The 222,803-nt window shown below is 68.7% G+C and carries 177 protein-coding genes, 1 tRNA gene and 3 pseudogenes (1 of these 181 running past the window's edge); 122 read left to right on the top strand and 59 right to left on the bottom strand.

What is annotated here, in order from left to right:
- Positions 1-87: 87 nt before the first annotated feature.
- Entirely contained in the window at positions 88-1,305 is a 1,218-nt protein-coding gene (gene ftsY, locus NM961_RS05080; RefSeq protein ID WP_255912160.1) for a signal recognition particle-docking protein FtsY, read from the bottom strand.
- Positions 1,306-1,339: 34 nt separating this feature from the next.
- Between ftsY and rsmD the strand changes: the two genes are divergently transcribed.
- Genes rsmD through NM961_RS05045 form a run of 7 tightly spaced genes read left to right on the top strand, consistent with a single transcriptional unit; the run spans position 1,340 to position 6,436 of the window.
- Positions 1,340-1,963: a 16S rRNA (guanine(966)-N(2))-methyltransferase RsmD gene (gene rsmD, locus NM961_RS05075; protein ID WP_255912158.1), complete on the top strand. Its 624-nt coding sequence runs from the start codon at positions 1,340-1,342 to the stop codon at positions 1,961-1,963.
- Between the two features lie 45 nt (positions 1,964-2,008).
- Complete coding sequence (gene coaD / locus NM961_RS05070) at positions 2,009-2,494, top strand: pantetheine-phosphate adenylyltransferase (RefSeq protein ID WP_255912156.1); 486 nt, start codon at positions 2,009-2,011, stop codon at positions 2,492-2,494.
- 31 nt (positions 2,495-2,525) lie between these two features.
- Positions 2,526-3,029, top strand: a complete 504-nt coding sequence (locus NM961_RS05065; RefSeq protein ID WP_255912146.1) for a hypothetical protein — start codon at positions 2,526-2,528, stop codon at positions 3,027-3,029.
- Positions 3,030-3,077: 48 nt separating this feature from the next.
- Positions 3,078-3,338, top strand: a complete 261-nt coding sequence (locus NM961_RS05060; protein WP_255912144.1) for a YfhL family 4Fe-4S dicluster ferredoxin — start codon at positions 3,078-3,080, stop codon at positions 3,336-3,338.
- The gene (gene ggt, locus NM961_RS05055) at positions 3,335-5,011 is read left to right on the top strand and encodes a gamma-glutamyltransferase (RefSeq protein ID WP_255912142.1); all 1,677 of its coding nucleotides are present in this window, start codon (positions 3,335-3,337) and stop codon (positions 5,009-5,011) included. Before NM961_RS05060 ends, ggt begins: the two co-directional genes overlap by 4 nt.
- Positions 5,012-5,042: 31 nt before the next feature.
- Positions 5,043-5,903 carry an MBL fold metallo-hydrolase gene (locus NM961_RS05050; protein ID WP_255912131.1) on the top strand — a complete coding sequence of 287 codons (861 nt, stop codon included), beginning with the start codon at positions 5,043-5,045 and terminating at the stop codon, positions 5,901-5,903.
- A 14-nt stretch (positions 5,904-5,917) separates the two neighbouring features.
- Positions 5,918-6,436, top strand: coding sequence for a DUF4920 domain-containing protein (locus tag NM961_RS05045; RefSeq protein ID WP_255912129.1), 519 nt, complete (start codon positions 5,918-5,920; stop codon positions 6,434-6,436).
- A 118-nt stretch (positions 6,437-6,554) separates the two neighbouring features.
- Here NM961_RS05045 and NM961_RS05040 read toward each other — a convergent pair whose 3' ends face one another.
- On the bottom strand, positions 6,555-7,112 hold the full coding sequence (locus tag NM961_RS05040) for an NUDIX hydrolase (protein WP_255912127.1): 558 nt from the start codon (positions 7,110-7,112) through the stop codon (positions 6,555-6,557).
- A 92-nt stretch (positions 7,113-7,204) separates the two neighbouring features.
- On the opposite strand from NM961_RS05040, the gene NM961_RS05035 reads away from it, so the two are divergent.
- Positions 7,205-8,728 carry an SMP-30/gluconolactonase/LRE family protein gene (locus NM961_RS05035; RefSeq protein ID WP_255912125.1) on the top strand — a complete coding sequence of 508 codons (1,524 nt, stop codon included), beginning with the start codon at positions 7,205-7,207 and terminating at the stop codon, positions 8,726-8,728.
- Between the two features lie 68 nt (positions 8,729-8,796).
- Here NM961_RS05035 and NM961_RS05030 read toward each other — a convergent pair whose 3' ends face one another.
- Complete coding sequence (locus NM961_RS05030) at positions 8,797-9,684, bottom strand: 5'-3' exonuclease (protein WP_255912123.1); 888 nt, start codon at positions 9,682-9,684, stop codon at positions 8,797-8,799.
- A gap of 2 nt (positions 9,685-9,686) precedes the next feature.
- Positions 9,687-10,253, bottom strand: coding sequence for a nitroreductase family protein (locus NM961_RS05025; protein ID WP_255912113.1), 567 nt, complete (start codon positions 10,251-10,253; stop codon positions 9,687-9,689).
- A gap of 100 nt (positions 10,254-10,353) precedes the next feature.
- On the opposite strand from NM961_RS05025, the gene NM961_RS05020 reads away from it, so the two are divergent.
- The 3 genes from NM961_RS05020 to NM961_RS05010 all read left to right on the top strand — a co-directional run bounded on the left by NM961_RS05020 (position 10,354) and on the right by NM961_RS05010 (position 13,283).
- Positions 10,354-11,481: a Re/Si-specific NAD(P)(+) transhydrogenase subunit alpha gene (locus NM961_RS05020; RefSeq protein ID WP_255912111.1), complete on the top strand. Its 1,128-nt coding sequence runs from the start codon at positions 10,354-10,356 to the stop codon at positions 11,479-11,481.
- 72 nt (positions 11,482-11,553) lie between these two features.
- Positions 11,554-11,850 carry an NAD(P) transhydrogenase subunit alpha part 2 gene (locus NM961_RS05015; RefSeq protein WP_255912109.1) on the top strand — a complete coding sequence of 99 codons (297 nt, stop codon included), beginning with the start codon at positions 11,554-11,556 and terminating at the stop codon, positions 11,848-11,850.
- A complete protein-coding gene (locus tag NM961_RS05010) occupies positions 11,850-13,283 on the top strand; it encodes an NAD(P)(+) transhydrogenase (Re/Si-specific) subunit beta (RefSeq protein ID WP_255912107.1) in 1,434 nt (477 codons plus the stop codon). The genes NM961_RS05015 and NM961_RS05010 overlap by 1 nt, the downstream gene beginning before the upstream one ends.
- Before the next feature lie 84 nt (positions 13,284-13,367).
- Here the strand turns inward: NM961_RS05010 and NM961_RS05005 are convergent, their stop codons facing one another.
- The 4 genes from NM961_RS05005 to NM961_RS04990 all read right to left on the bottom strand — a co-directional run bounded on the left by NM961_RS05005 (position 13,368) and on the right by NM961_RS04990 (position 21,115).
- Positions 13,368-13,943, bottom strand: a complete 576-nt coding sequence (locus NM961_RS05005) for a 2OG-Fe(II) oxygenase family protein (protein WP_255912105.1) — start codon at positions 13,941-13,943, stop codon at positions 13,368-13,370.
- Positions 13,944-14,299: 356 nt separating this feature from the next.
- Entirely contained in the window at positions 14,300-16,120 is a 1,821-nt protein-coding gene (locus NM961_RS05000) for a tetratricopeptide repeat-containing sulfotransferase family protein (protein ID WP_255912103.1), read from the bottom strand.
- 115 nt (positions 16,121-16,235) lie between these two features.
- Positions 16,236-19,088, bottom strand: a complete 2,853-nt coding sequence (locus NM961_RS04995; RefSeq protein WP_255912101.1) for a TonB-dependent receptor plug domain-containing protein — start codon at positions 19,086-19,088, stop codon at positions 16,236-16,238.
- A gap of 971 nt (positions 19,089-20,059) precedes the next feature.
- Complete coding sequence (locus NM961_RS04990) at positions 20,060-21,115, bottom strand: hypothetical protein (RefSeq protein WP_255912099.1); 1,056 nt, start codon at positions 21,113-21,115, stop codon at positions 20,060-20,062.
- Between the two features lie 204 nt (positions 21,116-21,319).
- Here NM961_RS04990 and NM961_RS04985 point away from each other — a divergent pair, with 204 nt between their 5' ends.
- Positions 21,320-24,298: a bifunctional diguanylate cyclase/phosphodiesterase gene (locus NM961_RS04985; RefSeq protein ID WP_255912097.1), complete on the top strand. Its 2,979-nt coding sequence runs from the start codon at positions 21,320-21,322 to the stop codon at positions 24,296-24,298.
- Positions 24,299-24,474: 176 nt separating this feature from the next.
- On the opposite strand, the gene hslO is transcribed toward NM961_RS04985, so the two are convergent.
- Complete coding sequence (gene hslO / locus NM961_RS04980) at positions 24,475-25,362, bottom strand: Hsp33 family molecular chaperone HslO (protein ID WP_255912095.1); 888 nt, start codon at positions 25,360-25,362, stop codon at positions 24,475-24,477.
- 324 nt (positions 25,363-25,686) lie between these two features.
- Here hslO and NM961_RS04975 point away from each other — a divergent pair, with 324 nt between their 5' ends.
- The 7 genes from NM961_RS04975 (at position 25,687) to NM961_RS04945 (ending at position 35,782) form a co-directional block, all read left to right on the top strand.
- Positions 25,687-29,208 (top strand): S8 family serine peptidase, encoded by a 3,522-nt coding sequence (locus NM961_RS04975; protein WP_255912093.1) that lies wholly within the window; start codon positions 25,687-25,689, stop codon positions 29,206-29,208.
- Positions 29,209-29,298: 90 nt separating this feature from the next.
- Positions 29,299-30,021, top strand: coding sequence for a monofunctional biosynthetic peptidoglycan transglycosylase (gene mtgA / locus NM961_RS04970; protein ID WP_439334193.1), 723 nt, complete (start codon positions 29,299-29,301; stop codon positions 30,019-30,021).
- 157 nt (positions 30,022-30,178) lie between these two features.
- On the top strand, positions 30,179-31,129 hold the full coding sequence (locus tag NM961_RS04965; RefSeq protein ID WP_255912091.1) for a glycosyltransferase family 2 protein: 951 nt from the start codon (positions 30,179-30,181) through the stop codon (positions 31,127-31,129).
- Positions 31,130-31,343: 214 nt separating this feature from the next.
- Complete coding sequence (locus tag NM961_RS04960; protein ID WP_255912089.1) at positions 31,344-34,025, top strand: WD40/YVTN/BNR-like repeat-containing protein; 2,682 nt, start codon at positions 31,344-31,346, stop codon at positions 34,023-34,025.
- Between the two features lie 102 nt (positions 34,026-34,127).
- The gene (locus NM961_RS04955; RefSeq protein WP_255912087.1) at positions 34,128-34,556 is read left to right on the top strand and encodes a CBS domain-containing protein; all 429 of its coding nucleotides are present in this window, start codon (positions 34,128-34,130) and stop codon (positions 34,554-34,556) included.
- Positions 34,557-34,677: 121 nt separating this feature from the next.
- A complete protein-coding gene (locus NM961_RS04950; protein ID WP_255912076.1) occupies positions 34,678-35,232 on the top strand; it encodes an RNA polymerase sigma factor in 555 nt (184 codons plus the stop codon).
- Positions 35,225-35,782, top strand: coding sequence for a hypothetical protein (locus tag NM961_RS04945; protein WP_255912074.1), 558 nt, complete (start codon positions 35,225-35,227; stop codon positions 35,780-35,782). The genes NM961_RS04950 and NM961_RS04945 overlap by 8 nt, the downstream gene beginning before the upstream one ends.
- Before the next feature lie 76 nt (positions 35,783-35,858).
- Here the strand turns inward: NM961_RS04945 and NM961_RS04940 are convergent, their stop codons facing one another.
- Positions 35,859-37,460 (bottom strand): peptide chain release factor 3, encoded by a 1,602-nt coding sequence (locus NM961_RS04940; RefSeq protein WP_255912072.1) that lies wholly within the window; start codon positions 37,458-37,460, stop codon positions 35,859-35,861.
- A 160-nt stretch (positions 37,461-37,620) separates the two neighbouring features.
- Positions 37,621-38,562 carry a peptidoglycan DD-metalloendopeptidase family protein gene (locus tag NM961_RS04935; RefSeq protein ID WP_255912060.1) on the bottom strand — a complete coding sequence of 314 codons (942 nt, stop codon included), beginning with the start codon at positions 38,560-38,562 and terminating at the stop codon, positions 37,621-37,623.
- A gap of 187 nt (positions 38,563-38,749) precedes the next feature.
- Here NM961_RS04935 and NM961_RS04930 point away from each other — a divergent pair, with 187 nt between their 5' ends.
- Positions 38,750-40,159 carry an APC family permease gene (locus NM961_RS04930; protein ID WP_255912050.1) on the top strand — a complete coding sequence of 470 codons (1,410 nt, stop codon included), beginning with the start codon at positions 38,750-38,752 and terminating at the stop codon, positions 40,157-40,159.
- Between the two features lie 70 nt (positions 40,160-40,229).
- Positions 40,230-41,663 (top strand): amino acid permease, encoded by a 1,434-nt coding sequence (locus NM961_RS04925; RefSeq protein WP_255912048.1) that lies wholly within the window; start codon positions 40,230-40,232, stop codon positions 41,661-41,663.
- Between the two features lie 9 nt (positions 41,664-41,672).
- Here the strand turns inward: NM961_RS04925 and NM961_RS04920 are convergent, their stop codons facing one another.
- The gene (locus NM961_RS04920; RefSeq protein ID WP_255912046.1) at positions 41,673-42,536 is read right to left on the bottom strand and encodes a TrmB family transcriptional regulator; all 864 of its coding nucleotides are present in this window, start codon (positions 42,534-42,536) and stop codon (positions 41,673-41,675) included.
- Between the two features lie 77 nt (positions 42,537-42,613).
- Between NM961_RS04920 and NM961_RS04915 the strand changes: the two genes are divergently transcribed.
- The 12 genes from NM961_RS04915 (at position 42,614) to rpoH (ending at position 59,681) form a co-directional block, all read left to right on the top strand.
- Positions 42,614-43,030: a VOC family protein gene (locus tag NM961_RS04915; protein WP_255912044.1), complete on the top strand. Its 417-nt coding sequence runs from the start codon at positions 42,614-42,616 to the stop codon at positions 43,028-43,030.
- Between the two features lie 88 nt (positions 43,031-43,118).
- Positions 43,119-44,324, top strand: coding sequence for a type II secretion system inner membrane protein GspF (gene gspF, locus NM961_RS04910; RefSeq protein WP_255912032.1), 1,206 nt, complete (start codon positions 43,119-43,121; stop codon positions 44,322-44,324).
- 180 nt (positions 44,325-44,504) lie between these two features.
- A complete protein-coding gene (gene ftsE / locus NM961_RS04905; RefSeq protein WP_255912030.1) occupies positions 44,505-45,182 on the top strand; it encodes a cell division ATP-binding protein FtsE in 678 nt (225 codons plus the stop codon).
- Positions 45,182-46,183: a permease-like cell division protein FtsX gene (gene ftsX / locus NM961_RS04900; protein WP_255912028.1), complete on the top strand. Its 1,002-nt coding sequence runs from the start codon at positions 45,182-45,184 to the stop codon at positions 46,181-46,183. The genes ftsE and ftsX overlap by 1 nt, the downstream gene beginning before the upstream one ends.
- Before the next feature lie 69 nt (positions 46,184-46,252).
- On the top strand, positions 46,253-47,104 hold the full coding sequence (locus tag NM961_RS04895; protein ID WP_255912025.1) for a response regulator: 852 nt from the start codon (positions 46,253-46,255) through the stop codon (positions 47,102-47,104).
- A complete protein-coding gene (gene ung, locus NM961_RS04890) occupies positions 47,101-47,781 on the top strand; it encodes a uracil-DNA glycosylase (protein WP_255912023.1) in 681 nt (226 codons plus the stop codon). Before NM961_RS04895 ends, ung begins: the two co-directional genes overlap by 4 nt.
- Before the next feature lie 47 nt (positions 47,782-47,828).
- Complete coding sequence (locus NM961_RS04885; protein WP_255912021.1) at positions 47,829-51,860, top strand: DUF4132 domain-containing protein; 4,032 nt, start codon at positions 47,829-47,831, stop codon at positions 51,858-51,860.
- An 83-nt stretch (positions 51,861-51,943) separates the two neighbouring features.
- Complete coding sequence (locus NM961_RS04880) at positions 51,944-53,050, top strand: ATP-binding protein (RefSeq protein ID WP_255912019.1); 1,107 nt, start codon at positions 51,944-51,946, stop codon at positions 53,048-53,050.
- The gene (locus NM961_RS04875; protein WP_255912017.1) at positions 53,047-55,407 is read left to right on the top strand and encodes a DUF5682 family protein; all 2,361 of its coding nucleotides are present in this window, start codon (positions 53,047-53,049) and stop codon (positions 55,405-55,407) included. The genes NM961_RS04880 and NM961_RS04875 overlap by 4 nt, the downstream gene beginning before the upstream one ends.
- A complete protein-coding gene (locus tag NM961_RS04870; RefSeq protein WP_255912015.1) occupies positions 55,404-56,528 on the top strand; it encodes a VWA domain-containing protein in 1,125 nt (374 codons plus the stop codon). Before NM961_RS04875 ends, NM961_RS04870 begins: the two co-directional genes overlap by 4 nt.
- Positions 56,525-58,576 (top strand): YehQ family protein, encoded by a 2,052-nt coding sequence (locus NM961_RS04865; protein ID WP_255912013.1) that lies wholly within the window; start codon positions 56,525-56,527, stop codon positions 58,574-58,576. Before NM961_RS04870 ends, NM961_RS04865 begins: the two co-directional genes overlap by 4 nt.
- A gap of 238 nt (positions 58,577-58,814) precedes the next feature.
- On the top strand, positions 58,815-59,681 hold the full coding sequence (gene rpoH, locus NM961_RS04860; protein ID WP_255912011.1) for an RNA polymerase sigma factor RpoH: 867 nt from the start codon (positions 58,815-58,817) through the stop codon (positions 59,679-59,681).
- A gap of 62 nt (positions 59,682-59,743) precedes the next feature.
- Here rpoH and NM961_RS04855 read toward each other — a convergent pair whose 3' ends face one another.
- Positions 59,744-61,021: an NAD(P)/FAD-dependent oxidoreductase gene (locus tag NM961_RS04855; protein WP_255912009.1), complete on the bottom strand. Its 1,278-nt coding sequence runs from the start codon at positions 61,019-61,021 to the stop codon at positions 59,744-59,746.
- Between the two features lie 21 nt (positions 61,022-61,042).
- Entirely contained in the window at positions 61,043-63,220 is a 2,178-nt protein-coding gene (locus NM961_RS04850; protein ID WP_255911999.1) for a primosomal protein N', read from the bottom strand.
- 763 nt (positions 63,221-63,983) lie between these two features.
- Between NM961_RS04850 and NM961_RS04845 the strand changes: the two genes are divergently transcribed.
- From NM961_RS04845 to NM961_RS04830, 4 genes are all read left to right on the top strand, one after another.
- Complete coding sequence (locus tag NM961_RS04845) at positions 63,984-64,547, top strand: RNA polymerase sigma factor (RefSeq protein WP_255911997.1); 564 nt, start codon at positions 63,984-63,986, stop codon at positions 64,545-64,547.
- Positions 64,544-64,909, top strand: coding sequence for a hypothetical protein (locus NM961_RS04840; protein WP_255911995.1), 366 nt, complete (start codon positions 64,544-64,546; stop codon positions 64,907-64,909). Before NM961_RS04845 ends, NM961_RS04840 begins: the two co-directional genes overlap by 4 nt.
- A 5-nt stretch (positions 64,910-64,914) precedes the next feature.
- On the top strand, positions 64,915-65,124 hold the full coding sequence (locus tag NM961_RS04835) for a hypothetical protein (RefSeq protein WP_255911993.1): 210 nt from the start codon (positions 64,915-64,917) through the stop codon (positions 65,122-65,124).
- Between the two features lie 355 nt (positions 65,125-65,479).
- On the top strand, positions 65,480-66,205 hold the full coding sequence (locus tag NM961_RS04830; RefSeq protein WP_255911991.1) for a DUF3106 domain-containing protein: 726 nt from the start codon (positions 65,480-65,482) through the stop codon (positions 66,203-66,205).
- Positions 66,206-66,345: 140 nt separating this feature from the next.
- On the opposite strand, the gene NM961_RS04825 is transcribed toward NM961_RS04830, so the two are convergent.
- The gene (locus tag NM961_RS04825) at positions 66,346-66,648 is read right to left on the bottom strand and encodes a DUF4286 family protein (RefSeq protein ID WP_255911989.1); all 303 of its coding nucleotides are present in this window, start codon (positions 66,646-66,648) and stop codon (positions 66,346-66,348) included.
- On the bottom strand, positions 66,645-68,078 hold the full coding sequence (locus NM961_RS04820; RefSeq protein ID WP_255911987.1) for a DUF3667 domain-containing protein: 1,434 nt from the start codon (positions 68,076-68,078) through the stop codon (positions 66,645-66,647). The genes NM961_RS04825 and NM961_RS04820 overlap by 4 nt, the downstream gene beginning before the upstream one ends.
- Before the next feature lie 144 nt (positions 68,079-68,222).
- On the opposite strand from NM961_RS04820, the gene NM961_RS04815 reads away from it, so the two are divergent.
- From NM961_RS04815 to NM961_RS24115, 3 genes are all read left to right on the top strand, one after another.
- Positions 68,223-69,632 (top strand): MATE family efflux transporter, encoded by a 1,410-nt coding sequence (locus tag NM961_RS04815; protein ID WP_255911985.1) that lies wholly within the window; start codon positions 68,223-68,225, stop codon positions 69,630-69,632.
- A 42-nt stretch (positions 69,633-69,674) separates the two neighbouring features.
- Positions 69,675-71,522 (top strand): signal peptide peptidase SppA, encoded by a 1,848-nt coding sequence (gene sppA / locus NM961_RS04810; RefSeq protein ID WP_255911975.1) that lies wholly within the window; start codon positions 69,675-69,677, stop codon positions 71,520-71,522.
- 88 nt (positions 71,523-71,610) lie between these two features.
- A complete protein-coding gene (locus NM961_RS24115) occupies positions 71,611-72,996 on the top strand; it encodes an FG-GAP repeat protein (RefSeq protein ID WP_255911973.1) in 1,386 nt (461 codons plus the stop codon).
- 70 nt (positions 72,997-73,066) lie between these two features.
- On the opposite strand, the gene NM961_RS04800 is transcribed toward NM961_RS24115, so the two are convergent.
- Positions 73,067-73,813, bottom strand: a complete 747-nt coding sequence (locus tag NM961_RS04800) for an ABC transporter ATP-binding protein (protein ID WP_255911971.1) — start codon at positions 73,811-73,813, stop codon at positions 73,067-73,069.
- Positions 73,813-74,958 (bottom strand): hypothetical protein, encoded by a 1,146-nt coding sequence (locus tag NM961_RS04795; RefSeq protein WP_255911969.1) that lies wholly within the window; start codon positions 74,956-74,958, stop codon positions 73,813-73,815. The genes NM961_RS04800 and NM961_RS04795 overlap by 1 nt, the downstream gene beginning before the upstream one ends.
- Positions 74,959-75,033: 75 nt before the next feature.
- Between NM961_RS04795 and NM961_RS04790 the strand changes: the two genes are divergently transcribed.
- From NM961_RS04790 to NM961_RS04780, 3 genes are all read left to right on the top strand, one after another.
- A complete protein-coding gene (locus tag NM961_RS04790) occupies positions 75,034-75,678 on the top strand; it encodes an HD domain-containing protein (protein ID WP_255911967.1) in 645 nt (214 codons plus the stop codon).
- A gap of 291 nt (positions 75,679-75,969) precedes the next feature.
- Positions 75,970-76,710 carry a 2OG-Fe dioxygenase family protein gene (locus NM961_RS04785; RefSeq protein WP_255911965.1) on the top strand — a complete coding sequence of 247 codons (741 nt, stop codon included), beginning with the start codon at positions 75,970-75,972 and terminating at the stop codon, positions 76,708-76,710.
- 70 nt (positions 76,711-76,780) lie between these two features.
- Positions 76,781-77,158 carry a hypothetical protein gene (locus tag NM961_RS04780; protein ID WP_255911955.1) on the top strand — a complete coding sequence of 126 codons (378 nt, stop codon included), beginning with the start codon at positions 76,781-76,783 and terminating at the stop codon, positions 77,156-77,158.
- Positions 77,159-77,244: 86 nt separating this feature from the next.
- Here the strand turns inward: NM961_RS04780 and NM961_RS04775 are convergent, their stop codons facing one another.
- Positions 77,245-77,688, bottom strand: coding sequence for a hypothetical protein (locus tag NM961_RS04775; protein ID WP_255911953.1), 444 nt, complete (start codon positions 77,686-77,688; stop codon positions 77,245-77,247).
- Between the two features lie 120 nt (positions 77,689-77,808).
- Positions 77,809-78,438 (bottom strand): glutathione S-transferase family protein, encoded by a 630-nt coding sequence (locus NM961_RS04770; protein ID WP_255911951.1) that lies wholly within the window; start codon positions 78,436-78,438, stop codon positions 77,809-77,811.
- A 256-nt stretch (positions 78,439-78,694) separates the two neighbouring features.
- Here NM961_RS04770 and NM961_RS04765 point away from each other — a divergent pair, with 256 nt between their 5' ends.
- Positions 78,695-79,447, top strand: coding sequence for a DUF2884 family protein (locus NM961_RS04765; protein WP_255911949.1), 753 nt, complete (start codon positions 78,695-78,697; stop codon positions 79,445-79,447).
- A gap of 89 nt (positions 79,448-79,536) precedes the next feature.
- Here the strand turns inward: NM961_RS04765 and NM961_RS04760 are convergent, their stop codons facing one another.
- Positions 79,537-80,820 carry a Xaa-Pro dipeptidase gene (locus NM961_RS04760; RefSeq protein WP_255911947.1) on the bottom strand — a complete coding sequence of 428 codons (1,284 nt, stop codon included), beginning with the start codon at positions 80,818-80,820 and terminating at the stop codon, positions 79,537-79,539.
- Positions 80,821-81,001: 181 nt separating this feature from the next.
- Positions 81,002-82,093, bottom strand: coding sequence for a prephenate dehydrogenase/arogenate dehydrogenase family protein (locus NM961_RS04755; protein ID WP_255911945.1), 1,092 nt, complete (start codon positions 82,091-82,093; stop codon positions 81,002-81,004).
- A 175-nt stretch (positions 82,094-82,268) separates the two neighbouring features.
- Here NM961_RS04755 and NM961_RS04750 point away from each other — a divergent pair, with 175 nt between their 5' ends.
- The 3 genes from NM961_RS04750 to lpdA are packed head-to-tail and all read left to right on the top strand — an operon-like array spanning position 82,269 to position 86,428.
- Complete coding sequence (locus NM961_RS04750; protein ID WP_255911943.1) at positions 82,269-83,660, top strand: dihydrolipoyllysine-residue acetyltransferase; 1,392 nt, start codon at positions 82,269-82,271, stop codon at positions 83,658-83,660.
- 13 nt (positions 83,661-83,673) lie between these two features.
- A complete protein-coding gene (locus NM961_RS04745) occupies positions 83,674-84,630 on the top strand; it encodes a hypothetical protein (protein WP_255911941.1) in 957 nt (318 codons plus the stop codon).
- Positions 84,617-86,428, top strand: a complete 1,812-nt coding sequence (gene lpdA / locus NM961_RS04740) for a dihydrolipoyl dehydrogenase (RefSeq protein ID WP_255911939.1) — start codon at positions 84,617-84,619, stop codon at positions 86,426-86,428. Before NM961_RS04745 ends, lpdA begins: the two co-directional genes overlap by 14 nt.
- Positions 86,429-86,926: 498 nt before the next feature.
- Here the strand turns inward: lpdA and NM961_RS04735 are convergent, their stop codons facing one another.
- The 4 genes from NM961_RS04735 to NM961_RS04720 all read right to left on the bottom strand — a co-directional run bounded on the left by NM961_RS04735 (position 86,927) and on the right by NM961_RS04720 (position 89,970).
- Entirely contained in the window at positions 86,927-87,589 is a 663-nt protein-coding gene (locus NM961_RS04735; protein WP_255911937.1) for an ATP-binding cassette domain-containing protein, read from the bottom strand.
- The gene (gene modB / locus NM961_RS04730; protein WP_255911935.1) at positions 87,582-88,271 is read right to left on the bottom strand and encodes a molybdate ABC transporter permease subunit; all 690 of its coding nucleotides are present in this window, start codon (positions 88,269-88,271) and stop codon (positions 87,582-87,584) included. Before modB ends, NM961_RS04735 begins: the two co-directional genes overlap by 8 nt.
- A gap of 52 nt (positions 88,272-88,323) precedes the next feature.
- Positions 88,324-89,097: a molybdate ABC transporter substrate-binding protein gene (gene modA / locus NM961_RS04725; RefSeq protein ID WP_255911933.1), complete on the bottom strand. Its 774-nt coding sequence runs from the start codon at positions 89,095-89,097 to the stop codon at positions 88,324-88,326.
- Positions 89,098-89,208: 111 nt separating this feature from the next.
- Positions 89,209-89,970 carry an AraC family transcriptional regulator gene (locus tag NM961_RS04720; RefSeq protein ID WP_255911931.1) on the bottom strand — a complete coding sequence of 254 codons (762 nt, stop codon included), beginning with the start codon at positions 89,968-89,970 and terminating at the stop codon, positions 89,209-89,211.
- 319 nt (positions 89,971-90,289) lie between these two features.
- On the opposite strand from NM961_RS04720, the gene NM961_RS04715 reads away from it, so the two are divergent.
- The 8 genes from NM961_RS04715 (at position 90,290) to NM961_RS04680 (ending at position 99,555) form a co-directional block, all read left to right on the top strand.
- Positions 90,290-92,554 carry a M9 family metallopeptidase gene (locus NM961_RS04715; protein ID WP_255911929.1) on the top strand — a complete coding sequence of 755 codons (2,265 nt, stop codon included), beginning with the start codon at positions 90,290-90,292 and terminating at the stop codon, positions 92,552-92,554.
- A gap of 377 nt (positions 92,555-92,931) precedes the next feature.
- On the top strand, positions 92,932-93,867 hold the full coding sequence (locus NM961_RS04710) for a proline racemase family protein (protein ID WP_255911927.1): 936 nt from the start codon (positions 92,932-92,934) through the stop codon (positions 93,865-93,867).
- Positions 93,864-94,988 (top strand): NAD(P)/FAD-dependent oxidoreductase, encoded by a 1,125-nt coding sequence (locus tag NM961_RS04705; protein ID WP_255911925.1) that lies wholly within the window; start codon positions 93,864-93,866, stop codon positions 94,986-94,988. The genes NM961_RS04710 and NM961_RS04705 overlap by 4 nt, the downstream gene beginning before the upstream one ends.
- Positions 94,978-95,223 (top strand): 2Fe-2S iron-sulfur cluster-binding protein, encoded by a 246-nt coding sequence (locus NM961_RS04700; RefSeq protein ID WP_255911923.1) that lies wholly within the window; start codon positions 94,978-94,980, stop codon positions 95,221-95,223. The genes NM961_RS04705 and NM961_RS04700 overlap by 11 nt, the downstream gene beginning before the upstream one ends.
- Positions 95,216-96,499, top strand: a complete 1,284-nt coding sequence (locus NM961_RS04695) for an NAD(P)/FAD-dependent oxidoreductase (RefSeq protein ID WP_255912202.1) — start codon at positions 95,216-95,218, stop codon at positions 96,497-96,499. Before NM961_RS04700 ends, NM961_RS04695 begins: the two co-directional genes overlap by 8 nt.
- Positions 96,496-97,395 carry a dihydrodipicolinate synthase family protein gene (locus NM961_RS04690; RefSeq protein WP_255911921.1) on the top strand — a complete coding sequence of 300 codons (900 nt, stop codon included), beginning with the start codon at positions 96,496-96,498 and terminating at the stop codon, positions 97,393-97,395. Before NM961_RS04695 ends, NM961_RS04690 begins: the two co-directional genes overlap by 4 nt.
- Positions 97,396-97,777: 382 nt before the next feature.
- On the top strand, positions 97,778-99,358 hold the full coding sequence (locus tag NM961_RS04685) for an aldehyde dehydrogenase (NADP(+)) (protein ID WP_255911919.1): 1,581 nt from the start codon (positions 97,778-97,780) through the stop codon (positions 99,356-99,358).
- 11 nt (positions 99,359-99,369) lie between these two features.
- Positions 99,370-99,555, top strand: a complete 186-nt coding sequence (locus NM961_RS04680; protein ID WP_255911917.1) for a hypothetical protein — start codon at positions 99,370-99,372, stop codon at positions 99,553-99,555.
- Positions 99,556-99,848: 293 nt separating this feature from the next.
- Here NM961_RS04680 and NM961_RS04675 read toward each other — a convergent pair whose 3' ends face one another.
- Complete coding sequence (locus tag NM961_RS04675) at positions 99,849-100,256, bottom strand: hypothetical protein (RefSeq protein ID WP_255911915.1); 408 nt, start codon at positions 100,254-100,256, stop codon at positions 99,849-99,851.
- Between the two features lie 95 nt (positions 100,257-100,351).
- Here NM961_RS04675 and NM961_RS24110 point away from each other — a divergent pair, with 95 nt between their 5' ends.
- The 7 genes from NM961_RS24110 (at position 100,352) to prpC (ending at position 108,476) form a co-directional block, all read left to right on the top strand.
- On the top strand, positions 100,352-101,035 hold the full coding sequence (locus tag NM961_RS24110) for an MGMT family protein (RefSeq protein ID WP_343231903.1): 684 nt from the start codon (positions 100,352-100,354) through the stop codon (positions 101,033-101,035).
- Positions 101,036-101,487: 452 nt separating this feature from the next.
- Positions 101,488-103,272, top strand: a complete 1,785-nt coding sequence (locus NM961_RS04665; protein ID WP_255911913.1) for a DUF1800 domain-containing protein — start codon at positions 101,488-101,490, stop codon at positions 103,270-103,272.
- Between the two features lie 10 nt (positions 103,273-103,282).
- The gene (locus NM961_RS04660) at positions 103,283-104,671 is read left to right on the top strand and encodes a DUF1501 domain-containing protein (protein ID WP_255911911.1); all 1,389 of its coding nucleotides are present in this window, start codon (positions 103,283-103,285) and stop codon (positions 104,669-104,671) included.
- Between the two features lie 464 nt (positions 104,672-105,135).
- Positions 105,136-106,023 carry a methylisocitrate lyase gene (gene prpB, locus NM961_RS04655; protein ID WP_255911909.1) on the top strand — a complete coding sequence of 296 codons (888 nt, stop codon included), beginning with the start codon at positions 105,136-105,138 and terminating at the stop codon, positions 106,021-106,023.
- A 1-nt stretch (position 106,024) separates the two neighbouring features.
- Positions 106,025-106,591: a hypothetical protein gene (locus NM961_RS04650; protein WP_255911906.1), complete on the top strand. Its 567-nt coding sequence runs from the start codon at positions 106,025-106,027 to the stop codon at positions 106,589-106,591.
- The gene (locus NM961_RS04645) at positions 106,588-107,154 is read left to right on the top strand and encodes a hypothetical protein (RefSeq protein WP_255911904.1); all 567 of its coding nucleotides are present in this window, start codon (positions 106,588-106,590) and stop codon (positions 107,152-107,154) included. The genes NM961_RS04650 and NM961_RS04645 overlap by 4 nt, the downstream gene beginning before the upstream one ends.
- Positions 107,155-107,321: 167 nt before the next feature.
- Complete coding sequence (prpC, locus tag NM961_RS04640) at positions 107,322-108,476, top strand: bifunctional 2-methylcitrate synthase/citrate synthase (protein WP_255911902.1); 1,155 nt, start codon at positions 107,322-107,324, stop codon at positions 108,474-108,476.
- A gap of 121 nt (positions 108,477-108,597) precedes the next feature.
- Here the strand turns inward: prpC and NM961_RS04635 are convergent, their stop codons facing one another.
- The 3 genes from NM961_RS04635 to NM961_RS04625 form a co-directional block, all read right to left on the bottom strand.
- Positions 108,598-109,179, bottom strand: a complete 582-nt coding sequence (locus NM961_RS04635) for a uracil-DNA glycosylase family protein (RefSeq protein ID WP_255911873.1) — start codon at positions 109,177-109,179, stop codon at positions 108,598-108,600.
- 80 nt (positions 109,180-109,259) lie between these two features.
- Positions 109,260-109,925, bottom strand: coding sequence for a proprotein convertase P-domain-containing protein (locus tag NM961_RS04630; RefSeq protein WP_255911871.1), 666 nt, complete (start codon positions 109,923-109,925; stop codon positions 109,260-109,262).
- Positions 109,926-110,423: 498 nt separating this feature from the next.
- Positions 110,424-111,428 carry an LLM class flavin-dependent oxidoreductase gene (locus tag NM961_RS04625; protein WP_255911869.1) on the bottom strand — a complete coding sequence of 335 codons (1,005 nt, stop codon included), beginning with the start codon at positions 111,426-111,428 and terminating at the stop codon, positions 110,424-110,426.
- A gap of 294 nt (positions 111,429-111,722) precedes the next feature.
- Here NM961_RS04625 and NM961_RS04620 point away from each other — a divergent pair, with 294 nt between their 5' ends.
- A complete protein-coding gene (locus tag NM961_RS04620) occupies positions 111,723-113,375 on the top strand; it encodes an ATP-binding cassette domain-containing protein (protein ID WP_255911867.1) in 1,653 nt (550 codons plus the stop codon).
- A gap of 66 nt (positions 113,376-113,441) precedes the next feature.
- On the opposite strand, the gene NM961_RS04615 is transcribed toward NM961_RS04620, so the two are convergent.
- From NM961_RS04615 to NM961_RS04605, 3 genes are all read right to left on the bottom strand, one after another.
- A complete protein-coding gene (locus NM961_RS04615) occupies positions 113,442-113,930 on the bottom strand; it encodes a DUF3828 domain-containing protein (RefSeq protein WP_255911864.1) in 489 nt (162 codons plus the stop codon).
- 139 nt (positions 113,931-114,069) lie between these two features.
- Positions 114,070-116,091: an NADPH-dependent 2,4-dienoyl-CoA reductase gene (locus NM961_RS04610; RefSeq protein WP_255911862.1), complete on the bottom strand. Its 2,022-nt coding sequence runs from the start codon at positions 116,089-116,091 to the stop codon at positions 114,070-114,072.
- Positions 116,092-116,270: 179 nt separating this feature from the next.
- Positions 116,271-116,975: a TerC family protein gene (locus NM961_RS04605; protein ID WP_255911860.1), complete on the bottom strand. Its 705-nt coding sequence runs from the start codon at positions 116,973-116,975 to the stop codon at positions 116,271-116,273.
- A 352-nt stretch (positions 116,976-117,327) separates the two neighbouring features.
- Here NM961_RS04605 and NM961_RS04600 point away from each other — a divergent pair, with 352 nt between their 5' ends.
- The 9 genes from NM961_RS04600 to NM961_RS04560 all read left to right on the top strand — a co-directional run bounded on the left by NM961_RS04600 (position 117,328) and on the right by NM961_RS04560 (position 125,519).
- Positions 117,328-118,776, top strand: coding sequence for a bifunctional 2-methylcitrate dehydratase/aconitate hydratase (locus NM961_RS04600; protein ID WP_255911858.1), 1,449 nt, complete (start codon positions 117,328-117,330; stop codon positions 118,774-118,776).
- Positions 118,777-118,991: 215 nt separating this feature from the next.
- Positions 118,992-120,131, top strand: a complete 1,140-nt coding sequence (locus NM961_RS04595) for an OmpA family protein (RefSeq protein WP_255911856.1) — start codon at positions 118,992-118,994, stop codon at positions 120,129-120,131.
- Positions 120,132-120,383: 252 nt separating this feature from the next.
- Positions 120,384-120,809, top strand: coding sequence for a YjfI family protein (locus NM961_RS04590; RefSeq protein ID WP_255911854.1), 426 nt, complete (start codon positions 120,384-120,386; stop codon positions 120,807-120,809).
- Positions 120,810-120,814: 5 nt separating this feature from the next.
- On the top strand, positions 120,815-121,570 hold the full coding sequence (locus tag NM961_RS04585; RefSeq protein ID WP_255911849.1) for a PspA/IM30 family protein: 756 nt from the start codon (positions 120,815-120,817) through the stop codon (positions 121,568-121,570).
- A 123-nt stretch (positions 121,571-121,693) separates the two neighbouring features.
- Positions 121,694-122,725 carry a potassium channel family protein gene (locus tag NM961_RS04580; RefSeq protein ID WP_255911847.1) on the top strand — a complete coding sequence of 344 codons (1,032 nt, stop codon included), beginning with the start codon at positions 121,694-121,696 and terminating at the stop codon, positions 122,723-122,725.
- Positions 122,722-123,372: a YjfK family protein gene (locus NM961_RS04575; protein ID WP_255911845.1), complete on the top strand. Its 651-nt coding sequence runs from the start codon at positions 122,722-122,724 to the stop codon at positions 123,370-123,372. The genes NM961_RS04580 and NM961_RS04575 overlap by 4 nt, the downstream gene beginning before the upstream one ends.
- Positions 123,373-123,388: 16 nt before the next feature.
- Complete coding sequence (locus tag NM961_RS04570) at positions 123,389-123,799, top strand: DUF350 domain-containing protein (protein ID WP_255911843.1); 411 nt, start codon at positions 123,389-123,391, stop codon at positions 123,797-123,799.
- 10 nt (positions 123,800-123,809) lie between these two features.
- Positions 123,810-124,352 carry a DUF1190 domain-containing protein gene (locus NM961_RS04565; RefSeq protein ID WP_255911841.1) on the top strand — a complete coding sequence of 181 codons (543 nt, stop codon included), beginning with the start codon at positions 123,810-123,812 and terminating at the stop codon, positions 124,350-124,352.
- 3 nt (positions 124,353-124,355) lie between these two features.
- Positions 124,356-125,519 (top strand): glutathionylspermidine synthase family protein, encoded by a 1,164-nt coding sequence (locus tag NM961_RS04560; RefSeq protein ID WP_255911840.1) that lies wholly within the window; start codon positions 124,356-124,358, stop codon positions 125,517-125,519.
- 96 nt (positions 125,520-125,615) lie between these two features.
- Here NM961_RS04560 and NM961_RS04555 read toward each other — a convergent pair whose 3' ends face one another.
- The 3 genes from NM961_RS04555 to NM961_RS04545 form a co-directional block, all read right to left on the bottom strand.
- Positions 125,616-126,494 carry a hypothetical protein gene (locus NM961_RS04555; RefSeq protein WP_255911838.1) on the bottom strand — a complete coding sequence of 293 codons (879 nt, stop codon included), beginning with the start codon at positions 126,492-126,494 and terminating at the stop codon, positions 125,616-125,618.
- A 214-nt stretch (positions 126,495-126,708) separates the two neighbouring features.
- Entirely contained in the window at positions 126,709-128,766 is a 2,058-nt protein-coding gene (locus NM961_RS04550; protein WP_255911836.1) for a M13 family metallopeptidase, read from the bottom strand.
- Positions 128,767-128,835: 69 nt separating this feature from the next.
- A complete protein-coding gene (locus tag NM961_RS04545) occupies positions 128,836-130,878 on the bottom strand; it encodes a M13 family metallopeptidase (protein ID WP_255911834.1) in 2,043 nt (680 codons plus the stop codon).
- 140 nt (positions 130,879-131,018) lie between these two features.
- On the opposite strand from NM961_RS04545, the gene NM961_RS04540 reads away from it, so the two are divergent.
- From NM961_RS04540 to NM961_RS04530, 3 genes are all read left to right on the top strand, one after another.
- Entirely contained in the window at positions 131,019-132,398 is a 1,380-nt protein-coding gene (locus tag NM961_RS04540; RefSeq protein ID WP_255911833.1) for an MBL fold metallo-hydrolase RNA specificity domain-containing protein, read from the top strand.
- 71 nt (positions 132,399-132,469) lie between these two features.
- Positions 132,470-133,216, top strand: coding sequence for a type 1 glutamine amidotransferase (locus NM961_RS04535; RefSeq protein ID WP_255911831.1), 747 nt, complete (start codon positions 132,470-132,472; stop codon positions 133,214-133,216).
- A gap of 106 nt (positions 133,217-133,322) precedes the next feature.
- On the top strand, positions 133,323-134,927 hold the full coding sequence (locus NM961_RS04530; RefSeq protein WP_255911823.1) for a flavin monoamine oxidase family protein: 1,605 nt from the start codon (positions 133,323-133,325) through the stop codon (positions 134,925-134,927).
- Between the two features lie 59 nt (positions 134,928-134,986).
- Here the strand turns inward: NM961_RS04530 and NM961_RS04525 are convergent, their stop codons facing one another.
- The 3 genes from NM961_RS04525 to NM961_RS04515 are packed head-to-tail and all read right to left on the bottom strand — an operon-like array spanning position 134,987 to position 139,051.
- Positions 134,987-135,700 (bottom strand): nucleotidyltransferase family protein, encoded by a 714-nt coding sequence (locus tag NM961_RS04525; protein WP_255911821.1) that lies wholly within the window; start codon positions 135,698-135,700, stop codon positions 134,987-134,989.
- Positions 135,697-136,704, bottom strand: a complete 1,008-nt coding sequence (locus NM961_RS04520; protein ID WP_255911819.1) for an aminoglycoside phosphotransferase family protein — start codon at positions 136,702-136,704, stop codon at positions 135,697-135,699. Before NM961_RS04520 ends, NM961_RS04525 begins: the two co-directional genes overlap by 4 nt.
- A gap of 7 nt (positions 136,705-136,711) precedes the next feature.
- Positions 136,712-139,051: a winged helix-turn-helix domain-containing protein gene (locus NM961_RS04515; RefSeq protein WP_255911808.1), complete on the bottom strand. Its 2,340-nt coding sequence runs from the start codon at positions 139,049-139,051 to the stop codon at positions 136,712-136,714.
- 121 nt (positions 139,052-139,172) lie between these two features.
- On the opposite strand from NM961_RS04515, the gene NM961_RS04510 reads away from it, so the two are divergent.
- The 16 genes from NM961_RS04510 to NM961_RS04435 all read left to right on the top strand — a co-directional run bounded on the left by NM961_RS04510 (position 139,173) and on the right by NM961_RS04435 (position 156,140).
- Positions 139,173-140,516, top strand: a complete 1,344-nt coding sequence (locus tag NM961_RS04510) for an NHL repeat-containing protein (protein ID WP_255911800.1) — start codon at positions 139,173-139,175, stop codon at positions 140,514-140,516.
- A 184-nt stretch (positions 140,517-140,700) separates the two neighbouring features.
- Positions 140,701-141,150, top strand: a complete 450-nt coding sequence (locus NM961_RS04505; protein WP_255911798.1) for an SUF system Fe-S cluster assembly regulator — start codon at positions 140,701-140,703, stop codon at positions 141,148-141,150.
- Positions 141,151-141,170: 20 nt separating this feature from the next.
- On the top strand, positions 141,171-142,610 hold the full coding sequence (gene sufB / locus NM961_RS04500; RefSeq protein ID WP_255911787.1) for a Fe-S cluster assembly protein SufB: 1,440 nt from the start codon (positions 141,171-141,173) through the stop codon (positions 142,608-142,610).
- Positions 142,611-142,708: 98 nt separating this feature from the next.
- Entirely contained in the window at positions 142,709-143,476 is a 768-nt protein-coding gene (gene sufC, locus NM961_RS04495) for a Fe-S cluster assembly ATPase SufC (RefSeq protein WP_255911786.1), read from the top strand.
- Entirely contained in the window at positions 143,473-144,852 is a 1,380-nt protein-coding gene (gene sufD / locus NM961_RS04490; RefSeq protein ID WP_255911784.1) for a Fe-S cluster assembly protein SufD, read from the top strand. The genes sufC and sufD overlap by 4 nt, the downstream gene beginning before the upstream one ends.
- On the top strand, positions 144,849-146,075 hold the full coding sequence (locus NM961_RS04485) for a cysteine desulfurase (RefSeq protein ID WP_255911782.1): 1,227 nt from the start codon (positions 144,849-144,851) through the stop codon (positions 146,073-146,075). Before sufD ends, NM961_RS04485 begins: the two co-directional genes overlap by 4 nt.
- A 4-nt stretch (positions 146,076-146,079) precedes the next feature.
- The gene (sufU, locus tag NM961_RS04480) at positions 146,080-146,526 is read left to right on the top strand and encodes a Fe-S cluster assembly sulfur transfer protein SufU (RefSeq protein ID WP_255911780.1); all 447 of its coding nucleotides are present in this window, start codon (positions 146,080-146,082) and stop codon (positions 146,524-146,526) included.
- The gene (locus NM961_RS04475; protein ID WP_255911778.1) at positions 146,523-147,077 is read left to right on the top strand and encodes a GNAT family N-acetyltransferase; all 555 of its coding nucleotides are present in this window, start codon (positions 146,523-146,525) and stop codon (positions 147,075-147,077) included. The genes sufU and NM961_RS04475 overlap by 4 nt, the downstream gene beginning before the upstream one ends.
- A gap of 10 nt (positions 147,078-147,087) precedes the next feature.
- A complete protein-coding gene (locus tag NM961_RS04470) occupies positions 147,088-147,411 on the top strand; it encodes a Rieske (2Fe-2S) protein (protein ID WP_255911776.1) in 324 nt (107 codons plus the stop codon).
- A 330-nt stretch (positions 147,412-147,741) separates the two neighbouring features.
- Positions 147,742-148,362, top strand: a complete 621-nt coding sequence (locus NM961_RS04465) for a PepSY-associated TM helix domain-containing protein (RefSeq protein ID WP_255911774.1) — start codon at positions 147,742-147,744, stop codon at positions 148,360-148,362.
- A 16-nt stretch (positions 148,363-148,378) separates the two neighbouring features.
- Positions 148,379-148,912 carry a DUF2271 domain-containing protein gene (locus NM961_RS04460; RefSeq protein WP_255912200.1) on the top strand — a complete coding sequence of 178 codons (534 nt, stop codon included), beginning with the start codon at positions 148,379-148,381 and terminating at the stop codon, positions 148,910-148,912.
- Positions 148,913-148,931: 19 nt separating this feature from the next.
- A complete protein-coding gene (locus tag NM961_RS04455) occupies positions 148,932-149,738 on the top strand; it encodes a DUF4198 domain-containing protein (protein WP_255911771.1) in 807 nt (268 codons plus the stop codon).
- A 79-nt stretch (positions 149,739-149,817) separates the two neighbouring features.
- Positions 149,818-150,810 carry an FAD:protein FMN transferase gene (locus NM961_RS04450; protein WP_255911769.1) on the top strand — a complete coding sequence of 331 codons (993 nt, stop codon included), beginning with the start codon at positions 149,818-149,820 and terminating at the stop codon, positions 150,808-150,810.
- Between the two features lie 37 nt (positions 150,811-150,847).
- Positions 150,848-152,464 carry a flavodoxin domain-containing protein gene (locus NM961_RS04445; protein WP_255911766.1) on the top strand — a complete coding sequence of 539 codons (1,617 nt, stop codon included), beginning with the start codon at positions 150,848-150,850 and terminating at the stop codon, positions 152,462-152,464.
- A gap of 326 nt (positions 152,465-152,790) precedes the next feature.
- Entirely contained in the window at positions 152,791-155,253 is a 2,463-nt protein-coding gene (locus NM961_RS04440) for a TonB-dependent receptor (protein ID WP_255911764.1), read from the top strand.
- Between the two features lie 200 nt (positions 155,254-155,453).
- On the top strand, positions 155,454-156,140 hold the full coding sequence (locus NM961_RS04435) for a Fe2+-dependent dioxygenase (RefSeq protein WP_255911761.1): 687 nt from the start codon (positions 155,454-155,456) through the stop codon (positions 156,138-156,140).
- Between the two features lie 470 nt (positions 156,141-156,610).
- Here the strand turns inward: NM961_RS04435 and NM961_RS04430 are convergent.
- The 4 genes and pseudogenes from NM961_RS04430 to NM961_RS04415 form a co-directional block, all read right to left on the bottom strand.
- Positions 156,611-156,737 (bottom strand): annotated as a pseudogene (locus NM961_RS04430).
- A 51-nt stretch (positions 156,738-156,788) separates the two neighbouring features.
- A pseudogene (locus NM961_RS24275) lies at positions 156,789-157,244 on the bottom strand (HutD/Ves family protein); the annotation flags it as partial.
- Positions 157,245-157,282: 38 nt separating this feature from the next.
- Positions 157,283-157,750 (bottom strand): SET domain-containing protein-lysine N-methyltransferase, encoded by a 468-nt coding sequence (locus NM961_RS04420; RefSeq protein ID WP_255911748.1) that lies wholly within the window; start codon positions 157,748-157,750, stop codon positions 157,283-157,285.
- Between the two features lie 43 nt (positions 157,751-157,793).
- Positions 157,794-158,798 carry a polyprenyl synthetase family protein gene (locus NM961_RS04415; RefSeq protein ID WP_255911746.1) on the bottom strand — a complete coding sequence of 335 codons (1,005 nt, stop codon included), beginning with the start codon at positions 158,796-158,798 and terminating at the stop codon, positions 157,794-157,796.
- Positions 158,799-158,975: 177 nt separating this feature from the next.
- Here NM961_RS04415 and NM961_RS04410 point away from each other — a divergent pair, with 177 nt between their 5' ends.
- Positions 158,976-159,974, top strand: coding sequence for a formylglycine-generating enzyme family protein (locus NM961_RS04410; protein WP_255911744.1), 999 nt, complete (start codon positions 158,976-158,978; stop codon positions 159,972-159,974).
- 16 nt (positions 159,975-159,990) lie between these two features.
- Here NM961_RS04410 and NM961_RS04405 read toward each other — a convergent pair whose 3' ends face one another.
- From NM961_RS04405 to NM961_RS04395, 3 genes are all read right to left on the bottom strand, one after another.
- Positions 159,991-160,626: a response regulator gene (locus NM961_RS04405; RefSeq protein WP_255911742.1), complete on the bottom strand. Its 636-nt coding sequence runs from the start codon at positions 160,624-160,626 to the stop codon at positions 159,991-159,993.
- A gap of 85 nt (positions 160,627-160,711) precedes the next feature.
- Complete coding sequence (locus NM961_RS04400; RefSeq protein ID WP_255911740.1) at positions 160,712-162,523, bottom strand: beta propeller repeat protein; 1,812 nt, start codon at positions 162,521-162,523, stop codon at positions 160,712-160,714.
- 199 nt (positions 162,524-162,722) lie between these two features.
- Complete coding sequence (locus NM961_RS04395) at positions 162,723-166,418, bottom strand: two-component regulator propeller domain-containing protein (protein ID WP_255911738.1); 3,696 nt, start codon at positions 166,416-166,418, stop codon at positions 162,723-162,725.
- A gap of 360 nt (positions 166,419-166,778) precedes the next feature.
- On the opposite strand from NM961_RS04395, the gene ssb reads away from it, so the two are divergent.
- From ssb to NM961_RS04360, 7 genes are all read left to right on the top strand, one after another.
- Positions 166,779-167,336, top strand: a complete 558-nt coding sequence (gene ssb / locus NM961_RS04390) for a single-stranded DNA-binding protein (protein WP_255911720.1) — start codon at positions 166,779-166,781, stop codon at positions 167,334-167,336.
- A 573-nt stretch (positions 167,337-167,909) separates the two neighbouring features.
- Positions 167,910-168,968: a dTDP-glucose 4,6-dehydratase gene (rfbB, locus tag NM961_RS04385; protein ID WP_255911718.1), complete on the top strand. Its 1,059-nt coding sequence runs from the start codon at positions 167,910-167,912 to the stop codon at positions 168,966-168,968.
- Between the two features lie 201 nt (positions 168,969-169,169).
- Positions 169,170-170,057, top strand: a complete 888-nt coding sequence (gene rfbA / locus NM961_RS04380; protein ID WP_255911716.1) for a glucose-1-phosphate thymidylyltransferase RfbA — start codon at positions 169,170-169,172, stop codon at positions 170,055-170,057.
- Entirely contained in the window at positions 170,054-170,611 is a 558-nt protein-coding gene (rfbC, locus tag NM961_RS04375; RefSeq protein WP_255911714.1) for a dTDP-4-dehydrorhamnose 3,5-epimerase, read from the top strand. The genes rfbA and rfbC overlap by 4 nt, the downstream gene beginning before the upstream one ends.
- A gap of 70 nt (positions 170,612-170,681) precedes the next feature.
- Positions 170,682-171,602, top strand: coding sequence for a dTDP-4-dehydrorhamnose reductase (gene rfbD, locus NM961_RS04370; RefSeq protein WP_255911659.1), 921 nt, complete (start codon positions 170,682-170,684; stop codon positions 171,600-171,602).
- Positions 171,603-171,776: 174 nt separating this feature from the next.
- Positions 171,777-173,213 carry a mannose-1-phosphate guanylyltransferase/mannose-6-phosphate isomerase gene (locus NM961_RS04365; RefSeq protein WP_255911657.1) on the top strand — a complete coding sequence of 479 codons (1,437 nt, stop codon included), beginning with the start codon at positions 171,777-171,779 and terminating at the stop codon, positions 173,211-173,213.
- A gap of 394 nt (positions 173,214-173,607) precedes the next feature.
- Complete coding sequence (locus tag NM961_RS04360) at positions 173,608-175,569, top strand: S9 family peptidase (protein WP_255911655.1); 1,962 nt, start codon at positions 173,608-173,610, stop codon at positions 175,567-175,569.
- A gap of 254 nt (positions 175,570-175,823) precedes the next feature.
- Here NM961_RS04360 and NM961_RS04355 read toward each other — a convergent pair whose 3' ends face one another.
- Complete coding sequence (locus NM961_RS04355) at positions 175,824-179,108, bottom strand: DUF2135 domain-containing protein (protein WP_255911653.1); 3,285 nt, start codon at positions 179,106-179,108, stop codon at positions 175,824-175,826.
- Positions 179,109-179,320: 212 nt separating this feature from the next.
- Here NM961_RS04355 and NM961_RS04350 point away from each other — a divergent pair, with 212 nt between their 5' ends.
- From NM961_RS04350 to NM961_RS04335, 4 genes are all read left to right on the top strand, one after another.
- On the top strand, positions 179,321-182,152 hold the full coding sequence (locus NM961_RS04350; RefSeq protein WP_255911651.1) for a DUF3160 domain-containing protein: 2,832 nt from the start codon (positions 179,321-179,323) through the stop codon (positions 182,150-182,152).
- Complete coding sequence (locus NM961_RS04345) at positions 182,128-183,612, top strand: CapA family protein (protein ID WP_255911649.1); 1,485 nt, start codon at positions 182,128-182,130, stop codon at positions 183,610-183,612. The genes NM961_RS04350 and NM961_RS04345 overlap by 25 nt, the downstream gene beginning before the upstream one ends.
- Before the next feature lie 205 nt (positions 183,613-183,817).
- Complete coding sequence (locus tag NM961_RS04340) at positions 183,818-184,399, top strand: anthranilate synthase component II (RefSeq protein WP_255911647.1); 582 nt, start codon at positions 183,818-183,820, stop codon at positions 184,397-184,399.
- Between the two features lie 8 nt (positions 184,400-184,407).
- A complete protein-coding gene (locus NM961_RS04335) occupies positions 184,408-186,561 on the top strand; it encodes a tetratricopeptide repeat protein (protein ID WP_255911645.1) in 2,154 nt (717 codons plus the stop codon).
- A gap of 3 nt (positions 186,562-186,564) precedes the next feature.
- On the opposite strand, the gene NM961_RS04330 is transcribed toward NM961_RS04335, so the two are convergent.
- Entirely contained in the window at positions 186,565-187,071 is a 507-nt protein-coding gene (locus NM961_RS04330) for a hypothetical protein (protein WP_255911643.1), read from the bottom strand.
- A 322-nt stretch (positions 187,072-187,393) separates the two neighbouring features.
- On the opposite strand from NM961_RS04330, the gene NM961_RS04325 reads away from it, so the two are divergent.
- The 4 genes from NM961_RS04325 (at position 187,394) to NM961_RS04310 (ending at position 190,555) form a co-directional block, all read left to right on the top strand.
- Entirely contained in the window at positions 187,394-187,810 is a 417-nt protein-coding gene (locus tag NM961_RS04325) for a hypothetical protein (RefSeq protein WP_255911641.1), read from the top strand.
- A gap of 217 nt (positions 187,811-188,027) precedes the next feature.
- A complete protein-coding gene (gene trpD, locus NM961_RS04320) occupies positions 188,028-189,059 on the top strand; it encodes an anthranilate phosphoribosyltransferase (protein ID WP_255911639.1) in 1,032 nt (343 codons plus the stop codon).
- Positions 189,060-189,171: 112 nt separating this feature from the next.
- Positions 189,172-189,969, top strand: coding sequence for an indole-3-glycerol phosphate synthase TrpC (gene trpC, locus NM961_RS04315; protein WP_343231902.1), 798 nt, complete (start codon positions 189,172-189,174; stop codon positions 189,967-189,969).
- A gap of 70 nt (positions 189,970-190,039) precedes the next feature.
- Positions 190,040-190,555 carry a hypothetical protein gene (locus NM961_RS04310; RefSeq protein WP_255911635.1) on the top strand — a complete coding sequence of 172 codons (516 nt, stop codon included), beginning with the start codon at positions 190,040-190,042 and terminating at the stop codon, positions 190,553-190,555.
- 92 nt (positions 190,556-190,647) lie between these two features.
- Here the strand turns inward: NM961_RS04310 and NM961_RS04305 are convergent, their stop codons facing one another.
- A complete protein-coding gene (locus tag NM961_RS04305) occupies positions 190,648-191,319 on the bottom strand; it encodes an HAD family hydrolase (protein ID WP_255911633.1) in 672 nt (223 codons plus the stop codon).
- A gap of 149 nt (positions 191,320-191,468) precedes the next feature.
- Complete coding sequence (gene crp, locus NM961_RS04300) at positions 191,469-192,173, bottom strand: cAMP-activated global transcriptional regulator CRP (protein WP_439334192.1); 705 nt, start codon at positions 192,171-192,173, stop codon at positions 191,469-191,471.
- Positions 192,174-192,422: 249 nt separating this feature from the next.
- Here crp and speD point away from each other — a divergent pair, with 249 nt between their 5' ends.
- Together speD and NM961_RS04290 are read left to right on the top strand one after the other, a co-directional pair.
- Positions 192,423-193,214 (top strand): adenosylmethionine decarboxylase, encoded by a 792-nt coding sequence (gene speD, locus NM961_RS04295; RefSeq protein ID WP_255911631.1) that lies wholly within the window; start codon positions 192,423-192,425, stop codon positions 193,212-193,214.
- Between the two features lie 153 nt (positions 193,215-193,367).
- A complete protein-coding gene (locus NM961_RS04290; protein ID WP_255911629.1) occupies positions 193,368-195,908 on the top strand; it encodes a S8 family serine peptidase in 2,541 nt (846 codons plus the stop codon).
- A 306-nt stretch (positions 195,909-196,214) separates the two neighbouring features.
- Here the strand turns inward: NM961_RS04290 and coq7 are convergent, their stop codons facing one another.
- Entirely contained in the window at positions 196,215-196,865 is a 651-nt protein-coding gene (coq7, locus tag NM961_RS04285; protein ID WP_255911627.1) for a 2-polyprenyl-3-methyl-6-methoxy-1,4-benzoquinone monooxygenase, read from the bottom strand.
- A gap of 31 nt (positions 196,866-196,896) precedes the next feature.
- Complete coding sequence (locus NM961_RS04280) at positions 196,897-198,141, bottom strand: (Fe-S)-binding protein (RefSeq protein WP_255911625.1); 1,245 nt, start codon at positions 198,139-198,141, stop codon at positions 196,897-196,899.
- A gap of 143 nt (positions 198,142-198,284) precedes the next feature.
- On the opposite strand from NM961_RS04280, the gene rplM reads away from it, so the two are divergent.
- The 3 genes from rplM (at position 198,285) to NM961_RS04265 (ending at position 199,272) form a co-directional block, all read left to right on the top strand.
- A complete protein-coding gene (gene rplM / locus NM961_RS04275; RefSeq protein WP_255911623.1) occupies positions 198,285-198,713 on the top strand; it encodes a 50S ribosomal protein L13 in 429 nt (142 codons plus the stop codon).
- A 20-nt stretch (positions 198,714-198,733) separates the two neighbouring features.
- Positions 198,734-199,126, top strand: a complete 393-nt coding sequence (gene rpsI, locus NM961_RS04270) for a 30S ribosomal protein S9 (RefSeq protein WP_255911620.1) — start codon at positions 198,734-198,736, stop codon at positions 199,124-199,126.
- Positions 199,127-199,198: 72 nt separating this feature from the next.
- Positions 199,199-199,272, top strand: a tRNA-Gln gene (locus tag NM961_RS04265).
- A 137-nt stretch (positions 199,273-199,409) separates the two neighbouring features.
- On the opposite strand, the gene NM961_RS04260 is transcribed toward NM961_RS04265, so the two are convergent.
- Positions 199,410-199,874, bottom strand: a complete 465-nt coding sequence (locus NM961_RS04260; RefSeq protein ID WP_255911618.1) for a hypothetical protein — start codon at positions 199,872-199,874, stop codon at positions 199,410-199,412.
- Positions 199,875-199,887: 13 nt separating this feature from the next.
- On the opposite strand from NM961_RS04260, the gene NM961_RS04255 reads away from it, so the two are divergent.
- Positions 199,888-200,376, top strand: a complete 489-nt coding sequence (locus tag NM961_RS04255) for a hypothetical protein (RefSeq protein ID WP_255911616.1) — start codon at positions 199,888-199,890, stop codon at positions 200,374-200,376.
- Between the two features lie 352 nt (positions 200,377-200,728).
- Here the strand turns inward: NM961_RS04255 and nhaA are convergent, their stop codons facing one another.
- A complete protein-coding gene (nhaA, locus tag NM961_RS04250; RefSeq protein ID WP_255911614.1) occupies positions 200,729-202,069 on the bottom strand; it encodes a Na+/H+ antiporter NhaA in 1,341 nt (446 codons plus the stop codon).
- A gap of 313 nt (positions 202,070-202,382) precedes the next feature.
- On the opposite strand from nhaA, the gene NM961_RS04245 reads away from it, so the two are divergent.
- Genes NM961_RS04245 through NM961_RS04235 form a run of 3 tightly spaced genes read left to right on the top strand, consistent with a single transcriptional unit; the run spans position 202,383 to position 203,301 of the window.
- On the top strand, positions 202,383-202,778 hold the full coding sequence (locus NM961_RS04245; protein ID WP_255911612.1) for a hypothetical protein: 396 nt from the start codon (positions 202,383-202,385) through the stop codon (positions 202,776-202,778).
- Positions 202,779-203,036, top strand: a complete 258-nt coding sequence (locus tag NM961_RS04240) for a DUF5985 family protein (protein WP_255911610.1) — start codon at positions 202,779-202,781, stop codon at positions 203,034-203,036.
- Between the two features lie 4 nt (positions 203,037-203,040).
- Positions 203,041-203,301: a DUF5985 family protein gene (locus NM961_RS04235; protein ID WP_255911608.1), complete on the top strand. Its 261-nt coding sequence runs from the start codon at positions 203,041-203,043 to the stop codon at positions 203,299-203,301.
- 39 nt (positions 203,302-203,340) lie between these two features.
- Here the strand turns inward: NM961_RS04235 and NM961_RS04230 are convergent, their stop codons facing one another.
- A complete protein-coding gene (locus NM961_RS04230; RefSeq protein WP_255911606.1) occupies positions 203,341-204,270 on the bottom strand; it encodes a VWA domain-containing protein in 930 nt (309 codons plus the stop codon).
- 164 nt (positions 204,271-204,434) lie between these two features.
- Between NM961_RS04230 and NM961_RS04225 the strand changes: the two genes are divergently transcribed.
- Positions 204,435-205,031 (top strand): ECF-type sigma factor, encoded by a 597-nt coding sequence (locus tag NM961_RS04225; RefSeq protein WP_255911604.1) that lies wholly within the window; start codon positions 204,435-204,437, stop codon positions 205,029-205,031.
- Here NM961_RS04225 and NM961_RS04220 read toward each other — a convergent pair.
- Positions 204,949-207,411, bottom strand: coding sequence for a protein kinase domain-containing protein (locus NM961_RS04220; RefSeq protein ID WP_255911602.1), 2,463 nt, complete (start codon positions 207,409-207,411; stop codon positions 204,949-204,951). The genes NM961_RS04225 and NM961_RS04220 overlap by 83 nt on opposite strands.
- A gap of 148 nt (positions 207,412-207,559) precedes the next feature.
- Here NM961_RS04220 and NM961_RS04215 point away from each other — a divergent pair, with 148 nt between their 5' ends.
- The 3 genes from NM961_RS04215 (at position 207,560) to NM961_RS04205 (ending at position 215,437) form a co-directional block, all read left to right on the top strand.
- Complete coding sequence (locus NM961_RS04215; RefSeq protein ID WP_255911600.1) at positions 207,560-209,080, top strand: choice-of-anchor Q domain-containing protein; 1,521 nt, start codon at positions 207,560-207,562, stop codon at positions 209,078-209,080.
- A 657-nt stretch (positions 209,081-209,737) separates the two neighbouring features.
- Positions 209,738-211,288, top strand: coding sequence for a hemerythrin domain-containing protein (locus tag NM961_RS04210; protein WP_255911598.1), 1,551 nt, complete (start codon positions 209,738-209,740; stop codon positions 211,286-211,288).
- A 258-nt stretch (positions 211,289-211,546) separates the two neighbouring features.
- Positions 211,547-215,437, top strand: a complete 3,891-nt coding sequence (locus NM961_RS04205) for a chemotaxis protein CheB (protein ID WP_255911597.1) — start codon at positions 211,547-211,549, stop codon at positions 215,435-215,437.
- Between the two features lie 239 nt (positions 215,438-215,676).
- Here NM961_RS04205 and NM961_RS04200 read toward each other — a convergent pair whose 3' ends face one another.
- A complete protein-coding gene (locus NM961_RS04200) occupies positions 215,677-216,255 on the bottom strand; it encodes a hypothetical protein (RefSeq protein WP_255911596.1) in 579 nt (192 codons plus the stop codon).
- Between the two features lie 334 nt (positions 216,256-216,589).
- Positions 216,590-217,624 (bottom strand): chemotaxis protein CheB, encoded by a 1,035-nt coding sequence (locus NM961_RS04195; RefSeq protein ID WP_255911594.1) that lies wholly within the window; start codon positions 217,622-217,624, stop codon positions 216,590-216,592.
- A gap of 76 nt (positions 217,625-217,700) precedes the next feature.
- Between NM961_RS04195 and NM961_RS24270 the strand changes: the two are divergent.
- Both NM961_RS24270 and NM961_RS24265 read left to right on the top strand, forming a co-directional pair.
- Positions 217,701-220,958, top strand: a pseudogene (locus tag NM961_RS24270) (CheR family methyltransferase); the annotation flags it as partial.
- 160 nt (positions 220,959-221,118) lie between these two features.
- Entirely contained in the window at positions 221,119-221,859 is a 741-nt protein-coding gene (locus tag NM961_RS24265) for a hybrid sensor histidine kinase/response regulator (protein ID WP_369334891.1), read from the top strand.
- 281 nt (positions 221,860-222,140) lie between these two features.
- Here NM961_RS24265 and NM961_RS24260 read toward each other — a convergent pair whose 3' ends face one another.
- On the bottom strand, positions 222,141-222,803 hold the 3' portion of the coding sequence (locus tag NM961_RS24260) for a hypothetical protein (protein WP_369334890.1). It continues 36 nt past the right edge of the window; the window shows 663 of its 699 coding nt (coding positions 37-699); the start codon falls outside the window, past its right edge; its stop codon occupies positions 222,141-222,143.

Genomic DNA, 222,803 nt, shown 5'->3' with positions numbered 1-222,803 from the left:
CCCCCCGGGCTTATGGGGGGGGGGGCGGGGGCGGCCCCCCCCCCCCCCCACGTCCACCTTCCTTTCTTTCTTCCCGCATACGCATGCTCAGGCCGCGCCCAGCGCCCCGGGCAGCAGGCCGTCGACGAAGGCGGCGGCGTCGAATTCGCGCAGGTCGTCCAGGCTTTCGCCCAGTCCCACGTAACGCACCGGCAGGCCGAATTCCTTGGCCAGGGCGAAGATCACGCCGCCTTTGGCGGTACCGTCGAGCTTGGTCACGACCAGGCCGGTCACGCCGATCGCGGCGCGGAACTGGCGCACCTGGTTGATCGCGTTCTGGCCGGTGGTGCCGTCGATCACCAGCAGCACTTCGTGCGGCGCGTTCGGATCCAGCTTGGCCAGAACACGGCGGATCTTGCCCAGTTCGTCCATCAGTCCGGACTGGGTATGCAGGCGGCCGGCGGTATCGGCGATGAGCAGGTCCAATCCGCGCGAGCGCGCCGACTGCAGCGCGTCGAAGATCACGCTGGCCGCGTCCGAGCCCGAACCCTGGGCGACCACCGGCACATTGTTGCGCTCGCCCCAGGTCCTGAGTTGTTCCACTGCCGCGGCGCGGAAGGTGTCGCCGGCGGCGAGCATGATCTGGTAGCCCTGCTGCTGGTAGCGCCGGGCCAGCTTGCCGATGGTGGTGGTCTTGCCCACGCCGTTGACGCCGACCATCAGCGTGACGAAGGGCTTCTGGCTGCGGTCTATCACCAGCGGCCGCGCGATCGGCCTGACCAGCTCGATCAGGGCCTGGCGCAGCGCGGCCAGGAGCTGGTCGGCGTCGTCGAATTCGCGCCGGTTCAGGCGCTTGCGCAGGTTCTCGACCAGTTCAGTACTGGCGCTGATGCCGACATCGGCGGTGATCAGCGCGGTTTCCAGTTCCTCCAGCAGGGCTTCGTCCAGCTTGGGCTTGCGCGAGAACAGCGCGCCCAGGCTGCGGGCGAAGGCGCTGCCCGAGAGGCGTTCGCGCCAGCTGCGCTTGACCGGCGCGGCTTCCGCAGCCGGAGCGGCTTCGGCGCCGACGGCCGGCGGTGGTTCGGGCTGGATTTCCGCGGCTGCGGGATGGATTTCGATGGGATCGGGCAGGGCTTCGGCCGTTGCCGCTGCAGTCGGTTCGACGGTGGCTTCGGGTACGGCCAGAGAAGCGGCGGATTCGACCAACTGCGGTGCCGCGGCGGCGCTGTCCGCCGCTATGGCTGCGTCCGCTGCAGCCGCCGCGTCCGCTGCGGCTTCCGCCGGCTGCTCGGCCGGCTTGGTTTTCTTCTTCCAGAACTTGAACATGGGAGACAGACGAATCCAGCGAGAATATCCGGTCATGCTACCACCTACCCGCGGCCGCCCCGCGCCGCGCCGCGAAGCCAAGCCGGCCGCCGCCGCGGCGCCCGGCAAGATCCGCATTATCGGCGGCCACTTGCGCAATTCCCGCCTGAACGTGCCGGCCTTGCCCGGGCTGCGTCCGACGCCAGAGCGCGTGCGCGAAACCTTGTTCAACTGGCTGGCGCCCTGGGTCGAGGGCGCGCGCTGCCTGGATCTGTTCGCGGGCACCGGCGCACTGGGGCTGGAGGCGCTGTCGCGCGGCGCCGGCGAGGTTGTCTTTGTCGAGCGCGATCCCGGCCTGGCCGCGGCGCTGCGCGCCAACCTGGACCGGCTGCGCCAGATCCACGGCCAGGTGCTGAACCTGGACGGGCTGGCCGCGCTGGCGCGGCTGGCGCCGGCCTTCGACCTGGTATTCCTGGATCCGCCCTTCGACGCCGATCTGTGGAGCGCCGCGGCGCAGCGCCTGGAAAGCGGCGGCCTGCTCAAGCCGCACGCCCTGGTCTACGTGGAGGCGCCGGCCGCCGCCGCGCCCGCGCTGCCGCCGGGCTGGCTGGCGCACCGCGAGGGCCGCGCCGGCGACGTGCGCTACGTGCTCTATCGCCGCGACGCAGGCTTGGCTTAAGCTTGGCCGGTTAAGCCCCAGCCCCAGCCCTGACGGTATCTTTTGATGGCCCGCGTCGCGGTTTATCCCGGTACTTTCGATCCGATCACCAACGGTCACATCGACCTGGTGAGCCGTGCTGCGCCGCTGTTCGAGCGCATCTACGTCGGCGTGGCCGACAGCACCAGCAAGGGGCCGTGCTTCAGCCTGGAAGAGCGCATCAGCCTGGCCCGGCTGGCCCTGGCCGGACTGCCCAATGTGGAAGTGCGCGGTTTCTCGGTGCTGCTGGCCGATTTCGTGCGCGAGATCGGCGCCTCGGTAATCCTGCGCGGGCTGCGCGCGGTGTCGGATTTCGAGTACGAATTCCAGCTCGCCAGCATGAACCGGCATCTCATTCCCGAGGCGGAAACCCTGTTCCTGACGCCGGCGGAACAGTACAGCTTCATTTCTTCCTCGCTGGTGCGCGAAATCGCCCGCCTGGGAGGCGATGTGTCCGGCTTCGTGCATCCGGCCGTGCAGCAGGCATTGCGCCAACGCTGGCGCAGCAATTGATTGTTCTCTCCTTCACATGCAGGTGAATTCCATGCGCAAGTTCATGCAAGCCGCCCTGATCGGCGTCGTTTCCACCCTGGTTCTGACTGCCTGCGGCGAGAAGGAAGCGGAAGCGCCCGCCGCGCCGGTCGCGGTCGAAGTGAAGATGCCGACCACCCCCACCGACCGCGCCGCGTGGAAGGCCTACCTGGTCGACGTGGTCAAGCGCAACATGGCCGGCGTGACCTCGGGCCGCCCGTACATGTACTTCGTGCCGGCCGGTGAAGAGCAGGCGCTGCAGGACGAGCGCATCAACCAGCTGGAAAACGTGCGCACCGTGGTCGCGCGCACCGTGTTGCCGGGCAACATGATGGCTTTCGGCGGTCCGGACTCCAAGCTCACCGGCGATCTGATCATCGACGCCTTCAAGGATGCCAAGGCCGGCGCGTTCAAGGACGTCATCATCCTGTTCATAGGCTCTCCTGCCGACCAGCAGCGCGTGCAGGAAGCCGTCGCCCCGTCGGGCGGCACCTTCCGCTTCGTCGAGATGAAGTAAGCCTTGTGCTCCGCGCGCGCCGCCCAGGCGCGCGCGGGCCGATTTGCCATGGCCCTGAAAATCACCGAACTCTGCGTCAACTGCGACGTCTGCGAGCCGGTCTGCCCGAACAAGGCGATCTCGATGGGGCCGGAAATCTACGAGATCGCCCCGGCGCGCTGCACCGAATGCGTCGGCCACTACGACGTGCCGCAATGTATCGAGGTCTGCCCGGTCGAATGCATCTTCGTCGACCCGGAGCATACCGAGACGCAGGATGAACTTCTGCACAAATACGCGGTGCTGACCCAACCGGAGAAGTCCGCATGATCCGACTGCGCGCGCTCACTTTCGTCGCGGTGCTGGCCTTTGGCGCCGTTTCCGTCCAGGCCGCCGACAAACCCGGCAAGGCCGCCATTGCCAGCGCGCACAAGCTGGCCACCGCGGCCGGCTTCGAGGTGCTGGGGCAGGGCGGCAACGCCTTCGACGCCGCCGTCGCGGTCAGCGCGGCGCTGTCGGTGGTGGAGCCGCAAAGCTCCGGCATCGGCGGCGGCGCGTTCTTCCTGCTGCACCGGGCCAACGACGGCCGCCAGGTGATGCTCGATGCGCGCGAGATGGCGCCGGGCGCCACCGACGCACGCCAGTACCTTGATGCCAAGGGCGAGCTGGATCGCGACAAGTCGGTCAACGGTCCGCTCGCCGCCGGCATTCCCGGCGAGCCCGCCGCGCTGGTCTGGGTGGCCGAGCACTACGGCAAGCTGCCGCTGAAGAAATCCCTGGCCCCGGCCATACGCCTGGCGCGCGAAGGCTTCGCGCCGGATGCGCGCAGCCTGATGTTCCTGGGCCTGCGCAAGGACGTGATCGCGCGCGATCCGGGCGCATCGGCCCTGTTCCTGCCCGGCGGCGAAGTGCCCAAGGAAGGCTGGGTGCTGAAGAATCCGGACCTGGCGCGCACGCTGGAGCTGATCGCCGAAAAAGGCCATGCGGGTTTCTACGGCGGCGACTACGCCGCGAAGCTGGTCGAAGGCGTGAAGAAGACCGGCGGCAACTGGAGCCTGGACGATCTCGCCCGCTATCAGGTCAAGGAACGCGAGCCCATCGTATTCCAGTACCGCGGCCACCAGGTGGTGACCGCGCCGCCGCCGTCCTCCGGCGGCATCGCCCTGGCCGAGATGCTCAACATCCTGCAGGGCTACAACCTCGACAAGCTGGACGTGGTCGAGCGCACTCACCTGGTGGTCGAGGCCATGCGCCGCGCCTACCGCGACCGTGCCGAATACCTGGGCGATCCGGATTTCGTGAAGATGCCGGTGGCCGAGCTGACCAGCCCGCTGTACGCGGCCGGCCTGCGCGCGTCCATCCATCCGAAGAAGGCCACGCCCAGCGACAGCCTGCCGGGCTTCATGGCGCCGGTCGGCGGCACCGACACCACGCATTTCTCCATCATCGACGCCGAAGGCAACCTGGCCGCGGTCACGCAGACGGTGAACCTGCCCTTCGGTGCCGGCGTGGTCGTGCCCGGCACCGGCTTCCTGCTCAACAACGAGATGGACGACTTCGCCCTCAAGGCCGGCGTGCCCAATGCCTACGGCCTGGTCGGCGGCGACGCGAACGCGCCCAAGCCCTATCACCGGCCGCTGTCGTCGATGACGCCGACCTTCGTCATCGGCCCGGAGCGCACCCTGGTCATAGGCACGCCCGGCGGCAGCCGCATCATCACCATGGTGCTGGAAGGCATCCTCGCCTGGTTCGCCGGCGATTCGCCGCAGCAGCTGGTGGCCAACAAGCGCTATCACCACCAGTTCCTGCCGGACGTGATCTCGATAGAAAAGGATGCCTTCCCGCTGGAACAGCGCAAGGCGCTGCAGGCGCTGGGCCATACCCTGAGCGAAGGCGAGCGGCCCTGGGGCTACATGAACGCGGTGGACTGGAACCGCAAGACTGGCGAGCTGCGCGGCGGCAGCGATCCGCGCGGCGTGTCCGGCAGCGCCGTGGTCAAGTGAGACAGGGTCAAGAGAGCGTGGAGGCGCGGCGATGAAACTGTGGTCCCTGCTGGGCAATTCGCAGAAACTCGACGGCGGCGCCATGTTCGGCAACGTGCCGCGTCCCATGTGGGAAAAGTGGATAACGCCGGATGCCGACAACCGCATCCCGCTGGCCTGCCGCTGCCTGCTGGCGGAAGGGCTGGACGGCAAGCGCGTGCTGTTCGAGACCGGCATAGGCGCGTTCTTCGAGCCGAAGATGAAGGAGCGTTTCGGCGTGGTCGAGAGCAGCCACGTGCTGCTGGAATCGCTGGCCGCCGCCGGTTTCGGCGATGCGGACATCGACGCCGTGGTGCTGTCGCACCTGCATTTCGATCATGCCGGCGGCCTGCTCGCGGCCTGGCAGCCGGACCAGCCGCCGCGGCTGCTGTTTCCGAATGCGCGCTATCTGGTCAGCCGCGAATGCTGGCAGCGCGCGCTGGAGCCGCACCCGCGCGACCGCGCCTCGTTCATACCGGAATTGCAGCCGCTGCTGGAACAGTCCGGCCGGCTGGAGATCGTCGAGGGCAAGTATTCGCAGACCCTGGGCCGCGCGGTGCGCTTCGATTACAGCAACGGCCATACGCCGGGCCTGATGCTGGCCGAGATCGGCGGCGACGGCGGCGTGGTCTTCTGCGCCGACCTGATTCCGGGCCGGCCCTGGGTGCACCTGCCGGTGACCATGGGCTATGACCGCTATCCGGAAATGCTGATCGACGAGAAGCGCCGTTTCCTGGAAGACAAGCTCGCCCGCGGCGTGCGCCTGTTCTTCACCCACGACGCGCAGTGCGCGCTGGCGGAAGTCGTCCGCGACGGCAAGGGCAAGTTCGGCACCACCAACGAGCTGGGCGAACTCGTCGCCCTGGCCGCATGAGCACGGAGGGAATAATGAACAAGTGGATAGTTGCAACAATGCTGGCGGCGCTGGCTGCTGCTGCGCAGGCGCATGAAGGCGGCCACGGCGGCCATGGCGGCCATGGCGGCCACGCTCCCATGGCCGGCCACGAGGCCCAGCCCGCCGGCCCCACGCCCATCGCCACCGGCAACGGCGGCGCCTACTACGGCGCGCCCATGCCCCAGTCCGATGCGCTGAGCGTGAGCGAAGCGGCGAAGGATCCCGCCGCCCACACCGCCGCGCCGCGCGCCTTCAGCGGCCGCATCACCGAGGTGTGCCAGAACAAGGGCTGCTGGCTGGTGCTGGAAGACAACGGCGCCTTCGCCCGCGTGTTCATGAACAAGCACAGCTTCAGCGTGCCGAGGCAGACCGGCAGCAAGGCCGTGGTCTACGGCACGCTGACGGTCAAGGAGCTGGACGCCAAGGAAATCGAGCACCTGGCCAGTGAAGGCAGCAAGCCGCAGGCGCAGGAGCTGCAGATCGATGCGACGTCCGTCTGGATAGGCGGGTAGGACGGGATTCGGGATTCGGGACCGGCAAAAGCGGTCTGAGGTTTTTTGCGTTTCGCCGCCGGTTCGGATTCGTGAAGCGAGGCGCGCTGCGCTCGTACGGATCCGGAATCTCAAATCCTCAGTCCCGGCTTTTTTCGCCGCAGGCGAAAAGCTCCACCCCGTGTTCGAGGAAGTACAGCCCCGCGAACACCTTGGGATCGATCGAATACCCCTGCGCCATGCGCTCGCACAGCCAGCCGGCCGCTTGAGCGCGGGGGATTTCGTGGATGCGGATGTCCTCGCCGGCCACGCCGCCGCCGGCGTGTTCGCGTTCCAGGTCCCAGGCGCGCACGAAGGCAATGGTCTCGGTGCTCATGCCCGAGGAACTCGGGCCGGTCATGTAGTAGTCCAGGCGGCCGCAGCGGTAGCCGGTTTCTTCCAGCAGTTCGCGCCGCGCCGCTTCGATCAGGTGTTCGTCGACTGCGCCGGGCTCGTCGCCGATCAGGCCGGCCGGCATTTCTATCGCGTGGGCGCGGATAGCCTCGCGCCATTGCTCGACGAACAGCACCTTGTCCTCCGGCGTGACCGCGATCACGATGACCGCGCCGCCGGGGTTGGTCCGCTCGGCGTATTCCCAGCGGCCGCGGCGGCACAGGCGCAGCCAGCGTCCATTGAAAAGAACCTCGGTTTCGTCCATCGTTGCGTGTTCTCCGCCCTGCGCCGGTCCGGAACCTATGCCGGGTCCGCGTGGTCTGTGGCCCGCCCTTTTCGATATTCCGGACTTTCCGCATGAAACTTCAAGCCCTTGCCAGCGCCCTGCTGACCCTGGCCGCATTGCCGGCCCTGGCGGCCGAGCCGGCCGCCAAGCCGGCCGTGGCAGCCCCCGCCGCCAAGGTCTCGCCGGCGGCCGCGCGGATGAATGCCGCCGAGAACCTGACCGAAGCCCAGATCAAGGCCACCAGCAACCGCGAAGCCCTGGCCAAGCTGGCCCAGCTGTATAACGGCAAGGACCTGCAGCGCTTCACCTGGGCCATGGAACGCCTGGTCGAGCTGTATCCGAATTCCGGCGCGCTGCGCCTGCAGCTGGCCAGCGTCTACGCCAGCCAGGGCGACAAGAGCCGCACCTACGACATGCTGCTGAAGATGCAGAACGTGGGCTTTGCCTACTCGGTGGGCAATGACCCGCGCTTTGAGAAGGTGCGCGGCACGCGGGTGTGGGATTACATCGTCGCCAACCTCGAAGTGAATGCCAAACCCTTCGGCGAAGGCTCCGTGGCCTTCCAGCTGCCCGCCGGCGACCGCCTGCTGGAAGCGCTGGCCTGGGATCCCAAGCGCAAGCAGCTCCTGGTCGGCAGTGCGCGCGAAGGCGCGATCTACCGCGCCGACGCCCAGGGCAAGCTCAGCGATTTCATCAAGCCCGACGCCGCTTCCGGCCTGTACAGCGTGCTGGACATGAAGGTCGACGCGGCCAATGACGCGCTCTGGGTGGCGAGCTACGGCGCCAAGGTGTTCAAGGACTACTCCGCCGAGACCGTCAACAAGTCCTACCTGCTCAAGTACAGCCTTTCCAGCGGCAAGCAGCTGGGCAAGTACGCGCTGCCGGCCGACCGTGTCGGTCACCTGTTCGCTTCGGTCGCGGTGGCTCCGGACGGCCGCGCCTACGTGGCCGATCCGGTCCGCAGCGAGATCTACAAGCTCGACGGCGACAAGCTGGTCCTGCTCACGCGCAACCCCAACCTGACCGGCATCGCCGGCCTGGCCGTTTCCGGCGACGGCCGCAACCTGTATTTCGCCGATCCGGCCCTGGGCCTGTTCGGCATGGACCTGAGCACCGGCACGCCCTTCAGCGTCGGCCATTCGCCTGACAGCCTGGTCGTCGGCGGCGTGTATTCGCTGGCCTGGTACGACAACTGCCTGATCATCGTGCAGGACAACATGGTGCCCCAGCGCGTGATGCGCCTGAAGCTGGACAAGGGCGGCCGCAACGTGGTCTCGGCCATGCCGCTGGATGCGGCCAAGCCGGAGTTCGGCCTGCTCGGCAACGCGGCGGTGGCCGGCGACGAGGTCTATTTCGTCAGCAACAGCCAGCGTCAGCTCTACGACAGCCACGGTGTGCTCAGCGACGAGAAGGCGCTGCAGCCGGTAAAGGTATACAAGAGCAACCTGCGCTTCGCCTGGGACAAGGCGGGCATTTCCGCCGGCCTCAAGCCCATTCCGGTCAAGACGGATTCCAAGGTGAATTTCTCCAACGCACCGGGCACCGAAGAGCAGCCCGCCGCCGAAGGCGAAAAGCCGAAGGAAGGCGGCAAGTAAGCCAGGCCGTCCGCAGGCAGGGCCCAGCGCGGCCGCCGGTGCTCACGCGCCGGCGGCCGCTGCGTTTTTCAGGCCAGTGCGCGGATGCGCGAGCGCGTCAGCGGGCCGAAGCGCAGCTGTTCCAGCAACTGTTCCACATCGGCCAGGTCCGGCGCGCGGCGGGCGAAACTGGCCGCGTCGGCCGGCACCGGGCAGTCGCAGGCGATGCCGGTCAGGCGGCGGCTGAGCTGGGCCTGGGCCATGCCGGCCTTGAGCTTGACGTAGGCGGCCGCGGCGCCGCGGAAGCGCAGGAAGGGGATTTCCTCGATGCGCGCGTAGATCGCCTCCAGGCTGCCGAAATGTCCGAGCAGCGTGGCCGCGGTCTTGGCGCCGATGCCGGAGACGCCGGGAATGTTGTCGATCGCATCGCCCATCAGGGCCAGGTAATCGGCGACCTGGTGCGGATGCACGCCCAGGCGTTCCTTCACGCCGGCGCTGTTCCAGCTCTGGTTGCGCGCAAAATCCCATTGTTCGTCGTGTTCGCCGATCAACTGGCCGAAATCCTTGTCGGCCGAGACGATCACGGCGCGGAATTCCTGCGCCCGCAGCGCATGCACCACGCTGCCGATGAGGTCGTCGGCCTCGAAGCTGAGGTCGCTGAGTACCTGCAGGCCCAGGGCCGCGGCGATGCGCTTGCAGTAAGCGAATTGCAGCACCAGCTCGGCCGGCGGCAGTTCGCGGTTGGCCTTGTATTCGGGATAGATGCCGTTGCGGAAAGAGCTGGTCAGCGACTCGTCGAAAGCGGCGGCGCAGTGGCTGGGACGCGCCTTCTCCAGGAAATCCAGCAGGAAGCGGGTGAAGCCGTAGACCGCGTTGACCGGCTTGCCGTCGGCATCGAAGAACTCCGGCGGCACCGAATGCCAGGCGCGGAACACATACAGGCTGGCGTCGACCAGATGGACCGTCGCGCGGCTCATGTTCAGCCCTGCCACTCGCTGACCAGGGCGCGGTGGTCCGGCCGCAGGCGCTCCGGCGCCGGCTCGCGCGCGGTGCCCATATGCACGAAGCCGACGACGCGCTCGTTCGCCGCCAGGCCCAGGCGTGCGGTGATGGTGGGGTCGTAGGCGGCCCAGCCGGTCAGCCACTGTGCGCCGTAGCCCAGGGCCTGGGCGCCCAGCAGCAGGTTGTAGGCGACGCAGCCGGCGGCGAGCAGCTGTTCCTGCACGGGTACCTTGTTCTGCTCGTCCAGCCGTGCCACCACGGTGACGATCAGCGGCGCGAAGCTGAAACGCTCGCGATCCTTCTGTACCGCGGCCGGCGGCGCATCCGGGTTGTTCGCCAGCGCGGTCGCCGCGAGCAGCTCGCCCAGGCGCGCACGCGCCTCGCCGCGGATCAGGATGAAACGCCACGGCACCAGCTTGCCGTGGTCGGGCGCACGCACCGCGGCCTGCAACAAGGCGTCGAGTTCGGCCGGGCCGGGGCCGGGTTCGCCGAGCTGGCGCGATGGCACGGAGCGGCGGTTGTTGAGCTGATCGAGTGCGGTCATAGGGGGATTCGCCATAAGAATGCGCGAGTCTAGCAAGCCGGCTTACCAGCGTTACGTTCATGGGCTAGGATGCCGGGGCTTGATCCCTGGGGAGTGGCACATGGCAGTGAACGTCGCGGTAGTGCGCGAAACCTGGTCCAACGAGCGCCGGGTCGCGCTGACGCCGGAGGTCGCCAAGAAGCTCAAGAGCAAAGGCGCTTCCGTATTGATCGAACGCGGCGCCGGCGATCCCGCCAGCTTTCCCGATGCGGGCTACAAGGACGCCGAAGTCGCCGATGCCGCCGCCGTGCTGGGGCGCGCCGACGTGCTGCTGAAAGTGCAGCCGCCGACGCTGGAGGAAATCGCCCAGCTGCGCGAAGGCAGCGTCGTCATCAGCCTGCTGCAGCCGCACCTGGCGCCGGAGCGCACCCGCGCGCTGCGCGACCGCAGGATCACCTCCTTTGCCATGGAACTGCTGCCGCGCACCACGCGCGCCCAGGCCATGGACGTGCTTTCCTCCCAGGCCGGCGTGGCCGGCTACAAGGCCGTGCTGATCGCGGCCGAGGCCTCGCCCAAGTTCTTCCCCATGCTCACTACCGCGGCCGGCACCATACGCCCGTCCAAGGTGCTGATCGTCGGCGCCGGCGTGGCCGGGCTGCAGGCGATCGCGACGGCGCGCCGCCTCGGCGCCCAGGTGGAAGGTTTCGACGTGCGGCCGGAAACCAAGGAACAGATCGAATCGCTGGGCGCGAAATTCCTCGACCTCGGCGTCAGCGCCGCCGGCAGCGGCGGCTATGCGCGCGAACTCACCGCCGAGGAACGCGAGCAGCAGCAGCGCGCCCTGGCCGAACACCTCAAGGGCATCGACGTCATCGTCACCACCGCCGCCGTGCCCGGGCGCAAGGCGCCGCGCATCATTTCCGCAGCCATGGTCGAAGGCATGAAGCCCGGCGCGGTGATCGTCGACATCGCCGCGGAGACCGGCGGCAACGTGGAACTGTCCGAAGCCGGCAAGACCGTCGTCTCGGCCAATGGCGTCAGCGTGATCGGTCCGGTCAACCTGGCTTCCAGCGCGCCCATCCACGCCAGCGAGATGTATGCGCGCAACCTGTACAACTTCCTTGAACTCAGCCTCAAGGACGGCGAGCTGAAGCTGGACTGGGACGACGAACTGATCGCCAAGACCTGCCTCACCCACGCCGGCGAGATACGCCACGAGCCGACGCGGCAGCTGGTCGACGGCGCATGAGCAATTCCGGCCGCCCGTTTCTCGCACCGGCCGCAGCCGGCATGGACAGTCAAGAATTCCTGGGGAATCGACATGATCAGCGGTGAAATCGCTCTCTATCTTTTCATGCTTGCCGCGTTCACCGGGCATGAAATCATCAGCCGCGTGCCGGTGATCCTGCATACGCCGCTGATGTCGGGTTCCAATTTCGTGCACGGCATCGTGCTGGTCGGCGCCATGATCACGCTGGGCGAGGCGACTACGGTGACGCAGCAGGTGATCGGCTTCATCGGCGTATTCCTCGGCGCGGGCAACGCCGCCGGCGGCTACGTGGTGACGGAGCGCATGCTGGAAATGTTCAAGTCCAGCAAGAAGGAAGGAGCGAAGTAATGGACAAGGCTACGCTGCTGCACTACGTGGTCCAGGCCAGCTATTTCGCCGCGGCCGTACTGTTCATCCTGGGCATCAAGCGCATGTCCTCGCCGGTGACCGCGCGCAGCGGCATCCAGTGGGCCGGCGTGGGCATGGTGGTGGCCACCGTCGCCACCTTCTTCCACGGCAATATCCTCAACAACAGCGGCGTGATGGTGAACGTGCTGCTGATGGTGCTGGCAATCGGCGTGAGCACCGTGTTCGCCTGGGTCTCCGGCAAGAAGGTCGCGATGACCGACATGCCGCAGATGGTGGCGCTGTACAACGGCATGGGCGGTGGCTCGGCCGCGGCCATAGGCGCCGCGGCGCTGATCGGCGCTTCCACCGGCACCAGCCATCATGCACTGGGCAAGGCGCAGATCGCGCTGGCCGTGGTCGGCGCGCTGATCGGTTCCATCTCCTTCACCGGCTCGCTGATCGCCTTCGCCAAGCTGCAGGGCTGGATGGACAAGACCTTCCGCTTCGGCGGCCAGCAGGTGGTCAACGGCCTGTTCTTCCTCTCCGCGCTGGGCCTGGGCGCGGCGCTGGTGTTCGAACTCAATACCACGGTGGTGATCGCGTTCTTCGCCGTGTCGCTGCTGTTCGGCGTACTGATGACCCTGCCCATCGGCGGTGCCGACATGCCGGTGGTGATCTCGCTGTACAACGCCTTCACCGGCCTCGCCGTCGCGTTTGAAGGCTATGTGCAGGGCAATGTGGCGCTGATCATCGCCGGTACCGTGGTCGGCGCGGCGGGCACCTTGCTGACCCGCCTCATGGCCAAGGCCATGAACCGTTCGATCAGCAACGTGCTGTTCTCCAATTTCGGCGGCGGCGGCGGCGGTTCCAGCGAGATCGCCGGTTCGCAGAAGCCGATCGACGCGGCCGATGCGGCCTCGCTGCTGTACATGGCGGAGAAGGTCATCATCGTGCCCGGCTATGGTATGGCCGTGGCCCAGGCCCAGCACAAGATCTGGGAACTGTCGCAGCAGCTCATCAAGCGCGACAAGACGGTGAAGTTCGCCATCCATCCGGTCGCTGGCCGCATGCCCGGCCATATGAACGTGCTGCTGGCGGAGGCCGGCGTGCCCTATGACCTGATCGCCGACATGGACGACATCAATCCGGAATTCTCCACCTGCGACGTAGCCATCGTGATCGGCGCGAACGACGTGGTGAACCCGGTGGCCAAGACCGACAAGTCCTCGCCGATCTACGGCATGCCCATCCTCGACGTGGTCAATGCGCGCCAGGTCATCGTGATCAAGCGCGGCAAGGGCGCGGGCTTCGCCGGCATCGAGAACGCGCTGTTCTACGCCGACAACTGCCGCATGCTCTATGCCGACGGCCAGGAAGCAGCGAACCGGCTGATCGCGGAGCTGAAGGGCATCGATTCCGGCGGCGGGCACTGAGCGCGGCGCGGTACGCCGAGGAATGAAAAACGGGCGCTCGCGGCGCCCGTTTTTTTTGCGTCAGCGGCAGAGCGGCCGCGCCGTCTATTTGAACAGCAGATAGGTCGAGAGGATGTACTTCTCGTTCGAGCGCGGCGCCAGCGCCTCGTGCTGGAACATCCAGTAGGGCGGGAAGATCAGCAGGCGGCCGGCCTTGGGCGCCACGTCCACGTCGAGATCGACGAAGCGGGTCTGGCCGCCTTCGGCCACGTCGTTGAGGTACCAGAGAAACACGAGATAGCGGTTGGCAACCGGGCCCAGCGAATCGAAATGCGGCTGGAACACCTCGCCATGGGCCGGGCGGTAGCGCTTGATGATGAGTTCGGCCAGGTTGTTGGACGGCGGTATGGGGATGGTCAGGCCCAACTCTGCGTTGTAGCGCGCCAGATACTGGTCGATGGTGGCGAAGATGAAACCCTTGAACGCGGCATCGGCCAGCGGCGTGATGTCCAGCTCCACCCAGGCACTGTTTTCCAGCCCGGCGCGCGCATTGCGGCCGTTGGCGCGATGGAAGCGCTGCAGCGAATTGAATGAGGCGACCATCTGTGCGCAGGTATCGGCGTCGAAGGCCTGGTCGTAGACCCGGATATAGCGACGCAGGTCGGCGATGGTCTCACTCATTGAATATTTCCTTGGGCAAGCCGCGGCGGGCCGGGCAGGGAACCGGCGGCTGGACGCCGGCCTGATCCGGCCGAGCATGGCGCAGGCAGCGGCGTGGGAGCAAGTTGCGCTTGGTCTGGCGTCCGGGGACTGGGGCTTGGCGCCCGGGAGAATCGGGATACCCGCATTGCCCAGGCGCCTTGACCGCGAGCGAGGGAAGAATTGGGACACCCACATTGCCCAGGCGCCTGGGAAGAATTGGGACACCCACACCCAGGCGCCTGAAGCGCAAGCCGGCCATTCGCACGGCCGGCTCCGCTTCCGCTACTCCCCAGTTCAGCCCGGGAACGGGCCGCCGGCTGAACGTCCGCGGCCTGTCAGCGCGCCGCGGGCTCGTAACCCCAGTGCTTGAGATACGGTGCCAGGATGGCCTCGGCCTCGGCGAAATGCGCGGCGTAGTGACGCCAGCGGCCGATGGAGCGGGTATAGACCGGCTCCACCACCTGGGAATAGCTGGGCGTGGAGATGAAGCCGCGCGATTTGGCGTGGTCGGCGAAGGCCAGCACGTTGTCGTTCCAGGGCAGCTGCAGGAATTCCATCAGCCGGCGCGCGTGGGTTTCGGTGTCGCTGACCAGGTCTTCGTAGCGCAGTTCCAGATGGCGCGGCTTGAAGATCGCACTCTGCTGCTGCCAGAAATCCATGACCTTGGCGTACATGGCCGCGCTGGCGGGCAGCGAGCTGTTGCACAGGGCGAAAGCGGCGGAGCGGAAGCTCTGCATCACGCAGCTCAGGCAGGCGTCGCGCGGGTCGCGCAGGGTCAGCACGATGCTGGCATTGGGGAACAGGCGCGAGATCAGCGGCAGCCGGGTCAGATTGAGCGGGTTCTTGTCGACCAGGCGCTGGCCGGGCTGCAGCGGCGCGATGTGCTTGTTCGCTTCGCGCCAGTACTGGCTGCGTAGTTCGGCCAGGCGCGCGGCGTCGAGTTCGCCGAGCTGGCTGGCGCGCTGGATATTCCACTGGCGCAGCTGCGGCCGCAGGCCCTGGAAAATCGGGCGTTCATCCATCGCGACCAGGCCGGGGTGAGCATCCAGCATCTGCTCCAGCATGGTTGTGCCGGAGCGCGGATAGCCGACGACGAAGATGGGGCTGGCTTCGGCCGCAGGGCCCTCCACGCTTGCCCAGGCCGCGGCGATTTCGGCCGGCACGCGCTCGTTGTCGTCGGCAAGCAGGTCGCTGCCGTCGAACAGTTCCGGGTGACTGCTCTGCAGTTCCACGCGGCGCGCGGCGTGGGCGTCGGTGAAGGCCTGGAAGGCGGCTTCGTACTGGCCCTGCTTGTCCAGCACCTTGCCCAGCGAGAACAGCAGCGAGGCGCGCTGCTTGGGCTTGTGTTCGGTCTGCAGCAGTTGATTGTGCAGGCTGACGGCTTCGTCGAGCTGGCTGGTGCGGCTGGCCAGGCGCGCGCGCGCCAGCACCAGGCGCGGATTGGCCAGCTGCTGCGGTCCCAGCATGGCTGCGCCGAGCACGCGCCGGGCTTCGTCCAGCCGGTTCGCGCGCTCCAGCAGCAGCACGTGGCTGGCGACCACTTCGGGTTCGTGGCGCAGCGCCGGCAGGCAATGGGTGATGATGTGTTCGGCGGAATCCATGCGGCCCAGCTCGATCAGGATCATGACGACTTCGCCGAGCAGGGCGGGATCTTCCAGTCTGGTCCAGTCGCGCGCATCCAGCAGCGCGGCGATGGGTGCGAAATCGCTGATGTCGGCATGGCAGCGCGCCAGCGAGACGCGGACTTCGTCGTCCTGCGGCGCCAGCTTGAGCGCTTCCTGGTACAGCTCGCGCGCGCGGCGGAACTGGCCGGCCTCGTGCAGGCAGCTGGCGTAGGGCGCGAGCACGTCCAGCGGGTTGCCGGGCAGTTGGTAGGCGCGTTCCAGCGCCTTCAGCGCGTTGTCGATATCGCCGTTCTGACGGCGGGCGTTGCCGAGATTGATCCAGTGCGCCGGCTGTTCCGGCTCCCGGGCGCAGCAGTGTTCAAACAGGCTTATGGCGTCGGCATAGCGTCCCTGGGCGCTCAGCGCCAGCCCCAGCAGCATGCTGGCGAAGGTATGGCCGGGACTGACCTGCAGCGCTTCGCGCGCGAGTCGGTCGGTTGCGCCGGGGTTGCCGGCCATCAGCTGGTCGTAAGCGTCTTGGAGAAGCTGCATCGCGGATCCGTACTTTTCACAGAGGCGGCCCTGGCGCCGCGGCAAACAAAAAAGCCGCGCGGGAGAACCCGCGCGGCTTTCGAACTACACCACTCTACAACACAAACCGCTGTGCTTAGAACTTGATACCGAGGCGAGCCCAGTAGAAGCGGCCCATCGTGCGATAGGTGCGCTCGTCGGTGTTCGCATTCAGCGTGTTGTTCTGGTACAGCAGCGGCGGCTGCTTGTCGTTGATGTTGTCGATACCGATCGAGATGTGGGTGTTGATCGGCTCGATCTGGTAGCCAACGGACACGTCGTGGTAGGTGTAGGCGCCACGACGCAGGACGGTGCCCTGCGAGGTCGGGCTCGGCACGTCGGTGAAGTCGGCGTACCACAGCTTGATCGAGTGGACGTAGTTCACGTTCCAGTTCGCATCCCAAGCGCCCCAGTTCCAGGACACGTTACCCAGACCGCGCCAGCGGGCGTAGTTACCGTCGCCACCCTTGTTGCTCGGGTTGAAGCGGCCGGCTTCACGCAGACGGGTGCTGCCGTCGCCTTCGACCTGCTCGTTGTCATACTGGGCGACGTAGGTCGTGTCCAGGCTGAAACGGAAGGTACCGATCGAGGTTTCCGGCAGGCGGTACTTGATGCCGATGTCCACGCCCTTGGTATCGACGCGGCCGACGTTGTTGGTCAGGTCGTCCAGGCGGGCTATTTCGCCATTCGGGTTACGGCTGAACAGGTTGCAGTAACGACCGTAGTTGTAGCACTGGTCGAGAATGGTCTGCGCACCGATGACGCCGATGGTGTCATGCAGCACATAGCGCCAGATGTCGACGCTGGTGGAGAAGCCTTCCAGCCAGCTCGGATCGTAGATGACGCCGTAGGTGAACACCGAGCCGTTTTCCGGCTTCAGGTTCGGGTTGCCGCCGTTGTAGCCCGACAGCTGGGTGTCGGTCTGACGGAAGGTGCCGTCCGGGGTCACGTTGGCGCAGGCGCGCGGATCAGCCGCACCGCCGGTGTAGCCGTTGCAGGGATCGGTGAAGCCGATCGCATTGGCCGACTGCGGGCTGTACAGGTCGGTGATCGTCGGAGCGCGGAACACTTCGGCGTAGGTACCACGGACCAGCAGGTCGTCGATCGGACGCCATTCCAGGCCGTACTTCGCGTTGGTGGTGTCGCCGACGTTGGAGTAGTCGGAGTAACGCGCACCCACGGTCAGGTTCAGGGCCTTGGCGAACGGAACGTCACGCAGGATCGGCACGAAGAGTTCGCCGTAGATGTCGGTGACATCGTAGGAACCCGAGACCGGACCGGTACAGGCTTCGTTCGAGATGTAGCAGTTGGTGGTGCCCGGGATCGTGGTGGCCAGGAATTCCGGGAAGAAGCCGAAGTACTCTTCACGGTATTCCGCACCAGCCGCGAGGCTCAGCGCGCCAGCCGGCAGCTCGAACAGTTCACCGCTGATGTTGCCGGTGACCATCTTGGTCGAGCTGTTGGAGTGGTTGCGCACGGTCGGGGAGATCGTGTTCAGCGCAGCGATCTGCGCCGGCGAGCCGAGGAACGGACCGAAGAAGTCGACCGGCACGCAGCCGGCGATCGGGGCGTCCGGCGTACCGCAACGCACGGTGTTGGTGACCGGATCCAGGAAGGACGGACCCAGCGCGTCGGTCAGAGCCGGCGTGTACAGGTAGCCGGTGCGCTTGGAGTAGTTGTTGCTGGCGGCGTACAGGCCGGACAGATCCCACTGCCAGGAATCACCGAACGAGCCGCGCAGGCCGACGGTCAGCAGCTGGTCGTTGCGGGTGAAGCCGGTCTGGCGGTTGCCGATGCGTTCCAGACGCAGACGGCCGTCGACGATGTCCACGCCGAACGGGTTGTAGTAGCTGTCGCCGGACAGCAGCACGTTGTCGACCGACGGACGGCCGTCGAACGGCAGCGGGGCCAGGATCGAGGAGGACTGCGTCTTGTTGTAGAACGCCTCGATGTAGGCTTCGACGTTGTCCGAGATGCGGTACGAACCGACGGCGAACATGCCGGCGCGTTCCTGCGGGGTGACCAGCACGTTGCCGACCTTCTGGTAGTTATACAGGTCGGTGGCGTTGGAGAAGCAGCGGAAGTCGCTGATGTTGCGGCCGGTGCCGCCGTCGCGCAGGGTCAGGGCCACTTCAGCGCCGCTGCCGGCGCAGTTGATGCCGTTGGCTTCCGCGACGGAGCGCGGAACGACGTAGCGGCCGGTGGCAGTACGGCTGGAGCCGCCGACGATGACTTCGCCGGAGTACAGGGTCAGCGCGATGTTCGAGAAATCGCGGTCCGCCGCGGAGATGGCGTCCTGCTTGTTGTAGTTCAGGCCGACCATCAGGGAGCCGCGGTCGCTGTTGTGACCGAAGGTCATCTGGAAGTCGCTACGGGCACCGTCGTCATAGTCGGTGATGCCGTAGGAGGTCGAAATTTCCAGGCCCTGGAAGTCGCGGCGCAGGATGAAGTTCACCACGCCGGCGATGGCGTCGGAACCGTACACCGAGGAGGCGCCGTCCTTCAGGACTTCGATGCGCTCGATGGCGTTGGCCGGGATCTGGTTGACGTCGTTGACGTTGACGCGGTGGCCGTTGACCAGCAGCAGGGTGCGGTCGGAGCCGAGGCCGCGCAGCGAGACGGTCGAGAAACCGTCACCACCACCGTTGTTGACCTGCGGGTTGGTAGCGGCACCGGCGATGGCCGGGGTGCGCTGGATCAGGTCGCCGACGGTCACGGCGCCGGTCTTTTCGATCGAGGTCTTGTCGATCGTGAAGACGGGGCTGGCATTTTCCAGGTCGACGCGGCGAATGCGCGAACCGGTTACGACGATCGTCTCCAGCGTATCGCCCTTGTCGGCGCCTTCATCCTGGGCGAAAGCCGGTGCGGCGGTGAGGCCTACAGCGGCCGCGGTGCCCACGTACAGGGCGTAGCGCACGGCGCGCAGAAGCTCGTTGCGGTTTTGTCTCATTACACTCTCCAACGTCAGAGTTGTGACACAGATCGGGACTAGTACTTTCCTTCCTGGAAAAGGCCAAGGAATAACCTGCCTAAGCCTCGGCAGCGGCCGATACTAACAACATTCGCAACGAGTGGGAATCCCTGTAGCTTATTTGCAACAATGCTGTGGTTTGCCTACGGCACTGTGCTCTATCCAATTGATCGTGAATGAAAATTGGATGCGGCATTGTATCTTTTTTGGGTGGAAAAGCAGGCGCTCACCTATGCGGAAATTGCGCGCATACGTTGCCCGGAAGTGGATTGTCCGGACGAAAACGTTAAAAACGCGGTTAACGGGAATATCACGAGAGGGGGCTTTCGGGGGCGGTGTACAGGCGTTTTTTTAACGTCTCGGGACGAGGCGGGCGGGGCGGATATGTCCCTTTTCTTTGAGTCGGGGCGTGTGTGGGGACAGGCGTGGTTTTGCGGCGAGTCTCGAATCTGAGGCGGTAGCTTTTGTCGTCGGTGAGGGCGTCTGAAACGTGAGGTGCCCAGAAGACGCGGACGAAAAGTGGGTGTCCTGAACTCGCATGAACTCGCCCCGATAGCGGTGGATGTCCCGAGCCCGCCAAGCCCACAGCAGGCGAGAGTTGCACCCAAAAACGCCTCGTCAAAACGGGTGTCCCGAATCCCCGTCAGTGTCCCTGCTCCCCGTCCGAAACCCTGGGTCCGTGGCAAGGCCGCCTCAATCCGCGGCAGTTCATCCGGCGCTGGAGGCAATAGCTGTCTTATCAGGGGAGGGGCCGCCGCCACCTTTCAATAAGGTATGTGGATGCGCCTGCCGAGATTGCAGGACTGGGCAATCAGGCTCCGCAACGCTTTCCGCCGCTTCGCCGGGGCTGAAAGCTGGCCGGATCGGTGTGGTCCGGCAGAGCCCGCACAGCGCACGACAAACCTGGCGCCAAGGCGCGGCTTCAAAAGGTTGAACCGGGGGCTGCTGCTTCAGAGGTCTTGCTGGTACTGCACGTACGGCGTGCGTGCCTGGCTGTTGGCTTCGCTGCCGGTCAGGGGCGGATTGGCCCAGAGGTTCTGTGCGCCGATGCTGAGTTCGGCCTGCCAGGGGGTGTGCCAGGTTACGCCGAGGTCGATGCCGGTCCAGCGCTGGGCATCGGCGCCCACGCTGCCGCGCAGCGGGTTGTAGATGCGGCCGGTGATGTTGGTGCTGAGGGCGCTGCCGCCGAGGCCCAGGCTCAGCGCGGTCTGCTGCCACAGCGGGCGGCTGCCGGCGGGATCGGGGCTGAGGCGGATGCGGCCTATGCTGGCGCCCAGGTCCAGGCTCTGCTTGGGCGCGAAGAACCAGCTGCCGCGGGCGCCGAACTGGGCCGAATCGCTGAAGCGTCCCAGGGTATGGGCCGGGATTACCAGGTTGGGCAGGGCGCTGGTGCCGGGGGCGGAGACTGCCGGCAGGGCGGAACTCAGCGCCGGCATCAGATTGCGCGGCAGGGCGGGTTCCAGCCAGCTCAGGGCCAGGCCCAGTTCCAGGCCGAATTCGGAGCCGGCCCAGCTGGCGCCGACGTTGCCGCCGTACCAGTTGCCGCTGCGCAGGTCGGCGCGGGCCGCCTGGCAGTCGGGGCCGATCACGCCGAGGTAGCCGCTGTTGACGCAATCCAGTGCGAGCGCCGGTTCGGCCAGGGTCAGCGGCGCCAGGCTCAGGCCGCCATGCAGATGGGTGTTTTCGCCGAGGCGGACGCCGACGCGGCCGTCCAGCAGGGTGGTGGCGTCGATCAAGCGCCAGTCCAATGCGGTGCCGACCTGGGGCGAGGCCGGCGCTATCGGCGGCTGCGGCGGGCCGGACTGGGCCACGGCGACCAGTACGCGGCCGTCGGGCGTGCTCCACATCGGCACCAGGTTGCTGCTTTCCGCATTCGGGCCGGCGCTGAGCAGGCGGTCCAGCATGGCTTTCTGCTCGGCCTCCGCCGCCTCGGGCACGATGTACTGCGCGGACGCCGCGAGCGGCATCAGCACAGTCAACGCTAAGGTGGCGAGAAGCTTGCGCATGCAGGGAAATGGCCGGGATTGCTGTGGGACCCGCCTGGAAAAATCAAGTTCCGCAGTTTCCAGACACGGTTAGGCGCCGAGTTTACAAAAAAGTAACGCCGATTGCTTGCCTTTCGTCACCAATCTGGCGCAATTCCGCCGATCGGAGCATATCGGTACACTGCCCCGGCCCCACCAGCCCCTGCGCCGAGATCCAGCCGCGTAATGCCTAGTCCCAACGCCACCAGCAGCGCGAATCCGCTTCGTTCCGGCTGGGGCTCGGACGCCATAGACAGCGCGTTGCAGCGTCTGTTGCAGGCAGTAGGCTGGGACGACGTAGGCCAGGCCGGCGTCGCACTCTGTACGGCCCTGCTGGGCCCGGGGCAGTTCCGCCTGGTCGACAGCGCGGCCGCGGCGGTGCTGATGGCGCGGCACGTGGCCAGCCGCCCCGAAGGCGTGGTTTCCGCGCCGCTGGCGCCGCCGATCGTCCTGGTCGACCAGGATGCGCGCGAAGTGCGCGTGCTGCAGGCGCTGGGCGTGCCCGAGGCCACCACCGGCCTGCTCGATGCCCGCGTCCCGGCCGAGGCCTGGTCCGGTGCCGACTGGCAGGAAGCCTGGGCGCGTACCCTGCTGCTGCTGGATGCCAAGCTGGTCAGTGTGCACGCGGCCGACAGCCTGCAGCAGGCGGTGGACCGCCTGGAACGGGCCGAACGCCTGCAGCGCGCCCTGTTCGCCATCGCCGACCAGGCCAATACCGACCGCGACATGCCCGAGGTGATGGCCGCGCTGCACCGCATCGTCGGCAGCCTGATGTATGCGGAGAATTTCTATATCGCGCTGTACGAGCCGTCGCGGCACAGCGTGCGTTTCCCGTATTTCGTCGACGTGGCCGATTCCGACGCGCCGGACCAGACCCGCGAGTTCTCGCTGCACGAGCTGTACCGCAGCATGACCTGGCACCTGATCACCGGCGGCAAGGCGCTGCGCGGCTCGCCCGATATGCTCGGCGGCCAGGTGGACGGCCCCATCTCTCAGGCCGGTCCGGAATGCGTGGACTGGCTGGGCGTGCCGCTGCTGCGCGGCAACCAGGTGGTCGGCGGCATCGTGGTGCAGAGCTATCGCGAGAGCGAACGCTTCACCGAGCAGGACCAGACCCTGCTGACCTATGTCGCCCAGCACATTCTCACCGCCCTGGAACGCCGCCGCGCCCACGAGGAACTGGAGCAGCGCGTGGCCGAGCGCACCGATGCGCTGCGCGAGGCCAATCGTGTGCTGCAGCAGCAGGTGTTGGAACGCCAGCGCGGCGAACGCCTGCAGGCGGCGCTGTTCCGCATCGCCGAGCTGGCCAATGCGACCGACAGCCTGGAGGATTTCTACGCCGCCCTGCACCGCGTCGTCGGCGGCCTGCTTAATGCGCGCAATTTCTACATTGCGCTTGCCTCCGACGATGCCGACGAGCTGCGCTTTCCGTACTCGGTGGACGAATTCGACCACGAGCGGCGCTCGCGCCGGCCCGGCCGCGGCCTGACCGAATACGTGCTCAACCACGGCCAGGCCCTGCTGGTCGACCGCGCCGGCATCGAGCGGCTGACCCAGGCCGGCGCCGTCAACAGCATAGGCACGCAGTCCACCTGCTGGCTGGGCGTGCCGCTGATCTGCGCCGACAAGGCGGTGGGCGTACTCGCCGTGCAGAGCTATTCCGAGGACTACGGCTATACGCCGCGCGACCAGGAATTGCTCACCTTCGTGAGCTACCACATTGCCAATGCGCTGGAGCGCAAGCGCAATGCGGAGTCGCTGAAATCCGCCTATGCCGAGCTGGAGCAGCGCGTCACCGAGCGCACCGCCGAGCTGGCCGCGGCCAACCGCGACCTGCGCGAGCAGATGGCCTACCGCGAAAGCATCGAACGCCAGCTCAAGCACGAGACGTTGCACGATTCGCTTACCGGCCTGCCCAACCGCACCTTGTTCCTGGAGCGCCTGGAGCTGGCCCTGGACCGCTACCGGCGCGATGCGCGGCGGCCGTTTGCAGTGCTGTTCCTGGATCTGGACCGCTTCAAGGTAATCAACGATTCGGTCGGTCATCTGATCGGCGACGATCTGCTGTACGAAGTGGGCGGCCGCATCGCCGGCTGCCTGGATTCCGGCGATGTCGCCGCGCGCCTGGGCGGCGACGAATTCGCCATCCTGCTGCATGACTCGGCCGAGCCCGAGCGCGCGATCAACTTCGCCGCGCGCATCATCCACGCGCTGAATGCACCGATACGCCTGGGCGCCAAGGAAGTGTTCACCTCGGCCTCCATCGGCATTGCGCTGGCCTCGCCGCGCTATGCCAAGGCCGAGGAACTGCTGCGCGACGCCGATGTGGCCATGTACCGGGCCAAGGCCGAAGGCCGCCACCGCTACGCGCTGTTCGACGAAGGCCTGCACCAGGAGGCGCTGCGCCTGCTGGAGGTGGAGAACGATCTGCGCCGCGCCATCGCCCGCGGCGAGCTGGAGCCGTATTTCCAGCCCATAGTGCGATTGTCGGACCGCAGCGTGGTCGGCTACGAGGCCCTGGTGCGCTGGCGACATCCCGAGCGCGGCGTGCTGCTGCCTGGGGATTTCCTGCCCGTGGCCGAGGACAGCGGCTCGGCCGAGCAGATCGACTGGCAGATGTTCGAGCGCGTCTGCGCGATCGCACCGGCGCTGACGGCCCAGGGCGGTTTCATCAGCATCAATCTCACCGCGCGGCATTTCCGCCTCAGCGAGCTGGATCGCGAGCTGTTCGCCATCCTCGATCGCAACGGCGTCATGCCCAGCCGCATCCGCATCGAAGTCACCGAGCGCGCGCTGCTGGAAAACCCGGCCCAGGTGAAGCAGATCCTCGACGGCCTGCGTCGCCGCGGCATCAGCGTGGCGCTGGACGATTTCGGCACCGGCTATTCCAGCCTCAGCTACCTGCACCAGTACCCGCTGCAGGCGCTGAAGATCGACCGCTCCTTCGTCGCCGAGATGCGTCCCTACGACGATGGCAGTTCCAGCGCGGTGGTGCGGGCGATCCTGGCCATGGCCGGCTCGCTGGGCATGCAGGTCATTGCCGAGGGCATAGAGACCGAAGCCCAGCAGCAGGCGCTGGAAGCCCTGGGCTGTGAATTCGGCCAGGGCTTCCTGTTCGGCCGGCCGCAGCCGGCGGAGCACTGGCTGGGCGTCGGCCCGGACTGAGCCGGATCGGCCGCCGCCCGCAGCGGGCGGCCGGGAAACTGCACGCAGACAGTTCCGTACTGCGCCGCAGGCGGATCTCCAGACTCCCGAGCCGATTGCGGCGCAGCTGACCAGCGCTGCGCCTGCCGTCTAACAGACAGGGCACCGCACGCGGAAAACCGCGCACGGCCTTCGGTTCAATGCGTACTGTCCGAACCCGGCGGCTCGGGCTGCTCGCTGAATACCTGCTCCAGGTCGATGCGGTCGAAGTGATAGTGCGCGTTGCAGAACTCGCAGGTGACCTCAATGCGGCCGTCGGACTGCAGCGCTGCTTCGCTCTCGTCGCGGCCCAGGTTGCGCAGCACCGCCGCGACCCGTTCGCGGCTGCAATGGCAGCCGAAATGCAAGTCGCGCTGTTCGTTGACGCGCACGTTTTCCTCGTGGAACAGGCGCAGCAGCACCTGTTCCGGTTCCAGCTGCAGCAGTTCCTCGTCGGTCAGCGTGGCGGCGAGGTGGCGTACCCGGTTCCAGCCGTCCGGATCGGCGCCGCCGCTGCCGCCGGCCTGGGCCAGCGGCTGCAGGATCAGGGCCGCGGCGCGGCCGCCGGCGCAGGCCAGCTGGATGCGGCTGGGCAACTGCTCGGAACGCTCGAAATAGCCCTCCAGCAACTGCGCCAGGCTGCCGTGCTCCACCGGCACCATGCCCTGCTGGCGCTGGCCGGTGGCGGCGTTCTCGATGGTGACGGCCAGCAGCGGCTCGGCCAGTGACGCCAGGTCGACGGCGGCGCCGATGCCTTCACGCCACTGCGCCAGGCCGCGCACGCGGCCCTCGTCATTGCATTCGGTATACAGCAGGCCCAGCTCGCCCTTGCTGTGCAGCTGCAGGGACAGCTTGCCGGTGAACTTGATGGTGCCGGTCAGCGCGGCCGTCGCCGCCAGCGCCTGGCCCAGCAGTGCGGCGACCGCAGGCGGATAGGCGCTGCGTCCGGCCACTTCCTGCCAGGCATCTTCCAACTGCACCAGCACGCCGCTCACGCCGGCGCGCTCAAGCAGGAAACGGTGCAGACGATCGGGGGTTCTTTCCACGTAAGGCATCCTTGTTGAAGGCGGCTCAGCTGCGGCCGCCGGGACGGATTTGCAAGTGCGGGCGGATTATCCGCCATGCCGCCGCGGCCGCCGGGCCGCAGCCGGGCCGGGCGGCCGGACCTGGCCGAATCGTGGCTTTTTGTGATCTTCCGGCACTGCCTGTACGGACAACTCCAGTTCCGGCGCGGCTTTGGCCGGAATCGGCCTTGAGAAATATTTTTTGATCGGTCTATAGTCTGATTTACCTGCTGTTCAGCCCCCGCATACTTGGGCGCTGTTGCGGTTCTTGCGGCTGATGCCGCCTTTTCCTGGGAGACCGAATCCATGAAACATCACCGCCTTGCCGCGGCGATTTCGCTGCTTCTCGTCGCCAGCGCTGCCACCGCGCAGGGACCCCGCGCGGTCCAGCCCAGTGCCGTCGGTGCGGAACAGCTCACCGACGCCGTGGTGAACAACGCCCGCCTGCTGCTGACCCGCGCCGGTGCCATCGATCCCACCCAGGAGCGCGTCGACTACAGCGCCACCGGCGCTGCCGCCGACGTGACCACGGCGCGCTACGCCCTGGTCCAGTTCGCCGACGGCGACCGCGGCGGCCGTGAGCGCCTGGAGAAGCGCGGCTTCCGCATCCTGGGCTATGTGCCCAACAACGCCTTCATCGTCGGCCTGGGCGCGCAGCGCAGTCTGGCCGATCTCAACAGCGACCGCGGCGTGCGCTGGGCCGGGCTGTATCAGCCCGGCATGAAGCTGGATCCGGCGCTGTACGCCGGCGCCCGCAGCAGCCTGGGCCAGGCGCCCGGCGGCGGCATCGACGTGGAAATCTACGGCTTCGCCGGCGAATCGGCCGAGGCCCTGGCCCAGGTCGTGCTCAAGGTTTCCGGCGTGCGCGCCAGCGTGGTCAATCCGCGCGCGGACAGCCCGTATGTGCGCCTCAACGTCGATGCCGCCAGGCTGGCCGACCTGGTGCGCGTGGCCACCGGCATGGAAGGCGTGGCCTGGGTAGGCCACTACCTGCAGCCCGAGCTGGACAATTCCGGCGCGATCGGCGCCATCCAGGGCAACAGCACGGTCAACATCGCCGGCAGCGGCACGGTCGAGGCCGGCCGCACGCCGATCTGGGACCACGGCCTCTTCGGCAGCAACCAGATCGTGTCGATCTCCGACTCGGGCCTGGATGCGAACGAAGCCTGGTTCACCACGCTGAACAAGGGCAGCGGCCCGGTCACCGCGGTGACCGAGGCGGAAACTCCGCTGCCGCCGGCCCTGGGCACCACCTATCCGACCCGCAAGGTCTACGGCTACTGGGTGCAGCCGGGCGCGACGGCGTACGACAACAACCAGGTCTGCACCACCAGCGCGACCAGCTTCCACGGCACGCATACCAGCGGCACCATCGCCGGCGACGCCGCCGGCACCTTTGGCAGCACCTACCTGGCTTCCACCCCGACTGCGGCCAACCACGAACTGGCCGATGGCATGGCGCCGAACGCCCAGCTGCTGTTCCAGGACATCGGCAACGACACCACCGGCTGCCTTTCCATCACCGATCTCAGCAGCACCCTGTCGCAGGCCTATGCGGCCAGCGCGCGCATCCACAGCGCGAGCTGGGGCGCGCCCACCGGCGGCGTCTACTCGGGCAACGACTACGAAGTCGACTACACCCTGAGCAAGGAAGAGGACATGCTGTTCGTGGTGTCGGCCGGCAACAGCGGTCCGGGCACCCAGTCCATCGGTTCGCCGGGCAACGCCAAGAACGCCGTCACGGTGGGCGCCACCGCCCATGCCGGCGGCACCTCCGTGGCCAGCTTCAGCAGCCGCGGCCCCACTGCCGACGGCCGCCGCAAGCCCGACGTGATGGCGCCGGGTTCGTCGACCATATCCGCTGCGGGCGACACCACTACCAATACCACTCCGGAAACGCCGGCGACTTCGTCCAAGAGCGGCACCTCCATGGCTGCGCCCACCGTTTCGGGCAACGCCGCGTTGATGCGCCAGTTCTTTGCCGACGGCTTCTACCCGCGCGGTACGGCCACCGCGGCCGACAAGTACAACCCGTCGGGTATGGTCATGAAGGCGACCATCCTCAACGGCACCAACCCGGTCACCACGGCGAACTGGGACAGCAACACCTACGGCTGGGGCCGCATGTGGCTGGACTCCAACCTGTGGTTCAGCAATACCCTGACCGGCGGCGACGACAACCGCCGCCTGCGCCTGTTCGAGCGCACCCAGGCCGCCGGCCTCAAGACCGGCGACACCCATGTCTACACCATCGCCAATGTCGCCGCCGGCCAGGAACTGCGCGCGACCCTGGCCTGGTACGACATCGAGGCACAGCAGGGCGCGGTAGTGTCCCTGGTCAACAACCTCGACCTGGAAGTCACCGGCCCGGGCGGCACCTACCTCGGCAACGTGTTCGCCAGTGGCGTCTCCACCACCGGAGGCAGCGCCGACGCGCGCAACACGGTCGAACAGGTGCGCCTGACCGCACCGGCCGCCGGCACCTACACCTTCACCGTGCGCGGCACCAACATCCCGGGCGGCTCGCGTCCGAACACCAACCGCCAGGGCTATGCGCTGGCCGTGTCCGGCGCCTTCGGCCTGCCGGCCACCGCGCCGGCGGCGGCGCCGGTCGCCGTCAATGCGACCAACAGCGGCAATCAGGTCAATGTCGCCTTCACCGGCGCGGCGAACAGCTACCAGCTCTACCGCGCCGATGGCACCTGCGCCAGCGCCGACCCGGGCAATTTCCGCCTGGTCGGCAGCGGCGCGGCCAGCCCGCTGGTCGACTCCACGCCGCAGTCGGGCAAGACCTACGCCTACAAGATCCGCGGCATCGCCAACGATGTCGAAGGCGAGGTGTCCAACTGCGTCGAGGTGACCTCGACCGCGGCCTGCACCCTGCAGCCGGAATTCACCCACGACAGCGTCGCGGTGACCTCGACCCAGGGCACGACCTGCACCGTCGGACTGGCCTGGGATGCCGCGCAGGCCAACTGCGCCGCGTCCACCGGCATCAGCTACGCGGTACAGCGCGACAACTCGCCGTATTTCCCGGCGCCGGTCACGGTGGTCAGCGGCCATCCCTCGACCACCTACAACGACACGGCCGTGTCCTTCGCCCAGCCGTACTTCTACCGCGTCACCGCCAGCGACTCGCTCGGCAACACGGCGCCGGTCAGCCTGGTGGTGAACGGCACGCCCATCGGTCCGGACGGCGTGCGCGGCGACTCCTACAGCGACAACGGCGACGACAGGATCTTCGTCACGCTGGACTCGCCGTGGCACGTGACCAACACCTCGGCCAACACCGGCACGCGCAGCTACCACTCCGGCTATGACAACGTCAGCTATCCGTCGGCGACCTGCGCGGCCATCACCACGCCCAAGCTGCTCGTGCAGCCCGGTGCTGTGCTGAGCTTCCAGGCGCGCTACGACCTGGAATACCAGTGGGATGGCATGGTCATGGAAATCTCCACCGACAACGGTGCGACCTGGTCCGATCTGCCGCCGGATGGCGGCTATCCGGACACCCTGGCCGAAACCCTGAGTCCGCCGATCAACGCCTGCGGCTACCCCAACACCCAGGGCGCGTTCACCGGCGTCACCACGCCGACCGCGAACAATTCCTCGGCCAATGGTACGACGTCGGTGTACAAGCCCTTCACGCGCAACCTCAGCAGCTACGCCGGCCAGAACGTGCGCATCCGCTGGCGCGTGACGGCCGACAGCAACACCGAGTACGCCGGCGCCTTCATCGACGACATCAGCCTGGGCGGCAGCGCCCTGGACCGCCTGTTCGCCGACGGCTTCGAGAGCAACGCGCAGTTCAACTGCAAAACGCAGTAAGACCTGTCCCGCACAGGGCAACGGGCGCGGCTTGCCGCGCCCGTTGCATTTCTGCGAGGCTGCGGACTTCCTTTCCTCGACAGTCGCCGCGTGGCCTCACGTACTCCCAAGCGCCGCGTCGCGCGCTTCCTCTGGCGCTGGAGCTGGCGCCTGGCACTGGCCTGGCTGGCCGGCAGCATCGCCCTGGTGCTGCTGCTGCGCTTCGTGCCGGTGCCGTATTCCGGCTTCATGGCCGAGCGCCAGCTCGCCGCCTGGACCGCCGGCGAGGACAATTTCCGCCTGCGCCAGCGCTGGGTGCCGCTGGCGCAGGTCTCGCGCGAACTGCCTATCGCCCTGGTCGCGGCGGAGGACCAGAAATTCCCGCGCCATCACGGTTTCGACGTGGAAGCGATCCGCGAGGCAATCGAGGATGCCGAGGACGGCGAGCGCCTGCGCGGCGCCAGCACGATCAGCCAGCAGACCGCCAAGAACCTGTTCCTGTGGAACGGGCGCAGCTTCGTGCGCAAGGGGCTGGAAGCCTATTTCACCGTGCTGATCGAGCTGTGCTGGCCCAAGCGGCGCATCCTGGAGGTGTATATGAACGTGGCCGAGTTCGGCGACGGCGTCTACGGCGCGGCCGCGGCCAGCCAGGTGTATTTCCGCAAGACGCCCGGCGCGCTGACCGCGCGCGAGGCGGCCCTGCTCGCCGCGGTGCTGCCCAATCCGCGGCGCCTGCGCGTGGACAAGCCTTCGGCCTACGTGCAGCGGCGCGCGGTCTGGATCGAGCGGCAGACGCGCCAGCTCGGCGGGCCGGGCTACCTCGGCATCTACTAGCCGCGTCCGCCGCGACGGCGGCGGCATGGCGAACGCGGCGGTGTGCAGCGGCGCGGCCCGTATGCGTGCGGCGTGGCGGGCGTGCCGCGGCCGGGTCGCGTTCTGTCACAAAGCTCGGCTAGCATCGGCCGGTTTTTTCCAGCCGCGTGTCATTTTTATGAACACTCTAGCCGTCGTGGTTCCGGCCTATAACGAGAGCGAAGGCTTGCGCGAATTCCAGCGCCGCATAGGTCTCGTGTTCGACGGCCTGGACCTGCAATGCAGCGTGCTCTACGTCGACGACGGCAGCCGCGACGATACCTGGCAGGTAATGGAATCCCTGCGCGCGCAGGATCCGCGCGTGGCCACGCTCAAGCTCAGCCGCAATTTCGGCAAGGAACTGGCGCTGACCGCGGGCCTGGACCATGTCGACGCCGACGCCGTCGTGGTCATCGACGCCGACCTGCAGGACCAGCCCGAACTGATCCCCGAATTCGTCGCGCGCTGGCGCGAAGGCTACGACGTGGTCTACGGCACGCGCTCCAACCGCGCCGGCGAGACCGTGCTGAAGAAATTCACCTCGGCCGCGTTCTACCGCGTGATGGAGAAGATGAGCGACCTGCCGGTGCCGCGCGACACCGGCGATTTCCGCCTGATGAGCCGGCGCGTGGTCGATGCGCTGAAACTGGTGCGCGAGCGCCAGCGTTTCATGAAGGGCCTGTTCACCTGGGTCGGCTTCCGCCAGACCGCCATCGTCTACGACCGCGATTCGCGCTTCGCCGGCGATAGCAAATACAACTATTGGAAGTTGTGGAATTTTGCGCTTGAAGGCATCACCTCGTTCTCGTCCTTCCCGCTGCGCCTGGCGACCTATGTCGGCTTCTTCGCCGCCCTGGTCGCGTTCGTATTCGGCGTGATCGTGTTCTTCAAGGCCCTGGTCTACGGTGACCCGGTGCGCGGCTATCCTTCGCTGATGGTGGTGGTGCTGTTCCTGGGCGGAGCCCAGCTCATGGCCCTGGGCATGATCGGCGAATACCTGGGCCGCACCTATGTCGAATCCAAGCAGCGGCCGCTGTATTTCGTCGACCGCCACCATGCGCCCGGCGCTTCTGCCGCGAAGCGGGACTGATCAAAAAAGCCCTACTGTGCAGCATTGAAATTAAGTCTATGGACGCGGGTCTTTGGGCTGAGGCATGCTCCGCCTGATGTCGGTCCTGTGCCAGGGGCCGGCCGATTCCGGTGCATGAGGGGGACCCGGTTGCGCCGGTTCTGAATTCGTCGTCCGTGCGCCAGGGAAGGGGCGCAACGCCATTGCACGGGCGGCCTACCGCGGAGTTCATCGCATGTTCCTGTCGTTCCCGCCGCGCCGGCGGCTTTGCCTTGCCCTGACGCTGGCGGCGCTGGCCACCAGTGCCTGCCAGACCAACCAGACCCGCAGCCTGGCCGGCGAACGCGACCGCGAAGGCGGCGAATACGAAGCCAATGAGGCCGCCGCGCCGCCCAAGGGCGACTACTGGGCGCAGCGTGCGTCCTATCCCACCGGCACCTTCAGCCAGCTCTGGCTGGCCGAGGCGGCGGTGCAGGAGAAGCAGATCCGCGCCGGCGTTCCGCAGGGCGAGAAATCCTATGCGCGCGCATCCGATTCGCCGCTGGCGCTGGATCCGGCCCGCTTCACCTCGCTGGGTCCCAAGCCGCTCAACGACACCGAATGGGGCTTCGGCCGCGTCTCCGGCCGCACCAATGTGATCGTGGTCGATCCGGTCGATCCCACCATCGCCTACGCCGGCTCCGACGGCGGCGGCGTATGGAAGACCACCAATTGCTGTTCGGCTTCCACCACCTGGGAAATCAAGACCGATGGCATTGCGCAGATCGTCAACGCGGCGATCGGCGACATCCACATCGACCCGAACAACCGCAACACCATCTACGCCGGCACCGGCGACCTGCGCTACGGCTCGTTCTCGTTCGGTTCCTCGGGCCTGCTCAAGAGCACCGACGCCGGCGCGACCTGGAGCGTGCTCGGCGAGAACGAGTTCGGCATGTTCTACCAGCCTTCCGCCGGCGGTTTTCCGCAGTACCAGGCGATAGGCAAGGTGGTGGTCGATCCGAATGACTCGAACAAGGTCGTCGTCGGCACCAAGACCGGCCTGTTCTTCTCCTACGACGCCGGCGGCACCTGGTCCGGCCCCTGCTATACCAACGCCTTCACCAGCGGCCCCACCGCCCAGCGCCAGGACATCACCGCGCTGATCGCGGTGGACCGGGGCGCGACTACGGCGCTGTTCGCCGGCGTGGGCACGCGCGGCACGCCGACGCCGGTGCAGCCGGACCTGGGCAACAACGGCGCCAACGGCCTGTACGAGACCGCCATGCCCGCCAGCGGCTGTCCGGCTGTCGCCAACTGGCAGCTGCGCAACAGCGGCTGGCCGGCCGGCGTGGGCAGCGGCACGCCCAGCACCAGCATCGGCCGCATCGAGCTGGCCGTGGCGCCGACCAACAACCAGATCATGTACGCCATGATCTCCGACGTGACCTCGCGCGGCGTGCACTCGGTGCTGAGGTCCAGCGACGGCGGCGCCACCTGGACCCAGACCACCACCGGCAGCGGCTTCACCGGCTGCGGCAACGCAGGCACGCAGATGTGGTACGACGCCGGCCTGACCGTGTCGCCGACCAATCCGGACGTGGTCTTCGCCAGCGCGGTGGACCTGTTCCGTTCCACCAACGCCGGCGCCGGCTTCACCAACGTCACCTGCGGCTATTCCGGCGGCGGCGTGCATGTGGATCACCACGCCCGTGCCTATGTCGGCAACGACCCGGACAAGCTGCTGATCGGCAACGACGGCGGCGTTTACTACACCGCCAACGCCACGGCGGCGACGCCGACGTTTATCTCGCTCAACGACAGCCTCAACACCATCGAGTTCTATTCCGGCGACATCACCGCGAACTTCGCCACCTCGGCCAATCCCGGCGCCAGCGGCGGCGCCCAGGACAACGGCAGCTCCGCGGCGCTGTTCGGCGCCAATCCCGGCGCCATGCTGTGGGAATCGACCAACAGCGGCGACGGCACCTATACCCGCATCGAGCCGCTGAACGCGCAGCGCTGGTACTACCAGTCGCAGAACGGCGCGGTGCGCGTGTCCACCACCGGACCGTTCGGCGCCACGGTGAATGCCAGCGGCGGCTGGGGCAGCGACCGCAAGAGCTTCCTCATGCCGATCGAGGTCTACAAGCACGGCGATCCGGCGGTGGCCAATTCCGGCTGCGCCACCGGCGTCAACGGCTGCGGCCGCATGATCGCGGGCACGCATCGTCTCTGGGAGACCCTGACCGGCGCCGTGCCCACGTCCAGCTGGCAGGCCAAGACGGGCGACCTGACCAAGAACAACCTGATCCTGGGCTCGGACAACCGCTCCTACATCAACCAGCTGACCTATTCCTTCACTGATCCGACCGTCGCCATCGTCGGCACCAACGACGGCAACGTGCAGTACGTGTTCAACCTGGGCGTGGCCGGCACCAACAACGCGACTGCGGTCGATGTCACCGGCGCCAACGCCGTGCTGCCGAACCGCCCGGTGCAGGACGTGGTCACGGATGCGCAGAACCCGCTGGTCGGCTATGCCGCCATTGCCGGTTTCGACCAGAACACGCCGGCCACGCCGGGCCATGTGTTCCGCGTCACCTGCACCGCCAATTGCGCCACGTTCACCTGGGAGAACAAGACCGGCAACCTGCCCAACATCCCGGTCAACGCCATCATGGTCAGCCCGCACGTACCCGGCCAGGTATTCGCCGGCACCGACTGGGGCCTGTACTACACCGACAACATCAATGCGGCCAGCCCGGTGTGGCAGTACTTCGAAGGCCTGCCGCGCGCGATGATCTGGGACCTGGTGGTGGATCGCGGCCTGAGTACCCTGGTCGCCTTCACCCGCTCCCGCGGCGCCTGGGCCTGGCCGCTGCCGCAGGGTTCCAGCGACACCATCTTCAAGTACGGCTTCGAGCTGCTGCCGTAGCAGCCGCGACAGCGGCCGGCGCAGCCTGCGCCGGCCGCCTTAGCCCTGGCCCGCGCCGCGCGCTAGACTGCGATTCCCAGGCAGGTCGCGCGCGGAGGCTGCATGCGTCAGGTCAAACATCTGCTGGAAGGCAAGGGCGGCCAGGTTTTCTCGGTGGAGCCCGATCAGCCGGTTCTGCAGGCCATACAGGCTATGGCCGATCACCACGTCGGCGCCTTGCTGGTGATGAACGGCGAGGAGCTGGCCGGCATCGTTTCCGAGCGCGACTATGCGCGCAAGGTCATCCTGCTGGGGCGTTCCTCGGCGGAGACGCCGGTGTGGCAGATCATGTCCGCGCCGGTGGAGACCGTATCGCCCGACAACACCGTCGACGAATGCATGCTGCTGTGCACGCAGCGGCGCATACGCCATCTGCCCGTGGTGGCGCAGGGGCGCGTGGTCGGGGTGATCTCCATAGGCGACCTGGTCAAGGCCGTGATCGAGGAACAGGCCGAGGCGCTGGCCCACATGCAGCGCTATATCGCCGGCTGAGCGCAGTCCTTCGCCGCGGTACGGAGCCTGCGCCGCACGGCCGTCATGTGGCGCAGGCCATGATTGCCAGCACCTGGCGTTTCGCGGACGATGCGCGACTTTCCCTGTCCGCCGGTAAGCCGTGGGCCGCATAAACGACCCCAATCACGAGCGTCTGGAGCGCCTGCTGGCCGACTACGGCGCCAAGCTGCGCGCCCTGGTCTCGGCCCACGGCCTGGCCCGCCACGGCATCGACGCCGACGATGTGGAACAGGAAGTCCGCATCCGGCTATGGCGGGCGATAGAGCGTGACCGGTCTGCGGCCTTTCATGCGTCTTATATCCAGCGAGTGGTTGCCAGCACCGTGATCGACGCCCTGCGCAGGGCCCAGGTCCGGGCGGCAGAACCGCTGCCGGAGGACGGCGAGGAAGGTTTCGATCCCTTTCCGGACCAGAATCGCGGCCCTGAGGACCGTGCCAGCGGTCACCAGCACGTCGAGCAGCTCAAAGCCTGCCTCGCCGCGCTGCCTGAACGCCGGCGCCAGCCCATCAGCCTGCATCTGCAAGGCTTTGCCCTGCAGGAAATCGCGGATCTGATGGGTACCTCGGCCGAGGCAGCCAGGAAATTGGTTTCGCGCGGCATGGATGAACTGAAACAGCGCCTGCGCGACATAGGAGCCGGAGAGTTTGATGACTAAGCCCAGCCTTTCCCAGCTTTATCAGACGCTTACCGCGCCGCAGAGCCTCAGCGCGCGGGCCCTGGTCGATGCCGACACGGCGCTGCGCGCGGCCGCCGGCCGTATCGTGCCGCACGAGCGCGGCGAGGTCGTCGATGCCCTGGCGGGCTCTGCCGCCCACGCCGACCTGGTGCGTTTCCTCAGCGCGCTGGAACCGTCCTCGGCCCAGCTGGCGCATTGCCTGGCCCAGGCCGCTCCGGCGCACGGGCTGCGCGAGCGCAGCCGGCGCAGTGCCCATGGCCGCCGCAGCCGCGAGCGCGGCTGGCAGTGGGGCGCGATGGCCGCCAGCGTGGTCGCCGCCCTGGCCCTGTTCGCCGCCCACAGCGGCCAGCACACGCAGATGGCCGGCCAGTCCGCCCTGGCCCGCCTGCAGGCGCCGGCGGCGCAGCCCGACAGCATCTTCGCCGCGGTGGAAAGCCCGTCCGACGCCCGCGGCGACGAGATCTTCCGCTACGGCGGCGGCGACAATCCGCTCAACGACCGCATCTTCCGCACGCCCTCCGACAGCTGAGCCGGCGCGCATCATGCGCCCATGAAAAAAGCCCGTCTCGCGACGGGCTTTTTTCGTTCCGGAACTCGCAGCGGCTTCAACCCGCCGCGCTGCTCGCGTGCTCGCGCGTGGCGGCGAACTGCACGTCCGGCCAGCGTTCCTGGGTGAGTTGCAGGTTGACCCGGCTGGGCGCCAGATAGACCAGTTCGCCGGCGGCGTCTATGGCCAGGTTGGTCGCGTTCTTGTCGCGGAATTCCTCCAGTTTCCTGGCATCCCTGCAGTGGATCCAGCGCGCCGTGCTGACCGTGATCGGCTCGAACACGCATTCCACGCCGTATTCGTCCTTGAGACGGTAGGCCACCACGTCGAACTGCAGCACGCCGACCGCGCCCAGGATCAGGTCGTTGGACATCAGCGGCTTGAAGAACTGGGTCGCGCCTTCCTCGGACAGCTGGGCCAGGCCCTTCTGCAGCTGCTTCATCTTCAGCGGATCCTTCAGCCGCGCGCGGCGGAACAGTTCGGGCGCGAAGTTGGGAATGCCGGTGAAGCTCAGCGCCTCGCCTTCGCTGAAGGTGTCGCCGATGGAAATGGTGCCGTGGTTGTGGATGCCGATGACGTCGCCGGGATAGGCCTCGGCCACGATCTCGCGGTCGGAGGCCATGAAAGTCAGCGCATTGGCCAGCTTCATCTCCTTGCCGCTGCGCACGTGGAAGGACTTCATGCCGGCCTCGAAACGGCCGGAGCAGATGCGCATGAAGGCGACGCGGTCGCGGTGCATGGGATCCATGTTCGCCTGGATCTTGAACACGAAGCCGGACATCTTTTCCTCTTCCGGCTGCACCTGGCGCGTCGTCGTCGCCCGCGCCTGCGGCGCCGGCGCGTGGGCGACGAAGAAATCCAGCAGCGGCTGCACGCCGAAATTGTTCACCGCCGAACCGAAGAACACCGGCGCCAGGCGGCCGGCCAGGTATTCGTCCAGGTCGAACGGATGCGAGGCGCCTTCGACCAGCTCCAGTTCGTCGCGCAGTTCCCGCAGCATATCGGCGCCGATGCGCTCGGCCAGGCCCGGATCGTCCAGCGAGGCGAAAATGGTCGAATCCTGGCGCGTGAAATTGCGTCCCGGCTCGTACAGGTGCACTTCGCCGCTGATCAGGTGATAGACGCCCTTGAGGCGCGAACCCATGCCGATGGGCCAGGTGATCGGCGCGCACTGGATCTTCAGCACCGACTCGACCTCGTCCAGCAGCTCGATCGGCGAGCGGCCTTCGCGGTCCAGCTTGTTGATGAAACTCATGATGGGCGTGTCGCGCAGGCGGCAGACTTCCATCAGCTTGATGGTGCGTTCCTCCACGCCCTTGGCGCAGTCAATCACCATCAGCGCCGAGTCCACCGCGGTCAGCACGCGGTAGGTGTCCTCGCCGAAGTCGGCGTGGCCGGGCGTGTCGAGCAGGTTGACGATGCAGTCTTCGTAGGGGAACTGCATCACCGAGGAAGTGACCGAGATGCCGCGCTCCTTTTCCAGCGCCATCCAGTCCGAGGTCGCATGGCGCGCGGCCTTGCGGCCCTTGACGCTGCCGGCCATCTGGATCGCCCCGCCGAACAGCAGCAGCTTCTCCGTCAGCGTGGTCTTGCCCGCGTCGGGATGCGAAATGATGGCGAACGTGCGGCGGCGCCGCATTTGGGTCAGGTGATCGGACATGGCGGCGGTCTGAGGGAGCAACCCGGCGCCCAGGGCGGGGCAGGGGACCGCGAAGTATAGCGGCAGGCCGGGCGGGGCGGGGCACCGGCCGGAGCCCGGCCCCGGGCCGCAGTCGACGGCCCGGCGGGCTGTGCGGGAAGCCGGGCCGCGCGGGCAGGGATCACTCGCCCGCGGCTGTCCTGTTCGCGCCGGCGCCGTCCAGCTGCAGCAGGGCATCGTCCGGACCGCGCATGCGGAACGGTACCGACACCAGTTTCATGCCGCGGTTGAGCTGTACGCAGAAATGCAGGTGCGGCCCGGTGGAATAGCCGGTATTGCCCGAGGCGCCGACCTGCTGGCCGACGTAGACGTGCTGGCCGGCCCGCACCGCCACGCTTTCCGGCGCGAGGTGGGCGTAGACAGCCATGCTGCCGTCCTTGTGCAGGATGCGCACCACATTGGCGCGGCTGGCGAATTTCTCCTTGTCCAGGCCGGCGCCGTAGTAGTCGTCCTGCACCTCCATCACCACGCCGTCGCGGGCGGCCAGCACCGGCGTGCCCTCGTCGGCGGCGGCGTCCATGGCATAGCGCGATTCCTCGCCGGTATGGCTGAAGGAACCGTTGAAGCCCTGGTGGATGCGCGCCGGAAAGCCGCCCAGCGGCCAGTGGTATTCGGCGCCGTCGTCATGCTGCGCGGTGGGGCTGCCAGGGATCGCGCGCATCGCCAGTTCGAAGCCGGCCGGCTGGGACGGATCGGCCTGGCGCAGGCTGGCGACGACTTTCTCTTCCTTGGCCTGCAAGGTCACCTGCAGCGGCAGCGCCGGTTCGGTCGCGATATTGCGCACCGCGCCCGCCGACAGCTCGATCTGCGCCGGCCCGGCGAAATTGTTGAACAGGCGCGCGCGCCGCTCGGTCGCATGGCCTTCGACGCGCAGCTCCACCATGCGGCTCTGCTCGACCTTGACGATGGTCTCCTCGACCGGCTGGTCGGTGTCGGGCTTGCGGTCGGTGAAGTGGGTGACGCCGTTGGCGTCGGTGAATTTGTATATTTTCTTCGCCTGCGGCGCCGCGGCGAAGGCCGCCAGCAGCAGGACGAGGCTCAGGCGTAGGGTGGGCGAGGGCATGGGGCGGATTGTAGGGGATCCTGCGGATTGCAGAGTGCGCCGGGTCTCGCGCAGGCGCATGGTGCGCCGGCGCTGCCGCATTCCCGCGCAGGCGTCCATACCGGAAGCGCGACCGCGGCGCGGGAATCCGCCTCGTCCGGCGCGGGGCGGGCTGGCTATGATCGACCGGTCCACCCCGAGGTAGCGCATGAGCGACGCATCCGCCAACGAATCCGCCGCGCCGGGCTTCCGTCGCTCCCTCAGCCTGCTCGACGGCACCATGCTGGTGGCCGGTTCCATGATCGGTTCGGGCATCTTCATCGTCAGCGCTGACATCGTGCGCATGACCGGCGGCGCGGGCTGGCTGGTGCTGGTCTGGCTGATCTCCGGCGTGATGACCGTGGCCGGGGCGCTGGCCTACGGCGAGCTGTCGGCGATGTATCCCAAGGCCGGCGGGCAGTACGTCTATCTGCGCGAGGCCTGGGGGCGGCTGCCGGCATTCCTCTACGGTTGGGCCTTCTTTGCGGTGATCCAGACCGGATCCATCGCCGCCGTCGGTGTGGCCTTCGCCAAGTTCGCAGCGTATCTGTTTCCCGGGCTGGGCGAGCAGCACGTATTGTTCACTGCCGGCGGTTTCCGCCTCAGTGCGGCGCAGGCGGTTTCTATCGGCGTAGTGCTGCTGCTGACCTTCATCAACAGCCGCGGTGTGAACTATGCGAAATGGATACAGACCGGTTTCACTCTGGCCAAGATCGCCGCGGTGATCTGCCTGGTCGGCTTCGGCCTGCTGCTGGGGGCGAAGTGGGAGATCTGGCAGGCCAACTGGGCGCAGGCCTGGCAGCGTCCGGCGGCGAGCGTGGATGGGCTGGCCCTGGCCCTGCTGCCGGCCATCGCGGTGTCCATGGTCGGCGCGCTGTTCTCCTCGGATTCCTGGCACAGCGCGGCCTCGGTCGCCGACGAGATGAAGAACCCGCGCCGCAACGTCGGCCTGAGCCTGTTCCTGGGCACGGCGCTGGTGTGCAGCCTGTACCTGGTCTGCAACCTCATGTACCTGGCCGTGCTGCCGCTGGCGGGCATCGCCGGTGCGGAGGCCGACCGCGTCGGCGTGGCTGCGGCCCAGGCGGCGTTCGGGCCCTGGGGTACCAGCCTGATCGCGGTGCTGATCATGGTGTCCACCTTCGGCTGCGTGAACGGCCTGGTCATGGCCGGCGCGCGCGTCTACTACAGCATGGCCGGCGACGGCCTGTTCTTCCGCCAGGCGGCCAGGCTCAATGCCCAGGCCGTGCCGGGCTGGGCGCTGTGGGCGCAGGCGCTGTGGGCCTGTGTGCTGTGCCTGTCCGGGCGCTACGGCGACCTGCTCGACTACGTGATCCTGGCTACGCTGATCTTCTACACCCTGACCATCGCCGGCCTGTTCCGCCTGCGCGTCGCGCGGCCGGATGCGGAGCGGCCGTACCGCGCCTTCGGCTATCCGCTGCTGCCGGCGCTGTACATCCTGCTGGCCACGGGCGTCGGCATCGGCCTGCTGATCTGGAAGCCGGCGTTCACCTGGCCAGGGCTGGGCATCGTGCTGCTCGGTGTGCCCATCTTCTATCTGCTGCAGCGCCGCACGGGCTAGCGCGCGACCTCCGGCACCCGCCGGCGTCTTCCACGCTCCGCTATGATCGGGCGAGTTGCCGGGAGAAACCATGAACCTGATTCAGCAGATCACGCGACACAAGAGCATCGAACAACTGCAGAGCGAAGCCGGTGCGCGCGGTGAGCTGCGCCGGGTGCTGGGCCTGTGGCAGCTCACGGCGATAGGCCTGGGCGGCATCATCGGCGTCGGCATCTTCGTGCTGGCCGGGCAGCAGGCCGCGGTGAACGCCGGCCCAGCGGTGGCGCTGGCCTTTATCATCGCCGGCATCGCCAGCGCCGCGGCGGCGCTGTGCTATGCGGAATTCGCGGGCATGATCCCGGTCACCGGCAGCGCCTACACCTACGGCTACGCGGTACTGGGCGAAGGCGTGGCCTGGCTGATCGGCTGGGACTTGTTGCTGGAATATGCGCTGATCGTCGCCGCGGTCGCGAGCGGCTGGGCCGGCTATCTGCAGAACCTGCTCGCGCATGTCGGCATCCATCTGCCGGTATGGGCGCAGGGCGCGATGGGCACCGGCGACGGGCGCGTATTCAATGTGATCGCCGCCCTGGTGGCGATGGGCGTGGCGGTGCTCCTGACCGTGCGCACCGAGACCGGCGCGCGCCTCAACACCATCGTGGTGGCGGTCAAGGTGGTCGGAGTGGCGCTGGTGATCGGCATTGGCGCGTTCTACATCAACAGCGCCAACTGGGTGCCGTTCATCCCGCCGGAAGTGGTCGATGCCAACGGCGAGCGCCATTTCGGCTTCCACGGCGTGGTCGCGGCAGCTTCGGTCGTGTTCTTCGCGGTATTCGGCTACGACACCCTGACCACCGCGGCGGAAGAATCCAGGAATCCGCAGCGCGACCTGCCGCGCGCCATCCTGCTGTCGCTGGGCGTGTCCATGGCGCTGTACCTGACCATTTCCTTCGTCATCACCGGCGTCGCCCACTACACCACGCTCAACAATGACGCGCCGGTGGCCAATGCGTTCCAGTCGCTGGGCCTGAACTGGATCAGCGCGGCGATCTCCGCCGTGGCCGTGGCCAGCATCATCAGCGTGGTGTTCGCCTTCATGCTGGCGGCGGCGCGCATCTGGTTCTCGCTGGCCCGCGACGGCCTGCTGCCGGCCTGGTTCGCCAAGGTGCATCCGCGCTACGGCACGCCGTACCGGCCCACGCTGATGCTGGGCGTGCTCACCGGCCTCGCCGCCGGCGCGCTGCCCATCGGCGACCTGGCCAAGCTGGTGAACATCGGCGTGCTGTGCGCCTTCATCGTGATCTGTTCGTCCATCGTCGTGCTGCGCTACACCCGCCCGGACGTGAAGCGCGCCTTCCGCACCCCGCTGGTGCCGCTGGTGCCCATCATCGGCGTGGTGTTCTCGATCTGGCTGCTGACCGGCCTGCCGCTGGTCACCTGGGAACGCTTCGGCCTGTGGATGCTGGCCGGCCTGGTGGTGTACTTCGCCTACGGCATACGCCACAGCGCATTGGCGAAAAAGTAAGGCCTGTGCTCAGGCCCGGCCGCTGCGGCCGGGCCAGCCGCGGATCTCGCGCAGATCCTTCATCGCCCGCTGCCACAGCTGTTCAAAGCCCTCGGCCAGCTGTGCGGCCAGGCCTGCATCATGCACCAGCAGCGAGGCGAAGCGGCCTTCGCCGACGAAGGGATGATCCAGCGCCAGGATCACCTGTTCGTCGTCGATCACGTGAAAGGGATGGCCCATCTCGCCGCTGTAGCGCACGCCGCTCAAGTTGCGCGTGGAAGCGGCGAAATCGCGCAGGAAGGCGAGCAGGCGCGGCGCGGTGCGGTCGCTGAAGCCGAAGATGACGCGGTGCTCCAGCGCCGCGTTCTCTCTTTGACGGGCAATTGTCTTCATCACATCGAAGCCTTCGCGTTCGCGCAGGCTGTGGATCGCAGCGATGTCGCCGGCTTCCAGATACGACAGCACGCGCCGGCGTGCCCCGGCCAGGCGGCTGACATGGCGCTTGACGTGGCTGTCGGCGCCCAGCGCCAGGTCCACCCGTGCCTCGCTGCTGCGCAGCCGGCGCGGCAGCTTGTCGAAGGCGGCGCGCAGGCCGGCCGAGGCCTGGGCGAACTGCTCGGCGCGTTCGCGCGCGATGGCGTTGAGGCGTTCGATCAGCGGCTCCGGCGGCAGCGCCGCATACAGCTGCGGGCGCGAGCGGCGCACCTCGATCAGGCCGAGCTGGGCCAGTTTCTCCATCGCCGCGTAGATCTTGGAGGTAGGAATGTCGCCGTCGCGGCATAGCGTGGCCGCATCGCTGACCCCGTGCACCGCCAGGGTGACCAGGGCGCGTTTCTCGTAGCTGCCGAAGCCGGCTTCGTCGAGCAGGCCGAACTCGGCCCAGGCCACGCGCATTTCTACTCCACAAAGTAGATGAATGCGGCGCAGTGTCTGCCGATACTTTCGCCACCGCAAGCCACGGAGAAAACGCAATGAACAGCACTGCCAGACCCGCCTCGGTGATTCCGCTGCGCTATGTCGCCTCGGTTGATTCCCTGCGCGATTTCTACCTGGAACAGCTGGGCTTCGATCATCTGATGGGCATGGTCGGCAAGGACGGCCAGCTCGATTTCGCCATCGTCCAGCGCGGCGGCGCCATGCTGATGCTGGCGCGGCCCCAGGACGGCGGCAGCCTGACCGCCGGCGCGCTGGAGATCTACGTCGAAGTCGAGGACGTGGACGCCTACCACGCCGAACTCAGCGGCCGCGGCGTGGCCATCGCCCAGGCGCCGGCGACGCAGTGGTGGGGCGACCGCAATTTCTCCGTCGTCGATCCGGTCGGCCACACGCTGTGGTTCTACAAGACCGTGGCCGAGCCGCAGCCGCCGGCCGGCGTGACCATGATCTGAGCCGCGGCGGCCGGGGCGCCGCCCCGGCCGCTACCCCCGCCCGGCCTTTCCGTGGACAATCCGGCCCTCCCTCCACGGATCCGATCGCGTGCCGGCATTCGCCTACCAAGCCCTGGACGCCAGCGGCAAGACCCAGCGCGGCGTGCTGCAGGGCGATACGGCGCGCGCCGTGCGTCAGACCTTGCGCGAGCGCGGCCTCAATCCGCTGGAAGTGAACGCGGTCGACGAGAAACAGCAGGCGTCGCCGCTGGGCCGGCGCGGCCTGTCGGCAACCCAGCTGGCCCTGTTCACGCGCCAGCTCGCGACCCTGCTAAACGCCGGCCTGCCCATCGACGAAGCCCTGGCCGCGCTGGGCGAGCAGGGCGAGGACGAACGCGCGCGCAGCCTGGTCATCGCGCTGCGTTCCCGCGTGATGGAAGGCGCCGGCCTGGCGACGGCCTTTGCCGACTACCCGGAAAGCTTTCCCGAGATCTACCGCGCCTCGGTCGCCGCCGGCGAGCAATCCGGCCGCCTGGGCACGGTGCTGGAGCGCCTGGCCGAGTACGCCGAATCGCGCGACGCGCTGCGCCAGCAGATGCTGACGGCGCTGGCCTATCCCATTCTTCTCACCCTGGTCGCGATTGCCGTGGTGACCGGGCTGCTGGTCTACGTGGTGCCGCAGATCGTCGGCGTGTTCGCCAGCATGAAGCAGCAGCTGCCGCTGCCGACCACGGTGCTGATCGGCCTGTCGGAACTGGTCAAGCGCTGGGGCCTGCTGGTGTTCGCCGGCCTGGCCGTGTTCGTGTTCGCCACGCGCTTTGCGCTCCGGCGCGAGAAGCTGCGCATGGCCTGGCACCGTCTGCTGCTGCGCCTGCCCCTGATCGGCAAGCTCACCCGCGCCTCCAACACCGCGCGCGCCGCGCGCACCCTGGCCCTGCTCAGCGCCAGTGCGGTGCCGCTGCTGGATGCGCTGGCCATCTCCGCCCAGGTCGTGCCCAACCTGCCCATGCGCGAGGCGCTGCGCCGCGCCGCGCACAAGGTGCGCGAAGGCGGTGCCTTCTCGCGCGCGCTGGCCGACAGCGGTTATTTTCCGCCGGTGGCGGTGCGCCTGATCGCCAGCGGCGAACGCTCCGGCCAGCTCGAACGCATGCTGGACGAGGCGGCCGGGCACCAGGCCAAGGAACTGGACCGCTGGCTGGCGGTGCTGACCGCGGTGCTGGGTCCGGCGGTAATCCTGCTGGTCGGCGCGATGGTGCTGTTCATCGTGCTGGCCATACTGTTGCCGATCTTCAATCTGAACCAGATGGTCAAATAGCCGCGCGGCTGGGTTTCACAGGGGAAACTGACATGCGCCAGGGTGACCGCTCGCGCGGAATCGGTACTGTTGACCTTGGTCGAATCCGGCCGCGGCGGCGAACGCATTAGCATTCGGCGTCACCCCGTTGCCGCCGGCACCGCCGGCTTCCGCCACCGTCACCGAGTTCCGCGCCGCCGAATGATCCGATTCGACCAGGTCACCAAGCGCTATCCCTCCGGCCACGAGGCCCTGCACGAACTCTCGTTCGAGCTGGCCGCGGGCGAGATGGCCTTCGTGACCGGCCATTCCGGGGCCGGCAAGAGCACCCTGCTCAAGCTCATCGCCCTGATCGAACGGCCCAACCGCGGCCATGTCACGGTCAACGGGCAGAACCTGCACGGGCTGGGCCGGCGCCGCATCCCGGAACTGCGCCGCGGCCTGGGCATGGTGTTCCAGGATCACCGCCTGCTGATGGACCGCAGCGTCTACGACAACGTCGCCCTGCCGCTGATCATCGCGGGGCTGGCGCGCGAGGAAATCGCCAAGCGCGTGCGCGCCGCATTGGACAAGGTCGGCCTGCTCGAACGCGAGCGCTCCGCGCCGATCACCCTGTCCACCGGCGAGCAGCAGCGCGTGGGCATAGCCCGCGCCATCGTGGCCAAGCCGGCGGTGCTGATCGCCGACGAGCCCACCGGCAACCTCGATCCGCAGCTCTCCGGCGAAATCATGCAACTGTTCGCCGATTTCCAGCAGGTCGGCACTACCGTGCTCATCGCCAGCCACGACCTGCCTTTGGTCAAGCGCATGGGCAAGCGCGTGCTGGTGCTGGATCACGGCCGCCTGCTCGACGACTGGCGACCGGGAGGCAGCGCCTGATGTTTGCGAAGAAGCCTTCCGGCAACCGTCTCAAGGCGCCCGCGCCGCCGCCGCGCGCGGCCGAGCGCGCCGGGCCGCGCACGCGGCTGGGCTTCAAGAGCTGGCGCGACCAGCACCTGTACAGCCTGTTCTCCAGCCTGGGCCGGCTGCTGGCCAAACCCTGGGCGACCGCGCTGACCGCCTTGGTCATGGGCCTGGCCCTGGCCCTGCCGCTGCTGTTCCTGATCCTGCTGGACAACGCCCGCGGCCTCAGCGGCGGCTGGCAGGATGCACGCGAGATCACCGTCTTCCTCAAGCCTTCGGTCGATGCCGCCGGCAGCGCCGCGCTGGCCCAGCGCCTGCAGGCCCGCGCCGACGTGGCCGCGGTCAAGCAGACCACGCCCGAGCAGGGCCTGGAGGAATTCCGCGCCATGTCCGGCTTCGCCGACGCGCTGGATGTGCTGCAGTTCAACCCGCTGCCGCATGTGCTGATCGTGACCCCGCGCGAAAGCCGCGGCAGCGACGAGCCCGCCGTGCTGGCCGAGCTGCGCCGCGACGCCGGTGTCGACCTGGTGCAGTACGACGCGGCCTGGCGCCGCCGCCTGGGCGCCATCCTCGGCCTGTCCCAGCGCAGCGTGCTGGTGCTGGCGGGCCTGCTGGCCCTGGCCACCCTGCTGGTGGTGGGCAATACGGTGCGACTGGATATCCAGTCCCGCGCCGAGGAAATCGCCGTGATGCAGCTGATCGGTGCCAGCCCCGGCTTTGTGCGCCGGCCGTTCCTGTACACCGGCATCTGGTACGGCCTGTTCAGCGGCGCCTTCGCTCTGGTCGTGGTGCTGGGGGTGCAATGGGCCCTGGCCGCGCCGGTCAACCAGCTGCTGGAAAGCTATGATCACCGTTTCGTCCTGCACGGGCTGTCGCCGCTGGCGGCCGCGTCCGTGCCCTTGCTCAGTGCCGTTTTGGGCTGGCTTGGCGCTATGCTTGCCACTGCCCGCCACCTGGCAGAAGCTCATCCTGAATGAGCCGCAGGTGATCCGGGTGCCGTACCAGAATCTTTGCGTACTACGCGGAAGTTCCTCGGGGGGAACCTAATGGAAGCCCATCTCACCCGTCATATCGCCAGCGACGAGCCCAGGGTGATGGTCGTGGACGGCTCCAAGGTCGTGCGCCGCCTGATCGAGCAGGTGCTCAAGTCCGATCTGCCGGGCGTGACCGTGCTGGCCTGCGAAAGCGGCGCCGAAGCCAAGAAACAGCTCGAATCCGGCGTGGTCGATTTCGTCACCACCGCGCTGCGCCTGCCGGACATGGACGGGCTGGAACTGGCCCAGCACATCCGCGAACACTCGCCCCAGGCCTATATCCCCATCGTGGTGGTTTCCGGCGACGTGCAGGAGCGCCTGGTGGCGCGCACCATGTCCGACGCGGTCACCGATTATTTCGACAAGTCGCTGGGCTTCAACGCGCTGGCGGCCTTCATCCGCGGCTATGTGCGGCCCGAATCCAATGTCACCGGCGAAGTGCTCTACGTCGAGGACAGCCGCGTGGTCGCCCTGGCGACCCGGCGCATGATGGAAAAGCACGGCCTGACCGTGCTGCACGTGGTCAGCGTGGAAGACGCCCTGGCCCTGCTGGAAACCGCCAAGGCCCAGGGCAAGGTGCCCGGCGCCGACATCGTCCTCACCGACGTGAACCTCAAGGGCGAACTCACGGGCGGCGACCTGCTCGAACGCATCCGCAACGACTACGGCTACGGCAAGGCCCAGCTGCCGGTGCTGGTGATGACCGGCGACGACAATCCCAAGAACCAGGCGGTACTGATCCGCCAGGGCGCGAACGATCTGGTGGAGAAACCCATCGAGGAACGCCTGCTCATCACCAAGCTGCTGTTCCAGCTGCGGGTGGGCCAGCATTCGCGCGCCACGCTGCAGACGGAAACTGCATGAGCGAAACGCGGGTAAAGCTGGAACCTTCCTGGAAGGAGCGCGTCGGTGCCTATCTGGACCGGCCCGACATGCAGGCCCTGTCGGAATTCCTGCGCAGCGAACTGCGCAGCGGCAAGATCATCTATCCGCCGCCGAAGCAGATCTTCGCCGCGCTGGAAGCCACACCGTTCGATCAGGTGAAAGTGGTGATCCTGGGCCAGGACCCCTACCACGGCCCGGGCCAGGCCCACGGCCTGTGTTTCTCGGTGCAGCCGGGCATCGCCGTGCCGCCGTCGCTGCGCAACATGTACGTGGAACTGCAGCGCGACCTCGGCTTCTCGCCGCCGCGCCACGGCTGCCTAACGCGCTGGGCCGAACAGGGCGTGCTGCTGCTCAATGCGGTGCTGACGGTGGAACAGGGCCTGGCCAACTCGCACCAGGGCAAGGGCTGGGAAGGCTTCACCGATTCCATCATCGACACCCTCAACCGCGAGCGCGAGGGCCTGGTGTTCATGCTGTGGGGCTCCTACGCCCAGGCCAAGGGCAAGCTGATCGACGGCCGCCGCCACTGCGTGCTCAAGGCGCCGCATCCCTCGCCGCTGTCGGCCCACCGCGGCTTCATCGGCTGCGGCCATTTCTCCGCCGCGAACGAATACCTGATGCGCCACGGAAAGAGTCCGGTGGACTGGACGCTGTAACCGGCTGCGATTAGCGTTGGCCGTTCCGCACGTCTGCAGGGAAGGCCATGCGCCGTTTCGAGTTTTCCGAAGGCACCTCGAACAAATTCTGGGAAGTGGAGCAGGCCGGCGCCGATGTGAATTTGCGCTGGGGACGCATAGGCACCCAAGGCCAGAGCCAGACCAAGAATTTCGCCGACGAGGCCAAGGCCGCCGCGGCCGTGCTCAAGCTGGTCGCGGAGAAGACCGGCAAGGGCTATGTGGAGCGGGGCGATGGCGTTGCGTCTGGTGCAGCGCCGGCCGCGGCTGCGGCATCCGCGCCGGCGGCAGCGAAGACGGTGAAGAAAGCGGCGGCCGGAAGCGGTGCGGCGGCGGTTGCCGCGGCCTCGGATGTTGTGGATTCCGCTGCTGGCGAAAAGAAGGAAGATTTTTCAGCGTCCGGCGCATCCGCTGCGCCGGTGGCGGCGCCGTACGAAGCTGCGGCAGCCATAGTGTCCACGGCACCGGCGCGGCAGCCCGCCACGCCTGCCGCCATCGCGGCGGAAGAACTGGACCTCGACGCCCTGCCACAGCTGCCCGGCGTACCGCCCTGGCTGGCCGCGGGCGAGCCGCTGGATTACAACGCGGCCTGGCGCTATCTCGAAGGCAATGCCACGGCGCTGCCGACGCGGCGCTTTCCCGCACCCATCGAGCCGCGCGATCCGCGCGTGGCCTGGCTGAGCCTGCGCGAGACGCTGCTGCAGAATGCCGAGCTGGATCTGCCGGCGACCGATCCGGCCCTGCACGCATTGCTGCAGGAAACCTGGACCCGCGTGCAGCAGCGCAGCCTGCGCGGCAGCGAGGAATCCGACGCGCTGCTGCTGGCCTGGGCCGCGAGCGTGGTACGCGGCGAGACCCATTCCGGCAGCCTGGCCGAATTCCTGATCGCCGAACGCGGCCTGGTGCAGGCTTTCGACCTGCTGCTGCTGGCGCAGACTTTCGAGGTAGGTTCGGACACACGCTGGCAGGGCAATACGCTGCAACGCAAGTACAGCGCCGGCTATCAGGTGAGTGCGGCGCTGGGCGCGCACTGGCAGTCGCCGCTGAGTCACGAGGAACGGCTGTTCCGCGCCCATCTGGCTGCGGCCGACGCCGATGTGTGGCAACAGTGTGCGCAGCGCCTGCGCGAGCGCATCGCCGCGCTGCATCCGGCGCGCCAGGCGGTCATGGCCGTGGTGCTGGACGATGCGCAGCTCGCCGACGAAACCGCAATGCGCCTGACCGCTGCGGCCGGTGCGACCCTGCCTGGCGTGGCGCAGTGGCTGCGCGTAAGCCTGCGCGATCCGGCGGCACTGGCGGCGCTGCAGGGCGCACGCACGGAACACCACTATTTCTTCCACGACAAAGGCGCACTGGCGACCCTGCTGCGCGAGCGCCGCCTGGACATGCTGCCGATACTGCTCGGCGATCCGGCCAGCGAGAATTGCGCGGAACTCCTGCGCCATATCGGCCTGCCCGAGGCAGTGGCCGCGCTGGCGCGCATCGCGGGCACGAGCAAGAGCCATCTGCTGCGCCTGAACCAGGCCGCGCAGCGCTGGCCGCTGGCGGCGCTCGCGGCACTGGCGGGCGGGCTGGGCGCCGGCCCGCGCGAGGCGGGCGCGCAGGCGCCGCTGCTGACCCAGCTCATCGCCAACAACGAAGCTGCGCTCGCGTCGCTGCAGCCTTGGCTCAGTCCCGCGGCCCATGCGCTGATCGAACGTCTGCACGCACAGCTGGCCGGCCCGGCCGACGTCGCCGACGCGACCGAACTGCCGCGCGTGCTGGCCGATCCGCCCTGGCACAAGCCGCGCAAGACCATCGCCAGCGTGGGCGGGCTCGCCCCGCTGGTGCTGCCGCTGCAGGAGCATTGGCCGGCCGCCGAACGCGAACGCGCGGCGCAACTGTCCGAATGGCAGCGCAATCGCTACAAGGGCAACAACGCGCTGTTGCAGGCGATCAAGGACCTGGGCTTTGAATCGGACTGGACCAGCCTGGACAGGGTCCGCGACGAGGAACTGCGCAAACAGGCGCTGGCGGCGGTCAAGGCCGTTGACGCCGCCGCGCTGGTTGCGCTGTGGCGGCAGATCAAGCCGCTGCGCAAGCATTACTACGTCAGCATCGACGGCGCGGCGCTGTCCCAGCTGCCGGACGACGTCGGCGTCGCCTTCTGGAACGAACTGGTCGGCGAAGCCAGTTCCGAAAGCGACGTGGAATTCGTCGCCGCGCGCTACGGCCCGCGCGCCTGGCCCGGCGTGCTGCGCGCGATACGGCGCAATCCCGGCGCGTTTACCGGGCTGGCCCTGCGCTATGCGGATACCGAACTCGCCGTCGTTGCAGCCCGCGCGCTGACCAGGCTCAAGACCTTGCGCGGCTTCGGCCGCGACTGGCTGCTGCGCTATCCGCAGCATGCTGCGGCGGCATTGATCGCGCCGGCCCTGGGCAAGCCCGGCGAAGCGCGCGACTGCGCCGGCTCGGCGCTGCGCCTGCTGGCGGCGAACGGGCACGAGGCGCTGCTGCTGGAGATGGCCGCGCGCTACGGCCGCGACGACGTGGTCGCCGGCCTGGGCAGCGTGCTGCAGGAAGATGCGCTGGACCGCTTTCCCAGTAAACGCGCTCCGGCACCGGCATTCTGGGCGCCGCGCAGCTGGCGCCGGCCGCTGCTGCGCGGCAGCGGCAAGGCCCTGTCCGACGGAGCGCTGCAGCACCTGGGCGACATGCTGGCATTCCCCAGCCACGAGGAACTGTATGCCGGCATAGGCCAGGTGGCCGAAGCCTGCACGCGCGAATCGCTGGCGGATTTCGCCTGGGACCTGTTCAACGCCTGGCTCGGCGCCGGCTCGCCGTCCAAGGAAGGCTGGGCGCTGAATGCGCTGGGCTGGTTCGGCAACGACGATACGGCGCGCCGGCTCACGCCGCTGATCCGCGCCTGGCCCGGCGAAGCAGCGCACGCGCGCGCCGTGGCCGGCCTGGACGTGCTGGCCGCGATCGGCAGCGACGTGGCGCTGATGCTGCTCAACGGCATCGCGCAGAAAGTGAAATTCAAGGGATTGCAGGACAAGGCACGGGAAAAGATCGACGCCATCGCGCAGGCGCGCGGGCTCAGCGCCGAGGAACTGGAAGACCGCCTGGCGCCGGACCTGGGCCTGGACGAAAGCGGCATCCTGATCCTGGATTTCGGCCCGCGCCAGTTCCGCGTCGGCTTCGACGAGGCGCTGAAGCCGTACGTCAGCGATGCCGACGGCGCGCGTCTGGCCGATCTGCCCAAGCCCAGGAAGACCGACGATGCCGCACTGTCGGCCGCGGCGGTGGAACGGTTCAAGGCGCTGAAGAAAGATGCGCGCACTATCGCCCAGCAGCAGGTGCAGCGCCTGGAAGTCGCCATGTGCACGCGCCGGCGCTGGAGCGAGGACGTGTTCCGCCAGTTCCTCGCCGGCCATCCGCTGCTGCGCCATCTGGTGCAGCGCCTGGTCTGGGGCGTGTACGAAATGGATAGCGCCGAGGACAGCCACGGCGGCCGCCTGCTGCATTGTTTCCGCGTGGCCGAGGATGGCAGCTTCAGCGATGCCGAAGACAATCCGCTGCAACTGGGCCTGGACGAAACCCGGCGCATTGGCTTGCCGCATGCGCTGGAACTGCCGGCCGACCAGGCCGCCGCCTTCGGCCAGCTGTTCGCCGACTACGAACTGCTGCAGCCCTTCGCCCAGCTCGGCCGCGACAGCCACGCGCTCACACCGGAGGAACTGGGCCAGCGCAAGCTGGAGCGCTGGCTGGACCGGGTCGTGCCCACCGGCCGCGTGCTCGGCCTGGTCAACAAGGGCTGGCGCCGCGGCCAGGCCCAGGACGGCGGCTGCATCTGGTATTTCACCAAGCCGCTCAAGGGCGACCGCGTGATCGAGCTGCAACTGGATCCCGGCATCATCGTCGGCCTGGTCGGCGAATACGCCGAGCAGAAACTGCGCCAGATCCAGGTCGGCAAGCCTTCGGCCTGGGGCGACATGCAGGATCCGCTGCCGCTGAGCGAACTCGACGCCATCGCCGCCAGCGAGCTGGTGCGCGATATGGAATACCTGACCAATGGCTGAGGCGCTGCCGTCGTACCGCATACCGCTGGCAAAACCGCGCCGCACCGGCTGCGGCCGTCAACGTTGATGTAGAGATGAGGATCATGGCCAAGAACAACGACACCGCGGTTTCCCTGCAGCGCCCGCCGGCGGAAATCCTCTATGCCGAACAGCTGCAGCGCTTGGCCGCAGCGGACCGCGACCCGCGCCCGCCCGGCTGGGCGCTGAGCCTGAAGGCCGCGCGCGCCTTCGTGCTGGGCGACGACAAGCTCGGCGTCACGCGCAAGATCGTCGCGCCGGTCGCGGCGGTGGAACGCATGCTGGTGACGCTGGCCACCGGACGCGGGCTGATGCTGGTCGGCGAGCCGGGCACGGCCAAGTCGCTGCTGTCGGAACTGCTGGCGACGGCGGTCTCGGGCGTTTCCACGCTGACCATCCAGGGCGGCGCCTCGATCACCGAGGACCAGATCAAGTATTCCTGGAACTACGCCCTGCTCATCAACGAAGGCCCCAGCCCGCGCGCGCTGGTGCCGGCGCCGCTGTACCAGGGCATGCGCGACGGCCGCGTGGTGCGCTTCGAGGAAATCACGCGCGCGCCGCTGGAAGTGCAGGACTGTCTGCTCGGCATGCTGTCGGACCGCGTGATGGCCGTGCCCGAGCTGTCCGGCGAGCACGCCATGCTGTATGCGCGCGAAGGCTTCAACATCATCGCCACGGCCAATACGCGCGACCGCGGCGTGAACGAGATGTCGGCCGCGCTCAAGCGCCGCTTCGATTTCGAGACGGTCTTCCCCATCCTCGACTACGAGCGCGAGCTGGCCCTGGTGCAGCAGGCTTCTGCCGAACTGCTCGCACGCAGCGGCATTCCGCACAGCGTGCCGGGCAGCGTGCTGGAACTGCTGGTGACCACGTTCCGCGATCTGCGCGCAAGCCAGGACGGCGCGCGCCGCGAAGGCGGCATGGACCGGCTCAATGCGGTGATGTCCACCGCCGAGGCGGTGAACGTCGCTCACGCGGTAGGTGTACGCGCCTGGTTCCTGGAGCAGCGCGAAGGCGAGCCGGCGGACCTGGTCGACTGCATCGCCGGCACCGTGGTCAAGGACGACGCGGACGACCGCGCCAAGCTGCGCCGCTATTTCGAGCAGAAGGTGGCGAAGAAGAGCGGCAATCACTGGCGCGCGTATTTCGAGGCGCGCCACCGCCTGCCATGAGCAACGCCGCACCGCACATCATCGGCGTGCGCCATCACTCGCCGGCCTGCGCGCGCCTGGTCGCGGCGCAGCTGCGCGCGCTGCGGCCGCGCTACGTGCTGATCGAAGGGCCGGCGGATTTCAATGCGCGCCTGGATGAGCTGTTCCTGGGGCATGAATTGCCGCTGGCGATCTACAGCTATCTTTCCGGCACCGGCGTGCAGCGCGGTTCGTGGTCGCCGTTCGCCGAGCATTCGCCGGAATGGCAGGCGCTGGTGCTGGGGCGCGACAGCGGCGCCTGCGTGCGCTTCATCGACCTGCCGGCCTGGCACGACGCCTTCGCCGAACTGCCCAACCGCTACGCCGACGCGCCCGAAGCCGCGTATGCGCTGCGCGCCGACGCCTACGAGCAGGCCCTGGCAGACAGCCTGGGCATCGAGGGCCGCGACGCGCTGTGGGATCACCTGTTCGAGCAGGAAACCGATACCGACGCGCTGGCGACACAACTGGACCTGTATTTCGGGCACCTGCGCGGCGACGATCCGGGTTCCTGCGGCAACGCCGCGCGCGAAACGCACATGGCCGCCTGGATCGCCTGGGCCATGGCGCGCGGCGACGGCGCGGTGCTGGTGGTCTGCGGCGGCTATCACGCGCCGGCGCTGGCGCGGCTGTGGCGCGGGCTGCCGGCCGCGGCGCAGGAGCCGGCCACGCCGCAGCCGCCGGTGGACGCCGCGCTGCGCCACGGTTCCTTTCTCGTGCCCTACAGCTTCAAGCGGCTGGATGCGTTCCAGGGCTATGCCTCGGGCATGTCCTCGCCGCTGTACTACCAATGGCTGTGGGAGCACGGCGCGCAGGCCGCGGGGCTGCGGCTGATGCAGGACACGGCCCAGCGCCTGCGCCAGCGCAGGCTGGTCGCCTCGACCGCGGACCTGATCGCGCTGCATACCCACGCCCAGGGCCTGGCGCAATTGCGCGGCCACGCCGTGCCGCTGCGCGCGGACTGGCTGGACGCGGCCGCGGCGACCTTGCTGAAAGAAGCCCAGGACGTGCCGCTGCCGTGGACCTACCGCGGCCGCATCCGCGCCGGCACCGCGCCGCTGCTGGTGGAAATGATGGACGTGCTGGCCGGCGACGTGCGCGGCCGGCTTGCACCGGCCACGCCGCAGCCGCCGCTGCTGGCGGCGCTGGCGCAGGAGCTGGAAGCGGCCGGGCTGGTATTGCGCGGCGAGCTGCGGCTGGACCTGCTCACGCCGGCCGGACGCGGGAAGAGTCACATTCTGCACCGATTGCTTTTGCTGCAGATTCCCGGCATCCGCCGCGTGCAGGGGCCGCAGCTGGCCCTGTCCGGCGAGCGCGAGGAACTGTGGCAGCTGGACCAGCCGCTGGAACAGCAGGCCGCGCTGATCGAAGCCGGCGCCTATGGCGCGACTCTGGCCGAAGCGGCCCAGGCGGCGCTGGAGGAACGGCTGCGCGGCGCGCGCGGCGATGTCGCCGCACTGGCGCAGGGCCTGAACGCGGCGGCCCTGGCCGGGCTGTCCGGTGCCAGCGGCGCGCTGCTGCAGGATCTGCGCGAAGCCGTCGCGGCGAGCGCACAGTTCGAACCGCTGGGCGAGGCGCTGGGCCTGCTGTATCCGCTGTTCCGCCACGGCCAGGCCCTGGCCATGGCGGCTTCGCCGCTGCTGCGCAGCGTGATCGAGAGTGCGTTCGACCGCGCCCTGTGGCTGCTGGAGCCGCCCGCGGCGATCGCACCGGCGCAGGGTTTTGCGCACTTGCGCGCGCAGATTGCGCTGCGCGATCTGGTGCGCGGCCAGGCCGCGCACGATGCGCTGCCGCTGAGCGTGGAAAGCCCGCGGGCGCTGGCCGTGTTCGCGCGCAAGGTGCATAGCCCGGATTCCGCGCCCCTGAGCCGCGGCGCGGCGCTGGGCGCGCTGCTCAGCCTGCCCCAGGCCGAAGAACAGTCCGGCCTGGCCGCCTTCGATCTGACCGCGGCGGTGGCGCTGCTGCGCGCGCTGGCGCCGGAGCAGCTTGGCGATGCCTTGTCCGGTCTGCTTGCGCTGGCGCGGGAACAATTGAGCCAGCGCGAGGATTTCATCGCCGAGGTGGATCGCCTCATCGCCGCGCTGGACGACGCCGATTTCCTGCAGGCGCTGCCGGCCCTGCGCGGCGCCTTTGCCTGGCTGCCGGCGCGCGAGCGCGGCGGTGTCGCCAGTCTGGTGCTGCGCCTGCATTCGGCGACGCAATTGCCGCAGTCGGCGCTTACCGCGGCTTTGCCGGCCGAGCGCGATGCGCAGCAGCTGGCGCGGGCCATGCAGCGCGAAAAGGCCATCTGGGCGCGGCTGCACGCCTGGGGCGTGGCGGCGCCGGAGCTTCCCGCATGAGTTTGAAAATACCCGCGCCTTTGCAACGCTGGCGCCTGCTGCTGGGCGAGGCCGCGCAGCAGTCCCTGGGCGGCCTGGACGGCGAGATCGCCAGCGCCGACGCCGCCCTGGAATGGTTGTACGGCCGCGATCCCGAGCGCGCCCGCCGCGGCGAGCGCAGCGGCGGCGACGGCGCCTCGCAGCTGACCACGCCGGAATGGATCAACGACGTCCACCGCCTGTTTCCGCAGGAAGTCATAGAACGCCTGGAGCAGGACGCGGTCGAGCGCTACGGCATCACCGAGGTGGTGACCAATCTCGACGTGCTGGAACGCCTGGAACCGTCGGAAAGCCTGCTGCGTGCGGTGCTGCAGACCAAGCACCTGATGAACCCGGCGGTATTGGCGGCGGCGCGGCGCATCGTCGCCGAAGTGGTGCGGCGGATCATGGAGAAACTTGCGGCCGAGGTGCGCCAGGCCTTCGCCGGGCCGCGCGACCGGCGCCGGCGCTCGCGCGTGAAAGCGGCCAGCAATTTCGATTTCGCGCGCACGGTGCGCGCCAGCCTGGCGCGCTGGGATCCGCAGCGGCGCAGGCTTTATATCCAGGATCCCGTGTTCGCCAGCCGCTCGCGCCGGCATGTGCAGCGCTGGGAGCTGATCCTGCTGGTGGACCAGAGCGGCTCCATGGTCGATTCGGTGATCCATTCGGCGGTGATGGCTGCCTGCCTGTGGAACCTGCCCGGTATGTCGACACGGCTGGTCGCGTTCGATACCGAAGTGGTGGACCTGACGCGCGATGTATCCGATCCAGTGGAATTGTTGATGAAGGTACAACTGGGCGGCGGCACCGACATCGCCAAGGCCGTGGCCTATGCGCAAGGCTGCATAGCCAATCCGGCGCGCAGCATCGTCGTGCTGGTCAGCGATTTTTTTGAAGGACGCGATGCCGCCGAACTGGTGCGGCGGGTGCAGGCGCTGGTGCAGTCCGGTACCCAGGTGCTGGGACTGGCTGCGCTGGATTCGGCGGCCACGCCCGCGTTCGATCGCGAGACCGCGGCGCGGCTGGTCAAGGTCGGCGCCCAGGTCGGCGCGATGACGCCGGGCGAGCTGGCGGCGTGGCTGGCCGGGAAGATCCGCGCATGAGCACGCGGCGGGCCGATCTGGCCGAACTCGGCGTGGAGGCGCTGACCGCGCTGGCCAATCCCGGCTTCGTGAAGCGGGCGCAGAAGGACATCGCCGAGGGCCGTCTGCCGCAGATCGAGGTCGATGCGCAGGCCACGGTGCATGCGCAGTACGAGGACGGGCAGCGCGCCAGTCTCGCGGTCGGCAAATCGCTGCGCGAGGCATTGTGTACCTGTCCCGCGGCGGGGCTGTGCCGGCATCGGGTGACCCTGGTGCTGGCCTATCAGCACTGGCTCGCGGCCTCGGCGCCGGCGGCGGAAACCGCGCCGGCCGCAGCAGAAACCGCCTGGAGCCCGGGCGAATTCGACGATGCGGCCCTGGCTGCCGCCCTCGCCCCGGCGATGCTGGAACAGGCGGCGCGCCAGGCCGCGGCCGCGCCGGTGGTGCGCCTGGCGGCGTGGCGGCCGGAAGCGCCGGCGCCGGTGGCGCATCTGCCGCTGTGCAGCGTGCGTTTTTTTTCGCGGCGCAATCTGTCGCATGCGCGCTGCGACTGCCGCCTCGGCGGGAATTGTGAACATGTGGCCCTTGCGGTATGGGCCTTCCGCCAGGCCGGCGGGCTGGCCGATGCAGTGATCGAGCTGGCGCCGCGCAATGCGCGCACGGCGGCGCTGGGGCTGGATGCGCAGGAGCTGGCGCTGGTCGAGGACGTCTACGCCTTCCTCGCGCGGCTCTGGCTGGACGGTAGCAGCCAGGACTGGAGCGGGCTGGAGGCGGCGCACGCGGCCTTGCTGCAGCGCCTGGCCGCGCAGGGCTGGAGCTGGCCGGCGGGATGCCTGGCCGAGCTGCGCGAACTGATACAGGACCAGGCCGACCGCTCCAGCCGCTTTGATCCGCTGCGCCTGTTGCAGGTGCTGGCGGAAACCGCGGCGCGGCTGGCCGCGGCCACGCAGGCGGCAGCGCAGGCCCAGCCGGTGCTGCCGGCGAGCCAGATCCTCGGCGTGGGTGTGCGCGGCGAAGTGGCGCTGGATCATCTCAAGCTGGTCTCGCTGGGCCTGCAATGCTGGAGCGATGCGCGCAGCGACGGCGCGCGCATCCTGTTCGCCGATCCGGACACCCTGGCCGTCACCGTGCTGGAACGCAGCTGGCCGCGGGTAGACGGGCAGGCGCCCACGCCGCTGCTGGGCCGGCGGGTGGCCGGGCAGAATCTGCGCCAGCTGGCCGCGGCGCAGGTCGTCACGCGCGGTGCGCGGCGGCGCGCCAACGGTCTGGTGGACATTTCCGCGCTGGCGCGCCAGACCAGCGTGCTGCCGTTGTCGGCGCAGTCCTGGGAAGGACTGGCGGCGCCGCTGCGCCAGCCCGGCGGCGCGGCGCTGGCACGGCACCTGCGCACGGCCCAGCCGGATTTCGTGCGGCCGCGCCAGGCCATTGCTCATGTGCACGTGCTGCCAGTGGCGGCGGTGCTGGACTGGGGCTGGGACGCGGCCGAGCAGACCCTGTACGCGCGCCTGCTCTGCGCCGACGACGCGGAACAGGCCGAGCCCGGCGATGAGGTGCAGCTGGCCCTGCCGTACCAGACGGCCGCGCCGTCCGCAGTCGATGCCCTGGCAGCGCTGCTGGCCGACGGCGACGATCCGCCGCGGCGCATCGCGGCCACGGCCAGCCTGGTCCAGGGCGAAGTCCGGTTGATGCCGCTGAGCCTGCTGACGGCGCAGCGCGCCGTCGTGCTGCAGGCCAGTCCGGCCGCTGCGCAGACCTTGCCCGGCCAGCCGCCGGCACCGCCGCGTGGCGCGCTGCAGGCGTTGCTGGAGAAGGTGCGCGAAGAACTGGTGCTGTGGGCGCGCCAGGGGCTGCGCCAGCAGCCGGCCTCGGCGCTGCGGCGGCTGCGCGGCCTGGCCGACGAACTTGCCGTGCTCGGCCTTGAAAACACCGCGCGCCAGCTGCATACCGTGCTGCAGCACTGGCGCGAGGCGGCGTCCAAGCAGCTGCCGCGCCAACTGACGACACTGGTGCTGCTGTTGCAGGGCTTGCTGGAAGAGGGCGACGAGGCTGAACCGCTGCCATCGCAATGACCGGCTTATGCCGGTCGGCGAGGGGGAAAGTCCAGCTGAATCAGGCTTCTAGAAGGTTCCGCCGATTATGGCGCCAAAGCGTAATAACGTTTTCACAGCGCCCTAACCCTTTTCCTGTACTTGCTGGTACACTAATCGCCGTTCGCTGGGCGACGTCCCGAACAGGGAACTCCCGGCGCACTTAGCACTCTGTGTAGGCGAGTGCTAACCTGTGTTCCAGTATTGGAGGTTTCAAGCCATGACCGAAGCGCTTGCCCTAGTCAGCAACAACCTGCCGATCCCGAGTGCGCTGGGCAGCCTGGAGGCTTACATCAGCGCGACGCACCGTGTCCCGATGCTGACCCAGGACGAAGAACAGGAGCTGGCCGAGCGCCTGCGTCGCGACAGCGACCTGGATGCCGCCAAGCGACTGGTCCTGTCCCATCTGCGTTTCGTCGTGCATGTCGCCCGCGGCTACCAGGGTTACGGCCTGCCGCTGGGTGATCTGGTGCAGGAAGGCAACATCGGCCTGATGAAGGCCGTCAAGCGCTTCGACCCGACCCTGGGCGTGCGCCTGGTTTCCTTCGCGGTGCACTGGATCCGCGCCGAGATGCACGAATTCATCTTGCGCAACTGGCGCATCGTCAAGGTCGCCACGACCAAGGCGCAGCGCAAGCTGTTCTTCAACCTGCGCAAGTCGAAGAAGCGCCTGGGCTGGCTCAGCCATGACGAGGCCCAGACCGTGGCCAAGGAACTCGGCGTGCCGGTAGCGACCGTGCTGGAGATGGAGTCCCGCCTGTCCGGCCGCGACGTGGGCTTCGATGCTCCGTCGGACAACGACGACGAGGCGCCGCCGGCGCCGGTGGCCTACCTGGTCGACCACAACGCCGACCCGTATCAGTCCCTGGCCAACGACGATCAGGAAGAAAACCAGCTCGAAGCCCTGCGCGAAGGCATGGCCCGCCTGGATCAGCGTTCCCGCGACATCATCACGCGGCGCTGGCTCAAGGACGGCGAGAAGGCCACGCTGCAGGAACTGGCCGACGAGTACGGCGTCTCGGCCGAGCGCATCCGCCAGATCGAGGCGAATGCGATGAAGAAGATGCGCGCCCTGTTCGTCGCGTAAATCACAGGCAACACCGCAACAGCACACGACGGCCCCGCGAGGGGCCGTCGTCGTTTCTGCGATCAGGCGCTGCGGTCTTCCGGCGTGGCCGGCTGCTGGCCGACGATGATTCGCGCGTGGCGCTGGTAGGTCCAGTACGACCAGGCCCAGTTGATCAGCACGATCAGGCGGCTGCGGAAGCCGATCAGGAAGAAAATGTGCACGAACAGCCAGAACCACCAGGCCAGGATGCCGGACAGGCGGATCCGGCCCAGGTCGGCCACCGCGGCCATGCGGCCTATGGTCGCCAGCGAACCCACGTCGGAATAGCGGAACGGTCTGGCCGGCTGGCCGCGCAGGCGTGCCAGGATTGTCCTGGCCGCATGCGTGCCCATCTGCTTGGCCACCGGCGCCACGCCGGGCAGCGGGCGGCCGTCCTGCTGCTTGCTGGCCAGATCGCCGATCACGAAGATTTCCGGCTGCCCGGCCAGGCTGAGGTCATCCTGCACCAGCACGCGCCCGGCCTTGTCCAGCGGTGCGCCCAGCTGGCGGCCCAGCGGAGAGGCCGCCACGCCGGCGGCCCAGAGCACGCTGCGCGCCGCGATGCGTTCCTCGCCCAAGGCTATGCCGTCAGCGTCGACAGTGGTCACCGCGCGGCCGGTCAGCACCTCCACGCCCAGGCGCTGCAGCTGTTTTTCCGCCTTGACTGAAAGTTCCGCCGGCAGCGCGGCCAGCACGCGCGGACCGGCTTCCACCAGCATTACCCGTGCGGTGGCGGGATCGACGCGGCGGAATTCGCGGCGCAGGGTGTGCCGTGCGATCTCGGCCAGAGTGCCGGCCAGTTCCACGCCGGTGGGGCCGCCGCCGATGACGACGAAGTTCAGCCAGGCGGCGCGGCGGGCCGCGTCGGGCTCGGCCTCGGCGCGCTCGAATGCGGTCAGCACCTGGCGGCGTATGACCAAGGCGTCGTCGAGCGTTTTCAGGCCCGGCGCGTGGGCGGCCCATTCGTCGTGGCCGAAATAGGCATGGCGCGCGCCGCTGGCGACGATGAGGTAGTCGTAGTCCAGCGCATTGCCGTCGGTGCAGCGCACCTGGCGCCGGGCGTGGTCGATCTCGCTGACTTCGCCCAGCAGCACCGTGGCATTGGCCTGGTTGCGCAGGATATGCCGCAGCGGCGCGGCGATATCGGGCATGGACAGTCCTGCCGTGGCGACCTGGTACAGCAGCGGCTGGAACAGGTGATGGTTGACCTTGTCGATCAGGCTGACCCGCACCGCGCTGCCGGCCAGGGCGCGGGCGGCCCACAGCCCGCCGAAACCGCCGCCGATGATGACGACATGGGGTTTTTGCTGCGATTGCATGGATTGCTCACACGTTTGCCTTCAATACAGGTCGATGGGGTCCACATCGAGGGACCAGCGCACGCGCCGCGCCGAGGGCAGCTGACGCCAGGATTCGAGCCAGCCGGGCAGCGCCGCCTGCAGGCGGGTGCGGTCCAGCGCCGAGAGCAGCAATTGCGCGCGCGCCAGTCCGGCGCGCAGCGGCATGGGGGCGGGAATCGGCCCGCTCAGGTCCACGCCTTCGACGGCACCGGCGGCGGCGGCGCAGGCGTGCAGGAATTCTTCCACGGCGGCCATTTCCTTGGCCTCGGCGCGCAGCAGGGCCAGGTGCGCATACGGCGGCAGCTCGGCGGCGCGGCGCTCGGCCAGCAGTTCCTCGGCCAGCGCCGCATAGCCGCCGCGCAGCAGCCGCGCCAGCAGCGGGTGATCCGGATGATGCGTCTGCAGCAGTACCGTACCGGGCTTGTGCGCGCGGCCGGCGCGGCCGGCCACCTGCACGATGAGCTGGCCCAGGCGTTCGCTGGCGCGGAAGTCGATGCTGTGCAGGCCTTCGTCCACGCCCAGGATGGCGACCAGGGTGAGGTTGGGCAGGTCATGCCCCTTGGCCAGCATCTGCGTGCCTATGTAGATGCCGGGCTGGTTCGGCCCCAGCCGGTCCAGCAGGGCTTCCAGCGCGCCGCGCCGGCGCGTCGTCTCGCGGTCTATGCGCACCAGGGCGGTATCGGGGAAGAGTTCGCCCAGGGCTTCTTCCAGGCGTTCGGTGCCCTGGCCCTGGGGCATCAGGTTGGTGCTGTTGCATTCCTCGCAATGCACCGGCACGCGCCGCTCGGCTTCGCAGTGATGGCAGACCAGCCGCCCGCGCTGGCGATGCAAGGTCATGGGCTTGGCGCAGCGTTCGCAGTCCGCATGCCAGCCGCAGTCGTGGCATAGCAGCACCGGCGCGTAGCCGCGGCGATTGCGGAAGATCAGCGCCTGTTCGCCGCGCGCCAGGGTGGCGCGCAGGGCGGTGAGCAGTTCCGGACCCAGGCCGTGGCTCAGGCGGGTGCGGCGCGCATCGACCACGCGCAGCTGCGGCGGCTGGGCACTGCCTGCACGCAGCGGCAGCAACAGTTTTTCGTAGCGGCCCGAGGCGGCGTTGGCCAGGCTTTCCAGCGACGGCGTGGCCGAGCCCAGCACCACCGGAATCCCCAGCGCCCGCGCGCGTACCACGGCCAGGTCGCGGGCGTGGTAGCGGAAGCCGTCCTGCTGCTTGTAGGAGGCGTCGTGTTCCTCGTCGACCGCGATCAGCCCCAGCCGCGGCAGCGGCGCGAACACCGCCGAGCGCGTACCGAGTATGACCTGGGCCTCGCCGCGTGCCGCCGCCAGCCAGGCGCGCGAGCGCTCACCTTCGGCCAGGCCGGAATGCAGCGCATGCACGCCGTTGCCGAAGCGGTCGCGGAAGCGGCGCAGGGTCTGCGGGGTCAGGCCGATCTCCGGCACCAGCACCAGGGCCTGGCGGCCGGCGGCGACCACGTGCTCGATCAGGCCCAGATACACCTCGGTCTTGCCGCTGCCGGTCACGCCCTGCAGCAGCCAGGGCTGGAAGCGCTGCAGCTGGGCCGCGATACGGCTCACGGCCTCGGCCTGGGCCGGGTTCAGGGCCGGCGCGGCGGTGCAGGGCGCCACTTCGGCACTGGCGGCCACGGCGACCGTCTCGATCAGGCCGCGCTGGCGCAGCGCCGCGGCGCTGTCGCGCCAGCCAGGCAGCGCGACATCCAGCGCTGCATACGTCAGCGGACCCGCCGCCAGCCGCTCGAACAAGGTGCGGATGCGCGTGCCGCGGCGCAGGGTGTCGGCGCTGGTCGCGCGCCCGTCCGCGCTCAGCGCCAGCGCGCGATAGCCTTCGAACGGCAGCGGCTTGGCCTGGCGCAGCCCCACCGGCAGCGCAGTTTCCAGCACCGCGCCCAGCGGATGCTGGTAGTAGCGCGCGGCCCATTGCAGCGTGGCCAGCAGTTCCTCGCCCAGCAGCGGCGTGGTGTCCAGCACCGCGCTGACCGATTTCAGCTTCGCCGGATCCACCTCGCTGTGCGCCGCGCTGCCGACCACCACGGCGACCTGCCGCCCCGGCCCGAACGGCACCAGCACGCGGCAGCCGGGAGCGACCCGCACACCGCGCGGCGCGCGGTAGTCGAACAGCTGCGGCAGCGGAACAGGAACGGCGACGCGCAGGATTTCAGGCATGGACGGCGGTTCTGGCCGCTGGTCGAAACCTGCCTATGGTCGCATGGGTTGCCCTGTCGCGGAGCGGCGGCTACCGGACTGGCGAGGTGAAAACCCGGATTTCCGGCCAGCCCGCGCCCCTGCGCCAGGGCGGGAAGAAGTTACCGGTACGTGCGCTATGCCTTGCCTGCCCGGCGGCCCGGCGACATTCCTGGTCAAATTATTAGCAATCTGGCGCAGTCGACTGTTTTGAAAAGGATTTGCCGCTTATCCACAAGACCTGTGGATAAAGCTGTGGAACAAGCCCGGACAGACGCGCGCAAAGGCCGTAAATACGGGCTTCGCCTCGGCTTGGCGATTCTTTAATCAATTCGCCATATTCGTTCCGAATCAATGGGTTAAATTGTCTTAAAAAAGTAATCTGCGGCACTTGGCGCGTTTGTCGCAACGGTCCGGCCCGCCTGGCGGGGGCTGTGTACAACCCTTGACACAGGGGGCGGATGCGCCTCCTCCGCATGGCGTCTGGCTTTGCGCCCTGTCAACCCTTTTTTGCGCCCTGCGTTGAAGCGGGACGGGCGCAAAAAAGCGGGTGCAGCGTGGCGGCAGGACGGCTCTTCGGACCAATTCAGGATCACCGCGGCCGCAGGGCGGGAGATCCCACCGCCGCTCTGCCGGCCGGGCACCTCGCCATCACCGCTGCCCGGCAGCGAAATCGGCCCGCGCGCGTCGTTCCACGAACCACCCCACTAGAATGAACTGCAACCTGGCAAAGGATTCGAGCTGGATGCCACTGGACCGGGCCGAAGCCCCCGCCGCGCGAACCCGCCTCGACGGCTTTCTGCGCGGCGTCGAGCGGCGCGCGCTGCGCATGGCCGAGCTGTCCACCGGCAATCGCGACGAGGCGCTGGATCTGGTGCAGGACGCCATGCTCGGCTTCGTGCGCCACTATGCCGCCAAGCCCGAGGCCGACTGGGCGCCGCTGTTCCACCGCGTGCTGGACAGCCGCCTCACCGACTGGCACCGGCGCGGCAAGGTGCGCGGGCGCTGGCTGGCGGCGTGGTGGCCGGCACGGGCGGACGAGGACGAGGAAGATCCCATCGCCCTGGCCGAAGACCCGGCCGAAGCCGGCCCGCTGGCGCGCCTGGCCGATGCCGATGCCGGGCAGGCCCTGGATGCTGCCCTGCGCGCCCTGCCGCTGCGTCAGCGCCAGGCCTTCCTGCTGCGCATCTGGGAAGGCCTGGACGTGGCCGCCACCGCCGCCGCCATGCGCTGCGGCGAGGGCAGCGTGAAAACCCATCTCTGGCGCGCGCTGAATGCGCTGCGCGCCGCCCTGGAGCCGCACCGATGAACGAGCATCCCGACTGGACCGGCGAGGCCCGCGCCGTGCTGGAGGACTCCGCCCAGGCGCTGGACGCGGCCACCGTGTCGCGCCTGAACCAGGCGCGCCAGCGCGCCCTGGCCGGGCTGGCGCCGCAGCGCCGGCCGCTGCGCTGGACGCGCCGCCTCGCCGTCGCCGCCTCGCTGCTGCTGGCCGTGGCGCTGCTGTGGCCGGACGGGCCGCCGACCGCGCCCGGCAACAACACCGGCCTGCCCGCCGCGGCGACCCTGTCGCCGGAAGACGCCGAACTGCTCGCCGAAGGCGAGCTGGAACTGACCGATGAGCTGGAGTTCTACGCATGGCTGGATGCGCAAGACGAGCACAATGGCTGAGCCTCGTGCTCAGCACCGCCGCGGCCGTCGCGCCGCCGGCGCCGGGCCCGCCGCCCGCCGCGACGGCGAGGCCGGTCCCGGCCGACAGCGCTGCGGCCGATGCCGAACTGCTGCTGTACCTGAGCGAATTCGAGGACGCCCGGGGCGAATGGATAGATCCGGCCGAACTGCCGCCGGTGCCGCGGGATTCTGGGGATGAGGACGATGGACGCTGATCTTTCCGGCCGTGGTTGCGGGCGTGACCAAGACGGGTGCGCAGCGGCTCACGCCGTGCGGCAGCCGGGTCTGCACCGCGTGCGGCGTCTGGCTTTTGCGATGCTGGCGCTGGCTTTGCCGATAGGGGCGCAACCGCCGGATGCGGCGCCATCTATGCGGATGGAATGCGGGCGCGGAGCCCAGGCCCGGTACCCGGAGCCGCCGTCGGCGTCGGAGCGGTATTCCTGCGCAGACCGTGGCCGGTGCGGAGCTGGATCTTTGCGTTTGGCGCAGCTGGCGGACGCGGAGCGACCTTTCCCAACCGGTAAGGCAAGGCATGAAAGCCGGCATCTGCGCCTGGCACAGCAGGCGCAGATGCCGCCCGCACCGCCGGCCGACACCGCGCGCACTGGGCCGGCCGCGGGCGCAGCACCGGATCCGGCCCGCGCGGCGTCACCGCCGGAGCCGCCCAGGCCCGCGCCGTGGAACAGTCTCTCTCCCGCCGAGCGCGAGCAGCTGCAGCCCTTCGCCGCGCAATGGGACCAATTGCCGCCGGAACGCCAGGCGCGCCTGCGCCGCGCCGCCGCGCGCTGGGCCGAACTGCCGCCGCCGCGGCGTGCAGAAATGCAGGAGCGCTTCCGCCGCTGGCAGGAACTCACGCCCGAGCAGCGTCAGCAACTGCGCGAACGCTTCCGCGATTTCCGCAACATGCCGCCGGAACAGCAGGACCGCGTACGCCGCGGCATGAAACGCTTCCGCGATCTGCCGCCCGGCGAACGCGCCCGCCTGCGCGAGGAATTCGAGCGCATGAGCCCGCCGGAACGCCGCGCCTTCCTGCAGGGCGCCGCCGCCGAACGCCGCGCCCTCGCGCGCGAACGCTGGCTGCAGTCCCTGCCCGAAGCCGAACGCGAACCCCTGCGCCGCCTGCTCGACAGCCTGACTCCGGAGCAGCGCCGCGCATTCCGCCATCTGCACGGCAGCACGCCGCCGGAACGCCAGGCGGCGCTGCGCAGGGCGATCCTGCAGATGGATGCGGCGACGCGGGCGCAGCGCTTGAGCGGCGATCAGGAGCCGGGATCGGGGATACGGATTAGTGATTAGCGATTCGGGATCGCAGAGCAAAACGCTCCGCTCAGCGTGGCTGCTTTCGCGAATCCCGAGTCCCGAATCCCGGCCTCAAGCAAAAGCAGCACGGGCAGCAGCGCCTGGCTTCGCGAATCTCCAATCCCGAACCCGGCTGCTTACAGCTCTCGCAACACGCGCCGCGTCGCGCTGAACTGTCCGGGAAAGCGCGCCTGTCCGTCGGCGCGCAGGGCCGCGGCGTGGTGGGTGAAATAGTTCTCCAGCGCCGGTTCGTCGCTGAGGCGGTAGACCACGACCAGGCTGTGCCGCGGCGCGTCGACTGCGACGTCGCGGCGTTCGTACAGGTGTGCGTCGACGAAGCCGGGCAGGGCGAGGATCTGCGCGATGTGGTCGCGCAGCCAGGCCAGGTAAGGCGCCACGATCGCATGGTCCACTTCGAGACTGACCTCGTAGACGATCATGCGACCGCCAGTGCAATCACGGCTGCAATGGCCAGGGCCACCGATACCAGCACGGTGTAGCAGGTGCCGATGATGCTGAACTTGAGCAGGGTCATGAACCAGTTCTGGCGGTAGACCCGCTTCTGCATCAGCAGCAGGTACAGCGGCATCCACCAACCGGCGGCCATCATCAGCCAGGTCAGCGGCGTTGTCGCGGCCGGGAAGGCCAGCCGGGCCAGGCCCAGCAGCGAGATCAGCAGCACGCTCAGGGAGAGGAAGGCGTGGCTGTGCAGCGCCACGATCAGATGCTCCATGTAGTAGCGCCGTTTGAAAATGTAGAAGAATTTCAACATCACGGCGAACAGCGGCATCAGCACGAACAGGGTCTGCGGCAGCACGCCGAAGTAGGCCGCCATCATGCGCTTGGGCTCGGTGCTGATGCGCTTGAGGTTGTGCCGCATCGTGCCGATCAGCTCGTTCACTTTCGCGTTGCCGGCCTCGGGCAGGAAATCGAACGTGAGCGGATTGGTCTTCGGATCCCAGGGCTTGCCGCCGCTGAAGGTGATTTCCGGTTCCTTCTCGCCGTCCGTGCCCGGAAGCTGCGGCACCGGCGGCGTCGGTACCACCTTGCCGTCCTTGTCGCGCACCTCGGGTATCGGCGGAAGCTGGATCGGCGGCACGGTCGCGCCAGGAATCTCGATCGCGGGCGCGGCGGGGGCTTCGGACGGGGCGCCGCCTGCCGGTGTCTCCGCGGCAGGCTTGTTTTCCTCCGCCGGTGCCGGTTCGCCGGCCGGTGATTCTTTTGATTCCTTGCGCTTGCGCCAGTGCGCCGAATCGGGCACGGGATTGCCCTCGTCGGCACTCTGCGGCGCCGGCGGCGGCAGGCCCTTGGCGCGGGCTTCTTGCACTTTCTTCAGGTATTCCATGCGCGCCTGGGACTGGCGCAGGATCTCCGCGCGCGCTTCCTCCAGCGCCTTGCGCGCCTCCGGCGGCAGGCCGCTCTTGCGCGTGGCTTCCTCGATTTCCTTCAGCGCCTCGTCGCGGAAGTGGAAAACCGTTTCCTGGGTGGTGGCCGCGGCGATGGAATTGGTGCCCATCTTGAACAGCGGGCTGTTGCTCAGCCCCGTCTGGTCGCTGTAGAGCTGGGCGAGCAGGAAGGCGATGATGGTGAGGAAGAAGACCAGCCGGAACGGCGTGACATAGCGCTGGCGCCGGCCGATGAAATATTCCGTGGTGAGGAAGCCGGGGCGGAAATACAGCGGGCCGATCGTGCGCAGGATGCGCGAGTCGATATTGAACACGCTGTCGATCACATCGGCGGTCAGCCCCGACAGCGGCCGTATCATGCCTTTGATCGGCTGCCCGCAGGCGTGGCAGTACTTGCCTTGCAGCGTGGCGCCGCAGTTGGCGCAGGAATCGGACGCAGGCGGAGCAGGCGCGGGCTGGTTCATGGCGGGCGCGGTTTCTTCCAGGGCTGGCAGCGCCGGAGTATGGCCGATAGGCGCCGGGCTGTCCCCTGGCGCCGGCGGATGTTTAACAGGAGCACCGGCGCAAGCCTGATAAACTGTCAGGTCGCTTCAGCCAGTTGCCCGCCCATGTTCTCCTTCGACAGCCAGCGCCTGCGGCGCGAATTTGGCCAGACCCTGTTGCTCGCCCTGCCCCTGGTGGCGGGGCAGCTCAGCGGCGTGGGCATGACCGTGATCGATACCATGCTGGCCGGGCATCTGAACGCGCACACCCTGGGCGCGGTGTCGGTGGGCGCGAATTTCTGGGTGCTGGCCTACGTCGCCGCACTGGGCGTGATGATGGCGCTGTCGCCGTCGGTGGCCCAGCTGGCCGGCGCGCGGCGCGAGAAGGAGATCGGCGCGCTGTTCCGCCAGGCCCTGTGGCTGGCCGCCGGCATGGGCGTGCTGCTGTTCTTCGCGGTGCGCCTGCTCGCGCCGCTGTTCCTGCACTGGATCGGCGTGGATCCCAGCCTGCGCGACGACGCGCTGGCCTTCGTCCATGCCATTTCCTGGGGCGCACCGGCGCTGTGCGCGTATTTCGCCCTGCGCGGCGTCAGTGAAGGCATGGGCCTGACCCGGCCCACCATGTATTTCGGCCTGCTCGGCCTGGCCTTGCTTGCGCCCATAGGCTGGGCGCTGATGTACGGCCGCCTCGGTTTTTCGCCGCAGGGCGCGCGCGGCTGCGGCGCAGCCACGGCGCTGGTGCTGTGGCTGCAGATGTTCGCCCTGCTGGCCTGGTTGCGCTGGCGTCCGGAATACCGCCGCCAGGATCTGTTCGCGCGCTGGGACCGGCCGGACTGGCGCGCCATCTCCCAGCTGCTGCGCATAGGCCTGCCCATGGGGGTTGCGGTGTTCATGGAGGCCAGCCTGTTCGCCGTGGTCGCCCTGGTGCTGGCGGGTTTCGGCGAGACCACGGCTTCGGCCCACCAGATCGCGCTCAACGTATCGGCGGTCTGCTTCATGGTGCCGCTGGGCCTGGCGCTGGCCATCACCGTGCGCGTGGGCAATGCGGTGGGCCGCGGCGATGCGCGCGGCGTGCGCTACGCCGGCTATTCCGGCATCGTGCTGTGCATCGCGACCCAGTTCCTGCCGGTCAGCTTCATGCTGCTCGTGCCCGAGCGCGTGGCCGCGCTGTACACCAGCGACGGCGCCGTCATCGCCCTGGCCGGGCAGCTGCTGGTGCTGGCCGGCCTGTTCCAGTTTTCCGACGGCATCCAGGTTGCCTCGAACGGTGCCTTGCGCGGGCTCAAGGACACGCGCGTGCCCATGCTGATCACGGTGCTGGCGTACTGGGGCATTGGCATGCCGGTGGGCTGGTATCTGGCGTTCCGCGCCGGCCAGGGCGCGCGCGGCATGTGGATGGGGCTGATCGCCGGCCTGTCGGCCGCGGCGGTATTGCTGTTCCTGCGCTTCCACCGCCAGGCCCGCCACGGGCGCTGGCAGCCGCCCGGCCCCGCGGCACAGGATTCCGCCGCGGTTCCGGGCCACAATCACGGATGACGGCCGCCCGGCGGCCGTGAAAACTCAATCTGGAGAATGCAAATGACGGAGCGCAAGCCCGGCCTGCTGCGGCGGTTCTTCACCGGCATCTGGGATGCCGTGAACTTCACCCGCCGGCTGGTTCTGAACCTGATCTTCCTGTTCATCCTGCTGGCCTTCTTCATCGCGCTGTCGGCGCGGGCGCCGCTGCTGCAGCCGCGCACGGCGCTGGTGCTGGATCTGAAGGGCCAACTGGTGGAGCAATACCGCAACGACGCCGGCTCGCGCGCGCTGGAACGCATGCTCGGCAACAAGGCCGCCGAATTCCAGCTGCGCGATGTGCTGGACGTGATCCAGCGCGCGGCCAAGGATCCCAACATCGAACGCATCGTGCTGCTGCCCGACGACCTGCGCGGCGCCGGCATGGCCAGCCTGATGGAGATAGGCCAGGCGCTGGAGCGCTTCCGCAGCAGCGGTAAGGAAGTCGTCGCCGTGTCCGACGGCATGACCCAGCTGCCCTACCTGCTCAGCACGCATGCGGACCAGATCCTGCTGCATCCCGACGGCGCGGTGCTGCTCAACGGCTTCGCCAGCTACCGCGGCTACTACAAGGATCTGCTGGACAAGCTCGCCGTCACCGTTCACCTGTTCCGCGTAGGGGAATTCAAGTCGGCGGCCGAGCCCTACATCCTCAACGGCGCCTCCAGCGAAGCGCGCGAGGCCGACCGCTACTGGCTGGACGGCCTGTGGCAGACCTGGCTCAGCGAGGTCGGCAGCCGGCGCAAGCTGGAACCCAAGGCGATCCAGAACGGCATCGAGATCCTGCCCGATGCAGTGGAAGATGCGAACGGCGATATGGCCAAGATCGCGCTGACCTCGCACCTGGTCGACCGCCTCGCCACGCGCGACGAAGCGCGCGAAATCCTCATCGCCAAGGGCGTCGCGGACAAGGAGAACCACACCTTCCGCCAGATCCACTGGCGCGATTACCAGGCCATGCTGAGCCAGTCGGCGCCGGATCTGCGCGCCTCGGTCGCGGTGGTCGTGGCCGAAGGCGAAATCGTCGGCGGCGAACAGGCGCCGGGCACGGTCGGCGGCGAGTCCACCGCCGCGCTGCTGCGCGAGGCGCGCGAGGACGACAACGTCAAGGCCGTGGTGCTGCGCGTGAACTCGCCCGGCGGCGAAGTGTTCGCTTCCGAGCAGATCCGCCGCGAAGTGCAGCTGATCAAGGCTGCCGGCAAGCCGGTGATCGCCTCGATGGGCGACGTGGCCGCTTCCGGCGGCTACTGGATCTCGATGAACGCCGACGAGATCTACGCACAGCCCGCGACCATCACCGGCTCCATCGGCATCTTCGGCCTGTTCGTGAACATAGACGCCACGCTGCAGAAGATCGGCGTGCATACCGACGGCGTCGGCACTACGCCCTTCGCCGGCGCGCTGGATCCGCGCCGGCCGCTGGATCCGTCCGTGGCCAAGGTGATCCAGTCCATCATCGACAAGGGCTACCGCGATTTCATCGGCCGCGTCGCCGAGGCGCGCGGCAAGCAGCCGGCGGAAATCGACCAGGTCGCCCGCGGCCGGGTCTGGAGCGGCCGCCAGGCGCTGGAGCGCGGCCTGGTGGACAAGCTCGGCGGTCTCGACGCGGCCGTTGCCGCGGCGGCCGAACGCGCCAAGCTCGGCACGGAATGGCAGACCCGCTACATCGAGAAAACCCCCGGCGCGTTCGAGCGCTTCCTGCTCAGCCTCAGCAACAACGCCAGCGCGCAGGCTCTGGCCCGCATCGAGCTGCTGCGGCCGGAAACCGCGCTGCTCCAGGACCCGGATCTGCAGCGGCCGCTGCGCATGCTGCGCTCGCTCCAGGACGGCAAGCCCAAGGCATTCGCCTACTGCTTCTGCGAGATCCGCTGAGCCCCGTGCGGCGCTGCGGCGCCGCACGATGTTCGCTTCGCGGTGACGATGGCGTTCATCGTCGTAGCGACGTCAACGGGGAGAGGCCGTGCGTATATTTGTGCGCATTCTTGCGATCGCCGCGCTCGCCTGCGGCAGCGGTGCCGCGGCCGCGCAGACGGCACCGGTCTACAGCTACCTGCCGCCGGTCTTCGGATCGGGCAATGCCGCCGATCGCGCCGGAAGCAGCGTTTCGCGCGACGGCGAATGGCTGGCCGTCGGCGTGCCGGGCCATGACGACGACGGCGCGGCCGACTCAGGCCGCGTCGGCATCTACCGCTGGACCGACGGCGCCTGGCGCGCGCTGGCGCCGCTGCGGCTGGGCGCGCTGGACGGCGAATCGGCGCAGGCCGGCGCGCGGTTCGGCGCATCCGTCTCGGTATCCGGCAGCCGCGTGCTGATCGGCTGTCCCGGCTGCAGCGACGGCCGTGCCAAGGCCTATCTGGTGGATCTGCAGGAGCCCTTGTTTCCGGCGGCGTTCCGCAAGCTGTTCCCGCCGGTCATCGCCGAGCCCGATGCCGAGCTGGGCATAGGCGCGGCGGTCGCGCTTTCCGGCGGCGTGTTCGCGGTCGGCGCGCCGCTGGGGCGCAGCACGCTCGCCGGCGTCGAGCGCGGCGCGGTCGCGACCGGCCGCATCGACGGCGCGGGCGTGGCCTGGGAAGACATCCTGTTCGGTCCCGAATCGCCGGCCGGCTCGCGCTTCGGCCATGCGCTCGCGCTGGCGGCGACCTCGGGCAGCGTGCCCTTGACCGGCTACCGCTCGCTGCTGATCGGCGCGCCGGCCTACGTCAACAGCGGCGGCTTCGGCCTGGCCGGCCGCGGCTACCTGTACCAGCGCAGCGATTTCGGCACGGGCTGGGACTACCGGCAGGAGTTTGCCAACGCGACGCCGGGGCTGGCCGATGCGATGGGCAGCAGCGTCGCGATCCAGCGCACGTCGGCCGAGGTCGACGGCTATCTCGCCCTCGGCGCGCCCGGGCGCAGCGTCAACGGCACACCGGGCGGCGGCGCGTTCATCCATGTGCGCGCGGTCGGCCAGAATGCGTATGCGTTCGAGGCGCTGGTCCAGCATCCCGAGGCCGAGGCCGGCGACCGCTTCGGCAGCGCGGTCGGCATCGACGGCACGCGCCTCGCCGTCGGCGCGGACGGCCGCGCGCGCGGCCCGTCGTTCCCCGACCAGGGCCGCGTCTACGTGTTCGACCGCCAGGCGCCTTCGGGCGGCGCCTGGCCGCTGCGGCAGGAGCTGACGTTCCCGGGCTCGGGCAATGTGAATCTCGGCCGCGCCCTGAGCGTGGCGCTGGACATGATCGTCGTCGGCTGGCCGGCGCAGGACTTCGCCGCGAGTGGCGGCGGTGCCGCCATCTACGCCTGCGATCTGCTCTTCGTCGACGGCCTCCAAGGCAACACCGCGGCGCGCCCGTGCACGCGGCCGTGAGGACGTTGCCGGGTTCCGCACCGCGTGCGTGACGGCGGTGCGGCCCTGCGCGCGGCGGCGAGGCCGGGCCTCAGTCCGTGCGCGGCGCGCCGAAGCGCCGCAGCGCCTCGACCATCACCTGTTCCAGCGAGTTGTCCGCATCGTGGCGGATCGCATCCAGTGCGGCGGTGTCCCAGTCCTGCACCAGACGGCCGCCGAGCAGCAGCACGCAGCGGCTGATGAAGCGTTCGGCCACTTCCAGCGCGTGCGTGGCCAGCAGCACGGCGCAGCCGTTTTCGCGGGTCAGGCGCACCAGGTATTGCTTCAGGGCAAAGGCGCTGAGCGGGTCCAGGCCGTTCATGGGTTCGTCCAGCACGATCAGCGGCGGTTCGCCGATCACGCCGAGCAGGATGCCGAGCTTCTGCCGCGTGCCCAGCGAGTAGCTCTGCACTTCGCGATCCAGCCAGGTATCGAAAGCCAGCTCGCCTGCGAGCGCGAGCGTGGCCGCGGGCACGCCGCCCAGGCCGCGCGCGCCGGCGAACAGTTCCAGGCACTGGCGGCCGGTCAGCAGCGGCGGCAGCAAGGTCGGATCGACGGCGAAGCCCAGGCGCTGTTTGGCGGCGAGCGCGTCCTCGCCCAGCGCGATGCCGGCGATCGCGACGCGGCCCTGCTGCGGCGCGAGTATTCCGGCCAGGCAGCGCAGCAGCGTGGTCTTGCCCGAGCCGTTGGGGCCGATCAGGGCGACGAATTCGCCGGGAGCGATGCGCAGGTCCAGATTGTCCAGCACGCGATGCGGGCCGTAGGCATGGACCAGGCCGGCGATTTCCAGTGCAGACATCAGCGAACACTCCGGGCGACGTAATAGTGACGGGCGATCAGGCCCAGCGCGGCAACCGGCGCCAGCGGCGGCAGCTGATAGGCGAGCAGCAGCAACAGGCAGGTCTCCGCCACGGCGCGCGTGCGCGCCAGCCATGGACGCTTGCGGTAGCGCCAGGTCAGGCTCAGCGAAAGCAGGCTGCCCAGGCCCAGCGCCAGCACCACGATCAGTGCCAGGGTCAGGCTGGCCGACTGCAGCAGCAGTCCGATCACACAGAGCAGCGCGGTGCAGCTCCAGGCGAACAGCGGATAGCGCAGCGTGGCCGCGGCAAAGCGCGGAAACGGCAGGGGCAGGGCGGCGCTGAGGCGGTCGGCGGCGACGATGCTGTCCTCGCTCGCGCGCAGGGCAAGTCCATACCAGATCAGCGCAATGCCCAGCAGCGACAGGCCGGCAAGGCTGGCCGCGGGCATGGCAGCGGGAATCAGCAGGGCCAGTCCGCCCAGCTGCCAGCGGCGGCCGCCGGCGCGCCAGCGCCGCGCGGTCTCGCGGCGCTGCCAGTCCGGCAGATGGTGCAGTTGTGGATGATCCAGCCGGTCCAGGCGCAGGAACGCGGCGCTGGAATGCTCCTGCGTGCGCGCGCCGGGCGGCAGCCGCTCGCGCCGGCGGGCGCCGAGATAGCCCAGCAGCGCGCCCAGCCACAGCGCAATGCTGGCGGTGAGCGCGACCGGCGTGAACCAGCTGGTGGAGCGGCGCGACAGCCATACCACCAGCAGCAATACGGCCAGCACCACGGCGTTGCCGAACACGGTCAGCAGCAGCGCATTCAATTGCAGGCTGCGCCGCGTCGCCGCCGCCGGCACCGGCATCGCGCCCCACCAGCCGGTGCGCAGTTCCTCGGCCAGGGTGAGCGTGGAACTGCGCACCATGGCCAGGCCGAAGCCGGCGAAAGCCAGTCCCAGCAGCAGCGGCTGGGCGGAAAGCAGGCGCAGCACCAGGCCTATGCGGTCGCCGTCGATGCGGCCCACGCCGTTGACGACCAGGGCCAGCAGCACGCCGCCGCCGACAAGATGGAACACGGTCTGCGGCCAGTGGCGCAGGGCCAGGCGCAGGCGGTTGCCGGCGACGCGGCGGGTTTCGAGCAGGCGAGGGTGAAATAGGCTGGGCATTTGTGCGAGTGTGGTCGCTGCCGTGTGACGCGGCATGGGGCAAGAGTTGGGTTGTTGCACAGGACGCCATCAGCGATGAACACCGCAGACCTGGCCGCACCGCTGCCATTGCCGGAGGAACTGCTGCAGCAGTTGCAGGCGCAGTACGCGCAGCCGCCGCGGGCTTATCACAATTTCGCCCATGTGCAGGAAGTACTGGGGCACTACGCCGCCGTTGCCGCGGACGTGGGCTGGGCGCAGCCGGCCGAAGTGTTCCTGGCGCTGCTCTACCACGATGCGATCTACGAGGCGGGACGCAAGGACAACGAGGCGCGCAGCGCCGAGCTGGCCCGCGCCGCAATCGCGCGCTGGCTGCCGCCGCAGGCCGCCGATGCGGAGCGTGTCGCCGCCCTGATCCTGATGACCGCGCGCCACGGCCACTGGCAGCCCGGCCAGGCCGATGCCGACGCGGCGCTGTTCCTGGACTGCGACATGGCCATACTCGCTGCTGCACCGGAACGCTTCGACGCCTACGACGCCGCCATCGCACAGGAGTACCGCGGCAAGCTGCCGGCCTGGATGTTCCGCCATTACCGCCGCCGTTTCCTGCGCAGCCTGCTCGATGCGCCGCGCATATTCCTGTCCGACTATTTCCACGCACGCTGCGACATGGCCGCGCGCGCCAATCTGCGCCGCTGCCTGGGCGGGCGCAGCGCGCTGAAGGCCAGCGCCGGACGCTGAAGGCGGCGGTTGCGGATTACGCCTCCCGTGCACGCCGGCGCCGCGGGGCCAATGCCGCCGGATTGCGCGGAGCCAAGCCGCGGCGGCCGGCGCGCGGGCCCTGCGCCGCGCCGGCAATGGTGTCGCGCCGAACCCCTGCACCGGCGCGCGGTTCGCGCACACCGGCGCCGGCCGCCGCGGAACCAATCGCGCCGCCGCGCAGGGAGCCATGCGCGGCCGCGCCGCCTGTACGCATATGACGATGCGCCATCGCCGGTCCGCGCCGCGCCCGCGCTCTGCTACCGTTTCCGCATGGAACGCACCGATACCGCTCCCAGCCTGCTCGCCGCGGTCGAGCCCGACCTGCGCCGCGTCGGCTTCGCCTTCGTCGCCGGCGACACCTTCCAGGCCCAGCTCGCCGCCTGCGGCCCGCTGCAGGACTGGGCCGAATTCGCCGCGAGCTGGAACGACCTGGCCGTGGACACCTACATGGCCGACCAGGGGCGCTACCGCCGCCGCCGCCACGCCGTCTACGCCAGCGATGCGGACGGCGAACTGCGCCGCCAGCCGCACCAGCCGCACTACCAGGCCTTGCAGTACAACCACCTGCACGGCGGCATCGCACGCTGGTTCGAGCCGGTGGACGCGCGCTGGGACGGCGCCGGCAGCCTGAGCACCGTGCTGCGCTACTGCCGCCAGCTGTTCGGTGCGCTGGCCGGCCAGCCGCGCTGGCAGGTGGAAGTGCATCAGTTCCGCATCGAGGCGCGCGCCGGCGAAGCCGGCCTGCCCACGCCCGAAGGCGTGCATCGCGACGGCGTGGATTACGTGCTGGTGCTGCTGGTCGCGCGCCACAACATCGCCAGCGGCACCACCACCATCCACGAACCCGACGGCCGCCTGCTCGGCCGCTTCACGCTGACCCACGCCTTCGATGCGGCCCTGGTCGACGACGCCCGCGTCTTCCACGGCGTCACGCCGGTGCAGGCAGTGGACACGAATGCCCCGGCCTACCGCGATGTGCTGGTGGTGACCTTCCGCCGCCTGCCCGACTGAGCCGCGCAGTCAATCAGGCTTCAGCCGGCGCGGGTTAGGGTCGGCCCACTCCCCGCCGGACTTACGTGTCGTGCTGCCCCGTCTGCTCACCCTGACGTTCACCGCGCTCGCTACGCTGACCCTCGCCCTGCCGCTGCGGGCGGAAACGGCCAGGCCGCAGCAGGAATTCCACTATTCGCTTTATCTGGAACTGGCCCGGGCCTACGACGCCAGCCTGGCCGGCCTGGCCTTCCTCGACCGTGTCGCCGCGCCTTCGCCGCAGGGACTGCGCATACGCTTCCCGCCCGGTTCCGAAGCGCGCGCCGCGGTACACCTGAGTTCCGGCGTGCTGCGCTACGCCGCCGATGACAGGGATGAGCTGCACCTGCCCGACAAGCGCGAATGGCGCCGCGACAATCCGCGCATCGTGCTGTCGGTACAGCCGCTGGAAGTGGCGTTGGAGTTTTGAGGGCCGGAATTCGGGATGGGCGATTCGGGATCGGCAGAATCGCGTGAAGCCGCTTTTGCGATTCCCGAATCTCCAATCGCGCCGCACTACATCGCCATCTGCGTGGCGCTCCACCGCCCCAGGCAATCTTCCACTTCGACAAACAGCGCGTAGTGCGCCTTGATCGCCGCGTGCAGTTTGGGCGAGCTTTCGGTCTCGTGCTCGAACAGATCGTGCATCAGGTCGATCACGCGGCGTTCGCGCTCGTGCAGTGCGGCGGCCTGGGTGCGCGGGTGCAGCGGGTCGAACTGGTGGCGCAGTTCCTCGTAGCCGAGATTCGGCGCCAAGGTGCGCACCGCATGGGCGGGTGAGGTCTGGAACAGCAGGCGGGTGGAGACCAGGTCTTCCAGCAGTTCGCGCCGGGCGCGCACGGCCAGGGCGAAGACCTCGGCGATCTCCGGATCGCGCACTTCGTCGCGCGCGAACATGTAGTAATCGCGTCCTTCGCGCAGCAGGCGGATCAGCAGCTGGGCATCGTCGAATGCGCTCATGGCCGTCATCCCGTAATCGCCATGTGCGCGTTATACGCAATTGCCATGTCGTGGAACAGCGCTGCGCAGGCCTTTGTTTCAAGGCCTGCGTGCTTTCACGCCGAATTCATCCGGAACTGCTCAGGCCCATTCGGTGAGACCCTCCAGCTCATACAGCTTGCGCCAGCTGTCGCGGGCGCGGATGCGGTCGGCCAGTCCCTGCAGCCGCGGCCACTGCGTCGCCGGCCTGGGCATGTTGCGCGACCAGCGCATCAGCATCACAGCGTAGAAGTCCAGCGCGCTGGGCTTGTCGCCGCCGAGCAGGTAGTCGCGGCCGTCGAGCTGGGCATCCAGGCGGGCGAAACAGTCTTCGATACGGCTGCGCACGCCGGCCTTGACCGCGTCGGCATCGGCCTGGGGCAGGTCGCCGGGATAGAACCAGAGGCGGAAAGCCGGCTGCAGGGTGTTGGCCAGGTGCATTACGCCTTGCAGGAAATCCAGCCGCTGCGGCGTGCCCGGTGCCGGCGCCAGGCCGGCTTCAGGATGGCGCTCGCACAGCATCAGCAGCAGGGCGGCGGTCTCCGCATGGGGCTTGCCGTCGATGACCAGGGTGGGCAGCACGCCGTTGGGATTGAGCTTGAGGTAATCGGGGCTGCGGTTGGCGCCGCTGTCGATGCTGACCGCGCGCAGTTCGTGCTGTGCGCCGATCTCGCGCAGCAACAGGTGGGGCAGCATGCTGGCCGAGCCGGGCGAGTAATACAGGATGTACATGGACGCACTCCGTGTCAGGGGAGCGCAAGCATACGGGGCGCCGGCGGCGTTGGAAGGTGCGCGGCGCGGCGCAAAGTCGCGGCCAGGCCGGCGCTGCAGCCGGGCGCGGCGCACCGGGGGCAGCCCGGGGCCTGCCGGAAGTCAGGGGGGCTTCCGGCTCCTGCGTCCTTGCAACCCTGGCGCGAGAATCTGCATCCAAGGCCACGTTCCCGCCGGGCCTGCCCCGGAAACCGCCAACCTGCCGCCGGAGTCATCGATGAAACGCCTGCTGCTCGCCGCCACCCTGGCCTTTACCTTTGCGACCGGCGCCCAGGCCGGCAACCACAATCTGGCCTCCTGCGGCCTGGACAGCAAATACGATGTCAGCCTCGACGGCAGCGGCCTGCAGTTCACCCGCGAGGACGGCAAGCCGGCCCGCATCGTGATGAACAAGGGCAGCCTGCGGATCGACGGCCGCGAAGTCAGCCTGGGCGAGGCCGACCGCGACCGCATCGCCGAATACGAAGCCACCGTGCGCGCACTGATCCCGCAGGCCAAGGGCATAGCCCGCGATGCGGTCGATATCGCCTATACCGCGGTCAGCGAAGTCGCCGCCGCGTTTTCCTCCACCGCCGACAGCAGCGCCGCGCGCCAGCGCCTGGGCGTGCTGCGCGACGAGTTCAAGCAGCGCGTCGACGACAGCTTCGACAAGAATCCCTGGAACGAGCACGAATTCGACCAGATCGCCGAACAGGCCATGACCGACCTGATGCCGGTCATCATCGGCGAGGTGGTAGGCTCGGCCGTGAGCATCGCCCTCAGCGGCGACGAGGCGGCGGCCAAGGAACTGGAGCAGCGCGCCGAAAAGATCGAGCGCGACATCCTGCGCCGCATCGACACCCAGACCGGCCAGCTCGCCGCCCGCGTCGCCACGCTGTGCCCGATGATGGCCAAGCTGGACAGGCTGGAATCGGCGCTGGATATCCGCGTCGACGGCAGCCGCATCAATCTGTTCGATCTGGAAGACTGAAATTCTCCGCGGCGCCGTGCGGATCCCGCGGCGCCGCGGAACTGACGGGCGTGCAGCGGCGGGCCGTCCGCCGCTGCACGCTTTCTGCATTACCTGGCTTTTTCCACCTTGCCGCCCTTCATCACGAACGACACCTTCTGCATCAGGTTGATGTCGTCCAGCGGATTGCCGGGCACGGCGATCACGTCGGCGTAGAGACCGGGCTTGAGGCTGCCGACCTGGTCCTTGCGGCCGAGCAGATCGGCGGCGTTGATCGTGGCGGCCTGCAATGCCTGGGCCGCGGTCTGGCCCCATTCGGTCATCTTGGCGAACTGCTTGCCGTTGTCGCCGTGCGGATAGACGCCGGCGTCGGTGCCGAAGGCGATCTTCACGCCGGCCTTGACCGCGCGCTGGAAGCTCTCGCGCTGTACGCGGCCGACCTTGCGCTCTTTCTCGATCATGCTCTGCGGAAACTTCAGCCGCGCGAACTCGGCCAGGATGTAGTCGTCGTTGTAGACGTCGGCGACCAGGTAGGTGCCGTGCTTCTTCATCAGCGCGATGGCTTCGTCGTCGAGCATGCTGCCGTGTTCGATCGAATCCACGCCGGCCTTGACCGCCATCTTGATCGCCTCGGTGCCGTGGGCGTGGGCAGCGACCTTGCGGTGCCAGCGGTGCGACTCGTCGACCACGGTGTTCATTTCTTCCTGCGAATACTGCGGATCGCCTACCGATTCCTCTTCGCTGAGTACGCCGGCGCTGGCGGCATACTTGATGACGTCGGCGCCGTATTTCACATTGAAGCGGACCTTGGCGCGGATCGCATCCACGCCGTCGGCGATGCCGCTGAAACCGTCGAAGCGCAGGTACGGCGACATGCCCATGCCGCTGTCCATATGGCTGCCGGTGGCGCCCAGGGCCATGCCGCTGGCCAGTATGCGCGGGCCGGCGACCTCGCCGCGGTTGATCGCATTGCGCAGGGCCACGTCGACGAATTCGGACGAGCCCACGTTGCGCACCGTGGTGAAACCCGCGTCCAGCGTACGGCGCGCATAGACATGGGCGATCACGGCCTGGTCTATCGCGCTGCGGCGCAGGATCTGTTCGTTGAAGTCGCCGGATTGCCAGTCGATGTGCACGTGGCAGTCGATCAGCCCCGGCAGCAGGGTCGCGTCGCCCAGGTCGATGCGGCGCACGCCGTCGGGCACCTTGCCGTCGCTGCGCACTTCGACGATGCGCTCGCCCTCGATCACCACCACGGCATTGCTGCGCAGCTGGCCGCTGTCCGCATCGAACAGGCGGTCGGCGGTCAGCGCGACCCGTTCGGACTGGGCCGCGGCCGGTCCCAGCAGGGCAAGAGCGACGACGGCAGCAAGCGATTGGCGCAGCAATGACATGGCGGAATCTCGGCTTGGAGGGAAACCAAGCCTAAGCACAGCGCGCAGTGCCGGAACAGTACCGTTGGCCACGGTGGAACCGGGATTCGGGATTCGCAAATACCCGGGCAGGCGCCGCAGCATCCCTCAAGGCGATGCCCGCTTTGGCGAATCCCGCCTCATCAATCCCGAATCCCGGCGCTCACTCCTGGGGCGCGTGCAGATAATCCCGCCCCTGCTGCATCAGGCTGACAAAGCTGTCCTCGTCGCCGTTGCGCACCGCGGCGAGCAGGGTGTGGACGGCTTCGTCCAGGGCGGTGAGCGCGGGGCCGTTGTGGGCGTTGAGCGACTGGATCTCGAAATACAGATGCGGGTTTTCCCGCGCCACGCCCTCGGCGATGCCGAGCTGGGCGCCGAAGGTGGTCGAGGACACGGCCTTGAGCCGCTCCGAATCCACGCCGCTGCCGGCCAGGGCCGCGGTGAAGGCGATATTGACCGCGTGCGACAGGCCCAGCACCAGGGCGATGACGCGGTCGTGCTCGTCCAGGTCCATTTCCACCGTGATCGCGGTGGTGGAGGCGAACAGGGCGCGGGCAGCCTCCAGCGCCGCGCGGTCGCCGCAGTCGATCAGCACCACGTGGCGTCCGGCCAGCACATTGGCCGAAGGGCCGAACAGGGGGTGGATGGAGGTGGCGCGCACGCCGGCGGCCTTGAGCGCGGCCAGGGATCCGCGCAGCGGGGTCTTGATCGAGCCCAGGTCGAACACGATGCCGGGCGGGCGCTTTTCCGCCAGCGCGGCGAGGATGCGCGCTGCCGCGCGCAGCGGCGTGGCGACGACGATCAGGTCGTGCTCCAGGCCGCCTTCGTCCCAGCGCTCGCGCTGGGCGAAGCCGGCGGCGTTGGCGACCGGATCGGCCACTTCCACCTGAAAGCCCTGGGCGTCGAGGAAGCGCGCGAACCAGGCGCCCATGCGGCCGCTGCCGCCGATGACCAGCGCGCGCCGGCCGCCGCCCTGGGACAGGGCGCGCACGGTGTCCTGCTCCTGCCGGGTCAGCGAGGCGTTGATCAGCAGCTGCATCAGGCCGGCGGCCAGTTCCGGATCGATGCCGGCCTCGCGCGCATGGCCGCGCACGTTGTCCAGCACTTCTTTTTCGCGCCGGAAATCGCGCAGCGGGCGGCCGCTGCCGCGCTTGCTGCGGCCGATCTCGGCGACGATGCGCTGGCGTTCGGCGGCAAGACGGACCAGGTCCTTGTCGACCTGATCAAGTTGAGCGCGCAATTCCGGTATGTCCATGTAGCCATTCCGCAGCAAATGCCGGTCAGCTTAGCGGCTGCGGGCGGGAGCGGGGCGAACCAATCGGAATATGCCCCGGCCCGGCGGCTAGGTTGTCTGCTCCAGGCGCTGGTGCAGGCGTGGCTTCGCCGCCACAATAGCCGCCTTGCCCGAAATCTGCCGCCTGGGAGGGCGTATGTCGCAAGAAGTGAAGGTTCCCGACATCGGCAACTACGCCAATGTGCCAGTGATCGAGATCCTGGTCGCCCCGGGCGATACGGTGAAGAAGGACCAGGGCCTGCTGACGCTGGAGTCGGACAAGGCCACCATGGAAGTGCCTGCGCCGTTCGCCGGCGTGGTGAAGGAGATCAAGGTCAAGATCGGCGATGAAGTATCCGAAGGTTCGGTCGTCGCGGTGATCGATGCAGCCGATGCGGCGGCCAGGCCGGCCGCTCCTGCCGCGCCCAAGGCCGAGGCGGCCCCGGCCAGGGCCGAGCCGGCCGCGGCGAAATCCGAACCTGCTGCCGCGCCGGCGCCGGCCAGGGCCGAGGCGGCGCCCGCCGCCGCGGTGGCCGATGCGGCCCGCCCGGGCATAGACGCCGAGATCGCCGGCCCGCGCACGCCGCCGGTGCCGTTCGACGCCAGTGTGGTCATGCCGGACAAGGTGCCCCATGCCAGCCCCGCCGTGCGCCTGTTCGCGCGCGAGCTGGGCGTCGATCTGAGCCAGGTCAGCGGCAGCGGCCGCAAGGCGCGCATCACGCGCGAGGACGTGCAGAATTTCGTCAAGCAGGCCCTGTCCGCCGGCACCGCACCGCGCGGCGCGGCTGCGCCGGTCGCCGCCGGCGGCGGTCTCAACCTGCTGCCCTGGCCCCAGGTCGACTTCGCCAAGTTCGGTGCGGTGGAAACCCGCCCGCTGTCGCGCATCAAGAAGATTTCCGGCGCCAACCTCGCGCGCAACTGGGTCATGATCCCGCACGTCACCCAGCACGACGACGCCGACATCACCGAGCTGGAAGCGCTGCGCGTACAGATCAACAAGGAAAACGAGAAGTCCGGCGTCAAGCTGACCATGCTCGCTTTCCTCATCCGCGCCGTGGTCTCGGCGCTGAAGAAATTCCCGGATTTCAACGCCTCGCTGGATGCCAGCGGCGAGAATCTGGTGCTGAAGAAATATTTCCATATCGGTTTCGCCGCCGATACGCCCAACGGCCTGGTCGTGCCCGTGCTCAAGGACGCCGACAGCAAGGGCGTGCTGGAGATCGCGCGCGAGACCGGCGAACTCGCCGCCAAGGCGCGCGAAGGCAAGCTGGGGCCGGCCGACATGTCCGGCGGCTGCTTCTCCATTTCCTCGCTGGGCGGCATCGGCGGCACTGCCTTCACGCCCATCGTGAATGCGCCGGAAGTGGCCATCCTCGGCGTGTCCAAGTCCGCCATCAAGCCGGTGTGGGACGGCAAGGCCTTCCAGCCGCGCCTGATCCTGCCGCTGTCGCTGAGCTACGACCACCGCGTGATCGACGGCGCTTCGGCCGCGCGGTTCACCAGCTACCTGGGACAGGTACTGGCCGACATGCGCCGGACCTTACTCTGAAACCAGCGAGCCTATGCCGATCCAGCCCCGCATCACGGACGAGGAATTCCAGGACATCCGCATCATCGACCTGGACCTGAGCAGGACCACCTGGTCGCGGGTGCATGAAACCTTGCGCGTGATGTTCCTGCGGCTGGATCGGCCGCCGCCGGACACGGACTGGTCGCGGCTGTTCTTCGAGGAGCGCGATACGCGCATCGTGGCGCGGCGGCGCGGGCTGTGGATAGAGGAGAACTACATCAGCTTCGATTCGCTGCCCGACGAAGTGGACAAGATCCACCTGCCGGACATCCGCCTGTCGCTGGCCTACGCCAATCGCAAGTACCGCGAGCTGGCGCTGGAGCGGCGCCTGAAGCGGCAGGAAGAGCAGGCCGGCCAGCGCAGCGAGCGCGACGAGATGCTGGCGCTGCGGGCGCGGGTGCGCGGCATCCTGGATGTTCCTGCCGGCGCCGCGGCGCAAGATGCCGCCGCACCCGTGCCGGCGGCGAGAACGGCGGCCGCTGCGGCTGCGCGGATTGCCGTGGCGCCGGACGTCACGGCAGTGCCTGTGGTGGCGCCGGCTGCCGCAGCAGCCGTTGCGGCGAAGCCGGCGGCAGCGACGCCGATGGTGGCCAAGGCCGCCGCGGCGGCCGCCGCCGCCGCAGCTGCTTCGGAGGCCGCCAGATCCGTCGCCGCGGCCATCGCAGCGCGCGCGGCGGCGCGGACCGCGGCAACGCCAACCCGCACTGCGGTCGCGCCGCCGTCGGACAGCAGCACCGCCACGAACACAAGCGCAGCAGCTGCTCCGGCCGTGGAAACCACACCGGCTGCCGCTGAAGGAAAGACTCAACCCGCCACCGATCCGGCGCCGGCCGCAGCGCCCGCCGCCGATGCGCTGGCCGAATTCCGTTTGCGCCGCGATGCGCTGAAGCAGCGCTTCCGCCATGCCGCGGCACCCCAGGACAAGGAGCAGAACAATGGCAACGACTGAAGTCAAAGTGCCGGATATCGGCGGCGTGTCGGTCCCGGTGATCGAAGTCCTGGTCAAGGTCGGCGATACGGTCAAGAAAGAGCAGGGCCTGGTCACGCTGGAATCGGACAAGGCCACGATGGAAGTGCCTTCGACCGTCGCCGGCGTGGTCAAGGAGATCAAGGTCAAGCTCGGCGACGAGCTGGCCGAGGGTGCGGTGGTCGCGCTGATTGAAACCGATGCGGCTGCCGCCGCGCCGTCTGCGGCGGCGGCGGCGCCGGCTGCAGCACCTGCGCCTGCCGCCGCGAAACCCGCTGCCGCAGCGGAAAAGCCTGCGGCGGCGGCAGCTGCGGCTTCCGCAACGGCCGCGGCCGGCCCTGCGCCCGCCGCCGCCAGCGGCCGCCAGGCCGATGTCGAGGCGCAGGTCGTGGTGATCGGTTCCGGTCCCGGCGGCTATACCGCGGCCTTCCGCGCCGCCGACCTGGGCCAGAAAGTGGTGCTGGTCGAGCGCTATCCGGTGCTGGGCGGCGTCTGCCTCAATGTCGGCTGCATTCCGTCCAAGGCCCTGCTGCACGCCGCGCGCGTGATCGACGAGGCGCGCCAGTTCGCTGCCCACGGCGTGAGCTTCGGCGCGCCCAGCATCGACCTGGACAAGCTGCGCGAACACAAGTCCGCCGTGGTCGGCCAGCTCACCGGCGGCCTGGCCGGCATGGCCAAGCAGCGCAAGGTCACGGTTGTGAACGGCACGGCAAAGTTCATTTCGCCGCATGAGATCGAAGTGGAAGGGGCCGACGGCAAGAAGCTGGTGCGCTTCGACAGCGCCATCATCGCCGCCGGCTCCCAGGCGGTGAAGTTGCCCGGCTTTCCCTGGGACGACAAGCGCATGATGGACTCCACCGATGCGCTGGACCTGGCCGAAGTGCCCAAGTCCCTGCTCGTCGTCGGCGGCGGCATCATCGGCCTGGAAATGGCCTGCGTGTATGAGGCGCTGGGCGCCAAGGTCACCGTGGTCGAACTGATGGACCAGCTTATGCCCGGCGCCGATCCGGACTTGGTGCGCCCGCTGCAGCAGCGCCTGCAGAAGCGCTATGCCGGTATCCACCTCAAGACCAAGGTGGCAAAGATCGAAGCCCGGGCCGAAGGCCTGCTGGCGACCTTTGAAGGCGACAAGGCGCCGGAGCCGACCTTGTACGACCGCGTGCTCGTCGCCATCGGCCGTTCGCCCAACGGCGGCAAGCTCGATGCGCACAAGGCTGGCGTCAGCGTGACCGAGCGCGGCTTCATCCCGGTGGACAGGCAGATGCGTACCAACGTGCCGCACATCTTTGCCATCGGCGACCTGGTCGGCAATCCCATGCTCGCGCACAAGGCCACCCATGAAGGCAAAGTCGCCGCCGAGGTCGCCGCCGGCCACAAGAGCGAATTCGTCGCGCGCGTGATTCCGAGCGTGGCCTATACCGATCCGGAAATTTCCTGGGTGGGCGTCACCGAGGCCGAAGCCAAGAAGCAGGGCATTGCCTATGGCGTGGGCAAGTTCCCTCACGCCGCTTCGGGCCGCGCCATCGGCATAGGCCGTACCGAGGGCTTCACCAAGCTGATCTTCGACGAGGCTACGCATCGCGTCATCGGCGCCGGCATCGTCGCGCCGAACGCCGGCGACCTGATCGCCGAGATCGCCCTGGCGATAGAGATGGGCGCGGAAGCGGCCGACATAGGCCTGACCATCCATCCGCATCCGACCTTGAGCGAATCGGTGGGAATGGCGGCGGAGGTGTACGAGGGGACTTGTACCGATATTGTGGCGCCGAAGAAAAAGTAGGTGCGGGATTCGGGATTAGAGATTCGCGGTTCAGGGTCCGCGATTCATGGTTCGCGGCGACTGCGCTGTGAATCCTTTTTCAAGTGGGAATTGCCGTCGCCGAAAAGCAGAAAGCTCCCTTTCCCCCAGGCCCGCTTGGGGGAATGGGCTGAGGTGAGGGCGGCGATAAACGTGCCTCTGCATTGGAATTTCGTCTGCTTCTTCAGCACCCGAAGAAGCGGCGAGAACCGGATTTTCCCGCGACCGAGACGTCTCTCTTCACTCGGTCCTATCCCCCGGGGCGCGTAATCGCGCTTGGGGGATAGGGCTTTTCCGGCTCGCAATTCGAGGCTGGGGATTCCGTTCAACCCATACTCACACTGCGGGACGAATCCACCCTGTGCATCCACGCGCGTAGCCGTCCCGGCGAATGGCTGCAGATTGGGACCGACGGCCTGCTGGTCCATGTGGCCCGCCGCGGTCAGCAGACCTTGTGCAATATCCTCCCTTGGCCGGATGTCAGGCGAAGTCCTCCGCCCTGACTCTGCCCGCCACCCGCCCGTCGTCCAGCAACACCACATCTTCGGCCAGCGCACGCACCTCGTCGGGCTGGTGGCTGACCAGCAGTGTAGGCAGGCCGATCTCGCCGTGCAGGCGCCGCAGGTATTGCAGCAGCTGGCTGCGTGCTTCGCGGTGCAGGCCTACCAGGGGTTCGTCCAGCAGCAGGGCGCGCGGGCGGCAGAGCAGGGCGCGGCCTATGGCGACGCGGCGGGCTTCGCCGCCGGAGAGCGAGCCGGGCCAGCGTGCGAGCAGGTCGGTCAGGCCCAGCAGTTCGACTGCCGTATCGAAGGCGACCGGCGCGCCGGCCTGGACGGCATTGCCGTTTCCATAAAGCAAATTATCGCGAACACGCAGGTGTGGAAAAAGGCGGCCGTCCTGGAACACCACGCCCAGGCCGCGGCGCGAAGCGGGCAGTTGTATGCGCGCGGCGCTGTCGAACAGCACCTGGCCGGCCACGGCGATGCGGCCGCGTTCGGGCCGGCGCAGGCCGGCGACGGCCAGCAGTACACTGGTCTTGCCGCTGCCGGAAGGGCCGAACAGAGCAAGGTTGCGCGCATCCGAGGTGAAGGCCACCTGCAGCTCGAAATCGCGCGTGCGCCAGGCAATATCGACTTCAATCATCCTCGCCGCTCCTTGCCTGGGCGCGCCGGCCCAGCAGGGCCGCGCCCAGCGACGCAGCGACGCCGACGGCGAGGGCGACCCACACCAGCCGGCCCAGTCCGGCTTCGCCGCCGGGTTGGTTCAGCAGTTCCCAGATCGCGATGGACAGCGTGCGCGTTTCGCCCGGAATGCTGCCGACGAAGCTGATCGTCGCGCCGAATTCGCCGAAGGCGCGGGCGAAGGCGAGTACGCAGCCGGCCGCGACGCTGCGCAGCGACAGCGGCAGGGTGATGCTGAGGAAGCGCCGCCAAGGCCCGGCGCCCAGCGATTCGGCGGCGGCTTCCAGGCGCCGGTCCACGCCGTCGAAGCCGGCGCGGATGGAAATGACCAGAAGAGGAAAACTCATCACCGCGGCGGCGAGCACGGCGCCGCTCCAGTGGAACGCGAACTGTACGCCCAGCCCGGCCAGCCAGGCGCCCAGCGCGCCGTTGCGGCCCAACAGCAGCAGCAGCGCGTAGCCGGTGACCACCGGCGGCAGCACCAGCGGCAGGTTGAGCAGGGCTTCCAGCACGCTCTTGCCGGGAAAGCGCAGCCGCGACAGGGCCAGGCCCAGGGCCAGCGCGAACGGCAGTGCGATGGCCACGCAGAGCACGGCCACTTTCAGGCTGATCGCCAGCGCCGAGATTTCCGCGGCGCTCAGCATCGCGCAGCGGGCCAGCGGCCGCCGGCAGCGGCCTTGAGTGCTCCGTGCGGCATTACGGCGTGGTTCCCGCGACGCTGAATCCCCAGCGGCGGAGCACTGCCTGCGCCGCCGGTCCGCGCAGGAACTGCAACAGTTGCTTGGTGGCGGCGCTGTCGCGGCCGCGCAGGGCGGCGATGGGATAGGCGATGGCCTCGTGGCTGCCGGCCGGGAAGGTGTCTATCACGCGCACGGCGGGTTCGGACACGGCATCGGAGCGATACACCGCCGCCAGCGGCACTTCCGCGCGCGCGGCCAGGGCCAGGGCGGCGCGCACGTTCTCGGTGGCGATGTAGCGACTTTCCAGCTGCGGCCACAGGCCCAGCTTCTCGAACGCGGCCTTGGCGTACTTGCCCGCGGGCACGCTGCCCGGTTCGGCCAGGGCGATGCGCCCCTCGCCCAGCGCGGCGGCAATATCGGCGCCGGGGGCGAGCTTGAATGCGAGCCGCGCATCGCGCGGCGCAACCAGCACCAGTTCGTTGCCGGCGAGGACGAAGCGCGTGTCCGCCTGCACCTGCCCGCGCTGCTGCAGCCAGTCCATCCATTCCAGGTCGGCCGAGATGAAGATATCGGCCGGCGCACCGGCGTCGATCTGCCGCGCCAGGGCGGAACTGGCGGCGTAGCTGGTCTTGAGCGCGGCGATGGCTCTGGCCTCGGGCAGCGCGGCGATTTCCTCCAGCGCGGGTTTCAGGCTGGCGGCAGCGAATACCAGCAGTTCCGCCGCGCGCGCCGGCAGGGCCGGCAGCAGCGCGAGACACAACAGCAGCAAGGCAAGCAGGCGTGCGGGCACGGGCGGATCCGGAGCAGGGGCGCTGCGCCGCAGTTTAGCCCGGCCGCCAGAGCCCGGCGAACCGCTGTGTGAAGGTGCGTGAGATCGCGTGAGCGGGGTGAGGCTGCGCGCCTATTCCTCGGCGTCCGGCCGCATCAGCTGGCGGTACTGGCGCGGGGCGAAGCCGGTGACCTGGCGGAACTGGCGCGACAGCGCACTCTGGTCGGAAAAGCCCGCGTGCTGGGCGATCTCGGCGATGGGCAGCGCGGTCGCCGCGAGCAGGCGCGCGGCGTGGTCTATGCGCGCCTTGATCAGGTACTGGCCGGCGGAGAGGTGGAAGATCTTCTTCATGCGCCGCTCGAACTGCGCCTGCGACAGGCCGGCGCGGCGCGCGAGGTCTTCCATGCGCAGCGGCTGGTCGTAGTTCTCCAGCATGTAGTCGACCGTGTCGGCGAAGCCCGAATCGATCAGGCCGGCGCGGCTGGGTTCGATGAGGTCCTTGGAGATGCAGGCCAGGCCGATCACGCGGCCCTGGCCGTCGTACAGCGGCTCCTTGGTGGTGAGGCACCAGCCGGCGCTGCCGTCGCGATACACAGTGAGATCGAGGTTGTCGACGATGGGCTTGCCGGTGTTGAACAGGCGCTCGTCCTGGCGCGCGTAGCGTTCGGCCATCGGCCGCGGGAACAGGTCGTAGGCGGTCTTGCCGATCGCATCCTGCTTACGCTTGAGGCCGCAGCGCACCACCGCGGCTTCGCTCATGGAGACGTAGCGGCCCTGCTTGTCCTTCACCGAGAACACGATGTCGGGCAGGCGGTCGAACAGCGTTTCCACGTACCACGGCGAGGCAACGCGGGCCATGAATGCTTCGCGCCAACGTGCAAGTTCATTGTTCATGTGTTCCCCCTGGCCGGCTGCGCTGCCGCAATCGGCGATAAATATGACCTAACGGCGCGAACCGCGCGGTTTGTGCGGATTGTTTCGTGCCTGTGCGGGTAAACGGCTAGACCATGGTCGTAGCCGAAACCTACATTTTGACCTGCGAAAGGTCAGGTGGAGGCGGACACGTTGCAGCGTGTCCGCCTCCGGAACACCGGGCCCGATGCAGTTGTATCCACACGAGACGATGTTCGGGGAGAAACCAATGTATTCGTTTGACCGGCTTTTGCAAGCCGGCGCAGGCCTGGCCGCGTGCCTGGCTATCGCCGCTTTGCCCATGAGCGCCTCGGCGCGTCCGCAGGATCCACGGCCCGGCCCGGCCACCGCCACTGTCCAGACCGGCAAAGCGGCGCATATCCAGACCACTCCCATCGAGTGGGACCGGCGCGCACCGCTGCCCTCCAGCCGTGACCACTTGTATCAATCCTACGACCAGCCGGTACAGGCCCGCCGCGGCGGTACCTGCGATATCGCCGGCATAGCGGCGGCCAGCGGTGCGGCGCTGGTTTCCGCGATCCGCGCGGCAGACGAGTCCTGCTACTACTCCGGCGGCCTGTTCGACGTGACCGGCACCACGGCGGGACAGATCTTCGCCGAGGCCAAGATGGTGACCATCGCCAACGCCATCCAGGCGGATGCGGCCACCTATCCGGGCAACAACAGCAACAGCATGTACGAGCTGATCATGTTCCTGCGCGCGGGTTATTACGTGCAGTACTATGACGAAGCCTCGGTCGGCAGCTACGGCGCTGCGCTGCGCAACGCGATCCAGCCGGCGCTCAACGCCTTCGTCGCCAACAGCCACTTCCAGGACGTCAACGACAGCCACGGCGAGATCCTGTCGGAATTCGTCATCCTGATCGACAGCTCCGGCGAGAACGCGAGCCAGCTCAACACGGTGCGCGGCATCCTCGACCGCTATGGTCCGAGCTGGGCCAGCTACTGGTACATGAAGTCGGCCACCAACAACGTCTTCACGGTGCTGTTCCGCGGCCACTATCTGAATGATTTCCGCACCCTGGTGCAGGGCAGCGGCAGCGGCGTACTCGACACGCTGGTGAACTTCATCAACAACAACCGCGCTGCGGACGTGGGTTCCAACCGCGAATACATGCTGCAGAACGCTGCCGGCGAACTGGGCCGCTTCACCCAGTACACGGCCAGCGCGTTCCACAACCAGGTGCACCCCAAGGTCAAGGGCATCCTCGACCAGTTCACCCTGGGCGGCGCGGGCGGCGGCATCTTCGTGCGCATCGCCAGCGTGGTCGACTACTACGACAACGCCCACTGCAGCTACTACGGCCTGTGCAACTTCGCCCAGGACCTGGAAGCCCAGATCCTGCCCGCGGCCAATGCGCGCGACTGCAGCCCGACCCTGCGCGTGCGCAGCCAGGCGCTGACCTCGACCCAGCTCGACACCGTGTGCAGCATCGTCGGCGCCGAGGAAGGCTATTTCCACACCCAGGCCCAGACCGGCAACACGCCGGTGCCCAACGACAACAACACCCGCCTGGAAATGGTGATCTTCCATTCCAGCACCGACTATGAAACCTATTCCGGCATCATCTTCGGCAACGACACCAACAACGGTGGCATCTACCTCGAAGGCGATCCGTCCAACCCGTCCAACCAGGCCCGCTTCCTGGCCTACGAGGCCGAGTGGCTGCGTCCCACCTTCGACGTGTGGAACCTGACTCACGAGTACATCCACTATCTGGACGGCCGCTTCAACTGGTACGGCGGCTTCGGCGCCCTGCCCATGGACGCACCCTATTCGGCGATCTGGTACATCGAGGGCTTCGCCGAATACATGTCCTACTCCTACCGCAACCTGCGCTACGACACGGCGGTGAGCGAAGCGGCCAACCCGGACAAGTTCACCCTGGCCCAGCTGTTCGACACCGAGTACAGCACGGACTATGCGCGCACCTACCAGTGGGGCTATCTGGCCACGCGCTTCATGTTCGAGCGCCACCGCGACAAGATCACCAGCCTGTACGCGATCTCCCGTCCGGGCAACTACTCGCCGGGCTACGCCAACTGGGTGGATCCGATCCGCACCAGCTACAACGCCGAGTTCCGCGCCTGGCTGGTCTGCTTCAAGGCCAACAACGGCGACACCAGCAGCTGCAACGGCAGCGCGCCGGATGCGATCTTCGCCGACGACTTCGATGGCGAGGGCGGCGGCACCGGCGGCGAGTTCCCGGAATGCACGCTCAGCGACGTGCGCCAGCTCGACAACGGCTGCAAGCGCAGCGGCCTGTCCGTGGCCCAGTCCAACAACCGCTACTACCTGATCGTGTACATGCCGGCCGGCCAGAACACCCTGACCCTGCGCATGAAGGGCGGCACTGGCGACGCGGACATGTACTTCCGCGCCGGCGACTGGCCGAACGACACGACCTACGACATCGCTTCGGAGCAGCCCGGCAACGTGGAAACCATTACGGTGAATTCGCCGGCGTCCGGCTGGAACTTCATCATGCTCAAGCCCAAGACCGCATCGTTCGACGGCGTGGAGGTTTCCGCCGAGTGGCAATGAAGGGTTGACACACTGCGCCCGTCCGCAGTGCTCACTTGAACCGCGGCGCGGATGCGCCGCGGTTTTTTTTTGCCCCGGAGCCGGGGCCAGGGATTGGAGATTCGGGATCGGGGATCAGGAAAACAGGGGCTGGAGCGGCATACCGATCCATGAGGCAAGTTCTTGACGAACCTGAACAAGCGGCCGGACAACTGGCGCTGCTGCGAATCCCAGTCCCGAATCCCCAGTCTCCAACCCCACCCCTACGTATACTTTGGTCGAAGCTGCGTGCGCGTATTGCAAATTGTGCGATTCGTCCCGTGGCCGCAGGGCTAGCAGCCAATCCGCCTGGGGCAGGCTTGGTTAGCATTTCGTGACTGTCCTGATCCTTCCCGCGCATGAGCCAGATCCGCGTCATTGATTCGCATACCGGCGGTGAGCCGACCCGCGTCGTCGTTGCCGGCGGCCCCGATCTGACCGGGCTGGACCCGGCCGCAGCGCGCAGCCTGCTGGCGCAGGAACACGACGCCTGGCGCCGCGCCATCGCCTGCGAGCCACGCGGTTCGGATGTACTGGTAGGCGCTTATCTGCTTGCGCCCACGCGCAGTGACTGTGTAGCCGGCGTGGTGTTTTTCAACAACGTGGGCTACCTCGGCATGTGCGGCCACGGCCTGCTCGGCGTGGTGGAGACACTGCGCCACATGGGGCGTATACAAGCGGGCAAATTCCAGTTCGAGACGCCGGTCGGCGTGGTTGCGGCGGAACTCGGCGAGGACGGCCGCACCACCATCGCCAACGTGCCCAGCTACCGCCACGCCAAGGCAGTGGCGCTGGACGTGCCGGGCCACGGCCGCGTGCACGGCGATATCGCCTGGGGCGGCAACTGGTTCTTCCTGGTCGATGACCACGGCCTGGCCATAGAACGCAGCAATATCGACGCGCTGATGCGTTGCTCCGGCGCGATCCGCCAGGCGCTGGAACGCGGCGGCGTACGCGGCCGCGACGGTGCGGAGATCGACCATGTGGAACTGGTCGCCGCCGGCACCGACGGCGCGGATTCGCGCAATTTCGTGCTCTGCCCGGGCCTGGCCTACGACCGCTCGCCCTGCGGCACCGGCACCAGCGCCAAGCTGGCCTGCCTGGCCGCCGACGGCAAGCTCGCACCGGAGACGGTGTGGCGCCAGCAGAGCGTGATCGGCAGCGAATTCCAGGCGCGCTACCGCCGCATCGACGAGGACAGCATCCTGCCGCTGATCAGCGGCCGCGCCCATGTCGTGGCCGAGGCCACGCTGGTATTCGATCCGGCCGATCCGTTCGCCTGGGGTTTTGCGTGAACTTCGACGCTATCGTCATCGGCGGCGGCATCGTCGGCTGCGCTATTGCCGACCGGCTGGCGCGGGAGCGCCGCGCGGTCTGCCTGCTGGAGCGCGACGTGCTCGGCGGCGCGGCGACCGCGGCCTCGATGGGGCATCTGGTGGTGCTGGACGACGATCCGGCCGAACTGGCCCTGTCGGCCTATTCCTGCGCCCGCTGGCGCGAACTTGCGCCGCAGCTGCCGGCGGCGGCGGAATACCGCGCCACCGGCACCTTGTGGATCGCGCGCGATGCGGCGGAAATGGCCGAGGCCGCGCACAAGCAGCGCCGCCTGGCCGCCGCCGGCATCGCCAGTGAACTCGTGGATGAAGCGCAATTGAAACTTTGTGAACCCGCGCTGGCGCCCGGCCTGGCCGGCGGCCTGCGCGTGCCGGCCGATGCGGTGGTGTATCCGCCGGTCGCCGCCGCCTTCCTCGCCCGCCGCGCCGCCGCGGCCGGCGCCGATGTGCGCGCCGGCGTGAATGTGCGCACCCTGGTCGACGGCGGGGTGATACTGGCCGACGGCAGCGAGCTGCGCGCGCCGCGCGTCATCGTCGCCAACGGCTGCGCTGCGCCGGAGCTGCTGTGCAGCGTGCCGGTGCGCAAGCGCAAGGGCCATCTGCTGATTACCACGCGGCTGGCGCCGACGGTGAATCATCAGCTGGTCGAGCTGGGCTATATCCAGAGCGCCCACGGCGGCGATGGCGAATCGGTAGCCTTCAATGTGCAGCCGCGGCCTTCGGGCCAGCTGCTGCTGGGGTCTACGCGCCAGTTCGACGATCTTTCCTGCGAAGTCACACCGCGCCTGCTGGCGCGCCTGGTCGAGCGCGCGCAGGCCTTCCTGCCCGGCCTGGGCAGCCTGACCGCGCTGCGCGCCTGGACCGGCTTCCGCCCGACCACGCCCGACCACCGCCCGCTGATCGGCCCTTGGCCGGCGCGTCCCGGCGTGTGGCTGGCCTGCGGCCACGAAGGCCTGGGCGTGACCACGGCGCTGGGCACGGCCGACCTGCTCGCCGCCCAGCTGTTCGACCAGCCGCTGCCGTTCGACGCCGCGCCCTACGCTCCGGCGCGCTTTGCCGCACAGGTAAGCCATGCCGCCTGAACTGTGTGTGCGGGTGGATGGAGTGGAAATTCAGGTGCCGGCGGAGTGTTCCGTCGCGGCGGCGCTGCGCAGCGCCGGCTTCAGCAGCACCCGCCACAGCCTGGACGGCACGCCGCGCGCGGCCTGCTGCGGCATGGGCGTGTGCTTTGAGTGCCGCGTGCGCATCGATGGCGTGGAGCGCCTGGGCTGCCTGGTACGGGTGCGCGAAGGCATGGAGATAAGCCGTGATGCGTGAACTGCGCACCGAGATCCTGGTCGTCGGCGCCGGCCCCGCCGGCATCGCTGCGGCGGTCAGCGCCGAGCGCGCCGGCGCGCGCGCCCTGCTGGTGGACATGCAGGCGGAGCCGGGCGGACAGATCTGGCGTGGACAATGGAACAAAGCGACGGATCCTGCCGCGCGCCAGTGGTTGGGTGCGCTGCGCGCCAGCCCGGTGGAAACGCGCTACGGCCTGCGCCTGATCGATCTGCCGGCGCCCGGCCTGGCCGTGTTCGACGGCGACAGCGGTCCGCTGCGCGTGCGCTGCGAACGCCTGGTGATCGCCGGCGGCGCGCGCGAACGCCTGCTGCCGTTCCCCGGCTGGACCTTGCCCGGCGTGTTCGGCGCCGGCGGTCTGCAGGTGCTGGCCAAGAACGGCTGGCCGGTGGCCGGCCAGCGCATCGTCATCGCGGGCAGCGGCCCGCTGCTGCTGGCCGCCGCGGCCACGCTGCGCGGCCTGGGCGCGAAAATCGTGCGCATCGCCGAACAGACCGGCTGGCGCGATCTCGCCGGCTTCGGCGCCGGCCTGCTGCGCCATCCGCGCAAGCTGGCACAGGCCGCTGGACTGGCGCGCCGCCTGGCCGGCGTGCGCTACCGCGGCAATACCTGGGTGGCGCATGCCGACGGCGACGACCGCGTGCGCAGCGTCACCCTGGCCAGCGGTTCGCACCGCGAGCAGATCCACTGCGACGCGCTCGCCGTCGGCTTCGGCCTGCTGCCCAACACCGACATCGCGCGCGCGCTGGGCTGCGAGCTGCGCGACGGCGCGGTCTGGGTCGACGGTCACCAGCACACCTCGGTCGCCGGCGTCTACTGCGCCGGCGAAGGCACCGGCATAGGCGGCGTGGACCAGGCGCTGGCGCAGGGCGAGATCGCCGGCTGCGCCGCGGCCGGCCGGGCCGAGCTGGCGGGGGCGGCGCTGGCGCGGCGGCGCCAGAGCGACCGCTTCGCCGCGAACCTGCGCCGCCATTTCGTGCTGCGCGACGAATTGCGCCGCCTGGCCGAGCCCGACACCGTGCTCTGCCGCTGCGAAAACGTGCGTTACGGCGCGGCTGCGACCTGCACCGGCACGCGCGAGGCCCGGCTGCAGCTGCGTCTGGGCATGGGCCATTGCCAGGGGCGCATCTGCGGCGCCGCCACCGAGTTCCTGTTCGGCTGGAATGCGGCCACCCCGCGTCCGCCGCTGGCACCGGCCAGCCTGGCCTGCTTCACCGCAACAAGCAGTTCTGAAAACCCACCACAGGATCCGACATGAGCACCATCTGGCAAGGCGTGCTGCCCGCCATCACCACTCCGTTCGACGACGCGCTGCAGATCGACCACGCCTTCGTCGCCCGCCACGTGCGCTGGCTGATCGACAACGGCTGCCGCGGCATCATTCCCTGCGGTTCGCTGGGCGAGGGCGCCACCCTGACCTTCGACGAGAAGGTGGCCCTTATCAAGACCTGCGTCGCCGCGACCGAAGGCAAGGTGCCGGTGATCCCGGGCATCGCCGCGCTGTCCACCGACGAGGCCGTGCGCCTGGCCAAGGCGTCCAAGGAAGCCGGCTGCGGCGGCCTGATGGTGCTGCCGCCGTACGTGTATTCGAGCGACTGGCGCGAGATGAAGGCGCATGTCGTGGCGGTGATCGCCGCCACCGATCTGCCCTGCATGCTGTACAACAACCCGCCGGCCTACAAGACCGATTTCAGCGCGGCCCAGGTGGCCGAGCTGGCCGCGGAATTCCCCAACCTGCAGGCGGTGAAGGAATCCAGCGGCGATTCGCGCCGCGTCACCGCGCTGGTCGCCCTGCTGGGCGAGCGCGTGCGCGTGGGCGTGGGCCTCGACGATATGGTCTGCGAAGGCGTGGCCGCCGGCGCGGAGTTCTGGGTGGCCGGCACGGTCAATGCGCTGCCCAAGGAATCCGTCGCCCAGTTCGAGCTGGCCAAGGCCGGCCGCTGGGACGAGGCGCGCGCGCTGTATCGCTGGCACCTGCCGCTGCTGCGCCTGGATACCGTGGTCAAGTTCGTGCAGCTGATCAAGCTGATCCAGCAGGAAGCGGGCTGGGGCCACGAGCGCGTGCGTCCGCCGCGTCTGGAAGTGGTCGGCGCCGAGCGCGAGGAAGCGCTGGCGATCATCCGCAAGGCGCTGGCCGAGCGTCCCGCGCTCTGAACCGGCCGGCGGCGCGGCATGTACGGCCTGCCGGCAGGAATTGCCGTGCCGCCCGGGCTGTACCGGCCCGCGTTTCTGCCGCCGCCGCGGGCGCGGCTGCGGCGTGGACGCTGGCTGGGATGAAGCGCCGGCCTGCCCCGGCCGCCATTGCGGCGGCCTGCGTAAATTGCACGGCGCCGCGGCGGAAGCTGCGGCGCCGTTGCTGTATTCGTGGTGCGCAAAGCGATGCCGCCGGCGCGCGGCAGGGATTGCCTGTTGCGGCCGCGGCGGCACAGTGCCGCGGCCGTGTCGCGGCGGCGGATCTACACTACTGCTCCTGCGCCATGCCCGCCGCGGTCCCCGCGTGGACCGCGGCTGTTTCTCCTGATCCGGAATTACAGAAATGACAAATTACCTTCTGCGCGGCGTTTCCCTGGTCGGCGGCGCCTACGGCGAAACCGGCGGCGCCAGCTTCCACGGCGTGAACCCCGCCAGCGGCGAGACCCTGGCCCCGGCCTACCACAGCGCCAGCGCGGCGGAGGTCGAGCGCGCCGTGCAGCTGGCCGCGGCCGCAGCGCCGGACTTGGCCCGCCGCAGCGGCACTGAGCGTGCCGCGCTGCTGCGTGCCATCGCCGAAGAACTGGAAGCCGCGCGCAGCGATCTGGAAGCGCTGGTGCCGCTGGAAACCGCATTGCCCGCCGCGCGTGCCGCGGGCGAGCTGGGCCGCACCGTGGGCCAGCTGCGCCTGTTCGCCGGCCTGGTGGAAGAGGGCAGCTGGGTCGATGCGCGCATCGACAGCGCCGATCCGCAGCGCCAGCCGCTGCCGCGGCCGGATATCCGCTCGCTGCGCCGCGCCCTGGGGCCGGTGGTGGTATTCGGCGCGAGCAATTTTCCGCTCGCGTTCTCGGTCGCCGGCGGCGACACGGCCAGTGCGCTGGCGGCCGGCTGCCCGGTTATCGTCAAGGCGCATCCGGCCCATCCGGCCACCGGCGAGCGCGCCGCGGCGGCCATCGCCGCGGCGGTCGCGCGCTGCGGCTTTCCGCCGGGCACGTTCTCGCTGCTGTTCGATGCGGGCCTGGAGGTGGGCAAGGCGCTGGTGCAGCACCCGGCGGTGCGCGCCGTCGCATTTACCGGCTCCACCGCCGGCGGCCGCGCGCTGATGGACCTGGCCGCGGCGCGGCCGCAGCCGATTCCGGTATTCGCCGAGATGGGCAGCATCAATCCCGTCTTCGTGATGCCTGCGGCGCTGGCCGCGCGCGGCGCCGCCATCGCCGAACAGCTGCATGCCTCCGTGCTGCAGGGCGTGGGCCAGTTCTGCACCAGCCCGGGCCTGCTGGTGGTTCCCGCCGGTGCCGACGGCGATGCGCTGCGCGACGCGCTGCGCACGCGCTTCACGGCTTCTTCCGCCGCGCCCATGCTGACCGCCGGCATTGCCGGCCGGCATGCCCAGGGCGCGCAGGAGCTGGGTCATATCGACGGCGTCACGGCGCTGGTCGCGCCGGCGCAGGTGCGCGGTTGTGCACAACCGAACTTGTTCGAGGTTTCCGCCGCGCGCTTCCTGGCCGAACCGGCGCTGCAGGAAGAAGTGTTCGGTCCCACCAGCCTGATCGTGCGCAGCGACAGCGCCGCGCAGACCCTGGCTGTCGCCGCCAGCCTGCAGGGCCAGCTCACCGCGACCCTGCTTGCCGATGCGGCTGATGAGGCCGCAGCCGCGCCGCTGCTGGAGCTGCTGGCCGATGTGGCCGGCCGCGTGCTGATGAACGGCGTGCCTACCGGCGTGGAAGTCTGCGCGGCCATGGTGCACGGCGGGCCGTATCCGGCCAGTTCGGATGCGCGCAGCACCTCGGTGGGCACCGCGGCGATCGAACGCTTCGCGCGCCGCGTGTGCTACCAGAACGTGCCCGATGCCTTGCTGCCGCCGGCGCTGCAGCAGGACAATCCGCTGGGCATCGCGCGCCTGGTCAACGGCGTGGTCAAGCGCTAGGACGAAAGAGCATGCCGGACGAGGACAAGACCAGGGCACTGGTCGAACTCCTCGCCGGCATGAGCAGCGAAGACATCATCGTTGCGGTGAGCCAGGTGTTCGAGCAACGTGCCGAGTTGTTCCGCGACAGCAGCGGCGCGGTGCAATCCCTCACCAAGTACATCGTCGCCGACGTGGGCTTGTTCGGCGCCGGATGACGTCATCGTCGAACTGGCCGGCTTCAATGCGCAACGGCAGCGGCGCATTGGCTTCTACGAGCAGGGCCGCTGTCCGCGTTGCCGCAGCCTGGTGTGCAGCGAGGTAAAGCTGCCGCCATGCCCGGTGTGCGAAACACCGGTCGCGTGCACCCAGGGACGGCGTCCAGAGGCTCTGCGGCGTTGGCGCGTATACGCTTTGCGCGCATCGCGGCAAAAAAGATCGACGCCACCCGCCGCGCCGTCGCCGCGGGTGGCGTGCAGTGCTGCAAGCCGGGCGCCGTTGCGCGCGGATCTCAGAATGCGTCGCCGCCCGCCGAAATCGCCTGTTCCATGCGGTCGCCCAGCGGGCCCATCTCGGCGATCAGCAGATCGATTTCCTCGACCACCAGGTTCTCGTACGGGCGGTTCTCGCACAGCTGCAGATACGGCGAGCCGTCCAGATCGCTGACGGCGAGATAACCCACGCGCTGTTCCCAGTTGAAGCGCAGGCAGCGCTTGGCATCCATGCCGGTGAGCGGGCCTATCGGCGTGGAGATGCGCAGGAATTTGCGGCCGTCCTCGTGATCCAGCTCGGACAGATAGATGCCCTGGTGGCGGCTGCCGCCGGACAGCAGCATGTCGAAGCTGATCAGATACGGGTCGTTGATGCGCAGCTGGTGCTTGGCGCTGATATGCGAGCGGATTTGCTCGAAGCTGTGCATGAATGAACTCTCCAGGTAGGGAATGGCCCGTATGCTACCGTGCCGGCGCCGGGCTGAGGCGGGGCAGTGGGGTTGGACGGATGGCGAAACAAGGCTTGACAAACGAGGATGCGGAAGAGGCCGCACCGCCTGCGGGCGAGGAAGCGGCGCAACGCATCTGGGACACGATACGGCGCATTCCGCCAGGCCAGGTCAGCAGTTATGGCGAAATCGCCGGCCGCGCCGGGCTGCCGGGCCGGGCGCGCCTGGTCGGCAAGGTGCTGGGCCAGGTGCCCGAAGGCCTGGAAGTGCCCTGGTTCCGCGTGCTGCGCTCCGATGGTCGTATTGCATTTCCGCCGCAGTCCGCGTCCTACCGCGAGCAGCGCGCGCGCCTGATCGGCGAAGGCGTGCGCGTGGAAGGCGGCCGGGTGCGGCTGGACGATTTCGGCTGGGGCCGCAATCTGGACCGCGAGCTGTGGGCGCCGCCGCCGGCACCGCGCGCGGCGCGACGAGGCAAAGCTGGCGCAGGCGCCGGAACTGCGCCGGCGAAGCGGACGAAGACGGCGGCGCGGCCGGCGGCCGCAGCCGGTGCAACGGCGCGGACCAGGCCGGTTGCTGCGGACGCCGCGGTGGCGCCGCGCAAGCGGGAGGCAGACCAGACGCGCAAGCCGAAGGCAGGCAAGCTTCCGCTGCAGAAGTCTGCGAATGGCAAGCCCGCGGCGCGAAAGCCGGCGGCAGGCAAGCCCGCTGCGCGAAAACCGGCGCCGGACAGACGAGCCGCGACGCGGCGCAAATCCTGAGCCCTCAGACGTTTTCCCGCGCGCCGGCGGTCGCCGGCGCCGGGCGGGCGCAGACCGGCATCGTTGCATCGCGGTCGCCGGCCGCATCGGTCCGGCGACCGCCGGTTGCCGAACCGCACGCCGTCGTTGCGCTATCCGTCCGGCGTACCCGTGTGCGCCAGTACGCCGCGCCGTCGTCCGGCTACCGGCCTGCGCCGCGCTCCTGCACTGGACCGCGCCGCCGCTGAGGCATCCGGCCGCGCCGTCCGTCCGCCGCGCCGCGCATAACGCGCCCGCCGTCACGACGCCGCTTCCGCACCAGTCCGAGCCTTGCGCCCACGCTGCCCGGGTGACGCATTTCGCGGTTTGCCGCGCCCGTTGGCGGATCTGTGAACGGCGCCGCGTTTTGCCGCGTTCGGTTGCCCCGGCGCGCGGCGTTGCAGCCTGGTGCGCAACACAACGGGAGAACGGATATGAATACAGGGAAGGCAAGCCGCGGCCGCGCGCGCTGGCGCACCGCTGCCGCCGGCCTGCTGCTGCTGGCGGCGACGACGGCCGGTGCGCAGCTCAGCCATCGGCCCGACGCCATGCTGCGCAGCGGCTTTGAATCCGCCGCCAGCGGCCCGCATACGGACCAGGAAGCCGCGCGCTTCCTCAACCAGGCCACGTTCGGCGCGACCCTGGACGACATTCAGCACCTGCGCCAGATCGGCTACGACGCCTGGTTCGCCGAACAGTTCGCCGCGGCGCCGTCCTACCAGGCACCGTATCTGGACTGGGTTTCGACGCGGCCCCCGGGCCAGAACGGCGTCTACCAGCCGCAGCGGCTGGAAGCCTGGCTTATCAATGCGGTCGGCCTGTACGACCCCAGCAATCCGCCGCTGGTGCATCGCGACCAGCTGCGCCAGCGCGTGGCCTTCGCCCTGTCGGAGATCTTCGTCGTCTCCGACCAGAACGCCGGCCTGCAGCTGCAAGCGTGGTCGCTGGCCAGCTGGCACGACATGCTCGCGCGCAACGCTTTCGGCAATTACCGCCAGCTGCTGCAGGACGTGACCCTGCATCCGGCCATGGGCGTGTACCTGTCCATGATCGGCAACCGCAAGCCGGACGCGGCGCTGAACATACGTCCCGACGAGAATTTCGCGCGTGAAATCCTGCAGCTGTTTTCAATCGGCCTGAAGCAGCTCGACCCCGGCGGCGTGCCGATACTGGTCAACGGCCAGCCGGTGCCGACCTACAACCAGAACACCGTGCGCGGCTTCGCCCATGTGTTCACCGGCTGGAACTACAACAACTGCTCCAGCGCCGAATATCCGGACTGCGTGGGCGAATACCACGATCCGGCCTCGGCCTCGGTGCGCGAGGCCATGCTGCCGTTCGAGGCCTACCACGACAACAGCAGCACCAAGCAACTGCTGGTCTACGATCAGGTCCAGCTGCCCGGGGGGCTGCTCGCTCCGGGCACGGCCCAGGCCGAGCTGGCCGCGGCGCTGGACAATATCGCCGGCCATCCCAACGTCGCGCCGTTCATCGCGCGCCAGCTGATCCAGCGCCTGGTCACCAGCAATCCCAGCCCGGCCTACGTGGCCCGCGTCGCGGCGAAGTTCGTCGACAACGGCACCGGCGTGCGCGGCGACCTGGGCGCGGTGGTGAAGGCGATACTGCTGGATACCGAGGCGCGCAACGGCCACTGGGGCGCCAACGCAGACCGCTACGGCAAGCTGCGCGAGCCGCTGCTCAAGCTGGTACAGCTGTGGCGCATCACCGCGCCGCGCTCGGCCAACGGCCGCATCAACCTGCTGATCGATCCGTCGGAATGGTACGGCCAGGCGCCGCTGCGCTCGCCCAGCGTGTTCAATTTCTTCCGCCCCAGCTACCAGCCGCCGGGCGAGGTCCGCGACCTGGGCCTGGTCGCGCCGGAATTCCAGATCGCCACCGATACCATGCTGGTGGCAACGCCCAATGATCTGGACTGGCGCATTTTCTACTTTTACGTCGGCAGCAGTTACAGCTATGCGCAGGATCCGGACCAGCTGCTGATGGACTACGGCGCGACCTTGAATCCGCTCGCCGCCCAGCCCGGCCAGCTGATCGACCGGCTCAACCTGCTGCTGATGTCCGGCCAGATGTCGCCGTTCATGCGCGACGTCCTGCTGACCCGGCTCAACGCCCTGCCCAACGACAACGGCGGCCGCGACCGGGTGCAGCATGCGCTGTACCTGGTGCTGAACTCGCCCGAATATGCGATACAGAAGTGAGGACGCGCCCATGAGACACAGTCGCCGCGATTTCCTGCGTACCTGCCTGCACGGCGCCCTGGGCGGCGCCGGCGCATGTTCCGCGCTGGGCAGCCTGGGCCTGCTCAATGCCGCCGTGGCCGCCGGCCGGGGCAGCCTCTTTCCCGATTACAAGGCGCTGGTCTGCGTCTTCCTGCACGGCGGCAACGACAGCTTCAATACCGTGGTGCCGCGCGATGCCAGTCACCACGCCGTCTACGCCGCCTCGCGCGGCGCGCTGGCATTGCCGCAGAACGATCTCATCGCGCTGCAGCCTCTGGCCGACGGCCTGCCCGGCGATTCCGCCCAGTACGGCCTGCATCCGCAGATGCCGGAGCTGGCCGGGCTGTTCAACAACGGCCAGGCCGCCGTCGTGGCCAATGTCGGCACCCTGGTGCGCCCGACCACGCAGGCGCAGTACATCGCCGGCAGCGTGCCGCTGCCGCCGCAGCTGTTCTCGCACGAGGACCAGGCCATCATCTGGCAGACCTCGCGCCCCGACGACGGCAATGCCAGCGGCTGGGGCGGCCGCATCGCCGATCTCATGCACAGCGGCAATCCCAACCAGCAGCAGTCCATGCTGGTGTCGCTGGAAAGCCAGGCGCTTTTTCAGCGCGGCGACGTGGTCAATCAGTACGTGATGAGTTCCTACGGCGTGGAGGAGATCGGCTATCTCGACGCCTGGAACAACGACGCCGGCATCGCCGCGTTCAACGCGCTGCGCCAGCAGGGTACGCAGGCGCATGTGTTCGAACGCGCCTACGCCGGCGCGCTCAACAGCGCCATCGCCAACTACCAGGCCATAGGCGCGGCGCTGAACACGGCCGGCGACGTGGCCACGGTGTTCCCGGTCAGCCGCCTGGGCCGCCAGCTGCACATGGTGGCGCGGCTGATCAAGGCGCGGAATGTGCTGAACCTGCGCCGGCAGATCTTCTTCGTCAGCCTGGGCGGTTTCGATACGCACGGCAGCCAGCAGGCGGTGCATCCGGGCCTGCTGGGCGATCTTTCGCGCAGCCTCAAGGCCTTCCATGACGCGACGGTGGAGTTGAACCTGGGCAGCAATGTCACCGCCTTTACCGCCTCGGATTTCGGCCGCACCGTATCCATCAACGGCGACGGCACCGATCATGGCTGGGGCGGCCACCATTTCGTCGTCGGCGGCGCCGTGCGCGGCCAGCGCTTCTACGGCCGCATGCCCTCGCTGGCGCAGAGCGGCAACCCGGACGACGCGGGCTACGGGCAGCTGATTCCGACCCTGTCGGTAGACCAGTACGCCGCCACCCTGGCGCGCTGGTTCGGACTGGGCGAGGGCGGCATCGACGACATCCTGCCGAACCTGGGGAATTTCGCGAGTCGGGATCTGGGGTTTCTGACGCTGTAGGGGATAGGGGAGCCGGGGGCGGATGTAGGGGCGGGTGTCGATGCTGGGGCCGGCGTTGGTGCTGAGGCGGGTGTCGGTGCGGAGCGGGAAAGCCCTCTCCCCAAGCGAGCTTGGGGGAGAGGGCGCTTCCCGCTTTTTCTCTAAGAAATCCGGCAAATTTCACTAGCAAGAAACTCCGGATTCCGCCGCACACTCCCTGCGAACCCCGAACCCCGAACCCCGAACCCCGAACCCCGAACCCCGAACCCCGAACCCCGAACCCCGAACCCCGAACCCCGAACCCCGAACCCCGAACCCCGAACCCCGAATCCCGAACCCCGAATCCCGAATCCCGAATCCCGAATCCCGAATCCCGAATCCCGAATCCCGAATCCCGAATCCACCCCAATTTGACCCCTACCAACGCCCGGGCTGCCCAAATCGCCGAACTGGCTTAAAATCGCGCTCTTTGAGCGGAGCATCCGATGAGCCAGAACCTCAGTGCCGGCGCGCGTTTCCGCGCCGCAGTCGCCGCCGAACAGCCGCTGCAGGTCGTCGGCACCATCACCGCCTATGCCGCGCGCATGGCCGAGCGCACCGGCTTCAAGGCGATCTATCTCTCCGGCGGCGGCGTGGCTGCCAACTCCCTGGGCATGCCGGACCTGGGCATCAGCACCATGGAAGACGTGCTGACCGATATCCGCCGCATCACCGACGTCTGCTCGCTGCCGCTGCTGGTCGACGTGGACACGGGCTGGGGCGGCGCCTTCAACATCGCCCGCACCGTGCGCTCGCTGATCAAGGCCGGCGCCGGCGCCATGCATATCGAAGACCAGGTTGCGGCCAAGCGCTGCGGACATCGCCCGGGCAAGGCCATCGTGCCCAAGGACGAGATGGTCGACCGCATCAAGGCTGCGGTGGACGCGCGCCAGGAACCCGGCTTCGTCATCATGGCCCGCACCGACGCGATCGCGGTGGAAGGTCTGGAGAAGGCGATCGAACGTGCCCAGGCCTGCGTCGAGGCCGGCGCCGACATGATCTTCCCCGAGGCCATCTACACCCTGGAGCAGTACCGCCAGTTCCGCGATGCGGTGAAGGTGCCGATCCTGGCCAACATCACCGAATTCGGCCAGACCCCGCTGTTCACCACGACCGAACTGGGCGGCGCCGGCGTCGACATCGTGCTGTACTGCTGCGGCGCCTACCGCGCCATGAACCAGGCCGCGCTGAATTTCTACGAGACGGTGCGCCGCGACGGCACGCAGAAGGCGGCGGTGCCCAGCATGCAGACGCGCGAAGCGCTGTATGACTTCCTCGGCTACCACGCCTACGAGCGCAAGCTTGACGAACTGTTCGCCAAGTCCGGCGAGTGACATGAGCGAGGCGGCGCCCGGGGCGGATCATTCAGCGCGCCGCCGGCGCGACTGGAACGGCGTCTCCGCTGTGATCGCGGCGCTGATCGGCCTGCTGGCGCTGCTGGTGTCGGGTTATACCGCCTGGCTGCAGCACCAGCAGGTGCGCGCGCAGGTGTGGCCTTACATCGAAAGCGGCCTGTCCCAGTCGGGCCGCTACGTGCTGCTGGCGAATAAGGGCGTGGGCCCGGCGCGCATAGAGACCGTGCAGATGTTCGTCGACGGCAAGCCGCAGCCGGACTGGAACAGCATCCTCGCCGCGCTGGGACTGAAGTTCGATCCGCTGCCGCCCTATTCCACCGTCGGCGGCATCGTGATCCCTGCCGGCAGTCTGGTGCAGCAGCTGGCCATCCGCGACGAGGCGCAGTTCCGCCAGTTCGATCCGCTGTACCGGCGCATAGACGTTGCCGTGTGCTACTGCTCCACCCTCGGCGACTGCTGGCAGCTGGACGAGCGCGAGACGGACAGCCTCAAGCAGCGCCGCCAGGTGACCCAGTGCCCGCGCAGCGCCGAGGATTTCCGTCAATGACCCAGGAACCCGAAACCCTGCCGCCGCCGGAGCCGCCGCGCAAGCGCGACTGGGCCGCGTATTCCGCCGTGATCGCGACCCTGGTCGGCCTGCTCGCCCTGTGCGTGTCGGCGTATACGGCCATGCTGCAGCAGCAACAGGTGCGCGCCCAGGTCTGGCCGCGGCTGCAGCTGATGAGTTCCGGCAGCCTGCAGGAAGTGCTGGTGATGAACAAGGGCGTAGGCCCGGCGCTGATCCGCAGCGTGCGCGTCACCGTCGACGGTGCTGTGGTGCACGACTGGAAGGAACTGGAGAAGATCCTCGGCGTGACTCCGGCCGACTACGTCCAGTCCACCGTCAACGGCACCATCATCAGCGGCGGCGAACGCTACGTAATGGCGAGCTTCCCCGACAAACCCGTCTGGGACCGCGTACGTCCGATCCTCCAGCGCATGGACAGGCGCATGTGCTTCTGCTCCACGCTGGATGAATGCTGGTGGGTCGGCACCACGACCAGCGGCGCCAACGACTACCGGCCCGTGAACCACTGCGCACGCAATGAAGCCGAGGAATTCAATGATTGAAGATTCCCGAAATCGAGCCGCAAGCGGCTTCTGATTTTGGAGCCCCTTTGAGTCGAAGGGGGCGGCCAAAGGCCCGCGCAGCGGACCTCTGGCGGGGTTGTGGGATACGCAGCAGGACCTGGCTGCCTGGCTGCGAACGTTTTTCAGGATATTTCCCGAGGTGCACAATGAGCGAAGCGGCACAACAAGTTCTTCCCAAGGCCAAGAAGTCCGTGGCCCTGTCCGGCGTGGCCGCCGGCAACACAGCGGTCTGCACCGTGGGCCGCAGCGGCAACGATCTGCACTATCGCGGCTACGACATCGCCGATCTGGCGGAAAAGGCCACGTTTGAAGAAGTCGCCCATCTGCTGGTGCACGAGCACCTGCCCACCGCGGCGGAACTCAAGGCCTACCGCGCCAAGCTCAAGCGCCTGCGCGGCCTGCCGCAGCCGGTGAAGGCCGCGCTGGAACTGCTGCCGGCGGCGACCCATCCCATGGACGTGATGCGCACCGGCGCCTCGGTGCTGGGCACCGTGCTGCCGGAAAAGGAAGCCCATCCGATTTCCGAGGCGCGCGATATTGCCGACCGCCTGATGGCCTGCTTCGGTTCCATCCTGCTGTACTGGTACCACTACAGCCACAACGGCCGCCGCATCGACACCGAGACCGACGACGAGACCATCGCCGCGCATTTCCTGCACTTGCTGCACGGCAAGCCGGCCAGCGCCCTGCACCAGCGCGCGCTGGACCAGTCGCTGATTCTCTACGCCGAGCACGAATTCAACGCCTCGACCTTCACTGCCCGCGTCATCGCCGGCACCAACAGCGATTTCTATTCCGCCATCACCGGCGCGATCGGCGCGCTGCGCGGGCCCAAGCACGGCGGCGCGAACGAAGTGGCCATGGACATCATCGCGCGCTACCGCAGTGCGGACGAGGCCGAGGCCGACATCCGCGCGCGCATGGAGAAGAAGGAAATCATCATCGGCTTCGGCCATCCGGTCTATACCATCGCCGATCCGCGCAACCCCATCATCAAGAACATCAGCCGCGCCCTGTGCGAGGACGGCGGCAACCGCAACCTGTTCGAGGTGTCCGAGCGCATAGAGACGCTGATGTGGGACCTGAAGAAGATGTTCCCCAACCTCGACTGGTTCAGCGCCTCCAGCTACCACATGATGGGCGTGCCCACGCCGATGTTCACGCCGCTGTTCGTGATCGCGCGCACCTCGGGCTGGAGCGCACACATCATCGAGCAGCGCATCGACGGCAAGATCATCCGTCCCAGCGCCAACTACGTCGGACCGGACGACCGCGCCTACGTGCCCATCGAACAGCGCTGAGCGCGACTGCCCGGCGGGTGCAAGAACAAAGGGGCCGCGCGGCCCCTTTGTCGTTTCATCGGAGTGGAAGACAGCGCGCCGTGAACGTTGCCGGCGCGCTGTTCCAGGCGCGGATGCCGTTTCAGTTTTCCAGCAGCTCCGCCACGCGCGCCTGCAGCAGCGGCACCAGCTCGCTCTCGAACCAGGGATTGCGCTTGAACCAGAGCCGGTTGCGCGGACTGGGATGCGGCAGCGGCAGCTGCGTGGGCCACTGCGTGCGCCAGGCGGCGACCAGGGCAGTCAGCGACTGCGTATGACCGGGAAAGTGGTAAGCCTGCGCGTAGCGGCCTATCACCAGACGCAGCTGCACCTGTTTCAGCTGCGCCAGCAGCGCCGCGCGCCAGGCCGGCGCGCATTCGGGCCGCGGCGGCAGATCGCCGGACCTGCCGCTGCCCGGATAGCAGAAACCCATGGGCACGATGGCGATGCGGCGCGCGTCGTAGAACTGTTCGCGCGAGATGCCCAGCCAGCGGCGCAGCGTGTTGCCGCTGACATCGTCGAAGGGCAGGCCGCTGGCGTGCACCTTGCGTCCGGGCGCCTGCGCCGCGATCAGGATGCGTGCCGATGCCTGCGCCTGCAGCACGGGCCGTGGTCCCAGCGGCAGATGTTCCGCGCAGCGGGTACAGGCGCGGATCTCGCTGAGCAGGGCGGGCAGGGAAGACATGGGCTGATTCGGATGGCCGGGTAACGAAAAAAGCGCAGGCAGCGGCTGCCTGCGCCTTTTGCTCAAATGACGCTGTTGCTTCAATCCACCGAATAGCTTTGCAGCGTCACGGGCGTTGTGCCCAGGGTGAGGGTCCAGCCGTCCAGCGAGCCAGTGTCGGCGGAAGCCGAATCGCCAATGCACAGCTGCCAGTTGCCGACCTTGTTCTGGCCGGCCAGCGAACCGAGATTGCCGGCGGTGGCGGCGCCGGGCGAGGGCGCATAGGTACAGGGCGAGCCGGCGAAGGCGCAGATGGTGTCGCCGGTGGCGAGGTCGCTGGGAATCTTGCCCATCTGTTCGGACGGGTTGGGTGCCGCATCGTCGTACAGCAGCGGGTTGGCGATGGCGAGATTGGAGTTCTCGCCGAAGCCCACGGCGTCGTTGCCGTCGTCGGCGCTTTCGAGTACGCCCGGACGCGATACCAGGGTGACCACCGTGCCAGCCGGGCTGATCAGCTTGATGGTGAGGTCGCCGACGAAGCTGTGCACCATGGCGATGTTCACCGTCACGCTGGCGACCGTGTCGCCGCCGCCGCTGGGCACGGCGAGGGTATTGCAGAGCATGCTGCCCTGGGTGCCGTTGTAGCCGTTGTCGGGAACTGCCAGGGCCAGGCCCGGGCCGGCGACGAAGGTCTGGGCGGCGGCGATGCCGCTGAGGTTGATGAAAAGTAAAAAGCTGGCGAAAAGGATTTTTGTCGAATTGCGCACGGCGAGCGTCCCCCATTCCGGATGGCTGAATGATTGGTGTCGACTCCGCAACGCGGCAGCCGCAGGCTGTCGCAGTCAATCTCCAGTTGGCCGGTGCTTCGCAACTTCCGGACCGCGAGGCGGACCGGTTCCCCGTGCGAGCGCACAAGGGCTACCGTACGCAGGATTCAGCGGCGCGTCAAAGAAACGCCCTGGCGGCGCCGGATGACAGCGGACGGAAAGTTACCGGCGGCACGGCCGCGCGCGCCGCGCCGAGCGGCCGGCACGGTTGCGCCCGCTTCTGGATTTGTAGTGCAATCGCTTGATTCCCCGCTGTAATCGACGGCCGATGCGTTGTTTTGCCGGCACGTTCCGAGGCGGGTCTTGCCGTTGCGGCGGCCAAGACCGGAGCATGGAAGCCAGTCGTCGGGCGATGCCGTTGTCGGCCGCTGCGGTGCGTGGCATTGGCGGAATTTGCGTTGCACTGACCGCGTCGAGCGTGCGCGGCGGAGCTGGCTGCTAGCTCTCGCTGCCGCGCCGGCCGATACCGGCGGCTTGCGCGATCAACGCGAACGAGCGCAGCCGCAAGGCGGGATCGAACACGTCCGAGACGATCATCAGCTCGTCCGCACCGGTGCGCTGCAGCAGCGCCTGCATGCCGTCGCCCACCGTGTCCGGTGCGCCGACGATGCTGCAGGCGAGCATGTGCGAGGCCTGGGCCTTTTCCTGCGGCGTCCAGTAGCTGTCGATATCGGCGATGGGCGGCTGGGTCAGCCGGCGCGCGCCGCGGAACATGTCGGTGAAGGACATCTGCTGTGAGGTGGCGAGGAAGCGCGCCTCCGCATCGGTGGGCGCGGCGATGATGTTGACGCCGACCAGCACGTAGGGCCGTTCCAGCTGGGCCGAGGGCTTGAAGCGCTCGCGGTAGATGCGCAGCGCCGTGTCCAGCGCGTCCGGCGCGAAATGCGAGGCGAAGCCGTAGGGCAGACCCAGCTCCGCGGCGAGCTGGGCGCCGAACAGGCTTGATCCCAATATCCACAAGGGAACTTCGGTGCCCGAGCCCGGCACGGCCTCGATGCGCTGGCCGGGCTGCACCGGGCCGAGCCAGGCCTGCAGTTCCTGTACATCCTGCGGGAAGCGGTCGGCGCTGGCCGGATCGCGCCGCAGCGCGCGCAGGGTGAGCTGATCGGTGCCCGGCGCGCGGCCCAGGCCCAGGTCGATGCGGCCCGGAAACAGCGTGGCCAGGGTGCCGAACTGCTCGGCGATCACGTACGGCGCATGGTTGGGCAGCATGATGCCGCCGGCGCCGACCCGTATCGTGCGCGTGCCGGCGGCGACATGGGCGATCACCAGCGAGGTTGCCGCGGTGGTCACGGTCGGCATGTTGTGGTGCTCGGCCACCCAGAAGCGGCGATAGCCCCAGTCTTCGGCGTGGCGGGCGAGGTTGCGCGCTTCGTCGAGGGCGGCGCGGCGGTCGGATCCCTCGCGGACACGGCCGAGTTCGAGTATGGAAAGCTGGGTCATCGCTGCCTCGTCGCTGCTGCGGTTGCGGCCGCTGGCGCGCCGCGGGGAAGTCAGTGGTGCGCGGATGTGCGCGCCAGAGCCGCCACCTGTGGGCGCGCGGCGCGGAAACAATCCCGCCCAAAGTCGCAGCGCCGGCGCGTTGCCGCGCCGTGCACGGCCGGGCTACCATGGGCGTTCCTTCCCTGCTGCACGAGGTATTCGTCCAATGCGCCAGTGATGCCGCCGTCCGCGCGACGGCCTGATCGAGACCATCCCGCGTGGGTGGATCGTGTCCTGGCATCTGCTGGAGTCTGCATGACGAATCCTTCGTTGGCGCTGCAACGCGCCGCGTTCGTATTGCCCGACGGGCGTACGCTGTTTTCCGCTATCGACCTCGAACTCGACCAGCGCCGCACCGCGCTGATCGGGCGCAACGGCGTGGGCAAATCGGTGCTGGCACAACTGCTTTGCGGCCGGCTGGAGCCCACTGCCGGACGCTGCCGGCGCAATGGCCGCGTGCATTACCTGGCTCAGCAGATCGTCCCGCCGGCGGAAGCCACGGTGGCCCAGGTGGCCGGCGTGGCGCCGGTGCTCGCCGCGCTGGCGCGCATTGAGGCCGGCAGCACGGCGGCGGCGGATTTCGACCGCGTCGGCGAACACTGGGATATGCGCCAGCGCCTGGAGGCGGTGTTGCGCGAGCACGATCTGGGACACCTCGCCGCGGAGCAGCCGGCGCACAGCCTGAGCGGCGGCGAACTCACGCGCGTGGCGCTGGCCGGCGCCTGGCTGTCAGAAGCGGATTTCCTGGTGCTGGACGAACCCAGCAATCACCTGGATCGCGCCCAGCGCGAGCTGCTGCAGCGCCGGCTGCGGGAGTGGCCGCGCGGCCTGCTGCTGGTCAGCCACGACCGCGAGCTGCTGCGCACGATGCAGCGCATCGTGGAACTTTCCGCTGCGGGATTGCATGACTACGGCGGCGGCTACGATTTCCATGTCGCGCGCCGCGCCGGAGAACGCGGCCAGGCGGCGCAGGAACTGGCGCGGGCGCGGCTGGAACGGCGCCGCGGCGAGGCGGAGCTGCGCGAACAGCGCGAACGCCAGCAGCGCCGGCAGAGCCGCGGCCAGCGCGAAGGCCGCCAGGCCAATCAGGCGCCGATACTGCTGGGATTGCAGAAACAGCGCAGCGAGCAGAGTGCCGGCCGCCTGGACCAGCAGCAGACCGCGCGACGCGAAGCACTGGCAGCACAGGTGAGCGCGGCGGCGCAGCGCGTAGAGCCGGAGCAGGACATCGTCGTGTTCGCGCCGGCCGCGGCCGCGGCCGCGGCGCCGAGGCGCGCCGCGGTGCTGGATCAGGTGATACTGCCCTACGGCCTGGCCGCGGGCCGGCCGCTGGACCTGGTCATTGCCGGCGGCCAGCGCATAGGCCTGACCGGCGCCAACGGCAGCGGCAAATCCACCTTGCTCAAGGTGCTCTGTGCGGCGCTGGCGCCGCCGGGCGGACAGTGTGCGCTGCACGTACCGGTGGCCTATCTGGGCCAGCGCCTGGAACTGCTGGATGCGCAACAAGCGCTGTTGCCGCAACTGCTGGCGCTGCAGGCGCGGGCCAACGAAGCGGAGCTGCGCAGCCGTCTTGCCCTGCTCGGCCTGGACAGCGCCGCGGTCGCGTGCCCCGCCGGCCAGCTCAGCGGCGGCGAACGGCTCAAGGCGGCGCTGGCCTGCGCGCTGTACCGCGACCAGCCGGCGGGACTGCTGTTGCTGGACGAGCCCAGCAATCATCTGGATCTGTCATCGCTGCAGGCGCTGGAGCAGATGCTGCGCCAATACCACGGCGCGCTGGTGGTGGTTTCCCACGATGCGGCGTTTCTCGCGCAGCTGGGGCTGGATACGCGGCTGGAGATCGGCGCCGCGGGCTGGTGTGTGCGGCCGTGGTCGGATGAATCGGCTGCTGGCGAAGGGACGGCGTTGTAGCCGCCTGTGCGGCCGGCCGGCGGCATCTCGATTGGTGGGTATTGCGTGCGGGTTAAGGAAGGCGGCTCAGGGATTTTCGTAGGGCCAGCCGTTCAGCCCCTGCTTGAACGACGCCTTGCCGTGCAGGATATCGTCCAGCAGCCAGCAGCCCGTATCCGCCGGCCGCACCAGCTTGAGGCGGATGCGCATGGGCTTGGCCGTTTCTGCGGAATCTTCCCAGCCGAAGCGGAAACTCATCTCCACCGTGGCGGCCTGGCGGTTCTCGTTGACCAGCTTGAATTCGACCGGCGCGAGCACGTCGCCGTCCTGGGTGTCGGTCCAGGGATAGGCTTCGATCGCGCAGACTTCGCCGGGCTCCTGGCATTTCCAGTCGCGCTGCAACAGCTTGAGCAGCTGCGGCGAGAGATAGTGCGCCTTGCCTTCGCCGGAAACGTAGAACGAAGCCGCGTGCTCGTACACCCAGCGCGCTGTCGCCGCCGGATCCGGCGCGACGCATTCTGCCTGCGCCGCAGTGGCAACCAGGAAAAACAGCGTGGTGCCGAGGATTCGGTTCATGGTTGGTGCCGGGATGCGAGATTCGGAGCCGGGAGTAGGGGGACGGGATTCGGGATTCGACGTCCGGAGATTCGCGATTCCCGCCGCAGCTTCGACCCGCTTTTGCGAATCCCGAATCCCGATTCTCGAATCCCGCTCCTCACAACGTCGCCGCCAGCCGCGTGCCCTGCGCAATCGCGCGCTTGGCATCGAGTTCGGCCGCCACGCTGGCGCCGCCGATCACATGCGCCTTGATGCCGGCGGCGACCGCCGCGTCGAAATCGCTGCGGTTGGATTCCTGGCCGGCGCAGAGCACGACGGTATCCACCGGCAGCACTTCGCTCTTTTCGCCGATGCGGATATGCAGGCCGGCGTCGTCGATGCGTTCGTAGCTGACACCGGCAAGCATGTGCACTTGCTTGGCCTTGAGCGCCGCGCGGTGCACCCAGCCGGTGGTCTTGTTGAGTTTTTCGCCCGGTTTGCCCGGCGTGCGCTGCAGCAGCCAGACCTGGCGTTCGGCCGCCTCCGGTTCCGGCTTGGCCAGGGCGCCGCGCCGGGTGTAGTCCAGGTCCACGCCCCATTCGGCCGACCAGCGCGCGATATCGGTGCTGGGCGAGGGATGCGCCTGGGTCAGGAATTCGGCCATGTCGAAGCCTATGCCGCCGGCGCCGATCAGGGCGACGCGCCGGCCCACCGGCCGGTTGCGCGCGAGCACGTCGTAATAGCTGACCACCTTGCGGTGATCCAGCCCGGGTATGGCCGGCTTGCGCGGATGCACGCCGGTGGCGAATACGACCTCGTCGAAATTCTGCTGCGCCAGCAGCGCGGTTTCCACGCGCGTGTTCAGGCGCAGCTCCACGCCGGTTTCCTCGATGCGATGGCGGAAATAGCGCAGCGTCTCGAAGAATTCCTCCTTGCCCGGAATGCGCTTGGCCATGTTGAACTGGCCGCCGATCTCCGCCGCCTGATCGAACAGCACCACCTGGTGGCCGCGCTCGGCCAGGGTAGTGGCGCAGGCCAGTCCGGCCGGGCCGGCGCCGACCACGGCGATGCGCTTCTTCTGCGCGGCCGGGGTGATGGTCAGCTCGGTCTCGAAGCAGGCGCGCGGATTGACCATGCAGCTGGCGCGCTTGTTCTCGAACACGTGATCCAGACAGGCCTGGTTGCAGGCGATGCAGGTGTTGATCGCCTGCGGCCGGCCGGCACGGGCCTTGTTCACCCACTGCGGATCGGCCAGCAGCGGCCGCGCCATGGAGACCATGTCGGCCTCGCCGCGGGCCAGTATCGCCTCGGCCACGTCGGGCATATTGATGCGGTTGGTGGTAATCAGCGGGATCTTCACCTCGCTGCGCATCTTCTGCGTCACCCAGGTGAAGGCGCCGCGCGGCACGCTGGTGACGATGGTCGGCACGCGCGCCTCATGCCAGCCTATGCCGGTGTTGATCAGGGTGGCGCCGGCGGCCTCGATCTCGCGCGCGAGCGCGACCACTTCGTCCCAGCTCTGGCCCTGTTCGACCAGGTCCAGCATGGACACGCGGTAGATGATGATGAAGTCCGGCCCCACCGCCGCGCGCGTGCGGCGCACGATTTCCACCGGGAAGCGGCGGCGTTTCTCCGCCGTGCCGCCCCAGGCGTCGTCGCGGCGGTTGGTGCGTTCCACCAGGAACTGGTTGATCAGATAGCCCTCGGAGCCCATCACCTCGATGCCGTCGTAGCCGGCGTCCTGGGCCAGGCGCGCGCTGTTGACGAAATCGGCGATGGTGGCTTCGACCGCGCGGGCGGACAGCGCGGCCGGCGTGAACGGTGTGATCGGGGATTTGATCTTCGACGGCGCCACCGACAGCGGATGGTAGCCGTAGCGGCCCGCGTGCAGGATCTGCACGCAGATCTTGCCGCCTTCGGCCTGCACGGCCCGGGTCACCTTGCGGTGCCGCGCAACGTGCCAGGGCATGGAAAGGCGGCCGGAGAAGGGCTTGAGCCAGCCGCGGACGCTCGGGGAAATGCCGCCGGTGACGATGAGCCCCACGCCGCCGCGCGCGCGTTCGGCGAAATACGCGGCCAGCTTGGTGAAATCGCCGGCCTTGTCTTCCAGGCCGGTATGCATGGAGCCCATCAGCACGCGGTTGGACAGCGTGGTGAAACCCAGGTCCAGCGGAGCGAGTAGATGCGGGTAGTGGCTCATGCGCCGTCTGCCTTGCTTCAGGTCGGCGCACCTTGCATGGAATGGATGGAGAGGGCAACTCAATCCCGCCGGGCGGGGTGGAGTGGGATTCGCGCCGGTGCGCGGCCGGCGCTGAAACGCGACAGCCGGCGCGGGGCCGGCTGTCGTGGGACGCGGGTGTTGCGGGACTGGCGGGGCGGTCAGGCGCCGTTGCCGGCTTCCTGTTTGGCGCGGCGGGATCTCTCGCGCATCCAGCCGAAGGCCAGGCCGCCGCCGATGATGGCGGCATAGGCGGCGATCTCGATGGCCGTATTGCCGCCGATCCAGTTGGCGATGAATTTCTCGTGCAGGATCATCTTGCCCGCCGTCCACAGCAGGGCGCCGGCGCCGATGTAGATCACGATCGGATAGCGCTCGACCAGCTTGAGGATGAGGGTGCTGCCCCAGACCACGATGGGCACCGAGATCAGCAGGCCGATCACCACCAGCAGGAAATTGCCGTGGGCGGCGCCGGCGACGCCGAGCACGTTGTCCAGGCCCATCAGCGCATCGGCGATGATGATGGTGCGCATGGCGCCCCAGAATCCCTTGGTGCGCTTGAACTCGTGGCCTTCGGCCTCGTCGTGCTTGTCTTCGCTGAGCAGCTTCAGCGCGATAGGGATGAGCAGCAGGCCGCCGGCCAGCATCAGGCCGGGGAAATGCAGCAGCCAGACCACGACCAGGGTCATCAGGATGCGCACCACGATGGCGCCGGCGGTGCCCCAGAAGATCGCCTTTTTCTGCAGATCCTTGGGCAGGCTGCGCGCGGCCAGGGCGATCACGATGGCGTTGTCGCCGGCCAGCACCAGGTCGATGAGGACGATGGCGAGTAGCGCGGTGAAGAAGTCTGGCGACAGAAATTCCATGAAAACCCCGGGGTTGGCTGAATGTCAGGCTGGCAGACGGACACGACAGAACGTGCAGGCAAGGCTTCGCCGGGTCCGGCGAAGGTCTTGCTCACTGCGTTACCGGGAAACGGTGACATCAGCCGCGCGACCGGGGCGTAGCCCGTGATGACGATCTGCGCGCGAGGAGCTACTCCCCTTCGATCCGCGAATAAGTAGCGGCTGGGCCGGCCCAGGTCAAGCGGCAAAACCCCGGCTTGACATGTTATTTGACACTTGAACCGGGCGCGGGGATCTGCTGCCGGGCTCGGGTTCCGGCGCCGGATCTGGCAGAATGCGCGCCCTTTCTCCCGCCCGCTTCCAAGGAACAGCCATGGCGCACTTCGATATCCGCTCGGCCAAGCGACCCGATCCCGACCAGCCCATGGTCGACATCGCCAATTACGTGGCCGACTACTCCGTCGACTCCAAGGAAGCCTACGACACCGCCCGTTACATGCTTATGGATTCGCTCGGCTGCGCCATGCTGGCGATGAAGTTTCCCGAGTGCGTCAAGCACCTGGGTCCGGTCGTGCCGGGCGCGAACATGACCGGCGGCACCCGTGTGCCGGGCACCAGCCATGAGCTGGATCCGGTCCAGGCCGCCTACAACATCGGCGTGCAGGTGCGCTGGCTGGACTTCAACGACACCTGGCTGGCCGCCGAATGGGGCCACCCCTCGGACAACCTCGGCGCCATCCTCGGCGTGGCCGACTGGCTCAGCCGCAAGAACGTGGCCGAAGGCAAGGCGCCGCTGACCATCCGCGACGTGCTCACCGCCGCGATCAAGGCGCACGAGATCCAGGGCTGCTACGCGCTGAAGAACTCGTTCAACCGCGTCGGCCTGGATCACGTGATCCTGGTGCGCCTGGCCTCCACCGCCGTCGCCACCCACATGCTCGGCGGCAGCAAGGAAGACATCGTCAACGCCGTCAGCCACAGCTGGATCGACAACGGCGTGCTGCGCACCTACCGCCACGCGCCCAACACCGGCCCGCGCAAGAGCTGGGCCGCCGGCGACGCCTGCCGCCGCGCCGTGACCCACGCGCTGAACGCGGTCAAGGGCTGCGTTGGCTATCCCTCGGCGCTGACGGCCAAGACCTGGGGCTTCTACGACGTCGCCTTCAAGGGCAAGCAGTTCGAGTTCGAGCGTCCGTTCGGCTCGTACGTGATGGAAAACGTGCTGTTCAAGATCAGCTTCCCGGCCGAATTCCACGCCCAGACCGCGGTGGAAGCCGCGCTCAAGCTGCATTCCGCCGTCGCCGGCAAGCTCGACCAGATCGAGCGCATCGAGCTGGAAACCCAGGAAGCCGGCGTGCGCATCATCGACAAGACCGGCCCGCTGGCCAATTACGCCGACCGCGACCACTGCCTGCAGTACATGGTCGCCGTGCCGCTGATCTTCGGCCGCCTGACCGCCGACGACTACAACGACAACGTCGCCGCCGATCCGCGCATCGACGCCCTGCGCGACAAGATGGTGGTCAAGGAAAACCCGGACTTCACCCGCGACTACTTCGATCCGGACAAGCGCTACATCGGCAACTCCGTGCAGGTGTTCTTCAAGGACGGCAGCTCCACGGACAAGGTTTCCATCGACTATCCCATCGGCCACCGCAAGCGCCGCGCCGAGGGCATTCCCGTGCTGCTGCAGAAGTTCGAGGATGCCATCGGCGGCCATCTCTCGCTGCGCCGCAGCAAGGCCATCCTGGAGCTGTGCCGCGACACCGCGCGCTTCGAGGCCACGCCCGTTCACGAATTCATGGCGCTGTTTGCGCAATAACTGCTTGAATTGTTAAGAGCGTACTGAGCAGATCGTGAACGAGTGAGGCGGGCGGTGGTTACAGGTGATTGATTTTGCTAGACTGCCGCCCGCCCTATGGAATGGGCCAAATGTTAAGCCACGCCATCAACACTTTTACTTGTTAAAGTGAACGAGCTTTGCGTCCGTACGGGGTGGAGTGGACGCGCGCGATAACACCAATGAGGAGACTCCGAATGAAACGTAATGGCTTGTTTGCCCTGATTGCCCTGGCACTGACCGGCTTCGGTACTGCCGCCCAGGCGCAGGACTACAGCAACTGGTACATCGTCCCGCGCGTCGGCGCTGTCATCCCCGACAGCGACCGCGAAACCGACACCTCCCTGTTCACCGGACTGGGCATCGGCTACTGGGCTTCCCCGAACCTCGCCGTCGACTTCGAAATCACCCACAACAATGCTGATTTCGAAAGCGATTCGATCCGCGACGGTCATGAGTTCGAAAACGTCGGCGTCGGCATCGCCGGCCGCTACTTCTTCGGCGACAGCGCCGCTTCCTGGCGTCCGTACCTGATGGGCGGCTTCGGCTTCCTGCGTCACGCCGCCATCTCCGGCAGCGAAATCGGCCCGTTCAAGAAGCACGGCTGGGATCCGATGGTCACCGTCGGCGGCGGCGTGCAGCACAGCTTCAGCGACCGTCTCGCCTTCCGCGGCGAACTCGCTGCCCGCTATGACCGCGACAACAACTCGCGCGCCTACTACAGCGCTTCCGACGACACCGGCTACTTCGACGCGATCGCCAGCGTCGGCCTGCTGGTCAGCTTCGGCGGCGAAGCCGCTCCGGCGACCGTCGAGAAGACCGTCACCCCGCCGCCGGCCAAGGCAGAAACCTCCTGCCGTGACCTGGACGACGACGGCGACGGCGTCAACAACTGCGACGACCGCTGCGCCTCGACCCCGGCCGGCACCCAGGTCGGCCCGGATGGCTGCCCGATCTCGGTCACCATCGACCTGCGCGGCGTGAACTTCAAGTTCGACCGTCCGAAGAAGGGTGAGACCAACATCAACCCGACCCTGCAGGAACCGACCGCCGACTCGATCGCGATCCTGGACCAGGCCGTCGACACCCTGCAGCGCAACCCGGCCGTCCGCGTGGAAGTCATCGGCCACACCGACTCGGTCGGTACCGACGAGTACAACCAGGGTCTGTCCGAGCGCCGCGCGCGCATCGTGTACGACTACCTGACCTCGCACGGTATCGATTCCAGCCGCCTGTCCGGCCCGACCGGCTACGGCGAATCGCGTCCGATCGACACCAACGACACCAAGGAAGGCCGTGCGCGCAACCGCCGCACCGAGCTGGAAGCGCAGAAGTAATCGCGCAGTCGTTGAAGCGGTAACCGAAAGCCCGGCGCAAGCCGGGCTTTCTTTTTGCGCGGCGCCTGCGGCATGACGTCGCAAGCGCCTCGGCCGCCGGCACTACCGGCGGTACTTGCACGGTCTGTTTACAGGCCTCAGATTACCGTCCGCGCCCGGCGCAAGCGGGGGCGGCTGTTCGCTCCTGCCGCTCCCGCACGTTGCCTTGGCAGCGTCCTTCATCACGATACAGCGCAGGAGGCTTGAAACGTCGTGAACACCCCCTGGACCACCGAATCCCTCTACGAGGCCTTGCGCTCCGATGCCAGCGCCGACCTCGAAGGTGTGGAACTCAATCTCGTCGGCGGCGTCGATCCCACCGTCAGCATCACCATGCACGAGCACGGCGACCTCGCCCTGCAGCTGGCCGTGTCCGGCGAGCAGATCTTCGTTTCCTCGCCGCTGTGCCTGGCCAGCCAGGTCAAGGACCGCAACGCCTTCAACGAAGCCTGTCTGCGCCTGAATCCGCTCAATCCGTTGTCCAACCTCGGCCTGCAGAGTGTCGGCGGCGAGGATCTGTACATCGTCTTCGGCGAACTCTCCAGCCGCTCGCCGCTGCCCGCCGTGGTCGAGGAAATCCACGTGCTGGCCGACAACACCCTGCAGGCCGCCGAGGCCTTCGCCGACCACCTGAAGTGAGCCCCATGGCCATCTGGACCAAGATCATCACCCTGTTCCGCGGCGCCGCCCACGAGGCCGGCACCGCCGTCGTCGACGCCAACGCCATGCGCATCCTGGACCAGGAAGTGCGCGATGCGCAGAACGCACTGCTGCGCGCCCGCGACGACCTCGCCAAGATCATGGCGCAGCGCAAGATCGCCAACGACAAGCTCAACGACAAGAAAGCCAAGCAGGTCGAATACAGCAACTACATCCGCGAAGCCCTGGCGCGCGACAACCGCGGCCTGGCCCAGGAAGTGGCGGCCAAGCTCGCCACGGTCGAAGCCGACATCGCCACCGAAGCCAAGATCATCGGCGAGTACGACAACAGCATCTCCAAGCTGCAGGCGTCCTCGCGCCAGGCCGAAACGGTGATCCAGCGCCTCAAGCAGCAGATCGACACGGTCAAGGCGACCGAAAGCGTGCAGCGTGCCCAGGCCGCCCTGGCTGCCCAGCATGCCGGCACCGGTGCCAAGCTCGGCACCGCGCTGGATTCGCTGGAGCGCATCAAGCAGCGCCAGACCGAACGCGCCGCGCAGCTGTCCGTGGCCGAGGAAATGGCCGCGCACACCGGCGAGGACGCCGACCTGCAGCGCCGCCTGGCCCAGGCCGGCATCGTGCCGGGCGAATCCTCGGCCGAGTCCATCCTGGCCCGCTTCGAGACGCCGGCGCCCAAAGCGCTGGGCCATGACAGTGTGCCGCAGCTGGACCACGTCGCCGCGGGCCAGAAGACCAGCTGAACCCTGCGCCCGCCGGCTGCGGCCGGCGGGTGTGCAGGGCGGCCGGTTGCAATGCAGCGAGTAGAATCCGCCACGGGGAAAGGGGGCGGTCGGGGAGGGCTTATGCCGGTATGGATTCGGCTGATGCGCGCGTTCCACCGCCATCTGGCCTTGATGAGCTGGGGCGTGCTGCTGGGCGTGGTGCTGCTGCACAGCCTGGTCAGCTGGGAACTGATGCAGCTGGCCGGCGAGGAAAAGCTGGTCGAGCCCACCGCCTGGTTCTACTACTACATCGTCACCGCGACCACGATCGGCTACGGCGATCTTTCGCCGCAGAGCGACCAGGGGCGCTGGGTCGCCATACTCTGGCTGCTGCCCGGCGGCGTCACCCTGTTCGCCATGTTCATAGGCAAGGCCACGACCGGACTGATCGACACCTGGAGGCGTAGGGCCATGGGCAAGCACAGCTACACCGCCATGGGCGGCCACACCGTCGTGGTGGGCTGGATGGGCCGCGACACCTTGCGCACCATAGACCTGCTGCGCCAGGACAGCTGCACCGACGACGAAGGCATAGTCCTGGTCGCCACCGAGGAAATGGAAAACCCGCGGCCGGAGGAGATCCGCTTCGTGCGGCTGGAATCCCTGGCCGATCCCAGCGCGTATGCGCGTGCCTCCGTCACCGCCGCGGCCCGCGTCATCGTCAATGCCGCCAGCGACGAGCAGACCCTCGCCGCCGCCTTCGCCGTGCTGGCCAACAAGCCGCGCGGCCATGTCGTCGTCACCTTCGACCGCAGCGACACCTGCGCCGTGCTCAAGGCGCACTATCCCCAGGTGGAATGCGTGCTGCCGCTGCATGTGGAAGTGATGGTGCGCGCGGCCCAGGACGCCGGCAGCGCGGCGGTCGCGGCGGAACTGCTGTCGGTCGCCGGCGGCGCGACCCAGTTCAGCCTGCGCGTGCCGTCGGAATGCGCCGGCCTCAACTACGGCAAGCTGTTCAACCTCTTCAAGCACGAGCTGGGCGTGACTCTGCTCGGCTATACCGCCGGGATCGGCGCGGAGCCGCGCCTCAACCCGCCCGACACTGACCGCGTCGCCGCCAACGCGACGCTCTATTACATTGCCGACCAGCGCGTCGATCCGGCGCGCGTGAAGTGGGGAGTCTGTACATCATGAGCTGGCTGGGAAAGCTGTTCGGATCCAAACCAGAGCAACCGGAACTCGCGCCGGCGGGGCCGCTGGGCCTGCGCCTGAAGGGCGCGGTCGGCGTGGAGAGCCTGCCGTTCCGCGTCGCCGGCGACCGCCTCGTGTTCGTCGCGCCGGAAGGCAACCAGCTGATCGAAGCCTGGGGCGAGGTCGAGCTGGGCGGCGGTTCGCGCCTGCACCGCTACTACCTGACCGACGACGCCTTCGTCCAGGTCAGCACCACCGCCGGACAGGTCGACGACGTCAAGCTGTTCGTGTTCCACGAGACGCGCAATCCGCCCAACCAGGCCGCCTTCAACGACTGGGTCAAGCGCGGTTCGCTGATCGGCGCGCCGCAGCTGGAACTGGGCGGGCAGCAGTACGACCGCGTCTGGGGCGACATGGGCACGCCGGGCTGGGCGCCGCCGGTGGTGTTCGATGAAAAGGTATACAACAAGGATTTCCGCGAGCCCGACTACGACCTGACGCACTATGCCATGCTGTACCAGCGCCAGGTGCCCGGGCTGGACCGCTATGAATACGTGCTGGTCAGCGCCGAGGACTACGGCCCCGACGAATACTGCATCACGTTCTCGGTCGGCGTGGACGTGAGCCAAGCCGACCTCACCATCACCTGAAGACAGGAGCAAAGCCATGGAATCGATCGCAAACTACCTCGGCGGCGTGCCGGCCTTTCTGTCCTACTTCGGCATAGGCATAGGCCTGGTGCTGGTGTTCTGCCTGGTCTATGTGCGCCTGACCCCGCACGCCGAATTCGCCCTGATCAAGGACAACAAGCCGGCCGCGGCGATCGCCTTCGGCGGCGCGCTGATCGGTTTCGCCCTGCCGCTGCATGCGGCCATCTCGCATGCGGTCAGCCTGTATGACTGCGTGCTGTGGGGCGCCGTCGCGCTGGTGGTGCAGCTGTTCGCCTTCTTCGCCGTGCGCGCGCTGATTCCCGACCTGCCCGGCCGCATTGCCCGCGACGAGCGCGCCGCCGGCATCTTCGCCGCCGCCGTGTCGATCACGGTCGGACTGCTCAACGCCGCCAGCATGAGCTACTGAGGTAAGCGCCATGAAACGATCTCCCACCGTACGACTGCTGCTGATGGGGGCCGCGCCGGTCCTGCTGACGGCCTGCGAGGCGCAGGAAGAGGCCGTGCTGTACAAGGACGTGGCCGAATGCGTCGCCGGCGCGCGCCTGACCCAGGACCAGTGCCAAGCCGCCTTCGATCACGCCAAGTCCGAGCACGAGCGCGTCGCGCCGCGCTACACCTCGCAGAGCGACTGCGAGACCGACTTCGGCGCGGCCAAGTGCCAGGCGGTCAACCAGGGCGCCGGCATCCAGTACATACCGCTGATGGCGGCCTACGCGCTGGGCTATTACGCCGGCCGGCCGAACTACTACCAGTCGCAGCCGCTGTACTACTCGCATACCACCTTCGGCAGCGGTGGCTACATCAACTCCGGCGGCCAGCCGGTCGCGCGCAGCACCGGCAACGCCACCGTCTCGCGCAGCGCGATGCAGGCGCCGACGCGCGCCGTGACCATGTCGCGTTCAGGCTTCGGTTCTTCCTCCAGCGCCCGCGGCGGCTGGGGCGGCTCTTCCGGCAGCTGACGCATGCGCAGAATCCTCACGCCGGAGCGCCCGGACTGGCGCGACACCGCGGCCAGGCTGGGCTTCCGCTTCCACACCATCGACGGCGAGCCGTACTGGGACGAAAGCGCCTGCTACGCCTTCACCCTGCAGCAGATCGAACAGGATCTGGAAGATCCCACCTTCGAGCTGCACCAGATGGCCATGGGCCTGGTCGAGGAGATCGTCAACAGCGAGGAACTGATGGACCGCCTCGCCGTGCCGGTGGACTACCGCGACTGGATCGCCGAATCCTGGCGCCGCGGCGAGCCGCACCTGTACGGCCGCATGGACCTGGCCTACGACGGCAACGGGCCGGCCAAGCTGTTTGAACTCAACTACGACACGCCGACATCGTTGTACGAAGCCGCGTTTTTTCAATGGGTGTGGCTGGAGGAACAGAAGCAGCGCGGCGTCATCGCCCAGAACGCCGACCAGTACAACCTGATCCAGGATCTGCTGGTCGAAACCTTCGCCACCATCGCGCCGGACCTGCCCAAGCCGCTGTATTTCTCCGCCATGCGCGAGTCGCAGGAGGACCAGGGCACCATCGCCTACCTGCGCGACTGCGCCGAGCAGGCCGGCATAGACACGCGCACCATCGCGATCGAAGACATCGGGCTTTCCACCGACAGCCGCTTCACGGATCTGGACGATTACGTGATCCCGGCGCTGTTCAAGCTGTATCCGCTGGAATTCCTCTTCGCCGACCGCTTCGGCCCGGCCCTGCCGCGCTCGGGCATACGCCTGATCGAGCCGCCGTGGAAAACCCTGCTCAGCAACAAGGGCATATTGCCGCTGCTGTGGCAGAAGCACGCCGGCCATCCCAACCTGCTGGAAGCGCATTTCGAGACCGGGACCAGCGGCGCGCTGGGGCCGGGCTGGGTGCGCAAGCCGCTGTACTCGCGCGAGGGCGCCAATGTCACGCTGATCCTGCCCGACGGCAGCCAGCACGTCGCCGCCGGTCCTTACGACGACGCGCCGTGGATACGCCAGGCCGTGCATCCGCTGCCGCGGTTCGACGGCAACTATGCGGTGATCGGCAGCTGGGTCGTGGCCGACCGCGCCGCCGGCATCGGCATACGCGAGGACACCACGCTGATCACGCGCGATACCTCGCGCTTCCTGCCGCACATCATCCTGGACTGATCGGTCCTGTATGAATGATTCGTCCTGGATGGATGCATCCAGGACCAAAGCCGGAACCGGCTGCGCCGTAGATGATGCACGGCGCGGCCGGCGGTTTCAGTCGCCGGCCGCGCCGGCCGGCCGGGTTGCGGCGGCATCGTCCGCTGCGGGCGCACCACCGTCGTCTTTTTTCTCCAGGAACCGGATGCGCGCGTCGCTCACCATCCAGATGGAGCGGTTGGTCGACGTCATCACGACCACCGGCTTGCCGATCATCTGGTTCAGCCACACGTGCAATTCCGTCGGCGCCGGATCCAGCAGGTGGCTGACGAAAAGCGCCGCTTCCTCGGCCTTGCGCGGCATGGCGCCGCGGTCGAAGGCAATGCAGGTGTTGGTGTATCTGCGCGACTGCGTGATGGTCATGCCGTCGCCGCTGACTTCCATGCGGTGCGCGCCGCCGAACGGAATCTGCTTCGCGTTCGTGGTCGACGGCAGCAGGAACACGCTCCAGCCCGGCCCGCCGCTGTCGCTGGGCAGCACCACCGTGTTGTAGCTGGGCGTGCAGGCTTCGTACCGGGACTGCAGCACGGTCTTGCGTGCCTGCAGGGCGTTCTGCTGCGAGGGGGCCAGCGACCTGGGCGGGTCGACGGCCTCGGGCTTGATGCGGCGGGCATCGCCGTCGGGCACGGTGATCTGGTAGAGGATCGCCGGTGCCTCGCCGTCACGGCCGCTGACGAAGCTGACCAGCACGGCGTCTTCGCGCGCCTCGGTCAGCCAGCCGCTGACGCGCTTGTCGTTGCGGTACTTGCGCTTGGCCAGCAGCGCATCCGTGGCCAGCGCGGCGGCGCGATCGTGACGGTAGATGCGCAGGCCCAGGGCTTCGGTGGCGCGCAGTTTTTCCGGATCGGCGTCGGTGCCGCCGGGCAGCAGCTGGGCCGCAGCCTGTCCGGCGGCCAGCAGCGCGGCGGCCGCGAAGGCGGCGGATCGGCTCTTCATCACGACACTCCCTGGGAACGGTGCGGCCGATTCTACGGACATGCTCCCTGCGCTTGTCGCGGAATCCGCGCCGGGCGATACGCGCCGCTGCCGCAACGGCAGCGCGATCGTACCGCCGCGAACGACCCGCCGATGCGGCAGGCCGCAGCAGCGGGCCTGAAAAAACAAAGGGCGCCCGGAAGCGCCCTTTGCCTGATGCTCCGCTGCGCGCGAATTACCAGATCTTCACCTGGCGCTCGCCGTCGCGCACCATCGCATCGCCGCTCTTGCAGCCGAAGGCCTGGGCGAAGGCCGGCATGTTGGACGGCGCGCCGATGGCGCGGAACTGCGCCGGCGCATGCGGATCCACATTGAGCCGGCGCTTGAGTTCGGCGTCGCGGAAGGCGCGGCGCCACACCTGGGCGAAGTTGAGGAAGAAGCGCTGGTCCGGCGTCAGGCCGTCGATCTTCTCGTCCGGGTTCTTGTTGTCGCGCGACTGCGCCAGCTTGAACGCATCGTAGGACATGTTCAGGCCGCCGAGGTCGGCGATGTTCTCGCCCAGGGTCAGCTTGCCCTTGACGTGCAGGCCGTCGATGGCGACGTAGTCGTCGAACTGCTGGATCAGCTTCGCCGCGCGGGCGTCGAATTTCTCGCGGTCTTCCTTGGTCCACCAGTCGGCCAGGTTGCCCTTGGCGTCGAACTTGCTGCCTTCGTCGTCGTAGCCGTGCAGGATTTCATGGCCGATCACCGCGCCGATGCCGCCGTAGTTGAGCGCGTCGTCGGCCTTGGGATCGAAGAACGGCGGCTGCAGGATGGCGGCCGGGAACACGATCTCATTCTGCAGCGGGTTGTAGTAGGCGTTCACCGTCTGCGGCGACATGCCCCATTCGCGGCGGTCCACCGGCTTGTTGATCTTGGCCATGGCCCAGTCGTGGTTGAACCTGGCCGCGGCGGCGACATTGCCGAAATAGTTGTCGCGGCTGACCTTCAGCCCGTCCCAGTTGCGCCACTCTTCCGGGTAGCCGATCTTGGGCGTGAACGAGGCCCACTTCTCCAGCGCCTTCTTCTTGGTTTCCTCGCCCATCCAGTCCAGCTTTTCCAGGCGCACCTTGGTCGCGCTGCGCAGGTTGTCGACCAGTTCCTGGGCGCGGCGCTTGGCTTCCGGCGGGAAGTTCCTTTCCACGTAGAGCTGGCCCAGGGCCATGCCCATGCTGTCCTCGACCGTCTCCATCACGCGCTTCCAGCGCGGCTTGTTCTGCTGCTGGCCGCGCAGGGTCTTGCCGTGGAAGCCGAAGTGGGCTTCGGCCAGCGCGTCGCTGAGATAGGGCGCGGCACCGTCGATGGTCTTGAAGCGCAGATAGGCCTGCCAGTCCGCGGCGGGCACGTCGCCGAGCATCTTGTCGACCTCGGCGAAGAACTTCGGCTGCGACAGCGAGAAGCCCTTGCTGTCGGACAGGTTCTGGCTGGCGAAGAACTTGTTCCAGCCCAGGTGCGGGTTCTGCTTCTGCGCCTGCTCCAGGGTGACGAAGTTGTACTGGTTCTCCGGCGAACGCAGTTCCACCGGCGCGAGCGAGGCGGTGGCCAGGCGCTTCTCGAAGGCGAACACGGTCTCGGCCTGCCTGGCCGCGGCGGCCTTGGGCGTGCCGGCCAGCTCCAGCGCCTGCGCGATGTAGGCGCGGTAGGCCTCGCGGATCTTCTTGTAGCTGCCGTCCTTGCCGTCTTCGAGGTAATACGCGCGCTCGGGCAGGCCCAGCCCGCCCTGGAAGGCGTAGGCGATTTCCATGGAGGAATTCTTGAAGTCCGCCTCGCCGGTGAACATGAAGAGCAGGCCCAGGCCCTGGGCGTGGCTGTCGTGGATCAGGCCGATGATCTCGTCCGGGCTGCTCAGGCTGTCGATGCGCTTGAGCCAGTCGCCGATCGGGGCCACGCCGGCCTTGTTCGCGGCGGCCACGTCCATGCCGCTGGTGTAGAACGCGCCGATCTTGCCTTCGATGGAGTCAGCGTCCAGCGAGGCGAGCTTCCTGGCCGCGTCCTCGGCGATTTCATGGGTGGCGTGGATCGAGGCTTCGTCCAGCTGCTCGAAGCTGCCCCAGGTCGAGCGGTCGGCCGGGATCGCGTTGTTCTTGAGCCAGGTCGCGTTGACGTAGCCGAACAGGTCGCTGCAGATCGGCTTCTGCGCATCGAACTGCTTGGTGTCCAGACCGCGGGTAAGTTCGACCTTCTCGGCCAGGACCGCGCCGCTGCAGGCCAGGCTCAGGGCCAGGACCAGGGGTTTGATGAAACGATGATTCATGAGCTGCCTCGTGTGACGCTGTTCCCGCCGCGGCGGATGCTGGGTTGAATACACGTATATTTTTTCGGATTACCAGATCACGGCGCGCCGGGCCGGATCCGCGACCATCGCGTCGCCGGCCTTGCAGGAAAACGCCGCGGCAAATTCGGGCAGGTTGGTCACCGGCCCCAGCACGCGCCACTTGGCCGGCGAATGCTCGTTGGACTGCACTTGCAGGCGCAGCGCAGCCGGGCGCTGCGCCGTGCGCCAGGCCTGCGCGAAGGCGAGGAAGAAGCGCTGCGCCGGCGTCTGGCCGTCCACGTCCGGCGCCGGCTTGCCGGCGCTGGCGAGCTGGAAGGCATCCCAGGACACCTGCAGCCCGCCCAGGTCGGCAATGTTCTCGCCCAGGGTCAGCTTGCCCTGGATATGCAGATCGTCCACCGCGACATAGCCATCGAACTGCTGCACCAGCTTGTCGGTGCGCGCCTCGAACTGCTTGCGGTCGGCCTCGCTCCACCAGTTGGTCAGGTTGCCCTTGGCGTCGAACTGGCTGCCCTGGTCGTCGAAACCGTGCAGCAGCTCGTGGCCGATGACCGAGCCTATGCCGCCGTAGTTGACCGCGGCGTCCATGGTCTCGTCGAAGTAGGGCGGCAGCAGCTGCGCGGCGGGGAAGACGATCTCGTTCTGCAGCGGGTTGTAGTAGGCGTTCACCGTCTGCGGCGTCATGGCCCATTCGGCGCGGTCCACCGGCTTGCCGATCTTGGCGTACTGGCGGCGCGCCTCGAAGGCGGTGGCCGCGTCGCGGTTGGCGTAGTAGCTGGCGCGGCTGATCTTCAGCGCGGAGTAGTCGCGCCACCGGTCCGGATAGCCGATCTTGCTCACCAGGGTGTCGAGCTTGGCATAGGCCGCCTGCTTGGTCGCCGCGTCCATCCAGTCCAGCTTTTCTATGCGCAGGCGCAGCGCTTTTTTCAGATTTTCCACAAGTTGCTCGGCGCCGGCCTTGGCCGCGGGCGGGAACACCTTGGCCACATAGACCTGGCCCACCGCCTCGCCGAGGGCATCGTTGGTGGCATCTATGGCGCGCTTCCAGCGCGGTTTCAGCACTTCCACGCCGCGCAGGGTCTTGTCGCGGAAGCCGAACTCGGCCTCGACGAAGGCTTTGGACAGGTGCGGCGCGGCACCGTCGGCCAGGTGGAAGCGCAGATAGGCCTGCCAGTGCGCGACCGGCACTTCAGCCAGGGCCTTGTCCATCGCGGCGAAGAAACCGGGCTGGGCCAGCGAGAAGCTGGTGATGTCGCCGCGGCCCAGCGCGGCGAAGTAGGTGCCCCAGGAGAAATGCGGCGTCTTCGCATCCGCCTCGGCCACGCTGTGCAGGTGGTAGTAGTTGTTCGGATCGCGCAGGGCCAGCGGGTCCAGCGAATCCTTGGCCAGGCGCGTCTCCAGTGCGAGCACCTGATCGGCATTGGCCTTGGCCGCGTCGTCGCCGAGCAGTGCCAGCAGGCTGGCGATGTAGTCGCGGTACTGCCCGCGCAGTGCCTTGGACTTGGCATCGTCGCGGAAGTAGTAGTCGCGGTCGGGCAGGCCCAGTCCGCCCTGGGTCGCATAGCCTATCGCCTGGCCGGCATTCTTCATGTCGGACTCGGGGCCGAACGCGAACAGGACCTGGTGGCCGCGGGCATGCCAGTCGCGCAGCAGGGCGGCGATGCCCGCGCTGTCCTTGAGCCCGGCGATCCGGGCCAGATCGGCCTGCAGCGGCGCGGCGCCGGCTTTTTCCACCGCCGCCTCGTCCATGGCCGCGGCGTAGAAGTCGCCGATCTTCTGCGTGCTGCTGCCGGCCGGCTCGGGCTTGGCCGCGGCCGCTTCCAGCACCTGGCGCAGCACGTCCTCGTTGCGCTGCTGGATCTCGTCGTCGAGGCTCCAGCGGCTGTATTCCGGCGGGATCGGATTGCTGGCCAGCCAGCCGCCATTGGCGTACTGGAAAAAGTCGCTGCAGGCGGCGGTCTTTTCATCCAGATTGCGCCGGTCCAGGCCCTTCTGGTTGGTATGGGCGGCGGCGGGCAGGGCAAGGACGGCGGCGACGGCCAGGGCGGCCAGGGCGGCCAGCCGCCGCGCGGGGAGGCGGCGCGGATTCATCGGGGACGGATCTCGGGTACTTTGACCGCGCAGCCTAGGCGCGGAGCCGCGCATCATACAGTGTCAAAGGTTTGGTGCCAGGGCCGCACGGCGGCGCACGGATCGGCATAATCGGGCGGTGTTCCGACCAGGAGTGCGGCATGCGAATCCAGTTCTGCGGCGCCAACGGCGAGGTCACCGGCTCCTCCCATCTGCTGGAGGCCGACGGCCGCCGCATCCTGCTCGACTGCGGCATGATCCAGGGCGACGAGGAAACCGAGCAGCGCAACGCCGATCCCTTCCCGTTCGATCCGGCAGCGCTGGACGCACTGGTGCTCAGCCATGCCCATATCGACCACGTGGGCCGCGTGCCGCTGCTGGTCAGCCGCGGCTTCCGCGGACCCATCTACGCTCAGGCGGCGACTGCCGAACTCAGCCGCATCATGCTGCTGGATTCGGCCTCCATCGCCGAAAGCGACACCCTGCGCGAGAACCGCCGCCGCGCCTCGCAGGGTCTGGCGCCGCTGCAGCCCCTGTACACCCGCGGCGATGCCGAGGCTGCGCTGCAGCGCCTGCGGCCGCTGCCATACGACGAAGAAGTGGAAATTTTCCCGGGCCTGCATCTGCGCCTGCGCGACGCCGGACATATCCTGGGTTCGGCCGCGGTGGAAATCTGGAACGCCGCCGGACGCAAGCTGGTGTTCTCCGGCGACATAGGTCCGCGCGGCACGCCCATCCTGCGCGACCCGGCGCCGGTGGACCGGGCCGACCTGGTGCTGATGGAATCCACCTACGGCGACCGCCTGCACCGCGCCCGCGCCGACACCATGGCCGAGCTGGGCGGAATCTTCGCCGCCGCGCGGCGCAGCGGCGGCAACGTGGTGATCCCCGCGTTCGCGGTCGGACGCAGCCAGGAACTGCTGTACTGGATGGCCGAGCACTTCGAGGACTGGCGCATCGGCGAGTTCGACATCTTTCTCGACAGCCCCATGGCCGGCAAGGTGCTCGACGTCTACGAACGCCACGAAGCCCTGTTCGACGCCGAGGCACGCGCGCTGTGGGCGCGGCGCAGCAACCCGCTGCGCCTGCCAAACCTGCGCGTGACCGAGAGCGCGGCCGAATCGCAGGAGATCAACCAGCGCGACGGCGGCTGCATCATCATCGCCGGTTCCGGCATGTGCAATGGCGGCCGCATACGCCATCACCTGCGCCACAACCTGGGCCGCGACAACGCCCATGTCGTCTTCGTCGGCTACCAGGCCCACGGCACGCTGGGGCGGCTGCTGGTCGACGGCGCGCGCCGGGTCAAGCTGTTCGGCGATGCCATCGAGGTGCGCGCGCAGCGGCATACCGTGGGCGGGCTGTCGGCGCATGCGGACCAGGCCGGCCTGCTGGAATGGTATGGGCATATCGCCGGCCGGGCGCCGGTGTATCTGGTGCACGGCGAGGATCCGGCGCGCACTGCGCTGGCGCAGGAACTGGAGCGCCGCTACAGCTGCCGCGCGGTGCTGAGCCGGCCCGGCATGCAGGTAACGGTATAGCCGCTGGACATATGCGCTCCCGCAGCTGCGCCGCTGGTTTACAGTGGCGCGGTCTTCCGCGTTGTTGAACCATGTCCCGACTTCTCGTTTTCCAGCACGTCGCAGCCGAGCCGCTGGGCAGCCTGGATCGTCTGATCCGCCGCCGCGGCCATCGCATCAAGTTCGTCAACTTCGAGCGCAATCCCGAAGCCCAGCCGCAGCTGGACCGCTACCGCGGCCTGATCGTGCTGGGCGGCCCCATGAATGTGGAAGACCACGCCCACCGCGCCCATCTGCTCACCGAGTTGCGCGCGATCGAGACCGCGCTGAAACAGGACAAGCCGGTACTGGGCATCTGCCTGGGGGCGCAGCTGCTGGCGCATGTGCTGGGCGCGCCGGTGCGGCGCCAGCGCGAGGCCGAGATCGGCTGGTACCAGGTCGACACCACCGACGCCGGCCAGGCCGATCCGGTGCTGGCGCCGCTGGGCGCCGGCGCGCTGCTGTTCCAGTGGCATAACTATACTTTTGAAATTCCGCGCGAGGCGCAGCACCTCGCCGCCAGCGGCACCTGTCCCAACCAGGCCTTCCGCTACGGCCGCGGCGCCTACGGCTTCCAGTTCCACCTCGAAGCCAATCAGCCGCTGATCGAGCGCTGGCTGTCCACGCCGGCCTACCGCGAGGAACTGCGCAGCGCCGGCCTGGGCCAGGACGAAGCCGCGATCCGCACCCGCACCCTGGCCGAAGTCGCCGCGATGGAACAGCGCGCCGAAGCCGTGTTCGGCGAATTCCTGGACCTGATCGGCCGCCCCATGCGGCGCATCACGCTGGGTTCGCGCTGACCGCCGGACCGCCTCCGTCTAAAAGCCCTGCGCTGCCGCATCCCGAACCTCGAATCCCAGCCCTCCGCTGGTATACATTGACCCTTCCGCCAAGGGGAGGCCACCCATGACCCGTACACCGCTCGCACGGCTGCTGCAGCGTGCCTACGTTCTCGCCCGCCATTCCGCCGCCAGCGGCGAACCGCTGCTGGAAACCCTGCATCGCGCCGATGCCGCGCGGGCCGCGCGGCGCCGCTTCCTGCAGCAGGGCGCGGCTGCCGCCGGCGCCCTGGCCCTGTCGGCCTGCGCGCGCGTGGCGCCGCGGCCGGAAGGCGCGCCGGTGGTGATCGTCGGCGCCGGCATCGCCGGTCTGGCCGCCGCCTGGAAACTGCGTCAGGCCAAGGTGCCGGTGAAGCTGTACGAGGCGCAGAACCGCATAGGCGGGCGCATGCTGAGCCTGCGCGGCCATTTCGCCGACGACCAGGTCTGCGAACTGGGCGGGGAACTGATCGACAGCGGCCACGAACGCATGCACCGGCTGGCGCGCGATCTCGGCCTGATCCTGGACGACCTGGTCGGCACCGAATCGCCGCAGGTGGCCGACAGCTGGTATTTCGGCGGCGCGCCGCGCAGCGAGCACGAGATCCTGCAGGCCTTCGCCCCGGTGGCCGCGGCCATCGCCCGCGACCAGGCCGTGATCGGCGACGGCGACATAGGCGCCGGCAGTTCTCCCGAAGTCCTGGCGCTGGACCGCCTGCCGCTGGCGCAGTGGTTCGAGCGCAACGGCGTGGACGGCTGGCTGCGCGAGCTGCTGGACGTGGCCTATACCACCGAGATGGGCCTGGAATGCGCCGAGCAGTCGGCATTGAACCTGCTTACCTTCATCGAACCGGACACGCAGAAATTCCGCCTGTTCGGCGAGAGCGACGAGCGCTATCACGTACAGGGCGGCAACGACCGCATCACCACGGCCCTGGGCGAAAAAGTGCAGGATGCGATCGAGACCGGCTGCGTGCTCGAAGCCCTGGGCCGCTCGGCCGGCGGCCGCTACCAGCTGTCCTTCCGCCGCGGCAGCGCCAGCTTCGCGGTGCAGGCCGACGACGTCATCCTGGCCCTGCCGTTCACCACCTTGCGCCAGGTGCGCCTGGACCTGGACCTGCCCGCACCGCAGCGCCAGGCCATACAGCGCCTGCGCTACGGCACCAATGCAAAACTGATGATCGGCTTTGCGTCGCGCGTCTGGCGCGAACGCCACCGCGGCAACGGCAGCCTGATGTGCGACCTGGGCCTGCAGACCACCTGGGAAACCAGCCGCGCCCAGGCCGGCGCCGCCGGCATACTGACCAACTTCACCGGCGGCCGCCACGGCGTGGCGCTGGGCGAGGGCACGCCGCGCGACCAGGCGGATAAGGCCGTGGCCCAGCTGGAACACGTATTCCCCGGCATCGCCGCCAGCCGCGGCAATGCGCGCGAAGCGCGCTTCCACTGGCCCAGCCATCCCTGGACCCAGGGCAGCTATGCCTGCTTCGGTCCGGGCGACTGGACGTCGATCCGCGAGCACATCGCAACCACAAGTGGAAACCTTTACTTTGCGGGCGAGCACTGCTCGCCGGACAACCAGGGTTTCATGGAAGGGGGTTGCGAATCCGGTGAAGTGGCCGCGGATGCGCTGCTGGCCCGCCGCGGACTGGCACTGGCGCCGTTGCGGCGGCGGCTGGCTGGCGTAGCCTGAGCGGTGCAGCGCTCTGGCGCGGAGTCCTGCGGCGGAAGTTGGTGTAGCTCGGGTGCCGCTCAGGCCGCGCCGCTCAGCTCCGCATCCAGCTCTGCGAGCCGCTGCGGCGTACCCACGTCGGTCCAGCGGCCCCGGTGCAGCAGGCCGGCGGCGCGGCCGGCGCGCGCGGCGGCGTAGAGCAGCGGGGCGAGCTTGAAGCAGGGCGGATTCTGCCGCGCGCCGGGTTCGTCGCCGATGATGCTGCGCCAGCCCTGCAGCAGTTCCGGGCGGTACAGGCCGATACCGGCGAAGGTCAGCCGCGGCGCGCCGGTGGCGATGGATTCGTCCAGCAGGCGTCCGTCGCGCAGGTGGAAATCGCCGCGCGGGTGGTGCGCCGGGTTGGCGACCAGGGCCAGCGCGGCCAGGTCGCCGGCGTCGAGTTTCAATGTGGATAAATCCATATCGCAGTAGACGTCGCCGTTCACCGCGAGGAAGGGAGCGGCGCCCAGCAGCGGCAGTGCCAGCAGCAGGCCGCCGCCGGTCTCCAGCGGCTCGGTGCCTTCGGCGCTGTAATGCAGGCGCAGACCGCCGCGCCGTTCGCCCAGTACGGCGGGGAACTGCTCGGCCAGCCAGGACGTATTGATGACGACTTCGTCCACGCCGGCTGCGGCCAGGCGCTGCAGCTGCCAGTCGATCAGGCGCCGCCCGCCGGCGCTCAGCAGCGGCTTGGGCGTGTGCGCGGTCAGCGGCTGCATGCGCGTGCCCTTGCCGGCGGCGAAGATCAGCGCCTTCATGCGGGCAGCTCGCCGCGCGGGTTGCGCAGGTCCGCATCGCGGGTGAGCCGGCGCAGCAGGGCGGCGAAGTCGGCCAGTTCCGTGTAGGCCTCGGCCACGTCCAGGGCGTAGCGCAGCACCAGCGGCAGGTCGTAGAGGTATTGCGGCTTGCCGTCGCGGTAGCACAGGCGGCAGAACAGGCCCAGCACCTTGATATGGCGCTGCAGGCCGGTGAAATCGAACCAGCGCCGGAACTGCGCCGCATCGGCCTGGATCAGCCCGGCCGCGGCCAGGCGGCGGCGGTAGTCCTCGGCCCAGGCGGTCACGCGCGAGGCCGGCCATTCGATGTAGCAGTCGCGCAGCAGCGAGACCAGGTCATAGGTGACGGGCCCGTACAGCGCGCCCTGGAAGTCGATGATGCCGGGCGGGCGCTGTGCCGTGATCATCAGGTTGCGGCTGTGGAAGTCGCGGTGCATGAAACAGTGCGGCTGCGCCGTCACCGTATCCACGATGCGGCGGAAAGCCAGTTCCAGCACATCCAGCTCATCGCAGGCGAGCGTGCGGCCCAGGTGCCGGCGCAGCAGCCATTCCGGCATGTATTCCAGCTCCATCACCAGGAAGGCTTCGTCGTAGCGTTTCAGGTCGTCGCCGCGCACCTGGGTCTGCATCGTGAACAGGGCGTCCAGCGCGCCGCCGTAGAGCGCGTCGGCGCTGTCGGAATCCAGTTCCGGCAGATAGGTGCGCACGCCCAGGTCTTCCAGCAGCAGCAGGCCCTGGGCGACATCGGCGGCGTGGACCGCCGGCACATGCAGGCCAGCCGCCGCCAGGCGCGCGCCCATGTCCAGCCAGGGTTGCACCGGATCCTGCGGCGAATCCATCACCACCAGGCTGTCGGCGCCGCGCTGCACGCGCCAGTAGCTGCGGAAGCTGGCGTCGGCCGAGGCCGGGCGCAGGCTGGCGGGATCGGCGCCCTGGGCGCTGACGAAGGCGTGCAGCGCGGCGGCGCGGGAAGTCGGTGTGTTCATGGCGGTATCAGCGCGCGGCGGCGCCGTCGGTCAGGGAACGGGCTTCGCCCAGATAGAGGTCGATGGCGACGCGGTCATTGCGCGAATACGCCAGCCAGCGGCCGTCCGGGCTGAAGGCCAGGGCCGGGGCGACGGTGGTCGGCGCGTCGTCGAGCAAGGTGTCGCTGTGATCGTTGTCGAGGTCGTAGTTGTACAGGCGGCGCTTGCCGTCGGTGCCCTGGACGACGAAGGCCAGACGGCCCTCGTGCAGCGCGGTGTAGGTGTTCTCCGGTGCGATGCCGACACCGGCCAGCGGCTGGTTGAGGATCACGCGGCAGTTGTCGGCCTCCAGGCCGCAGACGCGCAGGCCGCTTTCGTTGGCGACATCGACGACCAGGTACTGCCGGTCAAGTGTGAAGTTTTCCACATTGGCATCCAGCAGCAGGCGCGGCGCGCTGCCGTCGGCGCCGGCGCGCCAGAGCTGGTTGCGTCCGTCGCGCGGACGCAGGAAGTAAATGTGGCGGCCGTCGGCGCTGTACTGGCCGTAGCGCGCGTCCTCGCCCAGACCGCTGATCGGCGTGGCCTGGCGCGCGGCCAGATCGTAGCGGTACAGCGCACTGTTTTCGCTGCCGCAGGCATAGGGCAGGCATTCGGTCGCCGTGCTCTGGTTGAGGATGGCGGTGACCAGCAGATGGCGGCTGTCCGGATCCCAGCTCGGCCGCACCCAGCGCTGGGCCGGGTCCAGCGCCAGCCGCTCCACGCCGCTGCCGTCGGGACTGGCCAGGTACAGCGATTCCAGCCCGTCGCGGTTGGAGCCGAAGGCGAGATAGCGGCCGTCCGGCGAGAACGCGGGCTGGTTGTTGTAGCGCTGGGACTGGGTGATGGCGACGGGCTTGGCCCCGGCGTCGCGCAGGTCGGCGCGCCAGATATTGGCCTGGTAGTCGGCGATCTCGAACAGCAGGCCGCCATCGGCGGCGACATCGGGATAGCGCGCGCCGCGCGCGCCGAGGAATTCCAGCGCGCCGGTGGCCGCGTCGGCGCGGTACAGGGCGCGGTAGCCGAACAGGTCGCCGGCCAGGATCACGCCGGTGTCGCCAGGCAGCCAGGCCGCGCCGTAGAGCAGGCCGCCGCTGTCCACCAGCAGGCGCGCCCGCGCCGGTTCCGCCAGCGGTAGCAGCCACAGGCGCTGATGGCTGTGCTGGCCGCGGGTAAAGACCAGCTGACTGCCGTCGCCCGAGAAGCGCGGGTTGTGGTCGGCCAGGGCCTGTTCGCCCGGGTCGGTCAGCATGCTGACCACGCCGCTGCGGCGGTCCAGGCTGGCCAGGCCGCTGCGGCCGTTTTCCAGTGCCTGGGCGAACACGATCTGGCGGCCGTCCGGCGAGGCGTCGATGCGGCTGGTCGCCGGCGGCGGCGCGCAGCCGCCGATGCGGCGCGACTGGCGATCGATCAGCTTCTGCTCGCGCAGCTCGCAGGCATTGGCCTGGTAGCGCGCGAACACCACGGCCGTGTCGCCATCGACGAAGACCGGCGCCATGTCCCAGTCCGTGCCTTCGCTGAGCGCACGGCGTGACTGGCCATCGCGCGAGGCGATCCAGATATGCGCCGCGTTGTGCTCCGCATCGGACACCGACCAGGCCACCCAGCGGCCGTCGCGGGAGAAGCGCGCGCTCTGGTCGAAGCCCGGCTCGGTCGAGAACGGCCGGGCGCGGTCGACCCGGCCGCGCAGTTCGGCCGCGTGCTGCTGCGCGCCGGGCGGCTGGGGCAGGGTCAGGGCGAGCAGGGCGACCAGGGCGACCACCGCGATGCCGACGATCACGCTGCTGGCGAAGGTGCGCCGCTGCTGGCGCGGGTCGGGCCGCGGCAGGCCGCTGGCGTCCAGCGGGACGGACAGGGCGCGGCCGGCCGGCGTGGTTGCGGCGGCGGCTGTGCCGGCAGCGGTGTCGGTGGTCGCGTGCGCCTCGGCGCCCGCGGCTGCTGTCGGCAGAGTGGGCGCCGCCGCGGCCGGCGGCGCGGCTTCCTCCCGCTGCGGCGCCGCGATCAGGCGATAGCCCAGCTTGGGCACGGTCTCGATATAGCGCGCTGCGCGCGGGTCGTCGCCCAGCAGCTGGCGCAGCTCGGCGATGGCGCGCGACAGCGCCTCGTCGTTGACGTAGCGGCCTTCCCAGACTTCCTCCAGCAGCTGCTCGCGCCGCAGCACGGTGCCGGGCTCGCGCGCCAGGCGCAGCAGCAGCTGCATCTGGCGCGGTTGCAGGCGTACCCGCCCGGCCGCGCCCAGCAGCTCGTGGCCGGCCGCATCGACCACCCATTCGCCCAGGCGGAAACGTGCGGCCTGGCGGGTGCCGGCCCCGGGTGAGCTGGCGCTGTTCATGCGCAAGTGACTGATGTGCAAGGACCGGGATTTTGCGCAGACACGGCGAAGGACTTGCGCAGGCGCAGCCGTGGCCTTGCCGCCGAGGCTGCGCACCCATGTAGACGCAAGGAGTTTCCCCATGAGCGGCAAATGCGGTTGGCGGGTGCGCTGGGCGGTCCTGGTATCACTACTGTTCTTCTCCGTGTTCGGCGCCCAGGCGCAGGAGTGCGATTCGCGCCTGTTGGTCAGCGGCTACGAAAGCAACGTACATGTCTATGATGCCTGCAGCGGCACCTTCCTGCGCATCCTGGACGCCGACAGGCGCCTGCTGGGCCCGCAGGCGGCCAAGATCGGGCCGGACGGCCGGCTCTGGGTGGTCAGCGAGGGCATGGACAGGATCCTGCGCTACAACGCGGAAACCCTGGACTACATCGACACCTTCGCCGTCCTGCCACCCGGCTGGAACGTGACCGGCATCGCTTTCGGCCTGGGGCGCGACGAGGTCTATTTCTCCAGCTACAAGCGCAACGTGCTGCGACGCTACGCCATCTCCACCGGCGAGGCCAAGGGCGATATCGCGCTGCGCGGTGTGGCCGGGCCGGACAACGGCCTGATGACCGGCCCCGACGGCCTGATCTACATCCCCGGCTACGACAGCAACAACGTCGGCGTCTACATTCCCGGCAGCGGGGAGGTGGTGCCCTATATCGGCGTCGGCGCCAACGGTCTGCGCAATACCCGCGGCCTGCTGGTCTCGCCCGACAGCGAGAAGATCTATGTGACCGGCGAAGGCTCCGGCCAGGTGCTGCGTTTCAACTTCCCCACCGGCGCCTTCGACAAGGTCATACGCACCGGCCTGAACCGGCCCACCGGATTGGCCTGGGGCGTGGACGGCAGCCTGCTGGTGGCCAGCCGCGCCGGCGTGCTCAAGCTGGATCCGGAAAGCGGCGCTGACCGCGGCATCCTGGTCGGGGCCGGCTCCGGCGGCTTGGCCGGGCCCACCTATGCCGCCGTCATACCGGTCCGCACCGAAACCCCGGTGCCGAACGGCGACCGCATCGGCTCGCAGTACTGGCTGACCGCGGTCGGCCGCCTCAACGGCAACAGCGCCGAGCTGGAAGCGCATACCGCCCTGGGCGCCGCGTTCGGCCCGGCCTTCGATCCCGGCCAGATCCGCAAGCCGCGCTGGGGCAGCCTGCGCCTGACCTTCACCAGCTGTACCGAGGCCCAGCTCAGCTGGAATTCCACCGGCGAGAACACGGCCAACTTCGGCAACGGCGGCTATCGCCTGGAACGCATCATCAACAACCCGCTGGTGGCCGAATGCCAGCGCACCGGCATGGCGGCGGCGCCGAACACGAGTTGGCTGTCCGGCACCTGGTACGGCGGACCGACCCGTGACGGCGAGGGCTTCATGCTCGACAGCGATGGCAACGGGCTGATTTTCCTGACCTGGTTCACCTATCGCCCGGCCGGCACCTGAGCCGGCGGCGCCTGGCCCAGCCAGGCAAGAACTCGATTCCGGCCCGCGCACAGGCCGGAGATCGTGGTGGAGCCCGGCCTGACGGCCGGGCTTTTTTCGTCCGCGCCGCGCCGCTGCGGTGTCGAATTGACCTGCCGCAGTGCAAAACCGTACCATTTCGGTACGCTTTTGCCCGGCCTTTCCCATGCTTCGCGTCAGCAAGCTCACCGATTACGCCACTGTAGTCATGACCGTCCTGGCCGAAGCCGGCAGCGACGTGCTCAGCGCCCAGGTGCTGGCGGAGCGGGCGCGGCTGGAGATCCCTACGGTCTCCAAGCTGCTCAAGCAGCTGGTGCACGCGGGGCTGGTCGAATCCTTCCGCGGCGTCAACGGCGGCTACCGCATCGCGCGCAGTCCCGAACTCATCTCCGTCGCCGAGATCGTCGTCGCCATGGAAGGGCCCATAGGCATGACCGAATGCAGCGTCACCAGCGGCCTGTGCGGGCACGAGCATCACTGCGGCGTGCGCGGCAACTGGCAGCGCATCAACCAGGCGATCGCCGAGGCCCTGGCCAGCGTGACCCTGGCCGACATGACCAAACCGCCGGGGCCCAAGCGGCCCGTACCGACGCCGCTGCGCGTCGCCCTGGCATGAACAGTTGACTAGGCAGCCCCATGGCCACCGAACGCAATGACATCGAAGAGGCACTGAACCGGCGCTACGAAGCCGGCTTCGTGACCGACATCGAAACCGAATACCTGCCGCCCGGCCTGTCCGAGGACGTGATCCGCCAGCTCTCGGCCAAGAAGCACGAGCCGCAGTGGATGACCGACTGGCGCCTCGAAGCCTACCGCCACTGGCTGACCATGCCGGTGCCGGAATGGGCCAAGCTCAAGATAGGTCCCATCGATTTCCAGTCCATCAGCTACTACGCCGCGCCCAAGGCCAGGCCCAAGTCGCTGGACGAAGTCGATCCCAAGCTGCTGGAAACCTACGACAAGCTCGGCGTGCCGCTGCACGAGCGTGCCAAGCTGGCCGGCGTGGCGGTGGATGCGGTGTTCGATTCGGTTTCGGTCGGCACCACCTTCCGCAAGGAACTGGCCGCCGCCGGCGTGATCTTCTGTTCCATGTCCGAGGCCATCCAGGAACATCCCGAGCTGGTGCGCAAGTACCTGGGCTCGGTGGTGCCGGTGGCGGACAACTATTTCGCCGCGCTCAACTGCGCGGTGTTCTCCGACGGCTCCTTCGTCTTCATTCCCAAGGGCGTGCGCTGCCCGATGGAGCTGAGCACGTATTTCCGCATCAACGCCATGAATACCGGCCAGTTCGAGCGCACCCTGATCGTGGCCGAGGAAGGCAGCTACGTCAGTTATCTCGAAGGCTGCACCGCGCCGCAGCGCGACGAGAACCAGCTGCATGCCGCCGTGGTGGAGCTGGTCGCGCTGGACGACGCGCAGATCAAGTATTCGACGGTGCAGAACTGGTATCCCGGCGACGAGAACGGCATCGGCGGCATCTACAACTTCGTCACCAAGCGCGGCGACTGCCGCGGTGCGCGTTCCAAGATCTCCTGGACCCAGGTCGAGACCGGCTCGGCCATTACCTGGAAATATCCCAGCTGCGTGCTGCGCGGCGACGATTCCAGCGGCGAGTTCTATTCCGTCGCGCTGACCCACCACGCGCAGCAGGCCGACACCGGCACCAAGATGATCCACCTGGGCCGCAACACCAAGTCCAAGATCATCAGCAAGGGCATCAGCGCCGGCCGCGGCCAGAATACCTACCGCGGCCTGGTGAAAGTGGAAAAGGGTGCCGAAGGCGCGCGCAACTACACCCAGTGCGATTCGCTGCTGATCGGCAAGAAATGCGGCGCACACACCTTCCCCTACATCGAGGTCAAGCACCCCAGCGCGATCGTCGAGCACGAGGCCACCACCTCCAAGATTTCCGATGACCAGCTGTTCTACTGCCGCTCGCGCGGCCTGGGCGAGGAAGACGCGGTGTCGATGATCGTCGACGGCTTCTGCAAGCAGGTGTTCAAGGAACTGCCGATGGAGTTCGCGGTGGAGGCCAAGAAACTGCTGGAAGTGTCGCTGGAAGGCGCGGTGGGCTGAGCACGCCGCTGCGTCGCGGCACCGGGCGCGTACGCCGGGTTGCTGCCGCCCTTTGCAATACATGTCGCGGGCCTGGGCCCGCTGCCACGGAAAAGACCATGCTGAAGATCGAAAACCTCCACGTCCGCGTCGCGGGCAAGGAAATCCTCAAGGGCCTGAGCCTGGACGTGAAGCCCGGCGAAGTGCACGCCATCATGGGGCCCAACGGCGCCGGCAAGTCCACCCTGGGCAATGTGCTGGCCGGCCGCGAAGGCTATGAGATCACCGCCGGCACGGTCGACTTCGGCGACAAGGACCTGCTGCAGCTGGAGCCGGAGGAGCGCGCCGCCGAGGGCCTGTTCCTGGCCTTCCAGTATCCGGTGGAAATCCCCGGCGTGAACAACACCTATTTCCTCAAGGCTGCGCTGAATGCCCAGCGCAAATACCGCGGCCAGGCGGAACTGGATTCGATGCAGTTCCTCAAGCTGGTGCGGGAAAAGCTGCGCGTGCTGCATATCTCCGACGAACTGCTGCACCGCGCGGTGAACTCGGGCTTTTCGGGCGGCGAGAAGAAGCGCAACGAGATCTTCCAGATGGCCCTGCTGGAACCGCGCCTGGCCATCCTGGACGAGACCGACTCGGGCCTGGACATCGACGCGCTGAAGATGGTCGCCGAGGGCGTCAACCATATGCGCAGCCCGGACCGCGCCTTCATCGTCATCACCCATTACCAGCGCCTGCTCGACTACATCGTGCCGGACTTCGTCCACGTGCTGGCGGAAGGCCGCATCGTGGAAAGCGGCGACAAGAGCCTGGCGCACAAGCTGGAAGAGCACGGCTACGCCTGGCTGGACGAGCGCCGCGTGCCGGAGCGTTCCGCCGTATGAGCGCGCCGCTGCTGCAAAGCCTGGAACAGGGATTTGCCGGACTGCCGCCCGCCGCCGTGCAGGCTGCGCAACTGGGCGAGGTGCGTCGCGCCAGCTTGGCCGCGGCGCTGGGCGACGGCCTGCCCGGCGCGCGCGCGGAGCGCTGGCGGCATACCTCGCTGCGGGCGCTGGAACGGCGCACGTTTTCGCCGCTGGCGGCGGCGGACGAGTCGCTGGTCGCGGGCCTCGCCCGGCAAATAGCCGACACCGCGCCGGCCGGCGCGGACGAGATGCCCGCCTGGTTGCAGACCCTGCGCCAGCTTTCCGCGCAGCGCGTTCCGCGCCTGGTCTTCGTCAACGGTACCTTCGCGCCGGCGCTGTCGCAACTGCACGGCCTGCCCGCGGAGGTCCGCTTCGAGCCGCTGTCGCAGGCATTGGCCGATCCCGCGCGCGATCCGCGCGAGCTTGAATTCCTGGCGCGCCGTTTCAACGCCGCCGACGAGACCTTCGCCCGTCTCAATGCCGCGTTTGCGCTGGACGGCCTGCTGCTGCGCGTCCCCGCCGGCGTGCAGTGCGCGCAGCCGGTCGCCCTGGTGATGCTCGGTGCAGCGGCCGAAGGCGACCGGGCGCTGCATCTGCGCCATCTGGTCGAAGTGGGCGAGGGTGCCAGCCTGGATTTGCGCGAATACCAGTTCGCCGCAACGGCCCAGGCCAACCTGTGCAACAGCCTGGTCCATGTGCACCTGCGCCGCGGCGCGCGCCTGGAACACCTGCGCGTGCAGGCCGAGGATGCCGACGCGGTGCTGTTGGCCCGCACCGATGCAGTGCTGGCCGGCGAGGCCGACTACGGCCGCACCGATCTGGAACTCGGCGCCGTGCTGTCGCGGCACGAACTCAACGTCTCGCTGCAGGGCAGCGGCGCGCGCCTGCGCAGCAACGGCGTGCTGCTGGCCGACGGCAGGCGTCATCTGGATACGCGCCTGGGCGTGGATCATGCCGCGCGCGACACCGCCTGCGAGCTGACCTGGCGCGGCCTGGGCGCTGGCCGCGGCCGCGCGGTGTTCCACGGCGGCATCCTGATCCGCGCCGGCGCCGATGGCACTTCGGCGCAGCTGTCGAACAAAAACCTGCTGCTGTCGCCGCATGCGGAGATCGACACCCAGCCAGTGCTGGAAATCCACGCCGACGAGGTCAAGGCCAGCCACGGCGCCACAGTAGGCCAGCTCGATCCCGCCGCGCTGTTCTACCTGCGCTCCCGCGGCGTGCCCGAGGCGCAGGCGCGCCGGCAGCTGACGGAGGCGTTCTGCCGCATCGTGCTGGACGACCTGGCCGACACGGCGCTGCGCGAACAGATCGACGCGCTGCTGGCGCAGCGCCTGGCCGGAGTGGGCGCATGAGCGGCGCATTCGATCCCGAACTCTGGCGCCGGGATTTCCCGGTGCTCAAGCGGCAGGTGCACGGCAAGCCGCTGGTGTATTTCGACAATGCCAACACCGCGCAAAAGCCGCAGGTGGTGATAGACGCGGTCGAGGGCTATTACCGCGACTACACGGCGAACGTGGCGCGCGCGGTGCACAGCCTGGGCGAACAGGCCACCGCCGCCTACGAAGGCGCGCGCGACAAGCTGGCGCGCTTCCTCAACGCCGGCAGCCGCGACCAGCTGGTGTTCACCAGCGGCACCACCCAGGCCATCAACCTCGTCGCCTACAGCTATGCGCTGCCGCGCCTGCAGCCTGGCGACGAGATCCTGGTCACGCAGATGGAGCACCACGCCAACATCGTGCCCTGGCAGCTGGTCGCCGCGCGCACCGGTGCTACGGTCAAGGCCGCGCCGATCACGCCCGAAGGCGAGCTGATGCTGGACCGTTTCGAGGCCATGCTGACGCCGGCGGTGAAGCTGGCCGCGGTGGCGCATGTGTCCAACGTGATCGGCACGGTCAATCCGGTGGCGCAGATCGCCAGGCTGTGCCGCAGCCGCGGCGTGCCGCTGCTGGTCGACGGTTCCCAGGCCTGTCCGCACCAGCGCGTGGATCTGCAGGCCATAGGCTGCGATTTCTACGCCATGACCGGGCACAAGCTGTTCGGCCCCACCGGCACCGGCGCGCTGTGGGCCAGGCGCGAACACCTGCAGGCCATGCCGCCGTTCTTCGGCGGCGGCGAGATGATCCGCACGGTCAGCTTCGACGGCACCGTATTCGCCGATCCGCCGCACAAGTTCGAGGCCGGCACGCCCAACATCGCCGGTTTCATCGGCCTGGGCGCGGCGGTGGACTACATCGAAGGCATAGGCCTGGAACGCATCCAGGCCTATGAAAGCGAGCTGCTGGCCTATGCGACGGATGCGCTGCTCGGCGTGCCCGGCCTGCGCCTGTTCGGCCGCGCCGCGCACAAGGCGGCGGTGCTGTCCTTCCTGGTCGAAGGCGTGCACGCGCATGACCTGGCCACGCTGCTCGATCACGAAGGCGTGGCGGTGCGCTCCGGCCACCATTGCGCCCATCCGCTGATGCAGTTCTTCGGCGTGCCGGCGACGGCGCGCGCCTCGCTCGCGTTCTACAACACCCGCGAGGAAGTCGACGCCTTCGTGCGCGCGCTGGACAAGGTGCGCAAGCTGCTGGCTTGAACCCATGAGCGCGCCGGCCCTGTACCGCGATATCGTGCTCGAACACCACCGCGCGCCGCGCAACCACGGCGCGCTGGCCGGGCATACCCACGCCGCCGACGGCGTCAACGCGCTGTGCGGCGATTCGCTGCGGCTGGAACTGCGCCTGGATGCCGGCCGCATCGCCGAATACCGCTTCCGCGGCGAGTGCTGCGCCATCTGCACGGCGACGGCTTCGCTGCTGGGCGAGCGCGTGCTGGGCCTGGATGCGGCCGCGCTGGCTCCGCTGCAGCAGGCCTTCGAGGCGCTGCTGCGCGGCGAGGCCGCCGCGCCCGGACTGGGCGGCCTGGCTGCGCTGGGCGAGCTGGCGCGCTACCCTGCGCGACGCAAATGCGCCCAGCTGGCCTGGGCCACACTGAGCGCCGCCCTGGCCGGCCAGGCGCGTACGACTACCGAAAAGGACCCTGCATGAGTGCCGTAGCCGAATCCACGCCCGTCACCTTCCGCGCCGCCGCGACGGCGGATGTTCCCGCCATCGTCAGCCTGGTCGAATCCGCCTACCGCGGCGATGTGAGCAAGCAGGGCTGGACCACCGAGGCGGATTTCCTCGACGGCCAGCGCACCGATCCGGATTCCGTCGCCGATCTGATCAGCCGCAGCCACAGCCGCGTGGTGCTGGCCGAACGCGGCGGCCAATTGCTGTGCTGCTGCCATGTGGAGCGGCTGCAGCAGGACGGGCGCAACATCGGCTATTTCGGCATGTTCGCAGTCGATCCCGGCCTGCAGGGCGGCGGTGTCGGCAAGCTGGTGCTGGCCGAGGCCGAGCGCATCGCCAAGGTGGAATGGAACTGCGAAGAAATGCAGATGACCGTCATCACCATCCGCGACAGCCTGATCGCCTGGTACGTGCGCCGCGGCTACGTGCGCACCGGCGTGCGCAAGCCCTTCCCGTACGGCGATGCGCGCTTCGGCATTCCCAGGCGCGACGATCTCGAATTTGAAGTGCTGGCCAAGGCGCTCTGACCCGGCCGCCATGAGCGAGAACTGGATCCGCGTCTGCAGCCGCGCCGAACTGCTGCCCGGCGAATACCGCATCGCCTGGGATGGCGACGTGGCCATCGCCGTGTTCAATATCGACGGCGAGCTGTACGCGGTCGAGGATGTCTGCACCCACGACGGCGGCGAGCTGGCCGGCGGCCCCGTCCATGGCTATGAGGTCGAATGCGTGCGCCACGGCGCACGCTTCGACCTGCGCACCGGCGCGGTGACCTGCCCGCCGGCCTACGAGCCGATCGCCAAGTTTCCGGTGAAGGTGGAAGACGCGGCGGTGTTCACGCGCGACGATCGCTGGGATTGACGCCGCTGCGGTGCCGGCGCCGGATCTGCCGCCAAGGTATCCGGGCGCGGCTGCGCCGGTTTGTCCCCGAGCCGCAAGGTGCGGCATGGATTGCTGCAAACCACAGGCCCTGGCTGGCCCGGGCGTACGGTTGTCGCGCCGGACGCCGCGCTGCGCCGGCGGGGAACCGCTGCCGTTCCTTGCGGCGCCTCTGCGGTCCCCTTGCCGGGCCGGCGGCTGCCGGCAGGATGCAAGGCGGCCTGAATTGAGACTGATTCTCATTTGTGCTGTAATCGCGGCCCTCGCGCCACCATCCGGCGCTTTCCGTCCGATTCGAGCCGTCCGACTTCCATGGCCAATGATCCGCAACGCCGCGCCTGGTGGTTGAAGACGCTGCATCAATGGCACTGGATTTCCTCGGCGGCCTGCCTGATCGGCCTGCTGCTGTTCGCCTTCACCGGCATCACCCTCAACCACGCCAGCCAGATCGGCGCCGTCCCGGTGGTGACCAACCGCAAGGCCGAGATTCCCGCCGCCCTGCGCGAGGCGCTGGCGGCGCGCGCGGTCGAGGGCAAGGCCGTGCTGGACGAGGAACTGGCGCAGTGGTTCGCCAGCGAGCTGTCGCTGCGCATCGCCGGCGCCGAGGCCGAGTGGAGCCCGGGCGAGATCTACGTCTCGCTGCCGCGGCCCGGCGGCGACGCCTGGGCCAGCGTGGATCTGCATAGCGGCGCGGTCGAATACGAGCGCACCGACCGCGGCTGGATCGCCTGGCTCAACGACCTGCACAAGGGCCGCAACACCGGCCCGGCCTGGACCTGGTTCATCGACCTCTTCGCCGTCGCCTGCCTGGTGTTCGCCATCACCGGCCTGTTCCTGCTGCAACTGCATGCGCCGCGCCGGCCGGCCACCTGGCCCATGGTCGCGCTGGGGCTGGTGATTCCTTTTGTACTTGTACTTTTGTTCATTCATTGACGAGGTTGCCATGCGGATGAAGCTTCGACTTTCCTGCGCGCTCAGCGCGCTGCTCGCCGGCACGGCCAGCGCGGCCGATCTCAACGTCGGCCTGGAGGTGCCCAGCCTCGACGTGGCCGAATATCACCGGCCCTACGTGGCGGTATGGGTGGAGCGCGAGGACAACAGCGTCGCCGCCAACCTGGCCGTGTGGTACCAGCAGAAAGCCGGCAAGGACGCCGCCAGCGGCAAGCAGGAACAGGGCAGCAAGTGGCTGGCCGACCTGCGCCAGTGGTGGCGCCGCGCCGGCCGCACGGCGACGCTGCCCATCGACGGCGTCAGCGGCGCGACGCGCCCGGCCGGCGTGCACAAGCTCAGCTTCAACGACAAGCAGCCCCAGCTCGCCGGCCTCAAGCCGGGCAAGTATTCGCTGGTGGTCGAGGCCGCGCGCGAAGTCGGCGGCCGCGAGCTGCTGCGCATCCCGTTCCAGTGGCCGCCGGCCGTGCCCGTCCATGCCGACGCCAAGGGCGAAGTCGAACTCGGCACCGTCTCGCTCGATCTCGCTCCCTGATCACCACAGGACCGCACCCATGAAAAAGACGCTCTCCCTGCTCGCCGCCGTGCTTGCCGTTTCCGCCGCCGGCACGGCGCAGGCGCACAAATCCTGGCTGCTGCCCTCGGCCACCGTGCTGACCCAGGACCAGTGGATCACGGTCGACGCGGCCGTCTCCAACGACCTGTTCTACTTCAACCATGTGCCGGTGCGCCTGGACAACCTCGTCATCACCGCCCCGGACGGCAGTGCGGCGATGGCGGAAAATCCGTTCACCGGCAAGTTCCGCTCCAGCTTCGACCTGCACCTGGACAAGAACGGCACCTACAAGATCGCCGTGGTCAACGCCGGCCTGTTCGCCAGCTACGACCTCAATGGCGAGAAGAAGCGCTGGCGCGGCAAGCCGGAAGACCTCGCCAAGGAAATCCCGGCGGATGCGAAGAACGTCGAGATCACCCAGTCCAACGGCCGCATCGAAACCTTCGCCACCGCCGGCGCGCCCAACGACACGGCGCTGAAGATCAGCGGCAAGGGCCTGGAAATGACGCCGGTCACGCACCCGAACGATCTGTTCGCCGGCGAGGCGGCCAAGTTCCGTTTCACCCTGGAAGGCAAGCCCGCGGCGGATCTGAAAATCGAGATCGTTCCCGGCGGCAGCCGCTGGCGCAATGCGCAGAACGAAATCAACCTGACCACCGACAAGAACGGCGAGATCAGCGTGACCTGGCCGGCCGCGGGCATGTACTGGCTGGAGACCTCGGTGCAGGACAAGAACGCGACCATCCCCAAGGCCACCGCGCGCCGCGCCAGCTACGTCGCGACGTTCGAGGTGCTGGCGCAGTAAGCGCGATGTCCGCACAGCGCCGTCGCTCTGCCTCCCGTCACCGCAGGCTGCCGCGCGCCGCCGGCGCGGAGCCGCGCGCATGAGCCTCAAGCCCTTCGCGCGGCGCTTCCTGCCGCGGCGCCTGCTGGCCTGGCCCGTGCGTGCCTGGGAAGGCACCAGCATGGGCACGTCCTGGTCGGTCAAGGCCTGCGCCCGGCGCAAGCTGGCGCCGGCGCCGGTGCGTGCGGCGATAGAGGCCGAACTGGACCAGGTCGACCGCCAGATGAGCACCTGGCGCGAAGATTCCGACCTGAGCCGCTACAACCGCGCGGCGGCGCAGACCTGGGTGGAGCTGCCGGCGGACTGCTATCACGTCGTCGGCACCGCGCTTGCCGTGGCGCGCGAAACCGACGGTGCCTACGATCCCACCGTGGGCCGCCTGGTGAACCTGTGGGGCTTCGGCCCCGACGGCGAGCGCAAGGCGCCGCCCGAAGCCGCCGCCATCGCGCGGGCGCAGCAGCACTGCGGCTGGCAGCGTGTGCGCAGCGACGATGCGCGCCGCGCGCTGTGGCAGCCCGGCGGCGTGCTGCTGGATCTTTCCGCCATCGCCAAGGGCTTTGCGGTGGACAAGGTCTGCAACCGCCTGCATGAGCTGGGCGTGCACGATTACCTGGTCGAGGTCGGCGGCGAACTGCGCGCGCGCGGCAGCCGCGCCGACGGCAGGCCCTGGTACGTTGCCATCGAATCTCCCGAACGCACGACCGACATGCCGCTGGTCGGCGTGCTGCGCGACGGCGCCATCGCCACGTCCGGCGACTATCTGCGTTTCTTCGACAGCGGCGGCCGGCGCTATTCGCACACCATCGACCCGCGTACGGCGCAGCCGGTCGCCCACGATCTGGCCGCGGTCAGCGTGCTGCACGCGGAAACCATGCTGGCCGATGCCTATGCCACTGCGTTCAGCGTGCTCGGCGCCGAACACGGCCTGGACTTCGCCCAGCGCAAAGGCATCGCCGCGCGTTTCGTGCGCCGCGCGGAGCAGGGGCTGAGCGTGGCCGAATCGTCCACCTTCGCGCGCTTCCGCTGCGCATGAGCGGATCCTGCGGGGTTTTCTTCCGGGAGCGCCGCCCGTGAACGCAGCTCGCCGCGACACTTCCCGGCGCGCGCTGCTCGGCAATGCCGCCGTGCTGGCCGTGCTCGTGCTTGTCGCCCTGTGGCTGCTGGGACTGCAGCGCAGCGAGATCGTCTGGCGCGATCCCGGCCCGCAGCGCGTATTCGGCGCGCTGGGCGTGGTGCTGGCCTATGCCGGTTTCTGCCGCTGGCTGCGCCGGCGCCGTTTGCGCGCCGCGGCGGCGCTGCCGGCTGCCATCGCGGGCGATACGATCAGTGTGGTCTATGCCACCCAGACCGGCACCGCCGAGAGCCTGGCCCGGCGCACCGCGGAACTGCTGCGAGACGCCGGCCGCGGCGTGCGTCTGCTGGGCCTGGACCAATGGGATGCGCAGCAGGCGGCTGGCGATGTGCTGTTCGTGGTCAGCACCTACGGCGAAGGCGATCCGCCCGACATGGCTGCGGGTTTCGCCCGGCGCAGCCTGGACCGGACCGCGCCGCTGGCCGGCCTGCGCTACGGCCTGCTTGCCCTGGGCGACAGCGAATACGTGAACTTCTGCGGCTTTGGCCGCCGTCTTGATGCCTGGCTGCGCCACCAGGGCGCACAGGCCTTGTTCGATCGTATCGATGTGGACAATGCGGATGCCGGCGCCCTGCGCCACTGGCAGCACCAGGTCGGCGTGCTGGCCGGCAGCACCGACCAGCCCGACTGGTCCGCGCCGCGCTACGCATCCTGGCAACTGGACCGGCGCGAGCAGATCAACCCAGGCAGCGTCGGCGGCGGCTGCTATCTGATCGGCCTGACCGCGCCGGCTGGCGAAGCCGCGCACTGGGAGGCCGGCGATGTGGCCGAGATAGGCCCGCATCATGCGCCGGCCGAAGTACTGGCCTTGCTGCAGCGCCTGCGCATTGACGGTGATGAAGTGCTGGCCGATGGCGAAACCGTCGCTGCGCGCCTGGCGCGCAGCCAGTGGCCGGACCCGCCTGCACCCGGCGCGCTGCCGCTGCGCGAATGGCTGGACCGGCTCAAGCCGCTGCCGCATCGCGAATATTCCATCGCTTCGATTCCCGCCGACGGCCGCCTGGAACTGCTGGTGCGGCAATGGCGGCGCGAGGACGGCAGTCTGGGCACGGGCTCGGGCTGGCTGACCGCGCATGCTGCCGTCGGCGGCACGGTGGACCTGCGCCTGCGCCGCAATGCCCAGTTCCATGCGCCGGCCGGGGACTGTCCGCTCATCCTGATCGGCAACGGCACCGGCATCGCCGGCCTGCGCGCCCTGCTCAAGGCGCGCATCGCCGCCGGCTGCCGGCGCAATTGGCTGCTGTTCGGCGAACGCAGCCGCGCGCACGATTTCTTCTTCGCCGACGAGATCCAGGCCTGGCAGGCGCAGGGTTGGCTGGAGCGCGTCGATCTCGCCTTCTCGCGCGACCAGGCGCAGCGCATCTACGTGCAGGACCGCCTGCGCGAAGCCGCCGCCGCCGTGCGCGACTGGACCGCCGCCGGTGCCTGCATCTACGTCTGCGGCCGCTTGCAGGGCATGGCGCCTGCGGTGGACGCGGAACTGCGCGCCGCGCTGGGGACTGCCCTGCTGGAGCAGCTGGCGGAGCAGGGACGCTACCGCCGCGATGTGTACTAGGGCCTGATTGCGCCGCCGCGCGCCTGCACCCGGCCCGGCGTTTCACGGGCAGATCCGCGCGCGCTCCGATCACGTCATCCCGATTGCCGCCCGGTGCGAACCACACCGGTCTGATCCACCGGGCCGGGTCTCGATACCGCTGAGAGAACTGTTGCGAATCATTCTTATTTACTGTTAAAGTCTTGTTGATGGCCTTGCTGCCGCGCCGGCTTTGCGGCGCGCCACAGGCCGGCCAGGGGACATCCACCTCGCCCACATTTGCATGCCGCCCGCGCCGCGCGCGGCGGCTGCGCCGACTGCCCCATCCAAAGACTCAGGGAAGTACCATGTCGAATTCGTCGTACATCCGCTCCGCCGCCACCACGCCGCCGCGTCTGCTGACCACGGCCCTGGGCTTGGCCCTGGCTGCCGCCGCGCCGCATGCGTTCGCCGAAACCGCCGCGGCCGAAACCGCCGCCGCCGATGCCGGCAGCGCCGTTTCCGCCGACGCCGTGACCGCGCCCGACGTGGCCGACGGCCGCCGCGGCCGCGACACGACTTCGCTGGATGCGGTCGATGTGACCGGCGTCGCCGTCAAGGAAGCGTCCTCGCCCAAGTACACCGCGCCGCTGCGCGATACGCCGCAGACCATCGAAGTCGTGCCGCAGGAAGTCATGGCGCAGCAGAACCTGCTGTCCCTGCGCGACGTGCTGTCGACCCTGCCGGGCATCACCTTCGGCGCCGGCGAAGGCGGCGGCGGCTTCGGCGACAGCATCAACCTGCGCGGCTTCGCCGCCAGCAACGACATCCAGGTGGACGGCGTGCGCGACAGCGCGCAGTACTCGCGCAGCGACACTTTCAACCTGGAGCAGATCGAGGTCGTCAACGGCGCCAGCTCGGTGTATTCGGGCGCGGGCTCGGTCGGCGGCACCATCAACCTGGTATCCAAGGCCGCGCGCGAAGGCGACTTCACCAATCTCGGCGCCGCGGTCGGCACCGATTCCTACGCCCGCGTCACGCTGGATTCCAACCAGATGATCGGCGACAGCGTCGCCGTGCGCGTGAACCTCATGGGCCACCGCAACGACGTGCCGGGCCGTGATGTCGAGGAAATGAAGCGCTGGGGCTTCGCCCCGTCCATCGCCTTCGGCCTGGGCAGCGACACCACCTTCACCCTGAGCTACCTGCACCAGCGCGATGACAACACGCCCCAGTACGGCGTGCCGTATTTCTTCGCCGGCAACCGCGGCTTCACCCTGCCGGGCGATTTCGATCCCAGCACCTACTACGGCTACCGCAACGTCGACACGCAGGAAATCGAAATCGACTCGTTCACCGCCGTGCTGAACCACACCTTCAGCGACAGCCTGAGCCTGCGCAATTTCACCCGCGCGCAGGAGGTCAACCAGTTCCTCATCGTCGATCCGCCGCAGGGCACCTTCTGCCTGGCCAACAACCGCACGCCGACCGGCGCCAGCTGCGAAGTGACGACCACGCCGGTGACCGGGCAGCCGCCGGTGACCATCGTCGTGCCGATCAACACCTACATGCCCAGCGGCCCGCGCGGCAATGTGCGCGACACCACCAATCGCCTGCTGATCAACCAGACCGACCTGACTGCGAACTTCAACACCGGCGCGGTAGAGCACACCCTGGTCGGCGGCTTCTCGCTGATGCATGAATCCTATGCGCTGGACGGCAGCTCCGAATTCCGCAATCCGGACGGCAGCAATCCTTATCTCGCGCCCAACCACCTGCCGTTCACCGATCCGTACCGTCCGGACACGCTCTACACCGGCCCGCGCAACCGCACCCTGACCAGCAAGGTCGACGGCGAACTGGACAACGCCGCCGTCTACGCCTTCGACACGCTGAAGTTCAGCGAGCAGTGGCAGGCCAACGTCGGCATGCGCTACGAACACAACGAAGGCAGCAGCACCACCTACAACGTGGCCAACGGCGCGGTCACCAGCGCAGCGCCGCCGGCCAAGAACAGCGACGACATGTTCTCCTACCGTGCCGGCCTGGTGTTCAAGCCGGTGGAAGCAGGCAGCATCTACTTTGCCTACGGCAATTCCAAGACGCCGTCGAAGGCTTCGGTCAATGGATCCTGCACGCAGAACGCGAGCCCGACGGCCGGCACCAACAACTGCAATGTTGATCCGGAATCGGCGATCAACTACGAACTCGGCACCAAGTGGGAGTTGCTCGACCAGCGCCTGTCGCTGACCGCCTCAATCTTCCGCAACGAGCGCGAGAACTACCGCGTCAGCGATCCGAACAACATCGGCGAAAACCCCAGCGGTGAACAGGTGCTCGACGGCAAGGCCCGCGTCGACGGCGTCATCCTCGGCGCCAGCGGCACCATCACCAAGAACTGGGCGGTGTACGCCAACTACACCTACCTCGACAGCGAAGTGCTGCAGGGCGTGTCGGACAAGGCTGCCGCCGCCGGCGCCGACTACACCCGCGGCGACGATCTGGTCTCGGTACCCAAGCATTCCTTCAATGCCTGGACCACGCTGGACGTCGGCCAGTGGCAGTTCGGCTACGGCGTGAACTACCAGGGCGAGTTCTATCTGAACCAGCACAGCGAAACCAACCGCAACGGCCCGCTGGCCAAGTCCGACGACTACTGGACCCACCGCGCCATGGCCGCGTGGAACGTCAACCGCGACCTGCGCCTGCAGCTCAACATCAACAACCTGTTCGACAAGGAGTACTACACCCGCATCCGTACCTCGGCCAATGGCTGGGCGACGCCGGGCGAAGGCCGCCAGGTCACCGTGCAGGCCAACTACGCCTTCTGATCCACGCGCTGCTTGTGGCAAATGCCGCCGCAGGGACGTGGCGGCACTTTCGGGAACTGCGACGGCCGGGCCTCACGCCTGGCCGTCGTGCTGATTGTCCGCGGCAAAGGCTGCCGGCGAAGGCGGCTTGACGTCGATCAAGCGGGCTGCCGCAGGCGCTGCGCTACCATGCACACTCCTTCCATCCAGGCTCCACGTCCATGCTGCTGCACGTCGCCAATGTCCTGAGCCCGGCCGAAGTCGGTGAATTCCGCGCCCGGCTCGACGCGGCCGACTGGGCCGATGGCCGCATCACCGCGGGCTATCAGTCGGCCAGGGCCAAGCACAATCTGCAGCTGCCGGACGATCACGCGGTCGCGCGCGAACTGGGCGCGGTGATCCTCGACCGCCTGCAGCGCCATCCCACTTTCATGGCCGGCGCGCTGCCCCGGCGCATCTTCCCGCCGCTGTTCAACTGCTACCGCGAAGGCCAGTCCTTCGGTTTCCATGTGGACAATGCGGTGCGCTATCCGCGCACCGGCGAGGACCGCAGTCCGCTGCGCACCGATCTTTCCGCCACGCTGTTCCTCAGCGGGCCGGAGGAATACGACGGCGGCGACCTGATGATCGAGGACAGCTTCGGCACCCACAGCGTGAAGCTGCCGGCCGGCGATCTGATCCTGTACCCGGCCAGCAGCCTGCACCAGGTGCTGCCGGTCACGCGCGGTGCGCGCGTGGCTTCGTTCTTCTGGATCCAGAGCCTGGTACGCGACGAAGGCGAGCGGCGGCTGCTGTTCGACCTGGATGTGTCGATACAGCACCTGACGCGGGACAGGCCGGAGGATCCGGCGCTGATCCAGCTGGTCGGCGTGTATCACAACCTGCTGCGGCGGTGGTCGGAGACCTGAGCAGCGTGCCCGGGGTGCTGTGGTTGTTGGTTTTCTTGTGGAAATTGTGGTGAATGTGCTGTGGGTGGAGGCGTTGAGGACTGGTGCGTTGAGGATGAATGCGCCGTGGGTGGGGGCGTCGAGGATGGGGGCGCCGAAGCCGGAAGTGCCGAATACGGATGTGCCGGGGATGGCTGTGCCGAGATGCGCTGCGGTCGGCTTCGTCGCAGTGCCCGAGGTTTCCGGCAAGCGGAACCGCCGCGTTCCCGTGAGAAGAGGCGGAAAACTCCCTCTCCCCCGGGCTGCGCCGGGAGCGGGTTGGGGATGAGGGGCGACGATCAACGCGCCTCGTCGTTTGGATTTTTCCGAAAAACTTCAGCGCTTGAAGATCCGGCGAATACCAGATTGCCCAGTGATCTGACGCGCCGCCTCTTTACCTAGCTCGCTCCCCAAGTGCGTTCGTGCTGGGGATCGGGCTTTTCCCGGCTGCGTGCCGGGGGCGGGATTCGGAATTGGCCCCGGACCCGGCAACCGCGAATCCGCGCTCGGGAATGTCCCGGCCCGTCCCGTTGCCTTTCAACCCAGCCTGGTCAACTTGACCAGCACCAGTTCCCCGGCCCCATTGAGCACCAGCGGCGAAGAACCGCCCGCGTCGAATTCGACGACCAGAGTTTCGCCGGCCTGGGCCGCAGGCACTTCGGGCCGGTCGTTGAAGGCGGCATGGCCATTGGCCACATGGACCAGCCAGGTCGTGCCTGCGGCCGGAAACAGCAGCTGCGCGCCGACGATGGGGCGGGCCAGCAGTTCGGCGCTGTAGCGGCCGCGGCGCACCATTACGTTGAAATCCCGCGTGGGGCCGTCGAGCAGGTGGCAGCTCACCGGCGCCTCGCCGGGGAAGGCATGCTTCTGGTAGCGCCGCTCCAGGCTCACGGAGGCCTCGGTGCCTATCAGCAGTTCCACGCCGCCGCCGTCGAGCAACATCAGCTCGCGGTCGATTCCGGGAAAGATGGAAAAGTCGCCGTCCTGGGCGATCTCGGCGATGGAGATGCGCCAGTCGAAGGCTTCGCCCTCGGCCGGGACGCGCGCGATCTCGGTGGTGATACCGCCGCCGTTCTTCCAGGCCATGCGGCGGTAGTCGTGGGCGCGCAGCAGGTGCAAGGTAGTCATCGGCGCTCCAGCAGGGCGTGCAGCTGTGCAGTAGAGGTGGCCAGACTCTCTTCCCAGCTGAAGCCGACGATGGGCGCGCCGGTGCTTGTGTCGGGGAAATCCTCGGCCTGGCCGGGTGCGAGCAGGTGGCGGTAGTCGACGGTCACTTCGGTGCCCGGCGCCAGGTCGCGCAGGGCGAAGACGAAGCCCAGGTGCCACAGCCCGGTCGGGTCGAAGGCGTGGTTGATATAGCACTCGTCCGGCCATTCGGGCGTGACGGTGTAGCGGTCCTCGAACCAGCGCACGGTCGAGGGCAGCAGCTGGGCCGCGTCGGGGCGCCGGGCGATTTCGTCGAAGCGGAATACTTCGGGGATGGCGTCGGGTGCGGTGATCAGGCGGCCGCGCGCGACGTGTTCGGCGACGAACAGGCCCTTGCCGGCGCCGGGGATCAGCGAATCGGCGATGTGGTAGCGCGGCAATATCATGCCGGCGGCACCGCGGCGGCGCGGCCGGCGGCGGTGCCGGCCATCAGTAGGTCCGGTCCACGGCGTAGCGCGCCAGCGACTCCAGCGCATCGCGCGCGGGCGAGGGCGGCAGCACCTGCAGGTTGCTGCGGGCCGCGTCCGCATAGCCCAGGGCCTTGGCGCGGGTCAGTTCCAGCGCGCCCGAGTCGCGGATCGCGGCGATGACGTTGTCGAGCGAGTCCAGCCCGCCGGATTCGATCGCCCGGCGCAGGCTCTGCGCCTGTTCCGGCGTGCTGCGCGCGATGGCGTAGATCAGCGGCAGGGTGGGCTTGCCCTCGGCGATGTCGTCGCCGATGTTCTTGCCCAGGGTATCGGCGTCGGAAACGTAGTCGAGCAGGTCGTCGGCGATCTGGAAGGCGTAGCCCAGGTCCAGGCCGAAGCGGTACATGGCCTCTTCCTGCTCCGGCGGCAGGCCGGCCAGCACCGCGCCCAGGCGCGTGGCGGCGCCGAACAGCACGGCGGTCTTGCGCTCGATCACGCGCAGGTAGGCCGTCTCGTCGGTGTCGGCGTTGCCGATATTGAGCAGCTGCAGCACCTCGCCTTCGGCGATGGCGTTGGTGGTGTCGGCCAGAATCTGCATCACGCGCAGGCGCTCCAGCTCCACCATCAGCTGGAACGAGCGCGAGTACAGGAAATCGCCGACCAGCACGCTGGCCGCATTGCCCCACATGGCGTTGGCGGTCTTGCGGCCGCGGCGCAGGTCGGATTCGTCGACCACGTCGTCGTGCAGCAGGGTCGCGGTATGGATGAATTCGATCACCGCGGCGAGCTGGATATGGTCGCTGCCCTGGTAGCCCGCGGCGCGCGCCGCCAGCAGGTGCAGCATGGGACGCAGGCGCTTGCCGCCGCCGCCGATGATGTGGGCCGAGATCTGGTTGATCAGCACCACGTCCGAGGCCAGCCGGCCGCGGATCAGGTTGTCCACTGCCTGCATGTCGGGACGGGCCCGTTCCTGCACGGCGGCGAAATCGGGAAGGGCGGACGACAGGGCCGTGGCAGCGCTGGGCATCGGTGGGCGTACTCGGACGGAACTTAACGGGATTATAGCGGGCCGGTGACACGGTACGCCGGCCTGGGCCGTGCCGGCGCTTCTGCGGCGATTCGCCGCGGCGCGATGTTCGCTTCGGCCGCGCCGGCGCATTGGATCCGGGGTAGCGCAAACCGCGCCCGCAGCCGGAGGGTTCCCATGCGTCCGATCCCGTCCATGCATCGCCGCCGCGTGCACTGCGCCCGGAACGGCTTGGCCGCACTGCTGCTGGCCGCCGCTGCCGCCGCCCCGGCCGCACGCGAGTTCCGCGATACCCTGGCCGATGGCAGCCCGGGGCCGGTCCTGGTCGAAGTGCCTGCCGGACGTGTTCGGCTGGGCAGCCCGGACAGCGAGGCCGGCCGCCGGCCGGCCGAAGGGCCGGTGCACGAGGTCAGCGTCGGGGCCTTTGCGCTGGGGCGTACCGAAGTGAGCCGCGGCGAATTCGCCGCCTTCGTGCGCGCGACCGGCTACGTCACCGACGCCGAGCGCGACACGCCGGTGCCGGACAAGAGCGATACCTACGGCTGCTTCGTGCCTGTCGGTTCGCTCAAGCCCGAATGGAAGCGCGGCAGCAGCTGGCGCGCGTTCGGTGTCGCCCAGGACGACCGCCATCCGGTCGCCTGCATCAGCTGGAACGATGCCCACGCCTATGTGTCCTGGCTGGGCCGCGCGACCGGCAAGGCCTACCGCCTGCCGACCGAGGCCGAGCAGGAATATGCCATCCGCGCCGGCAGCACCACGCCCTGGCCCTGGGGCGAGAATCCCGACGGCGGCTGCCGCTTCGCCAACGGCGCCGACATCAGCGGCAGGGCTTATGCGCGCAGCGCATTCGGCGTGGTCTCCACGGTCATGTTCGCGTCCAGCCATTGCGACGACGGCCATGGCGCGACCGCTCCGGTGGCCAGCCTGGCGCCGAATGCGTTCGGCCTCTACGACACGGTCGGCAATGTGTCGGAATGGAGCGGGGACTGCTACATCCCTTACGCGCGCCAGCTCGCCGGCGAACGTCCGGCCGCGGTGGCCGATTGCGTGCGCTACGCGATCCGCGGCATGGCCTGGAGCGACGAGCCGGTCTGGCTGCGCTCGGCGATACGCATGCTGCTGCCGCGGACCTCGCGCTATCACAACGTCGGCCTGCGCGTGGCGCGGGACCTGTGAGCCCTGCGCTGGCGGGCTATGGCGCCGCCAGGCTGCGCGCGTACAGCGCCGCCTGCAGCCGGTCGGCGGCCTTGATCTTGGGGAAGATCTGGCGCAGGTAGCTCTTGACCGTGCCCTCGGTCAGGCCCAGCGCCTGGGCGATGCGCTTGTTGCTGAGGCCGCGGCCCAGCAGTTCCAGCACATCGCGTTCGCGCGGCGTCAGCGCGCTGGCCGGTTCCGGCGCCTGGCGCAGCAGTTGCAGCACGCGGCCCTGCAGCGGCGGGTGTATCCAGTTGTTGCCGCCGAGCACGGCGCGCACGGCGGTGAGGATTTCCTCGCGCCGGGCGTCCTTGAGCACATAGCCGGAAGCGCCGGCGGCGAGCACGGCGCGCACTTCCGCATCGACGAAGAAGCTGGTCAGGATCAGGATGCGCAACTGCGGATGGCTGGCGCTTAGCGCACGCACCGCGGCCTCGGCGGCCAGGCCCGGCATGCGCAGGTCGAAGGTGGCCAGGTCCACCGGCGTATGCGCGACGAAGGTCAGGGCTTCCTCGGCCGAACCGACTTCGCCCACCACGTGCAGGTCGGGCTCGGTATCCAGCAGCGAACGTATGCCTTCGCGCACCACGGCGTGATCGTCGACGAGCAGGATGCGATGCACGGGCTGGTTCATGGGCACGGTTTCAGGATGCATGGAAGTGCGGCCGCGCCGCTTGTGCCGCCGCAGTATAGCGGCGGCGCAGGCGCGGCCCGGCAGGTCAGAGGACCGGCAGCGCGCGGTAGAACACGCTTTCGCGCGCATGCACCTGGCCGGAGATCGGATCCAGCGGATCTACCGGCTGGGTCAGCTGCTCGCGCGAATCGCCCCAGACCGAATGCACGGTGCCGGCATCGACGCTGATGCCGGCGTAGTCGCCCAGCGAGGTGCAGGCACCCTTGAGGCGGTTGTAATGGGTGGTGCGGTAGGGGTTGGCGGCATCCGCCAGCGGCGTGTTGCTGGGCGCCAGGGTCGAGGGGGCGTCGGAAAGCTGGCGGATATTGCGTAGCGGGAAGCTTTCGCCGCGGTCGTTCGACTGGGCCAGGCGGCGCACGATGCTGCCGTCGGGGAGCTGCGCATAGTAGGAAATGTGCACTTCCTGCGGCTGCGCGGCGACGAAGGCGTTGCGGGCGGGGCGGTTGCGGCCCAGGGCGATGGCCGGCATGACCTGGCGCGCATCGGCCGGGCCGCTGGTATCGACGATCTGGGCGGGACTCCAGGTGGCGCCGCCGTTGCGCGAGCGCAGGTAGTGGATGCGCGCGCCCGACTGCGGATCGCCGAAGGCGGTGCTGGTGGAGTTGGACCAGGCCAGGTGCAGGCTGCCGCGCGAGGCCGCCAGCGCCGGTTGCAGGTTCACCCGCGTCGCATGCTGGTAGCGCGGCGCGCCGCTGGCCGAGCCGCCGAGGTCGGTGCCGGCATGCAGGGTGAGCAGGGTATTGGGTACGTAGAAGACCTGGCCGTCCGGCCCCTGCTGCGCGAACGCGCCGCACTCGGTCGCGGTACCGGGCTGGGTCACCGGATAGACCTCCGCATTCGGCGCTCCCGGCACATGGAACGTGACCGGGCGGAAGGTTTCGCCGCCGTCGTCGGATTCGTGTATGCGCAGATAGTCCTGCGCCACGAAGCCGAACTGCAGGAAGGCGATGTAGACCTTGCCGTTGCTGGGGTCGGTGGTGACCATGGGGAACTGCACCACGTTCTGCGGATTGGCCAGTTCCGGATCCGGCTCCGGCGCAAACACCGTGCTCACGGTGAAGTTGCGCCCGCCATCGATGGAGCGGGCGAAGCGCAGCACGCTGGCGCCGCTGCTGTCGTCGAAGGAAACCCAGGTCAGGTAGACATTGTCGCGCTGCGGCCGGCGCGGATCGCGGCCTACCGCCAGCCAGCTCTTGTCGACGCGGCCGCTGCTGTCGACCGGGCCCGCGGCGCCGAAATCGCGGCCGCCGTTGAGCGATTTGTTCACGGTGACAGTGCGTTCGCCCGCGGCCGATACGCCAATGCCGCCGACATAGAAATTGCCGTTGCGGTCCACATCGACGCTGCCGAAGCCCAGCGTGGCCGTGCTGCCCGGCAGCGGCGGCAGGTAGGCGCTGGTCCAGCTGTGGCCGCCGTCGCGGGAATGCGAATAGGCCAGCTGGTAATTGCGCACGATGGACAGGCTGCTGTTGGGCGTGCGCTCGATCCGCGCGCCGGAAGCGCTGTGCACCGAGACCAGGTCGGAACCGTAACTCGCGATGGTGCCCTCGGCCACGCTGGTGTGGACGAAGGGCCGCGTGCCGGCAAAGGTCTGGATGCTGTCCAGCGCGGGCTGGCTGATACGCCGGTCGCTGGCGCGCCGCGGCAGCGGCGGCGGCACCAGGGTGGTCTGCGGCGGCACGTCGGCTTCGGCGTTTTTCAGCGCCGGTGCGGCGACATCGTCGCGGATGCTCAGAGGGAGTCCGGCCTTGGCGATCTGGCCGGCGACCGGCGGCGCGGCGCCCGCGGCGGCGCTCAGGGCCAGCAGGCTGGTGCAGAGGGCGAGGGTTGGCTTCATGGGAAGGTTCCTGATGGCAGTCCGGCGCGGTAGCCGGCGATTTGCGACATGTGGAAAAGCGCGGATTTGCGGCGGGAGTGCCGCGGCCGTGCAGTCCGCGCAGCGACACGGCGCTGCGCCTGGTCAGGTTCGCCCGGGCCGGAAGCGGCAAACAGCTGTGAGCGGTGGGCATGCGGCCCCTGTCATTGGAGGGGGCGGCTCAGCGGTCGCGGCGCGGCAATTCCACTTCGAGCACGGTGCCGTGCGGCTGGCCGGTGCCGGCGCGCAGCTGGCCGCCGAGTGCGGCGACGCGGGCGCGCATGCTTTCCTGGCCCAGGCCCTGCCGCCGGCGCCGCGGCATGCCGCGGCCGTTGTCGGCCACCGCCACGCGCACCTGCGATGCATCGGCGCTGCCGACCACGCGCAGGATGCTGGCGCCGGCATGGCGCACCGCGTTGGAAACGGCTTCCTGGATGATGCGCAGCAGGGCCTGTTCCTGCGCCGGCTGCTGCGGCACGTAGCGGCTGAAATCGAACTCCAGCGCGATCGCCGCCGGCACCATCAGACGCAGCAGCTGCTGCACGCTGTCGGCCAGGGGCAGTTGCGCGTCCGGGCTGGCTGCGCGGGAGCTTGCTTCCGGCGGGCGCAATTCCAGCAGCAGCGCGCGCATCTCGCGCACGGCGAGCTGGGCCAGCTCGGCCACGCGCGCGGCGCGCTGCATCAGCTCGGCCGTGGGCGTGGCCGAGATATGCGCCAGGGTCTGCGCCTGCAGGCTGATCGAGGACAGGATCTGGATGATGTTGTCGTGCAGATCGTGGGCGACGCGGCGGCGCTCGGCCAGGATGGCCGACTCGCTGGCCTGGCGGAACAGGCGCGCGTTCTCCAGCGCCACGGCGAGGTAGTCGGCGACGATGGCGAGGCCGGCGCAGTCGAGATCGTCGAAGGCCTGCGCGCTTTCCACATGCAGCACGCCGAGCACGCTGTCGCCGATCAGGATGGGCACGGCGAGAGCGGCGGCGGGTGTCGTGTGCGGTGCGGCGTCGGGCCGCGCGCCGGGCGTCGTGCCGCCCGGCGCATCGGACACGGGCGGGCCGTGCGACACCGCCGCAGCGCCGGTCACGCATTGCAGCCGGCGTTCGCGCACGGCCGCACCGATCACGCCGTGTTCCTGTGCCAGCCGTTGCGGCGCCAGTGCCGTGACGCGGCCGGTGCCGCTGCGCGCGCGCGGCAGCAGCTGGTCGCCGCTGCCATCCAGCAGCAGGATGGCGACGCCGGCATAGCCCAGCACCTCGTGCACGGCCGCGGCCGACTGCTGCAGCAATGTGTCCGCATCCAGGTTGGCCGAGATCAGCGCGGCGATGCGCGTGATCAGATGGAAGCGTTCCTTGCGCCGGCGTTCCTCGGTGTTGAGTGCCGACAGCGCCTGTTCCGCCGCGGTGCGCACGTCGATCTCGGCCAGCAGGGCGTGATTGCTGCGGCGCAGCTCGGCCGTGCGCGCATCTATCGCCTGCTCCAGCGCGCGATTGCGCGCCTGCAGCACGGACAGGCGCCAGCGCAGCGCGAGCAGCACCAGCGCAGCTGCGGCCACGCCCAGCAGCACGCGCAGCCAGATGCTCTGCCACCAGGGCGGCAGGATGGTGAAGTCGACACCCGCCGGCGCGCCCCAGGTGCCGGCGCGGCCGCGCGCCTGCACCTCGAAGCGGTAGTCGCCGGCGCGCAGTCCGGCGTAGCGCAGTTCGTTGTTCCGGCTGCTGCGGAATTCGGGATCGTGGCCGAGCAGGCGGCTGCGGTACTCGCGGTATTCCTCGTCGGCATAGCTCAGCGCGGCGTAGCGGAATTCGGCATCGGTGACCGCGGCGGGCAGGCGCAGCGCGCGCGCATCCGGCGCGAACTCGCGGCCGCCCAGGCGCAGGCGGGTCAGCTGCACTGGCGGCGGCGTTTGCGGCGGCAGCGAAGCGGCCGGGGTGTGACTGGCTGCGGCATCGCCCGGCTGCGCAGGGTCGGCGCCGGCGCCGTCCACGTGTCCCGGGCCGGCCGCGGCATCGGCGCGCTGCGCCGGAGCGGCCGCGGCGTCCTCCAGCCGCGCCAGGCCGGCGCTGGTGCCTATCCATACTGTGCCGTCGGCTTCGGCCAGGAAGGCCATGTTGTTGACGTCTTCGCCGATCAGTCCATCGGCACGGCCGAAATGCTGCCAGCCCCGGGCATCGAGCCGGTCCAGACCGCGGCTGCCGCCCAGCCACAGGCGCGACTGCGCATCCTCGCCCAGCAGGTAGATGCTGGACGGCGCGCCCGGCCGGTCCAGGTGCCGCAGCAATTGCAGCCCGCCATCGGTCTGGCGCAGCTGGGCCACGCCGTAGGCGCCGAAATAGCCGGCCAGCAGATCGCCGTTGCGCAGCGGCAGCAGGTAGGCCACATGGTCCTCGCGCAGGCCGTCGCGGCGGGTATAGCGGCGCCAGCGTCCGTTCTCCCACAGCGCCAGGCCCTGGCGGCCGGCCACCCAGATCCGCCCGGCGCTGTCCTGGCGGATGTCGCCGATGAACTCGTTCGGCGTGCCGCCGGGCAGTTCCACCCGGGCGAACTCCGCAGGCGCACCGGCGCGGGCGCGCAGCAGGCCGGCGTCCTCGGTCGCGACCCAGAGCTGGTCGTCGCGGTCGCAGAGCAGGCGGATCACCCGCGCCGCGGCCAGGGCGCCCAGCTCCAGCCGCTGTACGGAGCCGTCCGCGGGATCGTGGCGCAGCACGGCGTCGCCGGGCAGGCCGGCGGTGTAGAGGATGTTGTTGCTGCACTCGGTCAGGCTCAGCAGCAGGCGGTCCTCGGTGCCGGCGACCGTGCGGCGGCCGTCCGCGGCCAGTTGCGCCAGCCCGGTCCCGGCCAGCCACAGCCGTCCGGCGCGGTCGCGCCGCAGGCCCCAGGCACTGTTGCCGTCCAGTCCTTCGCGCGCGGCGTAGGCGCGGAACGGGCTGTGGCGCAGCAGCCGGTGCAGGCCGCGCGAACCAATCCACAGGTTGCCTTCGCGGTCCTCCAGCACGGCGCGGGTCCACGGCGCCGGCAGGCTGGCGCCGATGTCCAGGTGGTTCCAGCGGCCGCCGGCGTAGTGCATCAGGCCGTCGTCCAGCGGCAGCCACAGGTCGCCGCTGCGGCCGGCGATGAGCTGGCTGCGGCCGGATTTGAGCCGTGCGGCGATGGCCGGTTCGAGTCCGGCACCGACGAAGCGCGCCGGTCCGGCGGCGGCCTCGGTGTGGAGCAGGCTGGAACCCTGGCGCGCCCAGATCCGCCCCGCGCCGTCGCGCGCCAGCGCATCGACGCGCCGCCGCGCGGCATCCGCCGGCAGCGGCACGCTTTCCCAGCGCCCGCCGCGGCGGTGGCGGATCTCGGCCTGGCCGTTCCAGCGCGCGATCCATACTTCGTTCGGCTGCGGACCTGCCGCCAATGCAGTGGCGGCTTCGCCCGGCCAGTCCGGCAGCGGCCGCAGCGGTGCGCGCGGCTCCAGCACGAACGCGCCCGCACTGGCGGCGACCCAGAGCACGCCGTCCGCGCTGGTCAGGGCGGCAATATCCAGTCCTTCGCTGCCGGCGATCAGCTCGAAATCCTGGCCATTCCAGCGCCGCAGGCCGCTGCGGCTGCCTATCCACAGGCGGCCGGCGGCATCCTCGTGCAGCGCGGTGGCGGCGAAATCCTGGCCCAGCGGCTCGAAACGGTGGCCGTCGTAGCGGTACAGCCCTTCCTCGGCCGCCAGCCAGATGAAACCGGGGCGATCCTGCAGCAGCGCGCGCACGCTCACATCGGGCAGGCCCTCGGCGGGGCCGTAGCTGCGCACCGGCACATGGCCGGGCGGCAGCGCCGCGCCGGCGGGCGGAAGCAGAAAGGCCAGCGCCAGCGCCGCGGCACACCGGCGGCCGGCGCCGCACGGGCGCATCAGTGACGCCGCCAGCGCCCGGCAGACGCCCGGCAACGCCGCCAGCGCCCGGCGCGCGCAAGCCAGGCGGACCGGCGGCACCGCCGGCAACCGGCGGGCGCGGAGCGGGCGGAAAGGCAGGAGCATGGGCGCCGTCGCAGCTCGGGAGACGGGCTTACTCTAGGGTTGCGCCGCCGCGTCCGGTACTCGCCTAAGAGGGCTTGTTGCCATGCGCGAAATATGCTCGCGGCCGGCCCGTCGCGCTCGGACGATTCCCAGGCCGCGCCGCGGCCGATTCCCGACGAGGGCCAGGCGGGCCGCGTGGTATCGTTCCGCCCCAGCAAGGCCGTAGTAAGGCCGAGACGTAAAGGAACCGCACCAATGGCACGAGGCATCAACAAAGTCATTCTCGTCGGCAACGTAGGCCGCGACCCGGAAACCCGCTACAGCGCCGGCGGCATGGCCGTCACCACGGTCAGCGTGGCCACGTCGGAAGCGTGGAAGGACAAGCAGACCGGCGAGCAGAAGGAAAAGACCGAGTGGCACCGGGTCAAGTTCTTCGGCCGCCTGGCCGAGATCGCCGGCGAATACCTGAAGAAGGGCAGCCAGGTCTATATCGAAGGTTCCCTGCGCACCGAGGAATACGAGAAGGACGGCGTCAAGCGCTATTCCACCGATATTGTCGCGGCGGAAATGCAGATGCTCGGCGGCCGTCCCGGCGGCGGCGACATGGGCGAAGGCGGCGGCTCGCGCGGCGGCTATGAAGGCGGCGGTTCCCGCGGCGGTGGCGGCTACGAAGGCGGTGGTTCCCGCGGCGGTGGCGGCGGCTACGAAGGCGGCAGCTCGCGCGGCCCGGCCCGCGGCCCCCAGTCCGCGCCGCAGCGTGCGCCCCAGCCGGTGCAGAACACCGGCTTCGACGACGACGATATCCCGTTCTGAGCGGCGCTTTCCCGCCGCAACCCGTCAACGAAAAAGCCCGCATCGTGCGGGCTTTTTCGTTGAAACCCGCCGTCCTCCGCCGTTGTATGCGGTTGCGGATAGCTGGTACGCAGAACTGGGCTTCAACCCGCAATCGGGCAGGGGCGGTATTCCTGCCCGGCCCGGACACCGGCAGCGGGGGCGGCAAGCCGCATCCGGACCGGCGCAGGGCTCGTGGCTGGCCGGAGGCGGTGCCGCTGCCACGGCCCGGCCCGCCTGGCGGTGCGTGCTGCCTCCGGCGGGATGCAGGCTGCCAGCTGGCGGATCGGCGCGGGCCGATCGCAACGCGGCGTCCGCTGCCGCAGGAATGCGCAGGCCATTGCGGATTAATGAACAACGAATGCGTATCCCCCGCGCAATGCGCCATTCTCGCTGTGTCCTCAGCGGCGCGTATCCGCTTCTGCGCAAGAAATCCCAATCCCGAATCCCCGGCTCCCGCGCCCCGCAAAGCGGCCCTGACGGCCTTCTGGTACCCTTTCCGGCTGTCCGGCCGTCTCCTGGCCGGGTCTGGGCTTCCTGGAGCGAACCTGACGCATGAAAACCCTGCTCGTGACTGGTGGCGCCGGCTTTATCGGCGGCAACTTCGTGCTTGACCTGCTGGCCCAGGGCGGCTTCCGCATCATCAACCTGGACAAGCTGACCTACGCCGGCAACCTCGACACGCTGGAACCGCTGAAGAACAATCCGGACCACGTCTTCGTGCAGGGCGACATCGGCGACCGCGCCCTGATCGAGCGCCTGCTGGCCGAGCACCGCCCCGACGCCATCGTCAATTTCGCCGCCGAATCGCATGTGGACCGCTCCATCGACGGTCCGGCCGAATTCGTGCAGACCAATGTCGTGGGCACCCTCAACCTGCTGGAGCGCGCCCTGGGCTACTGGCGCGCACTGCCGCTGGAGCGCCAGGACGGTTTCCGTTTCCTGCACGTGTCCACCGACGAGGTCTACGGCTCGCTGGGCCCGGTGGGCAAGTTCACCGAGGAAACCGCGTACGCGCCGAATTCGCCGTATTCCGCGTCCAAGGCTGCATCCGATCACCTGGTGCGCGCCTTCCATCACACCTACGGCCTGCCTACGCTGACCACCAACTGCTCGAACAATTACGGGCCGTACCAGTTTCCCGAGAAGCTGATCCCCCTGATGGTGCAGAAGGCGCTCAAGGGCGAGCCGCTGCCGGTCTACGGCGACGGCCGCAACGTGCGTGACTGGCTCTACGTGCGCGATCACTGCCGCGCCATCCAGCGCGTGCTCGAGGCCGGCCGCACCGGCGAGGTGTACAACGTCGGCGGCGATTCGGAACGCGAGAACATCCACGTGGTGAAAGTCATCTGCGCCCTGCTGGACGAACGCCGGCCGCTGGCCGACGGACGCCGCCGCGAGAGCCTGATCACCTACGTCAAGGACCGTCCGGGCCACGACCGCCGCTACGCCATCGATTCCAGCAAGCTGCAGCGCGAACTGGGCTGGGCGCCGCAGGAAACCTTTGAGAGCGGCATCGCGCGCACGGTGGACTGGTACCTGGCCAACCAGCAGTGGTGCGACCGCGTGCTCGACGGCAGCTATCGCATGGAGCGCCTGGGCGACAAGAACTAGGAACCCTTTGAACAATCCGGGGGGCGGTTTGTGGAGTCCCCTTGAGTCAGGGGGGCGGCCAAATGCTTGCGGAGCAAGCGTTTGGCGGGGTTGTGGAGACAAGAGGCAGGTCACGGGAGCCGCGCCGCGGACACTTGTTCAGACCTTCCCGGATGACGCCGGCCGCCCGTGCCGGCCGCCGCAGCAACGCAGGTAAACGACGTGACGACCAAGAAAGGCATCATTCTCGCCGGCGGCTCCGGCACGCGGCTGTACCCGCTGACCAAGGTGGTCAGCAAGCAGCTGCTGCCGGTCTATGACAAGCCGATGATCTATTACCCGCTCAGCGTACTGATGCTGGCCGGCATCCGCGAAGTGCTGGTGATCAACACGCCGCACGAGCAGGCGCTGTTCCGCGAACTGCTGGGCGACGGCTCGCAGTGGGGCATCTCCATCACCTATGCGGCGCAGCCTTCGCCGGACGGCCTGGCTCAGGCTTACCTGATCGGCGCGGATTTCGTCGGCACCGATCCGTCCTGCCTGATCCTCGGCGACAACATCTTCTACGGCCACGGCTTCACCGACGTGCTGCGCCGCTCCGCCCAGCGCAAGCACGGCGCGACCGTGTTCGGCTACTACGTGCATGACCCGGAACGCTACGGCGTGGCCGAGTTCGACGCCGCCGGCCGCGTGATCGGGCTGGAGGAAAAGCCGGCCCAGCCCAAGTCCAACTACGCCGTCACCGGGCTGTATTTCTACGACGGCCGTGCGGTGGACTACGCCCGCACGCTCAAGCCCTCGGCCCGCGGCGAGCTGGAGATCACCGATCTCAACCGGCGCTATCTGGAAGACGGTTCGCTGATGCTGGAACGCCTGGGCCGCGGCTACGCCTGGCTGGATACCGGCACGCACGATTCGCTGGTCGAGGCCTCCAATTACATCGAGACCATCGAGAACCGCCAGGGGCTCAAGGTCTGTTGTCCGGAGGAAATCGCCTTCCACAGCGGCTGGATCGACGCCGACCAGCTGCGCGCGCTGGCCCGGCCGCTGGCCAAGAACGGCTACGGCCGCTATCTGCTGCAAGTGGCCGAACAGGGGGTGGTGCCGTGAAGGTGGTCGAGACCAGTCTGCCCGGCTGCGTGGTGATAGAGCCGGCCGTGTTCGGCGACGACCGCGGCTTTTTCTACGAAAGCTACAATGCAGAAAAATTCAAGGCGGCCGGGCTGGACCTGCGCTTCGTGCAGTCCAACGTGTCGCGCTCGGCCAAGGGCGTGCTGCGCGGCCTGCACTACCAGTGGCCCAATCCGCAGGGCAAGTTCGTCAGCGTGCTCGAAGGCGAGGTCTACGACGTCGCGGTCGACATACGCCGCGGCTCGCCGCATTTCGGCAAATGGACGGCGGTGCTGCTGTCGGCGGAGAACAAGCGTCATTTCTGGATTCCCGAGGGCTTCGCCCACGGCTTCGCCGTGCTGTCGGACTACGCCACCTTCGCCTACCAGTGCACAGCGGTCTACGACGCCAAGGCCGATGCCGGCGTGCGCTGGAACGACGCGGCCATAGGCGTGGACTGGCCGGTCGGCGCGCCGCTGCTGTCGGGCAAGGACGAGAAGGCGCCGCTGCTGGCGGATATCGCAGCGGAACGCCTGCCTGTCTTCGTGCCCTGATCCTGTCCGCGGCGCCCGCGCGGCGGCCGCGGCCGACTGCGCGCAAGCGCGCGAAAGCGAGAAATGCCCCGTGAAAATCCTGCTTCTAGGCGCCAACGGCCAGGTCGGCTTTGAACTGCAGCGCAGCCTGGCCCCGCTGGGCGATATCGTCGCCGTCACGCGCAGCGGCCGCCTGCCCGGCGGCGCGGCCTGCGCCGCGGCCGCCCTCGACGATGCGGCGGCATTGCAGGCGCTGCTGGACGACGTGGCGCCGGCGCTGATCGTCAACGCCGCGGCGCATACCGCGGTCGACCGCGCCGAGGACGAGGAAGAACTTGCCCGCCGCATCAACGGCGATGCGCCCGGCCTGCTCGGCGCCTGGGCCGCGCGCCGCGGTGCGGCCGTGGTGCATTACTCGACCGATTACGTGTTCGACGGCCAGGGCAGCCGGCCCTACCGCGAAGACGATGCCACCGGCCCGGCCGGCGCCTACGGCCGCAGCAAGCTGGCCGGCGAGCTGGCCCTGGCTGCCAGCGGCGCGGATCACCTGACCTTCCGCACCGCCTGGGTCTACGCCGCGCGCGGCGGCAATTTCCTGCGCACCATGCTGCGCCTGGCGCGCGAGCGCGACCGTTTGAGCGTCGTCGCCGACCAGCGCGGCGCGCCGACGCCGGCGCGGCTGATCGCCAGCACCACGGCCGCGGCGCTGGCGCGCTGGCTGGCGCTGGAACCCGCGCAGCGTACGGTGCTTTCCGGCGTGTATCACCTGGTCAGCGCCGGCGAATGCAGCTGGCACGAATTCGCCAGCGCCATCATGCCGGCGGCGCTGCAGGCCGGCCTGATCGGGCGCGCGCCGGAAGTGGCGCCGATCGCGACCGCCGATTACCCGACCAAGGCGCGCCGCCCGGCCTATTCGGTGCTGGATACCGCGCGTCTGCGCGAACGCTTCGGCCTGCACTTGCCGGACTGGCGCGACGGCCTGCGCGACGTCGTCGCGGAAATGGCCGTTTGAGCGGCGTTTGAGAAAGCGCGTGCCGACCCGATCCCGGCCTGGATTGCCCATCCACGGCGCGGCGGCTGGCCTGGCCGCCGCCGCGCCGGCCGCGCCGCCGGACGCCGCTGCGCCGCACCTGCCCGCGGGCAGAACGATGCGGCGCGCCGCACACAACGAACTGGAGCGAGCGTCATGCTGATACCCGTAATCCTTTCCGGCGGCGCCGGCACCCGGCTCTGGCCGGTTTCGCGCAGCGCCTATCCCAAGCCCTTCATGCGCCTGGCCGACGGCGAATCGCTGCTGTACAAGACCCTGGATCGCGCCCTGGCCGTGGCCGACGGCGGCCATGTGCTCACCGTCACCGGCCGCGACTACTACTTCCTGACCCGGGACGAATACGCCGCCCATCCCCAGGCCGACCTGGACCGGCTGCCCTTCCTGCTGGAGCCCGCCGGGCGCAATACCGCGCCGGCCATACTGCTGGCCGCGCACTACGCGCTGCAGCACATCTCGCCGGACGCGGTACTGCTGGTACTGCCGGCCGACCACCTGATCCGCCAGCTCGACCGCTTCGCCGCCGACGTGGCGCGCGCGCGCGCGCTGGCCGAGGACGGCTGGCTGACCACCTTCGGCATTCCGCCCACCCATGCGGAGACCGGCTTCGGCTACATCCATCTCGGCGCGGCCATCGCCGGCCGCGAAGGGCGCGAGATTTCAGCATTTGTGGAAAAACCAAAAAAGGAAACCGCCGAAGCCTATCTCGCCGGCGGCGACCACGTATGGAATTCCGGCATGTTCTGCTTCCGCGCCGATGCGCTGCTGCAGGCGGCGGCCGAGGCCTGTCCGGCGGTCCACCAGGCCGTACTGGCCTGCCACGCCGCGGCGACCAGCCACGAAAGCCCGGTCGAATACGCACGCGAAGCCTTCCTCGCCCAGCCCGACATTTCCATCGACTACGCCGTAATGGAAAACGCCGCGCGCCGCGCCGTGGTGCCGGCCGGCTTCGACTGGAGCGATATCGGCTCGTGGAAGGCGGTCAGCGAGCTGGAAGCCGAGTCCGACGAACAGGGCAACCGCGTGCGCGGCCAGGCCATCCTGATCGAATCGAGCAACTGCTACATCCAGAGCGACAAGCGCATGGTGGCCGCAGTGGGCGTGAAGGACCTGGTCATCGTCGACACCGACGACGCCGTGCTGGTAGCCGACCGCGAGCGCGCCCAGCAGGTCAAGCTGGTGGTCGACCGCCTGCGCGCCGACAAGCACGAAGCCGCCGCCTTCCACCAGACCGTGCACCGGCCCTGGGGCAGCTACACCGTGCTGGAGGATGCCGACGACTGCAAGGTCAAGCGCCTGATGGTCAAGCCCGGCCATGTGCTCAGCCTGCAGAAGCACCACCGCCGCAGCGAGCACTGGACCGTGGTCAAGGGCATGGCCAAGGTGCGCGTGGGCGAGCGCGAATTCCTGCTCAACGCCAACGAATCCACCTATATCCCCATCGATACCCTGCACCGGCTGGAAAACCCCACCAGCGAGGACATCCACCTCATCGAGGTGCAGTGCGGCGACTATTTCGGCGAAGACGACATCGTGCGCCTGGAAGACCGCTACGGGCGTGTCGCGCGCGGCTGAGCGTCGCGGCCGGGGCTGTGCGCGGCGGACCGCTCCGGGATCCGGCCGTGGCGCGATGGCGGTGCCGTTCGCGCGGGTGCCGGGTTCTCCCGGAAGTGCGGCGGAGCGCATCCGCCGCAGCCGCTCCATGCGGTGACACGCGGCTTAACCATCGCTTGATCACGTCCGGCGCCGGATTTCGTTAGAGTCCCGCGCCGGCCCTGCACGGCGCGTACGCCGGCGCCCTATCCGCGCCGGCCGCCGTACTGGCAGGATAGGGCGCGACTGCGTCCTGCACGGCGGGCTGCAGTTGCAGACTTTGCAAACGGCACCGGCGTCGAGGGGGCGCGGTGCCGCTGGTTGCCGTGCGGCACGGGGCCGCCGGCAGACGGATATCCATTTCGAGGGAGTGTTCATGTCGATTCTTCGCCTGGGCGCAGGATTTGCGCTGCTGTACGCATCCACCGCCGCCGCGGCCGAAATCCCGCTCAAGGATTTCGCCCGCCATCCGCAATACGAAAGCGTGAAGATTTCCCCGGACGGCCAGTACATCGCCGCCGATGCCGTGGTGGATAACCGCCGCATCCTCGCCATGTTGCGGCTGGAAGACATGAAAGCCGTCTCCGTAGCGCCGCGCGGCGAGGAAGTGGTCGATTTTGAATGGGTGGGACCGCAGCGCCTGATGTACCAGGTCGGCGCCCCCGTGGGCGGGCTGGAGCGGCCGGTGCCCACCGGCGAGCTGTATTTCGTCAATGCCGACGGCAGCGGCAACGACATCCTGTTCGGCTACCGCGCCGGCAAGCAGGAAGTCGGTTCGCACATCAAGTCGGTCAAGCCCGAGCGCGCCAGCGCCTTCCTGATCGACACCCTGCGCAACGACGACGACAACATCCTGGTGTACGCGTACAACTGGGATACCACGGTCGAGAACTCCCCGCCGACGGTCTACAAGTTCGACGTCAAGGACGGTTCCAAGAAGAAGCTGTTCATCTCGCCGCTGCGCGAGGTGTCGGGCTTCCTCGCCGACAACGCCGGCAATGTGCGCTTCGCCTACGGCCAGAACGCCGACACCACCTGGCAGGTGATGTACCGCGACAAGGAAGGCGGCGACTGGGAAACCGTGTTCGACGGCAAGACCAGCAGCGGCCGCGCCATTCCGCTGAGCTATGACAGCGACGACAAGACGGTCTACTGGACCTGCCAGCCCGAGGGCAAGATCGGCGGCCTGTGCACCTGGTCGGCGCAGGAGCGCACGCTCAAGCCGGTGTGGACGTCCACCGATGTGGAGCTGTCCGCGTTGATCCGCGACTTCGATGACGTCAAGGTGGTCGGCGTGAAGTCCTATCCGGGCCGCGCCGCACTCAATCTGATCGACAAGAAGTCGGCCATGATCGAGACCCTGACCGCGCTGATGCAGCAGCTGCCCGGCGAGGACGTGACCATCACCTCGGTGAGCAAGGACGGCAACCGCGCCATCGTTGCGGTGCACAGCGACGTGAACCCCGGCGAATTCTTCCTGTTCGACCGCCAGAGCAAGAAGCTGCGCGCGCTGCTGCGCAGCGTAGAAGGCCTGCCCGCCGACAAGCTGGCGACGATGGAGCCGGTGAAGCTGAAGTCCCGCGACGGCCTGAACCTGTACGGCTATCTGACCCGGCCGCTGGGCCAGGAGCAGGCCAAGAACCTGCCGCTGGTGGTATTTGTGCACGGCGGTCCGTTCCATGTGCGCGACTACTGGGAATACAACCCCGACGTGCAGGTGCTGGCCAGCCGCGGCTACGCCGTGCTGCAGGTGAATTTCCGCGGTTCCGCCGGCTACGGCGCGGGTTTCGAGGTCGCCGGCTATCGCGAATGGGGCGGCAAGATGCAGGACGACGTCACCGACGCGACGCAGTGGGCGATCGAGCAGGGCATCGCCGATCCCAAGCGCATCTGCATCTACGGCGGCAGCTACGGCGGCTATGCCGCGGTCATGGGCGCGGTGCGCGAACCCGACCTGTACCAGTGCGCCATCGGCAGCGTTGGTGTCTACGACCTGCGCCTGCTGTATTCCCGCGGCGGCCTGCAGCGCCAGGTGTCAGGCAGGAACTTCCTCGACAAGACCCTGGGCAACGACCCGCAGATGCTGGCCAGCCGTTCGCCCATCACCCAGCTGGACAAGATCAAGGCCAAGCTCATGATCATCGTCGGCGGCCAGGACGAGATCGTGCTGCCGGTGCACGGCGAAAGCCTGCACAACGCGCTGGAGAAACGCGGCGTCAAGCACGAATGGCTGTACCAGCGCACCGAGGCGCACGGTTTCTACGACGAGAAGAACCTGGAAGACATGTACGCGAAGATGCTGGCATTTCTGGATGCATCGATAGGCAAGAAGCCCTGACCGCGGGAACACGGAACCAGGAACCGGCGCTGCGGCCCGTGCGCAAGGCACGGGCCGCAAAATCCCGCGGCGAGCCATCCGCCCGTTTCCCGCGGATACGCCGCGGGAAACGGATCTGCGTCTTCGCCCGCACCGCGGATCCAGCCGCGACCTGACCTGATGATCCGCGGTCCCTGACCCCGCCGCTGGCGTATCCGCGGCGCCGGCACTATTGAAAACGGCCGGTGGATTTCACCGGCCGGCGCCGCCCGGCGTCACTCCGCGCCTACGGTGAAGCGCCCGATCTCGATTTCGCCCTTGACGTCCTCCAGCCGCCGCGTGGTGGCCTGGCGCTTGCTCCCGCCGCTGTCGAAGCGGGTGAGGAATTCCAGCTGCAGGGTCACCGCGCCGGTGATCTTCTGCTGGCGGTCGGAGAAATAGTGCGTCTTGACCACGTAGGTGCCGGGGATGGCGCGGCGGATGGTGAAGACCTCGGGGCCGTAGCCGCCGGTGAAGTCGCGGCTCATATGCCCGCCGCTGCGGGTGCGCGGGTGGCTGTAGATGGCCACCTCGCCGGTGGGATCGACCACCCACAGGTCGATGTCGGTATTGTCCGCGTCCCAGGTCAGCGCCACGCGCAGATCCACTGGCTGGTGCTCCAGCAGGCGGCTGTCTATGCCGAGGGTCTCGATCTGCCCATCCAGCGCCATGCGCGCGGCGCCGCTGGCGCGCGAGACGATGTCGTTGAGTTCGTGCAGGGCAATGATCTCGATTTCCGGGAAGCGGCCGTCCCAGCGCCTGTCCACCACTTCCCACAGCAGCGTGACGGCACGGTTGTAGTCGGGATTGGCCTGGCGCGACAGGGCCAGGGCCAGATCGCGGCGGCTCTGCGGCTCTTCGCCGCGCAGTTTCAGCGCCTGCTCGAACAGCGGCACGGCCAGGTCGAAGCGCTCCCACTGCTGCAAGCGGTAGGCCAGCACGCGCAGCAGCGGCGCGCTGTCGAAATCGATCTCGGCGAGGTTGGACAGCACCCGCAGGGCGAGGCGCTCGTCCTTGGCTTCCCTGCGGAAGAAATCGGCGCAGTCGAGGAAGAAGGCCGGCGTCTTTGCCTGCTGCGCGCGTTCCTCCAGATATGCGGCATACGGATCCCTGGCCGCGCGCAGCCGGGCCAGGTACGGCGTGTTCGGATCCCAGTCCTTGAGTTCGATCCCGGTGGGCGCGCTGCGGCGGTCGTCGGCGCCGGCCTCCCGGGCGATCTTGGGCACGGCCCCGGCCTGCCGCAGCGGGTCGGAGCCGCCTGCGCCGGCGGGCGCCGGCGGTGCCGCCATGGCCATGGGCGCGGCTTCCTCCACGACGATGGCGGGCGCGTCTGCCTGCGGCTCCGGGCGCGGAGCACGTTGGCGCAACAGGCGGCCTTCCGGCGGGCGCCCGCCGCCGGCGTCGCTGATCTGCGCCTGGCGCTGCTTCAGCGCATCCGAATCCGGCGCTTCGGCCAGGCGCAGCTGGCGCAGTGCGTCCAGTTCCAGCATCAGGCCGGAGGCTTCGCGCTCCCAGGCCTTGCGCGATTCGGCCCCGGCCCCTTCCTTGGACCAGCGTTTTTCCAGCTGGCCGGCCTGGCTGGCCAGCTTGCGCACTGCGGCCAGGTTCCTGACGTGATCCTTGAGCTGCGGCAGCTGCTCCCAGCGCGCCACCTCGGCCGCCGCGCTCGGCGCCAGCACGGTTTCCAGCCAGGGATGGCGCTGGCCGTGCCATTTGCGGAATTCGCTCCACCAGCCCAGCACCTGCTCGCGGTGCTGCAGGCGTTCCACGTCGGCGCCGGCCTGCTTGGGCTGGCGCGCCAGCAGTTCGCGGTATTGCGCGGCCAATTCGGCCTCGCGCGGTTCCACCTTGTGGCGCACATAGTCTTCGATGCGGTCCAGCACGAGCATGGAGGTGTCCTGGGTCACCACGCCGTACTTCTTGGACAATTCCACTATGGCGTCCTTGTTGCGGAATTCCTCGTTCTCCAGGTCGGCGATGCGCGCGGTGGCCCACAGGCGCTGCACGAACTCGCCGCGGCCGGCTTCCAGCATCTCGCCGGCGCCGGGCCTGAGCGTGCGCAGGATGCGGTTGCCGGCGCCGTCGCCGAATTCCAGCTGCAGTTCCGCATCGGCGCTGCAGCGGCCGTACAGGGAGAAGCTGGCGCCGGCCGGCTGCGGCGCGGCCGGCGCCAGTTCCTGGCATTCGCCCTTGAGCACCTGCGTGGCGAGCAGGGCCCAGCGCGGCGCGGCCAGCTGGCGCAGCGCCTCGGCCTGGGGGCTGGCGAGCAGGTTGACTACCTGGCCGCCGTGGCGCCGCGACCAGCGCGCCAGGCGCGGGCTGTCCACGGTCTGGGCGGCATGCAGGAAGGCCAGGCGCGGCGTGACCGCGTCGTTGCGGAACTGCGGCTCGCCGCTGCCGAAGTTGTTCAGGCCGTCGCCGATCACCAGCACGAAGTCCGGCCGCGCGGTCGCATCCAGGCGCAGCGTGCCGTAGGCGCTGGCGCCGTCCAGCGGCAGGGCTTCGATGGCCTGGCGCAGTTCCTGCGCGTCGCCGTTGCGTATGGCGAAATGGCGCGGCGCATCGGCTTCGTTGCGGAAGGCGATCAGGTCGATCTCGGCGCTGCCCAGCTGGCCCAGCCAGGCGGCGAGGAAGTCCAGCTCGCGCGCGCGGTCGCGGCCGGCGGCGCTGCCGGAGGCATCGTAGTAGAGGGTGATGCGCCGCGGCGCCGCGGCGGGCTTCACGTTGGCATCCGGGCCGGACTGCACCTGGGCGGCGAAATGGCGCCAGGCCGGTTCCAGCGCATCGCGCACGCTGTAGATGCTGACCGCGTCCTTGGGCTTGGGCAGGTCGAAACTGAGTTCGGTCTGCGGGCGGAAATCGCGCTTTTCCAGCTCGGCGACGAAGCTGTCGCGCCAGCGGTCGAAACTCAGCGCCGCGCCGCCGCCGGCCGGGGCCACTTCGGCGCGCAGGGCTTCCGCGCGCACCTTGAAGTGCTTGATCGGCTCGGCGAACTGCAGCGGCAGCAGATAGCGGTAATTGGCGCCGACATCGAGCAGCGGCTGGTCGAAGGCGATCTGCACGCGCTTGCTGCCGTTGGGCGGCAGCGGATAGAGGCGGGTGCGGAACACATTGCCCTGGGTCAGCTCGGCCAGGCCCGGGTCTATGCCCTGGCGCACCGTGGATTCATAGGCGACGCGGGCGGTTTCCTTTTCCACCATCACGCCCTGGCGCAGCTTGCCTTCCACTTCCAGTGCGTAGCCGGTGATGCTCTGGCCCTCGGCCAGCGGAAAGACCAGCTCGCCTTCCAGCACGCGCGCATTCGGGTTGAAGAAGGTCAGGTCCAGGCGCGTGCTGGCGACGAAGCCCTGGATGCGTATGTCGATGGAGATGTCCTGCAGCTGGATGGGCTGCTGTTTCAGCGCCGGATCCAGCCAGATCTGCGGCGGCCGCGGGCGCGCGATCTGCGCCACGTCCTGCGCCGGTACGGCCGCGGCCTGCAGCAGCACGGCGGCGGTCAATCCTTTCCACAACGTGTTCATGCGCCTGTTCCTTGCGATGGAGGTGTGGCGGCAACGCGCGGCACCGCAGCGCGGGGTTGCCCAGGTGCCGGGGGAGGATAGCCTGGGAGCTGGGATCGGGGACTGGGGACGGTAGGCGGCGCGGCATTGCCACTTGACCATCGCCGGACGGCAAACTCCAATCCTCGACCTCGAATCCCCGCCCCCGAACCCCGGCACCGAAGGAACGCAGCATGAAGACAAGAAGCCACTACCGGCCCGCCCTTCTGTGCGCCGCCCTGTTCACGCTGCTGCCGGCCGCGCAGGCCAGGGCCGACGATTCGGTATTCCGCATCGCCGAGCCCACCGTGCAGTCTTCGCCCGCGGCGGCGGCGCGCTGGACCTTGCAGCCGGGCGAGGAAGTGATCGATTTCGATGTCTGGGCCGACCGGCCCGCGGTCGTCGCCCTGGTGCGCGGCGCCGACGGCGTGCATCGCCTGCGCCAGTGGCGCATCGGCGCGGACAGCGCCGAAACCCTGCTCACCCTGCCGGCCGGCACCGTCGCGGCCAGCGTCACCGGCCATCCGCTGGGCGGCAAGCTGTTCCTGGGAGCGAAGGTGGGCGAGGAGTCGGTGATTCTCGCCGCCAGCGCGGCGCAGTCGTGGCAGCTGCAGCGCGTATACGCCAGCACCCGGCCGCTGCGGCGCCTGCTGGTATCGCCGCGGCCCTTCATCGCGAGCTGGGCGCCGGACAGCGGCGAGCCGCAGCTGTCCTACCGTCTGGTCTTCGCCGAACGCCAGGACGATGGCAACTATTCCACCCGTTCCATTCTGGAAAAAGGCGGCAAGGACTATCAGATCGTCGGCCCCGCCGCGAGCTACGTGGAAGTGCAGGACGCCGACGCACCGCCCACGCGTAACGATGCCGAGTCCGCCCTGCCGGCCGCCTTCCATCCGGCCGGCCATATCCTGCTGTGGCAGGACAAGGGCGGCTGTTTCCACAAGATTCCCTACGCCGGCATGAACTGGGGCGCCAGCGCCGCCGTCGCCGGCAAGCCCTGCGGCGGTTCCCTGACCGTCACGCCCAACGGCGCCAACCTGCTGCACTGGAAAAAAGGCGAGGCCGGCGTCGTCCTGATCGGCGACAACGGCAAGACGCGCACCCCGCTGGCCGCGGAGTACCGCTTCGCCGGCACGCCCTCGTCGGTGGCCGATGGCCGCGGCGTGGTCGGCCAGATCGAGGAAAACGGCGCGCAGAGCCTGGTCTACGTGCCCGTGCGCGTGCCGCTGCACGACGTGGTCAACGCCTGGATGTATCTGCAAAGCCCGGCCGATACGCAACGCTTCAGCGAACACCAGGGCCTGTTCCGCGCGCTCGGACACGAGCAGCTGTACCAGCTCTACGACACCGAGAACTATCTCTGCGGCGGCTACGATTCCAGCACGCCGACGCGGCCTTACTTCGTCACCACCGATATTTTCTGGGAGCTGATCGGCGCGGCCTACGAAGGCATCTTCATCGTGCAGGAGGAACAGCAGGCCATGCCGGCCTTCTGGGCCTTCGCCGCGGCCGCCGCGGCGGAACTGAAAACGGCGCAGCCGGATTCGCCCTGGACCAACGTATTCGCCGCCATCGCGCCGCTGCGCGACCCGGCCGCAAGCGGCGACGCCGAGACCGCGCGCATCGCCAGGGCCGAAGGCAGCGCGAAATCCAGCGCAACCGGCGAGGAATTCAACTACGGCGAACTCAAGCCGCGCGGCCACTACAGCGGCGATCCGCACCGCGCCGCGTACTTCAAGGCCGTGCACTACCTCACCGAGATCGCCGCGAAACGCGACGATACGGCCAGCCTGGCCGGTCTTTCCGCCGCCACCCAGGCGCACGCGCGGCAGTGGATAGCGGCCTACCGTCCGTTCATCGCGCCCAGCCGCGCGCCGCTGGTCTGGGACGGCAAGGACAAATCCGTGCCGTCCTATGCGCGGCATGCGCTGGCGCGGCCGCAGGTGTTTCCGCTGTCCTGGGGCTTCGACAACGAACTGCTGCTGTCCACCGTGTTCCATCCGGACTGGCCCGAGGCCGAGCAGATCCGCGACGCCCAGGGCGGCGGCCGCCTGCTGCCTTCGGGCCTGGACCTGGCCGCGGCCCTGGGCAGCGGCGCGGCGCGCGGGTTCCTCGACGCGGAATTCCGCCGCTATCCCAACCTGCGCCCGGCCATCGATGCCGTGGCGCGGCGCTGGCCGGCCACGGCCCTGGCCGGCGAAAGCCTGTACGACAGCTGGCTGCGCCTGCTCGCGCTGCAATGGGCCGACAGCCCGCGCACGGCGGCCACGGCGACGTTCAACCCGGCGCTGTGGGATGCCAAGCGCCTGCAGACCGGCCTGGCCTCCTGGGCCACGCTGCGGCATGCGACCACGCTGGTCAACGAACGCATCTCCGCCCAGTGCGGCGAAGGCGGTTTCGAGGCCATCGTACTGCGGCCGCCGCGCGGCTACGTGGAGCCGGACGCGGAATTCTTCGCCGCCACCGCGCGCCTGTTCGAGCAGATCGAGGCCGAGGTGCGCAAGCTGGGCCTGGCCGACAAGGCTACCGTCTCCGAGCTGGGCGACCCGGCCCAGCGCGAAGGCATAGCCCGGCGCCTGCAGGCGACCGCGCAGCAGGCGCGCCTGTTCGAGACCATCGCGCGCAAGGAACTGCGCGGCGAAGCGCTCAGCGATGCGGAGTACGAAGCCATACTGCTGGTCGCGCGCGTGGCCGAACACCATCTGCTGGTGTTCAAGAGCCTCAGCAACAAGGATCTGGCCCTGTCCAACCCCGATCCCATGATGAAGGTTGCCGATGTGGCCGGCGACGGCCCGCTGCTGCTGGCGGCGGTGGGACGGCCGCTGGAGTGGGACCAGATCGTGCCGTTCTTCGGCCGCCGCGCCATCGTCAAGGGCAGCGTCTACGCCTATCACGAATTCAGCGCGCCCGGTCCCATGAACGATGCGGAATGGCGCCGGCAGGTGGACCGCCAGGCGCGGCCCTCGTGGATAGGCGGCTATCTCTCCAACGAAGAACTGTCGTGCCCGGCCAAAGAACCGTTCTGAGCGTACTGCTGGGGCTGTTGCTCGCGCTGCCGCCGCTGGCGGCGCAGGAGGGCGCGGAATCGCGCGGCAGGGAAGCTGGCAGCAAGGCGGTGCGCGGCAGCAACGCGCACGGCAATGAACTGCGCCTGCTGTTCACCGGCGACATACTGCTGTCGCGCCAGGTGCAGGATGAATGGACGCGGCGGCGCCAGTCGCCGTGGGCCGGCTTTGTGGAATTGTTCCGTTCTGCCGACTGGGTCGGCGGCAATCTCGAAGGCGTGCTGGGCGAGGCGGCCGGCTGCGTGGACAGCAAGAGCCCGTGCTTTTCCATCGGCGAGCCGGCACTGCACCTGCTGGGCGAAGCCGGCTTCGCCGCGGTCACGCTGGAGAACAACCATGCCGGCGACCTGGGGCCGGATGCGCGCCGCCACACCTACGCGGCGCTGGCGGAGCAGGGTGTGCTGGGCCTGGATTTCGCGCGCTCGCCGCAGTTCTTCCGCCGCGGCGACACCACCATCGCCCTGATCGGCCTGAGCCTGGTGCCCGCCGCCGATGGCCGTGTGCAGCAGATTCCCTCGCTCGCGCTGATGCAGAAGCTGCGCCTGGCCGGCTCGCTGGCCAACCTGGTCGTGGTCTCGGTGCACTGGGGCCAGGAACTGGTCGATTGGCCCAATCCCCAGCAGCGCGCCGGCGCCGCCTGGCTGGTGCGCAACGGCGCCGACCTGGTGCTGGGCCATCATCCGCACGTGGTGCAGCCGGCCGAGTGCGTGGCCGGGAAGCCGGTGTTCTTTTCCCTGGGCAACCACCTGTTCGACCAGAAATATCCGCAGTCCAAGCAGGGCGCCATCGCCGACTGCCGCGTGAGCCAGGGCCGGCTCGCCTGCCGCAGCCTGGCCACGCGCACGCCGCCGGGCAGCACCTATCCGCAGCTGCTGCCGGAGCAATCCGCCGCGCCGCTGGACTGCGCCGTGGAACTGCGCGCGGACCTGAGCCTGGACGGCGTCGCCGTCCGCCCGCAACCGTGGTCGGCCGAAGTGCCCACGGACACGCTGGCGCTGGAAGGGTGGAAAGATGGAAAACGACAATGGCGCTCGCGCCGCCAGCGCATTCTCTCGCTGGAACGCACCGCCTTGGCCGGCCCCGGCCAGCCGCCGCTGCTGTTCACCCTGGAACAGCACGATTCGCCCCTGGACATGGCCAGCGGCGTACGCCCCTACGTCTACGCCGCAGGCCCGCACGGCCTGGTGGCGAAATGGCGCGGCTCCGCCCTGGCCTGGCCGCTGCTGGACGCCGTCGCCGAACCCGCCGGCGACGGCAGCGTCCTGTGCGCCCTGCACCGCGGCGATTCCTTCGTCGTGCTGGACCCGCAGACCAAGGCCCGCCGCACCGCCGCCTACCGCTGGAACGGCTTCGGCTTCAGCGGGGTGGAAGGGGAGGCGGCGGCGGTCTGTGCGCGGCGGTATGCCGAGCCGCCGCCGTGAGCATCCCGGTTTTGTGCCCGGACACGCCGCAGGCCACAGGCGGTGCAGCCGCGACGGCGGTTCCAGGGCCTGCCGGGCCGGTCATGCGCTTTGGTGACTAAATCGCCACGCGCAGCTGCGGTAAGCTCACCTGCCGCGATGGCGCCGCTGCCGTGACGCCGCCGCCGTCCACATTCCATCGCAAGAACTACCGGGCACACGTCTTATGCTGCTGATGATCGACAACTACGACAGCTTCACCTGGAACCTCGTGCAGTACCTGGGCGAGCTGGGTTGCGAGGTCAAGGTGGTGCGCAATGACGAGTGGAGCGTGGACCAGGTGGCGGCAGCGGCGCCCAGTCATGTGGTGATCTCGCCGGGACCGTGTACGCCGAACGAGGCGGGTGTGTCGCTGGAGCTGCTGGACCGGCTGGCGGGGCGGCTGCCGATCTTCGGCGTGTGCCTGGGGCACCAGGCCATAGGCCAGGCGTTCGGCGGCAAGGTGGTGCGGGCGCGCCAGATCATGCACGGCAAGACTTCGCTGATCCACCACACTGGCCAGGGCGTGTTCCGCAACCTGCCCAACCCGTTCGAGGCGACCCGGTATCATTCGCTAGTTGTGGAAAAAGATTCGCTGCCCGACTGTCTCGAAGTCACCGCCTGGACGCAGAATCCCGACGGCAGCATCGACGAGATCATGGGCCTGCGCCACCGCACGCTGCCGGTGGAAGGCGTGCAGTTCCATCCCGAATCCATACTCACCCAGCACGGCCGCGAACTGCTCGGCAATTTCCTCGCCGCCGCATGAATTTTCCGGTGCGGCGAGGCTGGCGCCGCCTGGTTGCCGCGGCAGTCCTGTCCGCGGCCGCCGCGGCGGCGGCGCAGCAGCCGGCGGAGGATTCGGCGCAGGAACGTTGCCGCAGCCTGGTCGCGACCCAGCCGCAGCAGGCGGTGCAGGTCTGCGAACAGGCCTTCGCCGCCATCGATGCGCGGCGCGAGTTCGAGCTGGCCGAAGAGATGTTGTTCCGGCGCAGCGACGCCGAGGTCGCCAGCGGCGACTTCGCCGCCGCGGCGGCGACCCTGGACCGGGTCGCGGCGCTGCCGGCCGAGGCGGCGCACTGGAAGCATGATTTCCGCCTCGCGCGCCGGCGCGGCATCCTGGACTACCGCCAGGAACGCTTCGTACAGGCGCTGCAGCACTTCCGCGCGGCGCAGGAAGTGGCCCTGGCGCATGACGATTCCACCGCGCTGGCGCAGAGCCAGAACGACATCGGCAACGCGCTGCGCCGCGTCGGCGACTACCGCGAGGCGCTCAAGGCCTATCTGTCCAGCCTGGAGCTGAAGCGGCGCATCAACGATCCGCAGCTGGGCGCGGTGTATACCAACCTCGGCGATCTCTACCACGACCTGGAGGACGACGCCTCCGCGCGCAGCCGCTATGCCGATGCGCTGGCGGAATACGAGCGCATGCAGCGGCCGCGCGAGGCGGCGCATGTGCGCGAAAGCCTGGCGGCGGTGCTGATCAGCGCCGGCGAGACCGCCGAGGCCGACGCCCTGCTGCGCAAGGCCATCAGCGACCTGGCCGCGCTGGGGGCGCGGGCGAACGAGCTGGATGCCCAGGTCAAGCTCGCCGCGCTGGCACAGGATCGCGGCGACATGGCTTCGGCCCATGCCGCGCTGGCGCGGGCGCAGGCTCTGGGCAAGGAACTGGAGCAGCCGGCGACGGCACAGCTGGCGCTGCAATTGGCGCGGCTCAAGCGCAGCGACGGCGATATCGCCGGCGCACGCGCTTTGCTCGCCGACACCTTGCAGCGGCTGGGGCCGCAGGCAGCCGAGCGCGCAGTGCTGCTGCAGGCCGCGGCCGAGACAGCCAAGGCGGCCGGCGACCTCGGCGCTGCCTACGGCCTGCTGCAGGAATTCCAGACCGTGCAGGCGCGCCTGGACAAGGCCGCGCACGACCGCCGGCTGGAACACCTGCGCGTGCAGTTCGACCTGGCCGAGCGCGAACGCGCGCTGGAAAAGCTCGCCGCCGACAACCGCCTGGCCGAACTCGCGCTGCGCCAGCGCACCACCCAGCTCTGGCTGGGTGCGGCCTGCGCGTTGCTGGTACTGCTGGCGCTGGCCTTCGCGTTCGCGCGGGCGCGCCAGCGCAGCCGCCTTGCCGCGGCCGTGCGCGAATCCCAGCTCGCCGCCGAGCGCGAGCATTTCCGCCAGCTGGCCGAATCGCTGCGCACCGATTCGCGCCGCGTACAGGACCTGCTCGACCGCGCCGGCGCGGCCCTGCTGGCGATGGATCCGGCTGGCGGCATCGTCGCCCTGACCGCGGCCGCGGCCGAGCAACTGGGCGGCCCGCGCGAAGCCCTGCTGGGCCGGCCGCTGGCCGCTTTCCTGGATGCGGATTCGGCCGCCGCATTGCAGACGGCGCTGTCGGCGCTGGAAGAAAAGGACGGCGAGATCGAACTGCCGCTGCAATTGCCCGGCGGCACGGCGCGGACCCGGCTCAGCGCCTTGCCCGGCGATGCCGGCATCGCCGTGCTGCGCCTGGCAGCGGCCGACAGCGCGGCGGAAACCGTCGCGGACGTCGCCGTCCAGGCCGCAGCCGAAACACCGCCGCTCGCCGCACTGGCCGCGGCCGAGGGCGACGACAGCGCCGGCTTCCGCCGCGAGCTGGTCGAGCTGATGGTGTTCGCGGTGGAAACCTGGGAACGGGTCAGCGGCCGCACGCGCATAGACCTGGCCGAGAAAAGCCGGGTCTGGCGCGTGACCGTGGACGAGGGCCGCTTGCGCGTGCGCGCGATGGAACGCTATCTCAGCCTGTCCAAGCTGCCGCGCCAGCCGCGCTGGCGCGAAGTGCTGCGCACGGCGTATTTCGTGCTGTCCGAGTGCCGCCTGGAGCCGGCCGAGCGCGATGCCCTGAAGCAGCGCGCCGACGCAGTGCAGACCAGCCTGCGCCGGCGCGCGCTGATCTGAGGGTTACTGCGTCGGATCGTTGCTGTCGGCGCGCAGGCACAGCATGCAGGTGCCCTTGGCGCCCTGATCCAGGCGGTAGAGGCGGTGATGCTCGGCCGACTGCAGCGCCGCCGAGTCGCTGGAGAACAGCGGCACGATCACGTGGTCGGTGTTGCCCGCGCCGCCGGAGATCTGGGGGGCGTAGTTGCTCAGCGAGTTGCAGTAATTGAAGGCCGCGATCTTGGCCACGTGGTAGTCGTCGTCGAATTCGCCGCACATGGCCGGGGAGCAGATCACGTCGTCGGGCGGCGTCGATGTCGGCAGCAGCGCGCAGATTGCGGGGGCAGCGTCGCCGCCGCGCAGCGCCGCGCACTGGCGGAAGCTCTTGAGGGTGGCGCCGTCGAACGCGAAATCGCTGATGGGCACGGCGCGGCCCTTGCTGCACCAGTCCAGGGCGGGCAGCGGATCGTGTGCCAGCGCGGGCGCGGCGGCGATGGACAGGCTCAGGGCCAGCAGATAGCGGTAGTGCATGTTCGGTATTCCCCAGGCAAGGACTGAACCGGGCGGGCATTCGCGCCCGGCGCCGGATCAATGGCAGGCCGCCGCCGGGCTTGCAAGGCCGCGGCCGGGTCAAGAGGGGAAGAAACCGAGCTAAATCCCCGCCGCGGAAGGAAATCGGCGCCGCGCCGCCGGCCCGGCACCGGGGCCTGCAGAGTCAGGCACTTGGCTGCGGCAACAGCCCGCGCCGTCCCGCCGTATCCGCCGATCGTCCCGGCTTTTTGCTGGCTGCGGCGCCGGGTCGTGGCCAAGCTGGCTGTCACCCGCGGCCCCTGCCGCCGCCGAGGAGAATTCCATGTCGTTGCGTTCCGCCTGTCTGCTTGCCACCGCCGCGCTGTTCTGTGCTGCAACCGCCAAGGCCGATCTTCCCGGCCAGGTGATCTGGTACGGGGCCAGCATCAGCTATTCCTGCCCCACCGGCGTTTCTTCGCGGGCGTTCAACGAGCCCTCGTACTCGCTGTGCCAGTACCGCCTCAGCCAGGAGCTGCAGGACGTGAACAACGCCAACTGCGAGGTGCTGGAGATCGATCCCTGCCACGTGCGCGTCCACTCTTTCAGCGCAGAGGAGGCGGAAGGCGCGCCGCTCGACCTTTCCGATCTGGTGACGGGGGGCTATGTCCGTGAGGAAGAAGCGCTGCGCTCCCGCTTCCGCATCGACCAGTTCGAGGCCGAGCTGAAGGCACTGCGCAAGCGTCTGCAGCCGGTGCGCTGAATCCACCGGGCGGCCGCCGGCTGCCCGGCTTCATCCCTGAACCGTACCAAGGCTTCCGCCTGCCGCCTGTACCAGACTGGCTACCGCGGCGGCTGAGGCCGGATCCCTCCGCATCCGGCGGCGCGCCAGGCCGCGCCGCCGGGCTTATTCCAACCGCTACACTGATCTTTGCCGCGCGACTGCTTATCATGCCGCTCCGTTTCAGCCGGAGCCGGCCGTGCCCATCACCCCGCAGCAGGCGCTACAGCGCGTCATCGAGCACCGCGAGATCTTCCACGACGAGATGGTCGATCTGATGGGGCAGATCATGCGCGGCGAGGTGTCGCCGGTCATGGTGGCGGCCATCATCGCCGGCCTGCGCGTGAAGAAGGAGACGGTGGGCGAGATCAGCGCCGCCGCCCAGGTGATGCGCGACCTGTCCCTGCGCGTGCACACGCCGGATTACCCGTACTTCGTCGACATCGTCGGCACCGGCGGCGACAGCGCGCACAGTTTCAACATCTCCACTGCCGCCATGTTCGTCACTGCCGCCTGCGGCGTGCGCGTGGCCAAGCACGGCAACCGCAGCGTCTCGTCCATGTCCGGCAGCGCCGACGTGCTCGAAGCGCTGGGCGCGCGCATCGACCTGGATGCGGAAAAAGTCGCCGCCTGCCTGGAAGAGACCGGCATCGGCTTCATGTTCGCGCCCAACCACCATCCAGCCATGAAAGTGGTCGCGCCGGTGCGCAAGGAAATGGGCGTGCGCACCTTGTTCAACATTCTCGGGCCGCTGACCAACCCGGCCGGTGCGCCCAATATCCTGATGGGCGTGTTCCATGCGGACCTGGTCGGCATACAGGTGCGCGTGCTGGAACAACTGGGTGCGCGCCATGCCCTGGTCGTGCACGGTCGCGACGGCCTGGACGAAATTTCGCTGGGCGGCGCCACCCTGGTCGGCGAACTGCGCAACGGTGAAGTGCGCGAATACGAGATCCATCCCGAGGAATTCGGCCTGCCCATGGCGTCGTCGCGCCAGCTCGCCGTGCAGAACGCGGACGAGTCGCGCCTGCGCGTGCTCGAAGTGCTGGACAACCAGCCCGGCGTCGCCCGCGACATCGTCGTGCTGAATGCCGGCGCTGCGCTGTACGCGGCCAACCTGGCCGGCTCCATCGCCGAAGGCCTGGCCCTGGCCAACGAAGCCATCGCCACCGGCGAGGCCCGCGCCAAGCTGGACCAGTTCGTCAGTGCGACCCGGCGCCTGGCCGGCTGAGCCGGCGCGGGCCGGCGGTGCGGAAGGGCGTGGACGATTTTCTGGATCCGCCGTGGCAAGCCGGCGCCTGGCCGGCTTGACCTGTGCGGACCTCGCAGCAAGGAAAAACCGAGTGAGCGATATTCTGAGCAAGATCCTGGCGCGCAAGGCGCAGGAGATCCAGGCGCGCAGCGCCGTCGTTTCCCTGCGCGCGCTGTCGGCGCAGGCGGCCGACGCGCCGCCCGTGCGCGGCTTCGCCGCCAGCCTGCAGGCGAAGCTGGACGCCGGCCGCCCGGGCGTCATCGCCGAGGTGAAGAAGGCCAGCCCGAGCAAGGGCGTGATCCGGCCCGACTTCGACCCCGCCGCCATCGCGCGCAGCTACGAGGCTGGCGGCGCAGCCTGCCTGTCGGTGCTGACCGACGTGGATTTCTTCCAGGGCAGCGACGCCTACCTGCAGCAGGCGCGCGCGGCCTGCGCGCTGCCGGTGCTGCGCAAGGATTTCACCATCGACGCTTACCAGGTGTACGAGGCGCGCGTGCTCGGCGCCGACTGCATCCTGCTCATCGTCGCCGCACTCGGCGATGCCGCCCTGGCTGAGCTGGCCGCCCTGGCCCTGGATCTGGGCATGGACGTGCTGGTCGAAGTGCACGATGCCGCGGAAATGCAGCGCGCCCTGGCCGTGGCCGAGCATCTGCCGGTGCTGGTCGGCGTGAACAACCGCAATCTGCGTACCTTCGAGGTTTCGCTGGATACCACGCTCACGCTGAAAGCCGAACTGCCGCCGCAGCGCTTGCTGGTGACCGAAAGCGGCATCCTCACGCCCGAGGACGTGGCGCTGATGCGCAGCAACGGCGTGAATGCGTTCCTGGTCGGCGAGGCGTTCATGCGCGCGCCGGATCCGGGTATTGAGCTGGCGCGGTTGTTTGGTTGAGCTGCGGAACCTCCGCTCCTCAAACAGGTGGACGTCGAGGGCAGCGGTCAGCTGCCCTGCGAGCAGTGACATGACTTCTGAACACACTCAGGCCGCCCCGTCATTCGCAGGCATGTTGCCTGATCCGCAGCGCTGGCCGCAGCCGGCATCGAATACGGCCGGCACTTTCGAAACGGCCTACCTGCGGACCTGGCGTGCGCAGAACCTTGTCGATGCCCGCGCTGCTGCCAGCCTGCTTCTGTATGCGGTCGGGAACAATCACAGCGGCAGCTACTTTCCGGTGGTGCTGGGAATCTTTCCGTTTCTGGAGCGAGTGCTGCGCGATGGGGGCGAGTGGGCCCGTTTCGCGGCGCTGGATTCTTTGACCGATCTGTGCGGATCTTTCGGCCCGGAACCGGGTTTCGGGACTGTCATCCTTGAATCAGCCAGCGAACCTGTTCCGGTGCAGGCAGCGCTGTGGTCACGCACGCTACAACTGCGGCCTTTGATCGCTCCGCCTGCAGCATGCAAGGGAGAGCTGGGAATGGCGGCAGCCAGCTTGCTGGATGTGCTTGCAGTGGGGCCCGCAGAAGAACCGGCCGCGTAGCCAAATCTCTACGCCGCGAATCTGAAAGCCGTTGTCGCGCCACAAGCGCTTGTCTGCGCGGCTTCTGTCGGTCATCAGCGGGAGGCTGATTGCTACAGCCGCACCACCTCCACCGGACACCGCAACGCCTCCCGCAGCAGCCGCTCATGATTCGCACTCGGCTGCACCAGCACTGCCTGGCGCGCGGCGGCCAGCATCGGCAGGTCCGCATGGCTGTCGCTGTAGCTGACCGCCCAGGGCGCATGCACGCCGATCTCCGCCAGGCTGATGAGCTTGGTCGCGCCGTAGTTGTGCCGCGGCGAGCGCAGGCCCCAGCGGTGGAATTCCAGCGGGCTGCCCAGCGCGGTGACGCCGCTGACGCCGAGTTCGCGCAGGAAGGTGTCTAGCAGGAACTGCGCCGTACCGCTGGCCACGACGACGCGGTCGCCGGCGGCCTGGTGGGCGCGCAATCGGGCCAGCAACGGTTCGATCACGCGGCCGGGGCGGGCCAGCCAGTCGCGGCAGAAGGCGGCAGCCTCGGTTTCAAAGCGGGCCTGGTCCAGACCCAGGGTAAGGGCACGGGAAAACAGCCGCGCAGCCCAGGGCAGGGTGCGCGGATGCCGCAGCAGCGGTAGCAATGGCAGCAAGGGCAAGGCGGGCAGGGCGGTACGGTAACTGCGCCGGCCGCGCCATTGCAGATAGCCGGCGAAGCTGTCGCCGCGCAGCAGCACGCCGTCGAAGTCGAAGACGGCGGTCTGGCCGGAGCTGGAGGGCGGAGCGGACACGACGGGACTGCGGCCGGCTGTCTCGTCAGGTGCGGGTTGCCGCGCAGGCCTGGACCCGGCGGCTGTCGACGTGGAGTGTTGCATCGCCGCGGCCTCGGGGCCGGCCAAGGCGTTGGCTTCGCCGCGGCCCGTCGCCGGCTGCGCCGGACTCAGCGCGTACCGAGCACGACAATGGTCTTGCCGGTCACCGTAATCATGCCCTGGTCTTCCAGCTGCTTGAGCACGCGGCCGACCATTTCGCGCGAACAGCCGACGATGCGGCTGATTTCCTGGCGCGAGATGCGGATCTGGCTGCCCTTGGGATGGGTCATCGCATCCGGTTCCTCGGTCAGGTCAATCAACGTCTTGGCAACCCGGCTGGTCACGTCCATGAAGGCCAGGCGGCTGACCTTGCGCGAGGTGTGCAGCAGGCGATTGGACAGCTGCGAGCCGATCGCGAACAGGATCTTGGGGCATTCGGCCGACAGCGTGGTCTCGAACAGGTGGAACAGGCGCTCGTAGCTGATCTCGGCCAGTTCCACCGGGGTGCGCGAGCGCACCATGACCTCGCGCCGCGGGGTTTCCACGAACAGGCCCATCTCGCCGATGAACTCGCCGCGGTTGATATAGGCCAGGATCAGCTCGCGGCCTTCCTCGTCCTCGGTCAGTACGGTGAGCGAGCCGTCGATGATGTAGTAAAGGATGTTGGCCGAGTCGCCCGGGCGGATGATCGCCGTCTTGCTGGGGTAGCGCCGGCGGTGGCACTGGCCCAGGAAGCGCTCCATGGCCGCGCGGTCGGGCACCAGCATCGGGGGCGCCTGCACCTTGTTGACGGCCTGTTGCAGGTTGTAACGGAAGTCAGCGATTTTCTGCATGCCCAGATGCCCCAATTCCTCAGCACGCCGCGCAGCCACGCCGCGGCTCTCTATTCGGTCGGCCGGTCCGGCCCGGCGGGATCGCGCCGGCTCCCCCTAGAGACCGCCGCACAAGCGCCCATCTTAGTCCAAAGCGGCGCGGCTTAACGAATTCGGGGCCGACCGGCAGCTATTGGTGTAAACCGTAACCCGAATGGTCCATAATCCGCGCCCTTTCCCCCCACCCCGGCCTTTGCGAGGTATGACGCCGTGGTAAAGCCGCTCCCGCGCCTGAAGCTCCAGGGTTTCAACAACCTGACCAAGGCGCTCAGCTTCAACATCTATGACATCTGCTACGCGGTGACGCCGGAGCAGCGCGATCGCTACATCGAGTACATCGATGAGCAGTACGACGCCGACCGGCTGACCCAGATCCTGACGGACGTGGCCGACATCATCGGCGCCAACATCCTCAATATCGCACGCCAGGACTACGATCCCCAGGGCGCGTCGGTGACGATCCTGATTTCCGAGCAGCCGATCATCGACAAGAAGCAGGCCGGCAAGGACGTCATCTCCGACGCCGTGGTCGCGCACCTGGACAAGAGCCACATCACCGTCCACACCTACCCGGAAACGCATCCGCACAACGGCATAGCGACCTTCCGCGCGGACATCGACGTGGCCACCTGCGGCGTGATCTCGCCGCTGAAGGCGCTGAATTACCTGATCGAGAGCTTCGAGTCCGACATTGTCACCATGGACTACCGCGTGCGCGGCTTCACCCGCGACGTGAAGGGCAAGAAGCACTACATCGACCACAAGATCAACTCGATCCAGGATTACCTGAGCAAGGGCATCAAGCAGCGCTACGAGATGATCGACGTGAACGTCTATCAGGAAAATATCTTCCACACCAAGATGCATGTGAAGGAGTTCCTGCTCGACACCTATCTGTTCGAGGCCAACGCCTCGGACCTGTCGTTCAAGGACCGCCTGCGCATCGAGCAGCAGCTCAAGTACGAGATCGAAGAGCTGTTCCACGGCCGCAACCTGGCCTGAGCGGCGCGCAATTGCTGTAACACAAACCCCCGGCCGGCGACGGTCGGGGGTTTTTTCGTTACGGCCGGTGTATCTGGCCGGGCCTGGTTAACGGATCCCTGCGGCGCCGCTGCTAGCATTTCGCAATTCCTCCCCGTTGCGATGGCCGTGCTCATGTCGCGCCTTCTGTATGCCGTACCGCTGCTGTCGGCGCTGGGCCTGGCCCAGGCCGCCGAACTGACTGAATCCACCCTGGCGCTGGATCCCGCTGCGGCGCAGGAACCGGCGCAGATCCCGGCGGACACGGACGATCCGGTCGCGCGCAAGATCCACGCCCAGCTGCGCGCGCCGCTCGCGGACAGTGCCGCCCGCCTGCCAGCGGCCCTGGCCGCCGGCGACGCGGTGCTGGTAGAAGTCCGTTTCCAGCCCGGCGCCGGCGAGGACCGCGCCGGCCAGGCACTGGCGCGCAGCCGGGCCGACGTGCGCAATACCCTGTCCGCCGAGCTGTTCGAGGCCGTGCTGCCGCGCGGCGCCTTGTATGACCTGGCCCGCGACGACGATGTGGTCAGCATCCGGCCCGCCCGGCTGGTGCGCCACCATGTCGGCAACCGCACCAGCGAAGGCGTGGCCGCCGGCCGCGCCAACCTCTGGCATGCCAACACGCCGGCGCTCAACGGCAGCGGCATCGTGGTCGCCGTAATCGACACCTTCGACAACAGCAACAACGAAGTGAACAACCTGCAGGCCAGCAACGACTGGCCGCCGGACTCGCGCATCACCCTGCTCAATTACAAGGACGCCGGCGCCGCCGGCTGCGCCAGCTTCGGCTGCCTGGATGTCAGGCATGGCAACGCCACGCTGGAAATCGTCTACGACACGGCGCCCGGCGCGAATTTCCGCGCCTACGACACCCTGACCGTCGGCGACTGGCGCCGGGCCATCCTGGATGCGGCCAATCTCAACAGCAGCGGCGGCTCCGCCGGCGCGGTGCGCGCGCAGATCATCTCCGCCTCGCTGGGCGCGCCGCTGGACGGCAAGGGCGACGGCACCGCCCTGGCCGGCTCCATCGCCGAAGCCGCCGGCTGGGCGCGCAACCGCGGCGTGCTGGTGGTCAATTCCGCCGGCAACGAACGCCAGCAGCACTGGGGCGGGCGTTTCGATCCGGCCACGGGCGCCAATAGCAGCTTCCACGACTGGACTGGCTCCAACGTGATCTACAACGCCCTGGGCAATGGCAGCGGCGGGCTCTACTGCATTCCGGCGGGCGAAACCATCGCCGTGGACCTGTTCTGGAACAACTGGCTTTCCTCCGGTGCGAACCACAACTACGACCTGTACCTGTACCGCCGCGCGTCCAGCGGCTCGGCCTGGGAAGCCCTGCCGGTGGCGCAGTCGACCTTCCCCCAGAACGGCGGCAGTGGGCAGACGCCGCAGGAAACCCTGGCCTACGTCGCCAGCGGCACCTCCAGCGGCTGTTCCGCCAATTCCTCCAGCTACGCCGTCGCGGTGACCCGCGTGGTCGGCACCACGGCTACGGACAATCTGCAGGTGTTCGCCAACATTCCGCTCAACGAGCGCGTACCCGAGCGCAGCCTGGGCTTTCCTGCCGATTCGCCCAATGTCGTCAGCGTCGCCGCGATCAATGTCGCCACGGCCGGCAACAATCCGCAGGAGCCGTTCAGTTCGGAAGGCCCGGTCCTGGCCAGCGGCGGCGGACTGCCGTCGACCTCGGCCGCTACCGATCCCAATCTCAAGCCGGACGTGGCCAGCTTCGACAATGTCAGCACGGTGAGCTACGGGGTGGGCGGCACCAATCCGCCGCCGGCGACGAGCTTCACCGGCACCTCGGCCTCGGCGCCGCACGTGGCCGGCATGGCGGCGCTGCTGATGCAGCGCAACGGCATACCGATCAATTCCGCCACGCTGGACACGCTCATCGTCACTCCGCTGCGCACCCTGGCCGCGACCGGCAGCAACGACCTCGGCACGACGGCCGGCCGCGACTACCGCTACGGCTACGGCCGCGTGCGCTTCCAGCGCGAGAATGCACTGGCCTTCCTGCAGCAGCCGGGCAACGCCGGGGTGGGCGATACGCTGAGCCCGGCGATCAAGGTGCGCCTGCTCGATGACGAAGGCCTGGTCGTGCCGGTGGGCGTGCTGGCCGGCGCCTCCATCGCCCTGGGCAACGATCCCAATGGCGGCAGCGCCGTGCTCAGCGGCGGCGGCAACGCGGCCTTCGTGCAGGGCATTGCGACCTGGAACAGCCTGGCCCTAGACCTCGGCGGCGTGGGCTACACCCTGCGCGCCACGGCCGGCGCGCTGCCGGCGGTGGACAGCAATGCATTCAACATCACCACCGGCAGCCCCAGCCGACTGCGTTTCCTGCAGCAGCCGGTCACCAGCCAGGCCGGTGTCGGCATGACCGTGACCGTGCGCGTGGAGGACAGCAGCGGCAACCTGGTCACCAGCGACAATTCCACCCAGGTACGCCTGGTGCGCAGCACCTGCGACGATTCGCCGGTGATCGGCGGCGCGCCGCGTGCGGTGGCCGCCGGTATTGCAACATTCAACAATGTAACCCTGTTCACGGTCGGCAGCAGCTACCGCCTGCAGGCACTGGCGCCCAGCCGCAGCAGCGACACCAGCAATTCCTTCAACATCACGGCCAATTCCAACCTGATCTTCCGCACTGGCATGGAAGGCTGTCCGCAATGAGTTATCGCTGCGGCAGGCGCGAAGGTGTATTCCTCGCGTCTGCCGCGCTTCCTGCTTCAGCGCCGCTCGCGCGCCGCGGGGGCTGAGCCGCTCCCCGGTTTCTGCGGCAGGGCTCCAGGGCCGCGATCGGCGCCGCGCTGGCGGGATCGGCGGCGAGATGGAACGCTTCGTAGCGTGCGGTTTGCGCTCCCGTCGTGCGGGGCGCGGTCATGTGCACAGCATTCCGGGTGCGGGAAGGCGTTGTCCACTACGCCAAGCTGTATACAAGTGATCGTGCGGGATTCGGGCCGAAGCCCTGGCGTCGCGTCAGAGGCGGTAGGCCACCGCCTTCATCGTCGCCGCCGCCGCGCGCATCAGGTCCGGCAGCGGCCGCGGCAGCAGGCGCGCGCCGGCAGCCAGGGCATGTTCGGCATGACGCGCCTCGTCGTCTTTCATCACCGCGACGATGGCGCGGCTGCGCGCATCCTGCTGCGGCAGTCCGGTGTGTTCCAGATGCTCGTCCAGATGCGCTTCGACCTGGCGCTCGGTCTCCACCACGAAGCCCAGGTTCCAGCCGTCGCCGCGCAGCCCCGCGGCGAGGCCGATGGCGTAGGCGCCCGCATACCACAGCGGGTTGAACAGGCTGGGACGGCTGTCCAGTTCCGCCAGGCGGTCATGGCACCAGGACAGGTGATCGGTTTCCTCCTGCGCGGCGTCGAGCAGCTGCGTGCGCGTGGCTTCGTCGCGCGCGACCGCGGCCTGGCCCAGGTACAGCGCCTGGGCGCAGACCTCGCCAGTGTGGTTAATGCGCATCAGGCCGGCGGCGTGGCGGCGTTCGTTCTCGTCCAGCTCCGCCGCGGGCAGTTCGCCGGCCGGATTGGCCCGGGCCGCTTCCGGGCGCGCGCCCAGCGATGTGGCCATGGCGTGTTCGACCTGGGCCAGCAGGCGGTCCAGCCGGCTGTAGTTGCGCGTGAACATGGTTGGTTTCCTCGATAAAGGCGCAAGAAATTCAGTCTGCCTGCCGGCCAGTGAGGCCGGTCGGCGCCGCTTTCAATTGGCGCGCGAGCAGGGTGATGGGATGCAGGATCTCGACGGCCGGAACGCCCGCGCCCAGATGCAGGCGGCAGCCGATATTGCTGGTCAGCAACAGGTGCGGCGCCAGCGCCTGCACCTGGGCAATGCGCTGGTCGCGCAAGGCGTCGGCCAGCTGCGGCTGGGTCAGCATATGCGTGCCGCCGGCGCCGCAGCAGGCCGGTTGGGCGGGCAGGGCCTGCACGTCGAGCTGCGGAATCCGCTGCAGCAACTGCCGCGTCGTCGCGGCGGCGCGTACGCGATTGTTGAGCGAGCAGGGCAGATGCAGTGCCGCGCGCACCGCCAGCGGCGCGAATTCCAGCGCGGCGAAGGCCGCATCGCTGACCAGAAATTCGCTGATCTCGCGCACCTGCAGCGGGGTATCGGCAAAGGTAAATTCCTGCAGCGTGCCGTAACAGCCCGAAGCGCTGACCAGCACCGTATCCACGCCGCTGGCCAGGAATGCCTCGCGCGTGGGCATCGCCAGCTGCTGCGCCGGTGCCGTATGCCCGGCATGTCGCGCCAGCGCGCCGCAGCAGGCCTGTCCGGCCGGTTCGACCACCGCATAGCCCAGCGCCTGCAGCAGCAGGCGGGCGGCGGCGTGGGTGTCGCGGTCGAACGCCGAGGCGAAACAGCCCAGGAACAGGCCGATCCGGCCGCGCGGGAGGCTTGCCGTTGCCTGCGGCCGGGGCAGGACGCCGGCCCGTGGCGGCAACAGGCTCAATCCGCGCGTCAGCACCGCCTGTTTCCAGCGGCTGCGCCGCAGCACCGGTTGCAGCCAGCGCCGCAGGCGCAGGCCACGGGCCAGTGCCGCCAGCCGCCGTATCCAGCGCGGCCGCGCCGCCAATACATACAGAAGCTGCTGGTGCCGCCCCGGCGGCGCGGCTATGGCCTGGCGCGCCGCGGTGATCAGCCGGCCGTACTGCACGCCCGAAGGACAGACCCTTTCACAGGAAAGGCAGCCCAGGCAGTGCTCCAGATGCGCCAGGCCGGGGCCTTCCGCAGCTAAGGTCCCGCCCGCCAGCGCCCGGGCCAGGCTGATGCGGCCGCGCGGGGATTCCGCCTCGCTGCGCGCCACCGTATAAGTAGGACAGGCCGGCAGACAGAGCCCGCACAGCACGCACTGGTCGGCCAGGGCAACGATGGATGCGGCAGCTTCGCGGGCGGGGGATGTTGCAGACATTGGCTGTCATGCTAGCATCCGCGCCCCCGGCAATCGTCGGGACCAAGGCCGGATCGCCACCGATCCCAGGGCTTGCACCCTCGGGAATGTGCCGCTATCATCCCGCGCCTTTCCCTGCCCCTTTTGGCACAAGGTTTCTTGTCATGAAAACGATCAGCGCGAAGGCTGAGACCGTAAAGCGCGACTGGTACGTCGTCGACGCGACCAACAAGACGCTGGGCCGGCTGTGCTCCGAAATCGCGCTGCGTCTGCGCGGCAAGCACAAGACCGTGTTCACCCCGCACGTCGACACCGGCGACTACATCGTCGTCGTCAATGCAGAAAAGATCCACGCCACCGGTGCGAAGATGGACGACAAGTTCTATCATCGCTTCACCGGCTACATCGGCAACCTGAAGTCCACCTCGCTCAAGGATATGCTCGCGACCCATCCGGAGCGCGTGATCGAGATTGGCGTCAAGGGCATGCTGCCGAAGAACCCGCTGGGCCGCGCGATGTACCGCAAGCTCAAGGTCTACGCCGGCGCCGAGCATCCGCACACCGCCCAGCAGCCGCAGGCGCTGGACTTCTGATTTCCGCAGGAATAGAGCAAATGGCACTGCAACAGAATTACGGCACCGGCCGTCGCAAGACCTCCGCCGCTCGCGTGTTCCTGCGTCCGGGCACCGGCAACATCACGGTGAACGGCAAGACCCTCGACACCTTCTTCGGGCGTGAAACCGCGCGCATGATCGTGCGCCAGCCGCTGGAACTGCTGAAGGTCAGCGACAAGTTCGACATCCTCGTCACCGTCGAAGGCGGCGGCACCACGGGCCAGGCCGGCGCCATCCGCCTCGGCATCTCCCGCGCCCTGACCGAATACGACGAAGGCCTGAAGTCCTCGCTGCGCAAAGCCGGTTTCATGACCCGCGACGCCCGCGAAGTGGAACGCAAGAAGGTCGGCCTGCACAAAGCCCGCCGCGCCACCCAGTTCTCGAAGCGTTAATCCCGCTTCACCGGAACAGAAAGTTCCGAACGCAGCACGCACACGGTCAGAGCGCGTACTGCGACAAGTTGATGGGAGATCGTCTAACGGTAGGACAACGGACTCTGACTCCGTTTATCTAGGTTCGAATCCTAGTCTCCCAGCCACACACAAAAAGCCCCCGAGCAATCGGGGGCTTTTTGTTTTCCGGCAGGCGCATCGGTGTTCCCGCGGGCGCGCGCACCGCTCGTTGAGGTGACTTGCCGGCACTCGCTGTGGCTACAAACGCGGCGCTGCGCGAGTTTCAGGTGATGCGCCGAATCACCTGATAGTCATTCCCGTTGAGGAAGACTTCCTCCCACGGTTCCTCGTCCGGAAATGTCCATGGCACCAGTTCTTTCTCGCGCAGTGCGTACCAGCTGCCGTCAGACCATGGCATGGGCCGGCCGTCTTCCAAGGCGATGGCTTCATGGCTGTAGCAAGGACACTGTTCCTGCCACAGCTTTTCGTGGGGGTGGGGCATCTCGTCGGCGAAGTTGTCGTTGAGGCCCCGGACGCGCTCCCGGCGCTGGGCCTCGAGGTAGTTGCCGACAGCGGGCGAGCCATGCAGGAACACCGCATCGACGAGCGGCAGCGACTGGGTTGTGCGTCGTCTGAGGGGAATGTCGAATCTGGTGGGGACGGAGGATTCGGTCGTGCAGTCGCCCTGACCGTCGCCGGGGAGAACCGCATTCAGCCAGCGCCCGTTCCGCTCCAGCAAAACGCGCAACGAGCCAGGCCCTGTGCAAAGCTCGCTGCGGGTATTTGATGTAGTCCGTTTCGGCTTGGGCATGGCGCGGACAACTGCCAAGATGGCGTCCGGACCGGCCGCAGGGTGTCATGCGATGCACGCAATTACGTTCATCATCGACCGCGACAGCGTCTGCGCCGGCGACGACACCGAACCGCATCAGGCGACGGTCTCGCTGCCAGCCACTGTCACCTTGCCGGATCTGATTGCAGCGGCGCGTCGTGCCTGTCCCTTGGCGAGCATCGCTGGAGGGCAAGCCACCTGGCTGATCGATATTGGCAGCCCGGCACGTTGCATCGGCGTCATCGCGCAACAATGGAGCGTGCCGCAGCTGCTGGCGATGGAGAGCAGCGTCGCGGCGCTGTGCGGCGATGGTCCCTGCATGCTGCACTTTCGCTACTGGGGACAAAGCGATCCGCAGGCCGTGGTCGATGCCCTGCGGGCGGGCAGGCCCATCCCGGAGCGCGCGGCGACAGGCTGAAACGAAAGCGTGTCCACCGGGTAGCGGCCTGGGAGCGCCAGGTGCGTGATGCAACTTCCATGTGGGCATGCGCAGCATGGGCTTGCGTTGCTGCAGCATTCGGCTGCCTGTCGTCCATGGAGGAAGGCGCGGTCTGGAAAAATGCTCAGATGTGCACGTCGGCGGTCCAGGCATGGCAAGCCCCGGGGGCGCTGCTTTCCGGAGTTGTGATGGAGATGGAGAGAAGATCCGCTACTTGTCGAGAAAGATGGACTCGGACCGCAACCTGCGCAGTCGCCGGCCGATTGAACCGGGGTTTCTGCCGATACATTTCCTCAAGCCAGGCGAGGCATCGCGGGCTCCAGCTGCGTCCTTATCCCTTCTGCCGGCGCAGAAACACCATGCCCCATGCCACACCAATCACCGCAGCCACCAACGATCCCACCAATACGCCAAGCTTTGCCGCACTGAGCAACTGCGCGTCCTTGAAGGCCAGCAGCGCAATGAAGATCGCCATGGTGAAGCCTATGCCGGCGAGCAGGCCGACCAGCACGATGCCGCTCCAGGACACGCCCGGCGGCAGCCGGCCCAGGCCCAGCCGCACCATCAGTGCGCTGACGGCGACTACGCCGAGCGGCTTGCCCACGACCAGGGCCAGTGCAACGCCGATCAGTACGTGCTGCGGTCCTGCGGCATCGAGTTCCAGTCCGCCCAGGCTGACGCCGGCGTTGGCGAGTGCGAACAGCGGCATGATCAGAAAGGCCACCCAGGGATGCAGGGCCATCTGCACCCGCACCACGGGCGGCACGAGTTCGCGCTGGGCCAGGCGCAGCTGGCGCGCCGGTTTGGCCAGCTGTTCCGCCCGGTAGTCCTCGTCCTGGGAAAGATCCTGGGCCACGCGCGTAACGACTTCGCGCGGCTTTTCGCGCATCGGTGTGGAACGCACGGGCGTCAGCAGGCCCAGCACCACGCCGGCCAAGGTCGGATGGATGCCGGCCTTCAGCAGGCCGATCCACAGCAGTGCTCCCGGCAGCACATAGCCGAAGGCGGAACCTATGCCGATGCGCTGCAGCCCCAGCACCAGCACGATGCCGAGCGCGGCGATGGCGAAGCCGGTGAAATCCAGTCCGCTGGAATAGAAAAGCGCGATGATGAGGATGGCGATGATGTCGTCGATGATCGCCAGCGCCAGCAGGAATACGCGGATGCCGCTGGGGACGGCGCGGCCGAGCAGGGCGAGCACGCCTACGGCGAAGGCGATGTCGGTAGCGGTGGGCACGGCCCAGCCGAGCTGCTGCGAGGGCGGGCTGTTCAAGGCGGAGTAGATCAGCGCGGGTGCGATCACGCCGCCTACCGCCGCGCCCACCGGCAGGGCGGCCTGGCGCAGATCGCTCAAGGCGCCCTCGTGCATTTCGCGGCGGATCTCCATGCCGACCACGAGGAAGAACACGGCCATCAGCGCGTCGTTGATCCAGAAATGCAGCGATTGGGAAAAGACAAAATTGCCGATGCCGACGGACAGCGGCGTATGCCACAGGGCCTCGTAGCTTGCCGCGTAGGGTGAATTGGCCCAGGCCAGGGCGATGACGGCTGCCACGACCAGGACGATGCCACTGACGGCTTCGATATGCAGGAAGCGCTCGACCGTGGCGAAGGCGCGCTCGGCCAGGGCTTGCGCACGGGGAATGGCGTGGCGTTCGGGAACGTGATGCATGGGCACGGCGACTCCGCGCGGCGGCCCGACCAGCGCTGCAACCTGCCGCGTCGCACTGTGCAACGGACACCCGGCGCGCAGTGTATCGGGCTCTGCCGGCCAGCGCGAGGTCTGCGGCCTCGCCGCGAGGCACCAGCTATGTGCGCCGCACGCAGCATGCTCCGCGTCCGGCGCGTTTTGCCGGCAGGCGCGAGGTCCGCAGACGCCGCGGGTTTACCGTTGCCGGCGATGCGCTATACATTCGGCCCCGGTATGCAGGCAGGCGGTTGACGCTGCAGGCCCAGCGCATGGTGCGGCGGCGTGGAAGCGACCGGTGGATCCAGACCCTATTCCTGACGAGGTGCGCCGGTTCATCCTGATGAACGGCCTGACCGTGCCGGATCTGGAGGCATTGCTGCTGCTGCGCGAGAACGGCGCGCCCGCGCATCAGTCCGCCGGCCTGGCGGCGCGGCTGTATATTTCCCAGGCCCACGCCGAGAAACTGCTGGCCAAGCTGCAGCAGCTGGGCGCGATCGAGGCGCGTGACGGTGGTGCCGTCTACCGGCCGCGCACGGATTCGCTGCACGCCATTCTCGATGCAGTGCTTTCGTGTTATGCGCGGCATCTGGTGCAAGTGTCGCGCTTGATCCATTCCGCCGAACTCCCGTCGCCGGAGACCCAGGCGGCCCAGGCGTTCGCCGACGCATTCCGCATTCGCAAGGAGACCTGAATGGCCAGCGTGGTTTACGGATTGTGCGCCCTGACCGCACTGGCCTGTGCGTTTCTGCTGCTGCGCGCGTATCGCCGCACGAGGAACCAGCTGCTGTTCTGGAGCGGCCTGTGCTTCTGCGGGCTGATGGTGAGCAACGTCCTTCTCATTCTCGACAAGCTCGTCATCCCCGACCTGGACCTGCGGCCGCCGCGTCTGCTGGTGACGGCGGCGTCCATGGGCCTGCTGCTCTACGGACTCGTCTACCGGAGCGAGTGAAACCATGATCGACTTCCTCGCCGGCGTGGTCGCGATGGCTTCCTGGGTTGCCGGGCTGGTCTTTCTGCGTTTCCACGGGCGCACCGCCGACCGCATCTTCCTTTTCTTCGCCGCCGCGTTCTGGCTCGACGCCCTGGGCCGCACACTGGAGGTCGCCCTGCGCTGGGCCGACGACGGCGGTCCCGCCGTCTACGTGCTGCGCGTGATTTCCTACGGGCTCATCCTCGTCGGCATTCTCGACAAGAACCGGCCGCAGCGGCGCTAGGCCGGCGCGCCGTCGGCGGCGCGCGGCCGTGCGTATGCCTCAGGGTTCGCCTTCTTCCGGCAGGATGATGCGTACGCCGGGTTTCACGCCGGAAACCATGTTTTCCTCGTACTTTTTCTGCACCGCGCTTTCGCCCTTGAGATGGCAGCGCGGATGATTGACGAAATACGTACCGGTTCCTTCATAGGTCCAGCCTTTGCACGCCGCTTCGGCCAGGCACAGCGCCTGGCATTCTTCGGCCGTCTGCTGGGTGGTGAAATCCACGACGCGATAGGAGCCCAGGAACAGGTTGACGTCGACCATCCACGCATCGCCCGATTTCAGATCGGCCGGTTCCGGCGCAGGTGCGGCCGCGACTTGCTTGAGCGCAGCGGCGAGATCGCCGGCATCGCGGGCTTCAAGGTAGCGTCCACCGGTCGCCTGCGCCAGGCACTGCAACTGCTCGCGGGCCTTGCCGGCAGGCAGGTCGAAGCCGACCACGTGGGCGGTGAAATCGACGCCGAGTTTTTCCAGCTCGGTGCCGAGCGCACAGGGATCGGCATTGCAAGTTTCCTCGCCGTCGCTGACCAGGATGACGCTGGCCTTGTGTTCGGTGAAGCGCAGCGTATCGGCCGCCTTGCGCACGGCGGCGCTGATCGGCGTCATGCCCTTGGGGCTGAGGCCCGCGACCAGGCTGCGCAATGCACCCGCCTCGACGGCGCCGGGTGCACGCAGGACCTCGATATCGTCGCAGTCGCCTTTGCGCCGGTGCCCGTAGGCCATCACGCCCAGTTCCGTGCCGGCTGGCCAGGTGTCGAGCATGCTGTCCACGGCCTTGCGCGCGGCCTCGATCTTGCTCGTTCCCGCCACCGTGCCCCACATCGAGCCAGAGGCATCCAGTACCAGCATTGCCTGGTCGCCGGCAGCGTTCGCCGCGCCGGCAAGGCCCAGCGTGCAGGCGAGTGATATACAGCGGAAAAACTGGGACATCGCGAATTCTCCATGGGTTGATACAGGCCGCAGCGGACGGAAAGACAGCTGCGGCCGCCCTCTACGGAGAACCGGCCGAAATGCGGACATCGCGCCTCGCGGACTGGTCGGGTGGCCGCCGGACTATCTGCTAAGGTCGGCGCAACGGATTGCCGGAGACAGGAATGCGGGAGGACAAGCAGCGGCCTGCGGATCCCGGGCTGGAGGATCAGGCTGCAGTGCTGAGTACGGCGGAATTCCTGATGCCGCTGTTGCTGGAGGATCTGCGCAAGCGGGCGCGGCACGAGCGGCGCCGCATGCGCGCGGGCGAAACCCTGTGCACGACGGCGCTGATCCACGAGGCCTATCTCAAGCTGCGCCGCAGCGAGGGCTGGCAGGGCGAACTGCATTTCCTGCGCGCCGCCGCACTGGCGATGCGCCAGGCCCTGGTCGATCATGCGCGGCAGAAGCTCAGCGCCAAGCACGGCGGCGGCGCGGTCGATTCACTGGAGGCCGTCGCGGAGCCGTTCTGGGTCTCCGACGAACGCCTGCTGGCCCTGGACGAGGCGCTGCAGCAGCTGAGCCGGCTCAATCCGCGCCTGACCCGGCTGATCGAATGTCGTTTCTTCGCCGGCTATTCCGAACCCGATACCGCGCGCGTGCTCGGCGTTACCGACCGCACTGTGCGGCGCGACTGGATCAAGGCGCGGGCGTGGCTTTATCAGGCGCTGGGCGAACTGCCGGAGCCGGCAGGCGCGCACGCAGCGCCGCCGCCTGGCTGAGCAGGCGCGCGCCGGACGGGCCGGCCGCCGCCGCGATGCGCTCCACCGTGTCCAGCAGCACGGCGGCCGCGCGCGGCTGTTGCTGCTCCAGGCGCAGGCGCGCCATGGCGAGGCTTGCCAGCGCTGTGCCGATATGGTCCGGCCCCAGCGTCGCCAGCGCCGCTTCCAGCGCGATAGCGGCGTCGCTGGCGCCGGCTTCGCGGTGGCCCAGGTCCAATTGGGCTTCGGCCGCGGCGGCCAGCGCGGCGACATGGTGCAGGCTGCCGTGGCCGGCGAACTGCGCGCCCATGGCGGCGGCGTCCTGCAGCACAGGCAGGGCGGCGCTGGCGCGCGATTGCTGCAGCAGCAGTTTGCCGTAGTTGTTGAGCAGGGCGGCCGTGGCGGCGGAAGGCCCGTAGAAGCGGCGGCGCAGCGCTACGGCTTCGCGCAGCAACGGCTCGGCCGCCGCGGGATCGCCCGCGGCCAGTTCCAGTGAGCCCCAGTTGTTGAGCGTGTTGAGCGCGTCCGGCGATTGCGCCAGACCGGCGGCCTGCCAGACCTCGCGCGCGGCCCGGAACGAAGTCCGCGCCGCTTCGGTCTGGCCGCTGGCGAAGCGCGCCACGCCGAGGTTGTTATGGAACACGCCAGTCTCGCGGTGGTGCGGGCCGCTCAGTTCGACGCGGCGGGCCAGGGCGGCCTGCAGCAGTCCGGCGGCGGCGGCGTGTTCGCCGGCGCTGCGCAGCAACTGGGCCTGCAGCAGCCGGCTGTCGACGGTGCGGCTCTCCCAGCGAGCCGGGTCGATGCTCCAGAACTGCTGTGCCTGCGCCAGCAGCGGCCTGGCGCCTTCCGCGTCGCCGCGGCGATACAGCACCTGGGCCAGGTCGTAGCGGGCGGCGGCGATCAGGGCCGGGTCGACCACGCCGGGATCGGCTCCGGCCAGGCGCTGCAGCAGCGGCTGCGCCGCCTCATAGTCGGTGATCAGGAAGTACAGCTCGCCCAGCGCATGCAGCACGGGCGCGGCCTGGGCCGGATCGCGCGCGAACTCCTCGCCGATGCGGCGGGCCGCGCTCTCCAGCACATCGCTGGCCGTGGCCGAGCCGCCTTTCATTTCGCCGGCACTGCGGAACATGTGGAAAACCGACTGCTGCACGGCTTCCAGGCGCGCCTGCTCGATGCGTGCCTGATCGCGCTCATGCGCCGCCTGGCTGGCGTAGCGCAGCGCCAGGCCCAACCCCAGGACCAGGCTGGCGGCGACGGCCGCCGCGGCTGCCACGGGCCATTTGAGGCGCCACAGCGTGCGGTACAGGCGATGCCCGGGCTCGTCCCGCCGGGCGGCGACGATGCCGCGCTGCAGGGCGCGCTGCAGATCGTCGCGCAGCGCTTCCACGGTGGGATAGCGCGCCACCGGGTCCACGGCCAGCGCCCGGGCCAGAATCGCCGCGAGATCGGTGTGCAGCGCGCGGCCGGCGCTGTTGCAGGGGCTGTGCGCGGAAAGTCCGGCGAGCCGCGCCGGCGGCGTGTCCAGCGCGTCCAGCGCAGCGGCGAGCCCGGGAAGGCCTGCGGACTGGCGCAGCGGACGGCCGGCGAGAAGGTGATACAGCACCGCGGCCGCGCCGTACACGTCCGTCGCCGTGGTCACCGGCGCGCCCGCGATCTGCTCTGGTGCCGCATAGGCTGGCGACAGCGGTGCCCTGTCCTGTGCGGGCGCTGCTTCATCGGCGAGATAGGCCACACCGAAGTCGATCAGGCGGGCGCGGCCGTGTGCGTCCACGAGGATGTTTGAGGGCTTGAGGTCGCGGTGTACCACGAGCTTGCCGTGGGCGTAGGCGAGGGCGTCGCAGACCTGCAGCAGCAGCTGCACGCGCGCAGCGGCATCGGCGTGCTGCTGTTCGCACCAGATGTCGGCCGGCAGGCCTTCGACCAGTTCCATGACCATGAACGGGCGGCCGTCGCCGAGCAGGCCGCCGTCGATGAGCCGGGCTATGCCCGGGTGTTCCAGCCGCGCCAGCGTGGCGCGCTCGATGTGGAAGCGCACCGCATCGGGATTGCGTGCCGGCGCGATGCGCTTGAGCGCCGCACGCTGGGCGAAATGGCCGTCGGCGCGCTCGACCTCGTACACATCGCCCATGCCGCCCTGTCCCAGTGGACGCACGATGCGCCAGGCGCCGGCACGCTCGCCGGCGGGCAGCGGCGTTTCCGGCACGGCGGCGCCGGCGGCCGGATCGACAGTGCCGAGGAAGCCGTCGCTGTGTTCGGCGGCGTCGAGCAGCCGCAGCACGGCCTCGCGCACGGCGGCCGCGGCTTCCTGCGCCAGCACCCAGTCGCGCCGCTGCGGCGCGGGGAGTTCCCAGGCGGCGTCGAACAGCGCTTCCACCTGGGGCCAGTTGTCAGCACTCGGCACGCGGCGTTCTCCGTGACTGGTCCGGCCCGCCAGCATCGGCGATGCCGCGCGTGCAGACAACCTGGCAGCAGTGGCGCCCGCGTGCGCTTGTCCGGATTCGCGCCGCATTGCCGTAAGGGCAGGCTCGTTTCCCCGGGAGAGTTAGTCCATGTCTGCTGTTGCATCCACTCGCCGCCGTGTCGTGGCGTACCGCTGCCGCATCCGCCGCGCCGCGCTGTGCCTTTCCCTGCTCGTGTCCGCCGCGGCGGGCACGGCCCAGGCCGCGACCTATCTGGTGACCTCGGCCGCGTCCGCCGGTCTGGGAAGTCTGCGCGAAGCCCTGACCCAGGCGCAGGCGGCGGGCGCCGGACCGCATACGGTCATCTTCGCGCTGCCGCTCAACAGCATCATCAGCCTGGCGGCGCCGCTGCCGGCGCTGTCGGCCACGACACTCACTGTCGACGGCAGCGGCTCGCCGGGCCTGGTGATCGACGGCAACCACGCCGTGCGTGTATTTGACGTGGGCGCATCGGCGGCGCTGAGTCTGCGCGACCTGAGTTTGCAGCGCGGCTTTGCCAGCAACGACCGCGGCGGCTGCGTGCGCGTGTCGGACAGCAGCTCCACCCTGACGCTGGACCGCGTAACCCTGCAGGACTGCCGCGCGGTCAGCATCCAGCCCGGCGGCCTGGCGCTGGGCGGTGCGGTCTATGCCGAGGGCAATGTATTCGTCTACCGCAGCCGGTTCAGCGGCAACCTGGCGCGCGCCCTGGGATCGACCGCGGGCGGAGCGTTCGATGTGCGCCGCAATCTGTGGATAGAGAACTCGCGCTTCGAGGGCAACGAGGCCATAGGCGCGGGCGGCACCGGCGCCGCCGGCGGCGCCGTCGTCGCCGGTACAGGGACGCTGACCGTGCTGCGCAGCCAGTTCATCGGCAATCGCGCCGTGCATACCAGCGGCGCCAGCCTGAGTTCCGGCGGCGCGCTCTATGCCCGCGACCGCACCGCGACCACCGTGCGCCAGTCGCTGTTCCTGCACAACGAAAGCGGCAACGGCGCGGCGTTCCATGCGTCGCTGACGACCTTGCCGGGCACGATGAATGTCGTGCTCAGCAACACCACCTTCGCCGGCAATATCAGCGGGCCCGCCCTGCATCTCGTCGGTACGCGCCTGGACCTGCGCAACAACAGCTTCTGGAAAAACAGCGGCCGCAGCGGACTCGGCGCGCACCTGCATGCGGCCGGCGCCAACAGCAGCGTCGCGGCCGCGACGCACAACTTGTTTGCGGCCAGCGCCGACGGCGGCGCGCTGTGTTCGTCCGCGGGGCTGCCTGCGGGCCTGGACGGCACCGGGTCCAACCTGTTCGCCGATACGAGCTGCAGCTATCTCGACGCTTTCAGCTATATCGAGACTGGCGACCTGCGCATCCGCAGCCTGCGTGCCACCGGCAGCGCGCTGCACGATATTCCGGTCATCGACCTGTTCGCCGGCAGCCCCGTCATCGACGCTGGCAATGCGGACGCACCGGGCTCGGGCACGGTATTCGTCTGCACCGCCGGCGATGCGCGCGACGAGGCGCGGCCGGCCGACGGCGATGCCGACGGCAGCGCACTCTGCGACATCGGCGCGCACGAGCTGCAGCGCGAGGCGTCGCTGTTCGCCGACGACATGGAAGCGCCTTTGCTGCGCTGAGCGGGCGCTGCCGTCAGGTAGCCGGGCTGCACCCGTGTTTGCCTGAAGCAGGACCTGCTGCGTCCGTGTGTCGGAGATGCGCGGGCAGTGCATTCTGCGCTGCCCGCGGGCGTCGACATCTGCAAGATGCGCGAAACCCGCAGCTCACGTCGACAGCTGGGAAGCGCGGCCTGCGCCGCGTGCACACCAGTCCCGTGCAGCGGATGCGCGCAGCGCGCCGCACGGTGTTCGCCGACGTCGCACCACATCCGTGCCGCTGGCACTGGCCGCGTGCGCCATGCCGATGCTCGGCGCAGCCCGCCGGAAGATCCGTTTGTGCCGGTAGCGCAGGCACCGTATATGAACCGGCGCGGGAAGATCGGTACCGCAGGGCCGATGCCGGCCGCGTTCTTCCTCGACGGCAGGTGGAGCAGGCACCGGCCGCGGGTCGGGCGATCTTGTGTCGCGCCGCTGTGGCGCCGCCGCGGCTCCTGCCTGCCGGCAGCCGCGCTGAAGGACGGCGCGCAGGTTGAAAATCATTCCCGTAGTGGAAAAAGATTCTTTGCCTCATCCCTGCGGCGGGCGCTGCCGGGCGGTGTTTCCCGCATGAATTCAGCGCAACGCGCGTTAGGTACGATCATTGCTGTCAGATCGGGCACCCGCACAGGAGTCCGGTCCATGCAAGCACGCAAGCAAGCCAGCGAATCCCGCTCCGGCAAGAAAGCCAGCTCCGCCGCAACCGCGGCGCGCGGCAAGGCGAAGTCTTCCGCCGCCAGGAAAGCCACCAGCAGCAAGCCCGCCGAAGAATCCGCCAAGACCGATGCGGGCGCATTGCTGAAGAAGGATCACCGCAAGGTCGAGGCGCTGTTCGCGCAGTACGAATCGCAGCAGTCGGTGCAGGAAAAGTACGAGACCGCGCGGCAGATCTGCACAGAGCTGATCCATCACACCCAGATCGAGGAAGAGCTTTTCTATCCGGCCTGCCGCGCCCAGGGCGTGGAAGACGCCATGCTCGACGAGGCGCAGGTCGAACACGACGCCGCCAAGATCCTGATTGCCGAGCTGCTCAGCGGCGATCCGTCCAGTGCGTATTACGACGCGAAAGTCGCCGTACTGCGCGAGCAGATCAAGCATCACGTTCGCGAAGAGGAGCAGCCCAAGGACGGAATCATCGCCAAGGCGAGCGCTGCCGGCGTGGACATGAACGAGCTTGGCCGCAAGGTCGAAGCTCGCAAACAGGAGCTGATGCCGGACGGGCGCGTGGATGCGCCGCGGCCGGTTTCGCTCCAACTCGCCTTGGGCGATAACGTTGAGGAGAACCAAACCATGGCATCGCAATACCGACGGGATCAGGGCCGCAACGACGACGACCGCTCGCGCGGCCGCAGCCGCGACGAATACGGCCGTTTTGAAAGCGACAACGGCGGATCGGGCCGCTACGGCCGTTCCCGCGACGACGATGACGACGACCGCTCGCGCGGCCGCAGTCGCGACGAATACGGCCGTTTCGAGAGCGACGACCGCGGCTCCAGCCGCTCCAGCCGCTCGCGTGATGACGACGACGACCGCTCGCGCGGCCGCAGCCGCGACGAATACGGCCGTTTCGAAAGCGACGACCGCGGCTCCAGCCGCTCCAGCCGCTCGCGCGATGACGACGACGACCGCTCGCGCGGCCGCAGCCGCGACGAATACGGCCGTTTCGAGAGCGACGACCGCGGCTCCGGCCGCTACAGCCGCTCGCGCGATGACGATGATCGTTCGCGCAGTTCGCGTTCGCGCGATGACGACGATGACGGCCGCGGTCACGGCCGCGGCGGCTGGTTCGGCGATTCGCGCGGCCATGCCGAGGCTGCCCGCGAAGGCTGGCGCAACCGCGACGACGATGGCCGCAGCGCGCGTTCGCGCAGCGACGACGATTCGCGCAGTTCGCGTTCGCGCGATGACGACGATGACGGCCGCGGCCACGGCCGCGGCGGCTGGTTCGGCGATTCGCGCGGCCATGCCGAGGCTGCCCGCGAAGGCTGGCGCAACCGCGACGATGACGGCCGCAGCGCGCGTTCGCGCAGCGACGACGACTCGCGCCGCTCGCGTTCGCGCGATGACGACGATGACCGCTCGCGCCGTTCGCGTTCGCGCGACGATGACGACGACGGCCGCGGCCACGGCGGCTGGTTCGGCGATTCGCGCGGCCATGCCGAGGCGGCGCGCCGGGGCTGGCAGAACCGCTAGTTCCGCCGGCGCTCGCACCACCGCGCCGCGCCTTCACGGCGCGGCGCGGTGGTGCGGCGGCATTCGTGCCGGCGCCGCTGGCGCGGATACGGCGCTGACTACGCCAGCATACGGCGGCTACGGCCCGCCGCCGGTTGCTGCTTGAAATACAGTGCGGCATTTGCGGCATCCGCAGCGCCGCGCAAAGCCGTACAGTGCAGCAACGGCCGGGATTGCGCCCAAGCTGTCGTCGTGTTCTTGGGCTAAGCTGCCGGAATCATGGACATCAACCAGGCTCAGGCTCAGACCGCGCCGGAAACCGGCTACGACATCCTCGTAGTCGGTGCTTCCGCCGGCGGGCTGCCGGCGCTGCGCCGGCTGGTCAGCGGGTTGCCGGCGGATTTCCCGCTGCCGCTGCTGGTTCTGTTGCATTTGCCGCCGGGCGCCGAGCCGGAAGTCGTATTGCAGCGCCTGCCGCTGGCGGCGCAAAGACTGCGCCAGGGCCAGCCTGTCGCCGCCGGCACACTGTGGCTGTGTCCGCCGCGCACCTTCGTCGAAGTGCTGCCGGATGCGACAGCGGCGATTTCCGACAATCCCGGCGGCGCACTCGACTATCCCATCGACCGCCTGCTGGTTTCCGCCGCGAACAGTTTCGGCGCGCGCGCCATCGGCGTGATCCTCAGCGGCATGGGCAGCGACGGCGCCAACGGTGCGCGCGCGCTGCGCGCGGCGGGCGGCCAGGTGCTGGTGCAGGCGCCGGCCGGTGCCGAGCACGCCGACATGCCCGCGGCCGCCATCGCCGCGGGTGCGGCGGATATGGTGGTTCCGCTGGATGAACTGGGCCAGGTGCTTGCCGGCATCGCCGCCGGCGCGCAGCGTTCCAGGGCGTCTTCGGAACTGGCCGCTGTCGCCGCGGCGTTCGGCGAAACCGGCGAGGTGGCGCGCGCGGCGCGCGAGCTGGATTGGCAGCGCACGCCGCTGGGCAGTGTGCTGTCCTGGCCGCTGGAATTGCGCTTCCTGCTGCGCCTGATGGCCGAGTCCACCCAGGCGATGGCGGTTTGCTGGGGACGCGAGCTGGTCCAGCTGCATAACGAAGCCTGGCGCCGGTTCCTCGGCACAGGCAAGCATCCGCAGGCACTGGGCGGTCCGGCCAGCGCGACCTGGAGCGCGATCTGGCCGGCGATGGCGCCGGCGGTCGAGCGTGTGCGCACGGAGGGTGTTGCGGTAAGCGGGGAGAACTACCGCTTCCTGATCGACCGCTGCGACAGCCGCGAGGAAGTGTTCGTCACCTTCGCCTATTCGCCGGTCCGCACGGCTGCCGGCGATGTGAGCGGCGTCCACATTATCGGCTGCGAGACGACTGCCAGCGTGGTCGCCGAGCGGCGCCTGCGGCTGCTGCAGGTGCTGGGCACGCGCATGGCCGGCGCGGCCGGCCGCAACGAAGCCTGCGCGCTGGCCGCCGACGCGCTGGTTGTGGATGCGTCCGACGTGCCGTTCGCGCTGCTCTACCTGGTCGACAAGCCGCGCCGCCAGGCCACGCTGGCCTGCGCCGCGGGCCTGCAGCCGGGCAGTGCCGGGGCACCGCGTTTCGTGCATGCCGACGACGCCGAAGGGTCGAGCTGGCCGCTGGCCGGCATATCCGATGCCGCCGCAGCGGGCCGGCTGCTCGTCGTCGAAGATCTGCCGCGGCGCTTTGCCGGACTCGAACTGCTGCCGCAGGCCGCCGACGCATCCGCCTGCCCGACGCGCGCGGTGCTGATGCCGCTGCCGGGCGCGCAGGATTCCCAGGTCCTGCTGGTGCTGGGCCTGAACCCGCACCGCCCTTACGACCCGGCCTATGCGCGCTTCGTCGAGCTGCTGGGCCAGCAGGTGGGTGCGGCACTGGGCGATGCGCGCGCGAAGGAGCTGGAGCGCGAGCGTTTAGAGCGGCTTGCCGCGCTGGACCGCGCCAAGACCGAATTCTTTTCCGACGTGAGCCATGAATTCCGCACGCCGCTGACCTTGCTGCTGGCGCCGCTGGAGGAACTGGCGCGGGCACGCGAAGCGCTGCCGCCGCCGCTGGGCAGCGAACTGGATACGGCGCTGCGCAACGCGCGCCGGCTGGCGCGGCTGGTCGACAGCCTGCTGGATTTTTCCCAGATCGGGATGCACGGGCGCAGCGCACTGCTGGCTCCGGCGGATCTGGGCGCACAGACCCGCGAGATCGCCAGCGCCTTCCGCAGCGCGATCGAGGCGGCCGGCCTGACGCTGAACCTGGAGATAGAGCCGCTGCCGCCGGTGCCGGTGAATGCGGCGATGTGGGAACAAGTCGTATCCAACCTGCTTTCCAATGCGCTCAAGTTCACCTTCGAGGGCGGCATCCGCCTGCGGCTGAAAGCGCTGCGCCTGCACGCCGAGCTGGAAGTATCCGACAGCGGCGTCGGCATCCCGGCCGACGAACTGCCGCAGATCTTCAAGCGTTTTCATCGCGTGCGCGGCGCGCGTGCGCGCACGGCCGAGGGCGCCGGCATAGGCCTGGCGCTGGTGCAGAACCTGGTGCAGCGCATGGGCGGCCAGTTCACCGCGCACAGCGTGGAAGGGCTGGGCAGCACGTTCACGGTGTGGCTGCCGCTGAAGAGCATGCGCGCCCAGGACGCGGCACCGGCGCCGGCCGCACCGCCGCGGCTGGCTGCCGCGCTGGCCGACGAGGCCGCGCGCTGGTCGGACAAGGGTGCTGCCGCGTCCGACGCCGGATGCGGCAGCGATCCGCCCGCAGCGACAGCGCCGCGCGCGCGCTTGCTCGTCGTCGACGACAACGCCGATCTGCGCGACTACCTGCTGCGCCTGCTCGGCACGCAGTGGCAGGTGCAGCTGGCCGCCGATGGTGCGCAGGCGCTGGCAATGGCGCAGCAGGAGGCGCCCGATCTGCTGCTGGCTGACGTGATGATGCCGGAGCTGGACGGTTTCCAGCTGCTGCGGCGGCTGCGCAGCGATCCGCATCTGGCGCATCTGCCGGTGATCCTGCTGACCGCGCGCAGCAGCGAGCAGGCCGCGATCGAGGGATTGCAGGCCGGCGCCGACGACTACATCGCCAAGCCGTTCGCGCCGCGCGAACTGGTGGCGCGGGTACAGGCCGTGCTGGAGCGCGCACGCGCCGACGCGGCGCTGCGCGCGAGCGAAGCACGCCACGTTTTCCTGCTGCAACTCAGCGACACGCTGCGTTCGATCGGCGATCCCGCCGCGGCCCAGGCCCAGGCCATGCGCGTGCTGGGCCATCATCTGGGCATCAACGCTGCGCAGTATTTCGAGATCGATCCGGCCGAGCAGCATCTGCTCGCCCGCGGCGGCTACGCCGAGGACGGCGCGCCGCTCTCGGCGCCCATACGCCTGGACGCGCTGGCCATGGAACCGCGCGCTGCCTACGCGGACGGCAGGAGCTTCGTCGTATCCGACAGCGCCGCGCTCTCCGCCGGCGAGGCCGTGCGCAGCGGCTACGCCGCCGGCACGCGCGCCAGCGTCGGCGCGCCGCTGTGCCGGGCGGGCCGGCTGGTGGCAATGCTCGGCGTGAGCAACGGCGAGCCGCGCCAATGGTCGGCGGCGGAAGTGGCCATCATCGAGGAAACGGTGGAACGCATCTGGACGGCGGCGGAGCGCGGCCGCAGCGAAGCCGCGCTGCGCGAGAGCGCCTGCGACCGCAGCTGGCTGATGGCGAAAGTGCGCGCGCTGGTGGCGGCGCTGGATGGCGCGCCGCTGCGCGAGTCCCTGGGCCTGCTGCTGGCGCCCGCGTTGCAGCGGTTCGGCGGCGGCCTGCGCGGGGCCGTCTATCTGGCCAATGGCGAAGGCAGCGAATTGCGCCATATCGTCGGCATGCCGCCGGCCTATGCCGCGGCGGTGGATGGTTTCGTCGGCCCGGAATCGCTGGCCTGCGGTGCGGCAGCGCGCTGCGGCACGGCGGTGCTCACGCCGGATGTGGCGGACGACCAGCGTTGGGAGCCCTGGCGCTGGCTGGCGCGGCGCTTCGATTACCGCGGCTGCTGGAGCTTTCCGCTGCATACGGCGGCGGGTCACTTCGTGGGCAGCTTCGCCGTCTATTCCGACGCGCCGCGCGCGCCGCTGCCGCAGGAACTGGCCTTCGCCACGCGCGTGACGCGGGTGGCGGCGACCATCGTGGCGCAGAGCCGCCCGGCGTGAGCAAGCGGATGCGCCGGGGCGGCCCGGCGTGCGGGTGTGCAGCCGGCGGGCCGTCGTAATGCGGTCATTTCAATAAGTGGATATTGCAGAAACTGAATGTGCGCTGCGCCGCAGTGCCATGCGTGGTCACGCGGCGGCGGCGAAGGCGCGGATCTGGCTGGATCGCACCGTCCCAACCGGTGCCGGCGCGATAACCGCTGCCGCTGCTGCCGCAACTCTGCCTGGGCCGATCCGGCCGCTCAGCCGTCCCGCAGCTGCACTTCCTGGTCCGCGCGCACGCAGCGCGTGCGTTGGACCCGGCCCGCCGCGTCGTAGTCCAGCAGGATGATCTGGTCGTACAGCTCGCGCGGCCACTCCGCCGGCAGGTCCTGCGGCGCGGCGCCCAGCAGCCGGGCCACGCGCAGGATGCTGCTGCGGCGCCAGCTGATCACGGCAAAGTGCCAGTCAGGCAGGATCTGCGGATCGAACAGCGACGACGGCAGTGCGGCGGCGGCGTCCACCTGCAGCACGCGCAAACCCAGCCGGCGTCCCAGCGCCGCCAGGGTCTGCGAAGGCCGCCGGCTGCGCGGCGTGTCGGCGGCGGCGATCAGCCGGTCCGGCGCCAGCAGCCAGCCGTCGCGCCGGGACAGATCGGCCAGCACGTGCGGCAGCGCAAACGCGCGCATATGACCCACGCCGGACAGCTGGCCGGGCTGCTCGCAGCCGCGCTTCTCCGCATGCCGCAGCAGGGCGATGCGCCGCACCGGGCTATCCAGCGGCGCCGCGCAGGCATCGCCGCCGCTCTGCAACTGTCGCTTGGGAAGGCGGCGCAGGCGCATGCGGCGATAGTCAGCCGGCACGGCGGCCTGTGCGGTGGCGGCCGGCGTTATCTCCCCGCACCGGCGCCGTGGCGGGCGTCGTCGGTCCTCGGGTGGGCGGCAGTCCTCCCGGGCGGCTGGCCTGCATGCTCTCTCGTGCGCGTGGGTTTCCGCCGGCGCGGCTGCGCCGGGGCAGTGGTTTCCGCAACAAGCGTGCCATGCGGGCAGTGCGGCTTTTGTGGCGGAAAACGCCCGAAATCCGGCCGTTTTGCCGAGCCGGCGGAAAAAAATTCTTGAAGGACAAAGTTGCAACGCGGCGACGCACCCGGCTGTGCGCCGCCGGCTGGCGCCCGGCTCAGCCGGACTGCGGCGCACCGTTGCCGGTGGTCTCGTCCTCGCTCAGGTCCACGCTGGAAGGCACCCGCTGCAGCAGGGCCTTGAGCTGGTCCAGGATTACCGCGAGCTGGTTCGCCTCCGCCAGCGCCTCGCCGGCTTCTTCGGCGGAAAGCAGGCCGTCCTCGGTCGCAATCCGTTCCAGCAGCGCCTTCTTTTCCTGCAGTGTGCGCAGGCTGCTCCACAGTTTCTCTTCGGTCGCACCGCTGTGCGTCTGCAGCAGGCTGCGCAGGCTGAAGGCGTGGCCGGTATGGCAGAGGAAGCGCAGCGGATCGCGCTCGCGCAGCTCGAACAGTGCGCCGCCGCATTCCGGGCAGCTGTAGCCCGACGGGCTGGCGACCTGCAGGAGGTTCTGCAGGCTCCCGCTGCCCAGGCTGATGCCATGTTCGATGCACAGTGACTGCGGTGCTTTCACGCGCGTTACCTCCGCCAGCGGCTGCGCCAGGCGATTGAGCAGCGGGCCAAGTTCGGCCAGGCCGACGACATGATCGACCGGGCCGCCGGCCAGCGCGGCGCGCGGCATGCCCGGCGCGTAGGCCTCGCGCGGATCCTGCACCACGGTCGTGCCGCCGCAGCGGCGTATGGCCTGCAATCCGGCGGCCCCGTCGTCAAGCATGCCGGTGAGAATCACGCCTATCGCGCGCGCACCGTAATCCAGCGCGGCAGAGCGGAACAGCGGGTTGATCGCTGGCCGCGCATGGTGTTCCTTGGGGCCGCGGAACAGTTTCAGCCGTGCGCCTTCCAGCAGCACGTGGTGATCCGGCGGCGCGACATAGACGTGGCCGGCCAGCGGCTCGCTGCCGTCGCGGACGAAATCCACCGGCAGCGTGGTGCGCGCGCGCAGCAGTTCCGGCAGATGGCTGCGATGCGCGCCAATATGCGAGACCAGTACCAGCGGCGCGGCGATATCCGGCGCCAGCGCGGGAACCAGGCGCATCAATGCATCGACGCCGCCGATGGAAGTGCCCAGAACGATGATGCGCCGGTTTGTTTCCATGGGCTCGCCAGCGGCTGATTAACAGGCGGATGTTGAAGCTAGACTAGCGGCCGTTGTCGTACCGTGAGACTCGATCATGACCAGCGATTCCCGTCCCGGCACTCCCGGCGAGCACGAGGGGAGCGACAGGATGCCATCCGGGAAACAGCCTCTGGTGGTCGGAATCGGCGGCTCTTCCGGCGCACTGTCCGCGCTGACCCAGCTGCTGGAAAACCTCGGCACCGGGCACATCGCCATCGTCGTTGCCTTGCGAGTGGATGCGGAGCGCGAGAACAATGCAGTGGAAATCCTGCAGCGCGCCACCTCGTTCAAGGTGCAGCAGCTCACCCGGCGCGAGCCTCTGCGCCGCGGCCATCTTTATCTGATCGCGCCGGATACCAGCCTGGTGTTCGAGGGCGGCCATATCCAGCCCGCCGCGGCCGATGCACGCAAGCAGGCGGCGGCCCTCGACCTGTTCTTCCGCAGCCTGGCCGAAGCGCAGCGCGAGCGCGCCATCGGCATCCTGCTGTCGGGCGCCGGCCGCGACGGTTCGCTGGGCCTGGCCCAGGTCAAGGAATTCGGCGGACTCACCCTGGTGCAGTCGCCCGCTGACAGCGAGCACAGCGACATGCCGCGTGCCGCCATAGGCACCGGCGCGGTGGACCTGGTGCTGACGGCCGCCGAGATCGGCAGCCGTCTGGACGATGTGGCGCAGATCTTCTTCCGGACCGGCTCCACCGCGCTGAACGGCGACGGCGACGCCCTGCGCCCCGGCGAAGCCGCCAGCGACGACGAAGCCGAGCAGCGCGCCTTCTTCGACGTGCTGACCGCGCTGCGCATACGCACGCGGCATGATTTCCGCCATTACAAGCGCGGCACCGTCATGCGCCGCCTGCAGCGCCGCATGCAGGTCAACAACGTCGGCAGCATCCAGGCCTATCGCGAATTCGTGCGGCGCAATCCGGAGGAACTGGGCCCGCTGCTCAGCGACATGCTCATCAGCGTGACCAATTTCTTCCGCGATCCGGAGGCTTTCGAGGCACTGCGCCGCGACGTCATTCCGCAGCTGATGGAGGGCGTGCCCGGGGGCGAGGAAGTGCGCGTCTGGATACCGGGCTGCGCCTCGGGCGAGGAAAGCTATTCCGTCGCCATCCTGCTGCAGGAATACGCCGACAGCATGCGCCAGCCGCCGCGGGTGCAGGTGTTCGCTTCCGACATCAACGATGCGGCGCTGAACTACGCGCGCACCGGCATCTATCCGTCCAACATCGCCACCGACATCAGCGACACGCGCCTGCTGGGCTATTTCGAGAAAGAGCAGAGCGACCATTTCCGCGTGCGCTCCGCCATCCGCGAGATGATCGTGTTCGCGCGCCACAACGTGCTGACCGATCCGCCGTTCTCGCGCCTGGACCTGATCTGCTGCCGCAATCTGCTGATCTATCTCGACCGCACCGCGCAGTCGATCGCGCTGGAAATGTTCTCCTTCGCGTTGAAGCCCGGCGGCTATCTGTTCCTGGGCAATGCCGAGTCGATCGACTCGTCCGCCCAGGCTTTCCAGACCGTCAGCAAGGAACACCGCATCTATCGCCTGCGGCCGGATGCCTCGTCCGTGATCCGCAGCCGCATCCCGTCGCAGCTGGTCAGTTCGGCCGGAATGCCGCTGCCGACGCAGGCCCCCGCCACCAGTCGTGGATTCGAGCCCATGTCCGTGCACCAGACCTTGTCGATGCTGCATGAACGCGCCCTCGTCAACGCGGCGCCGCCGAGCGTGCTGATCAACGCCGAATACGAGATCGAGCGGGTATCGCCCGGCGCCGGCCGCTTCGTCGCCTTTGGCGAGGGCGTGCCCACGCGCAACCTGCTCAGCAATGTTGCGCCGGATATCCGCGTGGAGCTGCGTGCGGCGCTGTACCGCGCGGCGGAGTCCTGCCGTCCGGTGCGCAGCCTGTTCGTGCGCAAGGACGAAACCGCCGACCAGCGCGGATCGGTCCTGAGCCTGGCCGTGCATCCGGTGCCGAGCGAGGACGGCGCCGCGGGCTACTGGCTGGTGATTTTCGACGAGCCGCCCGACAGCACCCTGCCGTTGCTGCCGGCCGACGAAGCCGACGGCGACAGCTATCAGCTGGCCATGCGGCGCATGGAAGAGGAAAACCGTTCCCTCAAGGCGCATCTGCAGGACACGCTGGACCGCTCGGCCATTTCCAACGAGGAGCTGAAGGCGTCCAACGAAGAGCTGCAGGCGATCAACGAGGAACTGCGCTCGGCCAAGGAGGAACTGGAGACCAGCAAGGAGGAATTGCAGTCGGTCAACGAAGAGCTGACCACGGTCAATTACGAACTGCGCCTCAAGGTGGACGAGGCCGGGCGCAACAACGACGACCTGCGCAACCTGATCGAAGCCTCGGAAATCGCCACCGTGTTCGTCGACCAGGCCATGCGGGTGAAGCGCTTCACGCCGCAGGCGAGCAAGCTGTTCGCACTGATCGCCTCGGATATAGGCCGCCCGCTGCTGGATGTGAAGAGCCGGCTGAAGTACGACGAGATGGTCGAGGACGCCTCGGCCGTATTCAACCAGCTGCGCCCGGTGGAGCGCGCCATCAGCAGCATCGACGACGAGCACTTCTTCGCCCGCATCCTTCCCTACCGCACCAGCCAGGACAAGATCGGCGGCGCGGTGCTGACCTTCGTCAACGTCACCGAGCTGCGCCGCGCCGAGAGCCGGGTCAAGGCGGCCGAGGACCGCCTGCGCGACGCGATAGCCAGCAACAAGGATTTCGCCGTCATCAGCACCGACATCAACGGCAAGGTCACCAGCTGGAACGACGGGGCCAAGCGCATGTACGGCTACGAGTTCGACGAGATCATCGGCCGGCCCATCGATCTCATCTACACCGCCATCGACCGCGCCGCGGGCGTGCCGGAACAGGAGCGCCGCCTCGCCGCGCAGCTGGGCCGCGCCTCCGACGAACGCTGGCACGTGCGCAAGGACCAGAGCACGGTCTACTGCAGCGGCGTGGTCACGCCGCTGCACGGCAACAGCCGCATGGGCTTCGTCAAGATCGCGCTGGACATTTCCCAGCGCAAGCTGGCCGAACTCAAGCTGGGCAGCGAACTGCACGACGAACAGCTGGCCAATGCCAGGCTCAAGGCTGCCTCGGACCTCAAGGACCGCTTCCTGGCCGTGGTATCGCACGAGCTGAAGCAGCCACTGAACCTGATCCAGGTGCATGCGGAGCTGCTGCTGCGCCTGCCGGAGACGGCGCATATCCCGCAGGCCCAGCGCATAGGCCAGTCGATACGGCGCGCGGTCGTCGGCCAGGGCAAGATCGTCAACGATCTGCTGGAACTGTCGCGCGCAGACCGGCAAGCTGTGCCTGGAATACGAGCGCACCGACCTGGGCGCGCTGGTCGAGCGCCTGGCCCAGGCCATTGCGCCGGAGGTGGCGCAGAAAGACATCCGCGTGACGCTCGCGCTGGCGCCGGGCCTGTTCTGCAACTGCGATCCGGTGCGCATGGAGCAGGTGGTGTGGAACCTGCTCGGCAATGCGGTGAAATTCACGCCGCAGCAGGGACGCATCGACATCAGCCTGTCGGAGCACGACGGCCAGGCCCGGTTGCAGGTCAGCGATACGGGCATAGGCATAGCGCCCGGGTCGCTGGATTCGATCTTCGATCTTTTCAGCCAGGCCCTTCCGGCCGGCGCAAGCGCCGGCGGACGCGGTGCCGGCCTGGGCATAGGCCTGGCGCTGGTGCGCGACCTGGTCGGTGCCCACGGCGGGCGCGTACAGGCCACATCGCCGGGCAAGGACAAGGGCGCCACCTTCACCGTCTGGCTGCCGCTGGAGGCGACCGTGGCGGCGGCGCCGGCGCACCAGGCGCCGCCTTCCGGCTTTGCCGGCAAGCGGGTGCTGGCGGTCGACGACGATGCGGAAAGCGTCACGGCGCTGGCGACCATCCTGACCATGGAGGGCGCCACGGTGAAGACGGCCTTCAGCGCGGCCCAGGCGCTGCAGCTGCTGGAAAGCGAGCCCTTCGACCTGCTGTTGTCGGACATAGGCATGCCGGACATGTCCGGCACCGAGCTGATCAGCCGGGTGCGCCAGCTCAAGCTGCCGGCGCGGCTGCACGCCATCGCCATGACCGGCTACGGCGGCAATGCGGATATCCGCCGCGCGCTGGCGGCGGGCTTCGACGCCCACCTGACCAAGCCGGTCTCGCTGGAGGGCCTGTTCGCGGCGGTGGAAGGGCTCTGAGCGCAGCGTCGTTTTCTTTTTGCGTTGCGCCGCGACGATTTCCGCCTGCGGCCGAGGCTGTGCCTGCCGGGTGCATTGTGCAAGTAGTAAAAAAGTCAGGAAGATTTTTCCGGACTTCGCCATGGCCGCGATCCGGCGCCGGGCGCATTGCCGCGCCGGATGCGGAGACAGCGCCGTCAATGCGCTGGCACGGATGCTGCTCAATCCTGCCTGCTGCACGCTGCTGCGTTTGCGCGGCAGATCCGGCCGGGGCTGGGCCGCCGGACGGGGACATGGCCGGTTCAGCACGGCGGGACGCAGCCGGCACAGTCCGCGCAGCGGTGCCGCGCGCCGGTCCAGTCCGGGCGGCGGGCGTCCGGATACGGCAGCGCCCGCGGCAGCCACGCGCGGGACCGCCACCATTCGTGCGGGGAAGGCCCATGCTGCTGCGGACATTCATCCTTCGACACGGCGAGGAACAGCTGAGCCCGGCCTGGACGGATTTCGGCGGCAGCATCGCTGCGCCGGCGCCGGCGGATCTGCGCGGCGGCGTGTTGGCGCTGCTCGATGCGATCGCCGCCGCGATGCGCCGCGGCAACGGCCGCTTGCGGCCGCAGTCCGGCGCCGCCGGTTCCGTGCCGGCGGCGCGGCTGGGGCTGGATGCCTATGCCGCCGGTCTCTCCGCTGCCGCGCTGCTGGATGGCCTGCGCGCCCTGCGCGGCGGGCTGGCACGGCGCTGGCTGCGCGACGCTGCGCCAGCCGCGCCGGCCAGTGCCGAGCTGCTGGATTTCTACGAGGCCTTCGACGCGGCCGCGGCGGCGGCGCTGAACGCTTTTCTCGGCGCGCAGGAGCGGGACCGGGCGCTGGCCCTGGGCGTGGTTGCGCATGATTTGCGCGGAAAGCTGCAAAGTACACTTATGTCCAATTACCTGATGGAGCGCGTACAGGACGCCGCGGTCGGCCGC

Origin of the sequence: Tahibacter harae (genome assembly GCF_024437735.1) — a bacterium.
GTDB classification, from domain to species: Bacteria; Pseudomonadota; Gammaproteobacteria; order Xanthomonadales; family Rhodanobacteraceae; genus Tahibacter; species Tahibacter harae.
This window is presented reverse-complemented; position numbering and strand designations above follow the sequence as displayed.

Excerpts from the sequence above, each read along its gene's own strand:
- ftsY (WP_255912160.1), bottom strand. The coding sequence starts at position 1,305 with ATGTTCAAGTTCTGGAAGAAGAAAACCAAGCCGGCCGAGCAGCCGGCG.
- rsmD (WP_255912158.1), top strand. The coding sequence starts at position 1,340 with ATGCTACCACCTACCCGCGGCCGCCCCGCGCCGCGCCGCGAAGCCAAG.
- coaD (WP_255912156.1), top strand. The coding sequence starts at position 2,009 with ATGGCCCGCGTCGCGGTTTATCCCGGTACTTTCGATCCGATCACCAAC.
- NM961_RS05065 (WP_255912146.1), top strand. The coding sequence starts at position 2,526 with ATGCGCAAGTTCATGCAAGCCGCCCTGATCGGCGTCGTTTCCACCCTG.
- NM961_RS05060 (WP_255912144.1), top strand. The coding sequence starts at position 3,078 with ATGGCCCTGAAAATCACCGAACTCTGCGTCAACTGCGACGTCTGCGAG.
- ggt (WP_255912142.1), top strand. The coding sequence starts at position 3,335 with ATGATCCGACTGCGCGCGCTCACTTTCGTCGCGGTGCTGGCCTTTGGC.
- NM961_RS05050 (WP_255912131.1), top strand. The coding sequence starts at position 5,043 with ATGAAACTGTGGTCCCTGCTGGGCAATTCGCAGAAACTCGACGGCGGC.
- NM961_RS05045 (WP_255912129.1), top strand. The coding sequence starts at position 5,918 with ATGAACAAGTGGATAGTTGCAACAATGCTGGCGGCGCTGGCTGCTGCT.
- NM961_RS05040 (WP_255912127.1), bottom strand. The coding sequence starts at position 7,112 with ATGGACGAAACCGAGGTTCTTTTCAATGGACGCTGGCTGCGCCTGTGC.
- NM961_RS05035 (WP_255912125.1), top strand. The coding sequence starts at position 7,205 with ATGAAACTTCAAGCCCTTGCCAGCGCCCTGCTGACCCTGGCCGCATTG.
- NM961_RS05030 (WP_255912123.1), bottom strand. The coding sequence starts at position 9,684 with ATGAGCCGCGCGACGGTCCATCTGGTCGACGCCAGCCTGTATGTGTTC.
- NM961_RS05025 (WP_255912113.1), bottom strand. The coding sequence starts at position 10,253 with ATGACCGCACTCGATCAGCTCAACAACCGCCGCTCCGTGCCATCGCGC.
- NM961_RS05020 (WP_255912111.1), top strand. The coding sequence starts at position 10,354 with ATGGCAGTGAACGTCGCGGTAGTGCGCGAAACCTGGTCCAACGAGCGC.
- NM961_RS05015 (WP_255912109.1), top strand. The coding sequence starts at position 11,554 with ATGATCAGCGGTGAAATCGCTCTCTATCTTTTCATGCTTGCCGCGTTC.
- NM961_RS05010 (WP_255912107.1), top strand. The coding sequence starts at position 11,850 with ATGGACAAGGCTACGCTGCTGCACTACGTGGTCCAGGCCAGCTATTTC.
- NM961_RS05005 (WP_255912105.1), bottom strand. The coding sequence starts at position 13,943 with ATGAGTGAGACCATCGCCGACCTGCGTCGCTATATCCGGGTCTACGAC.
- NM961_RS05000 (WP_255912103.1), bottom strand. The coding sequence starts at position 16,120 with ATGCAGCTTCTCCAAGACGCTTACGACCAGCTGATGGCCGGCAACCCC.
- NM961_RS04995 (WP_255912101.1), bottom strand. The coding sequence starts at position 19,088 with ATGAGACAAAACCGCAACGAGCTTCTGCGCGCCGTGCGCTACGCCCTG.
- NM961_RS04990 (WP_255912099.1), bottom strand. The coding sequence starts at position 21,115 with ATGCGCAAGCTTCTCGCCACCTTAGCGTTGACTGTGCTGATGCCGCTC.
- NM961_RS04985 (WP_255912097.1), top strand. The coding sequence starts at position 21,320 with ATGCCTAGTCCCAACGCCACCAGCAGCGCGAATCCGCTTCGTTCCGGC.
- NM961_RS04975 (WP_255912093.1), top strand. The coding sequence starts at position 25,687 with ATGAAACATCACCGCCTTGCCGCGGCGATTTCGCTGCTTCTCGTCGCC.
- NM961_RS04965 (WP_255912091.1), top strand. The coding sequence starts at position 30,179 with ATGAACACTCTAGCCGTCGTGGTTCCGGCCTATAACGAGAGCGAAGGC.
- NM961_RS04960 (WP_255912089.1), top strand. The coding sequence starts at position 31,344 with ATGTTCCTGTCGTTCCCGCCGCGCCGGCGGCTTTGCCTTGCCCTGACG.
- NM961_RS04955 (WP_255912087.1), top strand. The coding sequence starts at position 34,128 with ATGCGTCAGGTCAAACATCTGCTGGAAGGCAAGGGCGGCCAGGTTTTC.
- NM961_RS04945 (WP_255912074.1), top strand. The coding sequence starts at position 35,225 with ATGACTAAGCCCAGCCTTTCCCAGCTTTATCAGACGCTTACCGCGCCG.
- NM961_RS04940 (WP_255912072.1), bottom strand. The coding sequence starts at position 37,460 with ATGTCCGATCACCTGACCCAAATGCGGCGCCGCCGCACGTTCGCCATC.
- NM961_RS04935 (WP_255912060.1), bottom strand. The coding sequence starts at position 38,562 with ATGCCCTCGCCCACCCTACGCCTGAGCCTCGTCCTGCTGCTGGCGGCC.
- NM961_RS04930 (WP_255912050.1), top strand. The coding sequence starts at position 38,750 with ATGAGCGACGCATCCGCCAACGAATCCGCCGCGCCGGGCTTCCGTCGC.
- NM961_RS04925 (WP_255912048.1), top strand. The coding sequence starts at position 40,230 with ATGAACCTGATTCAGCAGATCACGCGACACAAGAGCATCGAACAACTG.
- NM961_RS04920 (WP_255912046.1), bottom strand. The coding sequence starts at position 42,536 with ATGCGCGTGGCCTGGGCCGAGTTCGGCCTGCTCGACGAAGCCGGCTTC.
- NM961_RS04915 (WP_255912044.1), top strand. The coding sequence starts at position 42,614 with ATGAACAGCACTGCCAGACCCGCCTCGGTGATTCCGCTGCGCTATGTC.
- ftsE (WP_255912030.1), top strand. The coding sequence starts at position 44,505 with ATGATCCGATTCGACCAGGTCACCAAGCGCTATCCCTCCGGCCACGAG.
- ftsX (WP_255912028.1), top strand. The coding sequence starts at position 45,182 with ATGTTTGCGAAGAAGCCTTCCGGCAACCGTCTCAAGGCGCCCGCGCCG.
- NM961_RS04895 (WP_255912025.1), top strand. The coding sequence starts at position 46,253 with ATGGAAGCCCATCTCACCCGTCATATCGCCAGCGACGAGCCCAGGGTG.
- ung (WP_255912023.1), top strand. The coding sequence starts at position 47,101 with ATGAGCGAAACGCGGGTAAAGCTGGAACCTTCCTGGAAGGAGCGCGTC.
- NM961_RS04885 (WP_255912021.1), top strand. The coding sequence starts at position 47,829 with ATGCGCCGTTTCGAGTTTTCCGAAGGCACCTCGAACAAATTCTGGGAA.
- NM961_RS04880 (WP_255912019.1), top strand. The coding sequence starts at position 51,944 with ATGGCCAAGAACAACGACACCGCGGTTTCCCTGCAGCGCCCGCCGGCG.
- NM961_RS04875 (WP_255912017.1), top strand. The coding sequence starts at position 53,047 with ATGAGCAACGCCGCACCGCACATCATCGGCGTGCGCCATCACTCGCCG.
- NM961_RS04870 (WP_255912015.1), top strand. The coding sequence starts at position 55,404 with ATGAGTTTGAAAATACCCGCGCCTTTGCAACGCTGGCGCCTGCTGCTG.
- NM961_RS04865 (WP_255912013.1), top strand. The coding sequence starts at position 56,525 with ATGAGCACGCGGCGGGCCGATCTGGCCGAACTCGGCGTGGAGGCGCTG.
- rpoH (WP_255912011.1), top strand. The coding sequence starts at position 58,815 with ATGACCGAAGCGCTTGCCCTAGTCAGCAACAACCTGCCGATCCCGAGT.
- NM961_RS04855 (WP_255912009.1), bottom strand. The coding sequence starts at position 61,021 with ATGCAATCGCAGCAAAAACCCCATGTCGTCATCATCGGCGGCGGTTTC.
- NM961_RS04850 (WP_255911999.1), bottom strand. The coding sequence starts at position 63,220 with ATGCCTGAAATCCTGCGCGTCGCCGTTCCTGTTCCGCTGCCGCAGCTG.
- NM961_RS04845 (WP_255911997.1), top strand. The coding sequence starts at position 63,984 with ATGCCACTGGACCGGGCCGAAGCCCCCGCCGCGCGAACCCGCCTCGAC.
- NM961_RS04840 (WP_255911995.1), top strand. The coding sequence starts at position 64,544 with ATGAACGAGCATCCCGACTGGACCGGCGAGGCCCGCGCCGTGCTGGAG.
- NM961_RS04830 (WP_255911991.1), top strand. The coding sequence starts at position 65,480 with ATGCCGCCCGCACCGCCGGCCGACACCGCGCGCACTGGGCCGGCCGCG.
- NM961_RS04825 (WP_255911989.1), bottom strand. The coding sequence starts at position 66,648 with ATGATCGTCTACGAGGTCAGTCTCGAAGTGGACCATGCGATCGTGGCG.
- NM961_RS04820 (WP_255911987.1), bottom strand. The coding sequence starts at position 68,078 with ATGAACCAGCCCGCGCCTGCTCCGCCTGCGTCCGATTCCTGCGCCAAC.
- NM961_RS04815 (WP_255911985.1), top strand. The coding sequence starts at position 68,223 with ATGTTCTCCTTCGACAGCCAGCGCCTGCGGCGCGAATTTGGCCAGACC.
- sppA (WP_255911975.1), top strand. The coding sequence starts at position 69,675 with ATGACGGAGCGCAAGCCCGGCCTGCTGCGGCGGTTCTTCACCGGCATC.
- NM961_RS04800 (WP_255911971.1), bottom strand. The coding sequence starts at position 73,813 with ATGTCTGCACTGGAAATCGCCGGCCTGGTCCATGCCTACGGCCCGCAT.
- NM961_RS04795 (WP_255911969.1), bottom strand. The coding sequence starts at position 74,958 with ATGCCCAGCCTATTTCACCCTCGCCTGCTCGAAACCCGCCGCGTCGCC.
- NM961_RS04790 (WP_255911967.1), top strand. The coding sequence starts at position 75,034 with ATGAACACCGCAGACCTGGCCGCACCGCTGCCATTGCCGGAGGAACTG.
- NM961_RS04785 (WP_255911965.1), top strand. The coding sequence starts at position 75,970 with ATGGAACGCACCGATACCGCTCCCAGCCTGCTCGCCGCGGTCGAGCCC.
- NM961_RS04775 (WP_255911953.1), bottom strand. The coding sequence starts at position 77,688 with ATGAGCGCATTCGACGATGCCCAGCTGCTGATCCGCCTGCTGCGCGAA.
- NM961_RS04770 (WP_255911951.1), bottom strand. The coding sequence starts at position 78,438 with ATGTACATCCTGTATTACTCGCCCGGCTCGGCCAGCATGCTGCCCCAC.
- NM961_RS04765 (WP_255911949.1), top strand. The coding sequence starts at position 78,695 with ATGAAACGCCTGCTGCTCGCCGCCACCCTGGCCTTTACCTTTGCGACC.
- NM961_RS04760 (WP_255911947.1), bottom strand. The coding sequence starts at position 80,820 with ATGTCATTGCTGCGCCAATCGCTTGCTGCCGTCGTCGCTCTTGCCCTG.
- NM961_RS04755 (WP_255911945.1), bottom strand. The coding sequence starts at position 82,093 with ATGGACATACCGGAATTGCGCGCTCAACTTGATCAGGTCGACAAGGAC.
- NM961_RS04750 (WP_255911943.1), top strand. The coding sequence starts at position 82,269 with ATGTCGCAAGAAGTGAAGGTTCCCGACATCGGCAACTACGCCAATGTG.
- NM961_RS04745 (WP_255911941.1), top strand. The coding sequence starts at position 83,674 with ATGCCGATCCAGCCCCGCATCACGGACGAGGAATTCCAGGACATCCGC.
- lpdA (WP_255911939.1), top strand. The coding sequence starts at position 84,617 with ATGGCAACGACTGAAGTCAAAGTGCCGGATATCGGCGGCGTGTCGGTC.
- NM961_RS04735 (WP_255911937.1), bottom strand. The coding sequence starts at position 87,589 with ATGATTGAAGTCGATATTGCCTGGCGCACGCGCGATTTCGAGCTGCAG.
- modB (WP_255911935.1), bottom strand. The coding sequence starts at position 88,271 with ATGCTGAGCGCCGCGGAAATCTCGGCGCTGGCGATCAGCCTGAAAGTG.
- NM961_RS04720 (WP_255911931.1), bottom strand. The coding sequence starts at position 89,970 with ATGAACAATGAACTTGCACGTTGGCGCGAAGCATTCATGGCCCGCGTT.
- NM961_RS04715 (WP_255911929.1), top strand. The coding sequence starts at position 90,290 with ATGAGCGCCTCGGCGCGTCCGCAGGATCCACGGCCCGGCCCGGCCACC.
- NM961_RS04710 (WP_255911927.1), top strand. The coding sequence starts at position 92,932 with ATGAGCCAGATCCGCGTCATTGATTCGCATACCGGCGGTGAGCCGACC.
- NM961_RS04700 (WP_255911923.1), top strand. The coding sequence starts at position 94,978 with ATGCCGCCTGAACTGTGTGTGCGGGTGGATGGAGTGGAAATTCAGGTG.
- NM961_RS04695 (WP_255912202.1), top strand. The coding sequence starts at position 95,216 with ATGCGTGAACTGCGCACCGAGATCCTGGTCGTCGGCGCCGGCCCCGCC.
- NM961_RS04690 (WP_255911921.1), top strand. The coding sequence starts at position 96,496 with ATGAGCACCATCTGGCAAGGCGTGCTGCCCGCCATCACCACTCCGTTC.
- NM961_RS04685 (WP_255911919.1), top strand. The coding sequence starts at position 97,778 with ATGACAAATTACCTTCTGCGCGGCGTTTCCCTGGTCGGCGGCGCCTAC.
- NM961_RS04680 (WP_255911917.1), top strand. The coding sequence starts at position 99,370 with ATGCCGGACGAGGACAAGACCAGGGCACTGGTCGAACTCCTCGCCGGC.
- NM961_RS04675 (WP_255911915.1), bottom strand. The coding sequence starts at position 100,256 with ATGCACAGCTTCGAGCAAATCCGCTCGCATATCAGCGCCAAGCACCAG.
- NM961_RS04665 (WP_255911913.1), top strand. The coding sequence starts at position 101,488 with ATGAATACAGGGAAGGCAAGCCGCGGCCGCGCGCGCTGGCGCACCGCT.
- NM961_RS04660 (WP_255911911.1), top strand. The coding sequence starts at position 103,283 with ATGAGACACAGTCGCCGCGATTTCCTGCGTACCTGCCTGCACGGCGCC.
- prpB (WP_255911909.1), top strand. The coding sequence starts at position 105,136 with ATGAGCCAGAACCTCAGTGCCGGCGCGCGTTTCCGCGCCGCAGTCGCC.
- NM961_RS04650 (WP_255911906.1), top strand. The coding sequence starts at position 106,025 with ATGAGCGAGGCGGCGCCCGGGGCGGATCATTCAGCGCGCCGCCGGCGC.
- NM961_RS04645 (WP_255911904.1), top strand. The coding sequence starts at position 106,588 with ATGACCCAGGAACCCGAAACCCTGCCGCCGCCGGAGCCGCCGCGCAAG.
- prpC (WP_255911902.1), top strand. The coding sequence starts at position 107,322 with ATGAGCGAAGCGGCACAACAAGTTCTTCCCAAGGCCAAGAAGTCCGTG.
- NM961_RS04635 (WP_255911873.1), bottom strand. The coding sequence starts at position 109,179 with ATGTCTTCCCTGCCCGCCCTGCTCAGCGAGATCCGCGCCTGTACCCGC.
- NM961_RS04625 (WP_255911869.1), bottom strand. The coding sequence starts at position 111,428 with ATGACCCAGCTTTCCATACTCGAACTCGGCCGTGTCCGCGAGGGATCC.
- NM961_RS04620 (WP_255911867.1), top strand. The coding sequence starts at position 111,723 with ATGACGAATCCTTCGTTGGCGCTGCAACGCGCCGCGTTCGTATTGCCC.
- NM961_RS04615 (WP_255911864.1), bottom strand. The coding sequence starts at position 113,930 with ATGAACCGAATCCTCGGCACCACGCTGTTTTTCCTGGTTGCCACTGCG.
- NM961_RS04610 (WP_255911862.1), bottom strand. The coding sequence starts at position 116,091 with ATGAGCCACTACCCGCATCTACTCGCTCCGCTGGACCTGGGTTTCACC.
- NM961_RS04605 (WP_255911860.1), bottom strand. The coding sequence starts at position 116,975 with ATGGAATTTCTGTCGCCAGACTTCTTCACCGCGCTACTCGCCATCGTC.
- NM961_RS04600 (WP_255911858.1), top strand. The coding sequence starts at position 117,328 with ATGGCGCACTTCGATATCCGCTCGGCCAAGCGACCCGATCCCGACCAG.
- NM961_RS04595 (WP_255911856.1), top strand. The coding sequence starts at position 118,992 with ATGAAACGTAATGGCTTGTTTGCCCTGATTGCCCTGGCACTGACCGGC.
- NM961_RS04585 (WP_255911849.1), top strand. The coding sequence starts at position 120,815 with ATGGCCATCTGGACCAAGATCATCACCCTGTTCCGCGGCGCCGCCCAC.
- NM961_RS04580 (WP_255911847.1), top strand. The coding sequence starts at position 121,694 with ATGCGCGCGTTCCACCGCCATCTGGCCTTGATGAGCTGGGGCGTGCTG.
- NM961_RS04575 (WP_255911845.1), top strand. The coding sequence starts at position 122,722 with ATGAGCTGGCTGGGAAAGCTGTTCGGATCCAAACCAGAGCAACCGGAA.
- NM961_RS04570 (WP_255911843.1), top strand. The coding sequence starts at position 123,389 with ATGGAATCGATCGCAAACTACCTCGGCGGCGTGCCGGCCTTTCTGTCC.
- NM961_RS04565 (WP_255911841.1), top strand. The coding sequence starts at position 123,810 with ATGAAACGATCTCCCACCGTACGACTGCTGCTGATGGGGGCCGCGCCG.
- NM961_RS04560 (WP_255911840.1), top strand. The coding sequence starts at position 124,356 with ATGCGCAGAATCCTCACGCCGGAGCGCCCGGACTGGCGCGACACCGCG.
- NM961_RS04555 (WP_255911838.1), bottom strand. The coding sequence starts at position 126,494 with ATGAAGAGCCGATCCGCCGCCTTCGCGGCCGCCGCGCTGCTGGCCGCC.
- NM961_RS04550 (WP_255911836.1), bottom strand. The coding sequence starts at position 128,766 with ATGAATCATCGTTTCATCAAACCCCTGGTCCTGGCCCTGAGCCTGGCC.
- NM961_RS04545 (WP_255911834.1), bottom strand. The coding sequence starts at position 130,878 with ATGAATCCGCGCCGCCTCCCCGCGCGGCGGCTGGCCGCCCTGGCCGCC.
- NM961_RS04540 (WP_255911833.1), top strand. The coding sequence starts at position 131,019 with ATGCGAATCCAGTTCTGCGGCGCCAACGGCGAGGTCACCGGCTCCTCC.
- NM961_RS04535 (WP_255911831.1), top strand. The coding sequence starts at position 132,470 with ATGTCCCGACTTCTCGTTTTCCAGCACGTCGCAGCCGAGCCGCTGGGC.
- NM961_RS04530 (WP_255911823.1), top strand. The coding sequence starts at position 133,323 with ATGACCCGTACACCGCTCGCACGGCTGCTGCAGCGTGCCTACGTTCTC.
- NM961_RS04525 (WP_255911821.1), bottom strand. The coding sequence starts at position 135,700 with ATGAAGGCGCTGATCTTCGCCGCCGGCAAGGGCACGCGCATGCAGCCG.
- NM961_RS04520 (WP_255911819.1), bottom strand. The coding sequence starts at position 136,704 with ATGAACACACCGACTTCCCGCGCCGCCGCGCTGCACGCCTTCGTCAGC.
- NM961_RS04515 (WP_255911808.1), bottom strand. The coding sequence starts at position 139,051 with ATGAACAGCGCCAGCTCACCCGGGGCCGGCACCCGCCAGGCCGCACGT.
- NM961_RS04510 (WP_255911800.1), top strand. The coding sequence starts at position 139,173 with ATGAGCGGCAAATGCGGTTGGCGGGTGCGCTGGGCGGTCCTGGTATCA.
- NM961_RS04505 (WP_255911798.1), top strand. The coding sequence starts at position 140,701 with ATGCTTCGCGTCAGCAAGCTCACCGATTACGCCACTGTAGTCATGACC.
- sufB (WP_255911787.1), top strand. The coding sequence starts at position 141,171 with ATGGCCACCGAACGCAATGACATCGAAGAGGCACTGAACCGGCGCTAC.
- sufC (WP_255911786.1), top strand. The coding sequence starts at position 142,709 with ATGCTGAAGATCGAAAACCTCCACGTCCGCGTCGCGGGCAAGGAAATC.
- sufD (WP_255911784.1), top strand. The coding sequence starts at position 143,473 with ATGAGCGCGCCGCTGCTGCAAAGCCTGGAACAGGGATTTGCCGGACTG.
- NM961_RS04485 (WP_255911782.1), top strand. The coding sequence starts at position 144,849 with ATGAGCGGCGCATTCGATCCCGAACTCTGGCGCCGGGATTTCCCGGTG.
- sufU (WP_255911780.1), top strand. The coding sequence starts at position 146,080 with ATGAGCGCGCCGGCCCTGTACCGCGATATCGTGCTCGAACACCACCGC.
- NM961_RS04475 (WP_255911778.1), top strand. The coding sequence starts at position 146,523 with ATGAGTGCCGTAGCCGAATCCACGCCCGTCACCTTCCGCGCCGCCGCG.
- NM961_RS04470 (WP_255911776.1), top strand. The coding sequence starts at position 147,088 with ATGAGCGAGAACTGGATCCGCGTCTGCAGCCGCGCCGAACTGCTGCCC.
- NM961_RS04465 (WP_255911774.1), top strand. The coding sequence starts at position 147,742 with ATGGCCAATGATCCGCAACGCCGCGCCTGGTGGTTGAAGACGCTGCAT.
- NM961_RS04460 (WP_255912200.1), top strand. The coding sequence starts at position 148,379 with ATGAAGCTTCGACTTTCCTGCGCGCTCAGCGCGCTGCTCGCCGGCACG.
- NM961_RS04455 (WP_255911771.1), top strand. The coding sequence starts at position 148,932 with ATGAAAAAGACGCTCTCCCTGCTCGCCGCCGTGCTTGCCGTTTCCGCC.
- NM961_RS04450 (WP_255911769.1), top strand. The coding sequence starts at position 149,818 with ATGAGCCTCAAGCCCTTCGCGCGGCGCTTCCTGCCGCGGCGCCTGCTG.
- NM961_RS04440 (WP_255911764.1), top strand. The coding sequence starts at position 152,791 with ATGTCGAATTCGTCGTACATCCGCTCCGCCGCCACCACGCCGCCGCGT.
- NM961_RS04435 (WP_255911761.1), top strand. The coding sequence starts at position 155,454 with ATGCTGCTGCACGTCGCCAATGTCCTGAGCCCGGCCGAAGTCGGTGAA.
- NM961_RS04420 (WP_255911748.1), bottom strand. The coding sequence starts at position 157,750 with ATGATATTGCCGCGCTACCACATCGCCGATTCGCTGATCCCCGGCGCC.
- NM961_RS04415 (WP_255911746.1), bottom strand. The coding sequence starts at position 158,798 with ATGCCCAGCGCTGCCACGGCCCTGTCGTCCGCCCTTCCCGATTTCGCC.
- NM961_RS04410 (WP_255911744.1), top strand. The coding sequence starts at position 158,976 with ATGCGTCCGATCCCGTCCATGCATCGCCGCCGCGTGCACTGCGCCCGG.
- NM961_RS04405 (WP_255911742.1), bottom strand. The coding sequence starts at position 160,626 with ATGAACCAGCCCGTGCATCGCATCCTGCTCGTCGACGATCACGCCGTG.
- NM961_RS04400 (WP_255911740.1), bottom strand. The coding sequence starts at position 162,523 with ATGAAGCCAACCCTCGCCCTCTGCACCAGCCTGCTGGCCCTGAGCGCC.
- NM961_RS04395 (WP_255911738.1), bottom strand. The coding sequence starts at position 166,418 with ATGCGCCCGTGCGGCGCCGGCCGCCGGTGTGCCGCGGCGCTGGCGCTG.
- ssb (WP_255911720.1), top strand. The coding sequence starts at position 166,779 with ATGGCACGAGGCATCAACAAAGTCATTCTCGTCGGCAACGTAGGCCGC.
- rfbB (WP_255911718.1), top strand. The coding sequence starts at position 167,910 with ATGAAAACCCTGCTCGTGACTGGTGGCGCCGGCTTTATCGGCGGCAAC.
- NM961_RS04365 (WP_255911657.1), top strand. The coding sequence starts at position 171,777 with ATGCTGATACCCGTAATCCTTTCCGGCGGCGCCGGCACCCGGCTCTGG.
- NM961_RS04360 (WP_255911655.1), top strand. The coding sequence starts at position 173,608 with ATGTCGATTCTTCGCCTGGGCGCAGGATTTGCGCTGCTGTACGCATCC.
- NM961_RS04355 (WP_255911653.1), bottom strand. The coding sequence starts at position 179,108 with ATGAACACGTTGTGGAAAGGATTGACCGCCGCCGTGCTGCTGCAGGCC.
- NM961_RS04350 (WP_255911651.1), top strand. The coding sequence starts at position 179,321 with ATGAAGACAAGAAGCCACTACCGGCCCGCCCTTCTGTGCGCCGCCCTG.
- NM961_RS04340 (WP_255911647.1), top strand. The coding sequence starts at position 183,818 with ATGCTGCTGATGATCGACAACTACGACAGCTTCACCTGGAACCTCGTG.
- NM961_RS04330 (WP_255911643.1), bottom strand. The coding sequence starts at position 187,071 with ATGCACTACCGCTATCTGCTGGCCCTGAGCCTGTCCATCGCCGCCGCG.
- NM961_RS04325 (WP_255911641.1), top strand. The coding sequence starts at position 187,394 with ATGTCGTTGCGTTCCGCCTGTCTGCTTGCCACCGCCGCGCTGTTCTGT.
- NM961_RS04310 (WP_255911635.1), top strand. The coding sequence starts at position 190,040 with ATGACTTCTGAACACACTCAGGCCGCCCCGTCATTCGCAGGCATGTTG.
- crp (WP_439334192.1), bottom strand. The coding sequence starts at position 192,173 with ATGCAGAAAATCGCTGACTTCCGTTACAACCTGCAACAGGCCGTCAAC.
- NM961_RS04290 (WP_255911629.1), top strand. The coding sequence starts at position 193,368 with ATGTCGCGCCTTCTGTATGCCGTACCGCTGCTGTCGGCGCTGGGCCTG.
- coq7 (WP_255911627.1), bottom strand. The coding sequence starts at position 196,865 with ATGTTCACGCGCAACTACAGCCGGCTGGACCGCCTGCTGGCCCAGGTC.
- NM961_RS04280 (WP_255911625.1), bottom strand. The coding sequence starts at position 198,141 with ATGTCTGCAACATCCCCCGCCCGCGAAGCTGCCGCATCCATCGTTGCC.
- rplM (WP_255911623.1), top strand. The coding sequence starts at position 198,285 with ATGAAAACGATCAGCGCGAAGGCTGAGACCGTAAAGCGCGACTGGTAC.
- rpsI (WP_255911620.1), top strand. The coding sequence starts at position 198,734 with ATGGCACTGCAACAGAATTACGGCACCGGCCGTCGCAAGACCTCCGCC.
- nhaA (WP_255911614.1), bottom strand. The coding sequence starts at position 202,069 with ATGCATCACGTTCCCGAACGCCACGCCATTCCCCGTGCGCAAGCCCTG.
- NM961_RS04240 (WP_255911610.1), top strand. The coding sequence starts at position 202,779 with ATGGCCAGCGTGGTTTACGGATTGTGCGCCCTGACCGCACTGGCCTGT.
- NM961_RS04235 (WP_255911608.1), top strand. The coding sequence starts at position 203,041 with ATGATCGACTTCCTCGCCGGCGTGGTCGCGATGGCTTCCTGGGTTGCC.
- NM961_RS04230 (WP_255911606.1), bottom strand. The coding sequence starts at position 204,270 with ATGTCCCAGTTTTTCCGCTGTATATCACTCGCCTGCACGCTGGGCCTT.
- NM961_RS04225 (WP_255911604.1), top strand. The coding sequence starts at position 204,435 with ATGCGGGAGGACAAGCAGCGGCCTGCGGATCCCGGGCTGGAGGATCAG.
- NM961_RS04215 (WP_255911600.1), top strand. The coding sequence starts at position 207,560 with ATGTCTGCTGTTGCATCCACTCGCCGCCGTGTCGTGGCGTACCGCTGC.
- NM961_RS04210 (WP_255911598.1), top strand. The coding sequence starts at position 209,738 with ATGCAAGCACGCAAGCAAGCCAGCGAATCCCGCTCCGGCAAGAAAGCC.
- NM961_RS04205 (WP_255911597.1), top strand. The coding sequence starts at position 211,547 with ATGGACATCAACCAGGCTCAGGCTCAGACCGCGCCGGAAACCGGCTAC.
- NM961_RS04200 (WP_255911596.1), bottom strand. The coding sequence starts at position 216,255 with ATGCGCCTGCGCCGCCTTCCCAAGCGACAGTTGCAGAGCGGCGGCGAT.
- NM961_RS04195 (WP_255911594.1), bottom strand. The coding sequence starts at position 217,624 with ATGGAAACAAACCGGCGCATCATCGTTCTGGGCACTTCCATCGGCGGC.
- NM961_RS24265 (WP_369334891.1), top strand. The coding sequence starts at position 221,119 with ATGGAGCAGGTGGTGTGGAACCTGCTCGGCAATGCGGTGAAATTCACG.